Origin of the sequence: Pseudomonas orientalis (assembly GCF_022807995.1) — a bacterium.
GTDB lineage: Bacteria > Pseudomonadota > Gammaproteobacteria > Pseudomonadales > Pseudomonadaceae > Aquipseudomonas > Aquipseudomonas orientalis_B.
Genome location: NZ_CP094351.1, coordinates 2,384,969 through 2,615,654, shown reverse-complemented (window position 1 = coordinate 2,615,654; position 230,686 = coordinate 2,384,969). Strand labels below are relative to the sequence as shown.

Here is a 230,686-nt window from a genome sequence, read left to right as displayed (position 1 = left end):
TCGGCTGCGGCAAGTCGTTCAAGCCTTCGAAGCTGCGGCCTTGCAGCAATTCGGTAAGGCTGCGCTCCAGCGCCACTTCAAGGCGTGGGTGCGCGCCGAACGAGGCGAATACACCGCCGGTGCGCGGGTTCATCAGGGTCACGCACATCACCGGGAATTCACCGCCCAGGGACGCATCCTTGACCAGCACCGGGAAGCCCTGGGCCTCCAGGCCTTCGATGCCCGCCACAATACTGGGGTATTTAGCGAGGACCTCGGCCGGTACATCCGGCAGGGCAAATTCGCCCTCGATGATTTCGCGCTTCACCGCCCGCTCGAAAATCTCCGACAGGCACTGCACTTGGGCTTCGGCCAGCGTGTTGCCGGCGCTCATGCCGTTGCTCAGGTAGAGGTTTTCGATCAGGTTGGAGGGGAAATACACCACCTCGCCATCGGACTGGCGCACAAACGGCAGCGCGACAATGCCCCGCGCTTGGTTACCGGAGTTGGTGTCGAACAGGTGCGAACCGCGCAGCTCGCCTTCGCGGTCGTAGACCTTGCGGCAGTAAGCGTCGAGGATCTCGCTCGGCAGCTCGTCGTTCGGGCCCGGCTGGAACCAGCGTTCATCCGGGTAATGCACGAATGGTGCATTGGCCAGCTCTTCACCCCAGAACTGGTCGTTGTAGAAGAAGTTGCAATTGAGCCGCTCGATAAACTCGCCCAGCGCCGACGCCAGCGCGCCCTCTTTCGTCGCGCCCTTGCCGTTGGTAAAACACATCGGCGAGTGGGCATCGCGGATATGCAGCGACCAGACGTTGGGTACGATATTGCGCCACGAGGCGATCTCGATCTTCATGCCCAGGCCCGCCAGGATCGCCGACATATTGGCGATGGTCTGCTCCAGCGGCAGGTCCTTGCCGGCAATGTAAGTGCCCGCCTCGGAGGTAGAGTTGGGCATCAACAACGCCTGGGCGTCGGCGTCGAGGTTGTCCACTTGCTCGATCACGAACTCGGGCCCCGCCTGCACCACTTTCTTCACGGTGCAACGGTCGATGGAGCGCAGGATGCCCTGGCGGTCCTTGTCGGAAATGTCCGCCGGCAGCTCGACCTGGATCTTGAAAATCTGGTTGTAGCGGTTTTCCGGGTCGACGATGTTGTTCTGCGACAGGCGAATATTCTCGGTGGGAATATTGCGCGTGGCGCAGTACAGCTTCACAAAATATGCCGCGCACAACGCCGACGAAGCCAGGAAGTAATCGAATGGTCCCGGCGCCGAACCGTCGCCCTTGTAGCGAATCGGCTGGTCGGCAATCACCGTGAAATCATCGAACTTGGCTTCAAGTCGAAGGTTGTCGAGAAAGTTGACCTTAATTTCCATGCGGGCACACCAGAATAACGGGCTAAACAAAATGGCCGCCATTATGAAGATTTTCGCCGGGAAGTCGCAGGATTTTGCGCGCGGGCTGCTGGTCGGTATTGCTATGCCAGCAGCCTGCGGCCCCTGGCATAGCGTTGCGCCAGGCTAGGGCTGGCTTGAGATCAAGCGTTGCCCCAGGCTCTTGCGGTTGATTGCCAGCTCGCTGCTGACGTCCGGCCCGTGGTAGACCATGGACGTTTCATGGTGCACATAATCGCCCGAGCGTGCAGCGCTCAGCCAATTGAATGAACCGACACACAGCAACTGCTCATCGGCCATCACCAGTTTACTGTGCACCTTGTTGACCACGCGCACCTGCACATCGTGGCGCTTGAGGGTCGCAAGCGCATCCTTGAATTCGGCGATTTTGCCGGGATCACCGTCGGACTTGCCGTGGCCGATGTCTGTGTTGAAGCGCAAATCGGTATACACCGTTACGGGCACCCCGCGCTGGACGGTACCGCACATGGCCTGGAGGGCACCGCTTTCGCGCATGCCGCGCAGCCGCACCCAGGGCGTCACGATCTGGACCTGCTGTTGCGCGGTTTCCAGCGTCTGCAACAGAAACCGATCATGCTCGGCAAATTCATGCAGATGACTCAAGCCGGTGCGCACCGTGAGCAAATCCACCCGGGGTTGAAAATCGAATGTGAGCTCATTCTCCGGGCTGTTCAGCAGGTACTGCGCCAGCCTCCCGCGCGGCTTGCTGGTGGGTATCTGGCTGAACAGGTCCATATCGCCGAATACGAGGAAACTGTCCTTGGCCCGGGAAACGGCCACGTTCAGCATGCTGTCGCGGCGGTCGATAAAAGGACCGTCGGCATGCTTGGAATACACTGCGGAAAAAATCACCACCGGCCGTTCGGCGCCCTGGAAAGAGTGCACGGTGCCAACGGTGAGTTCACCGTCGCCTTTGCCGGTACGAATACCCAATGCGCTGCACGCGTCAGTGATTGCCTGGGTCTGGGCGCCGAACGGCGTGATCACCCCAAGAATTTCCCAGAGTTCCTTGCCGTAGCGCTGGGTGAGCTGCTGTTCATGGGACTTGATCCAGGCCGCGATGGTCTGGGCTTCAAGCAGGTTATGGCGACTGCCGCCCTGCTTCTGCTGGCAGATCCCGTCGATATGCAGATACCCCAGCCCCGGCAGGCCACCCTCGGGTTTGGCGCCGCGCCGGGGTTGCAGCTTGCCCTTGTAGCAGAGCGCGTTGCAGTAGTCGATGATCGAGTCATAACAACGGCGGTGTTCGTACAGGTAAAGACCGCGCGCCAGGTCACGGTCGTAATGGTAGCGGCTGGTGGACTGCGCAATCGCCATGACGCTGCCACTGGCAGCGCTGCGTCCGCTGTCACAAAAGGCCTCGTACTCCTCGTCCACGCGGCTGCGCGACAACAGCCCGGCGGCGAGCAGATTGCCGATGTCCACCGCCGGCGGCACCGACCAGATGGGTTCGATCTGCTGGGTGTCGCCAATCACCAGCGCTTGCCGCGCCAGGGCGAACGACGGCGCCGCCACCTCGGGCAGCACCTGACCGGCTTCGTCCACGATCAGCAGGTCGATGAAGTTCAGCGCGTAATCGTCGACGTAGCCATTGCCGTCATGGCGCTTGCACGACAGCTCTGCGGGCAGCCGGTAGAACGTGACCACGACGCAGGGCGTGAGCTTCATCCAGCGGCGCCAGTTTTTCTCCAACGTCTTGCGGCCGGTTTTATTGCGGCTTTTAAGAATCAGCGGCAGCTCGTCGATGACTTCCAGCAGCCAACGACCCTCCCAATAGTGGGTGGTCAGCAGGAATGTCTCGAAGCGCAACGAGGTGTCCGCCCAACGGTCGCAATCTTCCAGGGTCACCTGGGCGGCGGGCTTGCCGGCCGCCTGGGGTAACCGGCCAATCACCGCCTGCCAGTTCAACAGTTCACGCTGTTCGCCGCGCAGCAGTTGCTCCACACGCTCACGCTGGGTTTCGAGGGTTTTCAGGCTTTGTGCGTGATGCGCCACTGCGGCCGTCAACCGGCGCTCTATGTCATGCACATCGGTGGCCTCCTGCAACTGGGTATCAGCCTCGTCGACATGCAGTTTGGCCAGGCGCAGGCGCTTGGCGGCAATCGGGCCGAACCAGCCGAACAGCGTATACACCAGCGACTCGTGGGCCAGGTAATGCCTGAAGTCTTTCAGGCGTGCCTTGGCATTCTCCAGCCGCTCGGACAGCGCCCGCAGTTGAGCGTCAAGAGCCGTGAGCGCCGCGTGTGGATCATCGCCCAGCACGGCCTTGATGGCGTCGCGCGCCACCCGCAATCGGGTCCACCCCTGCTCGATATCACTGAGCTGCTGCAGGCGCAGGCGAATTTGGGCCTGAAGCGCGTCTACGGTGCCCTTGAGCGTGGGCTGCGACTGTCCGGGAAAAGCGATCGCGGCGTGTTCCAGATAAGCTTGCTGCGCTTTATCGACATAGTCCTGCGTCTCCAGCGCCAGGTAAAAGCTCTTGGTCTGGTAGGTGCGGGCCATCTCCGCTTCCGCCGAGGCCGTCGGAAAGTAGGCGCCAAAGCTGCTGATATCGGGCAGCCAGCGCCCTGCAAAGGGCCCGGTACCTGCCGAGAAGTCCTTACCAAAGGCCTTGATGATGTTGGTGACCGCCTGATTGTTGGTCGAACTGGCGACGATCACCGGCGGCTCGCCGCCCTCGGCGGCGGCCCTGGCCCAGAGCGACGCGACCACCGACAATAGCAACGTAGTCTTGCCGGTACCCGGCGGCCCGTTGACCGCGAGGATATCCCCGGTGTGGCCCGCCAGCAGGTGCGCAAGGCTGTCGCGCTGAGCCGGCGCCAGGGCGTATTCATCACCGGCATGCCCGCCTCGCCCGGCGAACAGGCTGTTGGCCGCAAGGCAGGGCTCATCGGGTGTGGGTTCACGTTGTGCAAACCGCTCGAACAACGGCGCTTCAGGTTTGCCGAGGCGCAAGTGATCGTAAAGCGCGACGATATTGCGGCTGAAACCGTCGGCCTTCTGCTCCTTGAACACGTAGCAATAGCTGGCCGGGTCGAAACCGTCGTCCGCGCCGTTCCAGGCGTTGCACACCGTTTGGAACAGGGTCTTGCAGTAACGCAGGTAGGTGAGCCACTTGTCGCGATAGTCGTCTGGCTGCACCTCTGCGCCAGGGGCTGGCACTTCGAACTGCGGCGCGTCGTGCGCGGTTAAAAAAGCGTCCAGGTCATGTTGCGCGCCGAGGGTGAAATTGTCGCGGTCCAACGGCTCCAGAATATCGCGGGGGACCAGCGTGGGTCCGGTCGGATAGATGAGACCGTCACGGGTGACGGACACCCGGCAAATGATCGGTGTGATAAAGGCTGGCAGCCCTCTGCGCGCCATGCGATGTTCCTTGCGCGAGGCGTACACAAATGGGCGCAGCGTGACATCTACGTGGAGCCGCTGCGGCGGTTCGTCGGCGAACAGAAGGTCCACCTGCTCGACCGGCACACACCCGGCAGCCAATGCGGCCAAAGGTACGACCAAGTAGGTTTTGACATGACTGGGAGACAAGGCGCCGTTGCCGTTTTCCGCGTCGGCCAACGAGTTTCGCCAGTAGTTGGCAAGCTTCAGAGAATAGTCGTTCATCGTCCTGATTCGGTGCAGACCGTGACTCACTGTTACGGTCGGTGGCTGGAAGGTCAAAACCGAGGGTAGCGGTTCCGTGCGCAGGTAGGCAATCACCTGTGTCTTAAGGTTATCGGGCTTCAGCGCGGCTGCCTGCGGTACATCCCGGTCAGATAATCCTGCGCGTCCGGCGCCGAGTTGTGATTGATCACAGCAAAGTTCTTCACCAGTTGGATGTGATACGGCCCGTTGGATTTGGGCGCCAGGGGTTCGCGCACGATGATCAGGTTGTCGGTTTCCATCGGCACGCGGTGCTGCTCCGTGACGATCACATTGGAGGTGCCGGCGTGCTTGAGCGTTATGCTCAATTCGGCGATTTCCCGGCCCTGGGCGTCGCGCTCGGGCAGGATGTTCAGGTCCAGGTCACCGTCGCGGCCCAGGTAGTCATCGCGCATCTGGTAATGGCCGCTGCGCTGGTCGCGGGGCACATCGCCGAGTTTTTTGTATTCCGGTTCGCGGTCCTCGAAGCGCAGGTCGATGGCCAGTTCGCGCGGGCTGCCCTTGGCGTCGCTGACCCAGGTGCCGCTGTAGAGATAAGGCGCGACGGTCTGCCGGGTGATGCGCCAGATGCCGGTTTGATGGCCGTCATCGGCATACTCGTGCAGGTAGACAAACGGCTTGCCATCGTACTCGTCCTGGTCGCCCACCAGCTTGATCGGGTCGCCGCTGCCGCTCTTGGTATAACGCAACTCGCCGATCAGCACCGCGCCCTGCTGCTGATACCAGATCTGCACCGAGATCTTGCCGTTAAGCGTACCAATCAGGTACTGCGGATCTTCGTTGACCGGCCCTTCGAGCCGCGGAGTCTCCACCCACTGGCCGTCTTTCCATTCGCCGGTGGTGCGCAGCATATAGCCGCTGGGCATGCTGGAGTTTTCGCCAAATTCGGTGGGCGGAACCTGCTCCTGGGTGTAGGCGCTGAGCCGCACCAATTGGCCGTCGCGCATCTGCAAGCGACTGGCACGGGTCCAGCAGCAGCCTCGGTCGGATTGGGAGTGGATAATGCCGTCGCTCGGGGTGACCGAGAACATGCCGCCGAAGGTTTCGTTGGCCAGTTCCGACAACGGGCCGTTGCGCCGCCATTGCGTCTGCTGCGCATCCTGCAGGTAGACATCGTAGTGGTACTGACTGTCGTCATCGTCACTGCTGCCGTTGCGGATCGCCACATCCTGGCGGCCATCGGCGTCGATATCCAGGAAGTACAGCAGTCCGTACTGTCCCATCAAACGATAGGCATCGGTCTTGCCGTTCTGGTCCAGCGGCAGATTGCCGGCTGGGGTGTGCAACTGCTGCAGGATGTCGAGGGTGATTTTGTCGCGCAGGGTAATGAGTGCGGGTGCCAGTTGTTGCAGGTCTTGAGGCGCGTCGGGGAACAGGACTTCCACCAGGTAGTGACCGCTGGGATCGTTGAGCGAAAACGAGCGCGGCTCGGCCAGGATACCGGCCGAAAAGGTCATGAACAGGCATACGGCGCTGACGAGCAAACGCATTCGAAGCATCCTTGCTGAAAATCGGGGCCCGCAGTGTAAAGGCAAATGCCGGATGCATCGAACAAATCGCTGCTCTGGAACGCATAGCGGCCCACCTGCCGTTGGTGGGCGCTACGCGCGTATGGGGTTTAGTTCTGCAGATCGCCCTTCTGCACCATCGCCCGCCAGGCCTTCACGCTGGCGCGCTCATTCATACGGGCGTGCCAGGCATGCAGCGCTTCACATTCGGCAGGCACGGGCAGCTTGACCAACGACGCAAAGATCAGCCCGCCCAGCAGGGCGATGTCGGCCATCGAAAACGCCTCGCCCGCCACGAACGGCCGGGTCTTGAGGATGGCGTCGAAGTGGCGCATGCCCCTTACCGCCTTGTCCCCCATGCGCTCGCCCCATTCAGCGTTCTGGTACAGCTCGACCTCAGGCCCCAGCCCCGGTGTGGCGTGATGGAAGTAGACGCTGACCGCATCCATCAACTCAATTTCCGCGCGCCGCGTCATCATATGGATGAGGCCTTGCTCCTTGGGCGTCTTGCCGGTGAGCAATGGGTTGCCGTCCAGCCGGTCAAGGTATTGGGTGATGGCCGTGCACTCGGCGATCAGGGTGCCATCCTGCAACGCCAGCACCGGCAGGGTTCCGGAGTAGTTCAGCGCCAGAAAATCCGGCTGCTTGTGCTTGCCTTCCCAGAGGTTGATGGAGACGAATTCGGTGTGTGCGAGCAGCCCCTTTTCGGCCAGGGCGATCCGGACACGCGCCGGATAAGGCCCGTTATACCAGTCGTAGATTTTAAGCACGGGGTCTTGAGCGCTAGTGGACGGTGTGTGCTGAGAAGTCATGATTTATCTGCCTACCTGTCAAGTGGTAGGCAAAGATTGCGAGCTTTATACGTAGCTGTCAACCACTACCTGTCAGTTGGCAGGTAAAATAATTTGCGCGTAGAATCCACCCTGTCGCCAACCACCGAGGACTCAGTAAGTGAGCGAAAACGCCCGGGAAGCCATTCTGGAAGCCGCCAAAATTGCCGCGCAGCAAATGGGCTACAGCGGCATCAACTTTCGCAGCATCGGCGAAACGGTGGGGATCAAGAACGCCAGTATCTATTACCATTTCCCCAGCAAGGCCGAACTCGGCGCGGCGGTCGCCAAGCGCTATTGGGAAGACACCGCCGGCGTGCTCGAAGCCATCCACCGCGAAAGCCCTGACCCGCGCGACAGCCTGCGGCGCTACCCAGGCATTTTTCGGACCTCACTCGAAAACGGCAACCGGTTGTGCCTGTCCAGCTTTATGGCGGCCGAATACCAGGACTTGCCCGAGCCCGTTAAACAAGAAATCGTCGCCTTCGCCGATATCAACGTGGCGTGGCTGGCCGCACGCCTTACTGAGCTTGAACTGGGCGATGCAGAGACCTGCCAGCGCCGCGCCCGTGCGATCTACACTGCTGTCGCCGGCGCGCAATTGATTGCGCGCACACGTGCGGATATCGGTTTGTTTGATGAACTGGTCGAGAGCTATCAGGAGGCGGGGTTGCTGCCGGTGTGACGGGTGCCAGGGATCAATCGCTCAAGGCCCAGCTTGAAAAACCCCGGCATCCACCAGCATCTCAGCCAACCCTTGGGGCCATACGGTGTCATGAGTCGAACTCAGCGCCTGAGCTGACCACCAGCGGTGATCGGCCATGACCTGGGCTTCCTCTTCAGTCCATTGCGTATTGGAGACCGCCTCACTCGGCGCATGCACCACAAAATACCGCTCGATGGCCTGCACCGTTTCGCCGCTCGGTAGCATCAAGGGGAAGGTGCGTTCTGCTACATGAGATTGAACACGGCTGACCGTAAGGCCGGTTTCCTCGCGCAGCTCGCGAATCGCCGCAGCCTCGAAAGTCTCGCCCGCTTCAACGCCTCCGCCCGGCGTGGCCCAGTAGTTTCGGCCCGCCAACGCGCCTTCCTTATGCACGAACCTGAACAGCAGTACCTCGTTCGAGGGGCTTATGACCAGTAGGCGTGCTGCCTTGCGCTCGCGCATTTGCCTGATTCCTTTCTGATTACGACTGTCACGGTGGCGAGGGAGCTTGCTCGCGCTGGGCGGCGCAGCCGTCCCATTCCTGATTTATTCCGGCTGCGCAGCCATCCACTCAACAAAAGCATCAAGACGCTGCAAAAATGCCGCTCGCTCGGCGCTTGGGTTTCTGGCCTCAAAGAGAAAGTACGCGATTTGCGCGACCCTGTCTGGATAACGCTGGGTGAACATCGCCACATGCTCCTCCAGCGTCTGGGGCCACATCAGTGCGTCGGGCGAACGCAGTGTATGCGTGGAACGGATTAACTTGCGCGCGGCTTCGCGCTGCAAGCGCAGGCGCTGTAATGTGTTCGCGGCGTGCAGGATAGTCACGCGATAGCGGGACAACACCTGCGCAAAATCACCGTTGAGCGCCAGGGCGATGTCTCGGCTTGGCCGGAATGGCTCGAACCGCGACCCAAGGTCATCGCCCCACACGCATCGGCACTGATGCTTGAGCCAGAAGCCCCAGCGATTGTGGTTCTCCGGCGCCAATACCTGCGCGCGATGGCCGATGTCGAAATCGATTTTGGTGACGCAGGAATGCCGTTGCTCCAGTGCCAGCCGCGCCAGTTCGAGTTGTTCAAGCACCGCCGCCTGGGGAGGATCACGCAGGACCAGGGTGAGATCGAGGTCGGACGCTTCGGCACTGGCATCACCCCGGGCGACACTGCCGTAAAGGTAGATGCCATCCAGCCCGAATGCGGGCTGTGAAAGCGTCGCCAACACATTCTTCAATAAAGGCTCGAACTCGGGCTGCACAGGGACGGTGTCGACGGTGACAATGTGGCCCTCGACGTCAACACCGATAGGACATTCAGCGCTCACGGCCGATGCACCTCAATCACCAAACCCTCCTCCTCACTCGGCACACAAAAGTGGCGGGTAATCAGGTCGAATTCGGCGTCGGTGGCGGCGAAATCATGCGCGCCGCTGGCGTTGCGCGCGTGCAGTCGCTCACGGCAGGCAGCGTCATCCAGTTCCAGGTAATGCAGGCAATGCGCTGCCTGGGCGGCCTGGGCCAGGCCGAGCAGCCATTCGCGATTGGCCAGGGTATTGGCCGGAAAATCCAGCACCACATTGACGCCTGATACCAGCAAGTCGATCACCAGCGGCCCCACCACGCCGCGAATCTGCCGGGCACAGGTCAGGTAATCGGCAATCGTTTGGATCTGGCCGGGATACAGCGTGGCGAGCCAGTGATCTTCGCTGAGCAGGACAGCGGCGTGATCGGTGGCAAGGCGGCCGGCAAGGGTGGATTTGCCGGACGCAATCTTGCCGCAGAGCAGATGCAGGGTAGCCATGGGACGGTTCCTTTGGTCAGGCCGTGAAGCATGCCATGGTTCAGGCCGATTGGCTTTGCCAATACCTGTAGAACGCCAGGGCCGCGACATTTTTGTCCTTGGCTTCGAGCATGATGTCGAAGCGATCCAGAAACTGCAGCGCGTAGTCGTTGGTCCAGCGGTTCCACATCTGCGCGCTGTGGGCGTAGAGGTCGCGCTTGGAGACCACCTTCAACAAGGCGGTCATTTCCAGTTTGTGCTCGGCGTCGAACCCCAGTGCCTGCAGGCTTTCCTGGGGCTGGGAGTAATGCAGGGTCGGGCGCACGCCGCGCCAGCTGTCGATCACTCTGGCGACGCGGGGCGAGTGCGGGTCGATGTAATCGTCCTCGTTGATCCAGCAATGGTGAATATCCAGCACCACTGGCGCCAGGTCGGCGACTTGCAGGCAATGGTCCAGGCCGTAGGTCTTCTCGTCGTTCTCAAAGGTGATGCAGTTGCGCGCCACTTCGGACAGGCGCGCCCAAACTGCGCGGGTGCCGGCCACGCCCAGGCGACCGGCGATATGCACATTGCACTTGAGGTCCTGGAAGCGGCGGCCGTAGCCCATCATGCGGATCATGTCGGCATGGTATTCGAACTCGGCCAGGCTGTTTTCCACCACGCCGGGGTTTTCCGAGCCCAACACGCAATACTGGCCGGGATGAAACGACAGGCGGATATCCGAGGCCCGCGCCAACTCGCCGATGACGGCAAAGCCGTCCTGCAACTGGCGCTGGATGGCGGGGTCCTGGTACACCGCAGCAACTTTCGGGTGACTGTAGAACGGCAACAGGTCACTGCTCAGGCGCAGCATGCGCAAGGTCGGCGGCAGTTCGGCGACGTAGGCCAGCAGGCGCAATTGGGCGGCGAGATTGTGCGTGACCACCTCGACCAGTTTGTCGCGGGCCACCTGCGGCGCGACGCTGTCCATCCAGCGCAGCGTGGTGGTGCGCGGATTGAAAGGACCTTCGATCAGCTTCAGGGCGCTGGCGGACGGGAGTCGTTCAGGATGCTTGTATTGGCATGCAAAGCCGATGCGGGGGTGGGTCATGGGAGCGCCTGGTCAGATGCAATCGGAAGGATTATAGAGGCTTAGGCGATGGAGGCGGCCAAGGGTTCATTCGGCCAATTCGGTTGAATCCTGTACGCGCAGCGGGGTCACCTATTACACGACAACATCGCAACAACAACGTTAGAGAGGTGGTTATGAACCTTGCAATGACACTCTTCAGCCTGTTCGCCGGTTGGCTGGCTATTGTGATGTCGATGATGTGGGGCGTGCTGCGGGTGCTGCGCTGGCACCATGATTGACACCCCGGATGGCCGCTATTTCGTGCTCAAGGGCCGACTCTGGCGGCGCACCAACCCCGCGCTGGATGAGCCCGAGCGCCAGCGCTGGGTGGATGCGCTGATGGGTGCGCGCCGTGCCGTCAAGGCGGCCAAGGCTTGCGGCGACTCACAGCAGTTGAAGCAGGCCCGCGAGCAGGTGCAGCGCGCCAAGGTCGCACTCGGTGAGCGCGGCCCGGTGTGGTGGACGGATGGCAGCCCCGACTTCAATCGCTACAAGGTGGCGAACACTCCCTACTCCGACTGGTTCGATAAACATTCGGACACGAACCCTCAGTGAACTTTCTCACACGCGACACGCTCCTTTCCTATGCAAAGTCATCGCACGCCTGCCGCCAGGCGTGCCGAACGATAAGGAGCTGCACCGCCCATGACTACCCTCCCCACCTATCGCTGCACGCCCGGCCCGCTGCACGCCACCTTGCTCGCCGGTAGCGTGCCGTTGTTTCTGGGCGCCCTGCTCAGTGACATCGCCTACGGCCAGACCTACCAGATTCAATGGGCCAACTTCGCCTCCTGGCTGATCGCCGGTGCGTTGGTATTCAGTGGGTTTGCCCTGCTGTTCGCCCTGGTCAATCTGCTGCGCGCCGACCGCAAGGCCGGGCGCCCGGCCGCTTATTTTGTGCTGTTGCTGGCGGCATGGGTGTTGGGGCTGATCAATGCCTTCCAACACGCCAAGGATGCCTACGCCATGATGCCGACCGGCCTGGTGCTGTCTGTGGTCGTCACGCTGCTGGCGATGGTCGCGACATGGATCGGCCTGACTAACCTGCGCTCGGGAGCTGACCAATGAAAACCACCCGCACATTGACCCTGTTAAGCGCAGCGCTGTTGCTGACTGCCTGCGGCGGCGAAGGCGACAAGACCCAGGCCCACGGCCCCGATCCCAAGCTGCCAGCGCAACAAAGCAGCCTGCTGCCGAGCATGAAGATCGCCGAGCCCGCCGCCTGGGGCGATCAGAAACCCAAGGTGCCAGAGGGCTACAGCATCACCGCCATCGCCACAGATCTAGCCATCCCGCGCCAGACCCTGGTGCTGCCCAACGGCGATATCCTGGTCGCCGAAGGCCGTGGCGGCAGCGCGGCCAAGCTCAAGCCCAAGGATGTGATCGCCAGCCTGATCAAGGCAGAGGGCAATACCAAGGTCAAGAGCGGCAACCGCATCACCTTGTTGCGCGATGCCGACGGTGACGGCACCTACGAACTCAAGACGGTGTTCGCCGACAACCTCAACGCGCCCTACGGCCTGGCGTATGCCGATGGCAAACTCTACGTGGCCAACCAGGACGCGCTGGTGCGCTTCGACTACGCCGACGGCCAGACCAAGGCCAGCGGCGCACCGACCAAAGTCACCGACTTGCCGGCACAGATTAATCACCACTGGACCAAATCCCTGGCCGTGAGCGAGGACGGACGCCAGCTTTATGTCGGGATCGGCTCCAACAGCAACATCACCGAGCGTGGCATGGAAGTGGAAATCGACCGGGCGATGGTCTGGCAGATCGACGCCGCCACCGGCGCGCACAGGCCCTACGCGACCGGGCTGCGCAACCCGACGGCGCTGACCATTCAGCCCGGCTCCGGGCAGTTGTGGACAGTGGTCAACGAGCGCGATGAATTGGGCCCGGACCTGGTGCCGGACTACCTCAGTTCGGTACGCGAAGGCGGCTTCTATGGTTGGCCCTACAGCTACTGGGGCCAGAACGTCGACCCGCGTGCGCAACCGCAGAACCCGGCCAAGGTCGCCTCGGCGATCAAACCGGATTACAGCCTGGGTTCCCACGTAGCCGCGCTCGGCGTGGACTTTTCGATTCCTGCCATGGGCGAAAAATTCGCCGACGGCGTATTCGTTGGCGAACACGGCAGTTGGAATCGCGACAATCCGGTGGGCTACAAGGTGATCTTCGTACCGTTCAGCAACGGCAAACCGGCCGGCGAGCCTGTCGACTTCGCCACCGGCTTTCGCGGTGACGACGGCAAGACCCGTGGGCGTCCGGTGGGCGTGACGGTGGACCCCAAAGGCGCGTTGATCATTGCCGATGATTTGGCCAACACGGTGTGGCGCGTTACACGCAATCAATAACCGGGACTTTAAGGCTTTTTGTAGGAGCGAGCTTGCTCGCGAAAAACTCACAGGCACCGCGTTCATTCAGAAAACACGCGTTATCGTTGACGTTTTTCGCGAGCAAGAGCTAGGCGCCCCCCTCGCTCCTACATAGAGCGGTGTACGTTTAACTGACTGACAGGGGCCATCGCGCCCCTGTCAGCCGTCACTCTGCAACTGCGCCTCGAGCCAGGCCAGCAGTGCCACGACCTCATCCCGGTTGCCTGCCCCTCGCTGCCTGTAGACCGAAATGGCCTCTGGCAAAAACACGCTTTCGGCACAGGGCCTGACCAACGCCCCACTCTCTATCAATCTGCTTGCGGTACGACGCCAGCCCATGGCGATACCGTGCCCTTCCACAGCGGCCTGCAACATCAGTGGGTAGCTGTCGAATGTGATGCCACGCGCATCGCGGGCCAACGATTGACCGAACACCTTCAGCCACTCATCCCACTCCATCAGGTGCGGAGGTTCGCTGCTATGGTGCAAAAAGGTGCAGGCCGCCAATTCGGCCAGCGGCAGCGGTTGTTGCGGGCACAGGTAAGCGGGACTGCACACCGGGAACACTTCGTCGCAGGCGGTGAACATCAGCGCGTGGGCGCCACTGGCGCGCCGGGTACTTTGCAGGGCGACATCGAAAGGGTCATTGAACTGCGTGATGGGACGCGTGCAGGTCACCACCTGGATTTCAATCTGCGGGTATTGCTGGTGGAACGTCGCCAGGCGCGGCATCAACCAATAAAACGCCTCGCACAACTGGCACAGCAGCACCACGCGATTGCGCCGCTGGGACGCCCTCAAGCTGGCCGCGCCCTCACTGATGCTTTGCAACGCAAGGCTGACCACCCGCCCCAACTCACGCCCTTCTTCAGTCAGGAACACCGCACGGTTGCGTCGATAAAACAGCTTCACCCCCAGATTGTCTTCCAGCCCGCGTATCTGCCGGCTGACAGCCGCCTGGGTAATGTGCAGTTCATCGGCCGCCCGGGAAAAACTCTCCAGGCGCGCTGCGGCTTCAAACGGCAACAGACTGGCAAGAGGCGGTAGGGTTTTGCCAAGTAGATTCATAATCTCAGGTTATGTACTCAGGGCCGAAAGCTCGTTTGTAGCACACCCGCGTGGCTGGGCACCATGGATCCATTACTTCATGGATCGACCCGATGAGCACTCCCCGGACCTCTGTATTCGCTGGCGTGATATTCGCGATGGTCGCCACCCTCGGCTGGGCGCTGAATTTCATTGCGCCCTACGTGGCGGGCGCCTATAGCGTCTATGACCTGATGAGTTTGCGCTTTCTGATGGCCGGTGGGCTGGGCGTGGCTGGGGTAATCCTGTGTCGCGCGCAACTGCAGGCGTTGAGCCCGGGCCAGTGCCTGCTCGCGGCAGTGCTGGGCGCGTTGGGCTGCCTGGGTTATGGCGTATGCATCGCCGCCGGCGTGATATTCGGCGGCCCGGTGTTGACGCCGGCTTTTGTTGGAATGGTGCCGGTGCTATTGGCGCTGATCGGCAATGCCGGCCATAAGACCCTGCGCTGGCGACAATTGGCAATGCCGTTGTGCTGCATCACGTTTGGGCTGTTGCTGGCCAATATCAGCAGCCTGAACGAGCCCTCTCCGGGCCCCCAATCCTGGTGGGCCGGGCTGTTTTTTTCCGTGGGCGCGGTAGCCTTGTGGCTGGGCTTCAGCGTGATCAACCAGAAACAGCTGGCACACCTGCCTGCCAACGTGACAGGCCTGTGGACCGCCCTGATGCTGACGGGCGCAGGTGCCGCAACGCTGTTCATCCTCCCGTGGATATACGCGTCAGGTATGTTGCGGTTGCCAACCCTTGGCGCTGGCTGGAGCCAGGCATGGGCACTGTATGCCTGGAGCCTGGTGATCGCCGTGATGTCCACCGTCGTCGGCGCCTGGGCCTGGAATGCGGCGACGCGACGTCTGCCCATGGTGCTCAGTGGTCAATTGATTGCCCTTGAGTCCCTGTTCGCCAGCCTGCTCGGCCTCTGGTTTCATCAGCGGTGGCCCACCCCTATGGAAACGGCGGGCCTGGCCGCAGTGCTGCTCGGCGTAGTGATGTCGGTTCGGATCATTCTGGCCGATGCAAGGTTTCCAGGCAGCGCTACAGATCGGTGATTTCCTTGTGGCGCGGCACCAGCGCCTTCATCACGCTCCACGCCACCAGGTACGCCAGGGCACAGATGGCGAACATGATCATGTAGCCGGTGTGGATGTCATTGATGGACTTGTAGTAGTCAAATACCCAGCCGCCTATCTTGGTCATCACCACACCGCCCAGGCCGCCTGCCATGCCGCCGATACCGACCACCGACGCCACGGTTTTCTGCGGGAACATGTCCGACACCGTGGTGAAGATATTGCATGACCACGCCTGGTGCGCCGAAGCACCTACGCCGATCAGCAAGACCGGAACCCAGAAGCTGATATAGCCCAGCGGTTGCGCCAGCAACACCACCAGCGGGAACAGCGCGATCACCAGCATGGCTTTCATGCGGCCGTCATAGGGCGCGTCACCCCGCGCCATGAAGTAGCTGGGAAACCAGCCGCCACCGATGCTGCCGACCATGGTCATGCTGTACAACACGGCCAGCGGCATCACGATATCGGCGCCCTTCATGCCGTACTGCGCCGACAGGAACGTGGGCAGCCAGAACAGGAAGAACCACCACACGCCGTCGGTCATGAACTTGCCGAAGGCAAAGGCCCAGGTCTGGCGATAGGTCAGCAACTTGAACCACGAGACTTTTTTCGGGGCTGCGCCTGCAAGCGTTGGCGCGAAGGGTTGTACGGTCTGATCACTGCGAATGTAGGCCAGCTCTTCGGCCGACAGGCGCTTTTGCTGCTCGGGCTTTTCGTACACGGCGGCCCACACGGCCACCCACACGAAGCCCAGCATGCCGATGACCATGAAGGCCGCTTCCCAACCCCACATACCGGCGATCAAGGGCACACAGATCGGCGCCAGGATCGCACCCACGTTGGCGCCCGAGTTGAAGATGCCGGTGGCAAAGGAGCGTTCTTTCTTGGGGAAGTACTCGGCCGTGGCCTTGATCGCGATGGGAAAGTTGCCCGCCTCGCCAATCGCCAGCACCGCGCGCGACAGCATGAAACCGGCAATCGACACCGGAATCACCGCCAGGCCGATGGCCGTGCTGACGGCCGCAATGCCCTCGCCCATCTGCACCGAGAACGCATGCATGATCGCGCCGGTGGACCAGATCCCGATCGCCACCACGTAGGCGGCCTTGGTGCCGATCTTGTCGACGAAGCGCCCGGCGAACAGCATGGAAATCGCATAGACAAACTGGAACACTGCCGCGATGTTGGCGTAATCGGTATTGCTCCAGCCAAATTGCGTCGACAACTGCGGTGCCAGCAGGCTGAGCACCTGACGGTCGAGGTAGTTGACGGTGGTGGCGAAAAACAGCATCGCGCAGATCGTCCAGCGATAGCTGCCGACCGCCTGGCCGACACGATGGGCACTGATGGGCTCGTTCAGATTCATGGCATCACTTTTTATTTTTGTTAGGTAGGACATATGTAACGTCATATGTCGTCGTACAACTCCGACTTTTATATCGGGCTGTTCTGACGGTGTCAATCTGAAAGATTAAAGACAGCCAAGGTCTACGGGAGAGGATGGAATATCAGGCAGGGGCAGTTGTAGGATGACAGGCGCGAAATACCAAACTGGGGGCTTGACCGGGCACATCGTCCAGCAGACCGAACGGCTGCATGCCAATTTTTTTCAGTACCCGGATTGACGCCGCATGATCCGGTCGTACCAGGCCGAACACTTCAGGCAGACCCAGTGTGTCGAACGCCAACGCCAAGGCATCGCGTCCGACCTCGGTGGCATAGCCCTGCCCCCAGGCTTTCACGGCGAATCGATAACCGAGGTTAATGCGCCGCGCGGTCAGATAATCGAGCGGTGCAATGCCGCCGAAACCGATGATGTGGTCGGGGCTCTCCCGCCGCGCAATCGCCCACCAGCCGTAGCCCTCGCAGGACCACTGCTCGATCCATCGGCCCAGCAGGCGCCGGGCGTCCTCGATACCGGCCATGGGGCCGGCAGGATTGAACAGGTTGGTCTGGGGATCGCCGAAGATGGCGAATAACCGCTCCAGGTCTTCTGCAACAGGTGCGCGGTAGACGAGGCGTGACACGCTGTCTGGCATCAGGTGGCTCCACTGGGTAAAAAACTAATGGCTCTCAAACCCACCCAGCATAGGCATAGGCATTTACACAATTCTGTAGCACCCAACCGTAACCACGATGCGAAGCGAGCCGCTCTTGATCTTGATCTGCTTTTGACCTTGATCTCAGGCGCCCCGTTAAACCACGCTGGCCGAACGCAGGCTTGAATCCGTGGGTAACCCGGCAGGACGCCGGGTTAGCCGCACTGGGCCATGGATGGCCCATTGCGGCGGCCCACGGATTCAAGCCGGAGTGAGGGCACACCGAGCCTAGGCGAGGTGCCGAGTGGTGGGGCAAGAGCGTTTTGCTTACTTTTGCGCTTTTCAAAAGTGAGCCGCCGTAAGGGCGGAACCCTAAGTGGCCGTTACCGCAAAAACGGATATGTACTCGGTCTGATCCAACATCCTGGTCGGCTCTGAGGCCGCCATCGGGGGCAAGCCCCCTCCCACATTTGGACCAGGATCGACACAAAACCCTGGTCGGCTCGGAGGCCGCCATCGGGGGCAAGCCCCCTCCCACATTTGAGCCGGGATCGACACAACATCCTGGTCGGCCCTGAGGCCGCCATCGGGGGCAAGCCCCCTCCCACATTTGAGCCGGGATCGACACAACATCCTGGTCGGCTCGGAGGCCGCCATCGGGGGCAAGCCCCCTCCCACATTTGGGTCAGGATCGACACAACATCCTGGTCAGCCCTGAGCCGTCATCGGGGGCAAGCCCCCTCCCACATTTGGGTCAGGATCGACACAACATCCTGGTCGGCCCTGAGGCCGTCATCGGGGGCAAGCCCCATCCCACATTTGGGCCGGGATCGACACAAGATCATGGTCGGCCCTGAGGCAGCCATCGGGGGCAAGTCCCATCCCACATTTGGGCCGGGATCGACACAAGATCCTGGTCGGCCCTGAGGCCGCCATCGGGGGCAAGTCGAATCGTCGCACCGCCCCTCCCACATTGACCGAGGCGTGTCATTTGGGTAGCAGCATAGGCCATCCCGAGATTGAGTTACCCCTACTTATCTTGGTCGGCCGGACGGGTGTTCCCATCCCATCCCCCGCCCAACGCCGCAATCAGCTGCACGCTCGCCACCAACCGCGACTGCAGCAAGGTCAGTACCGTGCGCTCGTTGCTCAGGGCCGTTGCCTGCACGGTCACCACGTCCAGATAGGCAATCAGCCCCGCCTTGTACTGGTTCTCGGTCAACCGCAACGACTCGCGGGCGGACTCCAGCGCCTCGTTGCTGACTACCGCTTCGTCGGCCAGCACCTTGAGCTGCACCATGTAGTTTTCCACTTCGCGGAACCCATCCAGTACGGTCTGACGGTACTTGGCCACGGTTTCGTCATAGCTGGCCACACTGCGGTCGACTTCCGCCGAGCGCTGGCCGCCGTCAAACAGTGTCATGGCCAACTTCGGACCCACCGACCAGAAGCGGTTCGGCAGGCTGATCCAGTCTTCATACGTGCTGCTGGAGTAGCCCCCCGCCAGGCTCAGGGTCAAGTCGGGGTAGTAGGCAGCCTTGGCTACGCCAATGTTGGCGTTGGCCGCAATCACCGAGCGTTCCGCCGAGGCGATATCCGGGCGGCGTTCCAACAGGTGCGACGGCAGGCCCACCGGAATCTGCGGCAACGCCGGGATGTCCTTGCTGACGGCCAGGCTGAAGTTGGCCGGCGCTTCACCGATCAATACCGCAATCGCGTTTTCCAGCTGGGCACGCTGCCAGATCAGGTCGATCAGGCTGGCCTGGGTGGTCTTGAGCTGGGTTCGCGCCTGGGCGATGGCGTCCTTGCCGGCCACACCGGCGCTGTACTGATTTTCGGTCATCTGCAACGAGCGTTGGTAAGTGTCCAGCGTGGCTTGCAACAAACGCGTCTGTTCATCCATGACGCGCAACTGCAAGTAGCTCTGCACCAGTTCCGACTGCTGGCTCAGGCGCATCGCCGCCAGGTCTGCCGAGCTCGCCTCGGCGCTGGCTTCGTTGGCCTCCAGGCCACGGCGCAGTTTGCCCCAGACGTCGGCTTCCCAGCTCACGCCCAATTGCGCGTTAAGGGTGTCGCGAATACCGCTGCTCGAACTGCTGAGGCTCGCGCTGCTGCTGCCGGTGCCCTGGCTGGCGCGGGTTTTGCCGACGCTCAGGTCGACGCTGGGGTAAAACGCTCCGCGAGCACTGCGCACCAGGGCCTGGGCCTGGCGGAAACGTGCCTCGGCCTGGGCGACGGTCTGGTTGGCGCTGTTAAGACGCACCACCAGGTCGTTCAGTTGGCGGTCGCCGTACAGCTCCCACCACGCGCCACGGGCCAGGGAGTCGCTTGGATTGGCCTGGCGCCAGCCCTGGGCTTCTTTGAACTGCACCGGTTCGACCACGGGTGGACGCTGGTAATCGGGGCCAATGGCGCAGGCGCTGAGCAACAACGCCAACCCTACTGTAGGAGCGAGCTTGCTCGCGAAGGTCGTCAACGATAACGCGCCGAGCCTGGAAGAACGCGGTGTCTGCACGTTTTTCGCGAGCAAGCTCGCTCCTACAGTGGGGTTGGCGTGGGTTGAATCATTCATAGCGCAGTGTCCAGGGCAGCATCGGTACGCACGCCGCGCCAGGCATTGAAGCGGTGGCGCGCGCGGTCAAGATAGAGGTAAACCACCGGAGTGGTGTAAAGGGTCAGGATCTGGCTGAACACCAGGCCGCCAATGATGGTCAGGCCCAGAGGCTGGCGCATTTCCGCGCCATCGCCGGCGCCGAGCAGCAGTGGCAACGCGCCGAGGATCGCCGCCAGCGTGGTCATCAGGATCGGTCGCAGGCGCAGCAGGCAGGCGCTGCGAATCGACTCCAGCGGGCTCATGCCGTCATGCCGCTCAAGCTGCAGCGCCAGGTCGATCATCAGGATCGCGTTTTTCTTCACCACCCCGATCAACAGGAACAGCCCCAACAGCGAGATCAGACTGAACTCCCCGCCCAGCAGATAGATGGACAGCAACGCGCCGACACCGGCCGACGGCAAGGTCGACAGAATCGTCAGCGGGTGGATATAGCTTTCATACAGCACGCCCAGCACCAGGTATACCGCCACCAGCGCGCCGAGAATCATGAACGGCTGGCCCTTCTGGGTCGCGGCGAATGCATCGGCGGTGCCGGCCATCTTGGCGATCACGTCTTCCGGCAGGCCGACCTTGGCAATCGCGCGCTCGATGGCGGCAGTGCCCTGCTCCACCGTGACACCCGGCGCCAGGTCGAACGCGATGTTTTCCGAGGCGAACTGGCCTTCATGGCTGACGCGATCATCGGCCAGGCTGTTTTCGTAATGGGCAATGGTCGACAGCGGCACGCGCGCGCCATCGGCGGTGATCACCTGCACCTGGTTGAGGGTGATCGGGTCCTGGGCATATTTGGGGTTGACCTCCATCACCACCTGATACTGGTTGAGGCTGTCGTAGATGGTGGAAATCTGCCGCTGGCTGTAGGCGTTGTTAAGCACCGAGGTGACCATGGCCATGTCGATCCCCAGGCGCTTTGCCTGGTCGCGGTCGACGATCAGCGTGACCTGGGCCGCGCCGCGCCCCTCGCGTGCATCGATGGCGGTCAGCTCCGGCAGCTCGCGCATGGCGGCTACCACTTTCGGGTACCACAGGCGCAACGCAGCGAGGTCACCGCTTTGCAGGATGTAGGAATACTGCGCGCTGGTCTGGTCGCGGCCTCCGCCGAACTGCAGGTCCTGGTCGGCCATCAGGAACAGGCGCCCGCCCGGTACCAGCGGCACTTCCTTGCGCAGGCGCTCGATGACCGCCTGGGCCGAGATTTTGCGCTCGGCAATCGGCTTGAGGCGCACCAGCATCACCGCGTTGTTGGTGCCGTTGTTGCCGCCGATAAAGCCGGCCACGCTGAGCACCGCCGGGTCCTTGAGCACGGCCTGGCGGAAGATTTCCATCTTCGGCTGCATCACATTGAATGACAGCCCGTCATCCCCGCGCACAAAGCCGATCAACTGGCCGGTATCCTGCTGGGGCATGAAGGTCTTCGGCACCACCACGTACAGCGCAATGTTCACGCCGACGGTAATCAGCAGGCTGAGCAGGGTCAGGCGCCGATGGCGCAGCACCCAGTCCAGGCTGGTGGCGTAGGCGGCGACCATGCGCTCGTTGATGCGGTGGCTCCAGCGCTGCAAGCCGGTCATCTGCCCCTTGACATGGGGCTTGAGCCAGCGCGCGCAGAGCATCGGGGTCAGGGTCAGCGACACGATCAGCGAGACGATGATCGCCGCCGACAAGGTGATGGAGAATTCACGGAACAGGTTAGTAACGATCCCGCCCATGAACAGGATGGAGAGAAACACCGCCACCAGCGACACGTTCATCGACAGCAAGGTAAAACCGACTTCCTGGGCGCCCAGGTACGCCGCCTTCATCGGCGGCACGCCCTCGTCGATATGCCGGGAGATGTTCTCCAGCACCACGATGGCATCGTCCACCACCAGGCCGGTGGCCAGGATCAGCGCCATCAGCGAGAAGTTGTTCAGCGAAAACCCGTACAGGTACATCACCGCAAAGGTGCCCACCAGCGACACCGGCACCGCCAGGGTGGGGATCAACGAAGCGCGGAAGTTCCCCAGGAACAGGTACACCACCAGCACCACCAGGGCCACGGCGATCAGCAGGGTCATCTCGGCTTCGTGCAAGGTGGCGGTGATGACCGGCGAACGGTCCATGGCCAGGTTGAGCTTGACGCTGGACGGCAGCACCGCCTGCAACGCCGGCAACTGCGCCTTGATCTGGCGCACCGTTTCGATGATGTTGGCGCCGGACTGCCGGTTGATCACCAGCAGCACCGCCGAATCGTTGTTGAAAAACCCGCTGTTGTAGCGGTCTTCCACGCCGTCGCTGATCTTGGCCACATCGCTCAGGCGCAGCGCCGCGCCGTTCTGGTAGCGAATCAGCAGAGGCTCATAGTCCTTGGCCTTTTCCAACTGGTCGTTGGCCTGGATCTGCCAGTTGCGCTCGCTGTCCTCCAGAGAGCCCTTGGGCCGGCGCTGGTTGGCATTGGCGATGGTATTGCGCACATCGTCCAGGGCCACGCCGTACTGGTCGAGGGCCTTGGGCTCCAGCTCGATGCGCACCGCCGGCAGCGAGCTGCCGCCAATCTGCACTTCGCCCACGCCCGGCACCTGGGACAGGCTCTGAGACAGGATGGTCGAGGCCAGGTCGTACAACTGGCCTTTCTGCAACACGTCGGACGTCAGCGACAGCACCATGATCGGCGCCTGGGACGGGTTGATCTTCTTGTACGTGGGCATGCTGCGCATGCCGCTGGGCAGCAGGTTGCGCGACGCATTGATCGCCGCCTGCACTTCCCGCGCCGCGCCGTTGATATCGCGGTCGGAATCGAACGCCAGGATCACCCGTGTGGAGCCCTGGCTCGATGAACTGCTCATGGTGGTGATGCCGGCAATTGCGCCGAACGAACGCTCCAACGGCGTGGCCACGGTGGACGCCATCACCTCGGGGCTGGCGCCCGGCAAGCTGGCCGACACCACGATCACCGGGAAGTCGATCTGCGGCAACGGCGACACCGGCAGCAGGTTGAAGCTGACGCCGCCGAGCAACATGATCGCCAGGCTCAGCAGCATGGTGGCTACCGGCCGGCGAATGAAAGGTCCGGACAGGTTCATGACTCAACCGGCTCCAGGCTCTGCGGTTCCTTGCGCCAGCGCCGGCCCAGACGATCGAAATACAGGTAGATCACTGGCGTGGTGAACAGCGTCAACACCTGGCTCACCAGCAACCCGCCGACCATCACCAGGCCCAGGGGCTGGCGCAGTTCCGCACCGGAGCCGCTGGCCAGCATCAACGGCACCGCACCGAACAAGGCCGCCAGGGTGGTCATCAGGATCGGCCGGAAGCGCAGCAGCGCTGCCTGGTAGATGGCGGTCTGCGGGTCCAGGCCCTGGTTGCGCTCGGCGTCAAGGGCGAAGTCGATCATCATGATCGCGTTCTTCTTGACGATACCGATCAGCAGGATGATGCCGATGATCGCGATCATGCCCAGGTCATTGCCGCTGAGCAGCAAGGCCAGCAAGGCGCCCACCGCCGCCGACGGCAAGGTGGAGAGAATGGTGATCGGGTGGATGTAACTCTCGTAGAGCACGCCGAGCACGATGTACATGGTGACCACCGCCGCCAGGATCAGCAGCAGGGTGCTCGACAGCGAGGCCTCGAACGCCTGGGCCGCGCCCTGGAACTGGGTCTGCACGCCGACCGGCATGCCGATGTCCTTCTGGGTCTGGTTGATCAGTTCCACGCCTTTGCCCAGCGCGACCCCGGGGGCCAGGTTGAACGACATCATCACCGCCGGGAACTGGCCGATATGGGCAATCGCCAACTGCGCCTGGCGCTGCTCCACATGGGCCAGGCTCGACAGCCGCACCTGGCCGCCGTCGGTGGTCTTCACGTGGATCTGGTTGAGCGCGGCCGGGCCGAGGGTTTCGCCCGACTGGGCCTGCAACACCACGCGGTACTGGCTGGCCTGGGTGTAGATGGTGGAAATCTGCCGCTGGCCGAAGGCGTCATAGAGCGCGTCGGTGATGGTCGAGACGCTGACGCCCAGGCGCGAGGCGGCGTCGCGATCGATCACCAGGTACACCTGCAGGCCTTTTTCCTGCAGGTCGCTGGCCACGTCGGTGAGTTCCGGCAACTGGCCGAGGGCGTGCACCAGCTTGTCGCTCCACAGCGCCAGCAGCTGCGAATCCGGTGAGGACATGCTGAACTGGTACTGGGTACGGCTGACGCGGTCTTCGATAGTCAGGTCCTGCACCGGCTGCATGAACAGGCGGATGCCCACCAGCTTGTCGATGGCAGGTTGCAGGCGAGCGATCACCTGGGTCGCGCTCAAGTCGCGCTGCCCGTGGGCCTTGAGGTTGATCAGCAGGCGGCCGCTATTGAGGGTGGCGTTATCACCATCCACGCCAATATAGGACGACAGGCTTTCCACCGCCGGATCGGCCAGGATGATCTTCGCCAGTTCCTGCTGGCGCTGGCTCATCGCGGCAAATGAAATCGACTGCGGCGCCTCGGAAATGCCCTGGATCACCCCGGTATCCTGCACCGGGAAAAAGCCCTTGGGCACCACCAGGTACAGCACCACCGTCAGGCCCAGGGTGGCGATGGCCACCAGCAGGGTCAGCGGCTGGTGCCTGAGCACCCATTGCAGCTTGCGCCCGTAGGCTTCGATCAGCCAATCGATCCAGGCGCCGCTGGCCTTGTAGAAACGGCCCTGCTCGTCCTCCTTGGGCTCACGCTTGAGCAGGCGCGCGCACATCATCGGCGTGAGTGTGAGGGACACCACCAGGGAAATCAGGATCGCCACCGCCAGGGTGATGGCGAACTCGCGAAACAGGCGCCCGACTACATCGGCCATGAACAGCAGCGGGATCAGTACGGCGATCAGCGACAGGGTCAGGGAAATCAGGGTGAAACCGATCTGCCTGGCGCCCTTGAGCGCGGCGGCCATGGGCGTCTCGCCTTCCTCGATATAGCGGGAGATGTTCTCCAGCATCACGATGGCATCGTCCACCACAAACCCGGTGGCGATGGTCAGGGCCATCAACGTCAGGTTGTTGACCGAGAACCCCGCCAGGTACATCACGCCAAAGGTGCCGACCAGCGACAGCGGCACGGCAATGGACGGAATGATCGTGGCGCTGACCCGGCGCAGGAACAGGAACGTCACCATCACCACCAGGGCAATGGCGATCAGCAGCTCGTGTTGTACGTCCTTGACCGACGCGCGGATGGTCTGGGTACGGTCGGTGAGCACCGTCACGTCCAGGCCCGCCGGCAGGTTGTCGGTGATGCTCGGCAGCAGGGCCTTGATCCGGTCCACCACCTCGATCACGTTGGCGCCCGGCTGGCGCTGGATATTGAGCAGCACCGCCTGGTTTTCATTGGCCCAGGCGGCAAGGCGCTCGTTTTCGGCACCGTCGACGATCTGCGCCACGTCCTTGAGACGCAACGGCGCGCCGTTGTTGTAGGCCAGGATCAGTTCGGCATATTGCTCGGGGGATACCAACTGGTCGTTGGCATCGAGCATCGACACCCGAGTGGGCCCGTCGAAGTTGCCCTTGGGCTGGTTGACGTTGGACGCGGCGATCAGGGTGCGCACATCCGACAGGTTCAAGCCGTTGGCCGCCAGGGCCTCGGGATTGACCTTGATACGCACGGCCTGGCGCTGGCCACCGGCGATGCTGACCATGCCGACGCCGCTGATCTGCGCGATTTTCTGCGCCATGCGCGTGTCGACCAAGTCATTGAGCTTGGGCAACAGCATGGTCCTGGACGTAATCGCCAGCGTCAGCACTGGGGTGTCCGCCGGGTTGACCTTGTTGTACACCGGCGGCGCCGGCAAATCCTTGGGCAGCAGGTTGGTGGCGGCGTTGATCGCGGCCTGCACCTGCTGCTCGGCGACATCCATATTGATATCGAGGTTGAAACGCAGGGTCAGCACCGACGCACCGCCCGAGCTGGTGGAGGCCATCTGGGTCAGGCCGGGCATCTGCCCGAACTGGCGCTCCAGCGGCGCAGTGACCGCACTGGTCATCACGTCGGGGCTGGCGCCGGGGTACAGCGTCATCACCCGAATGGTCGGGTAATCCACCTGGGGCAAGGCCGAAACCGGCAGCAGGCGGTAAGCGATGAGGCCGGCCAGCACGATGGCCAGCATGCTCAGCGTGGTGGCGACCGGCCGCAGGATAAACAGGCGCGACAGGTTCATGCGCCGACCTTTTGCGCCTTGCCGGCGTCAGTACCGGTCTCCCCTTTCGCCGCAGGCTTGCCTTGCAGGTGTTCGGTCGGGGTGGTCGGCACTTCGCTGCTGTCGTTGACCACTTCGATTTCGCTGCCGTCCTTGAGACGGTCGGTGCCTTCCATGACCACCCGATCACCCGCCGCCAGGCCTTGCTTGATCACAGTGTTGTCGCCGTCGGTATCGCCCACCACCAGCGGCTGGACCTTGACCTTCTTGTCGCCATCAAGCTTGTAGACAAAGGTGCCGTTGTTGCCGAACTGGATCGCGGCGGACGGCGCCAGCACCACGTTGTGCAGGGTGTCGGCGAGCAGATGCACATTGACGAACTGATTGGGAAACAGCGCCTGATCCTTGTTATCGAAGCGCGCCTTGAATTTGAGCGTCCCGGTGGTCACGTCGATCTGGTTGTCCAGGCTTTGCAGCACCCCCACCGCCTGCTTTTTCGTGTCGCCACGGTCCCAGGCTTCCACCGGCAGCTTGTTGCCGGCGTGATAACGGGTGAGCACGGTGTCCAGGGTGTTTTCCGGCAGGGTGAAGGCCACGCTGATCGGTTGGGTCTGGGTGATCACCGCCAGGGCGGTGGTGTCGTTGGCGGCGACCAGGTTGCCGACGTCGAGCTGGCGCAAACCGACGCGACCGGCAATCGGCGCGCGGATTTTGGTGAATTCAAGGTTGAGCTTGGCATCGTCGACCGCGCCCTGGTTGGTCTTGACCGTGCCCTGGTATTGCAGGACCAGCGCTTCGGCGGTGTCCAGGGTCTGCTTGGCGATGCTGTCCTGGGCGTACAGGCCGCGATAGCGCTCCACATCGACCTGGGCGTTTTTCAACTGCGCCTGATTCTGCAGCAACGTGCCCTGGGCCTGGAGCAAGGCGTTCTGGTAGCTGCGCGGGTCGATTTCCGCAAGCAAGTCGCCCGCCTTGACCATTTGCCCCTCTTCAAAGGCGATCTTCACCAGCTCACCGCCCACCCGGCTGCGCACGTTGATGGTGTTGAGCGCGGTGACCGTGCCCAAGGCCTTGTAGTACACCGGGAACTCCCCCACTACCGCCGGCGCAACGCGCACCGGCACCGGGCCGGTGGAGCCGCCAAACCCCGGACGCGCCATGCCGGTCTTGCCGGTGTGCCCGGCCGGGGCGTCCTTATGGGCCGCGCCGCCGGGCCAGAATTTCCAGCACAGGCCGGCGATAACCAGCAGCACAAGCAGGCCAAACAGCCAGCGGCGGGAGTTGCGGGGGGAGGATTGCATGGAGTGATCAACCATTGGGCGCGAGAGCTTCTTCTTTGGGAGGCTGAAAGATAAGCACTGGAGCGCATTTAGAAAAGCGCCTTTACCGGCTATTTACCTTGGGCTTACAACTTTTGAAATTCGGGTCCTGGTGCCTGGGCGGTTTCGCTAAGCTGCTGACACCCAAATAAAAACGGCCTGGACTAGGCCAGGCCGCAATCTTGCATCATACGTGTGACTGCCTTACGACAGTCACGCGTAGAAACAGTTACTTCAAAACAGCGAGGGCTGCTTCGTAGTTTGGCTCCTGGCCGATTTCGGCAACCAGTTCGCTGTGCAGCACCTTGTCGTTCTCATCCAGCACCACAACGGCGCGAGCGGTGAGGCTGCGCAGCGGGCCTTCAACGATGTCTACGCCGTAATCCTGGGAGAACGCGGCGCTGCGGAAGTCCGACAGGCTCTTGACGTTGTCCAGGCCTTCGGAGCCGCAGAAACGCGCCTGGGCGAATGGCAGGTCCGAGGAAATGCACAACACCACGGTATTGTTCAGGTCGTTGGCCTGGGCGTTGAACTTGCGGACCGAGGTCGCGCAGGTCGGGGTGTCGACGCTTGGGAAGATGTTCAACACTTTGCGCTTGCCGGCGAAGCTCGCCAGGGTCGCGTCCGACAGGTCGCCGGCGGTCAGGGTGAAGTCGGGCGCCTGGGTACCGACTTGTGGCAGTTCGCCTTCAACCTGGACCGGGTTGCCTTTGAGGGTGACTTGAGCCATGAACGGAATCCTTATGCTGGGTTTTGGTTAAACGAATTCGAGAGGCCGAAGTTAACCACAAAGTGCCGACGCTACCTACCGCCAGACACAAATTGTCATGTCGCCGGGTTGTGGTTTAATTGCGCGCTTTTCGCCTGTCCCTCAAGGAAACCGCTGTTGATGAATCAGCCCGCCACCAAAGTCCTGGTCATTGGTTACGTCTGGCCGGAGCCGCGCTCTTCGGCTGCGGGCGGGCATATGATGCAAATCCTGGAGAGTTTTCTGGCGCAAGGTTGGGACATTACCTTCAGCAGCCCGGCGACCATCGGCGAACACAAGGCCGACTTGCCCGCCCTTGGCATCGCTGAATGCGCCATTGAACTGAATAACAGCAGCTTCGATGATTTTGTTCGCGAACTGGCCCCGGATATCGTGCTGTTCGACCGTTTCATGATGGAAGAGCAATTTGGCTGGCGCGTCGAAAAATGCTGCCCCGACGCCCTGCGTGTGCTGGAGACCTCCGACCTGCAAAGCCTGCGCGACGCCCGCCACCAACGTTTCAAGGAGCATGTAAAAGCCAGCCCCGACAGCGACGACTTCAGCGCCCTGTTCGCGCCGGCGCTGGAGAACGAGTTCCAGCGCATGGCTGACACCGACCTGGCCAAGCGCGAAATCGCCGCGATTTACCGCTGCGACATCAGCCTGATGATCTCCGACGTGGAAATCCGCCTGCTCACCGAACAGTTCAAGGTGCCTGCCGCCCTCCTCCACTGGTGCCCGTTGATGTTGCAACCGCCCGGCGCCGCGTTTGCGCCGTTTGAAGAGCGTGCGCATTTCCTCAGCATCGGCAACTTCCGCCATGCGCCCAACTGGGATGCGGTGCTCTGGATGAAGCACAGCCTGTGGCCGCTGATTCGCCAGCAATTGCCGGGCGCGCAGCTGCATGTCTACGGCGCCTACACGCCGCCCAAGGCCACCGCGCTGCACAATTCGGCCCAGGGCTTTCACGTGATGAACTGGGCCGAAGATGCGCTGCAAGTCATGACTGCCGCACGCATCTGCCTGGCACCCTTGCGCTTTGGCGCGGGCATCAAGGGCAAGCTGGTCGACGCCATGCTGTGCGGCACACCCAATGTCACCACCCCCATCGGCGCCGAAGCCATGGGCGATGACCAACCCTGGCCCGGCCTGATCGCAAACGACGCCCCGGCCCTGGCCGCCGCTGCCGTGGCCCTCTACCAGGACCGCGAGCGCTGGACCCAGGCCCAGGAACACGGGCGCCGGCTGCTGGCCCGGCGTTATGACCAGGCTCTGCATGGGCCAGCCCTGGTCGAGTGCCTGGAGCAATGCCGCCGCCACCTCGCCGCCCATCGCCGGGACAACTTCACCGGCAGCATGCTGCGCCATCATGCGCACAAGAGTACCCAGTACATGGCCCAATGGATCGAGGCGAAGAACCGCAACGTATAAGCTCCCGCTGGCGAGGTCGCGCGCGACGGGGCATTATCCTACGCAGCGACCACAATAAAGCGACGGCAACATGACCCGAGCAACGCGCATCACCGACCCTTCCTACGAGCTGATGGACGACCATAACGGTCTGTCCATCATCTATCGCCAGCACGGCTTCCCCTGCCCGCTGGTGCGCTGGCATTTCCACAAGGAATATGAGCTGCACCTGATCGTCGCCAGCTCGGGCAAGGTGTTTATCGGTGACTACATCGGCAACTTCTACCCGCAAAGCCTGTTTCTCACCGGCCCCAACCTGCCCCACAACTGGATCAGTCAGGTGGAGGAAGACGAGATAGTCCCCAAACGCGACATGCTGGTGAACTTCACCGACCAATTGTTCGAACACGGCAGCCACATCTTTGCCGAGCTCAAAAGCCTGGCGCCCTTACTTGACCGTGCGCAGTACGGCATCGAATTCCGCTGCAAAAAGACCATCACCCAGGCTATGACCCTGATGCAGCAGATCGAAGACGCCCACGGCATGGCGCGCCTGGGGCACTTTTTTATCTTGCTGGAAGTGTTGAGCGCCTGTGAGGACTACCAGTTGCTGTCCGGCGTGACCACCCCGCAGCAAGCCGATGAACACAGCATCGACCGCACCAACCGCGCGGTGGACTACATCTTTGCCCACTACGCCCGGGAGTTGCCGCTGGAAGAAGTGGCGGAGTACCTGGGGATGAAGCCGACGTATTTTTCCCGGGTGTTCAAACAGGCCACGGGGCGCACGTTCATTGAGTTTGTAAACCGACTGCGCATCAGCAAGTCCTGCGAACTGTTGGCTGATGGCGACAAGGCGGTGACGGATGTGTGCTTTGAGTCGGGTTTCAACAATATTTCCAACTTCAATCGGCGGTTTCAGCAGCTCAAGGGGATGACGCCGTCCCATTATCGGCGGTTGGCGGTGCAGCGGTTGACGGAGCAGAATTTGGCTTGAAATTGGCCGTTCGGCTGGGTGTCGGGGCAAACAGAAACGTCTGACAAGGATTTGAGGTTGTCCCTAGGACACTCAATCTCTAGTCTCCGTACACCGCTGCACACGCAGCGGTCGGGCGTCGCGGCCCGGTTTAATCAGATGCAAAGTGCCATTTCCGCTTTTAGTCGGCGTTTTTTTATCGTCTACTGTGCGGCTTCATGGTGGCTGTGCGCGGGATACCTTCGGGTATGCCGGTTTCCTGATTCCGGTCCGCGAACCTGCGTACAGCTACCACCCAATAGCGTCGCGGCGAAAGGGTGGCAGCTCCACTTAAATCAGGAGTTTCACCATGATCAAACCCACCCCGAATCCCCCAATCGGTCCAGCACCCAGCGTGCTATTCACCGTTAAAGACGGCATCTCCACTCCAGACCTGCTGGTCAACCTCAGCGAATCACTCGCCTCTGCCCACGCCCTCACCTGCGATTTCGCCTTTGACCTCGACGGCTCACGCCGCGAAGGCGCGCTGGGTATTGCGCAGTTGATCGAGGTGTCTCGGCTGCTGGCTGAACGGGTATTAGCTGATATCGAGCGCTAACCCCTGCCTTGATCGCCCTCAAGCTGCGTTTGAGGGCGATCACCGAGTGCAAAAAAGTATCAGTGAGCGTGCGCCCAAGGATTTGTCACAACCCCATTTCAAGGCTGTAATCAACGCACACTCTTCCTGCCAGCTTGATAGGAAGACACAACAACAATAACTGTCCTTCCGTAGCCCCTGGGCGCGGAAATGGAGTGCGCGATGAAGTTCACAGCAAAAGTACTGCTTGCCTCTACCTGCATGACTGCATGCATGACCCTCAGCGCCGTCAGCTTTGGCGCGCAAACCCTGACCATTGCCACCGTCAACAACAGCGACATGATCCGCATGCAGAAGCTCTCGAAAACCTTCGAGGCCGAGCATCCGGAGATCAAGCTGAACTGGGTGGTGCTCGAAGAAAACGTGCTGCGCCAACGCCTGACCACTGACATCGCCACCCAGGGCGGGCAGTTCGACGTGTTGACCATCGGCATGTACGAAGCCGCACTCTGGGGCGCCAAGGGTTGGCTGGAACCCATGAAGGACCTGCCGGCGTCCTACGACCTTGATGACGTGTTCCCTTCGGTGCGTGATGGCTTGTCCGTAAAGGGCTCGCTGTACGCCCTGCCGTTCTACGCCGAAAGCTCGATCACCTATTACCGCACCGACCTGTTCAAGGACGCCGGGCTGACCATGCCCGAGCACCCGACCTGGAGCCAGATCGGCGAATTCGCGGCCAAACTCACCGACAAATCCAAAGAGCAATACGGCCTGTGCCTGCGCGGCAAAGCCGGTTGGGGCGAGAACATGGCGCTGATCACCACCCTGGCCAACGGCTTCGGCGCGCGCTGGTTCGATGAGAAGTGGCAGCCCGAATTCAACGGCCCCGAGTGGAAGGACGCGCTGAACTTCTACGTCGACAACATGAAAAAATCCGGCCCGCCGGGTGCGTCGAGCAACGGTTTCAACGAAAACCTGGCGCTGTTCAACAGCGGCAAGTGCGCGATCTGGGTAGATGCCAGCGTGGCCGGCTCGTTTGTCACCGACAAGACCCAAAGCAAAGTGGCTGAGCATGTCGGCTTTACCTTTGCCCCCCACGAGAAGACCGACAAGGGCACCTCGTGGCTGTACTCCTGGAGCCTGGCGATCCCCACCAGTTCCAAGGCCAAGGACGCCGCCAAGGTGTTCACCAGCTGGGCCACCTCCAAGGAATATGGCGCATTGGTCGCCAAGACCGACGGCGTTGCCAACGTACCGCCAGGCACGCGCAAATCCACCTACAGCGACGAGTACATGAAGGCCGCGCCGTTCGCCAAGGTGACGCTGGAATCGCTGAAAGTGGCGGACCCGACCAAGCCTACCGAGAAGCCGGTGCCATATATCGGTATCCAGTTGGTGACCATTCCTGAATTCCAGGCGATTGGTACCCAGGTCGGCAAGTTTTTCTCGGGTGCGTTGACCGGTCAGCAGACCGTCGATGCTGCATTGACCGCCGCGCAGACTACAACCGAGCGGGAAATGAAGCGGGCGGGTTACCCCAAGTAATCTCAGCCCTCACCACAGTCAAATGTGGGAGGGGGCTTGCCCCCGATAGCAGTGGATCAGCCAACTGATTCATCAACTGATACACCGCTATCGGGGGCAAGCCCCCTCCCACACTGACCGCGCTCCGATTCCTGTTTTGCACTGGCCTTGAATATCATGAATACAACGCCCAAAAACCGACTGGCCAACCCCGGCTGGTTCCTCGTCAGCCCTTCGGTGGCCTTGCTGCTGCTGTGGATGATCGTGCCGCTGGGCATGACCCTGTACTTTTCCCTGATCCGCTACAACCTGCTCTACCCCGGTGAAAACCAGTTTGTGGGGCTGGAAAACTTCACCTACTTCGTCACCGATTCGGGCTTTCTGCCCGGTGCCACCAACACCCTGTTGCTGGTGGGCAGCGTGCTGCTGATCAGCGTGGTCTTCGGCGTGTTGATCAGCGCACTGCTGGAGGCCAGTGAGTTCCTGGGCCGTGGCATCGTGCGGGTGCTGTTGATCTCGCCGTTCTTCATCATGCCCACCGTCGGCGCGCTGATCTGGAAGAACCTGATTTTCCACCCGGTGTCGGGGATTCTCGCCGCCGTGTGGAAGTTCTTCGGCGCCGAGCCGGTGGACTGGCTGGCGCATTACCCGTTGCTGTCGATCATCATCATTGTGTCGTGGCAATGGCTGCCCTTCGCGATCCTGCTGCTGATGACCGCCATGCAGTCCCTCGACCAGGAACAGAAGGAAGCCGCACGCCTGGACGGCGCCGGCGCCATCGCGATCTTCTGGCACCTGACCCTGCCGCACCTGGCGCGGCCGATTGCCGTGGTGGTGATGATCGAAACCATCTTCCTGCTCTCGGTATTCGCCGAAATCTTCACCACCACCAACGGCGGCCCCGGCTACGCCTCGACCAACCTCGCCTACCTGATCTACAACCAGGCGCTGGTGCAGTTCGACGTGGGCATGGCTTCGGCCGGCGGCTTGATTGCCGTGGTCATCGCCAATATCGCGGCGATCATCCTGGTGCGGATGATCGGCAAAAACCTGACTGACAAGCCTTGAGGGCCGCGCCATGACGCTTCAACAATCCCGCCGCCTGCAAAGCCTGTTGCTCGGCACGTTGGCCTGGGCCATCGCGATCCTGATCTTCTTCCCGATCTTCTGGATGGTGCTGACCAGCTTCAAGACCGAAATCGACGCGTTCGCCACACCGCCGCAGTTCATCTTCACGCCGACGCTGGAGAACTACCTGCACATCAACGAGCGCAGCAACTACTTCGCCTACGCCTGGAACTCGGTGGTAATTTCCTTCAGCGCCACCGCCTTGTGCCTGCTGATCTCGGTGCCGGCCGCCTACTCCATGGCGTTCTATGAAACCCAGCGCACCAAGGGCACGCTGCTGTGGATGCTGTCCACCAAGATGCTGCCACCGGTGGGCGTACTGATGCCGATCTACCTGCTGGCCAAGAGCTTTGGCCTGCTGGATACGCGCATTGCGCTGATCATCATCTACACCCTGATCAACCTGCCGATCGTGGTGTGGATGGTGTACACCTACTTCAAGGACATCCCCAAGGACATCCTCGAAGCCGCCCGCCTGGACGGCGCCACGCTGTGGCAGGAAATGGTCCGCGTGCTGCTGCCGATTGCCAAGGGCGGCCTGGCGTCCACCGTCTTGCTGTCGCTGATCCTGTGCTGGAACGAGGCGTTCTGGTCGCTGAACCTGACATCCTCCAGCGCCGCGCCGCTGACCGCACTGATCGCCTCCTACTCCAGCCCCGAAGGCTTGTTCTGGGCCAAATTGTCCGCCGTGTCGACCCTGGCCTGCGCGCCGATCCTGATCTTTGGCTGGATCAGCCAGAAGCAGTTGGTGCGCGGCCTGTCCTTTGGCGCCGTGAAATAATAATTCCAAGCGGAGGGCCCATCATGGCCAACCTGAAAATCAAGAATCTGCAAAAAGGCTTTGAAGGTTTTTCCATCATCAAGGGCATCGACCTGGAAGTGAACGACAAGGAATTCGTGGTGTTCGTCGGCCCGTCGGGCTGCGGCAAATCCACCCTGCTGCGCTTGATCGCCGGCCTGGAAGAAGTGACTGAGGGCACCCTTGAACTCGATGGCCGCGACATCACCGAAGTGACCCCGGCCAAGCGCGACCTGGCGATGGTGTTCCAGACCTACGCGCTGTACCCGCACATGAGCGTGCGCAAGAACATGTCGTTTGCCCTGGACCTGGCCGGTGTCGACAAAAAGCTCGTCGAGAGCAAAGTCAATGAGGCGGCGCGCATTCTGGAGCTGGGCCCGCTGCTGGAGCGCAAGCCCAAGCAACTGTCCGGCGGCCAGCGCCAGCGCGTGGCGATTGGCCGGGCGATTGTGCGCAACCCGAAGATCTTCCTGTTCGACGAACCCTTGTCCAACCTCGACGCCGCCCTGCGCGTGCAGATGCGCCTGGAACTGGCGCGCCTGCATAAGGAACTGCAGGCGACCATGATCTACGTGACCCACGACCAGGTCGAAGCCATGACCCTGGCCGACAAAGTCGTGGTGCTCAACAGTGGCCGCATCGAACAGGTCGGCTCGCCGCTGGAGCTGTACCACCAGCCGGCCAACCTGTTTGTGGCGGGCTTTCTCGGCACGCCGAAGATGGGTTTTCTCAAGGGCAAGGTCACCCGTGTCGAAGGCCAGGGGTGTGACGTGCAACTGGACGCCGGCACCCTGATCAGCCTGCCGCTGAGCGGTGCCAGCTTGAGCGTGGGCAGTGCGGTGACCCTGGGCATTCGCCCGGAGCACCTGGAAATCGCCACGCCGGGCCAGACCAGCCTGACCGTCACCGCCGACGTCGGCGAACGCCTGGGCAGCGACACCTTCTGCCATGTCATCACCGCCAACGGCGAGCCGTTGACCATGCGCATCCGTGGCGACATGGCCAGCCAGTACGGCGAAACGCTGCACCTGCATCTGGACCCGTCGCACTGCCATCTGTTCGACACCGATGGCGTGGCCGTAGCCCGCCCCCTGCGCACCGCCGCCTGATTTCGCGAGTATTACGCCATGAAGCTGAATAAACACACCCTCAACCAGTTGGCCCCGGAGGTGAAACTGCCCACCTATGCCATCGCCAGCACATCGCAAGGCATCGCGCATATCGGCGTCGGCGGTTTCCATCGGGCGCATCAGGCGTTTTACACCGACGCCCTGATGAACACCGGCGAAGGCCTGGACTGGAGCATCTGCGGCGTGGGCCTGCGCGCCGAAGACCGCAAGGCCCGTGACGATCTGGCCGGCCAGGACTATCTGTTCACCCTGTATGAACTCGGCGACACCGACGACACCGAAGTGCGCGTGATCGGCTCGATCAGCGACATGCTGCTGGCCGAGGACGGCGCCCAGGCGCTGATCGACAAACTGGCCGAGCCGGCCATCCGGATCGTGTCGCTGACCATCACCGAAGGCGGCTACTGCATCGACGACAGCAATGGCGAGTTCATGGCTCATCTGCCGCAGATCCAGCATGACTTGGCGCACCCGAGCGCACCGACCACCGTATTCGGATTTCTCTGCGCCGCCCTGACCCAACGCCGCGCCGCCGGCACCCCGGCCTTCACGGTGATGTCCTGCGATAACCTGCCGCACAACGGCGCCGTCACGCGCAAGGCGCTGCTGGCGTTCGCCGCGCTGCACGACGCCGAGCTGCATGACTGGATCAAGGCCAATGTGAGCTTCCCGAACGCCATGGTCGACCGCATCACGCCGATGACCAGCACCGCCCACCGCCTGCAATTGCATGACCGGCACGGCATCGACGATGCCTGGCCGGTGGTGTGCGAACCTTTTGTGCAATGGGTGCTGGAAGACAAATTCGTCAACGGTCGCCCGGCCTGGGAAAAGGTCGGCGTGCAGTTCACCGATGACGTGACCCCGTACGAGGAAATGAAGATCGGCCTGCTCAACGGCAGCCACCTGGCCCTGACGTACCTGGGGTTCCTCAAGGGCTACCGGTTCGTGCACGAGACCATGAACGACCCGCTGTTCGTGGCCTACATGCGCGCCTACATGGACCTTGACGTCACGCCTAACCTGGCGCCGGTGCCGGGCATCGACCTGACCGATTACAAGCAGACCTTGGTCGACCGTTTTTCCAACCAAGCAATTGCCGACCAGTTGGAGCGCGTGTGCTCGGACGGCTCGTCGAAGTTTCCCAAGTTCACCGTGCCAACGATCAATCGCCTGATTGCCGCCGGCCGTGAGACTGAACGCGCTGCACTGGTGGTCGCCGCGTGGGCGTTGTACCTGAAGGGCGTGGATGAGAACGGCGTGAGCTACAAAATACCGGATCCGCGTGCCGAGTTCTGCCAGGCGCTGGTGAGTGACGATGCGCTGATCAGCCAGCGTTTGCTTGGGGTGGAAGAGATTTTTGGTACGGCTATTCCCAACTCACCCGCGTTTGTGGCAGCGTTCGAGCGGTGTTATGCAAGCTTGCGCGATCACGGCGTCACTGAAACGCTGAAGCTGTTACTGAAGAAACCGGCTTGAGCATGTGGGAGGGGGCTTGCCCCCGATGAGGGAGTGTCAGTAAAAGCATCTGTAGTTGACACACCGCTATCGGGGGCAAGCCCCCTCCCACATTTGGACCGCATTGACAACTCCAACAATAAGACTGCTGAGCACTCCATCATGACCCAGCAAAACCTGTTCCTCGGCATCGACTGCGGCACTCAGGGCACCAAGGCCATCGTCCTCGACGCGTCCAGCGGCAAAGTACTGGGCCTGGGCGCCGCAGCCCACACACTGCTCAGCGGCGCCAACGGCCGGCGTGAGCAACACACCCAGGAATGGCTGGACGCCTTCACCGAAGCCACCCACCGCGCCTTGCAACAGGCCGGTGTGGACGGCCAGGACATCCTCGGCATCGGCGTGTCCGGCCAGCAACACGGCCTGGTGTTGCTCGACGCCCAGGGCCAGGTGCTGCGTCCGGCCAAGCTGTGGTGCGACACCGAAACCGCAGCCGAAAACGAGCGCCTGTTGCAACACCTGGGCGGCGAAAGCGGCTCGCTGGAGCGTCTGGGCGTGGTCATCGCGCCGGGCTACACCGTGTCAAAATTGCTGTGGACCCGCGAACAGCATCCGGACCTGTTCGCGCGCATCGCCCATGTCCTGTTGCCCCATGACTACCTCAACTACTGGCTCACCGGCCGCGCCGTGGCCGAATACGGCGATGCTTCGGGCACCGGTTATTTCGACGTGCGCCGCCGGGAATGGGACGTGGCGCTGCTGCAGCACATCGACCCCAGCGGGCGCCTGCAAGCGGCGCTGCCCGAACTGATCGCCGCCGACCAGGCGGTGGGCACGATCCTGCCCGCCATTGCCGAGCGGCTGGGCATCAACCCCAAGGCCATCGTCGCCAGCGGCGGCGGCGACAACATGATGGGCGCCATCGGCACCGGCAATATCGCCCCCGGCGTGATCACCATGAGCCTGGGCTCATCGGGCACCGTCTATGCATTCACCGACCAGCCCAATGTCAGCCCCCAGGCGTCGGTCGCCACCTTCTGCTCCTCCAGCGGCGGCTGGCTGCCGTTGATCTGCACCATGAACCTGACCAACGCCACGGGTGTGGTGCGCGAGCTGTTCGAGCTGGACTTGAACGCCTTCAACGCCCTGGTCGAACAGGCCCCCATCGGCGCGGACGGGGTGAGCATGCTGCCGTTCCTCAACGGCGAACGGGTACCCGCCCTGCCCCAGGCCACCGGCAGCCTGCACGGCCTGACCATGACCAACCTGACCCGCGCCAACCTGTGCCGCGCGGTGGTCGAAGGCACCACCTTCGGCTTGCGCTACGGCCTCGACCTGCTGCGCCAGACCGGCCTGCAAAGCCTGGGCATCCGCTTGATCGGCGGCGGTTCGAAAAGCCCGCTGTGGCGGCAGATGGTCGCCGATATCATGAACACCGAAGTGGTGTGTACCGAACAAAGCGAGGCCGCCGCCCTGGGCGCGGCGATCCAGGCGGCGTGGTGCCAGAGTGGCGAATCCCTGGCCGGCCTGTGCGACAAATGCGTGAGCCTTGACCCGGCCAGCCGCACCCTGCCGGTGCCGGCCAATGTCAGGGCCTATCAACAGGCCTACGAGCGTTATCAACAGCTGGTGGCAACCCTTTAAGAGCGAGCGACTATGTATCTGGTGTGTGGTGAAGCGCTGTTTGATTTTTTCTGCGAGGAGGATGCCAGCGGGCAGGCAGCCAAGCTCAATTACAAGGCCATTGCCGGCGGTTCGCCGTTCAACGTGGCGGTCGGCCTGCGCCGCCTGGGTATCGCGTCCGGGTTCTTTGCCGGGATCTCCAATGATTACCTGGGCCGACGCTTGCTGCAGGTGCTCAAGGACGAAGGTGTGAGCGAAGATTTTCTGGTGTCATTCGACGCGCCGACCACCCTGGCCATGGTGGCCGTGGGCGCCAACGGTTCACCGCAATACAGCTTTCGCGGCGAAGGCTGCGCCGACCGGCAGTTGCAGTTGAGCCATCTGCCGCCCCTGGGCGATGAGATCCGCGGGCTGCATGTGGGCTCGTTTTCGCTGGTGGTACAGCCGATTGGCGACACGCTGCTGAACCTGGTCAAGCGCGAAAGCGGCAAGCGCCTGATCAGCCTCGACCCCAACGTACGGCTGAACCCGCAGCCGGACATCCAGCTGTGGCGCGACCGTATGGCAGAGTTGGTCAAACATGCGGACCTGATCAAGGTCAGCGATGAAGACCTGCACCTGCTGTACCCCGAGCAGTCCCCGGAAAGCGTGCTGCAAGGCTGGCTGCAGCACCGTTGCCAACTGGTATTCCTCACCCGTGGCGGCGATGGCGCCAGTGTGTTCAGCCGCCGGCACGGCAGTTGGTCACAACCGGCCGTGGATATCGTGATGGCCGACACGGTCGGCGCCGGTGATACCTTCCAGGCGGCGTTGATTGGCTGGTTGACCGAGCATCAACTGGACTCGGTCGAGGGGCTGCAACAGCTCAGCCGCGAACAGGTCGACGCCATGCTCGGCTTTGCGATTCGCGCCGCAGCGCTGACGTGCACCCGCACCGGGCCGGACCTGCCCTACCGCAGCCAGTTGTGCTGACCGCGCAGTGTGTGCGGGCCGTGCACTGCGCAGCAGCCCAAGAGGGGGTAGGCACAATATCAGAGGGCGTTTAAGCGGGTAATGTCTGCGGGCCTGGTCACCCTGGCCCACAGGTCAACACCAGCCTCGCCATTAAAAACCACGCCCTCCTGCTCGCTGCAGAATTGGCGTATGGGTGTGCTTGAGGTCCTCACGGAGCTCCGTGATCAGGTTGCAAATGGCGCGACTGCTGTCGAGCTTGTCCGGGTTGATACCTTTGACCTCCAACTCCACGCGATCACGGTCGCGGTCGTCGTACACCTTGATCGTGAGTGAAGCATCTTCGGCTTTGGTGCATTCACACCGCTTGGGCAGGAAACTTCCTTCAATAATGCTGCGTAGCTCTAGTTCCGAAAGCATGGCCAACCTCTCCTTGTTTGAGACTGCCAACAGTTTTTATAGGGGTCCGGCAAGCACCTGCCTGCCACGTCTTACCGGCCTTGGAAGACGCCTTCAACTAATGAGCCTACTCGGCAAAATCCATCGCTGTTGTAACCTTTCTTCATAAGCTCAGCGCTTGCTTATATGAAGTAAATCTCGCCGCGTTAATCATCGTCGAACCACGCCGATTAAACGTTTAACCGACTGTCTCGCGTCAGGCGCGACTGGCGTGGCGGTTTTTTCGGCAACATATGGCAAACAATCAACTCGGTAACCTGCCGTCGAGCGGGGCTTTCGGAAAACATACGAAACATATACGCTTCGTATATAAACATCTCACAGTGAAGCTTATGGGCATCGTCAAGATCACCGATCAACTGCATGAACAACTGCGTCTGGCCAGCGCCGCGATGGACCGTTCCATCAACGCCCAGGCCGAGTTCTGGATCAAGATCGGCCTCCTTGCCGAACTCAATCCTCAACTGTCCTACAACGAGCTGATCAACAAACTGTTGCTGGACAAGCCCGACCTGATCCGGGGGCGCAGCCAATGATCAAGACGCCACAACAACTTGCGGTGATGCGCGAATCCGGGCGCCTGCTGGCCCGGGTGTTCAGCATGCTCGACGGCTTTGTTGCCGCCGGCCGCTCCACCCTGGAACTGGACAGCGCCGTCGAAACCTTCATCCGCGAGCAATTGCAGGCTCGTCCGGCCAGCCTCGGGCAATACGACTATCCCTTCAGCATCAATACATCGGTTAACGAAGTGGTGTGCCACGGCATGCCCAGCGCGAAGCAAATCCTCAAGGATGGCGACATTATCAATATCGACATCACCCTGGAAAAAGGCGGCTTTATTGCCGACTCCAGCAAGATGTACATGATCGGCACTGTGACGCCCAAGGCGCGGCGTCTGGTTGAGATGACCTTCGAAGCGATGTGGGCCGGCATCCGCCAGGTCAAGCCCGGCGCACGCCTGGGTGATATCGGCCATGCGATCCAGCGCCATGCGCAAGCCAACGGCTACAGCGTGGTGCGTGAATACTGCGGCCATGGCATTGGCCGGGAAATGCACGAAGAGCCGCAAATCCTGCACTTCGGCCGGCCCGGCACCGGACTGGAACTGCGCGAAGGCATGGTGTTCACCATTGAGCCGATGCTCAACCAGGGCAGTGCCAAAGTGCGCAGCCTCAAGGATGGCTGGACGGTGGTGACCAAAGACAACAGCCTGTCGGCGCAATGGGAACACACCGTCGCGGTGACGGCGGATGGGTTTGAGGTGTTGACCCTGCAACCGACCGCCTGAACCCGATCGGGTCAGGCCACCTGCTTGATGTGGGCCTTGGCCTCCAGCTCACGCACCAGCGGCAACACGCGCTTGCCGAAGTACTCCACTTCTTCCTGGAAATGCAGGAACCCGGCCAGCACCAGGTCCACGCCCACCGCCTTGAGCGCGACGATGCGCTCGGCGATCTGCTGCGGTGTACCGATCAGATTGGTCTTGAAGCCGTCGTTGTACTGCACAAGGTCCTCGAAACTGGACTTGGCCCAGTTGCCCTCGCCTTCCGGTGACGCCTTGCCCGCTTGCCTGGCGGCATCACCAAAGGCGTTGACCGCTTCCGGGTCGGCTTTGTCGATGATGTCCGCCAACACGGCCCGCGCCTCTTCTTCAGTATCGCGAGCGATCACAAAAGCGTTGACGCCGATCTTTACCGAATGGCTGTTCGCCGCGGCCTTGACGCGGATGTCGTCGACCTGGGCCTTGATGCCCTCGGGTGTGTTGCCGTTGGTGAAATACCAGTCCGACACCCGTGCCGCCATGTCGCGCGCCGCCCTTGAACTGCCGCCCTGGAAGATCTCCGGCTGCCCCAGCGGCTTGGGCTTGAGCGTGTAATTGTTGAAACGATAGAAGTCACCCTTGAAGGTGAAATCGTCCTGGGTCCAGACACCTTTCAAGGCGCGAATGAACTCTTCGGAACGACGATAGCGCTCGTCGTGTTCCAGCCACGGTTCACCGATGGCCTGGAACTCGCCCTTGAACCAGCCGCTGACGATATTCACCGCAATGCGGCCGTTGGTAAGCTGGTCGATGGTCGCCAGTTGCTTGGCCGCCAGCGCGGGTTGCCAAGGGCCCGGCAGGATCGCCGCGATCACCTTGAGGGTGGTAGTCGCTGCGAGCAGCGCGTGGCTGAACGCCACCGACTCGTGCTGGTTCTCCGCGCCGTAGCCGGCGGTGAAACGAATCTGGGTCAGGCCATATTCGAAGCCGGCGGCTTCGGCCAGTTGCGCCAGTTTACGGTTGTAGTCGATGCCCCAGTGGGTGCGCTGTTCGATCTTGCTGACCACCAGCCCACCGCTGACGTTGGGCACCCAATAGGCAAATTTCACGGCATCTTGACTCATCGGGGGGTACCTCGCACAAAGGAATGTACGAGGACTTGAGCAGCAAGCGTGCCAGCCATGGCTAGAAGCCCTGGCCTGCGGGTTGTGACGCAAAAACCTGGTTTTACGCAGGGCACCTCGACTGTCCAGGATGGCTGCGCTTTGTGCAAACACTGTTGCTGGAGCAACAGCGATTGGCGGCACCCGGCCGTAAACACGGACCGTTGCGCCCGGCACGGACTGTGCAATCGCCCTGGGACTTGATCACAGCCCAGGAGCCGCACCCCATGACCGAGCAACACGTCATCAACCCGCTGTCCATCGGCGTCGACTACCCCAGCCTGGCCGAGCGTTTCCGTCCCATCTTCCAGCGCATCGCCGACGGTGCGATTGAACGCGAACACAGCCGCACCCTGCCTCACGAGCCGATACGCTGGTTGAAGGAAGCCGGTTTCGGCGCGGTGCGGGTGCCGGTGGAATATGGCGGCGGCGGCGCGTCGCTGCCGCAGCTGTTCGAGCTATTGATCGAACTCGCCGCCGCCGACTCGAACGTGCCCCAGGCCCTGCGCGGGCACTTCGCCTTTGCCGAGGACCGCCTCAATGCGCCGCCGGGCGCGGCGCGTGAGGTGTGGTTCAAGCGCTTTGTCGATGGCGACATCGTCGGCTGCGCCTGGACTGAAATCGGCAATGTGGCCATCGGTGACGTAGTCACCCAGGTCAGCCCCGACGGTGACAACTGGAGACTCAACGGTGAAAAGTTCTACAGCACCGGCAGCATTTTCTCCGACTGGATCGATGTATACGCCCAGCGCAGCGACACCGGCGGCGACGTCATCGCCGCCACCCGCACGCGCCAGCCCGGGGTGGTGCAACGCGATGACTGGGACGGCTTTGGCCAACGCACCACCGGCAGCGGCACCACGCGTTTTACCGACGCCGTGGTCGACGCGCAAAACGTGATCGACTTTGCCACCCGCTTCAAATACCAGACCGCGTTTTATCAACTGGTGCTGCTCGCCACCCTGGCCGGCATCGGCCACGCGGCGCTCAACGACGTCGCCCATCAGGTACGCACGCGCAAACGCATCTACAGCCACGGTAACGCCCCCCACGTCAGCCAGGATGCGCAAGTGCAACAGGTAGTGGGTGAAGTCGCCGCACTCGTGTACGCCGCACGCGCCAGCGCATTGAAAGCCGCGCTGCCGGCGCAACGGGCCTATCTGGCACGCTTCGGTGGCGATGACGTGGCCGAGCGCGAAGCCAACGTGGCCGCCGAGATCGAGTCGGCGACGGCCCAGGTGGTGGTGTCGGAACTGATCCAGCGCGCCACCAGCCAATTGTTCAACGCGCTGGGGGCCTCGGACGTACGCCAGGGCAAGGCCCTGGACCGGCATTGGCGCAATGCGCGAACGGTGGCGTCGCACAATCCCTTGATCTACAAGGCACGGATCGTCGGCGACTGGGTGATCAATGGCACCGAGCCGCCGTTCGTCTGGCAGATCGGCAACGGCCCGGCGAAGTCTTGAGCCGTTCTAAAGCAATGCGCAAGAAGCAGCCAAGCAAAGGCGTCATAACGCCTAGCACCCACCGTAACCACGATGCGAAGCGAGTCGCTCTTGACCTTGATCTTGATCTGGCTTTTGATCTTGATCTTAGGCGCCCCGTTAAACCACGCTGGCCGAACGCAGGCTTGAATCCGTGGGTAACCCGGCAGGACGCCGGGTTAGCCGCACTGGGCCATGGATGGCCCATTGCGGCGGCCCACGGATTCAAGCCGGAGAGAGGGCACACCGAGCCCAAGCGAGGTGCCGAGTGGTGGGGCAAGAGCGTTTTGCTTACTTTTGCGCTTTTCAAAAGTGAGCCGCCGTAAGGGCGGAACCCTAAGTGGCCGTTACCTAAATAACGGATATGTACTCGGTCCAATCCAACATCCCGACCAGCCCTGAGGCCGCCATCGGGGGCAAGCCCCCTCCCACATTTTGATTTCCATCAGGTACCGTCGATCACTTGAGGGCCGACTCAACCTTGCGTGCCACATCTTCCGTCAACCACGCCTTCCACACCTCGGGATGGGCCTTGAGGAACGCCTGGGCGACGTCCCTGGGTGGCGTGTGATGTTCGCTCATCGACGCCAGGGCCTGGTTAAGCGGCTCGATGGGAAACTCAACCTTCTCAAAGAACTGCGTAATCTGCGGATGCTCTTTCTGGAACGGCGTGGACACTCCGATGCTCAACTTGGACGCCAGCGACCGGGTCGGCTTGGGATCAGGATTGTCCGCATCCGTCAGGGTCTTCCAGGCCTCGGCGTCGAACGGCGGCTCCTCCAGTTGAATCAGCTTATAACGGCCCATCAACGGCGTGGGCGACCAGTAGTAAAACAACACCGGCTTGCCACGGCGGATCGACGAGGCGATCTCGGCATCCAGCGCCGCCCCCGACCCGCTGCGGAAATTCACATAGCTGTCGTCCAGGCCGTAGGCCTTGAGCTTTTGCTTGTTGACCACTTCCGAGGTCCAGCCGATGGGACTATTGAGAAAGCGTCCCTTGCCCGGGGATTCCGGGTCCTTGAACACGTCCTTGTAGCGCGCCAGGTCCTTTACGCTTTTCAAGTCAGGGGCCAGCGGTTTGATATTTTTGGCCGGATCACCCTTGACCACATATTCCGGCACCCACCAGCCCTCGGTGGCGCCCTTGACCGTATCGCCCAGGCCCACCACCTTGCCTTCAGCCTCGGCCTTGACCCAGACCGGGCTGCGACCCGCCCACTCTTCACCGATGACCTGAATATCGTTCTTGGCCAGGGCGGTTTCCAGAGTGATCGTAGTACCGGGCAAGGTGTCGGTAGGCAAGTCGTAGCCCTTCTCGACAATGAATCGCAGTACCTCGGTGATCAGGCTGCCGCTTTCCCAGTTCAGGTCGGCGAAGTGCACCGGCGCCTGGGCTGCCGATACCGGCACTGGCGCCATGGACAGCCCCAGGCTCGTCAGCGATGCAGCCAACAGCGTTCTCAATCCTTTCATTGCTTCGCACCTCGCGATATCGCAGCCATCAGCGGACGGCTTTGCAGCTATGCGCGAAGCCTCTGAATAGTTAAGTCAACTCAACTGTAGTAGAGGTTCCGGGAAATAAAGCGTACGCGATGCAGGGCGTTACTCACTGGCCTTGAACGTCACCAGTTCGCCCTTGCGCCACTTGGCGGCCTTGCTGGTGACGGCCTTGAGGGTTTTGGTCAGACCTTCCTGCAGTTGCTCGTGAGCGGCAAATACCAGCATCACGCTGTGGCCTTCCTTGAACACAATGCCTTCGCCTTCGGCCGAAGACACAAAGGCGTAATCGCCCAGGCCATACACGGTCAACTTGATATCGCGAAACTTCAGTTCGAACTTGCCACCTTCACGGCTGGGCAATACCGCCGCGCGAAAATGGTCGCCGACCTTGAGTTCCAGGCGTGGCTTGTCGTCCACGACCAACGCCGCTTCGGTATCGATCTCGGCGATATAGATACCTTCCGGGGTCTGTTCGGTAACGTAGACAAAACGAGATTGAAACTGCTTGACCAACTTTGCGCGCAAATCACCCAGCACGAACAACGCGTGCATATCCAGATTACTGACTGCCAAGGAAACGCCCCCACATCGAAAAAAGCACCGACCGCGTGAGCGGGCAGCGCAAGAAAAACGGCCATTACGGCACGATTACACACTCGTTAAAAACTGAAGATACCCATAACGCCCGTACGCAAAGGCGCGGTGGCCCTTGTGCAAGGTCATCCGGCAATACAGCAAATCACAGGTTCAAGGACCCGAGAATACGAGTCGAACAACTTCAGAGAATAACCCAATTAAAAACACAGTTTTCCGACACGCATCACAAAAGAAAAGACCCGGTCATGGAACCAGGCACGCGCTGCCGACGACAATATCAAAACAACAACACACGTCAAAACCATCCGAAAAGGTGGCGGCTTTACCCACAAGGTCGATCGACAGGAGTTGAGCATGCAACGGCGCCAACACGACACTACGTCTTTCCACACGCGTTCATCCTATCCAGACGAACGCCAATACTACTGCCTACCTACACCCGATGGGTACTCCAATTCGGTGCTTTATCGAGTCGTGCCGGCTGGAAAGAACTTTTTTCATATCCAGGAAGTAGCCAGCGGCAGGATAAAAGGCTTTCGCAGCGATCATACCAAGGCCTGTGCGCTGGCCAAGGCGTTGGAAGCCAATCGGCACGGCACACTCGTTTCGTCAGCTGGCTGACTGTACTGCGCACTTTACTGCACAGCGGCCCTTCAACAACTGCCATACTGACCCGTCCATTGAAGTTTGCCCCCTGCGGGTCAGGTTTCATCAGTGCAGTTACCTCGAAGGGAAGGCTATACGTGACGGAATTTGATATTGGCGAATTTTTCATCCATGGCGATGCCAGAGAAGTGGACGGTGAGTTTCAAGCAGTCATCATCATGCGGGCCAAACCGCCATTGACCACAGTAACAACGCATCAGGTCGAAAAAGACCGCTGGTTCAAAACCGTCGACGCTGCCGCCATTGCGGCAAAAGACGCCGCCAAGGCCCTCAAAGCCGCCGTGGATTCCGGCGCGCTTACTTCGTGACAATCGGATAGAACTCTGGCGTCCCATATCCCTCACATGCATACCGATGATCAGCTCGCATGGAGAATATGATGGACACCACCACCCCGACACTTGAAACCCTCTTCGACCAGTTAGGCCTGGATTCCACTCAAGAAGCCATCGAACGCTTCACCGCTGAGCACCGTCTGCCGGATGACGTGAAACTCATCGACGCGCCATTCTGGACTGAGCAACAGGCGAGTTTTCTCAGGGAACAATTGCATGTCGATGCCGAATGGGCACCTGCGGTCGATGACCTGAACGCCCTGCTGCATGAGTCTCCCGCCGCTTGATTCAACAGCACTGAGAGCACGCCCGCTCCTTGCGCAGGAGCGGGCATGCTGCTATTGCGGCTTGTAGCCCAGGCGCAAGCCACCCCAATGGCGACCCTGGACCGTGATCGGCACCGACAGGTCGTGCATCAGCTCGCCGGTATCGCGTGTGTAAGTCTGCAGCAGCATGGGTTGTTGATGACTGCCGCACCGCAGGCCTGTACGGTCGTCGAATTTGCGCTTGGTGCGGTTCTGCACAGCGTCCACTTGGGCATCACCGGTCAATGGGTGGGAAAACGCTTTGTTATGCGTCGGCACGTAGCCCTGCGGCGTACAAGCGATGGCAAATACCAAGCCTTCATGACGCGGTAACAGCGCCTCCTGAATAGCCGGCAATACCTGGTCGGTGTAGGCGTCAAACCGCGTTTTATATTTGCTCGGCTGGGTATTGGGCATCAGCGTGTAGCTGCGATCAAACAGATCCTCGAGGCTGATCCGGCTGTGCAACACATCCGCCTCGAACTGTTCGCCAATCCGTCGGGCGCCTTCGCGAGCCAGGTCGTAGATGCGCTGGTGATAGTCATCCAGGCCGACTTGCGCCAGGCGCTCGCTGATGGTCTCTGCCTGCCCTTCCATCTGCACGGCGGCGTCGGCGAGCCGGCGGGTTTGCTCATCGCTGACCGCAAGGTCGCTGCGCATCTGCTCCACGGCGTGGAACAGGCTGTCGAGTTGGCTGCGGTTGGTGTCGGTGCCCTGGGCGATTTCACTGACCTGCTGTTCCACATCCGCTGCCAGGCCAGCGATGCTTGCCAGGTGTTCGCCGGCATTTTCCACTTGCTCCACACCGGTGTGCAGGTCCGCCGACAGCTGGCGAATCTGCTCCACCACCTGGGCCGTACGCTGCTGGATGTCGGCGATCATCACCCCAACTTCATCCGTGGCCGTGGCCGTGCGTCCGGCAAGGCCACGCACTTCATCGGCAACCACGGCAAACCCGCGGCCATGCTCACCGGCCCGCGCCGCTTCAATCGCCGCATTCAGCGCCAGCAGGTTGGTCTGGCTGGCGATGGACTGAATCACCAGCGTCACGCGCTGGATGTCTTCGCTGCGCTGGCTCAAGGCTTCGATCAGCGTGCGGCTGGCATCGGCACGCTGGCTGAGTTGATGCATGCGGGAGATCGACTGCACCAACACTTCACGGCCCTCGCTGCTGCGCTGATGGGCCTGGCTGGCCGCGCCCAGGGCCTGGCGGCTGAGCTGGGACGTGACCTGCTCGGTGCCGATCATCACCTGCGCGCTGCTGACGATTTGCTGGGAGGCGCTCAATTGCGATTGCAGGCGCGCCGCCAGCTGCCTGACCGAATAGGCCACGCCCGCAGCGGAGAGTGCATTATGGCTGGTGGTATGGGACAAGTCGCGCGTCAGCGCGCCAATCGCATCGCTGGCCGTCGCGTGGGCCACAGAAGGCTTGGGGCTTTTCAGGCGGGGTAGCCAGATCACCAGCAAGGCCAGCGGCAGGCACAGGTAGAGCGGCAAGCGGGCAAACGCCAGACCCAGCAGTATCAGCACCAGGGCGGTGCTCTGCGCAAGCGGTATCAGCCAGCCGGGCAGCACCCGCGCCACCGTTTGCGGTGGTACTGCTGCGCCCATCAGAGATCCGTCTCCAGCCATTGTCGTTACCCCGCTGCTTGTCGTTATTGTGTCTGCATTAAACGCCACTATCAGGCCATTATCCATGGGCCTTTAGTACAGGTGCTTGCAGTAGATCAATAACGGGGGTGTAACGGAAAACTCTGCGGGGAGCCGATCATGCGGCCCCCCGTACACGCATCAGGCTTGACGCTGGTGCTTGTCGATCTGCTCGTGGCGCTCTTGCGCTTCGATGCAGTATTTGGTGGTCGGACTGATCAGCAGGCGCTTGAGGCCGATAGGCTCGCCGCTGTCATCACACCAGCCAAAGGAATCTTCCTTGATGCGTTCCAGGGCACGTTCCAGTTGCGGCAACATGCGCTGGTCGCGGTCGATGGCATTGACCAGCCAGGTGCGCTCTTCTTCCACGGAAGCGGCGTCGGCCGGATCGGCCGGGGTGTCCAGGCTTTCAATGGCGATACGGTTCTGTTCAATGCGCTCGTGGTGTTCCACTTTCATGTCTTGCAGCAACTTCTCGAAAAAAGCGTGCTGTTCGGCATTCATGTAGTCATCCGCCGGCATGGCCAGCAACTTTTCCTTTGTCATTGATTTCTCTATAAAAAATACGTGCATTAAGGCGAATAAGGGAGCGTTCCGGCCGACCTCTGCAGGTCTCGGAAAGGCGCCATCGATTCCAAGCGCCACCCGGCACTCAATTTACGAGGGGCGGCAGTCTAAGGCCGACTTGAAGGCGCAGCAACTGAAATGACAGGCATTTTTTCCCGATCAACCCCCAAAAGCACCAGGACGGGCTTGGCGAACGGTTATCGGAGTGCGTTTATAGCAAGAAATTCAAGTTTATGGAGCTATATAGAAGACAAACGGTTGATACGGATCGCACAGAATTAATAAATGTGGGAGGAGGCTTGCCCCCGATTGCAGTGTGTCAGTCAACAATTTTGTCACTGATCCACCGCTATCGGGGGCAAGCCCCCTCCCACATTTTGATGGATGTTGCCCTTGAGATAGCCTCAGCGCTTGAGCTTGCGCTTGTTGCGATACTGGTCGATCACCACCGCCACCACGATGATCAGCCCCTTGATGATGTCCTGGATATACGCATCCACCCCGACGAAGGTAAAGCCGCTGGCCATGACGCCGAGGATCAGTGCGCCGATCACGGTGCCGGTGATGCGCCCTACCCCGCCCGCCAGGCTGGTGCCGCCGATCACCGCAGCCGCGATGGCGTCCAGCTCGTAGGACATGCCCATGCCCGCCTGGCCGGTCGCCGCGCGGGCCGAAGCCACCACGCCGGCCAGGCCTGCGAGCAGACCGGCGATGCTGTAGACGATGATCAGGTGACGCTTGACGTTGATCCCCGAGGTGCGCGCCGCCTGCATGTTGCCGCCGATGGCGTAGGTGTACTTACCGTACTTGGTGTAACGCAGGGCGATATGGAAAATCACCGCCACCACCAGGAAGATGATCACCGGCATCGCGCCGTGGCCGATGGCCGTGTACGAGTCCGACAGCATGCTCACCGGCTGGCCTTCGGTGTAGTAACGCGCCAGGCCACGGGCCGAGACCATCATGCCCAGGGTCGCAATAAAGGGCGGAATACCGGTGACCGCAATGATACTGCCGTTGATCGCACCCGCCAGCAGCCCCACACCCAGGCCCATCGCCACCGGGATCCATACCGGCAAGTCGGTCAGGGACGGGAACACCGCCCGGGAAAAATCGGAAGTCTGCGCCAGACTCGCCGCGATCATTGCGGACAAGGCCAGCACCGAGCCGGACGACAGGTCGATCCCGGTCGTGATGATCACCTGAGTCACACCGATAGCCAGCAGGCCGATGATCGACACCTGCAGGATCATCAGCACCAGGCGCTGGGAGTTCATCAAAAAACTCTGGTCGCGCACGATCCAGCCGAACAATTCAAACACCAGGCCGATGCCGATCAGCACCAGGAAGATGCTCAGCTCGGTGGGCAAGCGTCGACGGTTCTTGACCGGTGCCGTAGCCGGCTTGTTGTCTGTTATTGCGTTCATAACCCATCACCTTCTTATTCTGGAATCAGTGGACTGCGGTCATACCGGAGGCCAATTGCATGACTTTTTCCTGAGTGGCATCCGCACGATCCAGGGTGCCCATCAGTTCGCCTTCGTGCATCACCATCACCCGGTCGCTCATGCCGAGCACTTCGGGCAGTTCAGAGGAAATCATGATCACCGCCATGCCTTCGCTGGCGAGGAAGGCGATCAGGCGATAGATCTCGGCCTTGGCACCTACGTCGATGCCACGGGTCGGCTCATCGAGGATCAACAGGCGCGGGTTGGTCATCAGCCAGCGCGCCAACAGCGCCTTCTGCTGATTACCACCGGACAGCGTATCGATGCACTGTTCCAGCGATGGGGTTTTCACCCGCAGCTTCTTGCACATGTCCTCGCACAAGGCACGCAGGGCTTTCTGCTGAATGAAACCGTTGCCCGAATAGTGCGGCAGCACCGCCATTTCCATGTTTTCCAGCACCGACAGGCACGGGAACAGGCCACTGAGCTTGCGGTCTTCGGTCAACAGCGCAAAGCCCTTCTCGATGGCCATGTGCGGGTCGCTGATGCGCACCGGCTTGCCGTCAAGGGTGATCTGCCCGCTGCTGCTGGGGGTGATGCCGAAGATGGTTTCCGCCACGTTGGTGCGGCCCGAGCCCATCAATCCTGCGATGCCGAGGATTTCACCGGCGTGCAGGTCAAACGAAACGTCCTTGAACACGCCGTCCAGGCTCAGGTTGCGCACCGACAGCAACAAGTCGCCAATCGGCGTCTCGCGCACCGGGAACAACTGGCTCAGCTCACGACCGACCATCATCGAGATCAGGCTGTCGCTGTTCATGCTGTCGGCGCGTTGCAGGCCGATGTACTGGCCATCGCGAAACACCGCCACTTCATCGGCGATGGCGAACACTTCGTTCATTTTATGCGTGATGTAGACGATGCCTTTGCCCTGGGACTTGAGGTCGGCAATGATCGAAAACAGGTGGGCAACTTCCTTTTCGGTAATCGCCGACGTCGGTTCATCCATGATCAGGATATCGGAGTCATAGGACACGGCCTTGGCGATCTCGACCATCTGCCGTTCGGCGATGCTCAGGTTGCCCACCTGTTCTTCCGGGTCGAGGTTGATGCGCAGGCGCGCCAGCAGGTCGGCGGTGCAGCGGTGCATTTCGCGGTGGTTGACCATGTGCAGGCTGTTGAGCTGCTCGCGGCCGATCCAGATATTTTCGGCGATGCTCATGTGCGGCATCAGGTTGAGTTCCTGGTGGATCATCGCAATCCCTGCCTTCTGCGCCGCCAGCGGTGTTTCGAATACGACCGGTTTGCCACGCAGGCGAATTTCACCGGCGTCGGGCTGGTAGATGCCGGCGATGATCTTCATCAGCGTCGACTTGCCCGCCCCGTTTTCGCCCATCAGTGCCAGCACCGTGCCGGGGCGCACGCGCAGTTGCACGTCGGCCAGGGCCACGACGCCGGGAAAGCCTTTGCTGATGTTGACGATTTCCAGCAGGTAGGGTTCGTCCTGCGCCAGCGGCTGGATACCCGGCGGCGGCGAGACGGTGGCGTGAGCGAGCATAGGAGTACTCCATCTGCAGGGCGGCCGTGACCGCCCTGCCAGCTTAGGGTTGTGAGTTCAGGGCTACTTGAAGTCTTTGACGTTGTCCGGGGTGATGAGCTTGAACGGGATCACCACGTCCTGCTCCACCGGCTCGTGCCTGGCCATCTTGCGCGCCGCCTCTACCGAGCCGACGGCCTGGCCCTTGGCGTCCTGGAACGCCGAGGCCGCCATTTCACCCTTGGTGATTGCGTTGAGGCCGTCCGGCGTGCCGTCGACACCGGCGATCAATACGTCTTTCTTGCCTGCCGATTTCAGGGCCATGGCCGCACCGATGGCCATTTCATCATTGTTAGCCAGCACCGCATTGAAATCGCGACCCTGGGTCAGCCAGTCATTGACCAGGGTCATGCCCCTGTCCCGCAGCCAGATGCCGGTTTGCTCCTGCTCGATCTTGATGTCCGGGTACTTGGCCAGCACTTCCTTCACGCCCTTGGTGCGGTTGGTGGTGGAGTTGTTCGCCAGGTCACCCAGCAGGATCACGATCTTGCCCTTGCCGCCGAGCTTTTCGGCGATGTATTGCATTTGCAACTTGCCGGCTTCGACGTCATCGGAGACCACCGCCACCACGTCCTTGGGCAGGTCTTTCTGGTCCGGGCGGCGATTGACGAACACCAACGGGATGCCGGCCTTGGTAGCGGCACTGATAATGTTCTTGGTCGAGGCGGTGTCCACCGGGTTGACGATGATGGCGTCGACTTTCTGGCTGATGAAATTCTCGACCTGGCTCAGTTGCTTGACCACGTCGGCACGGGCGTCTTCGAACTGCAGTTGCACGCCGTCGCCCTTGGGATAGGACTTGGCCTGCTTGTCCATGTCTTCGCGCAGGTAGGTCAGGAAGGTGTCATCGAAGGCGGACATGCTCACCCCCACCTTGATGTCAGCGGCTGCGGCAACGCCACTGGCGAGCAGCATCGACAGGGCCAGCGCGGTAAAACGGATCGGGGTCTTCATGAACGGTCTGTCTCCACTTTCTTGTTGGTTTTATGGACGTTGCGTTTATCAGCGTTCGGCAGGCACGCGCACCACCGGAGCGCCGGGAATGCAGCAGACCAGTGCGCCCTGGTTTTCGACGCACAGCACATTGAGGAAGGAGAAGTAGAACGGCCGGGCGCGAGGCAGTGCGCGTGGCGTGTGGGCAGGGCGTAAAACTCGCAGTACAGCGTTGAAGATTTTCATCTGACGGTACCTGGTTGTTTTTGATCTTGTTTTTGTTGAGTCGCCGGGGTCGAGCCCAAGACGTACTTTATGCAACCTGGAAACGACTTTATTGGAAAATAATTTCCATATCAACCTGTTTTAGAATTTTATTCTATTTTTGTCGAAACCACTTGCTGGCGCTCGGCGCTCAGGCGTGCGGCGTCCAATATACGGGTGGTTTCCAGCGCGTCCCAGGCGTCAACCGGCAGCGGCCCCTGGCCTTGCACGGCACATTGCAACTGCCGATAGAATTGCGGCCAGCAGCCCTTTTCCGACGGCACCCGTTCCCGCTCCGGCCCCTGTTCAAACCAGCCCCAGCGTCGGTGTTCTTCCGCGCCCCAGTGCTCGCCTTCGGTTTTCGGTGACTTGCCGGCCTTCAGCGCGTCTTCCTGGCCATCCAGCCCTTCAACGGTGTAGCAGCCCAGCGTGCCACTCACGCGAAAACGCGGGGCCTGGCTGTTTTGCAAAGCACTGCCCCACAGATGTGAAACCACTCCGCTGGCATGAGTCAGGGAGACAAAGAACCCATGGTCTACCGTGGGAAATTCCGGTGTGTACTGCAATTGGGCGAACACCCGATCCACCGGGCCGAACAGTTGCAACGCCTGATCGACCAAGTGACTGCCCAGATCACGCAGCCACCCGCCGCCGCTGGCATTGCCCACCGCCTGGGGGCTGTAGCGTTCGACGCGGGATTCAAAACGGGTAACGGAACCCAACGCACCGGCCTCGATGAGTTTGCGCAGGGTCAGGTAATCCGAATCCCAGCGGCGGTTCTGGTAGACACTGAGCAATGTGCCCTGGCGTTCAGCGGCGGTGATCAAGGCCTGGGCCTGCTCGGCGTTGGCCGCAAAAGGCTTGTCGCTGACCACCGCCACGCCGTGTTCGATGGCTTCAAGCACCAGGGCCGGACGGCCTTTGAGGGTGGTGGAGATGACGAGGGCGTCGACGCCGGCTTCGACGATCTGGCCGATGGTGTCGAAGGCCTGGACGCCGGGATGGTCGCTTGCCAGTTGCTGGCGGCGCTCGGGGGATCGTGTGACGACGCCGACAAAGATCGCGCCTGGCAACGTCGCAATCAGCGGCGCATGAAAGAAGCGCCCTCCGTGGCCGTAGCCGACTAGTCCGATTCGCATGATTTATTCCTTCTTTGAAGTGCAAACCCAATCAAATGTGGGAGGGGGCTTGCCCCCGATTGCGGCGGTTCAGATACAGATTTACTGACTGACACACTGCCATCGGGGGCAAGCCCCCTCCCACACTGACTGCATTTCAATTCAGATTTGGGGTCAGCCGTAGAAGTGCGGGCGATCCGGCAGGCTCACCGGCACAATCTGCCCACTGCCCTGCGCTTCAATACACGCATCCGCCGCCACGGCCGCCGCATACCCGTCCCAGGCCGACGGCCCGCCCACTTGCCCGGCGCGCACGCTGTCGATGAACGCCTGCAATTCCACGTCATAGGCCCCGATAAACCGGTCCTTCCAGTCCATCAGAATCGCGTTCGACAACTTCGCCCCGCTGCGCAGTTGCACCTGCGAAGGCTCCGGCAATTTGGCGATGCCGCTCTCCCCCACCACTTCGCACTGAATGTCGTAGCCGTATTGGCAGTTGACGAACACTTCCACATCGATGCGCGTGCCCTTGACGGTCTCCAGCAAGACGATCTGCGGGTCGCGCAAGTGCGCCAGGGCTTTGCTGCTCTTGCGCGGGAACACCACCTGCACGGAGGCGTAATCGTCGTTGAGCAGCCAACGCAAGACATCCAGTTCGTGGATCAGGGTGTCGGTAATCGCCATGTCGGTCTTGTAGTTTTCGCCCACCGTCGGGTTGCGATGGGCGCAGTGCAGCATCAGCGGCTCGCCGATCTGACCGCTGTCGATCACCGCTTTCAAGGCGCGATAACCTTCGTCATAGGGGCGCATGAAACCGACTTGCACCAGGCGCTTGCCGTGCGCCACTTCGGCTTCGACGATCCGGCGGCAGCCTTCGGCGGTCACGGCCAGGGGTTTCTCGCAGAACACCGGTTTACCGGCCGCGATGGCGGCGAGCACGAACTCTTCGTGGCTCGGTCCCCACGAGGTCACCAGCACGGCTTGCACCTGCGGCGAGTTGATCAACGCGTGGCCGTCGGGGTACACCTCGGCGTCCATTTTCAAATCAGCCACCACCTTGGCGGCCTGCTCAAGGTTGATATCGGTGACCGCCACCACCTGGCTGTTGAGCAAGGTCTGGCTGCAACGACGAATATGGTCACGGCCGATGGCACCGGTACCGATCACTCCAAGCTTCAACGACATACACACACTCCTCTTGTTATTAGTACTGCCGGGCTTTGGCCAGCTGTTCATTGAGTTTTTTTGCAGCGGCATTCGTGCGTTCGCTGGTGGACACCTGCGCCACCCCCACCCGCCACCACGACAGGTAGCCGTGGACCATGGTCTTGGGCAGCACCTTGATATCGATCAGGGTCGAAACGGTCTGGGTACGCGCATCGGCCAGGGCCGCTTCGAGTTGCTCCACAGTGCTGACCTTGTAGGTCTTGCAACCATAGGCCGCGGCGCTCATGGCGAAATCCACCGGCACCAGGCCGCCGTCGAGCTTGCCGCTCTCGGGGTTGCGGTAGCGGAACTCGGTGCCGAAGCTGTCCATGCCGTTGCCGATCTGCAGGTTGTTGATGCAACCGAAGGCCATGTTGTCGAGCAGCACCACGTTGATCTTGCGGCGCTCCTGGATCGAGGTGGCCAACTCCGAATGCAGCATCATGTAGGAGCCATCGCCGACCAGCGCGTACACCTCTTTGCCTGGCTCGGCCAGCTTGACGCCGAGGGCGGCGTTGATCTCGTAGCCCATGCACGAATAACCGTATTCGACGTGGTAGGTGTTCACGCCCTTGCTGCGCCAGGCGCGCTGCAGATCGCCGGGCAGGCTGCCGGCGGCGGCGACAATGATGGCGTCGTCGGCCAGGGTTCGATTGAGCACGCCGAGTACGCGACTCTGGGTCAGGCAGGAGCCGGTCAGCTCGATAAATTCGCGCAGGACCGCGCGGTCCAGGTGGTCATCAACTTCGGGGACGAAATCATCGCCCTGGTATTCAACCTGATGCACGCGGTCGACCTCGGCGTCCAGTTGCGCCCTGGCGTCGCGCACCTGCTCGCCCCACCCGGCGCGGTAATCCCCCAGCGCATCGGCCAGCGCCTCCAGGCCGACCCTGGCATCGCCCAGCACTTGCACGCCGTCGAGTTTCAACGCATCGCACGGGCTGATATTGAGGTTGAGAAACGTCACCTCGGCGTGCTTGAACAGCGATTTGGACGAGGTGGTGAAGTCGGTATAACGGGTGCCGATGCCGATGATCAGGTCCGCCTCCGGCGCCAGCAGGTTGGCCGCCAGGCAGCCGGTCTCGCCGATACCACCGACGTTCAGCGGGTGGCTGGACACCACCGCGCTCTTGCCCGCCTGGGTTTCGGCGAAGGGGATATCGAAGCGCTCGGCGAAGGCTTGCAGCGCGGCATTCGCGCCGGAGTACTTCACCCCGCCGCCGCAGATGATCAGTGGTTTGCGCTTGCCCTTGAAGGCGTTCAGCGCATCGCCGAGCATCGCGGCCGTCGGCGGGCGACGTTCGATGCGGTGCACGCGCTTTTGCAGGAAGTAATCCGGATAGTCCCAGGCTTCGGCCTGCACATCCTGGGGCAGCGCCAGGGTGACGGCGCCGGTTTGCGCAGGATCAGTGAGCACGCGCATGGCATGGATCGCCGCGCTCATCAATTGCTCCGGGCGGTTGATGCGGTCCCAGTATTTACTCACCGAGCGAAAGGCATCGTTGGTACTGATGCTCAGGTCATGGAACTGCTCGATCTGTTGCAACACCGGGTCCGGCTGGCGGCTGGCGTAGACATCGCCGGGCAGCAGCAGCAACGGAATGCGGTTGGCGGTGGCGGTGGCCGCGGCGGTGAGCATATTCGCCGCGCCGGGCCCCACCGAGGCGGTGCACGCGTAGATCTTGCGGCGCAGGTGCTGCTTGGCAAAGCCGATGGCGGCGTGGGCCATGCCCTGCTCGTTGCGGCCCTGATGCACCACCAGGTCGCCGCTGTCCTGCTCCAGCGCCTGGCCGAGGCCCAGCACATTACCGTGACCGAAAATGGTGAACACGCCGGCGACAAACTTGCTCTGCACGCCATCGACTTCGATGTATTGGTTATCCAGGAACTTCACCAGGGCCTGGGCCATGGTCAGTCGGGTGGTGGTCATGTCGCGCCCCTTAACTTTTTTTCAGGTGGGCAATGCTTGCCCCCAAGGCCTGCTGGATATCCGCCAGTTCATGCACGCTGGTCGCAAACGGCTCGAACGACAGGTAGCCGCTGTAGCCGGTGCTGAGCAAGGTGTCGATCTGCGCCGCATTGCCGAGGATGTCGCCCTCGCCCACCAGTACGCGGTGGCCGTCACGGATCGCGTTGAGCGGCGCCTCGGCATCTTCCACGCCGGAGATATGCACCAGCCCGGTGAGTTCGGGGAAGAACTCATGCTCATTGGCCAGGTGATGATGAAAGGTGTCGTGCACCACACGGAACACATCCAGCCCGCCAATGGCCTTGATCGCGTCAACCGCCACGCGCTTGCGGCGCAGGGCCGATTCTTCGAAGCCCAGGGGCTCGACGAAACCGAGGATCCCGTACTCGCGCAGGATCGGCGCCAGTTCGCTCAACGCCGTGCGCAAACCGGCGGCGCGCTGGGCATCGGTGCGCGTGTCGCCCGGCTCGTTGAACGGGCACATCACCAGGCCCAGGGCGCCGCATTCACGGGCATAGGTGGCAAGCTCGATTGCCTGGGCACGGCGCTCATCGTTCCACACGTCAAAGGGATACAGCGCGTTGATCGACAACACCGTGATGCCCTGCACCGCGCACAACTCGCGCACACGGCTGGCGGGCGTGCCGTATTCGATCTGGCGGTCCTTGAGATCATTGCGGATCTCGATGGCATCGCACTTGAGCGACGCGGCCAGCTGGATGAAATCCGGCAGGGACAGGTTGGGTGCGACCATACGGTTAAGGGCAAAGCGTAGCGGCGACTTCATTGTTGTTGTTCTCCGTGCAAAACCGTTCAGAGGTCCAGCAGCCAACTGTGCTGCGGGTCGTTATGGAAGTGCCAGGCACGCTTGGGCCCGGCCATGACGTTCAGGTAATACGACTCGTAACCGTACGGCACGCTGACCGGGTGATAGCCCTTGGGCACCACCACCAGGTCGCTGTTTTCCACGGCCATGGCCTGGTCGATACTGCGATCATCGGTGTACACGCGCTGGAATACGAAGCCCTGGGGCGGATTGACCTGGTGGTAGTAGGTCTCTTCCAGAAAGCTCTGGTGCGGCAGGTCATCGGTGTCGTGCTTGTGCGGCGGGTAGCTCGACGAATGCCCGGATGGCGTGCGCACTTCCACCACCAGCAGCGAATGCGCCGGCTCGCTGTCGGGCAGGATGTCGCACACGTAGCGGGTGTTGGCGCCCTTGCCGCGCACGCTGCGCTTGCACTGTTGCGGGCGGATCAGGCGCGGTGTGTAACCGCCCGCGCCGGGCGCGGCGCAGACCGCGATCTGTACGTCACTCAAGGCGGTGACCTGAGCGTCGGTGCCTGGCGGCAGGTAGGCGGCGAACGGGGATTTGTCCTCGAACACCGATTGACGATCCCCCAGGTTCTGCCAGTCGAAGCCCTCGCCCTCTATATTCACCCGGCCGCTGAGCAGCACCAGGCACAGCTCCTTGTCGCCGGCGCTGACCGGCAGCGTCTCGCCCAGACTCAGGCGATAAGCGCTGAAACCGACATACTCCAGGCGCCCTTCTTGCAGGGCGACCATGGTTTGTCCGCGTGTGTTGCTCTTGACCAGCAAGCTCATGGTTAAGTCCTCTCGTCGAGCAATGCTCGCAACGTGTCGTAGCCCTTTTTCGCGTAGATATAGCTGGGCGCCACGGCCGGGTCCTGCTCGGCCTCGACCACCAGCCAGCCGCTGTAACCGGCGGCCAGCAGCACATCGAGCAAGGGCGCAAAATCGATATCGCCGTCGCCGGGCACAGTGAAGGTGCCATTGACGATGCAGTCGGGAAAGCTCCACATCTGGTTGCGCGCCAGTTGCACCACGGGTTTGCGCACGTCCTTGAAATGCACGTGGCAGATGCGCCCGATGTGCTTGCGCAGCACCTCGAGGGGTTCGCCGCCGCCCATGTAGCAGTGGCCCGAGTCGAACAGCAGGCCGACTTCCGGCCCGGTGCGGCGCATCAGTTGATCGATATCCTCGGGGGATTCGACATACGCGCCCATATGGTGGTGGTAGGCCAGGCGCACGCCCTGGGACAGGGTGAAACGCGCCAGTTCCGTGAGCTTGTCGGCATACGCCTGCCACGCCTGCTCGGTGTGAAAGCGTGGGCGTTCGATCAGACGGATGCGCGAACCCTGGATCGAATCGGCGACTTCGCCGTACACCAGCACCGTCGCGCCATTGTGCTTGAGCAACTCGACATGGCCGGCGATGGCCTCGATTTCCTCGGCCACCGAACGCCGCGCCAGGCGGCTGGAATACCAGCCGGAGACCAGCGCCAGGTCATAGGGGCGCAGCACTTCGGCGACCCCTTTGGCGTCCTTGGGGAATTTGCCGTTGAGTTCGAAACCTTCGTAGCCGATCTCCTTGCCTTCGCTCAACGCGGTGCTCAGCGGCGTTTCACCGCCCAGGGCCGGCAGGTCGTCGTTGCTCCAGGAGATCGGGTTGATGCCAATTCGGATTGCGGGCATGGCTGCACCTTTTATTGTTTTCAACTAACACTGAAAATCTGCTTTATGTGGGAGGGGGCTTGCCCCCGATAGCGGCAGTTCAGTTACAGAAGTGTTGCCTGACACTCCGCCATCGGGGGCAAGTCGAATCGTCGCACCGCCCCTCCCACATTTGATCTGATTTAATTTCGCGCACTGCGCCAGGCGCTGATGAGTTGCTCGAACGTCGCCTGGACACGCTGGATCAGGGTTTCATCGTCGATTTCCCCCGCCATCCACGCCTTGCTCGGTTCCTGAAAGATCGTGCGGCCCACGGCAAACCCTCGGCAGGTGGTGCTCTGGCTGGCCTGCTTGAAGCCGTCGGCAAGAAACTCCGCCGACGCGTTCAGCCCCAGCAGCACCACGCCCCGGCAGTACGGGTCGCGCTCTTCGATCAGTTCGTCGAGCTTTTTCCAGTCCTCGGCCGATTGCGCCTCGATCTTCCACCACGCCGGGTAGATGCCGAGGTTGTAGAGTCGTTTGAGGCTGCGATAGAGCGCGTCCGGGTAAGTGGACGGGTGATCCTTGGGCGGGATGACTTCCAGCAGCAGTTCGTGGCCGCTGACAATGGACGCTTCGTACACCGCCTTGAGCTGCGCTTCCTGTTCCAGGCGCAGCAGCGGCTCATCGTCGGGATGAAATTGCACCAGGCACTTGATGATCTGTTCCGCAGGCCAGGCGATCAGGTTGCTGCCGAGGGAGCGACCGTGTTCGAACGCCAGGGGCCGCGAGTTCTGCACTTCGACCGGGCGTGCGATCCACCAGCCGCGACCGCTGGCGGCGTTGAGCGCATCCTGGCCGAAACGCTGGTCGGCCAACAGGCCCACATCGGCCTCGATGCCCTGCTCGCCCAGCTTGCGCTCCACGCGTTCGATGGCCTGGATAAACAATTGCTTGATCGCACTGATGCGCGCCACATCCTGGCCGCCGCGCTGAGCCAGGTCGACCAGTTGCCAGCGGTGGTCGAAGGCGAACACGAACAGCTGCTTCCAGGTTTTGCGCGGCACGCTGACGCGGTGCAGCCGTTGCAGGGTCGCGTCCTGGTCAGGCCGGGTGATCGGCACCGGGCTGTTGAACAGGTACTCAAGCTCCGCAGGCGTCGGCATGGCCGGCGCGCAGGCGTGGCGCGACACCACCAGGCCGCCACAGGCATTGGCCAACTGGCTGCAACGCTCATCTGTGGCGTCGTTGAGCCAACCGCTGAGGAAGCCCGACATGAAGGCATCGCCGGCACCCAGCACATTGAGCACTTCCACGCGCACGCCGGGGTAGATCGCACCGTCTTCCAGGCGTTCGGGAATGGCGCCGTGAATCACCGTGCAGCCTTGCGGGCCGAGCTTGACAACCAGGGCGGCGGGCGTCAGTTCGCGCACGGTGCGCAAGGCGCCGAGCAGGTCTTCACTGCCGCCGGCAATCAGGAATTCTTCTTCGGTACCGACAATCAGATCGAAACGCGGCAGGATTTTCTGCACATGCTGGCTGACATTCTGGTCGGCGACAAAGCGGGTCTCGCCATCGGCCTTGCCGGCCAGGCCCCACAGCACCGGACGGTAGTCGATGTCGAGTACGCGCTTGACGTTGTGTTTGGCCGCGTAGTCCAGCGCCTGGATGCTGGCCTTGTACACCCCGTCAGTGGAGAAATGCGTGCCGGTGATCAGCAGCGCCTTGCTCGAGGCAATGAAGGCTTCGCTGATGTCTTCAGCGCGCAAGGCCATGTCCGCACAGTTTTCGCGGTAGAACACCAGGGGGAAGGTTTCACGGTCCTTGAGACCGAGCAGCACCAGTGCGGTCAGGCGTTCCGGGTCGACCTTGATGGCGCTGACGTCACAGCCTTCACGGGCCAGGGATTCCACCAGGAAACGGCCCATATGGTCGTCGCCCACACGGCTGAGCATCGCTGATTTCAGCCCCAGTCGCGCCGTACCGAAGGCGATATTGGCGGAGGAACCGCCGAGGTATTTGGCGAAGCTGGACACGTCCTCAAGCCGCGCCCCCACTTGCTGCGCATAAAGGTCGACGCCCAGGCGTCCGAGGCAAATCAGATCCAATTGACGCCCACTGGCAAAACGAGTCTGGCCCATGCTGGCTCCTGTTATTTTTATCAGCCTGCGTTGTGCCGCCGTAGCGACGGCAAACGCTCTTGGTGGGAGCAGACTAGAACGTCCGGCGGCGGCAATCAATATTTATTCCATAATTATTTTTTGTGGAATATTTTTTCCAATAAGCCGGCATAATGCTGTGGCAGCCATCGTGCATCGTTTCAGCAGCCCGCGCAGGCCGTGATGCCGAGGTATTTTTTTGCGCCTACCCTGTAGACTTGCGCCACCCATCAGCGCACCAGACGAACACGCCAGAAGGATTGCCCATGTCCCGCACCGATCCCGAGACCAACCTGGAAGATCCAATCGCCAGCCCTCCGATCAATGCCGAACGCCTGTTGCAGCTGATCACCGACGAATACGAAAGCCTGCCCCGCCAACTTAAGCGCATCGCCAGCTACATGAGCCAGCAGAGCGACCGGATCATGGTCGACCGCATCAGCGACATTGCCCGTGAATGCGAGGTACACCCCTCGGCCATCGTTCGGTTTTCCCAGCGGTTCGGCTTCAGCGGGTTCAGTGAGATGCAGGCGCTGTTTCGCGAGGCGTATACCCACAAGACCACGCCGGTGCAGAACTACCAGCAGCGCATCCGCAGCATGATCGCCAACAAGTCGCAGAAGGCCAGCGGCGGCGACCTGGCGCGTGAGTGCGTCAACGCCACGTTATCCGGCATCGAACGACTGGGGCTGGAATTGGACGACGCGGCCTTCGACAAGGCCGTGGACCTGGTGGTCAATGCCGACAATATCTACGTGGTCGGCGTACGCCGCTCATTCGCGGTGGCCGACTACCTGGTGTACAACCTGCAGCACACCAACAAGCGCATTCACCTGATTTCGGGGCTGGGTGGCAGCTACCGCGAACAGATGCGCAGCGTGCGTGCCAATGATCTGGTGATTGCCATCAGCTTTACGCCCTACGGTAAAGAGACCCAGCACTGCCTGCGCATCGCCCAGCATCACCAGGCGAAAACACTGATCATTACCGACAGCAACCTGTCGCCCCTGGCCAAGCGGGCAAACGCGGTATTGTTGGTCAATGAAGGCTCCTCGTTTGCCTTCCGCTCACTGAGCGCCACGCTTTGCCTGTGCCAGGCGTTGTTCATTGCGGTGGCGTATCGGTTGGAACTGAAGGTGGACGAGATTCACGAGCAGGTGGGGTTCGACGACTGAGGTGGGTTCACCGCCAACCAAATGTGGGAGGGGGCTTGCCCCCGATAGCAGGGTATCAGTCGCCGAATCGGCTGACTGACACTCCACTATCGGGAGCAAGCCCCCTCCCACATTGAGCCAGGCTCAGGTTTAGTGCATGAAGATTGCAATCAGGATAATCAGCGGAATTGGCACGCCGAGGAACCACAGCAGTAATGAGCGCATCATGTTCTCCTTGAATTAACGAACGTAGTTTTCGGTTTCGACGTACACCACGGCATCCCGGCGACGACCGCCGAAGGTTGCGGCGAAGCTGGCGAAGAATGCACCGATCAGCAGCGCGACGAAGGTCCACAGCGAGGTGTAGGCAGCGACTTTCGCGGCCGTGTCGGCGGCTTGCTTGGCTTTGACCTTGGCGTCTTCGACAGCTTTACGGGCATCGCCGTAGACCTTGTCGATACGTGCCTCGGCATCGGCCTGGCTGAGGTTGGTGCGCTGGCTGATCAATTGGGCCAGGTAGGTACGGTCTTCCGGAGCCAGTTGGCCGTCATTGCTCAACGTACGCGCAAAGATGCGACCGACCACGGCATGGGCGGCGTCATCGCTGACCGCTGCAGGGCGGTCATCGCGGAACAAGCTGTCGACGTAGTAACCGAAGTCACCGCTGTGGGCACCCTTGGCTACGTTGCCGGCGGCCTGGGACATGCCGCTGGCGGCGCCCGACGCAACGCTGGCACCGGCTTTCACGCCGCCGCTGACGACGCTGCTGACCGAACCGACTACCAGCATCGCAGTAATCAGTGTAGCGACCGCCCAGGCCAGGAAGCCGTGTGCGGTGTCGCGGAAGTACACCTCATCGCCATGCAGATTGGCCCACTTCACACGCAACCGGCCGGCAATGTAGCCGCCCAGGCCCGACGCGACGATTTGGGTGAACGCCAACCAGACAATCGTGGAAATGCCAAGCCCCTTGGCGCTCATGCCGCTGTCGGCCCACGGCGATACTGCCGAAAAGCCCAGGCCGAAGCCCAGCAGCACCAGGATCAAGGACAGTGCAGCCGCCGCAGCGGCCCCGGCAAAAATCGCCCCCCAGGAAACCCCGGAGAGCGCGCTTGACTCTTGCAGCGTGGATGAAGATGTGATCATTGTTGTTTTGCTCCAGGCATGAAAAATAGTGTTACAAGTCTCAAAAAGGACAGTGCAGGCAGCGTGCCAGCCCAAGTGGAAAATAAACTGCTTATATTTCAACAACTTAACTAAATTGAACTTCTTAAAATCATGCAAGTTGCAAGAATGGCCTGCAGAGAGCGGGCGTTATGCATTCTCCTGTTGGACAGCCCCCTCCCACACTGGAATAGGCGGTGATTTGGATAGATGAAGTTTTATTTAGGAAACATTCAGCAACTTCTTGGCAAAATGCCCACACTTCTAGTGTGAACGCTCACCAGGTAATCCTATGACCCGCATTTTGACCATCGAGGATGACGCCGTAACGGCCCGCGAGATCGTCGCCGAGCTGAGTAGCCATGGACTGGACGTAGACTGGGTGGACAACGGCCGCGAAGGCCTGGTCCGTGCCGTGAGTGGTGATTACGATCTGATCACCCTCGACCGCATGCTGCCCGAACTGGATGGCTTGGCCATCGTCACCACGCTTCGCACCATCGGGGTGTCGACGCCGATTTTGATGATCAGCGCCCTCTCCGACGTGGACGAACGCGTGCGCGGTCTGCGCGCCGGCGGCGATGACTACCTGACCAAGCCCTTCGCTTCCGATGAAATGGCCGCCCGCGTCGAGGTGCTGCTGCGCCGTAAAAGCACGGTGAAGGAATTCGAAACCGCCCTGCGCGTGGCCGACCTCGAACTGAATCTGATCAGCCGCGAAGCCAGCCGTGCCGATCAGCCGCTGAGTCTGTTGCCCACCGAGTACAAGCTGCTGGAATTTCTGATGCGCAACACCGGGCAGATCCTGTCGCGCATGATGATCTTCGAGGAAGTCTGGGGCTACCACTTCGATCCCGGCACCAACCTGATCGATGTGCACATCGGTCGCCTGCGCAAGAAAATCGACCCGCCGGGCCTCACGCCGCTGATTCGCACGGTACGAGGCTCGGGATATGTCATTGCTGAACCCCTCTAAGGGCTGGCGCTCTTCCAGCAGCCGTTTGCTGGCGCTGTACAGTTCGCTGTTCGTGGCGTGGAGCTGCATCCTCATGGGGGTGCTGTATTACGAGGTGTCCGGGTACCTGGGCGACCTGTCGCGCCATTCGTTGATGCAGCGCCAGCATCTGTTCCAGCGGTTCGACGGCGAAGAACTGGTGGAGGCGCTGACCACCAGCATGACCTTCGATATGAAAGGCGTGGATGCCTATGGCCTGTTCGACGAACAATTTCGTCCGTTGAGCGGGCCGATCCGCGCCGTGCCGCCCGACTTGCCGCTGGATGGCAAGATCCATTCCCTGGCCAACTGTGTCGACTCCGACGATCCGAAACTGCCCAAGGACAGTTGTGACGCCGTGGCCACCCACACCGACGACGACCGCTGGCTGGTGCTGGTGCGCGCCAACGGTTCGCTGTTCGGCGTGACCCGGATCATCTGGCATGCCCTGCTGTGGGCGCTGTCGCTGACCATCATCCCCGGCGTCGCCGGCTGGCACTTGCTGCGCCGCCGTCCGCTGCGGCGCATTCGCGGCATTCAGGCGAGCGCCGAAGCCATCGTCGCCGGTGACCTGACGCACCGCTTGCCGCTGTCCAATCGGCGCGATGAACTGGACATGCTCGCGGCTATTGTCAACGCCATGCTCGACCGCATCGAAAAGCTGATGAACGAGGTCAAGGGCGTGTGCGACAACATCGCCCACGATCTGCGCACGCCGCTGACGCGCTTGCGTGCGCAGCTTTACCGCATCAAGCAACAAGCGGAGGAAGACTCGGCCCATGCGGTGAAGCTTGATGACGCGATTGCCGAAACCGACACTCTGATGGCGCGTTTTCGCGGCCTGCTGCGCATTTCGGAACTGGAAGACCACCAGCGCCGTTCAGGCTTTTTGCTCATGGACCCACTGCCGCTGCTGCGCGAACTGCATGACTTCTACCTGCCCCTGGCCGAAGAAGGCGAGTTGGAGCTGCTGCTGCAGACCCCGGACTCACTGCCCTGGATCACTGGCGACCGCGCCCTGTTGTTCGAGGCCCTGGCCAACCTGCTGAGCAATTCGATCAAGTTCACCCCGCCCGGCGGCCAGGTGATCCTGCGCGCGGTCAATGATGTGGGCAGCACGCGGATCGAAGTGCTCGACTCCGGGCCGGGGATTCCGGCGGCCGAGCGCGCCTCGGTATTCCAGCGCTTCTATCGGGTCGATGAGAGTGATCAGCAAGGTGGATTTGGCCTGGGCCTGTCGATTGTCGCGGCGATCATCAACCTGCACGGCTTCAGGCTGGACGTGGCCACCAGCGAACTGGGCGGCGCGCGGCTGGTGCTGGAGTGCCGCCAGCAGTTGATGCCTGAATAGGTCTCCTGAGCGCACCGCAGACCAAATGTGGGAGGGGGCTTGCCCCCGATGACGGTGTGTCAGCTACAGATAAGCTGGCTGACACACCGCTATCGGGGGCAAGCCCCCTCCCACATAAGCCCCCATTCCACATTCCGGGCAGCGCTCTACAACACACTCCCCATGGCCTTGATCAATACCGGGTCGCGCGCGTAGATATCCGGCGCGTACACCAGGTTTCCCTGGCGGTCCACTTCCACCGTCCAATACCCCAGCAGCACCGGTACCGGCGTGGCCAGCCTGAATTCATGGGTGATGCCGGTGGCCAGCAACTCATCGGTGCGCGTGCGTTCGGCCGGGCTCACCAGCAGGTCGCGTAACAGCAGCGGTTGCTCGACCCTCACGCACCCGGAACTGAACGCCCGCGGCCCCTTGGTAAACAGCGGCTGGCTCGGCGTGTCATGCAGGTACACCGAATACGGGTTGGGAAAACGCATCACGATCTTGCCCAACGGGTTGCGCGGCCCCGCCTCCTGGCGCAGCAGGATATTGCCGGGGCGCGCCCAGTCGACCTGCTCCGGCGTCAACGGATGGCCTTCGGCATCCAGCACCTGCAGGTTCTGTTGACGCAGGTATTGCGGATTGAGTCGGATGGCCGGCAGCTTGTCCTCGCGCATGATGGTGGGCGGGATGGTCCACGTCGGGTTAAGGGTCAAGCGCGTGATACGCGACTTGAGCAGCGGCGTCTGGCGCTCGGCGCGGCCCACTTGCAGGCGGGTCTGCCACACCGCAATGCCGCTCTGATACACGCTCAATTGCGCGGCCGCGACGTTGACTACCACGCCTTCGGGCTCCAGGTCCCGGGCCAGCCAGCGGAACCGTTCGAGGTTGATGCGCAACTGGTCGCGGCGCGTCAAAGGGCTGATATTGAGTTCGGCCACGGTGCCGGCGCCGATCACACCGTCAGCCTGCAGGGAATGGCTGAGCTGGAAGGCCTTGACCGCAGCGACCAGTTCGGGACGGTACTGCCTGGCGCTGCCCTTGGGTTCCTGGGTCAGGTAACCGCCGCGGTAGAGGCGACGCGCCAGTTCCGGCACCCGTGGGTCTTCCATGCCCGGACGCAACAGCGGCCCCTCGCCCACCGCTTCCCACTGCGGCAACGGCTGCTGGCGCGCACTGGAATAAACGTTGCGCAGGCTGCGATACAAATCCGCGCTGGGGCGCGCCTGGTCGAACGCCTGGGCCATGTCCTGCAAGCCGGTGGCGGCGATGGCCAGCACGGCGGTGTCCGGGTCATCGGCAGGCGGTTGGGCGTGCCAGAGCGGCTCGAAGCGCGATTGCTGCAGGCGCCCGAAGTGCAAATCCTGCAAGGCCTGGAGGTACTGCTGGCTGATCGCGATATCGCTGCACAGCACATTGGCCGTGGCATCTGCGGTGGGCAGGCTATAGTGGGTGGGGTCCAGGCCGTCGTCAGCCAGCATCAGCAACTGGTCGTGCAAGGCTTGCCGACGCTCGTCGGCCGACCACAGCGGCGTGTCGCCCTGCTGCTGGTAAAAGGCTTGCAGGCGCAATTGCGCGCTGGCGTCAATGCGCGGCGCGAGCTGTGGGCAGACACTGGGCAACTGCGCCAGGGCCTGTTGCAACGGCGCCAGGTCGACCGGTGCCGGGGTGGTGACGGGCAACGGCTCCAGCGGCAGCGCCTCGGCTGTGGCGACCAGTGGTGTAACGAGCAGGCAAATGCTCAAGTAACATGCGTGTTTTTTGAACAATTGACTTAGCTCCACTCCACAGCGGGGACTCGACTGTAGATGCTGACTTTTATGCGCCGGTTCGGTTTAAGCAACCTGGGCCTGATCACCGCGAGCCTGGCGTTATTGAGCAATGTTGCGCTCGCCGCCAATGCCCCCTCTCCTTCCTTGTATAGCAGCCTGGCGCGCTCGGCTCCAGAACTCAATCCCATCGTGCTCAAAAGCGCCCTGAGCGCGGTGCAGTGCGCCGTCAATAACGGCGAGGAACGTTCCGATCGCCTGGCGGTGATTGACTACTCCCAGCCCTCGACCGCCCGTCGGCTGTGGATTTTCGACCTGCGCAAAAAGACGTTGGTACTGCGCGACCTGGTGGCCCACGGTGCCAAGTCCGGCGAAAACTTCGCCACCGCGTTTTCCAACCTCGAAGGCAGTCACCAGTCCAGCCTGGGCCTGTTCCGCACCCAGGAAAGCTATCTGGGCACCCATGGCTACTCGCTGCGCATGGACGGCCTGGAGCCTGGCTTCAACGACCTGGCCCGCGACCGCGCCATCGTGATTCACGCCGCCGACTACGTCAGCCCGCTATGGAGCAAGCGCGAAGGCCGTATCGGCCGAAGCCAGGGCTGCCCGGCGGTGCGCCCGCAAGTCGCGCGCCAGGTGGTGGACAAGCTCAAGGACGGGCAGTTCATGTTCTCCTGGTACCCCGACCAGCGCTGGCTGAAGTCCTCGACCTATCTCAATTGCAAACCCCAGCAGGTGGCGAGTAGTCGTACAATCCCTGGCGGATAGCCTGTCCCCACCGATAAAGAGAGCGTCGCATGCTTCTACACAAGTCCACCTGGATCGAGATCGAGCAGTTTCTGCAGCGCAGCCGCACGCTGGTGATCCCCATCGGTTCCAACGAACAACACGGCCCCACCGGCCTGCTCGGCACCGACTGGATGTGCCCGGAGATTATCGCCGTCGAGGCGCAGAAGAATGCCGACATCCTGGTCGGCCCGACGTTCAACATCGGCATGGCCCAGCACCACCTGGGCTTTCCCGGCACTATTTCGCTGCGCCCTTCCACCTTTATCGCCGCGATCGGTGACTGGGTGCGCTCGCTGGCCGGGCATGGTTTCGACAAGATCCTGTTCCTCAACGGCCACGGCGGCAATATCGCCACCATTGAAGCAGCGTTCTCCGAGCTCTACGCCGAAGCCAGCTTTGCCCGCCGCCCGGCCGGGTTCGCATTGAAGCTGGTCAACTGGTGGGACCTGGAAGGCGTCACCGACCTGGCGCAGCGCCAATTCCCGGTGGGCCATGGCAGCCACGCCACGCCGTCGGAGATTGCCGTGACGCAATGGGCCTATCCGGACTCGATCAAGTCGGCCGAGTACTCCCCGCAAATCGCCAGCACCGGCCCGATCCGCGAAGCGCTGGACTTCCGCGCACGCTTCCCCGACGGGCGCATGGGCTCTGACCCGGCGTTGGCAACGGTGGAGAAAGGCGGTGAATTGGTGGCGCTGGCGGCGCGGGGGTTGGTCAAGACGGTCAATGCCTTCAGCAACGAAGCCAAACCCTGAGTTGAACACTATCCAAATGTGGGAGGGGGCTTGCCCCCGATGACGGTGTGTCAGTCAGCAAAACTGTAGCTGACCCACCGCTATCGGGGGCAAGCCCCCTCCCACATTTGATTTGTATTCATTCTTGCACAGGTTACTGGCAATCCTGCGCCGCCTGCTCGAGCCGCGACGCCTTGATCGCCGAAGCCAAGGGCTTGCGCTCATACAGGAACACCTTGGTGCCCTCCTGGGACTTGTAGGCTTCCAGCACATCATCGGCTGCGATCTTGCTGGTCAACAGCACCTTGGCGTGACGCGAGTTCTGGGTCACGGCCGAGGTGATGCCGTGCTTTTCAAGCTTGGGCAATACGCATTGCACATAGGCTTCGGGAGTCTTGGCGGTTTGCAGTGTCAGCGAGGGGGCATTGGGAGCCGTGATACAACCGGCCAGCGCCAGGGAAGCAAAGGCCAGGGCCGGGACGAAAAAAGCGCGCATAAACATTCCTGAAGGTAACCAAAATAGGTGCCTGTGGACCCGCGTATCAACCGGCGCGGACCAGGGCTTTGAGCGATGCGTCAAACTGCTTCAAGGCATCTTGTTGTACATCTCGCTGCTGCTCGATCTGCGCGGCAATCTCGAATGCTGACTTGTCATGCACCCACACCGATGGCACCTGCTTGTTCACCGAGCCTTCGGCCTTGGCGATGTATTGCAGGTCGGAGTCATAGAACCGCGCGGTAAAGCGCGCCTCGACCACATCGTTGCGCTGGGTCAGCAATTGGTTATGGGTATCGAGCACCACCACTACGTCCGGGTGCGCCTGCACCAGTGCATCCAGGCTGCCGTAGACCGTCACCGAGACAAACGTGCCTTGCAGCGAGTTCATCAGCCAATCGATGGCCAGTTCCGGATCGGAGCTGTTGACGAACGCCTCGCGGATACGCCCATCCAGAGCATCCTTGGCGCCATTGACCGCCATGGCGTGGTAGCGCTCCAGGTAGCTGAGGTTGTCGCGGGTGTTTTCGCTGTACAACACTCCCACCGACTGAGCGCGCTGCAGGGAGTTTACGCCAGCGGCGAGTGGCAGCAAATGGCCCGTACGCAACTCATCGGCAACGGCCGGGTTGGTCAGCACGGCCGTGCCGAGCATCAGGGTGATCAAAGCCAGCTGAATTAGAGTCCTCATCGCGCATTTCCTTGAGCAGCGTTTCGATGAGCGGATTTTGCGCCTTTGCCGTAAAAACAGAACGTGTGATCCTTGATGGTGACTATCATTTGAACCGATAGTGTCAGGTAGCCCAACCCCATAAAACCTATAAGGACCATGCCATGAAGCGTCACCAGAAAACCTTCGACCGCATCCGCGAAGCCGTACTGCCGGAGTATCGCGAGCGGGTCGCCGATTACCTGGTCGAATATGAAGACGTTCTGCTGAGTGAAACAAGCGCTGGCGCCGCGCAATCGGCCAGTGCCCAGCAACTGCGTGGCTACCTGCGCGGCCTGAATACCACGCGCGTGCTGGGCATGGCGGATTGGGAAGATCTGGACCGGCGCGTCGCGCAAATGAACGAGAGCCCTACCCCCGAGGGCGTGGCTGGTTGACCCATGCCTGCACTGACGGCCTTTGCCATTGACGTTGGGCATAAGCCACCAACTGCGCCGGCACGGCGTCGCCGTTGAGGACCAGGCGATTGAGCATCACGGCCAGGTCCACGTCGGCAATTGACCAGGTGCCGAACAGACAGTCCCGGTCAGCCGCCAGCAACGCCTGCGCCACACTGATCAACTTGCCTGCCGCAGCCTCGGCCAGCGGCGACAATGGCGGCATCTTCTCCCCGCAGAACACCACCAGGGTCGAACGCTCCTGGCGAATCGGCAGCAAATCACTGCGCAACCACGCCTGCACCTGCCGCGCCTTCGCCCGCTGTTGCGGGTCGACCGGATAAACGCAGCTCTCGGGGTAGGCTTCGTCCAGGTATTCAGTAATCGCCGAAGACTCCGACAGGGAAAACTCGCCTTCCTCGAGCGTCGGCACCCGCCGGGTCAGGGACAGTCGCGCGTAACCTGCGGCCTGATGCTGGCCGGCGTCCAGGTCCAGAGGCACGGTTTCGAACGCCAGGCCCTTTTCCCGCAAGGCGACAAATACCGACATGGCATAGGGGCTGGTAAACAGCGAATCAACGTAGAGGCGCAGCGGACGGTGGCGCATGGACGATCTCCTTGAATGAGGCTTAACGCTACGAGATCTGCTGAAATAAAGACAATGCGCTGTTTTTATGGGGGCATTCCTGGCGGGAATAGCGCTGCTGAATCACTGCGCAGGACTGATCGGCTAAACCACCGATTAATGTTATAGAATAACGTCCCTTTTATTTCCTGCCTTGTGAACCGTCCCATGACTGACGCTGTTTCGCTACGCCAACGCCTGCTTTCCATCGACGCCCTGCGCGGCCTGGTGATCCTCTTCATGCTGCTCGACCATGTACGCGAAACATTTCTGCTGCATCGTCAGGTCGGCGATCCGATGAGCATTGACACGACCGAGCCAGCGCTGTTTTTCAGCCGCACCCTCGCCCACCTTTGTGCGCCCGTGTTCGTGCTGCTCACCGGTTTGTCGGCCTGGCTGTACGGCCAGAAATACCAGGGCAGGCGCGCGGTGTCGGCATTTTTGTTCAAGCGTGGGCTGTTTCTGGTCGTATTGGAGTTCACGCTGGTCAACTTCGCCTGGACCTTCCAGTTGCCGCCTGCTGTGATCTATCTGCAGGTGATCTGGGCAATTGGCGTGAGCATGCTCGCCCTCGCCGCCCTGGTATGGTTGCCGCGCCCGCTGCTGATTGCCTTGGCGCTAATGCTTATTGCCGGGCACAACTTGCTCGACGGCGTACATTTCACACCCGACTCGGCGGCGCAGGTGGCGTGGTCGATCCTGCATGAGCGCAGTTGGATCGAGGTGTCCGACACCCTGCGCCTGCGTGTGACGTACCCGGTGCTGCCGTGGATCGGCGTGATTGCCCTGGGCTACGGCCTCGGGCCGTGGTTTTCGAATGCCGCGCTGCCAGCCATCCGCCAGCGTTATCTGCTGCTGGCGGGCGTCGGCGCGTTGCTGGGTTTTGGGCTGTTGCGGACGGTCAACGGGTATGGCGAAAAACCTTGGCAGGCCTATGACAGCGGCGTGCAGACCGTCATGAGCTTTTTCAATATCACCAAATACCCGCCTTCGCTGTTGTTCCTGGCGCTGACGCTGGGCATCGGCCTGCTGTTGCTGCTGGCGTTCGAACGCGCCGGGCACAAGCGCTGGATCAGCACGCTGGCGGTATTTGGCGCGGCGCCGATGTTCTTTTATCTGCTGCACCTGTATGTGCTCAAAATACTCTACGTCGCGTGTGTCACGGTGTTCGGGCTCAATCACGGCAATTTTTTCGGGTTCGACAACATTGGCGCCGTGTGGCTGGCGGCGTTGGCGCTGCCACTGGCGCTGTATCTGCCGGTGCGATGGTTTGCCGCACTCAAGGCGCGGCGCAGGGATATCACCTGGCTTAAATACCTCTGAGAGAGTCGCGAGCCCTCAAGGTCGTTCGAACTGACGACGCAGCGCTTCGATGCGCTCTCGGCAGACGCAACCCTCCAGGTGATCATTGACCATACCCAGCGCCTGCATCAACGCATACATCGTGGTCGGGCCGACAAAGGTCCAACCGCGTTTTTTGAGCGCTTTGGACAAGCGCACCGAAGCCGGCGAGGTCGGGTTGGCGTTCCAGTACGCCAAGTCCACCAACGCCGGACGCTCCTGCGGGTCGGGTTCGAAAGACCATACCCAGCGCGCCAGCGAACCGGTTTCATTCACCAGCTCGCAGGCCCGGCGGGCATTGTTGATCGTGGACAGGATCTTCGCCCGGTTGCGCACGATCCCGGGGTCGCTCATCAAGCGTTCGATATCCGCCTCGCCATACTGCGCCACCTTGCGAAAATCAAAGCCATCGAACGCCCGCCTAAACTGCTCACGCTTGCGCAAAATGGTGATCCACGCCATCCCCGCCTGAAAACCTTCCAGGCAAATCTTCTCGTACAACAGCACGTCATCCGCCACCGGCACGCCCCACTCCTGGTCGTGATAATGCAGGTATTGCGGCGCGCCGTTGCGCCAGGCGCAATGGGTGCGCCCGGCTTCATCCAGCGTCAATCCCGATGGGTCCATTCATCACCTCGCGTACCGAGCGCGGATGATACGCAAAAAAAATTCCACGCCGTCAACCGCTCAAGCATCGCACTCGCCGACTTACTGGTCAGACCGGAAACCGTTGACCACTGAATATTTACTTGTAGTTTGAAAAAAACCGAGCCTAGACTGGCCCCGCACTGGACTTACCGGTAAGACCACAACAATTAAGCCCTGGACCCACCAGGGCACCGAATAGAGATCCTTCCCATGCTCAGATGGTGCTCGCGTTCGATTTTCCTGCAAGTCGTGATTGGCCTGATGCTAGGCGTTATTTGCGGCCTGGCCCTTCCCGAATTCTCCTCGCAACTCAAACCCTTGGGTGACGGCTTTATCAAGCTGATCAAAATGTTGATCGGCCTGATTGTATTCTGCGTCGTGGTCAGCGGTATTTCCGGCGCCGGCGATTTGAAGAAAGTCGGGCGCATTGGCTTGAAGTCGGTGATCTATTTCGAAGTGCTGACCACCGTCGCCCTGGTGCTCGGCCTGATCATGGCTTTCAGCACCGGCATCGGCAGCGGCGCCAACATCCATCTGGAACAACTGTCTTCAGCCGGCCTGAATGAACTGGCCGACAAGGGCCAGCACATCAAAGGCACCAGTCAGTTCCTGATGGACCTGATCCCCAACTCGGTGATCGGTGCCTTTGCCGACAACAACGTGCTGCAGGTGCTGTTGTTCTCCGTGCTGTTCGGCAGTGCGCTGAACCTGGTGGGCGAAGCGGCGAGCGGCATCTCGCGGCTGATCAACGAGCTGAGCCATGTGATCTTCCGCATCATGGGCATGATTGTGCGCCTGGCACCCATCGGCGTATTCGGCGCGATCGCGTTCACCACCAGCACTTACGGCCTGGACTCCCTGCAGCACCTGGGCAGCCTGGTAGGCCTGTTCTACCTGACCTGCCTGGCGTTCGTCGCGCTGATCCTGGGCCTGGTGATGCGCTTGTCGGGCCTGCGCATGCTGCCGCTGCTCAAGTACCTGCGCGAAGAGTTGCTGATCGTGATGGGCACGGCTTCGTCCGACGCGGTGCTGCCGCAGATCATGCGCAAGCTGGAGCACTTGGGCATCGGCAGCTCCACCGTGGGCCTGGTGATTCCTACCGGGTACTCGTTCAACCTCGACGGTTTCTCGATCTACCTGACCCTGGCCATCGTATTTATCGCCAACGCCACCGGCACCCCGCTGTCGATGACCGACCTGCTGACCATCCTGCTGGTATCGTTGATCACCTCCAAAGGTGCCCACGGCATTCCGGGCTCGGCGCTGGTGATTCTGGCGGCCACGCTCACGGCTATCCCGGCCATTCCGGTGGTAGGCCTGGTGCTGGTACTCGCGGTGGACTGGTTCATGGGCATTGGCCGCGCGTTGACCAACCTGATCGGTAACTGCGTCGCCACCGTGGCCATCGCGCGCTGGGAGAAAGACATTGATATCCAGCGCGCCAACAAGGTACTCGACGGTCAGCAAGGCTATGCCTTCCAGGCCAAGAAGCCGGTATTGCCGGCGCATCAGGAATTCTGAAAGCGGCATGGCCAAATGTGGGAGGGGGCTTGCCCCCGATAGCTATCCATCAGTTGATGATGCTGTGACTGACCCACCGCCATCGGGGGCAAGCCCCCTCCCACATTGGTTCATCACACGATTTACTGCCGTATTCGCAACATCAAGGAGATATCGACGTGATCAGCACCTCAACCGTCGTCAATTCAGTCGTAGAAAAGCTGCGCGCCGCCCTGGCACGTGGCCAATGGCGCCGGGGTGAAATGCTGCCTGGCCAGCGTGAACTGGCCGAACAGCTGGGCATCAGCCGCCCCAGCCTGCGCGAAGCGGTGATCGTGCTGGAAACCCTCGGCCTGGTGCGCTCCATGCCCGGCAAAGGCGTGGTGGTGCTGGAAACCAGCGTCAGCGAGCCGCAGTCGAGCGACGCCGTGGCCGATGCCAGCCTGGAAGACATTCTGCAACTGCGCTATACCCTGGAACCCTTCATCGTCGGCCTGGTCGCCCAATCCATCAGCAGCAAGGAAATCGGCCAACTGCGCCTGACCCTGATGGACATGCGCGAAGCCCTGGATGCCGGTGACGCCGAAGCGGGCATGAACGCCTACATTGGTTTTCACGAAGAGCTGTTTGCCCTGACCTCCAACCCGATCTTCCAGAACGTGGTGCAACAAACCAGTAACGCGCTCAAGCAAAGTGCCCAGGTGCTGCGCAACTCACCGGAGCACCTGGCCGAACGCCTGCAGGAAAATGAAGCCGTGGTACGCGCAATCCGCAATAAGAACAGCGCCCTGGCCAGTGCTGAAATGCGTCGGCACATCCTGCAGGAAGGCTTGCGCATGGGCATCCGCCTGAATATCCCGGATGACCATCTGGGCAGCTGATTTTTTGGAGACCGGCCATGAACGCTCACGCTTTGCACGACGCAACCTTCCTTGCTCCCCTGCGTCTGGCCTGCGACAAAAAGCCTTCGGTGGAGGACGTCTACCCCCGGTTGTTCGACGCCATTCTGGAACAACGCATCGCCCCCGCCAGTCGTTTCAGTGAGGAAGGCCTGGGTGAGACCTTTGGTGTGAGCCGCAGTGTGATTCGCCGCGTACTGGCAAAGCTATCCTTGCAGCAAGTGATCATCCTGCGCCCCAACCAGCGCGCCCAGGTGGCTGCGCCGGATGCCCTGCAAACCCGGCAGATTATGGAAGCGCGGCGCAGGGTCGAGATGACCGTAGTACAACTGGCGTGCGCTCAGGCAAAACCGTCCCAAATACGCCAATTGCGCGAACTGATCAACGGCGAACGTGAGTGCATTGCCCGTAAACAACGCGGGGCCGCGATCCGCTTGTCGGGAGAATTCCACCTGCAGTTGGCGATGATCGCGGGAAATACGCCGCTGGCGCAATTCCTCAATAGCCTGGTGCCTTTGACGGCTTTGGCCATTGCGCAATGCCCGGAAACGGCCCATACGAAGGATACGTGGGAAGAACACGCTGCGATTGCCGATGCCGTAGAGCGGCATGATTGCACCACTGCTGTAGAGCGGATGAGCCAGCACCTTAATCACCTCGAATACCGCCTCGTTACCCCGCTCTAACTATATAGCGCCAGCTCGGCGCCCTCTTTTCATAGTCTGGATATCGCACTGATTGAGTGCTTCATGACTGGCATTGAAAATGATCATTGATACAAAAGTTTACGAGAACCTGTACACCCTGATTAGCCAATTACACGAGCAAAAGGCTTCCCTCACAGAGCCGTTGAAAACCTCGTTGAGCGAACTGATCAATACATCGAAAGAGATCGGAACAGCGTTGTTCCATCAAGAACGCTTTGAAGAAGCTGAATTCTATTTGACGTTCCCTGGGCTGGCCGGCGAAGCCGAAGCACAGTACGCCATGGCTACCTGCACCGGTTACCAACTCGGCGCGTTCCGCTACCCATTCGCGCGAACTGTAGGATGGCTCCGGCTCGCAGCGGCGCAGGATCATGTCCTGGCCTTGATGTGGCTGGGTGATACCCAATCGCTGGCAAAGGCTAAGGCACTGTCCACAGAGGGGGCAGCCCAAGGTGACATACAAAGCATGTTCAATTTGTATACCCTGACCCAGGACATCACCTGGCTGACCAAGGCTGCCGATACGGGCAACCCCAGGGCCCTCTATAAACTTGCTCAAACCTATCAGAAACACCCGGGACTGATGCCCGACGCCCTGGAGCGCACGGCAACAATTGAAGCATTGTGTGCAAGAGCCGCTGACAGCGGATATCCATGGGCACTCGCGGACCGTTTGTTCTCCCCGACCTCAAACGCCACGATGGTTGAAAAGCAGCGAAGACTTGCTCAATTGGCGTGGACAGGCGACCAGAACGGGTTGCTCGAGTATGGCTATGCACTTGCCGCCCTTCCCCGGGACAACACCAAACCTGCTCGTACCTATGGAATGGACAGAGACCTGCCCAAGGCCTATGCCGCGCTGAAATTCGAGTGGGATAGAACGGCTACCACCAGGCCTGTCCCAGGACTGGAAGAGGCTATCGATTTCATCTCTCATCAGATGAATGTGGATGAGCACGACGCCGCCCTGGCCAGTCAGTCGGAGCTGAAAAGCAAAATAGCCTCATCCGTTAAATATCATGAACCCAAGGTCGTTGTAGGTTACTCACCCTATTGACCATGACAGTACCAGCGCAGCTGGTTGATGCGACTGCAAAAAAAATCCTCGTATCTTTCGACACGAGGATTTCCGGTTTCAACGCCCTGCCAGCACTTTTACAGCACCGACTGACCGCTCAACGCCAGGTCCAGCAACTCACGGTTGGCCACCGCGTACATGGCGTAGTCCGTGCCGACCGCAGCACGAATTTCCACCATCATCGCGCGCCAGCGATCCGCCATGTCCTGGTGCTGCTCAAGCCACAGGGCCACGCGGGCTTCCATGTCTTGTGGCGCATCGGCCATTTGCAGGACCGAAATGGTGATCGCCCGTTGCTGCCAGTCCACGTCATCGCGGAAGGCTTCGCGGGCCTGGGCCTGCCAGTTGTTGGCCACTGGCAGATCACTGATCTGCTGCAGGTACCATGGCAGGTCCAGGGCGCTGCCGACGGCGAAGTAGGCCTTGGCCACTTCGGCGGCGTCATGCCCGGTCACGTCGGCGGCTTCGATGATCGGCAGCAGGGTGTACAGGTGGGTCGTGCCTGCAACCATGCGCGCCAACAACTCCGGCACGCCGGCCTGGGTGTAGGCCTGGTAGCGGTTCTGCCAGCCTTCACGGGTCGGACCTTCGAGCAGTTCATCAAGCTTGAGGCCCAGCGCGGCCAGGTGCGGACCGAAGTGCGCAGTGTCACGCCCGGCGTCCTGTTCGTTGCGACGGCTGCGCAGGAACCAGCGCGTGGCGCGACGGCCCAGGCGCATCAACTCGTCCATCAGTTCCAGTTGCACGTCGGCCGACACCTGGTGATCCAGGGCTTCGATCTGACGGAACCAGTGCGGGAGATGGAAGATATCGCGCACGATCACATAGGCGCCCGCCACGTTCGCCGGGCTCATGCCGGTCGACTCCTTGAGTCGCTGAACGAAGGTGATGCCCATGTGGTTGACCAGGTCGTTGGCGATCTGGGTGCTGACGATCTCGCGCTTGAGGCGATGGCGACGCATGGCCTCGGAGAACTTGGCCACCAGGCTCGGCGGGAACGCGGTTTCCATGTCGCGGGTCAGGTATTCGTCATCCGGGACCTGGGACTTGAGCAGCGCTTCCTTGAGGTCGATCTTGCTGTAGGAGATCAACACCGACAGCTCCGGACGCGTCAGGCCCTTGCCCGTCGCGGCGCGCTCGACAAGCTGCTCCTCGGTCGGCAGGTACTCGATGGCGCGGTCCAGCTTGCCACGGCCTTCCAGGTCGCTCATCAGGCGCTTGTACTCGGCGGCACGCTCGTAAGCCTTGCGCGCGGCCAGGGACAGGGCCTGGGTCTGCTTGTAGTTGTTGCCCAACACCAGGTTGCCGACTTCGTCGGTCATGCTCGCCAGCAACTGGTTGCGTTGCTTGTCGGTCATGTCACCGGCCTGCACCACTTCGTTGAGCAGGATCTTGATGTTCACTTCGTGGTCGGAGCAGTCCACACCACCGGCGTTGTCGATGAAGTCGGTGTTGGAGCCGCCGCCATTGAGGCCGAATTCCACACGGCCCAGTTGGGTCATGCCCAGGTTGCCGCCCTCGCCCACCACCTTGCAGCGCAACTCGTTGCCGTTGACGCGCAGCGCGTCGTTGGCCTTGTCACCCACATCGGCGTGGCTCTCGGTGCTGGCCTTGACGTAGGTACCGATACCGCCGTTCCACAACAGGTCCACCGGCGCCTTGAGCAAGGCGTTGAGCAGCTCGGTCGGGGTCAGTTTGTCGGCCTTGATGTCGAAGCGTTCTTTCATCTGTGCCGAGATGGCGATGCTCTTGGCGCTGCGCGAGAAGATCCCGCCGCCTTCGGACATGATGCTGGTGTCGTAGTCGGTCCAGGCCGAACGCGGCAGCTCGAACAGGCGCTGGCGCTCGACGAAGCTGGTGGCCGGGTTAGGGTTAGGGTCGATGAAGATGTGCAAGTGGTTGAAGGCCGCGACCAGTTGCAGCTTGTCGGACATGAGCAAGCCGTTACCGAACACGTCACCGGCCATATCGCCGACGCCGACCACGGTGATGCTGTCTTCCTGCACGTTGATGCCGCGTTCACGGAAGTGACGCTGCACACCGACCCACGCGCCTTTGGCGGTGATGCCCATTTTCTTGTGGTCGTAACCTGCCGAACCACCGGAGGCGAACGCATCGCCCAGCCAGAAGCCGTAGTCGATGGCGATGCCGTTGGCGATGTCGGAGAAGGTCGCAGTGCCCTTGTCCGCCGCTACCACCAGATACGGGTCATCGTTGTCATGGCGCACAACGTTGACCGGCGGCACCAGGGCGCCGTCCTTGAGGTTGTCGGTGATGTCCAGCAGCCCGGAAATGAAGATGCGGTAGCAGGCAATGCCCTCGGCCGCGATCTCGTCACGGCTGCCGCCCAATGGCAGGCGACGCGGCAGGAAGCCGCCCTTGGCCCCCACCGGCACGATCACCGAGTTCTTCACCTGCTGGGCTTTTACCAGGCCGAGCACTTCGGTACGGAAGTCTTCTTCACGGTCGGACCAGCGCAGGCCGCCACGGGCCACATTGCCAAAGCGCAGGTGCACACCTTCGACGCGCGGCGAGTAGACGAAGATTTCGAACTTCGGCACCGGCTTGGGCAGCTCAGGGATAGCGTGCGGGTTGAACTTGAAGCTGAAGTACGACTTGTTCTGGCCGTTGGCGTCGGTCTGGTAGAAGTTGGTGCGCAGGGTCGCCTTGATCAGGTCCAGGTAACGACGCAGGATGCGGTCCTCGTTGAGCACCTGGACGTCGTCCAGCGCGGTGAGGATCGCTTGTTCCAGGCGTTGCTGCTTGTCTTCCAGGTCGTCGGCGGTGAGCTTGCGCGCCAGGTAGAAGCGGGTCTTGAATAACCGAGTCAACTCGCGGGCGATGTCGGTGTGGTTGTTCAGGGTGCTGGCGATGTAGCCGAGGTCGAAGCCCAGGCGGATCTGCTTGAGGTAACGTGCATACGCGCGCAACAGCGCCACGTCACGCCATGGCAGGCCGGCGGTGAGCACCAGGCGGTTGAACGCATCGTTTTCGGCATCGCCGTGAACGATGTGCACGAAGGCGTCCTGCAGCGTGTCGTTGAGCTGCGAGATGTCCAGGTTCACGCCTTCGGCGGCGATGAACGCGAAATCATGGATCCAGAACTCACGGCCATTGGCATGACGCAGGCGGTACGGGAATTCGCCCAGCACGCGCAGGCCGAGGTTTTCCAGGATCGGCAGCACGTCGGACAATGCCAGCGGGGTGTCCGCATGGTAGAGCTTGCAATGCAGCTCGCGCTGGCCGGAGACCTGGCCCAGCGGCTGGTAGAAACTCATCACCAGCGGGTTGGCTTCGGTGAGGCTGTTGAGGTGCTGCATGTCGACCACGGCCGAATGCGCGGCGAAACGCTCGCGGTAGCCGGCCGGGAAACCTTTCGGGAAGTCTGCCAGCACGTTGGTGCCGTGGGCTTCACCGAAGCTTTCCACCACCAGGCTGGCGTAGTCGTCCTGCCAGCTGCGGCAGGCTTGCACCACTTCCTTTTCCAGTTGCAGCGGGTCGATGTCCAGGCGGTTCTTCGGGTCAACCCGCAGAATCAGTTGCACACGGGCCAGCACGGACTCGGAGAAGAAGGTCCAGAATTCGCAGTCCGAGGCTTTCAGGCGATCCATCAGCACTTGCTGGATTTTCTGGCGCACTTCGGTGGAATAGATGTCACGCGGCACGTAGGCCAGGCAGTAGCAGAAACGGCCGTACGGGTCTTTGCGCAGGAACACGCGGATCTTGTTGCGCTCCTGGATCTGCACGATCGACATCACGGTGCTGAACAGCTCATCGACCGGGGTCTGGAACAGGTCGTCACGGGGCAGTACTTCAACCACCTGGGCCAGCTCTTTACCCAGGTGCGCCTTGGCCTGGAAGCCCGAGCGGCGCTCGATTTCCGCCACCTTGCGGCGGATGTAAGGAATCACCCGCACGCTTTCGCCGTACACCGAGGAGGTGTACAGGCCCATGAAGCGGTGTTCCTTGATGACCTTGCCGTCGGCGCTGATCTCACGGATCGACACGTAGTCCGGGTAAGCCGGGCGGTGCACGCGGCTTGGGTGGGCGGCCTTGGCGAACGACAGCACGGTCGGTTCGCGCAGGTAGGCGACGGCGTAGTCTTCGATGCGCAGGTCTTCGGCGGTGAGGCCGGCGCGCAGCAGCTTGGTCAGACCGAGGAAGGAGCCGGCGTCATATTCGATATGACCGCCGTCCGCCTCGTCACGTACCACGAACTCTTCGTAGCCCAGGAAGGTGAAGTGGTTGCCCACCAGCCACTCGAGGAAGTTCTTGATCTCGGCTTTTTCTTCGCCGTCGATAGTGAAAGCGCTGGCGTCGATACCGGCCAGCAGGTCCTGGACCTTGGCTTTCATCGGCTCGAAATCGGCCACGGCCACACGCACTTCGCCCAGCACCTGCTCAAGCTCTTTGCTCAGCACGTTCAGCTCGGCGGCGTTGGCGCAGCGGTCGATTTCCAGGTACATCAGCGATTCTTGCAGGATGCCGTCGCCCTGGGTGCCCTTGGGCAGCACTTCCAGCAGCTCGCCCTTGCTGCCACGGCGCACACTGAGCACGGTGGTTTGCAGGGTGTGGATGCTGTAGCCACGACGGTTGAGCTCGGTACGCACCGAGTCCACCAGGAATGGCAAGTCATGGTGCAGCACTTCGACCGCGGTGTGGGTCGATTGCCAGCCATGACGTTCGTAATCGGGGTTGTAGACCCGCACTTGCGGTTGGGTGTGATCGAAGCGCTCAAGCAGGCGCCAGGCAGACAGGGTGCAACCGGCCAGGTCGGAAAGGCGACGCTGGGTCAGTTCGTCCAGGGAAATAATGCCGAAGAATTGCTCAGCGAACAGCGCCACTTGTGGCAGTGCCTGTTCACTGATGTGCTGCGCCAGTGCCGCTTGCAGTTGGTGCTGGAAGTCGGCCTTGCTGGCTGCGGTGAAGAACGCCATCTGTGGTACTCCGCTTGGGCTTGTTATTGATGGAAGCGTCGCGTGTTATCCCCCTGCGGGGAGACCGTCAGCTCTGTTCGTCGGTCACGATAAACGATTCAGAGTGACAGGTGGGTGAAGCTGGACAAGACAGTCAGGTCACATACAACTTCCACCGGATGCGCATTATGCCGGGTGACGGTACGACGGGCAGGTCAGGCGCCTGGCGTGGAGCACATCCGTTGCCCAGCTTAACGAGTGTGGGAAGCGCGCTGCTTGCGGTGCTGCGACATATTCGGTCATCGGTAAGCAGGCGCCGGGTTGCAACTTGGGCAACCGGGTTTTTCCGGGTAATAAACCGGCTGCTCTCAAGCCCGTGAGTGCCGGAAATGACTGATACGGCTCGACAGGTCATGCCCTGGCTTCTGACACATCATGCAGCATTAAATTCGCCGCAATGGCACAATTGGCCCGTGCAACGCCCCCCTCCACACAGGATTCCCCATGCTGCAGCTGAAAACCGACGCCCTGATGGCCACCCCGTGCGACGACGAAGAAGACAACATGGCCATGCTCTGCTGCCACGGCAAGAACGGCGAGATGTTCATGCTCAGCCGTTACCCGGACGAAGACGACGTGGAGTTGACCTGGGACTACGAGCCGTCGACGCTGGCCGGGCTCAAGGTAACGCTGGGCAACACCACTCTGTCGGTAGAACTGGCCGCCGGTGATGCCGATGCGCTGGGGGGCAAGGACCACCTTGAGATTACTCATGCCACGGCCGCATCCGACCTGGCCGAGGTCGAACAGACCCTGCAGAACATCCTCAAAGGCACCGGCACCTTCACCCGGATTTAAGCTGCACCCAGGATCAAATGTGGGAGGGGGGCTTGCCCCCGATGGCGGTGGGTCAGCGACAACAGCGCTGGCTGACACACCGCATCGGGGGCAAGCCCCCTCCCACATTTGGATCGCGGATCGGCAAAAGACACCGGTCGGCTCTAAGGCCGCCGCGCTTTTGCTTTTGATCTGCTTTTGATCTTAAGCGCCCCGTTAAACCACGCTGGCCGAACGCAGGCTTGAATCCGTAGGCAACCCGGCAGGACGCCGGGTTAGCCGCACTGGGCCATGGATGGCCCATTGCGGCGGCCCACGGATTCAAGCCTGCGTTCGGGCACACCGAGCCTGGGCGAGGTGCCGAGTGGTGGGGCAAGAGCGTTTTGCTTACTTTTGCGCTTTTCAAAAGTGAGCCGCTGTAAAAGCGGAACCCTAACTGGCCGTTACCGCAGAAACGGATATGTACTCAATCCAATCCAGCATCCTGGTCGGCCCTGAGGCCGCCATCGGGGGCAAGCCCCCTCCCACCTTGACTGTGCCCACGCCAGCAAGCACGCACACCTACACAAAATTCCTACAAGTTTTGCCAAAAATACCCGTCACGCCGTTAGTCGCCACACCCCGCGATGCATTAAAGTAAGCGCCCCAGGCCGGTGTTTTTTCCCTGACACCCAGGCTCATCTTTTCCAGGAACCGTCATCGATGGAACATCGTGAAGCGCTGCTAGCGCTGCGAACCTTTCTTTCTACGCAGATTCTCGGCCAGGAAAAACTCATCGATCGCCTGCTGATCGCCCTGCTCGCCGACGGCCACATGCTGGTTGAAGGCGCACCGGGCCTGGCCAAGACCAAGGCCATCAAAGAGCTGGCTGAAGGTATCGAAGCGCAGTTCCATCGTATCCAGTTCACCCCCGACCTGTTGCCCGCCGACATCACCGGCACCGAAATCTATCGCCCGGAAACCGGCAGCTTCGTGTTCCAGCAAGGCCCGATCTTTCACAACCTGGTGCTGGCGGACGAAATCAACCGTGCCCCGGCCAAGGTCCAGTCGGCGCTGCTCGAGGCCATGGCCGAGCGCCAGGTCAGCGTGGGCCGCAGCACCTACGAGCTGTCGCCGCTGTTTCTGGTCATGGCCACGCAAAACCCTATCGAGCAGGAAGGCACCTACCCCCTGCCGGAAGCCCAGCTCGACCGTTTCCTGATGCACGTCAAGATCGGCTTCCCGGATGCCGCCGTCGAACGGCGCATCCTGCAACAGGCCCGTGGCGAAGCGCTCAACGGCGAAACCAAGCCCGAGCGCCGCGTCAGCCAGCAGGCGATCTTTGCCGCGCGCAAGGAAATCCTCGGCCTGTACATGGCCGATGCGGTGGAGGAATACCTGGTGCAACTGGTCATGGCCACGCGCACCCCGGCCAAGTTCGACCCCGAGATGGCCGAGTGGATTGCCTATGGCGCCAGCCCGCGCGGCTCGATTGCCCTGGACCGCTGCGCGCGCGCTCATGCCTGGCTGGCCGGCCGCGACTTCGTCAGCCCCGAAGATATCCAGGCGGTGCTGTTCGACGTGTTGCGCCACCGCATCATCCTGTCGTTCGAAGCCGAAGCGGCCGGCGTGGACCAGGACCGCGTGGTGCAACGCATCCTTGACGTCGTTGCCGTCGCTTGAAGTCGATGAATGCGAGCGCGGGTATCCACGTCACGCTCAGTGAGTTGATCGAGATGCGCCATCGCGTGCGTGAAGTGCAATTGTTTTCCACGCCCGGCCAGCGCAGCCCGTTGATCGGCCTGCATCACTCCAAGCTGCGCGGGCGCGGTGTGGATTTCGACCAGGTGCGCGTGTATCAGGCCGGGGACGACGTGCGCACCATCGACTGGCGCGTGACGGCGCGCACCCAGGAGCCCCACACCAAACTGTTCCACGAAGAGCGCGAACGGCCGATTTTCATCATGGTCGAGCAGAGCTGCCGGCTGTTTTTCGGCTCGGGGCAGATGTTCAAATCGGTGCTCGCCGCACAAGCCGCGAGCCTGATCGGCTGGGCGGCGCTGGGGCATAACGACCGTGTGGGCGGCCTGGTGTTCGGCGACAGCGAGCACTACGAAATCAAACCCCGGCGCAGCAAGCAAAGCCTGCTGCAACTGCTTAACCGCCTGGTGCGGGTCAACCAGAGTCTCACAACCGAAAGCCTTCCTGAAGCCGACGCGCTGGGCATGGCCCTGCGCCGTGGCCGCGAAGTGCTGCGTCCAGGCAGCCTGGGCATTGTGATCTGTGATGAGCGCGCGCTCACCGAAGGCGCCGAGCAACAGTTGAGCCTGCTGTCACGCCACTGCGACCTGCTGCTGTTGCCCATCTCCGACCCGCTGGACCACGCCCTGCCCGCCGCCGGGTTGCTGCGCTTTGCGCAACGAGGCGCGCAACTGGAACTGGATACGCTGAATGTCGACTTGCGCCAGGCCTACAAGGCCCAGGCCGAAGCGCGCATCGCCCGCTGGGAGCGGCTGGCGCAGAAACTGCGGGTGTTATTGATGCCATTGAGTACCCAGAGTGAAATGGTCGAGCAATTGCGCGAATACCTCAACCCGCAACGCCCGGTCAAAAAACAATGAGCAGCCTGGACCAACTGCAACCCTTGATCGCCCCGCCGGCCATCGGCTTCTGGCCGCCTGCGCCGGGCTGGTGGTTGCTGTTGCTGGTGATTCCGTTGCTCGGCTGGGGCCTGTGGCGACTGCGGCGCTGGCTGCCCGCCCGTCAGCCTGTGGCCCGCGCCGAACAACCGCTGGACCCGCTGCGCATCGCGGCGCTGGCTGAGCTGGCGCTGATGCCCAAGCCCTATGACGGCGCGCCCGCCGGTGCCTGGCTGCAACAACTCAATGGCTTGCTCAAGCGCCTGTGCCGCAACGACTACCCCTACAGCCAAAGCCACACCCTCAACGGCCGCAAATGGCTGGCGTTCCTGGATAACCGCTGCCCCGCCGCCGGCCTCACGCGCTGGATGGTGCTGGTCGAAGGCGCCTACAAGCCAGAATGCAAACTCGACGACAAGGCCATCGCCGGTCTGACCCAAGCCGTCGACACCTGGATTCGCAAACATGTTTGAGTTCGCCTGGCCGTGGATCTTTGCCCTGTTGCCCTTGCCGTGGCTGATGCGCCTTGTGCTGCCGGTGGCCGACAGTGGCGAGCCGGCCTTGAAAGTCAGCTACCTCAACGACCTCGAAAGCCTGGCCCGGCGCCGCGCCCGGATCAACCTGCCGGGCTGGCGCCAGCAGGCCCCCTTCGTGGTGCTGTGGCTGCTGCTGTTGACCGCCGCCGCACGCCCGGAATGGCTCGGCGAGCCGCTGCCGATTGCCGCCAGTGGCCGCGACTTGCTGGTGGCCGTGGATGTCTCCGGTTCCATGGATTTTCCCGACATGCACTGGCAGGACGAGGACGTCAGCCGCCTGGCCCTGGTCAAGCACCTGCTCGGAGACTTTCTTGAGGCACGCGAGGGCGACCGCGTGGGCCTGATCCTGTTCGGCAGCCAGGCCTACCTGCAAGCGCCGCTGACCTTCGACCGGCGCACCGTACGCACCTGGCTGGATGAAGCGCGCATCGGCATTGCCGGCAAGAACACCGCGATCGGCGACGCCATCGGCCTGGCCTTGAAACGCCTGCGCCAGCGTCCGGCGCAAAGCCGCGTGCTGATCCTGGTAACCGACGGTGCCAATAATGCAGGGCAGATCGACCCGCTCACCGCCGCACGCCTGGCCGCCGACGAAGGCGTGAAAATCTATCCGATCGGCATCGGTGCCGACCCCGAGCAGACCGGCTCCCTGGGTATTCTTGGCGTGAACCCGAGCCTGGACCTCGACGAACCGGCGCTCAGGGCCATCGCCGAGGCCACGGGCGGCCAGTATTTCCGCGCCCGTGATGGCAAGGAGCTGGAACAGATCAAGACCACCCTCGACACCCTTGAGCCGGTCGAGCAGCAACCCACCCGGGCCCGCCCTGCCCGCGCACTGTACAGCGGGCCTCTGGCCCTGGCGCTGCTGCTGAGCGTGCTGCTGGTGGTGCAAGAGCGCTGGCCGAACAACGCCTTGCAGCGGCTGTACGACAAACTGTCGAGCAAGCGCCTGTTCCGGCCGCAGAGCCCTGAATGGCGCCAGCGCCTCCAGCGCCTGCGCTTGCGGAGGCGTCGATGATCGCGCTCTGGCCGCACTGGCTGCGTCCCTGGTGGCTGTTGCTGTTGCCGCTGCTCGGCTGGTTGCTCTGGCAACTGTGGCACCGGCAAAAGCGCGCCGGGCGCTGGCAGATCATCCTGCCGCCAGCCTTCCACGCCGTACTGCTCAGTGGCGGCAACGGTCGCGAAAGCAAATCCCCCTGGGTCGTGCTGGGCATCGCCTGGCTGCTGGCCTTGCTGGCGCTGCTGGGCCCCAGCTGGCAACGGGTTGAACAACTGAGCCAGAAGCATTCCGACCCGCTGGTGGTGCTGCTGGAACTGACCCCCGAAATGCTCGCCACCGACAGCCCGCCCAACCGCCTGGAACAGGCGCGGCGCAAGCTGTACGACTTGCTGCAAGCGCGCACTGATGCGCAAACCGCCATCGTTGTGTATGCCGGCAGCGCCCATACCCTGGTGCCGCTGTCCGATGACCTGGCCACCAGCCGGAACCTGCTGGAAGCGCTGCGCCCCTCGATCATGCCCGAGCCCGGCCACCGCGCGGACCTGGCCGTGGACAAAGCCCTGGCCCTGCTCAAGCACGGCGGCCTCGGCCAGGGGCGCCTGCTGCTGATCGGCTCGTCGCTGTCCAAGCAGGAGCGCCAGGGCATTCGGCTGCTGCTGCAAGGTAACCAGGCGCCGAGCCTGTCGATCCTCGGCATCGGCAGCCGTGAAGGCACGCCGGTCACCCAGGAAAGCGGCGAATTCCTCAAGGACGAACAGGGCGCGATCCTGATCCCGCGCCTGGACAGCCCGACCCTCAAGGCGTTCGCCAGCGAAATGGGCGGCCGCTACCGAGCGGCGCGCCTGGACGACAAAGACCTGCGGCAATTGGGCGTACTCGATGCGCCCCAAGCCCTGCGCGACGACGGCCAACTGCTGCGCCTGGACACCTGGGCCGACCAGGGTTATTGGCTGCTCCTGCCGCTGCTGCTGTTGGCCGCCTGCGCGGGACGGCGCGGCTGGCTGTTTTGCCTGCCGCTGCTATTGATGGCCGCACCCCAGCCCAGCTACGCCTTCGACTTCCAGGACCTGTGGCTGCGTCCCGACCAGCAGGGCCAGTATCTGCTGAAGAAAAAACGCCCCGCCGAGGCCGCCGAACGCTTCCAGGACCCGCAATGGCAAGGCGTGGCCCTGTACGAAGCGGGTAACTATGCCGAGGCCATCAAGCGTTTTGCCGAAGCCGACAACGCCTATGCCCACTACAATCGGGGTAACGCCCTGGCCCGGTCCGGTGCGCTGGAAGCTGCCGTCGACGCCTATGAGCAGGCGCTCGAAGCCCAGCCCGACCTGCAACCGGCCCTGAAAAACAAGGCACTGGTGGAAAGCCTGCTGCAGCAGCAAGCGCAACCCGAGCCCGACGAACCCGAAAAAAACCAGGATGACGAAACCACCCAACCCGGCCAGACTGCACAACCGGGCGCCGACGGGCAAAATGCCAAGGGTGGTGAGCAATCCACTCAGGGCCAGGGCCAGACCGGCAACGGCGCGACCGACACCGCCAGCACGCCGCTAACCGGCAGCAACGACGTGCCAGGCAGCGAGCTGGGCGACGAGCACACCACCACGCCGCCGCTGCGCCCCGCCGAAGCGAGCCTTGAAGGCGAGCATCGCCAGGCGCTGGAGCAATGGCTGCAGCAGATCCCGGACAACCCCGGTGAGCTGCTGCGGCGCAAATTCTGGTACGAACAGCAACAGCATCAGGACAAGACTCGATGAGCCGCCGCACCCCCCTTCTGCTCTTGCTCGCCTTGTCGGCAAGCCACGCCCAGGCGGCGAACCTGGTCGCCAGCGTCGACCGCAGCCGCCTCAATTCCGGGGAAACGGTGGAACTGACGGTGGAGTCCAGCGATGTGACCCAGTTCGGCAAGCCCGACCTGTCGCCCCTGGATGCGCAGTTCGAAGTCAGCGGCACGCGCCAGATCAACCAGCTCACCACCCTGGGCGGCGATAACCACGCGACCACGCGCTGGATCATTACGCTGCTGCCCAGGGAAAATGGCACGGTGGTGATCCCGCCGCTGCAAGTGGGCGAACTCAAGACCCAGCCGATCACCCTGCAGGTGGTGGAAACCGCCAGCCAGAACACCAGCGCCGAACTGGCGCCGGTGTTCGTCGAAGCCAGCCTCGACAAGACCAGCGTCTACGTGCAGGCCCAGGCGCTGTTGACCGTGCGCGTATATCACTCGGTGTCGCTGTATGACGACAGCAGCCTCACGCCCCTGCAAATCCCCGACGCACGCGTCGAACAACTGGGCGAGTCGCGCACCTATGAAAAAGTCATCAACAGCATTCGCCATGGTGTGATCGAAACACGCTACGCGATCTACCCCCAGCGCAGCGGGCCATTGACCATCGCGGCGCAGACGTTCAGCGCCACGTTGGTGGAGTCGCGCCCGCCGCAGGAGAACACGCTGCAGGGCACCAAGCCGGGCAAGCTGATCCACGCAAGCACGGCGCCCCTTGCGCTGACGGTCAAGCCCAAGCCCGAGTTCTACCCCGCCGATGCGCCGTGGTTGCCGGCACGCAGCCTGAGTCTGGACGAAGCCTGGAACCCCGTGCCCGAGCATGTGCAGGTCGGTGACTCGCTGACGCGCAGCCTCACGGTCAAGGTCGAGGGCCTGTCCAGCGCGCAACTGCCGGCGCTGCCCAGTACCGAGGTCAACGGCCTGCGTCGCTACCCGGATCAACCGGTACTGGGCAACGACACTCGTGACCGCGGCCTGATCGGCAGCCGTGAAGACCGCGAAGCCCTGGTGCCCACCCGTGCCGGTGCGCTGGAGCTGCCCGCGGTGGAAGTGGTGTGGTGGAACACCCATGAAGATCATCTGGAGCGCACCACCCTGCCGGCCCGCACCTTGCAAGTGGCGGTCAACCCGAGCCTGGTGGTGGACACTCCAGCCATGCCGACTGTCATCACCGCGCCGGATGACGAACGCCTGTGGCTGTGGCAACTGAGCACCCTGCTGCTGGCCTGCACCACCTTGCTGGGCTTCGGCCTGTGGTGGCGCGCCCGTCGCCAGCCCGCCGTACAACGCGCCGCGCAAACCGGACCCAGCCCGCGCACCCTGCTCGACGACCTCAAGCGCGCCACCCAGGCCAACGACCCCCAGGCCACCCGCCAGGCCCTCGACGCCTGGGCGCGCCAGCAACCGGAAACCCTGGCCGACATGGCGGCGCGCTTCGTGCCGTTATCGGATGCGTTGGACGGGCTCAATGGCGCACTGTACAGCGAGAGCGGCCAGTATTGGCTGGGCGAAGACCTGTGGCGGGCGATCAAGGCCATCCCCGTGGCCGAGCGCGAGCAAGACCCGGCGCTGGACACCACCAGCCTGCCGCCGCTTTATCCCAAGTAAACGATCAACTAGAGCGTGTAGATCCTCCAAAGCACTGGAGATCCAAATGTGGGAGGGGGCTTGCCCCCGATGGCGGTGGGTCAGTGACAACAGAGCTGGCTGACCCACCGCATCGGGGGCAAGCCCCCTCCCACAGGATTGCGCCCACTCAGATATATCCCACAACCGTTTCAGGTTGTCCCTCGGAACTTGGCTGGCTAACCTCCTCGCCGTCGCTGCCAATTCAGCGACCGGATTTGACCGTCCGACCTTGTTAACGAACTGCTACGCCCTGCACCTATCCCAGGCGTTTTTTTTGTGCCTGAGGTATCGTGTCGCGGCAGTTGTGCGCGGGATACCTTCGGGTATGCCGGGTTCGTTGACAACCGGTCGGTCAACCCGCGTACAGCTGCCACCTTCTTCGTTTGACCGCGAACGCTGGCGGCTCCACTTGTCAACGGAGTTTCACCATGATCAAAGACACCCCCAATCCTCCAGAACAACTCTTTACCGTACGCCCCAACCTGGGCACGGAAACCTTGCTGGTCAACGCCTCCCAGGACCTGGCATCCATCACCGACATCGCCACCCGCCTTGCTTTCGAAATCGACGGAACCCATCGCAATGTAGCGCTGGGCATCTGCCGGATGCTTGAAGGCGTGCAACTAATGGTGGACAAGGTGCTGGACGAGGCCTGCCCAGCCACGTAAATCTGGAGCGTATAAAATCCTCCAAAACACTGAAGATCCAAATGTGGGAGGGGGCTTGCCCCCGATGGCGGTGGGTCAGCGACAACAGCGCTGGCTGACACACCGCATCGGGGGCAAGCCCCCTCCCACATTTGGATCGCGGATCGACACATGATACCGGTCGGCTCTAAGGCCGCCGCGCTTTTGCTCTTGATCTCAGGCGCCCCGTTAAACCACGCTGGCCGAACGCAGGCTTGAATTCGTGGGCAACCCGGCAGGACGCCGGGTTAGCCGCACTGGGCCAGGGATGGCCCATTGCGGCGGCCCACGGATTCAAGCCTGCGTTCGGGCACACCGAGCCTGGGCGAGGTGCCGAGTGGTGGGGCAAGAGCGTTTTGCTTACTTTTGCGCTTTTCAAAAGTGAGCCGCTGTAAAAGCGGAACCGCCAGTCGGCGTTACCGCAGAAACGGATATGTACTCAATCCAATCCAGCATCCTGGTCGGCCCCGAGGCCGCCATCGGGAGCAAGCCCCCTCCCACAGTTTATTTCGGTGACACGCTCAGAACACCGACCACCCAATCCGCTCACTCAACAACTCCAACGCCTTGATCCCCGCCAGCGAGTTGCCCGCCGCGTTCAGCTCCGGCGACCACACGCACACGGTAAACTGCCCCGGCACCACCGCGACGATACCGCCACCTACCCCGCTCTTGCCCGGCAAGCCCACCCGATAAGCAAAATTGCCCGCCTCGTCATACAGCCCGCTGGTGGCCATGATCGAGTTCACCTGTTTGGTCTGGCGCGCGGTCAGGATCTGTTCGCCACTGTGGGCACTCACGCCTTCGTTGGCCAGGAAGCTGAACGCCCGGGCCAGATCCAGGCAGCTCATCTGCAAGGCGCAGTAGTTGAAGTAACTGTGCAGCACCGCGTCCACATCGTTATGGAAGTTGCCGAAGGATTTCATCAGGTAGGCCATGGCCGCATTACGCGCACCATGCTGGGCTTCGGATTCGGCGACCACGCTGTTGACCAGGATCTGCGGATTGCCCGACAGCCGCCGTACAAAATCGCGCATCGACAGGATCGGCACGGCGAAGCGCGACTGGTTGATGTCGCAGATCACCAGCGCACCGGCGTTGATGAAAGGATTGCGCGGTCGGCCGCGTTCGAATTCCAGTTGCACCATGGAGTTGAATGGTTGCCCCGACGGTTCATGGCCCAGGCGCTCCCAGATACTTTCGCCGCCGTGGTCGATGGCCTGCACCAGGCTGAACACCTTGGAAATGCTCTGCACCGAAAACAGCGTGTCGGCGTCGCCGGCGCAATAGGCCGCGCCATCGTTGCCGTATACTGCGATGCCAAGCTGGTTGGCGGGTACGTCGGCCAGGGCGGGGATGTAGTCGGCGACTTTGCCGAGGCCGATCAGAGGGCGCACTTCGTCGAGGATCGACTCCAGCAGCGCCTGCATGTCTTGTCCTGTCATCTTCTCTGGATCAGTGGTGAACGAGGCGCGCAGGATACTTGACTGGGCGCCAAAGCCCCACACCTCTCTGGTTTTCCGGCAACGAACACTCAAGACAGCCTTAAATGCAAAATTCTGATAATAGTTAAAAAATCAATTCACAATTCTAATAAATACCTGAGCGTGGTGCGCCAGGAATGGATCAGCGCCACGCCCTGCTTGTGTGCATGTCAACAGTGGGATTGGTGGCATTGGCTTGAGGTTGCCAAGATCATGGTGGATCGTTCTATCGAATGCATGAAGTCTTCGGCCTGAACGCGATCAAACTGTGGGAGGGGGCTTGCTCCCGATAGCGGCTGATCAGTCACTATCCATTTACCTGACCCACCGCCATCGGGGGCAAGCCCCCTCCCACATTTGTCTGTATTTCAACATTGGACTGGGTGGCATTTGCTGGAAGTTGCCAAGACCAAGGTGGATCGCTTTATCGAATGCATGAAGTTTTCGGCCTGAACGCGATCAATCTGTGGGAGGGGGCTTGCCCCCGATGGCGGCGGATCAGTCACTATCCATTTACCTGACCCACCGCCATCGGGGGCAAGCCCCCTCCCACATTTGTCTGTATTTCAACATTGGACTGGGTGGCATTTGCTGGAAGTTGCCAAGACCAGGGTGGATCGCTTTATCGAATGCATGAAGTCTTCGGCCTGAACGCGATCAAACTGTGGGAGGGGGCTTGCTCCCGATGGCGGCGGATCAGTCACTATCCATTTACCTGACCCACCGCCATCGGGGGCAAGCCCCCTCCCACATTTGTCTGTATTTCAACATTGGACTGGGTGGCATTTGCTGGAAGTTGCCAAGACCAGGGTGGATCGCTTTATTGAATGCATGAAGTCTTCGGCCTGAACGCGATCAAACTGTGGGAGGGGGCTTGCTCCCGATGGCGGCGGATCAGTCACTATCCATTTACCTGACCCACCGCCATCGGGGGCAAGCCCCCTCCCACATTTGTCTGTATTTCAACATTGGGATGGGTGGCATTTGCTGGAAGTTGCCAAGACCAGGGTGGATCGCTTTATTGAATGCATGAAGTCTTCGGCCTGAACGCGATCAAACTGTGGGAGGGGGCTTGCCCCCGATGGCGGCGGATCAGTCACTATCCATTTACCTGACCCACCGCCATCGGGGGCAAGCCCCCTCCCACATTTGTCTGTATTTCAACATTGGACTGGGTGGCATTTGCTGGAAGTTGCCAAGACCAGGGTGGATCGCTTTATCGAATGCATGAAGTTTTCGGCCTGAACGCGATCAAACTGTGGGAGGGGGCTTGCCCCCGATGGCGGCGGATCAGTCACTGTCCATTTACCTGAACCACCGCGATCGGGCTCTCCCCTCCCACCTTGAACCGACTAGATAAGTTCACGCGCGAGGAACGGCGCCGTGCGGCTGTTCTTGCTGTTGGCGACCGCCTGTGGCGTACCACTGGCCACCACCTTCCCGCCCGCGTTGCCGGCCCCGGGGCCGATATCGATCACCCAGTCGCTCTGCGCCACCACGCGCATTTCATGCTCGACCACTACCACCGTATGCCCCGCCTCCACCAGCTGATTGAGCTGGCTGAGCAGGCGGTCGACGTCCTTGGGATGCAGCCCGGTGGTCGGTTCGTCCAGCACGTATAACGTGGCGCCCCGCGCCGTGCGTTGCAGCTCGGTGGCCAGCTTGATGCGCTGCGCTTCACCGCCCGACAACTCGGTGGCCGGCTGGCCCAGGCGCAGATAGCCCAGGCCGATATCGCGCAGCACCTGCAGGGCGCGCAACACGCCGGGCTGTTCGGCAAACACCTCGACGGCCTGCTCCACGGTCAAGCCCAGCACTTGGGCAATATCCAGACCTTGCCATTTGACCGCCAGGGTCTCGGGGTTGTATCGCGCACCGTGGCAGGTCGGGCATGGCGCATACACGCTGGGCATGAACAGCAACTCGACACTGACAAACCCTTCGCCTTCGCAGTTCGGGCAACGACCCTTGGCGACGTTGAAGGAAAATTGCCCCGCGTCGTAACCGCGCTTCTTCGCCGCCGGCGTGGCGGCGAACAATTTGCGCACGTTGTCGAACAGCCCGGTATAGGTCGCAAGATTGGAACGCGGCGTACGGCCGATGGGTTTCTGGTCCACCTGCACCAGACGGCGGATCTGCTCCAGCCCGGCGCTGATACGGCCTTCGCTGGCGGCTGGCGCAGCGTCTTCCAGGCTGGGCTCGTCGGTGCTTTCCAGCACGCGCCCGAGGCCGCTGCTGACCAGTTCCAGCAGCGCCTGGCTGACCAGGCTGGATTTGCCCGAACCGGAAATCCCGGTCACCGCCGTGAAGCAGCCCAGCGGGAAATCCACCGCAAGATTCTTCAGGTTGTTGCGCGTCACCCCCTGCAGCTTCAGCCAGCCGCTGGGTTTACGCCGCGCTGGATTCAACGGCGACGGTTCGGCAAACAGGTATTCACGGGTCTGCGACGCTGCGACCTGCGCCAACCCTGCAGGCGGGCCGCTGTACAAGACTTGCCCGCCGTGCTCGCCGGCGGCCGGGCCGACATCGATCAGCCAGTCGGCGCGGCGCATGGTTTCCAGGTCATGCTCCACCACAAACAGCGAATTGCCGGCCGCTTTCAAACGCGCAAGCGCGCTGAACAAGGCTTCGCCATCGGCCGGATGCAGGCCCGCCGAAGGCTCGTCCAGCACGTAGATCACCCCGAACAATTGCGAGCCCAACTGAGTGGCCAGGCGCAAGCGCTGCAACTCCCCGGACGACAGCGTCGGCGTACTGCGCTCCAGGGACAGGTAGCCCAGGCCCAATTCGATGAGGGTAGTGACCCGTTCGAGCAGATCCTCGGCGATGCGCTGGGCCGCCAGGCGTTTTTCCACCGACAGTTTCATCTTGTCCTGCCCCGCCGCCACTGGCCGCAGCAGCTCGGCCAGGCGGGTCAGGGACAGTTGCGACAGCTCACCGATATCCACCCCGGCGAACTTCACCGACAGCGCCGCCCGGGTCAGCCGCTTGCCCTCGCACAACGGGCAGGCACTGCCTTGCATGAACTGCGACACGCGCTTTTTCATCAGCGCACTTTGGGTATGCGCGAAGGTGTGCAGGATGTAGCGCCGCGCACCGCTGAAAGTGCCCTGGTAACTGGGCTCCAGCTTGCGTTTCAAGGCATCGCGGGTCTGCGCCGGGGTGAAGCCGGCGTACACCGGTACGGTGGGGGTTTCGTCGGTGAACAGAATCCAGTCGCGCTGTTTTTTCGGCAGATCGCGCCATGGGGTATCCACGTCGTAACCCAGGGTCACGAGGATGTCGCGCAAATTTTGCCCCTGCCATGCCAGCGGCCAGGCCGCCACCGCGCGCTGGCGAATGGTCAGGGACGGGTCGGGCACCATCAGCGCTTCGGTCACTTCATACACGCGGCCCAGGCCATGGCATTGCGGGCACGCGCCCTGGGGCAGGTTCGGCGAAAAGTCCTCGGCATACAGCATCGCCTGCCCCGGCGGGTAGCGACCGGCGCGCGAATACAGCATGCGGATCAGGCTCGACAAGGTGGTCACGCTGCCCACCGAGGACCGCGCACTCGGCGTGCCGCGCTGCTGTTGCAGGGCCACGGCGGGCGGCAAGCCTTCGATACTGTCGACATCCGGCACGCCGACCTGGTCGATCAGGCGTCGCGCATAGGGCGCTACCGATTCGAAATAGCGACGCTGGGCCTCGGCATACACGGTGGAAAACGCCAGGGACGACTTGCCGGAACCGGACACGCCGGTAAATACCACCAGGGCATCGCGGGGAATATCCACGTCGACGTTACGCAAGTTGTGTTCGCGGGCGCCGCGCACCCGCACGAAGCCGGTGTGCTGGGCGGTCGGAGAAGGAATGTTGCGCTGTGAAGTCATGGACAACCTTGTCTGGCGGTGAGCACGCTGCGGACCCGTTGCGTCAGGGCGTCGGGGCTGTAGGGTTTGCTCAGCAGGTGAATATCGGCGCTCAGCAGATGATTGGAAGAAAGAATGTCGCGGGTGTGGCCGGAGGTGAACAGCACCGGAATCGGCGGCACCTGCTCACGCGCCCAGTTGGCCAGGTCGATGCTCTTGATGCGGCCGGGCATCACCACATCGGTAAAGATCAGTTCCGGCTGCAGGCCGGACTGCAGTTTGGCCATGGCCTGATCGCCGTCTTCGGCCGTCAGCACGGTGTAGCCCGACTGCTTGAGCAGCTCCACCACGGTCAGGCGCACGCCTTCGTTGTCCTCCACCACCAGAATGGTTTCCTGGCCGGTGCAAGGGCTCTCCAGGTCAATGTCCGGTTCGACATGTTCCGGTTCCAGGCTGCGCGGGAAATACATCTGCACCACCGAGCCTTTGTTCTCCTCGCTCCAGATGTCGACATGCCCGCCGCTCTGACGGACAAAGCCAAACACCATGCTCAGCCCCAGGCCGGTGCCCTGCCCCTCGCGCTTGGTGGTGAAAAACGGTTCGAACGCGCGCTTGAGTACCGTCGACGGCATGCCCACGCCGGTGTCGGTGACCGCCAGGCGTACATACTCGCCGGGCTTGATGCTTTTGCCCGCGCAGTCGGCCGGGTTGAGGATGATGTTCTCGCCGGTGATACGAATCACGCCCTCACCGTGCATGGCATCACGGGCATTGATCGCAAGGTTGAGCAGCGCGTTTTCCAGCTGGTTGCGGTCGACGTTGATGCACCAGGAATCCTGGGGCAACTGCACGTCGATATGAATGGTTTCGCCCAGCGCGCGCTGCAGCAGTTCACCCAGGCCTGCGTAGATACGTTGCGGGTTGTACACCGCCGGCGACAACGGCTGACGCCGGGCAAACGCCAGCAATTGCGAAGACAAGGTGGCGCCGCGCTCCACCGCGGCAATCGCGGCAGACACGCGCCGCTGCACCTGCGCATTGTCCGGCTCATGGCGGGCCAGCAGGTGCAGGTTGCCGGCGATCACTTGCAGCAGATTGTTGAAGTCGTGGGCCACGCCGCCGGTCAGGCCGCCAATCGCCTCCAGTTTCTGCGACTGGCGCAACTGCTCCTCGGCGGCGGAACGCGCCTGCACTTCGGCCGCTACACGCTGCTCCAGATTGTGGGTCAACTCCTGGCGCACCCGCTCGGATTTGACCAGCTCAGTGGTCTCGACCACGATCGCCAGCACCCCGGCCGGTTGCTGGTTGTCGCCGGCCACCGGGCTGTAGTAGAGGTCCAGCCACAAGGTTTCCGGCTTGCCGTTGCGCGACAACACCAGCTCCTTGTTGTTGAACGACAAGGTGCCACCGGCCAGGCAGGTGTCCACCACGTGCCGGTTGAACTCGGCCACTTCCGGCCAGCCCAGTTCCACCGGCGTGCCCAACAGGTACGGATGACGACCGCCGGCGAACACCGAGTAGCTGTCGTTGTAGATCATGTAACCCGCGCGCCCCCATAGCATCACCATCGGCACGGGCGAAGCGAGCATCATCTGCACGGTGCAGGCCAGGCTGGTGGACCAGCGATCGATCGGGCCAAGGTCGGTGCCTGACCAGTCAAACCCGCGAATCCGCTGGGCCATTTCACCGGCCCAGCCTTCACAGCCGTGGGGGTTGGATAAAAATTGCATGATCGGGCTCTGGGCAAAGAGAAGGCAGTTGCAACTTTTGGAGCGCGGCGGCGGTAGATGGTTTCATCTTGTATAACTTAAGCCGAAGAAACCACTGGCCTCAGTGAAAATCCCGGCTGCGCACCACCATGCCATCCAGCAGCGGCGAGAGGTCGGTCAGGCGCCCGGCGATCAAATGCCGCACCTCGCCCACCGCCTCCCAGCGTCCGTCCACCTTGAGCAGACGCGAGCCGACCAGGACCTTGCGCTGACGTTCGGCCAGGTCGCGCCAGACCACCACATTGAGGTTGCCGAACTCGTCTTCCAGGGTGACAAAGGTCACGCCGCTGGCGGTGCCGGGCCGTTGGCGCCCGGTGACCAGCCCGGCCACGCTCACATTGCGTCCATGCTCCACGCTCTGCAGCTCCCGGGAACTGCGGCAGCGGCGCTTGCGCAGTTCGGCGCGCAGCAGCGTCAAAGGGTGCGGCCCCAGGGTGGTGCCGAGCGTGGCGTAATCGGCGTGCAAGTCCTCGCCCACCGTGGGTTGAGGCAACACCACGTCTGCTTCATCGGGGCTCGGCAGGCCGGCAAACAGGCCCAGTTGGGTCTGCACACCGGCCACCTCCCAGCGCGCCTGATGCCGGTTACCGACCAACCCGCGCAAGGCGCCGGCATCGGCCAGCAAGGCCTGGGCGCGCGCATCCAGGCCGGCGCGGGCGTCGAGGTCGGCAATGTCGCTGAATGCGCGGCGCTGGCGCACGGCCTCGAGGCGCCGCCCATCGTCTTCGCGAAACCCTGCGATCATGCGCAGGCCCAGGCGAATCGCCGGTTGCCCGCCGTCGATGGGTTCCAGGCTGCAATCCCAGTCGCTGGCCTGCACGTCCACCGGGCGGATCTGCAGGCGGTGACGGCGCGCGTCCTGCAGGATCTGGTCCGGGCTGTAGAAGCCCATTGGCCAGCTGTTGATCAGCGCGCAGGCGAAAGCCGCCGGCTCATGGCATTTGAGCCAGCAACTGGCGTAGGTCAGCAAGGCAAAACTGGCCGCGTGGGACTCGGGAAAACCATAGCTGCCAAAGCCTTTGATCTGCTCGAAAATCTGCGCGGCGAAGGCTTCGGTGTAGCCGTTTTTGAGCATTCCGTCGCGCAGCCGCTGCTGGTGCGGTTCCAGGCCGCCGTGGCGTTTCCAGGCGGCCATGGAACGGCGCAACTGGTCGGCCTCGCCGGGGCTGTAGTCGGCGGCGACCATGGCGATCTGCATCACTTGTTCCTGGAACAACGGGATGCCCAGGGTGCGTTTCAACACCACTTCCAATTCAGGCGATGGATAGGTTTCCTCTTCCTCTTTATTCCTGCGCCGCAAATACGGATGCACCATGCCACCCTGGATCGGCCCCGGCCGCACGATGGCGACTTCGATCACCAGGTCGTAGAAAGTTTTCGGCTTGAGCCTGGGCAGCATCGACATCTGCGCCCGCGATTCGATCTGGAACACGCCGATGGTGTCGGCCTTGCTGATCATCGCGTAGGTGGCCGGGTCTTCCTTGGGAATAGTTGCCAGGCTCCAATCCTGGTGGCGATGGCGGCGCAGCAAATCGAAGCAGCGACGGATCGCGCTGAGCATGCCCAGCGCGAGGATATCCACCTTGAGCAGGCCGACGGCATCGAGGTCGTCCTTGTCCCACTGGATGATGGTGCGCTCGGCCATGGCGGCGTTCTCCACCGGCACCAGGGTGTCCAGCGGGTATTCGGAAATCACGAAGCCGCCGGGGTGCTGGGACAAATGCCGGGGAAAGCCGATCAATTGCCGGGTCAGGGTCAATACGCGACGCAGCAACGGGCTGTCCGGGTCGAAGCCGCTTTCGCGCAGACGCTCCAACGGCGGCGCGTCGTCGCTCCAGCGCCCGCAGCATTCGGCCAACGCGTTGATCTGGTCGGCCGGCAGTCCAAGCGCCTTGGCCACATCGCGCACCGCGCCGGTCGCGTGGTAACTGCTGACCACCGCCGTCAATGCCGCGCGCGTGCGGCCATAACGCTGGAACACGTATTGCAGCACCTCTTCGCGGCGCTCGTGTTCAAAATCCACGTCGATATCCGGCGGCTCGTTGCGCTCCCTGGACAGGAAACGCTCGAACAGCACGTTGCTCAGGCTCGGGTTGATCTCGGTAATACCCAGGGCAAAACACACCGCCGAATTGGCCGCCGAACCGCGCCCCTGGCACAGGATCGAACGGCTGCGGGCAAAGCGCACGATGTCATGCACGGTGAGGAAGTAACTTTCGTAGCCCAGTTCGCTGATCAGCTCCAGTTCCTTGTCGATCTGGGCCAGGGTCTTGGGATCGATGCCTTCGGGCCAACGCTGGGCAATGCCTTCCTTGGTGAGGATGCGCAGCCAGGATTCGGCATCATGGCCTGCGGGCACCAGCTCGCGTGGGTAGTGGTAGCGCAACTGGCCGAGGTCGAAGGTGCAGCGCCGCGCGATGGCGAGGGTTTCGTCGAGCAGGGCTTGGGGGTACAGCGCGGCCAGGGCATCGAGACTGCGCAGGTGGCGCTCGCCATTGGGGTGCAAATGCAGGCCGGCTTCGGCCACCGGTACGTGATGGCGGATGGCGGTCATGGTGTCTTGCAGGGCTCGGCGGCCGCGCGCATGCATGTGCACATCACCGCAGGCGACGGCCGGGATCTGCAGGCTGGCCGCCAGTTGCAGGCGTTGTTCCAGGTGGCGCGCATCGTCCTGGCCACAATGCAGATGCACCGCCAGCCACAGGCGCTCGGCGAAGGTGCGGCGCAGCCATTGAATGTTGGCCTGGGTGTCGCTGTCCTGCGCCACCCACAACGCCAGCAGGCCGGGCAGCGGTTGCTCGAAGTCTTCCTGCAGCAGGCGGTAGCGGCCCTTTTCGGCGCGGCGTCGGGCCAGGGTGATCAAACGGCACAGGTGCTGGTAACCGCTCAGGTTCTCCACCAGCAGCACCAGTTTCGGCCCGTTCTCGATGCGCACTTCACTGCCGATAATCAGCGGCAGCTCCAGCGCCTTGGCCGCCTGCCAGGCGCGCACGATGCCTGACAGCGTGCATTCATCGGTGATCGCCAGGGCGCTGTAGCCTTGGTGTTTGGCGCGTTCGAACAACTCCAGCGCACTGGAGGCACCACGCTGGAAGCTGAAGTTGGACAGGCAATGCAGCTCGGCGTAACTCATGCCTGCCCCGTCCCTGTAGGAGCGAGCTTGCTCGCGAAAAACCCTGGGGCACCGCATTCATTCAGGTACCCCGCGTTATCGTTAACTCTCTTCGCGAGCAAGCTCGCTCCTACAGGGGGTGGTGGCCTGTTGGTGTTCATGCGAACCAGCCTTGCAGCCATAACCCATCCTGTTGCCCCACCGTGCGGTAGGCCCAGCCTTGCTGGCCGGTGCGGGTCTGGATGAGGTAATAGTCGCGGCGGATATCGGCGCCATCCCACCAACCGGATTCGATGCGTTCCGGTCCCATCAGGATCTGTACGCCCTGCTCGGCCAGCAAGGTCGGTTGGTTCAATAACCAGCCAGGGCGCCGCACCTTGTTCAAGGTCGGGCATGGGTGACGGTCAGCGGCGGTTTGCCAGGCGCATTCAGGGCGATGGTCGGCGTGAAAACGCAGGCCCTGCACCGCTTCATCGCCCAGGCGCGCGCGCAGGCGTTCGCGCAATTGCTCCCAGGGCAGGGTCTGTTGCGGGCGGTCGTCGAACAGGTCCTGGCGCTGCGGCACGAACACCGGCAAGTCCTGGGCCACCAGACGAAACCCGCGCACCGGTGCCGTGACTTGCACCTGCTCCAGGCGCCCCCGGGCCAGTTCGAACAGCATTGAAGGCTCGCGTTCGGCACTCAGCAGGCCGACCTTGATCACAGAGTCCGGTGCCTGGGCATGCTCCAGGTGCAGGTCGAAACGCTGCACGCCGCTGTCGCGTCCACACAGGAAGGCGGACAAGTCAGCGGTCAGGCGGCGCAAGGGAAACAGCAACGCCTGGTGGGATTGCACATCGAAATTCAACTCGATGCGCACATCGAACCGGTCCGGCGGCTGATAGAAATCCAGGGCCAATGGCCTGTGCCCGGTCAGGGCGTCGAGGTGCTTGAGCAGGCTGGCATCGAAGCGCCGCGCCAGGGTATGCCGGGGCAGCGCCTGCACCTGAGCCAGGGTGCGCAGGCCCATGCGCGACAAGGCGGTGGCGGCCTGCGGGTCAATCCCGGCGCGGTCGACCGGCAGTGGCGCCAGGGCCTGCATCAAGGCAAGGTCGTCGGCCACCGCCAAACCATCGTAACGATTGGCCAACACCCGCGCCGCCGCCGGGTTGGGCGCGGCGACGATGCGGTGACGAAAGCCCAGCTCGGTCAATTCCTTTCGCAGGCGCGCTTCGAACTGCGGCCAGGGCCCGAACAGGCCCAGGCTCGACTCGATTTCGAACAGCAAGGCGCGCGGATAATACACGCTGACCTGGGAGCTGAAGCGGTAGGCCCAGGCGGCCAGAAATTGCTGCCAGCGCTCGATGTCCAGCGGGTCGTATTCAGCGCAGGCGAAGGTCTTGGTCAGCGCATGCGCGGCCGTCAGTGACTGGCCGGGACGCAACCCCAGGTCGCGGGCGGCGGCATTGACGGTTTGCAGCACGCGCCGCTGCGGCGTACCGGCCAGCAGTGCCAGCGGCTGATCGGGCTCGGGATGGGCACGCAGCACTGCGTCCAGCGCCAATTGCGGGAAGACGATACAGACCCAGCGCATGGCAACCTCAATGCCCCGCCAGGGCAATCGGCGCCGGGTGGGCCAGGCCGCCCCGGCATTTGAGCACGCGCACTTGGGCCGGCCTTGCTTCGACCGCCAGGCGCAAGGCAGCCGGTGATGGGTTGATCGCCTCACTCAAGGAGCGCCAGGCAAATGCCAGGGTCTGCCCGGTTTCCGCCGCCACCTGCAAACGGCGCAAGGCACGGTCATCGGCCTTGTGCGGCCAGCACAGCACCGCGCCGCAACTGCCCGAACGCAGGCATTGCTCCGCCGCCCACAGCGCGTCGCGTTCCTGGGCCTGGATCACCGCGAGCTGGCGCACATCCACCCCGGCGTTCTGCCAGGCGTGGGGGTACGGCGTGTAGGGCGGCGCCACCAGCACAATGCGCTCGCCCAGCGCCGACAAGCGCGCCAGGGTCGGCAGCACCAGTTGCAGTTCGCCCACGCCGTCCCGGGCCATCAGGATTTCACTCAAGGCCGCCTCCGGCCAGCCGCCGCTGGGCAGCACCGCGTCCAGCGCCGCCAGCCCCGTGGGATGCACACTGGCCGGTGGCGCGGCGGGCCGGCCCTTCCAGACTCGCCCGCCATTGAACAGCGAGTCCAGGGCAACTACGGCGCCCATCAGCCTTGCCTCACCAGGCCGCAGAACACCCCTTCGATGGCCAGGTCCTGATCGGCCCCGACCACGATAGGCTGATACGCCGGGTTGCGCGGCAGCAGGCGCACTTTGTTGCCAGTGCGCTCGAAACGCTTGATGGTGACCTCACCGTCCAGGCGCGCCACCACAATCTGCCCGTTCAAGGCCTCGGCACTGCGCCGCACGCCCACCAGGTCGCCATCGAGAATGCCATCTTCGATCATCGAATCGCCCTGCACGCGCAGCAGGTAGTCGGGGATTCTGGCGAAGGTGGCCGGGTCCAGTTGCAGGCGATTGTGCACTTCGGCATCCGCGCCGATGGGCAGGCCTGCGGCGACACGACCGAGCACCGGGATGTCCAGCCATTCGGGACGCGGCGGTTGGTTAAGCAAACGAATACCGCGAGCCTGGTTGGGGTTGACCTCGATAAAGCCGGCTTCGGTCAGGGCCACCACATGCTTGCGCGCGACACTGCGCGAGGCAAAGCCGAACGCCTCGGCGATCTCGGCGAGGCTGGGGGGCTGGCCTTGCTGCGCGATACGGTCGCGGATGAAAGTCAGAATGGCGGTACGGCGGGGGGTCAGGGTCGTCATGGAGTACATTTGTACTCCTGTGGGAAATTTCTGACAATAGCCGTCAGTCGGGGTTGGGAGGCTGACCTCAAAACCAGGAGTAAACACGCTGCACGTGTGGGAGGGGGCTTGCCCCCGATGAGGTCGAGTCAGTGAGTGCATCCGTGACTGACACACCGCCATCGGGGGCAAGTCGAATCGTCGCACCGCCCCTCCCACATTTGGACCCGGATCAACACGAAATACCGGTCGGCTCCAAGGCCGCCGCGCTTTTGCTTTTGATCTTAGGCGCCCCGTTAACCACGCTGGCCGAACGCAGGCTTGAATCCGTGGGCAACCCGGCAGGACGCCGGGTTAGCCGCACTGGGCCATGGATGGCCCATTGCGGCGGCCCACGGATTCAAGCCGGAGTGAGGGCACACCGAGCCTGGGCGAGGTGCCGAGTGGTGGGGCAAGAGCGTTTTGCTTACTTTTGCGCTTTTCAAAAGTGAGCCGCTGTAAAAGCGGAACCCTAAGTAGCCGTTACCGCAGAAACGGATATGTACTCGGTCCGCCCCAACATCCCGGCCAGCCCAGAGGCCGCCATCGGGGGCAAGCCCCCTCCCACATTTGAACCGGGATCGACACGAAATACCGGTCGGCTCTAAGGCCGCCGCGCTTTGCTCGTCAGCCGCGATCCCGCTACCAGCGTTCTTTCAACATGCGCAGTTCCAGATGCTGCAACAGCATGATGGTCTTGCCATCCACAATCTCTCCGCTGGCCACCATCCCCAGCGCCTGCTCGAATCCCAGCTCCAGCACTTCGATATCCTCGCCCTCTTCCGCCAGGCCGCCGCCGGCGCCAACCCGGTCGCCCGCCTGGTACTCGCCGATAAAAAAGTGAATGCGCTCGGTCACCGATCCCGGGCTCATGAACGCCGCGTAGATTTTCTCGACATGCCCCACGCGGTAGCCGGTCTCTTCCTCGGCTTCCAGGCGAATGCGCTCTTCGGGGCTGGCGTTGTCGAGCAATCCCGCCGCCGCTTCGATCAGATAACCGGGGTAATCATTGACGAACGTGGGCATGCGGAACTGGCGGATCAGCAGCACCGTACGTTGCTCGCGGTTGTACAGCAGAATGGTCGCACCGTTGCCCCGGTCATACACTTCACGGGTCTGGGCTTGCCAGCTGCCATCGCGACGGCGCAGGTCGAAGCTGTATTTCTTCAAGAGGTACCAGTTGTCCGAAAGGGTTTCTTCGGCGGTGATGCGCACGGGGCTGTTGTCCATGGTCGGGCCTTTGCTCAAAACGCGGAGCATCTCGTGCGGGCCATGCAGCGTCAAGCAGGTCGCCCTGCTTGCATAGCTGCAACACTTTGCAAGCAATCGCGCGTTACGGCCGTCGCATTAATTTCTCCCCTCCCCGAGCCATCTGGTACAACCCGTGCTTGGCCTTTGTCCTGGAACTATCATGTCATCTCGCTCCATGCCCCGCCGGGGCCTTCGCCGGTTTGTGCTGCTGTGCATGGCCCTGTTGATCGTCGGCCTGCCGGTCGGCTGCGCCGTGCTGCAACACAAGGAGCGTGAACTGGTGTTTCGCATCGAACCGGGCACTGCGGGCTGGTACACCGGCCTGCCCGGCGCTGTGCAGGAGTTCGATATCAAGCCTGCCGCGTTCAAGTCCGGCCAGAACATCCATGGCTGGTGGTACCCGGCCGCACAGAAAGATGCGCCGGCCATCCTGTATTTGCACGGCGTACGCTGGAACCTCACCGGTCAGCTGTTTCGCATCGAACAGTTGCACGCCCTGGGCTATTCGGTGCTGGCCATCGACTATCGCGGCTTTGGCAAAAGCCAGGGCGACCTGCCTTCGGAAACCACGGTGTATGAAGATGCGCGCATCGCCTGGGAGCGCTTTCAACTCCTGCAACCGGACCCCGGCAAACGCCTGATCTACGGCCATTCCCTGGGTGGCGCGGTGGCCATCGACCTCGCTGCGGAGTTGAGCAGGCAGGTACCGCTGCCGGTGCGTGGCCTGGTGATCGAATCCACCTTTACTTCCCTGGGGGATGTAGCCACGGCCGTTGCCAATACCTCATTGCCGGTGCGCTGGTTGCTGTCGCAGAAATTCGATTCCATTGACAAGATGGCTGATATCCATATGCCATTGCTGGTGGTGCATGGCCTTGATGACCGCTACGTACCACCGCGTTTCAGCCAGCAATTATTCGATGCCGCCCAGCAACCCAAGCGACTGTTATTGGTACCGGGCGCCGGCCATAACAACAGCATGAGCCTGGCCGGACGCAATTATGCCCTGGCACTGCACAAGCTGATGCAAACGACGATGCCACCACCGGTGGTCACCCACTCCACAAGTAGAGGGAATGACTCATAAATGCGCTTTTCGGCACTGGTTTGGCCAAGTCCTGTCAAGCGCAAACCCTGCCCATACTGGACGCCGTTGAAAGTTGATCAAATATTGATCGCAGGTTAAATCGCCAATGCTGCCGGGGCCTTGCAAAGTTATCCACAGAGATACCCACGGTTTTCGTGGACAACTCTTTTTACTTTTTCAGGTTTTTTTTGCGTGTCAAACCCCGTCAGGAAACGTGCCAGGCAGCAGGATCTCGCGATTCACATCGCGTATATCGTTATAGCCACATAGCGCCATCGACACATCCAGTTCACGGGCAATGATCTCCAGCGCTCTGGTCACGCCCGCTTCGCCCATCGCCCCCAAGCCATACAGATGCGGGCGGCCGATCATTGTGCCCTTGGCGCCCAGTGCCACGGCCTTGAGCACGTCCTGGCCGGAGCGAATGCCCCCATCGAGCCACACTTCAATCCGATTGCCCACCGCCTCTACAATTGCCGGCAACTGGCTGATGCTCGACGGCGCGCCATCGAGCTGACGCCCCCCATGGTTGCTCACCACCAACGCATCGGCGCCGGTGTTGACCGCCAGGCGGGCGTCCTCCACATCGAGGATGCCCTTGATGATCAGCTTGCCGCCCCAGCACTTCTTGATCCACTCCACATCGTCCCAGCTCAGGCGCGGGTCGAATTGCTGGGCGGTCCACGCCGACAGCGAACTCATGTCGGCCACGCCCGTCACATGCCCGACGATATTGCCGAAACCACGGCGCCGGGTGCCGAGCATGCCCATCACCCAGCGCGGCCTGGTCATCATGTTGAGGATGTTCGGCAGGGTCAGCCTGGGCGGCGCCGACAGGCCATTGATCAAATCCTTGTGGCGCTGCCCCAGGATCTGCAAGTCCAGTGTCAACACCAACGCATCAACCCCCGCCACCTTGGCGCGCTCGATCAAGCGCTCGATAAACCCACGGTCGCGCATCACATACAATTGGAACCAGAAGGGCTGGCCGACATGCTCGGCGATGTCTTCCAGCGAACAGATGCTCATGGTCGACAAGGTATAGCGCAGGCCAAATGCCGCAGCGGCGCGGGCGGTCAGGATCTCGCCATCGGCGTGCTGCATGCCCGCCAGGCCGGTCGGTGCCAGGGCCACCGGCATGGCCATGTCCTGGCCAATCATACTGGCGCGAATCGAACGTTCATCGATATTGCGCGCCACGCGCTGACGGAACTTGATACGCGCAAAGTCGCTTTCATTGGCGCGGTAGGTGCTTTCAGTCCAGGAACCGGAATCGGCGTAGTCGTAGAACATGCGGGGTACACGTTTTTGCGCAAGCTTGCGTAAGTCTTCGATGGTTGTGATCAACGACATCGGGTCACCTCTCCCTGAACTGAACACTGAGAGTAACCGGCGTTCGCCCAGGCAACCAACCATTGCGTTTATGACTGGAGCTCCAGCAGGTCCAGGGCATCGGCGACCGCATGCCCGCTGGCGGTGTTATCGAAGATGCACCAGGTGGGAATGCCCTCTTCAATCGATTGGCCCAGCACCTGCGCATACGCCTGCACGCGCTCGTGCCCATAGGCACTGTGGTAAATCCGCGGCGAGCCATGCAGGCGCCAATAACGCACGCCGTGCCAGGCATCGCCTGGTGCGATCACGGCGGGGTCGGCGGTGACCCAACCGATCTCGAATGCCTGCAACAAACTCCCGGCCGCGAGCCAGCTGGCATGGCGCGGTTCCAGCACCACGGTACCGGCAAAACGTTGACGCAGCGCCTCGAAAAAAGCGCGGGCAATCAGCGGCTCATAACTCAGGGAGGGGGGGAGCTGGACCAACAGGCAGCCGAGCTTGTCGTCAAGCTGCAGGCATTGCGCGAGAAATTCGTCCAGAGCAGTTTCACATTCTTGCAAACGCAACTCGTGGGTGATCCGCTTGGGCACCTTGACTGAGAAACGAAACCCCACAGGCACCGACTCCCGCCAGCGCTCATAGGTTTTCGGCAAGTGGGGCCGATAAAACGAACTGTTGATTTCCACCGCATTGAAACGCGAGGCGTAGCGCTGCAAATGGGTGCCTTGCTCATCGAAGGCCGGCCAGTGTTCGCGGGGCAGGCTCCAGCCGGCGCAGCCCACATACAGCGGTGCGCTCAAAACAACACCGTGGCGGCATCGCGCATGAAAATCTCGACAGTCTTGGGACCGACGCCATCGAACTCGGCCAGACGCTTTTCGAACGCCTGGCGGTCATCGCTGGCCTGAAGAATCCGCGTGATTTTGCCGCTGTAGTCGGCATTGAGCTTGGCACTCAGGTCCAACAGGCGCTGTGCCGTGGTTTCGTCGTAACGCACGTAATGCGCGCGTCCCAACATCGCGACCAGCTCCCGCGAGGTGCAATGCTGCAATTTACGCGGTGTGTCGCGCCCCTCCTCTTCAACGATCACCTTGTACGCTTGCGCAGCAATAGGCGCCTGAATGCGTTTGCCCATCAGGAAACTGGCGATAAACCACTTGAACAGGCTGCTGTCATCGTCAGGCTTGAGCTCGATGCCCAGTTCCGACGCGCTGATGGAACGGGCCATGCTCACTGTCCCTTGCTGAGCTTCTCGTTGATGGCATTCGTCTGGCGCTCAAGCTCCTTGATCGAGGTCGGCGTCACGACTTTGTCGACGGTTTCGGTCTTGGGATTCGGACGTTCCAGGGTCTGCCCCTTAGTGCCGTCGGCATTGCCCTTTTGCGCATCTTCGGAGCTGATGGGGTCGGGGGTTTTATCGGCGGGTTTGTGATCAGTCACAGTGCAATCTCCTGGTAATGACAGGCCACCCACAGCGGCGGCCCTATGCAGCAGAACCCTGCGAATTTGGATTAGTTCAAGGAAATTGCCACGCCTGCCGTTCGGACAATGCGCGCAAAAAAAATTTAAACCTTTTGCCCCGGCATCGGTTCAACAGTCACGTAACGGCATCACGCCATTTCCAAGGAGAGACACCATGACAACTCGACTGATGAAACAAATGGGCCTGACCTTTGCGCTGGTTGCAGGCTCGATGTCCACCGCGATGGCCGCCACTTCCAACGACTTTGTGGAGAATGCCGCCCAGGGCGGTATCACCGAAGTGGAAGCCGGCAAACTGGCGCTGGAAAAAAGCGGCTCGGCGGACGTGAAAACCTTCGCGCAACATATGATTACCGACCATACCAAGGCCAATCAGGAACTGATGGCTCTGGCGAAAAAACTCGATATCGAAGTACCGGATGACGCCGCCCTGACCGACAAGGCAAAGAAAGCCATCCTGGAAATGCGCGATGAATCGTTCGACAAGGCCTACGCCAACAATCAAGTGGCGGCCCATGAAAAGACGGTTGAACTGTTCAAGAAAGAAGCCTCTTCCTCCGACAATGCCGAGCTGAAAGCTTTCGCCACCAAAACCCTGCCAACACTGGAGGCTCATCTGGAAAAGGCCAAGGCCCTGCAAAGCAAATACGCCAAGTAATCCACTCACCCATACAGGAGATATCCGCTTATGAGTGCGCAACTCAACGGTAAGAAAATCCTGATCATTACCTCCAACACCGGCATCGAGCGCGACGAGCTGCTCAAGCCTCTGCAAGCCTTGCGTGGCTACGGCGCGACCGTGACGCACGCTTCCAGCAAAGGCGGCATCGCCCAGACCTTCGTAGGCGATACGGAGAAGGACCAGACCGTGGAGTCCGACGTGCAACTGTCGGATGTAGTCGGCGGCGACTTCGATGCGCTGGTTATCCCCGGTGGCACCGTAAACGCCGACACCTTGCGCCAGGATACCGCCGCGCTGCGCTTGATCAATGAGTTCGCCCAAGCCGGCAAGCCCATTGCTGCGATCTGCCACGGCCCCTGGACGCTGATCGACGCGGGCGTGGTCAAAGGCAAGACCCTGACCGCGTATAAAAGCGTGCGTATCGACCTGGAAAATGCCGGTGCTGCCAGCGTGGTCGATGCCCAGGTGCAGGAATGCAACGCCAATGGCTGGACCTTGATCACCTCACGCACGCCGGACGATTTGCCGGCGTTCAATGAGGCCATCGCCAGGGCTGTAGCGGGCTGATCATTGCACAGCAATAAAAAAGGCGCCCCATGGGGCGCCTTTTTCCTGGCTGAACGCTCAGTGTTTATGCTGTTGCGCCGCGCTTGGGCCCGAACATCGCCCAGGCGATCAACCCCAGCAGGGGTACGAAGATCAGCACCACCACCCACAACCCCTTGGTCTCCCAGCCACCGGTGCTGCGCAACACGATATTGATTGCCCACAATTCCAACAGCAGCAGAATCACCGCCAGTACGATCCAGATAGTTTCGATTTGCATGCTTCACCTCCTGAAGTCTAAGGGTTAGGTCAAGCAAATGCGCCAAGGGTTCCATCCGATTGTTCGGCATCTCACGCCAACAGCAGCGACGGTTGTGCGTTGTGCAATCCCGGCAGCGCCCGATCATGCAAGCTGCACGACAACGAACCGGCAATAAATCTACAACTTTTTGATTTTAAAGATAAATATTAAGTCGAAAAAGTTGGTACGCCTGATGCAACAGGCTAACTCACGAGGCGTGCGTTTCGACACGCCCGACGACTACCCGTGAGGTTCCACATGAATGCCATCGACCTTCTCAAAGCCGACCATGAACGCGTCAAGACCCTGCTGACCCAGCTGAGCGAATCCACCGAGCGCGGGGTGAAAAAACGCACCGACTTGCTGGCCAAGCTGGAGATGGAAATCACCCTTCACACCAAACTGGAAGAAGAAATTCTCTACCCTGCCTTTAGAAAGGCCGGCGGCAAGGAACAGGACATCATGTACCACGAGGCCAAGGAAGAGCACCGCACCGTTGATTCACTGGTGCTGCCCGACCTGAAGAATACCGACCCTGCCTCCACCGAGTTTTCTGGCCGAGTGAAGGTGGTGAAGGAGCTGCTGGAGCACCACATCGAAGAAGAAGAAACAGAGATGTTCCCCCAGGCGAAGAAACTCTTGGGCAAGGCGATGCTGGACGACCTGGGCGCAGAGATGGAAGCGATGAAAGCGGCTTATAAAAAAGCCATGACGAGCAAGCCAATGGCCGCGTAAGGCCTATAGATCACCTCGGTCACTTCTTTGATTACCCGGCGACAGGGCCTGTTTACAGGCCCTGTCGCGTTATCCATCTCAACGTTTCACGGCACCGGCAACCACCCACTGAACGCGCCTCGCTCACTCAAGGCGCACCAGGCGAAGTCCCAGGTGGATACAGGTAATACTTGCCGCTCTGCGGCGCTCGGTTTGTCGACTTTCCAATTGAACAAGTTACCACCACGCCAGCTCAGAACGATCCCCAGCGCCTGGCTGTCGTCCGTGAGAATCCAGCGCGCGGCGGCGGCAGTCATGAAGGCGTCAATAAAATCGGCGTCGACCTGAGCGCGGTAAGGTGAACTCAACAGCCAGCGGCACAGATTCAAATGATAAGTCCAATCCAGCGGCGGCTGGTTGCGATACGCCCAGGTCATGAAACTGCGGAACAGATTCAAACCCTCCGGTGGATCAAGCTTGAGCAATGCCGGGCACACGTCGAACAAGCTATGCCAATGCGGTAGCAATCGTGCATCCAGATGCACGAAACAGCGGGCATTACTCGGGTAGTCAGGCGCAGCGGGTTCGGCGCGCGGGCGCCGGGCGGCCTTGCTGGTCAGGCGGACGGCGCCTGCAGGCAATCGAGGATTCATGGAGCGCACTCACAGTCGTGACGATAGAACGCCCCCCGTTATGGGAGGCCCGAGGCACACGTCAGAAGGCGGGGGAAGCGCGGGGGTTGGCGCAGGGCCAGGAATAACGCGGAGGGGCTTTATTGCGCCGCTCATGGGCAGCACGCGGCGCTTGCGTAAGGCCAAGCAGCCAGGCCAGGCCGATCAGAAATACGAGGGCAACGGTGACGGCGCCGCATACCGGGCAGGCAAAGTAGTTCGAGATGTTGCTGGAGGACGGGTCAGCCGACCCTTTGTCGGAAATCAACGGCTGACCGCCGTCCACCGAACAGAACTGACCGCCGATGCCATTGAGCTGTTGGCCCATCATCTGCCCGTGTCCCAAACCGCACACGAACAGGTTCACCAGTACGCAGAAGTACAAGGTCCAGGCGATCAGCGCACGGTCGGGGTAGCTCAATTTCATGGCCGCGACTCTACCACCGAAGGCGCAAAAGGATGAAGCGCAGCACGCCCCTGTGGCAGAACGTCGCAGATTACGCGCGATGCCCAGGGTTGCTAGACTCTGCACCCTTCTCGTTATTCCTTTTCCGAGCCGGGTGGGCAACCCCAGAGCCATTCAGGCGTTTCACAGGATGCACAGTTGATGAGTACGTTATTCACCCGCCGCAAAGTGCTGACCGGCATGGGCCTGTTGGGCCTGGGCAGCCTGCTGGGCGGCTGTGACTACAGCCCCAGGCTGGATTTCAAATACGGCAAGGACCTCAGTGACAAGATCATGGGGCGCACCTTCAAGCTCAAGAACACCGACGGCGAAACCGTCACCCTGAGCTCGTACCGTGGCCTGATGCCCGTGGTGTTCTTCGGCTTCACCCAGTGCCCGGCGGTCTGCCCGACCACCCTGGCACGCGCCGCCCAGGCCAAGAAACTGATGGGCCGCGACGGTGAAATCATGCAAGTGGTGTTCATCACCCTGGATCCCGAGCGCGACACGCCGGAAATTCTCGACAAATACGTCAAGGCCTTCGACCCCAGCTTCGAAGCCCTCTACGGCACCCCGGAAGAAATCGCCGTGGCCGCCAAGGAGTTCGGGATCTTTTATGAAAAGATCCCCGCCGGCGACACCTACACCCTGTCTCACACCGCCACCAGTTTCGTGTTCGATACCCGTGGCAACCTGCGCCTTGGCTTGCAGGCGTCCCTTACCGCTAAAGAGTGCGCAGAAGACCTGCTCACCGTCATGGAGGTCTGCTAATGACTGCCGTTCAACACCTCACGCGTCTCACCCTCGGCCTCGCCCTGCTCGGTATCGCGGCCCACGCCAGTGCCCAGGTACAAGTGAGCGACGCCTGGGTACGCGCCACCGTGCCTGGCCAGCCTTCCAGCGGCGCGTTCATGACCATTACCGCCGACAGCGACAGCCAATTGCTGCGCGTGGCTTCGCCGGTGGCCAAGGACGTGCAGATCCATGAAATGAGCATGAAGGACGACGTGATGCGCATGGGTCCGGTGGACTCGGTGGCCCTGCCCGCAGGCAAAGCCGTCAAGCTCGACCCGAATGGCTACCATGTGATGCTCATGGGCCTGACCGGCCAGATCAAGGAAGGCGACCAGGTGCCGCTGGCTCTGACGGTGAAAGATGCCAGGGGCGCAGAGCAAACCATCGAAGTGAAAGCGCCAGCCCGTGGTTTGGATGGGATGGACCATAGCCAGATGGACCACAGCAAGATGCATTGAAGTCGAGCCCGGTCAGAAATGTGGGAGGGGCCTTGCCCTCGACGAGCATAGGTATCTACATAACTCTGTAGCGCCCAAACGTAACCACGATGCGAAGCGAGCCGCTCTTGCTCTTGCTCTGCTTTTGATCTCAGGCGCCCCGTTAAACCACGCTGGCCGAACGCAGGCTTGAATCCGTGGGCAACCCGGCAGGACGCCGGGTTAGCCGCACTGGGCCATGGATGGCCCATTGCGGCGGCCCACGGATTCAAGCCGGAGAGAGGGCACACCGAGCCTAGGCGAGGTGCCGAGTGGTGGGGCAAGAGCCCTTTTGGTTACTTTTGGGGCTCTTTTCCAAAAGTGACCCGCTGTAAAAGCGGAACCATTAGCAGCCGTTACCGCAGAAACGGATATGTACTCGGTCTGATCAAGCATCCTGGTCGGACCTGAGGCCGCAATCGGGGGCAAGCCCCCTCCCACATTTGGACCGGGATATACACAAGATACCGGTCGGCTCCTGCGTGGAGAATACTTGCTATCCTGCCGCACCCGCCAACCTGGACGCGTGCTCATGCAAATAGACCCCGCTTACCGCTTGCACCAGACCGAACACTGGTTGCTCAACCATCATCTGACAACAAGGTTGCCGGGCTACCTGATGCTGGGCGCCAGGACGCCGACCGATTCGCTCGCCGACATGCCCGACGCCGCACTGGCCGAACTGGGTGGCTTGCTTGCCAGGGTCCAGCGGGTGATGGAAGCCCGGCTTCAGCCAAAATGGCTGTATATCAGCCGCTACGGCCATATGCCGGGGTTGCCGCTGCACTTTCATTTCATCCCGGTGTATGACTGGGTAGAGGATGCGTTCTGGCAGGATGAGCGCTATCGCACGCTGCAGGGTTTCGCCTCGCAGACACTCGCGCAAGACCTGACCGATGGGGCTGAGCTGACGCTGTTTGTGTGGCGCGAGTTTGGTGAAAGTGCCACACCACCGCAGGTGCAGGGGCCGTCAGTGACACAGGTAATCGAACGTCTAAGCGCAGCGTTCAAGACACAATGAACATCGAATGTGGGAGGGGCTTGCCCCTCCCACACGCGGATCAAGGCTGACTCATTGGCCGCAGGCGCTTCACCATGGGTACACACGCCAGCGCCAACCCAGACGGCGAACGATACACCGCCTGTTCGTCCCCGACGTATCCGCACGCCTTGTAGAAACTCACCGCATTGAGCGTCGCATCCAGCACCACCTCTTCTACTGCGATATGACGCGCGACTGTCTCCAGATGATCGAGCATTGCCTTGCCATACCCCCGCCCCGTGAATGCGGCGCGTACAAACAAGGCGCCGACTTCATTATTGGCAAGATCGAGCATGCCGGTGGCGACTGGCTCACCGTTCACACAGCCCAGGTAGAAGAGTTTTTCCATCAGCACGCCGTAGCCATCCTTCGCGCTGCCACGCGTCCAGAGCGCCATTTGCTCTACGGTGTAGGCACCGATGCAGTGGCCGAGAATGGCTTCACGACGAATTTCAAACGCGCAGTCGGCGTCATCTGGCGTAGCTCGTTTTATCTGCAACAAAACACGCTCCTTCCATGACCTCAATGTGCCATTAGTCCATGTGTGCTAATCGACCCGCCCCTCCCCCGGCGCTATATTCCCCGGCACTTGCGGCGCTCAACCAACACCGCGCATCGATGCGCGAGGGGTCGTTGCGCGCTGGAGAAACCAGAACAACCCCAAGGAAGAAGCACCATGAAACTCTACTCCTGCGTTACTCGCCTTGCCCTGCTCGGCGCCTTGATCATCAGCGTGGCTGGTTGCAGCAATATCAAGCCCACCGAAGACCGCCTCAAGACGCTGTCGGAGACCAATCTGGGTGAGCCCGTGAAACGTATCTCCAATGTGCGAAGCGATTCGATGACCACTTATTACATCGCGACCACTGCGTCCGGCGACTACAACTGTTTGATCTCAAGTGGGGTCGGTGGAGGACTGATGGCAATAGGAAGCTTTGGCCTCATAAAGCCCAACGCCATGTGCCAACCCAAGGGCGCGCGTGGCAACGCGATGACGCCGTTCATACAGTAACTTTTTCCTGGCTGAGATCACGCAACCTGCCGCGCAATTCGGCAGGGCGTACCGGTTTGGACAGAATGGCGATCTGACGATCGTGCAACGCGGCCTGGATTTTCTCCACGTCGTGCCCGGTGAGGATCAGCGCCGGCACCGCCCAGCCGCGCTGCCGGCGCAGGAGGTCGATGCATTCGATGCCGGTGGCGTGGTTGCCCAGGTCATAGTCGGCGACGATGATGTCGCAGTCGCTGACCAGGCCCTGCCCCGTGGACTCGGCCTGCACCTCGCAGCCCCAGCGTTCGAGCAGGGCCTGGGTGGCAAGCAGCACATTGTGGTCATCTTCCACCAGGCACACTTTCAAACCAGTGAGCAGGCCGGGCTGGCGTACGTCGTGACGCAATACCGGTTGAGCCGGCGCAGGGGCCAGGGCCAGGCCATGCAGACCCACCGACGTGCCACGGCCCACCCGCGAACGCAGGCTCACCTGCAGTCCCATCAATTGCCCCAGGCGCTTGACGATGGACAGCCCCAGGCCAACGCCTTCGACGTCCTTGTCGCGCAGTTGGCGCACGCGATAAAACTCTTCGAAGACCTTTGCCAGATGTTCCCATGCAATCCCCTGCCCCTGATCATGAACCTCTATCACCAGGCCGTTATCGCGGACACGCACCCCGATCAGCACGGGCCGCTGCGCACCGTACTTGAAGCAATTGGAGAGCAGGTTTTGCACCATGGTCGCCAGCATGCCCGGATCCACCAGCACCCAGTGAGCGCAAGGTCGCAAGCGCAACTCAACGCCCGCCCAGCGTGCGGCTTCGGCGTTCTGGCGCACCAGGTCAGCGAGAAAATCGCCCAGGTGGATCACCTGGTATTTGGGCAGCAGACGCCCGTTGTCCAGGGTGTAGAGGTCGAGAATGGAACGAAACAACTGCGACACGTTGAGCAGCGAGCGATCGATATTGTCCACCAGCCGCCGCTCTTCATCGCCCAGGCGGGCTTCGCGCAGGCAGGCGGTGAACAGGCCGATGGAGTGGATCGGCTGGCGCAGGTCATGGCTGGCCTGGGCGAGAAAACGGGATTTTTCCAGGTTGGCGGCGATGGCTTGCTCGGAGGCCTTGCGCGTGCGCTCCAGCAGGATATGCGCGTATATCGGGATCACCGTGCTGGTGATCATCAGCATCAGCACCACGAACGGCTGTGCCTGCCACCACGGCGTGAGCCGGTACACGATCAACAGCGCCAGCAACGCGAGCCCCGTGGCGATCGCCAGGTAGCGCGACCCGTAGCGCATGCCGTTGCCGAGGTTGACCCACACCATCACCGCATACAGCGGCAGCGCCGCCTCACCGCCCACTACCAGGCCAAACGAGGTACCGGTGTAGTCGTGGAGCATGCCGAGGATCCGCCGTGCCGGATAATGCCCCGGCCAACGCGCGATCACCTGGCGCAAGACAATGGACGCCAGCAGAAACAGGAAGATATACAGGATCACCGGCCAGTAGGTGTTCAGCGAATGCCCGGGCAAAAAACCCAGCACGCCTATATACACAATGGCGATAGTTGCCACCACGATGCGCAGGTTAGCCTGATCAAGTTCGGAGTTGGTCTCAAGACCCATGGGTTACGTCCTTGTTGTGATCGCCTTGACCCTCTGTACGAGCGAAGCGGGCATCGGGGCTCGATAATAAAACAGCATGCCTGCGCACAGCCATGCCCAGCAAGGAGCTCACCATGACCGGCCGGATCATTATCGCCGACGACCATCCGATGTTTCGCGAAGCCATGGCGCGCACCGTGCAACGCCTGCTCCCCGAGGCAGAGGTACAGGAAGCCGGCGACCTGGATGCGGTGCATGGGTTGCTGCTGGACCCGCGCGATATAGACACCCTGATCCTCGACCTGCGTTTTCCCGGCCTGACCTGCATCAGCCAGCTCGCCGCACTGCGCCGGCAACTGCGGCGCACCACGTTGATCGTTGTATCGATGGTGGATGATTCGGCGCTGATCGAACAGGTCATGGCCCTGGGCGTCGACGGTTTTATCGGCAAGAACATTGCTCCCGACGAGATCGGCCAGGCGCTGCTGGCGATCCGCGCCGGTGACGTACTGGTCAAGTTCGCCCCCTCAGGCCTCCTGCCGCTGGACACCCAGACTCTCACCCCACGCCAGCAGCAAGTGCTGCGCCTGATTGCCCAGGGCAAGACCAACAAGGAAATCGCCAAGGTGCTGGCTATCTCGCCGTTTACCGTGCGCATTCATGTGTCGTCGTTGCTGCGCAGCTTGAAGGTGAAGTCGCGGGCTGCGGCGGTGAAATATTCCGGGGAGTTCTAGGGACCAATGTGGCGGGAGCAAGCCCCCTCCCGAATTGACCTGTGTCGCTCAAGGCAGCGTGTTCGCATAACAGGTAAACTCCCCTTCTTTTCCTCTTCTTCCCGGAGTTCGCCTTGCGTCTGTTTCATACCTCCGACTGGCACCTTGGGCAAAATCTGCACGGCCAGGAACGCGACTTCGAACACGCCTGCTTCCTCGAGTGGCTCCTGGGCCAGTTAAAGACCCATCGCCCGGATGCGCTGCTGATCGCCGGCGATATCTTCGACACGGTCAACCCGCCGCTCAAGGCTCAGGAGCGGCTGTATGACTTCATCATCGGCGCTCACGAACAAAACCCGACACTGACGATTGTGATGATTGCCGGCAATCATGACTCAGGTTCGCGCATCGAATTGCCCGCACCGCTGATGCGGCGTCTGCGCACCCACGCCTTGGGCCGAGTGTTGTGGCTCGATGATGGCCAGTTGGATGCCGAACGCCTGTTGATCCCCTTGCCGGATGCCAAAGGCAAGATTGTCGGCTGGTGCCTGGCGCTGCCGTTCCTGCGCCCGGCGGAAGTCACCGGCGCGCAGTTGGGCGATGATTACCTGCGGGGTATCGGCCAGGTGCATGAATGGCTGATCGCCGCCGCCAACGCCAAACGCAAAAAGGGCCAGGCGCTGATTGCCATCAGCCATGCGCACATGGCCGGGGGTTCGGTGTCGGAAGACTCCGAGCGCAGCCTGATCATCGGCAATGCCGAGGCGCTGCCGGCCAACCTCTTCGATAGAAGTGTCGGCTATGTTGCGCTCGGCCATTTGCACAAGCCGCAGAAAGTGAATGGCGAAGAACGCATTCGCTATAGCGGCTCGCCGATTCCGCTGTCTTTTTCCGAAATCGGCTACAAGCACCAGGTGCTCGACGTGACGTTCCAGGGCGAAAGACTGGTCAGCGTCGAACCGCTGCCGGTTCCGCGCTCGGTCAACCTGCAACGCCTGGAAGCCGCGCCGCTGGCAGACATTCTCAAGCAACTGGGCGACCTGCCCGACGTCGACCTGCTCGCCGAAACCCAGCGCCACCCGTGGTTCGAAGTCCGGGTCCGCCTGGACGAACCCCAGCCGGACCTGCGCCAGCAGATCGAAACCGCCCTGCACGGCAAGGCCGTGCGCCTGGTGCGCATCGCCGCCGAATACGCCGGCATTGGCCGGCGCGAAGACGCTGATGAAGAGCGCCTGGTCGAACTCGACCAACTCACCCCCCAGCAATTGTTCAGCCGTGCCTGGCAGGACAGCTACGGCAGCGAAGTGGATGAACAGACCTTGAAGGACTTCGCCGTGCTGCTTCAGGAAGTGCAACAGGAGGGCGAGCAGCCATGAAGATCCTCGCCATCCGCCTGAAAAACCTCGCGTCCCTGGCCGGGCCGTTCGAGATCGACTTCACCGTCGAGCCGCTGGCCAGTGCCGGTCTGTTCGCCATCACCGGGCCGACCGGCGCCGGCAAGAGCACCCTGCTCGATGCGCTGTGCCTGGCGCTGTTTGGCGCGGTGCCGCGCCTGGGCGATACCGGCCAGGCCAAGATGCCGGATGCCGACAGCGACATTTCCATCGGCGACCCGCGCACTCTGCTCAGGCGAGGCACCGGCGGTGGCTATGCCGAGGTGGATTTCGTCGGCGTCAGCGGCCGCCGCTACCGTGCGCGCTGGGAAGCCAATCGCGCACGCGACAAGGCCAGCGGCAAGTTGCAGAACAGCCGCCAGAGCCTGATCGACCTGGACAGCGAGCAACTGCTGGCCAGCCAGAAAACCGAATACAAAACCCAGCTGGAACTGGCCCTGGGCCTGAACTTCGAGCAGTTCACCCGTGCGGTGCTGCTGGCGCAAAGCGAGTTCAGCGCCTTCCTCAAGGCCAACGACAACGAGCGCAGCGAACTGCTGGAAAAGCTCACCGACACCGCGCTCTACACCCAACTGGGCCGCCGTGCGTTCGACAAGGCCAGGGACGCCAGGGACGTGTATAAACAGCTGCAGGACCAGGCCAGCGGCGTGGTCCCCCTGGCCGCCGAAGCCCGCGCCGAGCTGGATCAACAGCTGAGCCAGGCACAACAGCAACTCAAGACCCACCAGGCCCAACTCAAGCAGTTGGAGTTGCAGCACACCTGGCTCAAGGAGCTGCGCGAATGGCAGGAGCGCCAGCAAAGCGCCGCCGAGCAGTTGCAGCACGCCCAACAGTTGTGGGACAGCCAAGGCCAACAGCGCCAGGGCCTGACGCGCCTGGACCAGCTTGCGCCGCAGCGCCATCACTTCGTACGCCGCGCTGAAATTGACGCATTGCTGGCCCCGCTCGCCGCGCAAATTCAACAGCACCTCGAGCAACAGACCGCGCTGCACAGCCGCCAGGAGCAGGCGCAACAACAGCAGGCCACCGCTCAATCGGCCCTGGCCCAGGCCCAGCAGAACCAGGCGCATGCCGCGCCCTTGCTGCGCCAGGCCTTCGAAGAACAGACCACCCTTGCCCACTTGACCAAAGAGCTGGCCAAGCGCACCGAGGACAAGCAACAGCACGAAAGCGCCTGCCGCGAAGGCCAAGTCTTGCTCAAAGGCCTGCAAGACACGCAGGCCCAGGTCGCCGAGCGCCTGCAAAGCCTGGCCGCCGAACTTGAGCGCAGCGCCACCCTCGCGCCACTGAGCGACGCCTGGACTGCCTACCGCGACCGCCTGCAACAGCTGATGTTGATCGGCAATCGCCTGAAGCAGGGCGAGGCCGAGCTGCCGCAACTTGAACAGCGCGCCAACGCCGCCGTCGAGCAGTTCACCCGGCAACGCGAAGCCCTTGACCTGCTGTACCAGGAGGCCGGCGCCGAACCGCATGCGGTGGCCGAACAGATTCAATTGCTCGCCAGCCTCCTGCAGGACAATCGCAAGCAACAACGCGCCTTCGAAGACCTGGCCCGTTTGTGGGACCGCCAGCAGCAGCTCGACACACAGGCCGGCACCCTGGCGCAAAAACTCACCGACGCGGCGCGGCAACGCGAACAGTTGAACCAGACCGGCCTGCAAACCAAAGCCGAACTGACGGTGGCCGAGCAAACCCTCACGGTGACCAAGCAACTGCTGGAGCGCCAGCGCCTGGCCCGCAGTGCCAGCGTCGAGGAACTGCGCGAACAGTTGCAGGATGACCAGCCCTGCCCGGTCTGCGGCAGCCACGAGCATCCGTATCACCAGCCCGAAGCACTGTTGCAGAGCCTGGGGCGCCACGATGAAAGCGAAGAGGCCACGGCGCAGCAAGCCGTCGACCGCCTCAAGGAAAAGCTCACCGAGCTGCGCGGCGAAGTGGGTGGGCTGATCGCCCAGCAAAAGGAATTCCTGGCGCAACAGGAACAGCTGGCATTGCAGCAACAGGCGTTGGCGCCAAGCCTTGAAGCGCACCCACTGTACGCGGCGCTGTTGAATCAGGATGCCGCCAAGCGCACGGACTGGCTGGCCCAGCAGCTGGCGCAATTGACGCAAAGCATCGCCCAGGACGAACAGCGCCAAGGTGCCCTGCTCAACCTGCAACAAAACGCCGGGCGTTTGCAGCAGCAGTTGCAAGCCGCCCAGGACGCCAGCCAGCAGGCCCGGCAAGTGTTGCTCGACCAGCAGCGCGCCCTGGCCAGCGACCGCGAGCGCCTCGATGGCGAACTCGCCGGCTTCGCCAGCCTGCTGCCCGCCGCGACCCTGGAAGGCTTGCGCAGTGAGCCGGCGGCGACCTTCCTGCAGCTCGACCAGCAGGTCAGCCAGCGTCTCGAACAACTGGGCCATCAACGCGATGAACTGGCCGAGCAGCAAGAGCGCCAGCAGGCCATTGAAAAGCAGCAGACCCATCAGCAGCATCGTCAGCAGCAATGGGAAGCCCTGACTCTGCAGGTCACCGAGCTCTGCACCGAGCAACAGGACCTCCAGGCCAGACTCAGCGCCTTGCTCGGCGAACACGAGAGCGCCGAACAGTGGCAACAGCAGCTGGACCAGGCCGTCGCCCAGGCGCGGCAAAGCGAAGCCGACGCCAGCCAGGAATTGCACGCGGTACACACGGCGCTGGTGCAACTGGTCGCCGATCTCAAGGCACGGCAGGACCACCAGCAGGCCCTGGAGGCAGAACAGCAAAGTCTGGATACGCGCATCAACGCGTGGCGCGCCGCGCACCCCGAGCTGGATGACGAAGGCCTGGCGCGCCTGCTGGCGGTCGACGAGGCTCAGGTCACCGACCTGCGCCAGCAGCTGCACACCCGCGAGAAAGCCGTCGAACAGGCCAGGGTATTGCTGCAAGAGCGCGAACAGCGCTTAACCGAGCATCAGGCCTTGCACAACGGCAACCTGGACGCCGAACAGCTGGACAACAGCCTCGCGGCGCTCAACCAGCAATTGGCCGAGGGCGAGAAGCACTGCGCCGAACTGCGCGCCCGCCAGGCCGAAGACCAGCGGCGTCAGGCTGCCAATCACGCGTTGGCCGAACAGATCGCCAAGGCCTATGAAGAATGGCAGCGTTGGGCCCGCCTGAATGCGCTGATCGGCTCGGCCACTGGCGACACCTTCCGCAAAATCGCCCAGGCCTACAACCTCGACCTGCTGGTGCACCATGCCAATGTGCAACTGCGCCAACTGGTGCGCCGCTACCGCCTTAAACGCGGCGGCAGCATGCTGGGCCTGCTGGTGATGGACACCGAGATGGGCGACGAACTGCGCTCGGTGCACTCGCTGTCGGGCGGTGAAACCTTCCTCGTCTCCCTGGCGCTCGCCCTGGGCCTGGCCTCGATGGCCTCCAGTACCTTGAAGATCGAGTCGCTGTTTATCGACGAAGGTTTCGGCAGCCTTGACCCCGAATCCCTGCAACTGGCCATGGACGCCCTGGACGGCTTGCAGGCCCAGGGGCGCAAGGTGGCGGTGATCTCCCACGTGCAGGAAATGCACGAACGCATCCCGGTGCAGATCCAGGTCAAGCGCCAGGGCAACGGCTTGAGCACCCTGGAGGTCAAGTGAGCGAGGCGCTGCTGTACTCGTTCCGGCGCTGCCCCTATGCCATGCGCGCGCGGTTGGCGTTGCGCTATTCAGGCGTACCGGTGGAGATCGTCGAGGTGAGCCTGAAGGCCAAACCCGCCGCCATGCTGGCGTTGTCGCCCAAGGGCACGGTGCCGGTGTTGAGCGTTGACGGCCGGGTGATCGAGGAAAGCCTGGAGATCATGCAATGGGCCCTGGCGCAGCACGATCCCGACGATTGGCTGCTGCAAGGCGATCCTCAGGTGTTGGCGCTGATTGCAGAGAATGACCAGGTGTTCAAACATCACTTGAATCGATACAAGTACGCCGAGCGCTACCCGGAACAGCCGATGGAACATTATCGGGCCGAGGGTGAGGTGTTCCTGCAGAAGCTGGAGGACTTGCTGGCGGACCGTGAGTATCTGCTCGCCGGGCACCTGAGTCTGGCGGATGCGGCGGTGGTGCCGTTCGTGCGGCAGTTCGCCCATGTGGATCGTGCATGGTTTGCGGGGGCGCCGTATCCAAGGTTGCAGGTTTGGTTGCAGCGTTTTCTGGAGTCACCGCTGTTTATCGCGGTGATGGCAAAGCCCTGAAACCAACATCAATCAACCTGTGGGAGGGGGCTTGCCCCCTCCCACAGGTTGATCTGTGTTAGCCCTGGATCTTGTGATCCAGCGCAGCATAGAAGTTGGCGCTTTGCTGCAGGTATTTCTGGGTATAGGCGGTGGTGCCGGATTTTTTGCCGGCGACTTCCACGCTGGCAGCAGCCGGCAGTGCAACAGTCGCGGAAACAGCGGAAGCGGCGATGATCGAGAACAGATTGAAGTTCATGGCGGTAACCCTCGTATGCGTTTCGTTGGATGGCCGGGAGGCCTTGGAAGCCAACTTACGCCCGAGGGTTGAACCTTAGAAATGCTTTGAAACAGTAGCCGTCATCAATAAAATTAATAGTTAAGGTCAGGCCCCGAATTTCGGGGCCTGTGGCTTATTGACGCACCAGGAACTTGAGATCGCTGGGCGCATCGATCGGCAATTTCTGCACGGTTTTACCCAGCAGGCCGGTCTTGGGGTCGCGCTCGACCACCACGATTTCATTGCTTTTCTGGTTGGCGATCAGCAGGAACTTGCCGCTCGGGTCCAGGCTGAACTCGCGCGGATGGTCGCCTTCGACCGAGCGACGCTGGATTTCCTTGAGGTGCGCGGTGGCCGGGTCGATGCTGAACACCACCAATTGATTGGCCGTGCCACGGTTGCTGACGTAAAGAAACTTGCCGTCATTGGAGGCGTGCAGCGCGGCGCCGGCTTTATCGGACACCGGCTGGCCGGCGGCGAAATCCACCAACTGGGTTTGCTCAAGCTTGCCATCGTTGTAGTCGAACACGGCCACCTGAGCGCTCATCTCGGTGGTCAGCCAGGCATGCTTGCCGTCGGCGCTGAACAGCAAGTGGCGCGGACCGCTGCCAGGCGGCAGTTGCACGGCGGCCGGCTCGGCCGGGGTCAGCGGCTGCTCGTGGTTGGCCTTGGGATCGTAGCGGTAGGCAAACACCTTGTCCGCGCCCAGGTCCTGCACATACACGTACTTGCCGTCCGGCGACGACACCACCGAATGCACATGGTTGGAGGCTTGGCGTTCGCGGTTCACACCGCTGGCCGGGTGCCCGCTCAACTGCACCGGTGCCGACAGCTTGCCGCTGGTGTCCACCGGCAAGATCGCCAGGCTGCCACCCGGGTCTTCGAGTACCGAATAGTTGGCGACGAACAGATAACGCCCATCGGCGGCCACGCTGGAATGGGTCGGCTCGTTGCCCAGGCTCTGCACCTGGTTGATCAGGGTGAGCTGATGGTTCTGCGCATCGATGCGGTAGCTGCTGACGCGACCGACCACATCGTCCTGGCCCGGACCGTTTTCATTGACCACAAACAGCTGCTTCTGGTCTTTGGAAATCGTCAGCCAGGACGGGTTGGCAGTTTTGGCCGCCAGCACCGGCTTGCCGCTGAATTGCCCGGTGCGGCTGTCGAACTGCAGGCGGTAGATCCCTTCGCTGCTGCCGGCGGTATAGCTGCCGACCAGCAATTCATAGGTGTCGGCCGGTGCAGCCTGCACCGACATCGCGCCGACACTGCCGGCCATTAACAGGGGCCAGAATTTACGCATCATCTGCTTCGTCCTCATCGTTATTGTTGTCGCCCTGGATGGCGCTCAGGCAGACCAGACGGTGTTCACCGTCGTCGTTACACAGCAACCAGCTTTGCAGGCTGTCATCAAAGGTCGCCGCATCCAGTTGTTCTGGACTGAAGGTCCAACGCTTGAGTTCCCGACCGTCCATGCTTTCGATCGACAGGTGCCGGTCAAACGTGAAGTCGAAGGCATGCAGCCCGTCGATGATCAGCATGTCGCTGGTGGCAAGGGCGGTGGTGAGGGTGTGGGCAGTCATGGCAGTCAATCATTTACGAGGAAGGTCGCAATGATAGCCCAAACCAATAATGTAGGAGCGAGGGGGACGCCTAGTTCTTGCTCGCGAAGAACTCACAGACAGCGCATTTATCCAGATGCACGCGTTATCGTTGACGTTTTTCGCGAGCAAGCACTAGGCGTCCCCCTCGCTCCTACAGTTTATCAGTGCGCAAACAACGAGTTGCCCTTCTGCCCTGCCAGCTTCTCGGGCTTGATCAGGAACCGCGCCAGTGCCGGCAGCAGCCACAACGCACCGAACATGTTCCACAGCAGCATGAAGGTCAGCATCAGGCCCATGTCGGCCTGGAACTTGATCGCCGAGAAAATCCAGGTGCACACGCCGATGGCCAGGCACAGGCCGGTGAACAGCACGGCTTTACCGGTGGACTTGAGCGTCTGGTAGTACGCCTCTTGCAGCGGCAGGCCGGCGCGCAGGAAACTTTCCAGGCGGCTGTAGATGTAGATGCCGTAATCCACGCCGATGCCCACGCCCAGGGCCACCACCGGCAAGGTCGCGACTTTCACGCCGATGCCCATGAACGCCATCAGCGCGTTACCCAGCACCGAGGTCAACACCAGCGGCAGCACGATGCACAGGGTCGCCGCCCAGGAACGGAAGGTGATCATGCACATGGTCGCCACGCACAGGTACACCAGGATCAGGATGATCAGCTCCGACTCCTTGATCACCTCGTTGGTGGCGGCCTCAATCCCGGCATTACCGGCGGCGAGAATGAATTCCAGGCCGTCCTTGTTGTTCTCCCTGGCGAAGTCCTGCACCGCATGCACCGCACGGTCCAGGGTCTCGGCCTTGTGGTCGTTGAGGAACACCAGCACCGGCGCCAGCGAGCAATTGTTGTTGTACAGGCCATCGGCACGGGCGATGGAGTTGTTCAGCACGTCGGGGTTGCGCGACAGGGTTTCCCATTTCAGGTTGCCCTCGTTCATGCCCTTGATCATCTGCTTGGACACGGTCACCAGGGAGATCGCCGACTGCACGCCCTCGGTGTTCTGCATTTTCCACATCAACTGGTCGATGGGCGCCATGGCCTCATAGCGCGAGCAGCCCTCAGCCTTGGTCTTGACCATCACCACCAGCACGTCGGAGCTGGTGGAGTAATTGTTGATGATGAAGTTGTTGTCTTTGTTATAGCGCGAATCCGGGCGCAGTTCCGGTGCCCCCTGGTCGAGGTCGCCGATTTTCAGGTTCTGGCTGTACCACAGGCCGCCGCCAAAGGCGATCAGGGCCAGCAGCACCGACACCGGGGCGACTTTGGGGCTGGCGAATTTGGCCAGCAGCCGCCAGAACGGATGCTCGCGATTTGCATCTTTCTTGCTCTTGGCGATGGCGCGCTTGCTGATGCCGACGTAGGAAATCGCCACGGGCAGCAGAATCAGGTTGGTGAACACGATTACCGCCACGCCGATGGACGCGCCGATCGCCAGTTCACGGATCACGCCGATGTCGATGATCAGCAGCGTGATAAAGCCCACGGCGTCAGCGAGGATCGCGATCATCCCCGGCAGGAACAATTGCCGGAAGGTGCGCCGTGCGGCAGTCAATGCGTTGTCCGCCTCGCTGGATTGCAGGGCGATGCCGTTGATTTTCTGCACGCCGTGGGAAATGCCGATGGCGAAGATCAGGAACGGCACCAGCATTGAATACGGGTCCAGTCCGAAACCGAAGAAGTGCATCAGCCCGAGTTGCCAGACCACCGCCACCAATGTCGTGCTCAACACCGCAATGGTGCTGCGCAGGCAGTTGGTGAACCACAGCAGCAGAATCAGGGTGATGACGAACGCAACGCCGAAGAACAGCACCACCATCACCAGGCCATCGATCAGGTCGCCGACCTTTTTGGCAAAGCCGACAATATGAATCTTGACGTTGGGGTTCTGGGCTTCGAACTTGTCGCGGATCTTGTCTTCGAGTTCATGGGAGAACTTGCGATAGTCCAGAGCCAGCAATTTGCCCTGGTCCTGCGGATCCGGGTAGGACTCCAGCAACGGGATATCGACGATGCTTGACTTGAAGTCGTTGGCCACCAGCCGTCCGACCTGACCGGACTTGAGCACGTTATTGCGCAACTGGTCGAGGCTTTGCGGCGAGCCGTTGTAGCTTTGCGGGATCACTTCACCGCCGGCGAAGCCTTCTTCGGTGACTTCGGTCCAGCGTACGCTGGGGCTCCAGAGCGACTTGAGGCCCGAGCGATCGACACCGGAAATATAGAACACCTCGTCGTTGATCTGCCGCAGGGTTTCCATGTACTCCCGGGTGAAGATATCGCCGTCCCTGGCCTCCACCGAAATACGCACCGTGTTGCCCAGGTTGGCCAGGTCATTACGGTGCTCCATCATCTTTTCGATGAAGGGGTGCTTGAGGGGGATCATCTTTTCAAAGCTGGTGGACGGGCGAATCAAGGTCGCCTGCCAGAACAGGAAGACACTCACCAGCAGGCAGATGACGATCACTGCCGGGCGGTTGTTGAAGATCAGGCGCTCAAGAAAGGTCGCTTTATCGTTGTGATGACTGCTCATGCGTTCCCCGCCTTCTTATTGTTTTTTTGGTTCAGCGCCGGTGTCGGTGGCCACACGCACACCACCCTGCCCGACCAGAATCAAGTTGCCATTGCCTGCGGCCGTCACTGCCGAAAGCGAAATCCGGTCCGGGCGGTTGAATACGCTGAAGGTCTGGCCATCGTCGTGGCTGACCACCACGCTGCCGCCGTTGCCCACCACGACGATGGAACGGTCATCGAGCAAGGTCGCACCCGACAGCCCGAATTCGAGAGCGCCACGGGCCGCATTCAACTCGACCTGCTCCCAGGTGCCGCCGAAGTCGCTGGAACGGTAAAGGTTGCCGCGCAGGCCGTAGGCCAGCAGGGTGTGCGGCTGAGCGGTGCCGAGCACGCCAAACAACGAGCCCTCATAGGGACCTTCGAGTTTTTCCCAGGTCTGGCCGTCATCGCTGGAGCGGAACATGCTGCCCTGCTCACCGACGATAAACAGGCCGGCGTCCTTGATCGAGGCGATAGCGTTCAGGTGGAACTGGTCTTCGTTGTCGAGACGGTCACTGACGTCTTCCCAGGTCTTACCGCCGTCAGTGGTTTCGATCAGCGCACCGTAGGCGCCTACGGCCAGGCCGTGATTGGCGTCGTTGAACCACACATCGAGCAACGGCGCTTCGCGCTTGAGGTCCTGGTATTGCTGGGTCCAACTGGCGCCGCCGTCGCTGCTGGCAAGGATTTGCGCATCATGACCAACCGCCCAGCCGTGCTTGTCATCGACGAAAAACACCGCCGTGAGCAGTTGCCGGGTGGGGACTTTGGCCTGGACCCAGGTGCCACCCTGGTCGTCGGAATAGAGAATATGCCCGCGATCACCCACCGCCACCAGGCGCTGGCCGGCGTGCACCACGTCAATCATCAGGCCTCTGGCGGCCTTGGGGGATTCAATCGCAAAAGTGGTATCGCTGGCGGCCTGGACGACCGTCGGCAATGCGACAGCGCCAAACAGCGAGAGCGCTGCGGCCAGCAACGCAACCTTGCGTGCGGCGCGTGGGCGGCAAACAACCCAACCCATGACAGGCTCACTCATAGACCTTTCTCCCATTTATTATTGTTAGGTCGTGTCGCCTGGCGCAGGGCTCTGAAACCTGCAATCTAGAGCGCCTGGGGCAAGCACGGGCCATCCTATCGGGCTTTCGAATCGTCTGACAATCGGTGCTACGTTATCTTTTGTTAACTGGCGGCAGTTGGCCACAAGCTGAATATCCCTGCATCAGCTGAAATGATGATTCGTCTGCGCCTGTGATCGCTGCACGTCTAATGAATTTTTATTCCATATCTTGATTTTTGAGAATATTTATTCCATTAATGCGCCTCCTGAAAACAATAATCCAAAGGACCACGGCGATGCGTGAACTCGGAATCGGCTTGATCGGCACAGGCTTCATGGGGCGCGCCCACGCGCTGGCGTTCAACAACGCCCGGGCGGTGTTCGAACTGCCCGTCACGCTGACACTGGCGGCGCTGGCCGATGCCGACACCGAGCGCGCGCAGCATTGCGCCAGTGCCTGGGGGTTTGCCCAGGCCCATGCCGACTGGCAGGTGCTGATCGACAATCCCAAGGTCGATGTGGTGGCCATCACCACGCCCAACCATCTGCACTACCCCATGGCCATGGCCGCGATTGCGGCAGGCAAGGCGGTGTATTGCGAGAAGCCGCTGGCGGTCAGCCTGCAACAGGCCGATGCCATGCGTCGAGCGGCCGGCGCGGCCGGGGTAGTGACGCGGGTGGGCTACAACTACCAGCACAACCCGATGATCGTGCTGGCGCGACAGATGATTGCCAGCGGCGAGCTGGGCGAGATCATCAGCTTCCAGGGCGAGTTCAGCGAAGACTTCATGGCCGATCCCGCCTCGCCCTGGTCATGGCGCTGTGAGGTGGAACACGCCGGCGGCGCACTGGCGGACCTCGGCAGCCATCTATTGTCGATGGCCCACTATCTGGTCGGCGAGGTGGTCAGCGTGTGCGCCGATACCCAGACCGTCCATGCGCAACGGCCGGCCTTCAAAGGCAGCAGTGAATCGAAAGCCATCGCCGTGGATGACCAGGTGCATGCCCTGCTGCGTTTCGCCAATGGCGCACGCGGCACAGTGAGCAGCAGTTGGCTCAAGCACGGCTATAAAAACCACCTGAGTTTTGAAATCAGCGGCACCCTGGGCACGCTGGCGTTCGATCAGGAGCGCTTGAACGAACTGCGCCTGTGCCGCGTCGGCCAGGACGGTTTCCAGCGTCTGCTCGCCGGCCCCGCCCTGCCCGGTTATGCCGCGTTCAGCCCGGCGGCGGGGCATCAGTTGGGGTATAACGAGCTCAAGACATTGGAGGTACACGAGCTGATCATGGCGCTGGCGGGTCAAGGTGGTGATGGCACTGATTTTGAAGCGGCGTGGGCGGTAGAGCGGTTGGCGACGGCGATTCGGATGGCTGCTCATGAAGAGCGCTGGGTAAAAGTGGGCACGGTTTGAAAATGTGGGAGGGGGCTTGCCCCCGATGGCGGTGGGTCAGCCAATGATTCGGTGACTGACACACCGCTATCGGGGGCAAGCCCCCTCCCACATTTGGTCTGCGTTATCTTCACTATCAGCGCAAGGCTCGGCGTAGCACCTTGCCGACGGTGGTTTTGGGTAACTCCGTGGTGCGAAACTCCACATACCTGGGCACCTTGTACCCGGTCAGGTATTCCCGGCAATGGGCGAGGATCTGCTCCTGGGTCAGGCTCGGGTCCTTGCGTACCACGATGATCTTGACTCGCTCGCCGGTCACGCCATCCTCCACGCCAATCGCCGCCACTTCCGCCACCCCTGGGTGCAGCGCCACCACGTCTTCGATTTCATTGGGGTACACGTTGAAGCCAGAGACCAGGATCATGTCCTTCTTGCGGTCCACCAGGCGGATGTAACCGCGTTCATCCATCACGCCGATATCACCGGTAGACAACCAACCGTCAGCGTCCAGCACCTCGGCGGTTTCCTTGGGGCGCTTCCAGTAGCCCTGCATCACTTGCGGACCGCGCACCTGCAATTCACCCGGCTCGCCGACCTCGGCCAGTTCACCGTCTTCACGCATGAAGCGCACCCAGGTCGACGGCAACGGCACGCCGATGCTGCCGGTGAATGCCATCTCGCGCATACGGTGAATGTCGATGGGGCTGATGCTCACCACCGGTGAACACTCGGTCAGCCCGTAGCCTTCAACGATCGGCAGCCCGGTGACTTCTTTCCAACGCTTGGCCACCGCGGTATGCGTAGCCATGCCACCAGCGATCACCAGGCGCAGGTCGGAAAAGTCCCGCGCACAAAATTCCTTGTTTTCCAGCAAACCGTTGAACAGCGTATTGACCCCGGCGATGCCGTTGAAGCGCTCTTTGCGCAGGATCATCTGTACCCGTTTCACGTCCCGAGGATTGGCGATGAGGATATTGCGGCCACCCAGGCACATGAACATCAGGCAGTTCACCGTCAGGGAAAAAATGTGGTACAGCGGCAACAGGGTGACGTTGGTTTCCTGCTTGTCCTGGTCCAATTGATCGCCAACCCAGGCCTTGGCCTGCAACAGGTTGGCGATGATATTGCGATGGCTGAGCATCACCCCCTTGGCATCGCCGGTGGTGCCGCCGGTGTATTGCAGGAAGGCCAGCTCATCGCGGTCCAGGCTGACCGGCAGATGCGTCAGCGCCCGCCCCTGTTTGAGCACCTGATTGAAACGCACGCAACCTTGCAACCTGAAGGCCGGCACCTGCTTTTGTACGCTGCGCAGGATGAAGTTCATCGCCGCGCCCTTGAAAGTGCCAAGCAAGTCGCCGATGGCCGCCACCACCACGCGCTTGACGCTGCTGCCGACGATGACTTTTTCCAGGGTGTGGGCGAAGTTTTCGAAGATCACCACGGTCTCGGCGCCGCTGTCCTTGAGCAGGTGCTTGAGTTCATGGGCGGTGTACAACGGATTGACGTTGACCACCACCGCGCCGGCCAGGATCGTGCCCAGCAGGCAGATCGGGTACTGCAAGCAATTGGGCATCATCAATGCGACACGGTCACCCTTCTTCACCCCCTGGCCCTGCAGCCAGGCGGCGAAGGCGTGGCCCTGGATGTTCCAATCGGCGTAGGTCATCGGCGTGCCGATGCTGACATAGGCCACCCGCTCGCGGAATTTTTCCAGGTGCTCCAGGAACACTTCACGCAATGAGGGGTAATCCTCGATGGCGGCATCGATGTCCGCCGGCACGCCGGGCAGATAGGCGTTCAACCAGATGCGTTCGGTCTGTTCCAGGCTGATGGCGTTCATGGCAGTGTCCTTATTGTTGTTGTGGATGAGGCTACTTTTCGACGATGGCGGTGATACCCAACCCGCCCGCCGCACAGATCGAGATCAACCCGCGACCGCCACCGCGCTCATGGATGGCCTTGGCCAGCGCCGCCAGCTGCCGGCCACCGGTGGCGGCAAACGGATGGCCGCAACCCAGCGATCCACCGTTGACGTTCATTTTGCTGCGGTCGATAGCGCCCAACGGTGCATCCAGGCCCAGCCGCTCGCGGCAGTAGTCCGGGTCTTCCCAGGCCTTGAGCGTGCACAGCACCTGGGCGGCGAAGGCTTCGTGGATCTCGAAGAAATCAAAGTCGGCAAAGCCCAGCCCTTCGCGCTTGAGCATGCGCGGTACGGCGTAGACCGGGGCCATCAACAGGCCTTCGGTGCCGTCGACGAAATTCACCGCCGCCGTTTCGCCGGTGCGCAGGTAGGCCAGCACCGGCCAGCCATTGGCGGCGGCCCAGGCTTCACTGGCCAGCAGCACCACCGAGGCGCCGTCGGTCAGGGGCGTCGAGTTGCCGGCGGTGAGCGCGCCGTTGTGGCGGTCGAAGGCCGGCGCGAGGCCGGCGAGTTTTTCCAGGCTGATATCGGCACGCAGGTTGTTGTCCCGGGCCAGGCCGCGATGGGGGCTGATCAGATCGTCGAAGAAACCGCACTGATAGGCCGCGTCCAGCCGTTGATGACTGGCGAGGGTCAACTCGTCCTGGGCCAGGCGCTTGATCTGCCAGCGTTTGGCCATTTCTTCGCAGTGCTCGCCCATGGACAGGCCGGTGCGTGGCTCGCCATTGCGCGGCAGCAGCGGCTTGAACAACATCGATGGGCGCACCTTCGACAGCGTCTTGAGTTTAGCGCCCAGGCCCCTGGCCCGATTGGCTGCGAGCAAGGTGTGACGCAGGGATTCGTTGATGCCGATGGGCGCGTCGGAGGTGGTGTCGGCGCCCCCGGCAATGCCGACCTCGATCTGGCCGAGGGCAATTTTATTGGCCACCAGCAACGCGGCCTCAAGACCCGTGCCACAGGCTTGTTGCACATCGTAGGCAGGCGTCTGCGCGCACAACGTGGTCGACAGCAGTGACTCACGGGCCAGGTTGAAATCGCGCGAATGCTTGATCACCGCACCGGCGGCGAACTCCCCCAGGCGCTGGCCGTGCAGGTTGTAGCGGTCGACCAGGCCTTGCAGCGCAGCCACCAGCAAGTCCTGATTACTCTCATGGGCATAGACGGTATTGGACCGGGCAAACGGCAGTCGGTTACCGCCAATGATCGCCACGCGCCGGCTCGGGGCCGGATTGAAGCTGTATTCACTCATGCAAGGCTCTCATTCCAGGCGGTTGATCCCACATAAACAAGCCGCGCATATGCGGTTTGTCGCCGGCGGCATTGCGCACTTCGAACTCGCGCAGCGGGCCGGTCACGGGGTGACTCCACAGGCCGACCTGCCCGGGCAGGAAGATCGGCAACTTGAAATCGCAATGGGCCTCGGCGCGGTCCAGGCCACCCGGTGGCTGCTGTGCGGCCAGCGCTCGGCCCAGGGTCCACATGCCGTGGGCGATGGCGCGGCGAAAGCCGAAGACCTTCGCGCCCATGACCGACGTATGAATCGGATTGAAGTCCCCCGAAACCTTGGCAAAACGACGCCCCAGATCGGCGGGCAAGACCCAGCGCTGGGTGCGCAGCAAGCCTTCTTCCTGCAACGGCAGTGCCTCCACCCACAGCTCCCCGACGGGATTTTTCACGTCGCGGCGCAGGTACAGGCTGTCGCTTTCCCACACCAGGGCCTCGTCGCCGTAGGCACGGGTGGCAATGCTCAACGCTTGCCCTTTGGGATGGGCGACCCAGCGTTCACAGAAGACTTCCAGGCGCAGTGCCTGACCTTCGTGCAAACGCTGGTGCTGGCGAATGCGATTGGCCAGGTGCACCATGCCGCTGGCCGGGTACGGGAAGCCGGGGCGGGTCAGCAGCATCAAGTGCAGCGGGAACGCCAGCACATGAGGATAGGACAGCGACACGCCCTGTTCGCGGCGAAAACCACAGGCGCGGCCATAGGCGGCGATGGCCGCGTCCGACAGTTCCACCGCCGGGCGTACCAGACGCTCCCTGGGCAGTGGCGGCGCGCCGTCGGGCTTGGGCTTGCGCAAGCCGCGCACGCCGTCGAGCAACAATCGGGTGCGCGAGGGCGGCGGGTCGATGATTTGCGTCACGTAATCCATGGTTCAAGCTCCCAGCAGGCTTTGGCCGCACACCCGCACCACCTGGCCGTTGATGCCGCCCGAGGCGGGGTGAGCCAGCCAGGCGATGGTCTCGGCCACGTCGATCGGTTGCCCGCCCTGGGACAGGGAATTCATGCGCCGCCCGGCTTCGCGGATCATCAGCGGAATTTTCGCGGTCATCTGCGTTTCGATAAACCCTGGCGCCACGGCATTCACCGTCACCTGTCGCGCCGCCGCCTGCGGGGCCAGACCCTGCACCAGGCCGATCACCCCGGCCTTGGAGGTGGCGTAGTTGCTCTGCCCGAGGTTGCCGGCAATACCGGAAATCGACGACACACAGACGATGCGCCCACCGGGGTTGACGCCCTGGTTGTCCAGCAGCGCCTGGCTGAGCTGCAGCGGCGCTTCGAGGTTGACCGCCAGCACACTGCGCCAGGCAGCTTCGGTCATTTTGGCGATGGTCTTGTCGCGGGTAATCCCGGCGTTGTGAACCACCGCATCAAAGGCGCCGTACTGGCCGACATGCGCCAGCAATAACGCGACGGCATCCGGCGCGGTGATGTCCAGAGGCAGCGCCGAGCCATTCACGCTGTCGGCGGCCTGCTGCAGTGCCAGCTGGGCCTGTGGCACGTCGACACACACCACATGGGCACCGTCGCGCGCCAACACCTGGGCGATGGCCAGGCCAATGCCCCGGGAGGCACCGGTGACCAGGGCGCGACGACCGGCGAACGGCCTATTCCAATTAACAGTTGGCGCATCGTCCAGTGGTATTTCCAGGCGTACCACTTGCCCCGACACATAGGCCGAACGACGCGACAGAAAGAAGCGCAGGCTGCTGTCCAACGCGTTCTCGGCGCCGGGCGCCACGTAGATCAATTGCACGGTGATCGCCCGGCGCAGCTCCTTGGCCAGCGAGCGCACCAAACCTTCGAGCGCGCGCTGGGCGACGGCTTGGGGCAAGTCCCGGCAGTGTTCCGGCGCGGTACCCAGGACCACCACGCGAGCGTGCTGGTCCAGGCGTTTGGCATTGGCGTGAAAGAACCGGTACAGCTCATCCAGGTGCTGCAGATCTGTCACGCCGGTGGCATCGAAAACCGCGCCCTGCACCTTGACCGTGGACGGCGCCCTGAGGGTGGCCGGGGTGGCGGCGACGGTTTCGGTGCCAGTGAAGATGCGTTGCACCTGCTCCGCCAGGCGCCCTGCCCCGGCGAGGATCACCGGGTTGGCCAGTCCCTGCTGGCCGCTGCGGTGGCGCTGCAGGGGCAGAGGTTGCGGCAAGCCGGCGGCCCGGGCCAGGCGACGACCCCAGGGGGAATTGACGAAAGAAAGGTAGCTGTCACTCATAGGGACACTCACTCACAACACAAATCCTACTGTGTAAATCCGATCAAATGTGGGAGGGGGCTTGCCCCCGATAGCGGTGTGTCTGCCCACGCAGATGCACCTGTCAGACCGCCATCGGGGGCAAGCCCCCTCCCACATTGGGACCGCGATTGGCTTAATTGACCGACGCATTTTCGCTTTGGCTGGCGCGACGCTTGGCGGCGGGCTCCAACGCTTGCTTGCGCTGCTGCAGGGCCTCCAGCAAGCCAAAGTCCTGCGGGAAATCGTCGACCTGGATAGCGTGGTCGGCGTATTCCACGTAGCGGGCGAGCAAGGCTTCTTCGTCGTCGCTGATCAAGTCCAGCGCCCGCGCCTTGACGCGCCAGCCTGCAAAGGCCACAGCGGAAATCGGCATCGGCTCAAGCAGGCCTTGCTTGATGGCGGGCTTGAGCCGTGTCTCGATCAGTTCAACCTGGGGCAACAAGCGCAACCCCAGTTCGCCGTAAGCCAGCTTGTCGATCTCCGGGCGTGGGATGTAAGAATCGGCCAGCAGCCGGTCGCGGGTTTCGCCGGGGGTCTGCGCCACGTCGGCCACTTGGGCCAGCAGGCGGTCCGACGGCTTGTGCAAGGGAATGCCGAACGGAAAACTCAAACCACGCAGCACCCCGGCAGCGGCTTTCGAGGGGTAATTGTCGAGGACTTCAGCCAGGGCTTCATGAGCCCGCAGCAAGGCATCCTGGGCCGCCCAATGCACCAGGGGCAGGTCCGCCTGTGGCCGACCGTCATCCTCAAAGCGCTTGAGCACGCAGGACAGGATGTACAACTGCGAAAGCATATCGCCCAGGCGCCCGGTGATGCTTTCCTTGCGCTTGAGGGCGCCACCCAGTACGCCCATGGAAATGTCCGAGACCAGCGCCAGCACTACCGACAAGCGATTGGCCTGACGGTAGTAGGACGCCAGCGCCGGGTCGGTCCTGGCCGGGGCAGACAGCAACCGGCCGCCGGTCAGTGCATGCACCGCCGCGCGCACGGTGTTGGCCAATACAAAGCTCACATGGCCGAACATCGCGCTGTCGAACGCCTCCACGGCCTTGCGCCGATCCGGCTCGCGCGCCGCTTCCATCTCGCGGAACACATAGGGATGGCAGCGGATCAGGCCCTGGCCGTAGATGATCAGGCAACGGGTCATGATGTTAGCGCCCTCCACCGTGATGGCGATGGGGCTTTGCTGATAGGCACGGGCCAGGAAGTTGTTGGGCCCCATGCAGATGCCCTTGCCGGCGACGATGTCCATGCCATCGTTGACGATCATGCGTGCGCGCTCGGTGACGTGGTATTTGGCGATGGCCGAAATCACCGAGGGTTTCTCGCCGGCGTCCAGGGACGCCACCGACACCTTGCGCACCGCATCACAGGCATACAAATGCCCGGCCATGCGTGCCAGCGGCGCCTGCACCCCTTCGAACTTGCCGATGGGCAGGCCGAACTGTTTACGCATCGCCGCGTAGGCGGTGGTGCCCCGTACCGCCACTTTGCCCAGGCCGACATTGGCCGACGGCAGCGAAATCGCCCTGCCCGCCGCCAGGCATTCCATCAGCATGCGCCAGCCGTTGCCGACTTGTTCGCGGCCGCCGATCACCCACTCCAGCGGAATGAACACATCCTTGCCGGTGGTGGGACCGTTCTGGAATACCGCGTTCAGCGGCCAGTGACGGCGACCACTGTTCACGCCCGGATGGGAAGTGGGAATCAGCGCACAGGTGATGCCCAGGGAACCGGCGGCACCGAGCAGACCGTCCGGGTCTTCGGCGCGGAACGCCAGGCCCAGCACCGTGGCAATCGGGCCGAGGGTGATGTAGCGCTTGTCCCAAGTCACCTTGAACCCCAGCACTTGCTCGCCTTCGTGCAGGCCTTTGCACACGACGCCCACATCGGGAATCGCCCCGGCATCGGAGCCGGCATACGGGCTGGTCAGCGCAAAGCACGGGATGTCCTCGCCCCGCGCCAGACGCGGCAGGTAGTAGTTGCGCTGGGCGTCGGTGCCGTAATGCAGCAACAGTTCGGCGGGGCCCAGGGAGTTGGGCACCATCACCGAAATGGCCGCCGCCGAGCAGCGGGTCGACAGCTTCATCACCACCTGGGAGTGCGCATAGTGGGAGAAGCCCTTGCCGCCGTACTGTTTGGGAATGATCATGCCGAGAAAGCCCGCGTCCTTGGTGTATTGCCAGCCTTCGGGAGACATGTCCTGCCACACCTGAGTGGTTTCCCAGTCATTGGCGATGTCGCACAGGGTTTCCACTTCATTGTCGAGAAACGCCTGCTCTTCGGTACTCAGGCTGGCCGGTGCGGCTTGCAACAGGCGCTGCCAGTCGGGCTTGCCGCTGAACAGCTCGGCGTCCCACCACACGGTGCCGGACTCGATGGCCGCGCGCTCGGTGTCGGACATCGCCGGCATGATCGTACGAAACAGCCCTAGGGCCTTGCCGGTCAACAGCACACGGCGCAGCGGTTTGATCGCCAGCACCACGGCCGGCAGCAGCACCAGCACCGCTGCGACGCTGGCGCCGAAGGCGGCCACCACATTGAAAAGAAAGCCAGCCGCCAGCCACACCAAGCTCGCACCCAGCCACAACGTTGCAGCAGCTTGTCGATACGCCAGGGCAGTTGCTGCGGTGAAACCCACCAATAACCAGATAACCATGGAGATACCTCTACTTGATCCAGGGCGTGACACCTGCGGACCGCTCGGATTGAGCGGCGGCTTAGAGCCACACTACAAACTCGGAAAAACAAATTCAAATTTTGTTTTGAAATTTTTATTTAATGCTTTGGCGAAAAAATAATGGGCTCAGCGGATCAGCCTTTCAAATCATTATCAAATTGCATCAGTACGACTACGCGACCCGTCTACCACAGGTCGCGCACCATTAACGGATCAGAACGCGTACGTCGCTGAGAGACTGACGACCTCGCCCTTGGCGTCGGCTTTACCATCCAGCGTTGCGCCGCCCAGGCGATCCTGGTTGTGCGTCCGCAGCTTGGCTTTCTCGACGAACTGTCGCGAATAGGCGCCGTCGATGCTCAAACCGGGAACAGCGCGGATGTTGTAGCCAAAACCCAGGGAGGCGAATATCCGATCACCGTCAGGGATACGCGGGTCACGCGTAGAGTTGCGGGTCGGCGTCTGATCGGTGGCGACACCGGCGCGGAAGGTGAAGTCGTCGGTGAATTTGTAGTCGCCACCCAGCGACACCATCCAGGCGTCCTTGTAGTTGTAGGGAATCGACACAATCTGCGTGCCCTCGGACTTCAATGTCAGCGCCTTGAACGACGACCATTGCGTCCAGGTGACGCTGGCGCCCAGGGTCAGGCGATCATTGAACTGGTGTACCCAGTCGATGGAGGCGTTGGCGGGCACGTCCAGTTGTGTCGACGCCTTGGCGCCATTGACGTTGAGGTCCAGCCCCGGATACGCCAGCGCCGGCAAGCCGCCTTCGATCAGCGATTTGTTCGCCTCGTCAGCATACAAATTGTACTTGCCTTCGAGTTTATTCTTGATTTTGGCGTGGTAGTTCAAGCCCAGGGTATCGAACTCGGTAGGCTTCCAGACTACACCGGCGAACCAACCGACCGAGGTGTTATCCACCTTGACGCGCATCAGTGAGGAGCCGACCCCGGAAGGAAACGGGATACCGATTTCCGGCGACAACGCCGCAGCGGAATACAGGTCCAGGTTCTGGCTGACAAAGCCCTTGGTGTGCTGAACGATGGCACCGCCACCCACCGAAAACTGGTCATTGACCTTGAACGACAGGGAGCCTGTGACACCCACCGTTTCAATGCGCGTATCAACGGCAAAGTCGCGACCGATCCAGTCTTGATCCCAGGTGGTGCGCGCACCCATCGGTACCACCTGGCTCAGCCCGAACGCAAAACGGTCGTTGATCGGGATCACCATGAAGCCGGTTGGCAACCAGGCGGTGAAGCCCCCTTGCCCGCCATCGCCGGTGCGTGGCGTGGAACTCAAATCCGTAGGGTCGACCGCCGCAGGCGCGTTGCCTGCATAGTCCGTGGCCGTGCCCTTGTATTTAACGTTGATACGCGCGTAATCAACGGTAAATTGAGAAATCGTATGATCGATGAACGCCATGCCGGCCGGGTTGTTGTAGGCCGCGGAAGGATCATTCTGGAACAGTGAGCCCCCCCCGAAGGCACGTCCCCATCCGGGTGCACCGAAGGTCGGCGTCGAGAAACCGCCAGCGTGTGCGTGGCCTGTCGCCGTGATCAGGCCGCCGAGAATGGCCAGGCTCAACAATGTACGTGCCTGTTGCTTCTTGTTATTCATGCTCCACTCCTTATTGTTTTTATCCTCCGAGATCGGTTGTCCCGACCTGGCCTCCCGCAGCCAGTGCCCCTTGCGAGGCACTGGCGTGTTTCAACGTGTGATCATCACGTCAAATGCTCACGGCATTTATGGGGTAACGGTAAAGGCCGGAGACGGTGTAGCGGTCAGAGCGGTAATTTTGCAGGAGCCAACGGTTTGTGTGCTTGGCACCTTCAACTGGTTGGTGGAGTTACTGAAGCCGACATTGATGGTCACCGGCGAAGCAGAGCAGTTGTTCAGAATCTGGAAATTCACGCCCGACACCGTACCGGTGAAGGCATCAGGGCCGCCGCTTGCCACGTTCAATGTCCACGGCAGGCCCAACAACTTGGGTACACCACACAGCGCATTGGAACCGTTGACCGTTGCACCTGTGATCGAAGCGCTCGAGCCATCAGCCGCGACGGAACCGGTAAAGGCGATGTTGCACGTCACCGGCAGATTCAGGGATGCGGGCGAGGTCACCGTGATCGAGCCCGATGTGGAGAACGCCGTGCCGGCAGGCGCGATAGTGGCAGCGTTGGCCATCGACACTGCACCAAGGCTCAGGGCGAACGAAGTAGCACAAACGAGGGTTTTCAAGCTTTTCATTATTTTGCCTCACATGTAATGGCGAGTTATTCGCCTGGGGTAATGGCCATGAACACGAAGTCACGGTGAAAACTGCAGAACTTCGCGTTCCAGCCAAATTCGGTTAAATCCGACACACTTATTCCACCACTTTAAAATCAGGCGGCATCTTGATTGATACCGTCTTGATTATGCAGTCATCACCGATCGGCACATTGGCCGCCTCCAACTTTCCGGTAATGTTATCCCAGCTACCTGTTGCAGTAGATGGACCGCACTTGCCGCCCAGGCCGAAGGCATGCACATCCACGCTGATCTTCGACATCGAGCCGCTTTTGGTATCTTTCGCAATCAAAAGCCATGGCAAATTAATAGCTTCGACTCGGCTGCATTTGAGCCCGCCGTCGAACGCTACCTTGTCGATATTGACCGACGTCCCATCGGCCGCCACCTTGCCGGCCACCTTGATGGTGCAGTCGGCACTGATCAACGTGCCCTTGGAAAAACTGATGGGCCCCTGGGCTGTAAACGTACTGCCGGCAGGTTCAATACGGGCGGCGTGGGCATGTTGACAGGCGATCAGGCCCCACGCGGCCAACAGCACATGAACGGTAAACTTTGCACTTACTTGCATGTTCAGACCCTTCCCTTGAAATTATTCATGCTCGGATAAACAACTGCCTTGCAACTAAGCTATCAAATAATCGGCGCAGAAATCCTTATCGAAATACACTCGAAAAAGCATTATTTATTTCAAATTAAAACGACTTGGCGTCGCCGCCGTACTTCTCCAGATACTTCAAACGCTGTGACGGCTGAAGATTCGCCAAGGTTATATCGCCGGCATAATGATTCAATACACGATGGTCCATCCGTCGCCGCCACAAGTAAGGCACGTACGCCCAGACAATCATACTTGCGTAACCATACGGTAGTTGCGGTGACTCATCAAAGTGCCGCAACGACTGATAACTACGAGTTGGGTTGGCATGGTGATCGGAATGCCGTTGTAATTGGAACAGAAAGATGTTGGTCACAATCCGGTTGCTGTTCCAGGAGTGACGCGGCGAACAGCGCTCATAACGACCATTGGGCAGTTTCTGCCGTTTGAGGCCGTAATGTTCGACGTAATTGACCACTTCAAGCAGCGAGAAACCGTAGATGCCCTGGATGATCAGGAACGGGATCACCGCCGCACCCAGCCAGGCAATCATTGCCCCCCAGAGCAGCACGCTGTACATCCAGGCGCTGAGCACGGCGTTCTTCCAGTGCCAGGCCGGCAGCCCGAGTTTGCGCAGGCGTTCGCGCTCCAGGTTCCACGCCGAGCGCGCGCTGAACCACACCGAACGCGGCAGGAAGGCCCAGAAGCTTTCACCCAGGCGGGAACTGGCCGGGTCTTCCGGGGTGGCGACGCGTACGTGGTGGCCCCGGTTGTGTTCGGTATAGAAGTGGCCGTAGAAGGTCGGCGCCAGCGTTACCTTGGCCAGAAACACTTCCAGCGGCTTGGGTTTGTGGCCCAGCTCATGGGCGGTGTTGATCGCAATACCGGTGGCCGCCCCGGTGGACATCGCCATGCCCAGATACGTGAACCCACTGACCTGACCGTGCAGCTCGGCGCGCGCAGTAATGAAGGCGGCAGTTTTTGCCAGCCAGTTGGAAGGGTCCAGCGTGGCGGTTGCCTGCATAAGCCCGCCGCGAATGATCCAGTCAATGCCACCGGCGGCGAGCCAACCGGTAACCACCACCGAGGCGATTACAAACAGCACGCCGGTGTAGACGATCCAACGGTAATAGCGCTGGGATTCGAGGTGGCTGACAGCGGATTCGGGCGGGTTGCTGACATCCTCGCCCAGCAGGCCGTCGATCAACGGGATCAGGCCGAAGATGACCAGTACCCCGACCCACCACAGTTGCTGGATACCGGTGCCGATGGCCAGCGCACCCGAAAGCAAGGGGGTCGCCAGAGGCATAATGCCGAGCCACCACAGGTACCGCTTGCCGTCGGCCCAGACGCTTGGAGCTGCCAGAGTCTGGTTCATGGCAACCTCCGGGCACAGGTGAAAGCAGCCGAGGCAGTGACGCAGCGCTGACCGCTGCGAGAAATCAACCATGCGATAAAAGGCGTTCTTTTCATTATTTTATTCGCTCTTAGGCATTTCAAAAACTGTTTCAAATTGAACATTGAAATAATTTTTTTAAATAAATAGCGCGGAATCGTTAGGTCGTCAACCAGTTTATCCAGGCCTTTTTTCCGTGACCGGGCAGTCTCTTTTTCAGACCTTCGGCCAGGTGTCTAGGGCAGGCGTTGACGCGCTGGAACCGCGAGTGAACAGGCACGATTATTTGCTCGCCAAGGCAAACGAAGGATGTAACAGGGTGGCGGTCTGTACCGATCGAACCTGTTTGGCGACGTGCTCGACCACCGTTACTACACGCTCGGTAGCGGTAATCGGCAACATGTGCCCACGGTCTTCCACCACCTGCAACTTCAGCCCCGGCACTTTGCTGGCAAGGGCCTGGCCATGCTTTTGAAAGTCGAGCACGTGGTCCCGCGCGCCGTAGATAAGGCCGATGGGCAGTGTCAACTGAGGGTAGCGCTTGACCATGTCCGGTAGGTGATCATTGACCTGGTTGATCTCGGTGGACGCCGCATGGAAGTTGTCGGGACGCATCCCCAGCAAGCCACCGCCGCGCGTGGCGAAGTCCGGCGGGGCGGCGTCGGGGGCGAACACACCCTTGACCACCGCACCCTTGGTCAACAGACCCAAGGGCATCGTCAAGGTGCGCGACACCCAGCGTCGCAGCCAGGCGGGACGTACCGCCAATGACAGGAAAACCAGGGGCAACATGCGCTGGGGATGGGTCAGGGGCGCCACCAGGATCAAGCCGGATACCGCGTGGGGATGATCAAGGGCCAGGGCCAGGGCAATCGCACCGCCCAGTGAATGCCCCAACACCAGCGGCTTGTCCAGGCCGAGGGTGTTGATGAAGGCAGCAATCTGGCGAGCCTGGGCCGGCAGATCTGCCGCCGTGCCACGCTGTCGAGTGGAGTAGCCCGACCCGGGCCGATCCACGCTGATAACGCGAAAGTGCTCACTTAACTGACCGGATAGCGCGTAGGTCAGGTTACGACTGCTGCCCATCAGCCCGTGGATCATCACCAGCGCCGGGCCTTTACCTTCTTCCACATAATGAAAGCGCTCGCCATCCACCTCGACAAAACGCCCGTTGATCGGAACAGCCGTTTCGATGCGCCGTGTCATCCATGCACTGAATACCCACAACGCAGCGCTCGCGCCTATCACCACACCCGCAGCGACAACCCACTCGACAGCCATAGCTCGGTCCTCTGCTTCCCTGCTGCTGGCGACCCGACCGGGATTGATCGAGGCCTCAACGTTCGTCCCTACCTTGGGCCCAACCTCCAGGTGCGTCTGTCGGACAAGTCGCACGGATCGAACAAGGCCCTGGCGTAGACGAAATTTTCAGGTAGATTATTTAAAATCTTTTTTAAAATAATTAATTCAATTTTTCTTTGCAATGGTGTTCTATCCAAAACACACAACAAAAAGACGGGAGCACATCCGATGCCCGAGAAGGACAACCTATGAACGCCCACAGTGACAACGTCGACATCGCGATCATCGGCTCAGGCTTCGCCGGCCTGTGCATGGCGATCAAACTCAAGGGAGCCGGGCTCACCGATTTCTTTGTCGCCGAGCAGGCCGACAGCCTGGGAGGCACGTGGCGTGACAACCACTACCCCGGCTGTGCCTGTGACGTGCAGTCCCATGTCTATTCATTTTCCTTTGCGCCCAACCCGCACTGGACGCGCCAATTTGCTCCGCAAGCGGAAATTCGCGCTTACCTGGAACACTGCGCACAACGTTTCGAGCTGGCGCCGCACCTGCGCTTCGGCATGGGCTTGCAGCAGGCGGTGTTCGATGATCAGCGACAGCGCTGGCAACTGGCGTTCAGCGATGGCCGCCAGGTCAGCGCGCGCGTGCTGGTGTCGGGCATGGGCGGGCTGTCGCGCCCGGCACTGCCGGACATCCCCGGGCTGGACAGCTTCAAGGGCAAGCGTTTTCATTCGCAGCAGTGGGACCATGACTACAGCCTGAAGGGCAAGCGCGTCGCGGTGATCGGTACCGGCGCCAGCGCCATTCAGTTCGTGCCGCAGATCGCACCGCAGGTGGCGCACCTGGACCTGTTCCAACGCACACCGCCGTGGATCATGCCCAAGCCCGACCGCCCGATCACCCGTACCGAACGCTGGCTGTTCAAGCATCTGCCGTTTACCCAACGGCTGGTGCGTAGTGCCTTTTATTGGGCACTGGAAGGTCGCGTGGTGGGCTTTGCCTTGCACCCGCGCTTGATGACGATGGTGCAGAAAATCGCCTTGCGCCATCTGCACAAACAGGTGACCCGCCCTTCCCTGCGCAACGTTCTGACGCCGGATTACACCATCGGCTGCAAGCGTGTGCTGATCTCCAACGACTACTACCCGGCTTTGTCACGCAGTAATGTCGAGGTAGTGACCGACAAGGTGCTGCGCATCGAAGCCGATGGCGTGGTGACCGCCGACGGCATCAAGCACCCCGCCGATTGCCTGATTTTCGGCACCGGCTTCCAGGCCGCCGACCCCCTGCCCCGTGATTGCATCATCGGGCGCAACGGTGCCGACCTGATGGACACCTGGCATGACGGCGCCCATGCCTACAAAGGCACCACGGTGCCAGGCTATCCCAACCTGTTCCTGATCGTCGGGCCGAATACGGGCCTGGGGCACAACTCGATGATCCTGATGATCGAAGCCCAAGTCACTTATATCCTTGATGCGTTGCAACAAATGCAGCACCAGCGCATCGCCACCGTGGACGTCAAACCCGCCGTGGAGCAGGCCTACAATGAGCAATTGCAAGGCAAGCTCAAGCGCACCATCTGGAATACCGGCGGGTGCCGCAGCTGGTACCTCGACCCGCGCACCGGCAGGAACACCACACTGTGGCCAGGCTCGACGTGGCGCTTCAAGCAGGTCACCCGGCATTTTGCGCTCAAGGATTACGTGGTCAGCCGGGCGCCGGTTACACCTGCGCAGCGTCCGGAGCCAAGCCCTCATTGCGCCACAGAAGGCAGCCTGTCATGAAGTCATTCAACGGCCGCGTCGCGGCAATCACGGGAGCGGCCTCCGGTATGGGCCGCGCCTTGGCCCTGGCCCTGGCACGGGAAGGTTGTCACCTGGCCCTGGCCGACAAGAACAGCCAAGGGCTGGAGCACACCCTGGACTTGATCAGGACGTCGACCCTGTCACCGGTCACCGTCACCACCCAGGTAGTGGATGTGGCTGACCGCCAAGCCATGCAGGAGTGGGCAGCGCGTTGTGCGGCGGATCACGGCCAGGTCAACCTGATCTTCAATAATGCCGGGGTGGCGCTGTCGAGCACCGTGGAAGGCGTGGATTATGCCGATCTGGAGTGGATCCTCGGCATCAATTTCTGGGGAGTGGTGCATGGCACCAAGGCGTTCCTGCCTTACCTGAAAGCCAGCGGCGACGGGCATATCATCAACACCTCCAGCGTGTTCGGCCTGTTCGCCCAGCCTGGCATGAGCGGCTACAACGCCAGCAAATTTGCGGTACGCGGCTTTACCGAAGCGCTGCGCCAGGAGCTGGACCTGCAACGCTGCGGCGTCTCCGCCACGTGCGTGCACCCCGGCGGTATTCGCACCGATATCTGCCGCAGCAGCCGTATCGACGCAAACATGACCGGCTTTCTGATCCACAGCGAACAGCAGGCACGCGCCGATTTCGAAAAGCTGTTTATCACCGACGCCGACCAGGCCGCCAGCGTGATCCTGCAAGGCGTGCGCAAAAACAAGCGCCGCGTCCTGATTGGCCGCGATGCCTATTTCCTCGACCTGCTCGCCCGTTGCCTGCCGGCCGCCTATCAAGCCCTGGTGGTGTTTGCCAGCAGGCGCATGGCGCCCAAACCACGCACGCCCGTGTTTGAAACCAACGACGAGCCTCGCCTCTGAACAGGAGTACGCCCCATGTTGCCCATTCGCCGTGATATCCGTTTCGCCCTGCCCGCCGGGCGCATCACCAACTGGCACGAACAAGGCCCGTTCGTGACGCACTTTTTCAACGCGCTGTCGCTGCTGTTTCCCCAGGGCGAGCTGTTTTTCATGGACAGCGTGCGCCATTACCGGGCCCGCATCGACGATCCGGGTCTCAAGAAGGAAATCCAGGGTTTCATCGGCCAGGAAGCCATGCACAGCCGTGAGCACGTGGCCTACAACGACCTGCTGCAAGCGGCGGGCCTGCCGGCGCACCGCCTCGACCGGCGCTTGAAGTTCTTCCTCGACCTGCAAAAGAAACACCTGCCGCCGTCCTTCAACCTCGCCGTGACCATCGCCCTTGAGCACTACACTGCGATGCTTGCCGAGATCCTGCTGAGCGACCCATCGCGTTTTGGCGACTCACTCAAGGGCTATCGGCAGATGTGGTATTGGCACGCTCTGGAAGAGACCGAACATAAAGCTGTGGCCTTCGATGTGTGGAACCAGGTGATCAAGCCTGGACCCAAGCGTTACCTGCTGCGCACCGGCACCATGCTGTTTACCACGCTGCTCTTCTGGCTGGTGGTGTTCGACTTCCACGTGCGCCTGCTGATTGCCGACCGCAAGTCGGGAGGGCATCTGAAGGGGTTCTGGCGCATGCTCAAGTTTCTGTACGGCCCCAGGGGCGTGTTTCCGCGCATGCTGCGGCCCTGGCTGCACTATTTCAAACCGGGATTTCATCCGTGGGATCACGATAATCGTGCCCGGCTACAGGGAATAGATGGACTGATTGAGGAGATCGAGCAGACCAATCGTGGCTACGAGACCGCCTAGACGGCCTGAAATGTGGGAGCCCACCGGCTTCCACATTCAAACCGGGCCCGCCTGATCAAGCCAATGCGGCCCGCTCGCGCACAAACTGCGGCATCTCATCCCCCGGCAACGCCCTGCTGAAATACCATCCCTGGATAAACAACTCGGCTCCCGTATTCAGGAACGCCAATTGCTCGGCGGTCTCGACCCCTTCCACCACCACGCCCAGGCTCAGTGCCTCGCAGAACCGCAGCATACCCGTCAGCACCTGCGCGCCCTTGGGGTCGTGCTGGGCGACCACGAAGCTGCGGTCGATCTTGATAAAATCCACCGGAAACTGGTGCAGATAGCTCAATGCCGAAAACCCGGTGCCAAAATCATCGATATACACCTTGGCCCCCAACGCCTGAAGTTTCTGAATGGTTTGACGAGTAGCCTGGATATCGCTGACCAACGCATCTTCAGTGATCTCCACCGACACCCATCCGTGGGCCTGGGCGAGAATCTCCACCAGGCGATCACCAAAGGCCGCGTCCTTGAGCGTGAAGCTGGAAACGTTGATAGTGATGGGCAATTCAAAACCTGCTTTCTTCCACTTCTGATATTGGCGCACGGCCTGGGACGCGACCCACACGTCCACGTCCGGCATCAACCGTGCCTGGGCCAACCATTGCAGGAATTCCCAGGGCGAATGCACCGTGCCCTGGCTGTCCCGGGCGCGCATCAAGGCTTCGCAACCGGTGCACAGGCCGGTACGGGTGGAGACTTGAGGCTGGAACTCAAGATAGAACTCGTAATCGCTGATCTGCTGGATGCGGCTCAACTCCACGGCCTGGCGGGCCAGGGTGCGATGCGAAGCCAGGATGGGGTCAAACTCCAGCAATCGACCCTTCTCCTCAAGGCCGCGAAAGGTCATGTCCAGTGACTTGAGATACACCGTACCGCCTTCGCTGGGCTGGCGATGAATCGCCCGTACGTAAGGCGCATACACCAGCGTGCCCAGGCCCACCAGCACGACCTGCAGCGCCACGGCTGCCATATCGCCATGGGTACTGAGGTAGGCATTGAGCAATACCGGTGCGGTAAACGGCACGCTGGCCACTGCGGGTGACACCCAGCCCACTTGCACCACTGCCAACGCTGCCATTGCGTTCAACGCCGGCACCAACAGAAACGGTATGAACAACCGCGGATTGAGGATGATCGGCAAACCGAACAACAGCACTTCGCTGACATTGAATAACGAGAGCGGCAAGCTGGCCATCGCCAGCAACCGCATGGACCGGCTCCTGGAACACAGCAGGATTGCCAGGAGCAGGCACAACGCGCTGCCCGACCCGCCGATAAATGCGAAGCTGCCCAACAGGCCGCTGTTGAGCAGGTACGGGACCGGTTCGCCCGCAGCCAGCGCCGCACCGTTGAGCGTCACCGCCTGATCCAGCACATCGAACAGCGGTTGCAGGGCGTACACGCCGTGAATACCAAAAAACCACAACAGCGAGTTCATCAAGGTCACGAACAAACCGCTGCCGTAAGGCGCCTGTAATGCATCGAGCACCTGCGGCCCCTGCAGTTGCGCCACATAGGGGATCTGCAACAGCATTGACAGCACCACCACCAATGCCAACGCGGTGATCGCGCCGGGCAGCACCATATTGATCGTGCCCTTGAGGTTGTGTCCGATCAGGTCTTCATGGACCAGGCGTGTCCAACGAAAACGGTGCAGCCAGGCAACGGCGGGCACATTGATCAGCGGCGAAGCGATGGCAATGAACAGCAGAAAGGTCGCCGAAGCCCGTGGGTATTCGCGCAAGAGAAACGTGGCCAGCACGACCTGGGTAAGACACAGAAAGGCAATCGGCAGCTGTGGCAAGCGGTGCTGAATGGCTAACATGTAACCGATGGAGGCTGCGACCAGCAGCGGGATCACTGAGCTGATGCGGTCATGCAGACCCGCCAGGAAGCTTACGGCCTGAGGGCTGAACCCGAGCATCCTGACGCATTCGGACAGGATAAGAAAACCGGCGGACACCAACAGACAGGGCAGGATCCACAATAATCCCTCGCGGATCGCACGCAGCGATTCGATACTGGCCAGGGCCGCCAGGCGCCGGGTAAGGAAAAGTTTGATCAGCGTTTGCCCCATGAGCCGCCCCTCTGCCCGTATTCACGGGTTCTGGAGATCAGCACCGGAATACGCGTCAACGCTACACGCCCTGATGCTCGGAGCGAAAGCTTTTTGCCATTGCCATGGGCGCTTTAGGTGAAAAACTCAGAGATACAGGAAAATACCCACATAAAAAATCGAACTTTCTGAGGTAATCCACTCCCTAATCCTGCCTGAGTCGGTATCATCCGCGGCTTTTCCGTGTGTCGAAGGATGTTACAACCTGGATAATACCGGGTGTCTACTCAGGGAATATTGCCTGGATAAAACCAGGCACAAAGGAGAGAGCCTTACCATGCACGATAAGCAGTCCAGCACCATGCGTCCCCTGTTCGTCACCATCCTGTTGTGGTTGTGCAGTGTGATCCTGTTGTTTGTGATCAAGAATGTCATTGAGCTGTTTACCGGGCCCGTCGCGGAAACCTGGATAGACTTGGCGTTGGTGCTTGTCGCCTACCTGATGTTCTTTTTACTGGCACCGGTGCAGCGCTGGATCCAGCGCAGGTCGCGCAAGCGCGCCCGGCGTCACGTTGCCGGGCACGCGACCGACATTGATACCCATCCCTCTCACTAAGGGGACTGGCGTTGTCGGCACCTGGCGATAACTATCAACGCGCATTGGACCGGTTCCTGCGCGAACACCCGGACGTGGCCGCCGAGCTGGACAGTCTCAATCCCCTGGCAGCCCAAGCCAGAGGGGAAAGCCTGGCACAGTATCGAACCGAGCGTCTGTATGAAGCATTCGAGGCGCAGGCCGAGCGTGAAGGCCTGTTCGCCTGGGAGCTGACCCTCAAGCTGACGACCGAGTCCAGCGATGCCTTCGAAGCCCAGCGCCTTGAGGTGCATAAGGAAGTCGCACAGATGGCCGGCATGAGTTGGGCCGACTACTGCCAACTGCATGACTTGAGCGGCTGACGCTACGCCCAGCCGTACCAGCGCGGCCGCTTGCAACCGATGACCTCACGCAATTCGGCCACCGTCAGGGTACGCCGTTGCGGGTCCGGGGCCAACGCAGTGTGCAGTGCCGGCCAGCAACGCCGGGGCAACTGCCTGGGTCGGGGCAATCTGTGACCCGGCTGGCGATTCTCAAGGCGATTCCCCTGGGCCAGCTCATACAGGACGCAGGCCACGCCATACAGGTCGGCCGCAGGCGTCAAGGCGCCACCGGCGAGTAATTCCGGCGCCGCATAGGCGCGGGTCCAGGCATTCAACCGGCTGCGACTCACACTCGGCAAATGCGCCGTGGTCAGCGCAATGCACTGCCCAAGGCCGAAATCGAACAAGCGCACGCCCTCTTCTCCGACCATGATATTGGCCGGTTTGATATCGCCATGCAGAACCTTATGTTGGTGGGCGTAAGCCAACGCATCCAGCAGTTGCAGGGCGATCGGCTGCAGCTCGCCCCAAGGCAGTCCATCGGGACATTCCAGAAGCAACCGGTCCAGCGTCATGCCATGCAGCAGTTCCATGGTGAAAAAAGCGAGCTGGCTGCTGGTATCCACCTCAAACGAATACATCCTCACGACATGTTCATGTCGCAGGCGTCGAGACAAAACAAACTCACTGTGCAGCAATACATGCGCATCCGGGCACGTCGATAAGGACTCGTCCAACAGCTTGAGCGCCACACCCGAACAAGGTTCGCCGAACTGCTCATGCAACAGATCGCGCGCGCGGTACACCACGCCCATTCCCCCCTTGCCCAATACCTGCTCGAGGTGATAGCGGCCGACGAGCAAAATCGGGGTCGACCCTGTATTCATGATTGCACCACCACTGCGGTCAGGTCATCGCGGGCCGGGGTGTGCAGCGCGCTGGCAAACAATCTGTCCACCACCTGTCGTGGCTCGCCCGCGCTCAACGCCAGGCCCAGTTCAACATGGCTGAGTGCCTGGTAAAGACCATCGCTGCACAATAAAAATACATCCCCAGGGCGGGTACTGAGCTCCAGTACCTCAAGCCGCAACGGTGTATGTGCGCCAACCGCACGGGTCAATGCTCTGGCGTCAGGGTGCGCGCGAGCTTGCGTTGCACTCAACTGACGCTTGTCCATAAGACGCTGCAACAGCGAATGATCCCGGGAGAGCTGGTACAGGTTCTGCTCGCGCCACAGATAACAGCGGCTGTCCCCCGCCCATACGCACGCCGCGCGCCCATTCTCCAGCAACAGCGCCACCACGGTGCTGCCCATCAAGGCACTGCTATGTGTCCCGGGCGCCTGCCGCGCGTTCGCCAGGCGCTGGTTGACACCCTGCAAGCTTTGCCGGACCGCATTGACCCGCTGATCAAGTCTGCCATGGGCGGGCGACGAAGCCAGGCTGCTGACCACCCACCGGCTGGCAACATCGCCGTGGCGGTGCCCGCCCATGCCATCCGCCACGGCCCAACAGCCCAATTGCGGACAATCGAGCAAGGCATCCTCATTGCGCGGCCGTGACTGCCCGCGCTGTGTACGCCCGGCGCTGCGCCATGTCGAGCGCATCAGGTTCACAGTTGCTCCGGCAGGCGAAAGGTGCGCCACGTATCCATTTCAAACGGGCTGGGTGTACGTTGACTCGTCAGCAGGTAATTGGCGCGCAGCCCGGCCAGGTCAGCCTTCACGATCTGCGCGTTGCGGTCACGCGCAGGCTCTCGCTGCAGCAGGTCGAAGAACCGGAACAACGACCAGGCGCCGGTGTTCTTCTCGATACCCAGAGGCCGCAGTTCGACGCCCCGCTCCAATACCAGACTGGCACGGCCGTTGTCTGCTTCGATGGGCCAGCCGAACGTCATGGGAATGATCGGGCCGTGCCGGTATTCCAACTGCTTTTCACCCAACCGCAAAGTTGCCCGGCTGACCGACTGATCCAGGTTGTAGGGTGCCAAGGTAAAACGCACAGCCAGCTCGCCCTGCTCTTCGGTGAAAAAACCACGTCGGATAAGCTGGGCTTTCGCCAGTTGATCCAGCAGCGAACGCGAGAGGGGCATCCCCTGTCCATCCAGTGCGCGGAGCCGGTAGCGAGCGCCGTCTGCGCTGACAAAAGAGCGAAGGTAACCCTCGTAAAAGCGCGCCAGGGCACCTTGGGGTTTGAAAAACTCGCGGAAATCCTCAAGGGCCACCTCACTCGTCGCGTGGGCATTGAACGGATAGCGTTGGCGAATCGCCCTGGCGTAAAGGCCCTGCACCTCGCTCTGATAGCGCTGATTGATGTGGGCATAGGCCTGGTCCAGCACATGGCGCCAGGTCTGCTCGGCAATTCCCTCGAACCAACCGGAAAGCGGCAGCGGCAGACGCGCGGCCGCTTCACGCAGCTCGCCCAGCACGTCCTGTTGGCCATCCATACGCCGCCTGGCCCGCACAAAAGCCGCCTGCTCCGGCAGACCCTCACGATTCATCGCCGCCAATTGCAGTTGCAATTGGTCGAGCAGGCGTAATCCCTGGGTCAGCTCAATGCTTGGGTTCTGCTGCTCGTCCAGCAATTGATGCAAGGGTTCAAACCGTCGCTGCAAGGCTCGACGCGCCGAATCGGCCAGGCCGGCGCGCCCCTGCCCCACCACGGCCTTGGCGATCGCGCCCACTGCACCTGGCGGCTGGGCCACCGTTGTCGGCAGCTCGAGGCCCGGCAGCAGACGCGTGTTTTCACGAAGCTGCTGCAATAACAGAAGCACCGGCGATTGGGCCGACGTCAACCCGGCGAGCTGTTCGGCATCCTCGCGCAGGCTGTCGGTCGGCAGCAGCCTGACGCGACCAAGGGCGTCGCCCCAAGCCTGGGCATATTCACTGAAGTAGCGCTGTTGCAGTTCGACCATCAAGCGCTGCAAATCCTCACCGCTCAAGTCAGTGCCTTCCCCCAATACCCAGTTATCCTGGGCGATGGCGTTCACCAGCCTTGGGCCTTGCGCCTGGAAGTACTGCACATATCTTCGGGTATAAAAGCCAGGAACCGATGGATCGAGGGCGGCGAATACCTTGCCCTCGGCCAGGCGCAACGGTTCCAGGTGGCGCGATTGTTCACGCAGCACCCGATACACCACATCGGCCAATGACTCTCCCCGCAGCGCGGCACGCGCCTGAGCGACCAGTTCGTTATCGAGAGACGCTGAAAAAGGCTGCTCGAGCAGCCGCGCCCAATGTTCATTCAGGCGTTTTTGTACCGGCATATCACCGGCAAACCGCAGCGACCAAACGCTCGCCACATGCTGCGCCAGCCACGTGGTATCACGCCGCTCACGCAGATTGAGCATCAGGTAGGCACGCAAGTTGTCGAGCAGGCGCTCCCTGTCCCCGAGGCTTGCGCGGACCTGTTCTTCCAGCAGGGAAACAGTGCGGCCCAGCAATCGCTGCTGCAACGCTTGCTCATAGGCGCGCGCCACCCAGGGGCGGCTGGCCTCGCCCTGATACAAGCCGGCTCGCTCAACCAGCGGGGTGTCGCCTGCTGCAGGAAACACCCGGGTCGCCGCCCAGCGCGCGTCCAGCAGCGCCAGGAGTGTCAAGGTTTCATCGCTGCCCGGCGCAGCGGGTGCGCTGAGTGCCGCCAGCTGAGCCAGGCGTTGTTGATTGGCCACGTAGCTGTGCAGCCACAGCCACCCGGCACACGTCACAACCAGCGCAGCGGCTATCCCCAACCCCCCATTGCGCCGCCGGATACGCTGTCGTTCCCGGGTCTGCAACGCGGCCAGATCCGTCTCGGCAAAAATCACCCGGCTGAACAGCTCCTGCACGAGATGGCTGCGCCTGTCGTCGGCACAGGTCAGGTAGAACCCGCGCAGACCGCTGATACGCGGGTAGTGATGGGCGCAAAACGCCCACTCGATGAACAGGCACAAACGTTCGCCCATGCGCGCCGCCTGCTCGGGAAAATCAAGCATCTGCCCGCGCCGATCGACATCGCGCTCCGGGTGTAATCGCTCGATCAGCTCACTGTGCAAACGTTGCACTAACTGCTCGAACGCTTGGCGAACCTCAGTGATGTCATTGCCCGCCTTGCCAGCCTCCAGAGGCTGGCCCAACAGCGCGTGCACATCGTCCACTGGCGGTGCTTCGAAGTACGCGTTGAACCCAGGCAGTCGATCAGCCTGGGTCAACACCAGATAGAGGGGTACATCCACATGCAATTCCTGCTGGATTTCCTGCAAGCGCGAACGCACATGACGCGCCGATTGCTCCAGGTCGTACTCGTTATCGCTCAGGAGCCTGCCTATCGATAGCGTCACCACCACACCGTTGAGCGGACGCACTCGGTGTCGCCACTTCAACCGGGTCAACAGCGCGGCCCAGCCGGCGGCATCTACCGGATGGTCAGGTTGAACCAGATAGCGCCCCGGCGTATCGATAAGCACCGCTTCGTCGGCAAAGTACCAGGCGCACTGCGCGCCGCTGCCCGTCGACCCTGTATCAGCCTGATCAAGCGGTGAGCGCAACCCGGCTGCGTCCAACAGCCGAGTCTTGCCACTGAGCGGTTCACCGATCAGCAGGTACCAGGGCAAATCATGGCGCCAACGCGCATTACGCTCTGCATAGCGAGGGGACGTTTTCAACCGGTGCAGTGCTTCCTTGAAACGGCCATGGACGTGCTTGCGCTCCTCCTCCACCGCTTCAAACGATGGGTGGTTCGTTGGCGAAACAGTTCCTTGCGGTCCGGCAGCACGACCACCGCCCGTCAGGGCCATCGCCAGCCCCCACAGCAAGAACAGAACGCTGATGGTGACCAGGCGGGCTGTCGCGCCCTGCCAGAACCGGTGATCGTCCACGGCCAACAGCGGTCCGACACACCACACCAGTGCAGCGCAGCAAAGCACCAGTATCAGGCTCCAGACCCAAACTCTGCGCAGCACGGCGCCCACGCCCTTGAAGAATGCGTTCATTCATTGCTCCCTGCTTTTACAAGGGCGTCCGGGTAAGCTCCGACGCCGACATTTGAAAGTTTTGCAACGCGCTCGCCCTTTCTCGCTCCAACGTCCAGGCAAACCCCATGTACATCGCGAGCAGGCAGCACAGCGTGAAGGCAACAAACCAGCGGACAGGAACCACGCGTATGCGCATGGGCCGCACGCGCCCCTGCCTGGCCGGCGAGGCGAGAACAGACGGCGGGTTGCCACGCACCTGCCTGATCTGCCGATACAGGCCATCACGAATGGCCTCAAGCTGCAGCGTCCCTCGCTCCATCACGCGGAATTTACCTTCAAACCCCAGGGACAGGCATAAGTACAACAGCTCCAGCATCGCCAAGTGCTTTACCGGGTCGCGCGCCAGGCGTTCGAGCAACTGGAATACCTTCTCACCGCCAAACGTTTCGTGATGAAAGCGACTCAACAAGCTGATCCTCGACCAGTCACTTCGAGCGCCCCACGACGTGGTGACGACAGCTTCGTCAATCAGGCAGCACAACACATAGCGCGCAGACATGATCTGGTTGGCTTCTACCCCGCCCTGCAAGGCTCGGGTTTCGAATTGAGTCACCGCCGATGACAATCGGTCGTTTAGCGTGAGGAGATTTTCTCGACCGGAGCAGCGCTTGAGCTGAACCACTTGCGACAATATTTCCCAAGACGCGACCAACAGGGGGTTGAGCGTCGTCGTGAAGCGGTGTGCGCCCAACGTTTGGCTGGCGTAGATCATCCGGTCTTGCAACTGTTCATAACGTGGCGGCGACGGGAAGTCCGTGAGTGGCCCTTGTGCGAGCCCCTGGCCGTCGCGGTCGAGCAGGACGGTTTTTTCATCCTGCGAATATTCGCTGTCCATAGCGTTCAATTCCTGATGGCCCAAAAGGTAAGCTCAAGCCCGGAAAATTCACCTCCCACATGGAAGGCGAATCCGCCCGATTGCTTGAGCTGCGCGATATCGCGGCTGCTCATATCCAGCATGAAATAGGTCTTGGCGGCATGAAACGGGATCTGGCGCGGCGCCACGGGCAGTGGTTTGACCTTGATACCCGCCAGGTGCAGATTGACCAACTCGCGTATGCGCTCAACGGGGCCGACTTTCAAATGCGCCGGCAGGCGTTGACGTAATGCCTCCGAATCAGACTGCGCCGCGGCCGCCAGGATGAACGTCGCAGTCCCCAGCAATGTCAGGTCGCTTATCGGGCATACCAGGACGCCATACTGACGTTGTTGCAATGTCAACTCGATAGAGTGCTGCTCCAGGACGACTGACAGCACGCCACGAACAGCCTCCATCAGCCCACGAAAGCTTGCCCCCTGGTCGGCGTGGCGGTAATGCACCTCCAGCGTTGCGCGCCTGCTGTCGGCAGCGAAGGTTGATAACTCACCGAGCAGCGACAACAGGGCGCGGAACGCCGCTTCAGGGCGAACCTGTGCCTGGCTCAAGCAATGGCGCAGCTCCAACTCGGCACGATTGATCGCTTGCAACATCAAGAAATCGCCGACTTGCGTGCCGGCGGCAGTGCTCTCACCGCGGACCCGGGCTGCGATGGCATCCCCTCGCGATGCCAGCAAGCCGAGCACCTCCTTGAGGCAAGACGCTACATATCCGCGATCCTGCATAAAAATAAACGTGGGGACAAACGCTGCATCCAGGCGCACGCCGCCTGCGTCGGTAGACTCCACTACCTGGGCAACCTTGAGTCTGACGAAGCCCTGTTCCCGCTGCTGCTCGCCCAGCAGGAGGCGCAAATCAGGCCGCGCGCAGCGAATCCGACAACGAGAGCCGGTCCCGGCGTTCGAGTCACCTACCTCCACATCACAGATGAGGTAGCGCGCCGAAACATCGCCCTGCTCCGGTTCGCGGGTTTCAATCTGGTTGTCGGTCGCGAGCAATAGCGCCAGGTAAACCGCTTGTTCCCCACAGTTGGCAGGCACCTGCAATACCAGAGGCTCCATGGCGGTACCGTGGTCGAACAGGCTGCCATCCGGTAGCACCCCGCTGGCTTGAGTGACCACCAACTTGCCCAGATTGAGGTACTGCATATCGAGTTCCAGGGTGAGGAACCCCCAGGCATCGGGGCCCAGCAAACGCGTGTGGTTGAGCTGTTGCTGGTAATGACGGTCGTTGTGCTGCAAGTGCTGCGGTCGCAACAGCATGCCTTCCTGCCAAATAACCTTGTGCACGTGCATATCACTGCACCTCCTTGTTGGATCGCGCGTCGGCCAGCCGGATTCCGTCCTGGTCCAGCACCAGCTCGGCACGGTTCAATTGCCCGGCGGTGAGCGGAATGAGGTGCCGCCACCGCACGTGCGGCAAGTCGCGATAAGCCGCCAGTGCGCCTACAAAATGACTGTCTGGCCCAACCCTCAACTTGAGCGCCAGTCGATCGCCCGGGTGCAGCTCAATTTCCTCACTGTCGACCCAGTCCTTTGGCAACACCTGTTCGGCGTTGTCATAGAGGCTGAAAAAGTCGGCATTCTCGAAGGCCACGCCGTGACGCAGTTCGATCAGTTGCAGCACTACCGGCGAGGGTCGACCATGAAGGTCCGGGTTGACCTGCTCACTGGCGGCCAGTGACAGGTCCAGTTTGGTCAGTGTCGAAAAAGGCGAGACGGCGCTGCAACCGGCCAACAGGCCAACCATGAGCAACAGCGCTGTGAAGGTGGATCGATACATGAACATCATCCTGGATAATCGCTGTACAGCGTAGAGATCAGGCGCACCTGTTCTTCGTAGGCTCTGACGAAGTCACTGCCCAGCGGTCGCTCGTCAAACTGCTCTTGCGCCGCCAGGTGCCGGTAGTGACGCAGGTAGGCTCGCCAGCGTGCGCCGTCGGCAAACCACCGGGTGGTCGCTTCCTGAAACTCGGAGCACCCCAGTAAATGGCCTGGAGCGAAAGCACCGCGGGTGTTGCGCAGTGCAGTCCGGCAGGCGCTCAGCAAGGCGACCTGATGCACTTGAAGCGCCCGGTGCGCCTGGGTAATCGCCTGTTCACCAGACAGCGGTTCCCCGTGTGCCATGCCTAACAGGGCGGTTAACGCCGCGTCGGTATCGACACACCCTCGCAAAGGGTTCCGGGCGGTGCGCAAAGACTCGACAGGCAGCGTAGCCAATTCGCTTTGCAATTCTTCACAGGTGCGCAGGCTGCGTTGCAGCCGTTCGATCTCCAGCCGAAACAGACGCGCTACCTTGATCGCCAGCGCCTCTCGGGTCACGCGGTCAAGCGCGCACAGGTCAAGGCCCAGGGCTGTGGCAAACGCCGCCCAGAAACCGTCATCGATGGCCGCTGCCCTCGCGGCAGAATCAACCACGGGAATTTCCTCGACGGACTCGACCCGGCGCGGTATCGCCACATGCTCGCGGTCGGCGGCATGCCTTTGCACCCATAGCTCAGGCTCTCCAGCGTCCACAGTCAGTGCCGCCAGCTCATCCGAGTTGCTGTGCCGCCGGCTTTCAATCTCCATTGTCTGCAACGGGTCCAGCGCCAGGAAGGCATCGTCGGGAATCGGCCCCCCCGTATTGATCGGCTGTTCCCAGTCGGGCCGGGGCTTTTCCATTAATCGTGCGCGTATCGTCAGAGCGCCCAGTTCGAAAACGTTTCCCTCTTCGATCAATCGGGCCTGTCCTTTGCGCAGACGCTCGTCACTGCCCGCCACGCCGATGCCGTTGCTACTGATATCGGTAAGATAGTAACGACCCTCCCGGTAGCCCACCAAACCGTGGTGACTGGAGAGCAAGCGACTGGGGTCGTGGAGGACCCAGTCGCAGCCGGCGCCACGGCCGATTACACCGCCCACGCCGTCAAAGATTTTGCGCGCCGTGGAAACAGAGCTGTCGCTTGCGGCCTCACATAGTTCGAAGACAAGTTGCATGGTCAGGCTCCCTCCTTTTCATCGTCCACGGGGCACCGCCTGAGGCTCACCCAAAGGGCGGTATTGGGCATCATCGAATACGTAGTTGGCGTTACAGCCGCTGAGCAAGCACAACACAAGCACGACGACGTGCCAGGGACGATCAGGCATCAGATTTTTTCTCGGTGAAAAGGCGCGCCGGCTTGCGGCGATGATCTTGGTAATCCTCAGGTGCACCGTTCAACGCTCCCCGCCGGCATCGCCGCAGGCAATATTCAAGCGTGCAAGCCGGTACAACAGCGTGCGCCGTGCGACGCCCAGCTCACGCGCGGTGCGGGTTCGGTTGCCACGGTTCTTGTGCAGGCAATCAAGCAGGAACACCCGCTCTACCCGTTCCATACGCTGGCGTAGCGTCACATCATCAACGGTGGTCGCTACCGGGGTCTGGGGCAGCGACAGGTGCGCCGGTAGAATCACGTTGTCGTCACACAACAGAACGGCTCGTTCCACCAGGCACTTGAGTTCACGCACGTTGCCGGGAAAGGGATGACTCGACAGCTGATCGAGGGCGATATTCGACCATTGCACAGGCGTCCTCCCCAGGCTTGCGCACGCCTTGTCGGCGAAATGCCGTGCCAGTTGCAGCACATCCCCGTCCCGCTCACGCAAGGCGGGCAACTGGATGGGGAACTGGGCAAGCCGGTAATAAAGGTCTTCGCGAAAGCTGCCTTCGGCGACCATGGCTGCCAGGTCGCGGTGGGTCGCCGCGATGATGCGCACATCAACCTTGTGCGCAGCGCCGGCGCCCAATGGGCGAACCTCGCCTTCCTGCAATACCCGCAATAGCTTCGCTTGCAGCGACAGTGGCATATCGCCGATTTCATCCAACAGCAAGGTGCCGCCATGCGCGGCGTCGAACAGCCCGGCATGGTTGCGCTCGGCACCGGTGAATGCGCCTTTTCGGTAGCCGAACAGCTCACTCTCCAACAAGCCTTCCGGGAATGCCGCACAGTTCTGCACCACAAAAGCCTTGGCCGCACGCGGCCCTGCCAAGTGGATGGCCCGAGCCACTACCTCTTTGCCGGTGCCGGTTTCTCCCCGCAGCAGGACGGTATAAGCGGTATGCAGCACCTTGCTGATCAATTGGCAGGTTTGTGCCATCGCTGTGCTGCTGCCAGTCAGGCCATAAGTGTCGGTCAGCGCCTTTTCGCGCGCTTGCGGTGCGACCGCCGGCACCCACTGCAGGCCGCGCAACAGGGCCAATTGCTGCAAGGCGAAGCTGCCGAACTGGCCCAGCGAGCACGCATACCCTTGTAACGCCGCCGGGCGTTGAGCGGCGCATAGCAACACGCCCGTGACTGCATTGAGGCGGTTGAACAGCGGCACGCTCAACACGGCGCGCCAAGGTGACGCAAGCACCGGCAAAAAAGCCATGTCGTACGGGCTGTTCTGCCCGTCATTCACAATGACGGCAACGCCCTGGTCCACTGTGTCGCGCAGCAAAGGCACCTGTCGCAGGTCGAGACCCGCAGCCGCTGCCACCAACGAGGGCGTCGCGCTCAGGTGCTGGGCGATCAGATCAAGCCGACCAGTCCCTTCATCGAGCCGGTACAGCTGGCTGAGTTCGCAATGGCTCATTTGTGCCGCAGCCGAAACGCACACGCCGGGCAATGAAGCGGCGTCAGTGTCCAGGCCTATTCGCGTGAAACAGTCGAGCAAGGCACTGGCATGGGCAAGCGGGTCAGGCAGTTGCTCAAGGCTTTTCCCGGTCATTGGCTGAACTCACAGACAGGCAGACCGTTGCCATCCAATCGGGCGTGCACCGACGAAACCGGCGCGTCCACGGCCATGGCGCCGAGCAGACCATCCACCATATGCGGCAACAAATGCCGCTCGATCCACTGGTCGATGTACCGCGCACCACTGTCGCCATCAGCGCAACGCTCGGTCATGTGCGCAGCCAATCCAGGCGACCAGGTGAACGCCAGTTGGCGCTGATGCAGCCGCTGGCCAAGGCCCGCAAGTTTGAGTGCGGCCACGTCGTGCAGCACCTTCTCCCCAATCGGGTAATACGGTACGACACGCATGCGGGCGAGCAATGCGGGCTTGAAATGGGCGCGCAGTACCGGATAAATCGCGTCTTGCAGCACTTGAGGGTCAGGTCGTTGACCGTCTGCGCAAAGCGCGTTGATACAGTCGCTTGCGAGGTTGGAGGTCATCAGCAGCACGGTGTTGCGAAAGTCGATTTCCCGCCCTTCGCCATCATTGGCCCGGCCTTTGTCGAAGACCTGGTAAAACAGGTTCAACACCTGCGGGTCGGCTTTCTCCACCTCGTCGAGCAGCACAACTGAATAGGGACGCTTGCGTACGGCTTCCGTCAGTACACCACCCTGGCCATAACCGACATAACCTGGTGGCGCGCCGATCAATCGGGAAAGCGCGTGCTGCTCCTGATATTCCGACATATTGATTGTGGTCACGAACTGTTCACCGCCGTACAAGAGGTCGCCCAGCGCCAGCGCCGTTTCGGTCTTGCCGACACCGCTCGGCCCCACCAGCAGAAACACCCCAACCGGGGCGTCGGCCTTGTTCAGCCCCGCGGCGACCGCGCGCAAGGCGCGATCCAGGGTCTGCACCGCGTGTTCCTGGCCAAGCACGCGCGCGCGCAGGGCCTTGGCAAAACCCAGGACCTTGTCGTTCGGTTCGAGGGCCAACTGCTCAATGGGAATACCGGTCCACGCGCTGATGACCTGCGCTACGCCACGCGGGCAGACCTCAGGTTTGGCCAACGGTTGCCCATCCAGCTCATGCCACTGCCGTTCAAGTGTCAGACGCTCGTGTTCGAGGGTTTCCAGGCGCAGCGTCAACGCCTGCAAAGCCTGTGCATTCACGGGCAAACCGAGCGCGGCATCGCGACCCAGCGCCCGCGCCTGCCGCTGACCTTCGATCAGCTCGGCACGTAGCGTCTGCAATGCCTGCGGCGGCATGGCCTGACGCGTGCGAACACTGGCACAGGCAGTGTCCAGCACGTCCACTGCCTTGTCCGGCAGTTGTCGGTCTGCAAGATAGCGTGCGCTCATGCGAGCGGCCGCCGCTACCGCATCATCACGGATATACACGCCATGACTCGCTTCATAGGCAGGCACCAATCCCCGCAGAATCGACACTGCCTGCTCTACACCGGGCTCCTCGACCAGTACCGGCTGGAACCGCCGCGCCAAGGCCGGGTCCTTTTCGACGTACTGCTTGTATTCCGACCAAGTGGTGGCGGCAATCGTACGCAGCGCCCCGCGAGCCAGCGCCGGCTTGAGCAGGTTGGCCGCGTCCAGGCCTCCCGGCTGACCGCCAGCGCCAACCAGGGTATGGGCTTCGTCGATAAACAGGATCACCGGCTCCGGCGATGCGTTCACTTCATCGATTACCCCTTTGAGACGCCGCTCGAACTCGCCTTTGAGGCCGGCCCCCGCTTGCAGCAAGCCCATATCAAGGGTCAGCACGCGAACCGCTTCAAGGGCCTCGGGCACTTGTGAAGCGACGATCTGCAACGCCAGCCCTTCGACGATCGCCGTTTTCCCCACTCCGGCCTCCCCCACCAGAATCGGGTTGTTCTTGCGCCGCCGCAGCAGAATATCGATCAACTGGCGTATTTCACGCTCGCGACACAGCACGGGGTCTATCCGGCCCTCACGGGCCTGCCGGGTGAGGTCCTGGGTAAAGCGCTGCAACAACGACTCTGCGGCAATCGGCTGATTCTCGCCGGACCGGCTCTTCAGAAAATCACGCAGCCGACCCGTATCCAGGCGCCTGAGTACGGCGTAATACTCGCTGCCCGCGTGTTCCAGCGGGTGCTGTAAAAGTGCCAGCAACAGGGCGCCGTGATCGACGAAACGTTGGTCCAACTCGACGTGCGCAACCATCACCGCTTGTTGCAGCCACAGCACCAAGGCCTGGGCGAACACGGGGTTGCGTGTAGCACTCTGCTCACGCCTGGGCTGCAAGGCTGCTTGCAGTTCCCCCACGGGAACGCCGGCATCGGACAAGACCTTGGCCATCAGCCCTGCGGGATGCTCGAGCAAGGCCAGAAGCAGATCCTCCACTAACACTTCATGGCCGCCTCTCGTCATGCAGCGCTCGGCAGAACGCGTCAGGTCCCGGCGGGTCTGGTCCGTCAACGTGCGGATCAGTTGTTGCAGGTCCACATTAATCATGCTCATCAATCCTTAATGAAAATGCCCGGCGAGTGTGATCGCGCCCTCGGCTCGCTCATGTTCCAGCCAACTGGTCCAACCCAGGCGGCACACATTGTCTGCGCCGATGTGCAGTGCCCGGATTTCACCGGGCGCCAGCACCAGGCGCAGGTCAAATTGCAGCGCGTCCGGTGCGGTCAGACGAACCAGCGAACACGCCGGGGCATACGCCGTTCCCGTGGGGAGAAGATCGTGGAACCGCTGCCAGCCCAACGCCGTGATATGCACTCTGAACTTGCCGCTACGGTCTGCGATCCGGCGCCCCAACACCAGGTCCAGACCAAGCGCACAGTTGGCGCGGCCCAAGTCATTGCACTGCGACTGCGCAACGTCCACCGTGCGCGCAACCCATTGCTCGACGAACACCGGGGCATGTTTGAAGTAATACCGCAGGACGGTCTCGATCAGCGCGGCCGAATGCGTTCGCAGGCTCAGAAGCCCGAGGTAAGGCAGCAGGCGCTTGCAATCGAGACGCGAAGCGCCCCGTATCGCGTGACTGCCGAGGCCGATCAGCGCAAACATCTGCTGCGAAAACCCATCACTGGCGCCCGGTTGAAAACAGGCCCGGTAACGGTATTTGCGCCAGATCGGTAACATCAGACGGTGCAGGCGGTGGTGGAACATATCGAGGAAATCCCGCGCAGGATTGCCCCCCGTTCGATCCATCAATGCCTGCTCGGCATAAAAAGCGGGCAATGGTGAACCCGCGCCGAACAACCCCAGCACATTGATGCGCAGGCGCGCCCGCAAGGTCCCGTGGTCCATGAAAAACTCCACACGGTCAATATCGTGCCCCGCAAACCCCAGGCCTGGATTGGCCTGGAATTCCAGCAGGTCGTACAGGGCATCCTCATCCAGCCGTGGATGGGCTTCGCGCAAGCGTGCGACCACCTGCACCACGGCCTGGAACAGCGTGTATTCGCGGATGACACGGCAAAGCCGAGTCAAAGCAGGGGTTGCTGCCCCATCTGGAACGGCCATAGATACACGTCTCCTTGTGTGCTGATAACTCGCAACTCGTGATAGGAATTGAGGCTGGCGTACAGCGCAAAGAACTGATTGAGGACCGAAGCGAACACAAACAGATCGCCTTGGCCGACAAACCCCAGGGGGTCCACCGTCAGGTCCACCCGCAAGCCGCGAATCGGCAGGCCACGGTGCAAGCGGTCAACCGCTTCATGCCCGATGGAGCGCAGCGCGCCCAACTTTTTCCGGCTGACGTTCAGCGCTTGTCGATCGTGATAGCGCGGCAGATCGTAGGTTTCGAGAATCACTTTCAGCGCGTTGATATCGGTCAACGACAGATAGTTGAGCGACATGTTGCTGATCAGCTTCCAGAGATAATCCTGGTCCAGCGGCGGCGCGTAACTCGCGGTTGGTGCGGTGATATTGCGAAACGTCAGCGACTCAGGGGTGTGCTCGCCAGGTTGGTTGATTTCACCGATCCCTAACTGTCGCGGCAGTCCTGCATTGGTGCACGTCAGCTCGATCGACAGGGTTTCCGGGCCCTGCTCGCGGCGACCGGCAAACCCTATCCAGGTGACCAGCCCCTCATGCTGCACCGAAGGCCGTTGACGGATGCTGAAGCTGGGGAGCGCCCCGGTAGTCTGCAGGTCGCTGTCATGCTCGAACGACTCGAAGGGCACGTACGTCTGATAACCCAAGCCTCCAGGGCGCCATCCTGTAACGCGATCAACCGAAAACACACCGGCGTTGCCCGGGGAGTACTCCCCGGGCAACAGGAGATATTCATCCTGTTTTCCGTCCAGCCGAATCGGTATCGCATCGTGATTGAACAGGTTGACGATCGGCGTGCAGTACAGCTTCACGTTGTCCAGGGTGGGGTGCGCAAGCGCACGGTCCTGGCCGCACAGTTCGAATCGCAACAGCATGCCGTGTGCCTGCTTGAGCACCTCTTGGGGAAGCCGATGGAGGGCAGCCAACCCTTCTATATCGACAAACAAGTACTTCTCGGGAAACGTGAAATACTCCTGCAGGTGGCGATAACCACAAAAGGTGTTTTGCGGGTAAGGAATCAACGCATGTTCCTGTGCAAAACCCACCGGCCGGACCTGGTCGGCGCTGAGCCGTAGCGTGGCAGGCTGATCATCGATACCGCGGACCGGCAAGCCGTTCTGGTTCAACAGCTGCAGCTCAATACCGCCCAGGTGGCGCAATAGACCGAGGTACAGGCCTTGGCTGATGCAACGGTCTCCGGCCAGGTGCAGGCGCAACGAATCGAATGCCAATGCACTGAAATTGCCCTCTGCGTCCAGGGTCAGGCGCAGGTCCAACCAGTCCACCGTGCCCTGGCAGGTGTAATCCAGGCTACGAAGCTGCAGTGGCATGACATCGGTGGGATAGCAGGTTCTGAAACGGCAACGTTCACCTTTGATGGGCAGGCTTTCCACGGCGGTATCCCGTGCCACTCGAACGCTGGGGCCGGTGCACTTCAACGGGTCGAATTGCAGGATGCTCAAAGAAGGCATTGGCCGCATATAGTTGGGCCATAACAGATGCATCAAGGAATGCGTCAACTCGGGCAGCTCGTCATCCAGCTTCTGGCGCAAGCGGGCGGTCAGAAACGCAAAACCCTCCAGCAAACGCTCCACATCCGGGTCCTGACCGGCCTCGGCGAGAAAAGGCGCCAAGGCCGGGTTACGCTCGGAAAAGCGCCGCCCGAGTTGCCGCAGCGCACTGAGTTCGCTTTGAAAATAACGGTTAAAGGCCATCTGCGCAGACCTCCACTTGTCCTGCGCCGGCCAGGCGCGCATGGAACACGACAGATTGGGTGCCACCGTCAATGAGCAGTCCGGCATCAATGGCAAACGCCAATGCCAAGGTTTCATGCACGCGGGGCAGCACCCTGACGCGTACATTCACCAGCCGTGGTTCGTAAGCCTGGATGAAGCGCTCTATCAGCAGGCGCGACTGAGTCAGGGATTCATGCAGGCTGAGCCGCATATCATTGAGATCAGGCAAGCCGTAATCCGGCAGCGTCTGGACGCTGCCCGCACGGGTACTGAGCATTTTCGTCAGATGCGCGGCGACGGAGGTCAGGCGGCACACACGGGCGGACGCGTCGGGGTCAAGGCGCTCGAAAAAGCTGTTGCAGTGGCGCATTCCCTGGCCTCGCCTCATTCTTTGTCGAGCTTGCCGACAAGGGACAAGGTGAAGTCCGCCCCCATGTACTTGAAATGCGGCCGTACGCTCAAACTGACGCGGTACCAGCCAGGGTCACCCTCGACATCGCTGACGACAATGCGCGCTGCGCGCAATGGACGCCGCCCGCGCACCTGCGCACTGGGATTCTCCTGGTCCGCCACGTATTGGCGAATCCACTTGTTGAGTTCCAACTCCAGGTCGGTCCGTTCCTTCCACGAGCCCAATTGTTCACGCTGCAAAACCTTGAGGTAGTGGGCCAGGCGATTGACCACCATCATGTAAGGCAACTGGGTGCCGAGCCGGTAGTTCAGTTCGGCTGCCCTGCCCTCTTCGCTGATGCCGAACGTCTTGGGTTTCTGCACGGAACTGGCGGAAAAGAAGGCCGCGTTGTCGCTGCCCTTGCGCATGGTCAGGGCGATGAACCCTTCTTGCGCCAACTCATATTCGCGCCGGTCTGAAACCAGTACCTCGGTAGGTATCTTGGTTTCAATCTCACCCATGCTCTGGAAGTGATGCAACGGCAGGTCCTCGACCGCTCCCCCACTTTGAGGGCCGATAATGTTCGGGCACCAGCGAAAGCGCGCGAAGCTATCGGTCAGGCGAGTGGCAAAGGCATAAGCGGTATTGCCCCACAGGTAATGCTCGTGGCTGTTGACCACATTTTCCTGGTAGGCAAAGGTTTTGACCGGGCATTCATGGGGGTCGTACGGCGTGCGCAGCAAAAAACGCGGTACCGTGAGGCCGATGTAGCGAGCATCTTCGCTCTGGCGAAAGCTCTGCCACTTGGCAAACTGCGGACCCTCGAAATGATCCCCGAGGTCCTTGAGGTCAGGCAGGCCGGTAAAACTTTCCAGACCAAAGAAACCTGGCCCGGCGGCAGCGATGAACGGGGCGTGAGCCATACCGGCAACGCTGGACACGTATTGCATGAGTTTCACATCGGGCGCGCTGGGTGACAGGAAGTAGTTGGCGATGATCGCGCCTACCGGCTGGCCGCCAAACTGGCCGTACTCAGCACTGTAGATATGCTTGTATAGCCCCGACTGGATCACTTCCGGGGAATCTTCGAAATCGTCCAGCAGGTCCTGCCGTGAGACGTTCAGCAGCTCTATCTTGATGTTCTCGCGGAAATTGGTGCGCTCGATCAGCAGTTGCAGCCCTCGCCAGGCCGCCTCCAGTGCCTGAAAGTCCGGGTGGTGCAGAATTTCATCCATTTGTCGGCTGAGCTTGGCATCGATCTCGGCGATCATCCGGTCGACCAGACGTTTCTTGACCGGTTCTTCGCGGTTGTGGGGCTTGACCAGCTCTTCGATAAACGCCGACACACCCCGCTTGGCAATGCTGTAAGCCTCGTCATCGGCACCCAGCAATGTCTGGGCAATGATGTTGTCGAGAATGCCGCACTCGGCGGCGGTTTTTGGCTGGGGTTGCGGGCCATGCTGGATAATTGTCATGGTTCAGTGTCCTTTTACTGAATAGGTTCGGCATCGGCGTGGCTCAGTCCCAATTCGGCCAGTACCCGAGCACGGGAGTCGCTATCGGCCAGTGCCTGCTCGATAGCTTTACGAAAGCTCGGGGTGTTGCCCAGTGGCCCCTTGAGCGCCACCAATGCCTCTCGCAGCACCATCAGCTTTTGCAGCTGCGGTATTTGCTCGACCAGGTTGGCGGGGTTGAAATCCTTCATCGAGTTGATCCGGACCTGGATCGCCAGATCTTCAACGTCAGTTTCATCCTGAAGGCGATTGGGCACGCTCAATGTCAAGTTCAAGGCCTGCTTGGCCAACACCTCGTCAAAGCTGTTCCCGTCGATTCCGACAGGCTTGCGATCCTCAAGCTTGCGTGGATCCCCACGTTGGGAGAAATCCCCCAGCACCAGCAGTTTCAACGGCAGCTCGACTTCTTCCTGCGCACCACCAACCGCGGGTTTGAAGGTGATATTGATACGCTCCTTGGGTGCTACCGAACCGTCTTTGGCCATGGTGTTTCTCCTTTTGATGATTTTTTATTCGAGTACCGCTTCCAGATCGACATGGCACAACCGGCGGTGCGTAGCGTCCTTGCTTTCGCGCAAGGCGTGGCTTTGTGGCAACAGGTCATAGCAGCGATACAGAAGCCGACCGACGTGCAGGGCCAGCTCCGGCTCCCAGCGGTCCAGGCCCGCGTGCTGTAACTCAAGGTCCAGTTGTTCCAATTGAATTCTGCCCAAGTCAGGCTTGCCCGCACGCACGCATAACCTGGCCAGCGCCAGCCGCCAATGAAAGCGCGCGCGTTCACTGCAGGCACTCTGCAAACCTTGCTTGAGCACGCTCACTGCTGCCTTGAGCCCGTCCTTGCGCAAGCTCGGCATGACTGCCTGCAAGGCGGCTTCCCAGGGTTCGCCGCCGACATCGGCCACAGCATTGAAAGGCTCGGGTTTGTGCAAGTGGCGAATCACGTGGAGCGTGATCCACTCACAGGTCGCCGGGGCCGCAAACGGCGTACCGTCGTCGAAGCGCAATTCCGGCAGGTTCGGCAAACGTTGCAATAACAACGCGAAACTCATTTCCAGCTCGGTCATTGCCTGGTCCGCATGCAAGGCTTCCAGGCATTCCCAGACCATGCGCAGGCCATCAAACCAGAACAATGCGCCCGCCAGGCTGGCCTCGAGTTCAAGCAACAGCTCGGCGTGATGGCCTTGGCTGTGGCGATCCTGGTAACGTTTAAGCTTGTCGGGGGCGAGCGGACGCAATGCCGTCACCCCCTCACTGTTGGCATCGGGATAGTTGACGAGGCTCAGCCAGGCCAAGGTGCGTCCCAGACGCCAGGCTCGCAGGTCGGTGGCATTCTGACGCAACCACCAGGCGCATAACGTACGGGCCTGTTCCTGTAAAGCGCGCAGCGCTTTATGGGCGTCCTTTTCGTTGTTGATAGGCGGTTCAGGCTTGAGCAACTGCGTGCCCGCCTGCTTGACCTGGGCAATGACGCCCGCGATGCCCGCGGGCTCTACACCACCTTGCGTAGCACGCTCCAGACGCTCCGCCAGTTGTCGCCGGCTCGGCAACAACAACGGGGCGTCGCTCCCCAGATGCTCATTCAATAGCTCATCAAGGCGCATGAGGTGTTCATGCAACGCCTGGAACAAGGGCATCTGGTCGACAAGTGACACGTTATGAGAGAAGAGCGAGTCGAGGCGCGTCACCAGCCAATCCAACGCGGCAACGCGGGTGCGAGACTTGGCGGGATACACCTGTGCCCAGTGATGCTCGCAGAGGTAAACCAGTAGAACGAGGCCGGCCAGCAACCCGGGAAATGAATCACGCTGATGCAGCGCCCAGGTGAGCCATACAGCGACGCGCAGATCCTTGGATTGCTCGCGCAGCAGGCGCTCACTCATCTCGCAGACCTGCGGCCAATCCGGCAGGCTCGCGCCATGTATCGATTGTGTCTTGGCGACCTCGGTTTCCACTGTTTCAAACTCACTCGAAAAACGCACATCATTGCCTGCGAAACTCCCTGGCGAACAAGGGGTTCGTGCAAGTTCCTGGTAATAAGCGCAGAGCTTTTCTGAATGAACCATTTTTGGACGGCACACAACTAATAAGTCTGAATAGGCAAACTTGATACTGAAAAAATCTGTATCAGAGTTCCGCTTGAGCTGCGTTCAGCACGCAACGAAGTGAACGAACCTTAGCCACCCTGAAAACAACCAGCAAGCCGCAGAGCGGGACTTAAGGAATCTCCTACAACCCTCTAAAATCGTGGCCTGCGCAACGATTTGCGCACTTAATCAAGTGAAAATCCCTTCAGTTATTCGCAGATACGCTTATTCACTGACCTATCACCATGAGCAATTATCTGCGCACTTATGTGCAACTTAAAATACAAAAAAATCGCAAAACAATCCCGCAACTTTCAAACACATTAGGCCTTTTCAACTCCATCGCCTTGATTTCATTGACTCATGCACTTTCAGGCACGCTTTTTGTTATAGGCACTTACCCGCCCGGCAACCTCGCCGTGCGGGAACACCTACTCAAACAGACAAGGAAACCCGTCATGCCAACACCCGCGTACCTCTCCGTCACCGGCGTCAAACAAGGTTTGATCACCGCAGGTACATTCACCCAGGACTCGGTAGGAAACATTTATCAGGAAGGCCATGAGGACCAGATTCTGGTGCAGGCGTTTGCGCATCAGGTGATCATTCCCCGCGATCCGCAATCGGGCCAGCCTACCGGCCAGCGTGTGCACAAACCGCTGATGATCAGCAAGGTCTTCGACAAGTCCTCGCCCCTGCTATTCAGTGCACTGACCTCGGGGGAGGAAGTGTCGTGCCGGTTGGAATGGTTTCGTACTTCTTCGGCAGGCACCCAGGAGCACTACTTCACCGTTGAGCTGGAAGGCGCAACGATTGTGGACATCCAGTCGCGCATGCCCAATTGCCAGGACCCGGACAACGCCCATTTCACCCATCTGGAGGACGTTTATTTCAGCTATCGCAAGATCACCTGGACCCATGAAGTAGCCGGTACGTCCGGCGCGGATGACTGGCGCAGCCCGGTGGCCGGCTAACGGCGGCGCGAGCGGGAACGGTCCAGGGAAGGCACCGTTCCTGCGGACATTACACCATCGCCAACGGATGCTTGCGCTTGGGCGCGCCGAACACACGATCAATCGCGTCCAGGTCGTGTTCGTCCAATACCAGCTTCGCAGCGGCGGCGTTCTGCCGTATGTGTTCGGGAGTGACTGCCTTGGGGATGGCGATTACGCCGTCTTGACGCAAGACCCAGGCGAGCGCGACTTGCGCGGGAGTGGCCTCATGACGACGGGCAATTTCCTTTAGCGTCGGGCTCGCCAACAGCGCACCGCCCTGGGCAACTGGACAGTAAGCCATCAGTGGCAAGTGGTGTTGCTGCCACCACGGCAGCAGGTCGAATTCAATGCCACGCTCTTCAAGGTTGTAGAGCACCTGGTTGGTTGCACACACGGGGGATGCCAGTTCCTGCAGGTCTGCCACATCAAAATTGGAAACACCCCAACGGCCGATCTTGCCCGCTTCGCGCAAACGCTCGAACGCTTCGACGGTTTCTTCAAGAGGGTATTGGCCGCGCCAGTGCAGCAGGTACAGATCGATGTAGTCGGTACCCAGGCGCTCAAGGCTCGCTTCACAAGCGCGGGGCACGCCGGTGCGGCTGGCATTGTGCGGATAGACCTTGCTCACCAAAAATACCTGGTCGCGCCTGCCCTTGATGGCCTCGCCGACCACCTCTTCCGCACCGCCTTCACCATACATTTCGGCGGTGTCGATCAGGGTCAGGCCCTCGTCGATACCCAGTTGCAATGCGCCCACTTCGGCGCGGCGCCGGCTGGGGTCTTCGCCCATGCGCCAGGTGCCCTGGCCGATGACAGGGACGGGAACGCCGGCCAGATCGATGGTGCGCATGACAACCTCCTGATGAATTGGCGAATTAACAGTGTGGCATTGACCGGACAAAAGGGTTCAATCGCAGTATGGTTGGCCTTTGCTCATTCGCCAGGAATCACTCGCAATGCTGTTTGTTGTCATGCTCGGGGGCAAGCACCCCAGGGCCCGGATCGAAGTACACGATGTGGCGTTTGCCGTGGCGGATACGCTGCAAGCCACCTACCCGCAATTGCGCGACGCCTGGTTTGGCAGCCCCAAGGGCGTGCACATCGATTCGTGGATGGCGGTCGAGGGTGTCGACGGCTGGCAGGTCCAATTCAGCCAATTGGCACCCCACGGTGATGCGCCGCACTTGTATTTCATCAACCTCGGCGGTTATGAGGCCAACAGTTTTGGCGAAGCCCATCACTACCTGTTGCTGGTCGCGCGCGACAAGCGCGAAGCGATGAGCATGGGCAAGCAGCGGATGTTGCGCCACTGGTCCCAGGCCCACACCGACGCGGTCATGGACATCGACGACTGCCTGCCCATCGACCTGGTGGACGGCCGCTATATCCATCTGGTCAAGGGCCCGCACGCCCCCATCGTTCAGCAGAACGACTACATCGTTCTGGCCTGAATCGCGCATGCCAGGCCGTTCCTCACCCGGTCAGGCAAGCCGGTGGAACTTTGCCGGGAAATAACCGCCTGAATCCGGTAGGCTCACCGTTTTTCACTTAAGGAGTTATTTCCCATGGCCAAAGCCACCGCCCGCCACATCCTCGTTTCCACTGAAGACAAGTGCAACGAACTCAAGACCCAGATCGAAGGCGGCGCTGATTTCGCAGAAGTCGCCAAAGCCAACTCCAGCTGCCCGTCCAGCCGTCAAGGCGGCGACCTGGGTTCGTTCGGCCCGGGCCAGATGGTCAAGGAATTCGACAGCGTCGTCTTCAGCGCCCCGGTCAATACCGTACAAGGCCCGGTGAAAACCCAGTTCGGTTATCACCTGCTGGAAGTCACCAGCCGCCAGGACTGATCGGTCCGTGCTGACGCTGTAAACAACGGCCCGCCATTTGGCGGGCCGTTGTGCATGTGATGACTGACGACGCTTAAGCCGTTAACGTACCGCTCTCTATTTTTGTCAAACGTGCTCAAGGCTGATAATGCGACTGGCTTTTCCAAAACTGTTCAGCATCACCCTGGTCTTGTTTATGACCGGCCCCAACGTGATCGCCGCACCACAAGCCTCCCTCACGGTGTACGGCGAGCCGGCCAAATATCCCGACGGCTTCAGCCATTTCGACTATGCCAACCCGGATGCGCCCAAAGGCGGCAGTCTGCGCCGCTCCGCCCTGGAGATCGGGCGCTTTGATCACGTTTTGCCGTATATCGACAAAGGCATCGGCGTGTCGCAGGTGGATGGCTGGCTGTATGCGCCGCTGGCCCAGCGTTCCCTGGACGAGCCCTACACGGTCTATGGCCTGGTTGCGCAAAAGATGGAGCGCGCCGACGACGGGCTGTCGCTGCGTTTCTATCTCAACCCCAAGGCGCGTTTCGCCGATGGCAAACCGATCACTGCCGAAGACGTGCGTTACAGCTTCGATTTATTGATGACCCAAGGCAGCCTGCGCTTTCGCACGCTGTTCGCCGACGTCAAGCATGTCGAAGTCGAAAGCGAGCGTCAGGTGCGTTTCGACTTTTCCAGCAATGAAAACCGCACCCTGCCCCTGGATATAGCCACCCTGCCGGTGTTTCCCGAGCATTGGTGGAAGACCCGCGACTTCGCCAACGGCGGCGGCTATGAAGCGCCGCTGGGCAGTGGCCCCTACAAGGTCAGCAAGATCGACTCCGGCAACACCATCACCTTTACCCGCGACCCCGATTGGTGGGGCAAGGATTTGCCGGTCAGCCGTGGCCTGTACAACTTCGATCACCTGAGCCTGGAGTATTTCGGCGACACCGAAGTGGCGCGCCAGGTGCTGCGCGGCGGCGCCTACGATTTCAACCGGGAGTTTTCCGCCACCGGGTACTCCATCGGCTATAACGGCCCGGCCCTGGATGATGGCCGCCTGCAGCGCGCGCATCTGGCCAAGGAGATGCCGCAACCGGCCCAGGGCTATGTGTTCAATGTGCAAAAGCCGATGCTCAGGGACCGCCGTGTACGCCAGGCCCTGGCCATGCTGTGGGATTTCGAATGGGCCAACCGTCAGATGATGCGCAACCTGTACATCCGCCAGCAGAGCTTTTTCTCCAACAGCCCGCTTGCCGCCACCCAGTTACCGACCCCGGAAGAACTGGCGATCCTTGAACCCCTGCGCGGGCAGATTCCCAATGAAGTGTTTACCCAGGTGTTCAAGGCGCCCGTCACCGATGGCAGCGGCGTGATCCGCGACAAGCAGTTGCAAGCCCTGGCCCTGCTGGAGCAAGCGGGCTGGAAGCCTGACGGCGACAAACTGGTCAACGCCGAGGGCGAGCCGCTGGAATTTACCTTCCTTAATGCCCAGGCGGGTGTGGAACGTCTGCTGCTGCCTTACAAGCGCAACCTGGCGCAAATCGGTATCACCTTGAATATCCGCCGCATCGACTCTTCCCAATACGTCAACCGCCTGATGGCACGGGATTACGACATGATTGTCACCGGCTTTCCGGTCACGGCATCACCGGGCATGGAGCTGTACAATTTCTTCGGTTCCGCCGCCGCGTTCGATCCGGGCGCCAATAACTATATGGTGCTGCAGGACCCGGCCGTCGACAGCCTGGTCAATGGCCTGGTCAAGGCCGACACCCAGGCGCAGATGCTCACCTACGCCCACGCGCTGGACCGGGTGCTGCAATGGAACTACCTGTGGATTCCCAACTACTACCCGCCGGGCACGTCCGCGGCGTGGTGGAACCGCTTCGGCCGCCCGGCCATCGAGGCGAAAAACGATGAAGCCCTGGAAACCTGGTGGGAAGTCAGCCCGACGCCGCTGACAAATGAGCAGATGCGCGCCAAGCTGGAAAAACGCGGGGGCGCGCGCTGATGTTTGCCTATATCGTGCGGCGCCTGCTGCTGATCATCCCCACCCTGGTGATCATCCTGCTGGTGAATTTCGTTATTGTGCAGGCCGCGCCGGGCGGGCCGGTCGAACAAGCCATCGCCCACCTGCAAGGCATCGGCGGGGGCGGTGTCGCAGGCGCTGCCGGCGAAGGCATCAGCGGCTCGCGGGCCAGCCGCGGCCTGGACCCGAAACTGATCAAGGACATCGAAAAGCAATATGGCTTCGACAAGCCTGCGCCGGAACGCCTGTGGCTGATGCTCAAGAGCTACGCCCGACTGGACTTCGGCAACAGCTTCTTTCGCGGCGCGACGGTGATCGACCTGATCCTGGAAAAGATGCCTGTGACCATTTCCCTCGGCCTGTGGGCCACCTTGATTACCTACCTGGTGTCGATCCCCCTGGGCATACGCAAGGCAGTGCGCCATGGCAGCAGCTTCGATGTATGGAGCAGCACCGCCATCGTGATCGGCTATGCCATGCCGGCGTTTCTGTTCGCGATGTTCCTGATCGTGGTCTTTGCCGGCGGCACCTCGCTGAACTGGTTCCCGGTGCGCGGGTTGGTGTCGGAGAATTTCGAAGAACTGAGCACCGTGGGCAAGATCGCCGATTACTTCTGGCACCTGGTATTGCCGGTCACGGCGCTGGTGATCGGCGGGTTCGCCACCTTGACCATCCTCACCAAGAACTCGTTCCTCAACGAAATCACCCGGCAGTACGTGGTGACCGCGCGCGCCAAGGGCTTGAGCGAGCGCCGCGTGCTCTACGGCCATGTGTTTCGCAACGCAATGCTGCTGGTGATTTCCGGGATTCCCCAGGCGTTCATCAGCGTGTTCTTCGCCGGTTCGCTGCTGATCGAGGTGATTTTCTCCCTCGATGGCCTGGGCCGCATGAGCTACGAGGCAGCGGTGTCGCGGGACTACCCGGTGGTGTTTGGTTCGCTGTTTATCTTTACCCTGTTCGGCCTCTTGATAAAACTGATCGGTGACCTGTGCTACACCCTGGTGGACCCGCGTATCGATTTTGCCGCGAGGAACGCCTGATGCTCAATCTGTCTCCGGTGGCGCGTCGGCGGTTCGAGCGATTCAAGAAGAACCGTCGCGGCTGGTGGTCCCTGTGGCTGTTCATCGGCCTGTTCATCCTGACGTTGGGCGGCGAGTTGATCGCCAATGACAAACCCCTGGTGCTCAGCTTCAAGAACGAGCTGTATTTCCCGGTGTTCAAGCGCTACACCGAACAGCAGTTCGGCGGGCAACTGCCGTTCCAGGCCGACTACCGCAGTGAGTACGTGCAAAAGCTGATAAGACAGGACGGCGGCTGGATGCTGTTTCCCCCGATTCCCTTCAGCGACGACACGCCCAACTACGAATTGACCCGCCCTGCCCCCAGCCCGCCGTCGACAGTGAACTGGCTGGGCACCGATGACCAGTCGCGAGACGTGCTGGCACGGGTCATCTTCGGCGCGCGGGTGTCGATCCTGTTTGCCCTGGCGTTGACCGCGATCAGCGCGGCCATCGGCATCGCCGCCGGCGCGTTGCAGGGTTACTACGGCGGCTGGGTGGACTTGCTCGGCCAACGCATCCTGGAGGTGTGGTCGGGTCTGCCGGTGCTGTACCTGCTGATTATTCTGTCGGGGTTCGTCGAGCCGAATTTCTGGTGGCTGCTGGGGATCATGGCGCTGTTTTCCTGGCTGGCCCTGGTGGACGTGGTGCGCGCCGAGTTCCTGCGCGGGCGCAACCTGGAATACGTCAAGGCCGCACGCGCCTTGGGCCTGGGCGACGGCAAGATCATTGCCCGGCATATCCTGCCCAATGCCATGACCGCAACCTTGAGCTACCTGCCGTTCATCCTGACCGGGGCGATTTCGACCTTGAGCGCCCTGGACTTTCTCGGCTTCGGCATGCCGGCCGGCAGTGCTTCGCTGGGTGAGTTGATCGCCCAGGGCAAGCAGAACCTGCAAGCGCCGTGGCTGGGCCTGACAGCATTTTTCACCCTGGCGCTGATCCTGTCGCTGCTGGTGTTTATCGGCGAGGCGTTGCGTGATGCCTTCGACCCTCGCTCATGAGTGATCGCGTATGAACCTGATTGAAATCCGTGACCTGTGCGTGGCGTTCAGCGGCCAGACCGTGGTGCGCAACGTGAGCCTGGACGTACGCCCCGGCGAATGCCTGGCGCTGGTTGGCGAGTCCGGCTCGGGCAAGTCGGTGACCGCCCACTCGATCCTGCAATTGCTGCCCGACGCCGGGGCCCACAGCACTGGCTCGGTGAAGTACCGCGGCCAGGAGCTGATGGGCGCATCGCCAGCGGCCCTGCAAAAGTTGCGCGGCAACCGCATTGCCATGATCTTCCAGGAACCAATGACCTCGCTGAACCCACTGCATACGGTCGAAAAGCAGATCGGCGAGACCCTGCTGCTGCACAAGGGCCTGGGGGGCAAGGCGGCGCAGGCACGCATTCTTGAGCTGCTCGACCTGGTGGGCATTCAGAAACCCCGGGAGCGGCTCAAGGCCTACCCGCATCAACTCTCCGGCGGCCAGCGCCAGCGGGTGATGATTGCCATGGCCCTGGCCTGCGAGCCGGAGCTGCTGATTGCCGACGAGCCCACCACGGCGCTGGACGTGACCGTACAGCGCAAGATCCTGCTGTTGCTCAAGTCCCTGCAGCAACGCCTGGGCATGTCACTGCTGCTGATCAGCCATGACCTCAACCTGGTGCGCAGCATTGCCCAGCGGGTGTGCGTGATGCGCGCCGGGGAGATCGTCGAGCAGGCCGATTGCCAGACGCTGTTCACCGCGCCCCGGCACCCTTACAGCCGCCTGCTGCTGGACGCCGAACCTTCCGGCGATGCGCTGTGCAGTGAAGAACGCGAGACGGTCTTGCAGGTCGATGACCTGACTGTGCAGTTTCGCCTTGGCAGCGGATGGTTTCGGCCCAGGACCTACCTGCGTGCGGTGGACGGCATCAGCCTGAGCGTGCAACGGGGCAAGACCCTGGGGATTGTCGGCGAGTCCGGCTCGGGCAAGTCCACCCTCGGCCAGGCGATTTTGCGCTTGCTGGACTCCAGCGGCAGCATCCACTTCCAGGGCCAGGCCCTCGACCCGCTCAACCATCAGCAGATGCGTCCCTGGCGCAAGCAGATGCAGGTGGTGTTCCAGGACCCCTATGGCAGCCTCAGCCCACGCATGTCGGTGCAGCAGATCATCAGCGAAGGCCTGGAAGTGCATGCCCCGTGCAGCCTCGCCGACCGCGAGGCGCAGGTGATCCAGGTGCTCAAGGATGTGGGCCTGGACCCCGCCAGCCGCCATCGCTACCCCCATGAGTTTTCCGGTGGCCAGCGGCAACGTATCGCTATCGCCCGTGCGCTGGTGCTCAAGCCGGCGCTGATGCTGCTGGATGAACCCACTTCGGCGCTGGACCGCACGGTGCAAAAACAAGTGGTGGCCTTGCTGCGCGAACTGCAGGAGAAATACGGCCTGACTTACCTGTTCATCAGCCATGACCTGGCGGTGGTGCGTGCGATGGCCCACGATATGATCGTGGTCAAGGACGGCAAGGTGGTGGAGCGCGGCGCCAGTCATGAGGTCTTTGAGTCGCCGCAACACCCCTACACCAAAGAATTGCTGGCCGCAGCCCACATCCCCCTGTAGGAGCGAGCTTGCTCGCGAAGAAATTGAATGCTCCAGATTCCTCCAGAAGCGCCGCATTATCGTTGACGACCTTCGCGAGCAAGCTCGCTCCTACAGGATCCCGTACCCATGAGTACCAGCCTCAAGGATTACCAACAGGTTCGCGGCCAGGCCATTCAGTCGCTGTTCGAGATCATCGAGCAGTCCAGCGAAGGCACGGTGATTGTCGACCGCGACGCAAACATCGTCTGGATGAACGAACGCTACGCCAGGCGTTTCGGGCTGCAGAGCGCGGAGCAGGCCATCGGCCAACCCTGCGAGCAGGTGATCTCCAATAGCCTGTTGCGCCAGGTTGTGCGTAATGACCGGCCGATCCTGCTGGATATCCAGGACACGCCCAAAGGCCCGCTGGTGGTGATGCGCCTGCCGATCCACGACGAAGCGGGTACGGTGATGGGTGCGATCGGGTTTGCGCTGTTCGATGAGCTGCGCAGCCTGTCGCCGCTGATCGAGCGCTACCTGAGCCTGCAGCAGGAGCTGGCGTCCACCCGTTCGTTGCTGCGCTCTCGGCAAAGCAAATACAACTTCGCGCACTTTATCGGCACCAGCGCCGCCAGCCTTGAAGTCAAGCGCCGCGCGCGGCGCAGTGCCAGCGCCGAATCGCCGGTGCTGCTGCTCGGCGAAACCGGCACCGGCAAGGAATTGCTCGCCCAGGCTATCCATGGCGCGTCGCCTCGCGCCCACAAGGCGTTCGTCAGCATCAACAGCGCGGCGATTCCCCACGACCTGCTCGAAGCCGAATTTTTCGGCACCGCCCCAGGCGCCTTTACCGGCGCCGACCGCAAGGGCCGCCCCGGCAAGTTCCAGATCGCCCAGGGTGGCACGCTGTTTCTGGATGAGATCGGCGACATGCCGCTGCCCCTGCAAAGCAAGTTATTGCGGGTGCTGCAGGAAAAGGAATTTGAACCTGTGGGTTCCAACGAGATGTTGCACAGCGATGTACGGGTGATTGCCGCCACCTCCATGGACCTGGAGGCGGCGATCAAGCGTGGCGAATTCCGCGCAGACCTGTATTACCGACTCAATGTCCTGCCGATCCAGGTGCCGCCGTTGCGTGAACGCCTGGAGGATATCCCCGCGCTGAGCGAAGCGATTCTGGAAGAACTGCGCAGCCGGCACGAATTGAGCCCCGAAGCGCTGACACTGTTGGCCCGGCATGCCTGGCCGGGCAATATCCGCGAGCTGCGCAATGTGCTTGAGCGGGCAGCGTTGTTGAGTGATGACCTGGTGTTGAACGCCGGGGAGATTCGTGCGGCGATTGGTACGTTCAGCCCGGTGGAGCGCGATGCAGTGGCTACGGTTGAGGGCGAGTCGTTTGCGGCGGCGCGAGCGCGGTTTGATCGACAGTTGATTGGCGAGACCTTGCAGGCATGCGCGGGGAATGTGGTGGAGGCCGCCCAGCGACTGGGACTGGGACGGTCGACGCTGTACAAGAAAATGATCGCCTTGGGACTCACCCAGTCTCCCTAAAGAGACAAAATTCTCAACATCAAGACAATCCAATGTGGGAGGGGGCTTGCCCCCGATTGCAGTGGGTCATATGTAGTTATTTAACCTGAAACACCGCTATCGGGGGCAAGCCCCCTCCCACATTTGAGCAGTGCCTGTCTCCAGATTGAGACAGAGCCCGAATACCCCGATCCGAAAAACAATAAATAACCTTGTATTTCAATAAGTTAAACACTTGGCACACATCTCGCTATACCTCCCCAAAGCCCCACCCCCCACAACAATAACAATCCGATGGAGACACACCATTAGTGTGATCATTGCCCTGGCAGCCCTGGCGCTGCTGATGCTGGCTGCCTACCGTGGCTACAGCGTCATCCTGTTTGCCCCGATTGCCGCCCTTGGCGCCGTGCTGCTCACCGACCCGTCCGCTGTCGCCCCGGCCTTTACCGGGGTGTTCATGGAAAAGATGGTCGGCTTTATCAAGCTGTATTTCCCGGTGTTCCTGCTCGGTGCGGTGTTCGGCAAGCTGATCGAGTTGTCGGGCTTTTCGCGTTCGATTGTCGCCGCCGCCATTCGTTTGCTCGGCACGCGCCAGGCGATGCTGGTGATCGTGCTGGTCTGCGCCCTGCTCACCTACGGCGGTGTGTCACTGTTCGTGGTGGTGTTTGCGGTGTACCCGTTTGCGGCGGAGATGTTCCGCCAGAGCAATATACCCAAGCGCCTGATCCCGGCCACCATCGCCCTCGGTGCGTTCTCGTTCACCATGGACGCCCTGCCCGGCACGCCGCAGATCCAGAACATTATCCCCAGCACGTTCTTCAACACCACCGCCTGGGCGGCGCCGTGGCTGGGGCTGATCGGCACGATCTTCGTGTTCTGCACCGGCATGCTGTACCTGGCGCGCCAGCGCAACAAGGCCCAGCGCGCGGGTGAAGGCTATGGCACCGAGTTGCGCAACGAGCCGGAGACCGCCGAGGACCTGACCCTGCCCAACCCCTGGATCGCGCTGTCGCCGCTGATTCTGGTGGGGGTGATGAACCTGCTGTTCACCCACTGGATTCCACAGTGGTACGGCAAGACCCACAGCCTCAGCCTGCCCGGCATGAGCACCCCGGTGACCACCGAAATCGCCAAGCTCACCGCGATCTGGGCGGTGCAGGCGGCGTTGCTGGTGGGGATTATCGTGGTGCTGGTGTTCGGCTTCTCGGCGATCAAGAGCAAGCTGGCCGAAGGCAGCAAAAGTGCGGTCAGCGGCGCGCTGCTCGCCGCCATGAACACCGCCTCGGAATATGGTTTTGGGGCGGTGATCGCCTCGTTGCCGGGCTTTCTGGTGCTGGCGGACTGGCTCAAGGGCATCCCCAACCCGCTGGTCAACGAAGCCATTACCGTGACCCTGCTCGCCGGGATCACCGGCTCCGCGTCCGGCGGCATGAGCATCGCCCTGGCAGCCATGTCCGAGAGCTTTATTTCAGCGGCCCATGCGGCCAATATTCCCCTTGAAGTGCTGCACCGGGTCGCGGCCATGGCCAGCGGCGGCATGGACACCCTGCCCCACAACGGCGCGGTGATCACGCTGCTGGCGGTCACCGGGCTGACTCACCGCGAAGCCTACAAGGACATTTTCGGCATCACGATCATCAAGACCCTCGCGGTGTTCGTGGTGATCGGTACTTTCTACGCCACCGGCATTGTGTGAGGTTTTCATGACGAGATTGAACGGCAAGACGGCCCTGGTTACCGGTTCCACCAGCGGCATCGGCCTGGGCATTGCCCTGAGCCTGGCCAACGCCGGCGCCAGCCTGATTCTCAACGGCTTCGGCGACGCCAGCGCGGTGATCGCCCAGGTGCAGGCATTGGGCGGCAAGGTCGGGCATCACCCGGCGGACGTCAGCGACCCGGCGCAGATCGCCGAGATGCTCGCCTATGCCGAGCGCGAGTTCGGCGGCGTCGATATTCTGGTCAATAACGCCGGCATCCAGCACGTGGCGGCGGTGGAAGACTTTCCGGTGGAACGCTGGGACGCGATCATCGCCATCAACCTGTCCTCGGTGTTCCACGCCACCCGCCTGAGCCTGCCGGGCATGAAGGCCAGGGGCTGGGGACGTATCGTCAATATTGCCTCGGTGCACGGCCAAGTGGGTTCGGTGGGCAAGGCGGCCTATGTGGCGGCCAAGCATGGGGTGATCGGCCTGACCAAAGTCGTCGGCCTGGAAACCGCTACCAGCAACGTGACCTGCAATGCCATTTGCCCAGGCTGGGTGCTGACCCCGCTGGTGCAGAAGCAGATTGATGATCGCGTGGCCAGTGGGGTGGAGCCGCGGCAGGCGCAGCAGGACTTGCTCGCGGAAAAACAGCCGTCGCTGGAGTTTGTGACGCCGTCGCAGTTGGGTGAGTTGGTGCTGTTCTTATGCAGCGAGGCCGGCGCCCAGGTGCGTGGTGCGGCGTGGAACATCGATGGCGGCTGGCTGGCCCAATAACCCCAGACAGTGGAGATTAATGTGGGAGGGGGCTTGCCCCCTCCCACACTGGAACTCCATTGTTTGGAAGAACGTGCATAAGAACAAGAGATCTCGCTATGTCCGACATCCTCTGGCAACCCTCCCCGGAACGCATTGCCAACACGCGCATGGACCAGTTCCGGCGCTACATTAACCAACGCTACAACGAACAGTTGGTCGACTACCCTGCCCTGCACCAATGGAGCATCGACCAGCGCGCGGACTTCTGGCAGGCCATCGTGGCGTTCTTCGACGTGCAGTTTCGCAGCCCGCCCAGCGCCACGCTGATCGAAAGCAAGGAGATGCCCAGCGCCCAGTGGTTTCCCGGCGCGACATTGAACTTCGCAGAGCACCTGCTGCGCCGTCGCGACGATCACCCGGCGGTGGTAGCCATCAGCGAAGACGGCCAGCGCGAACAACTGACCTACGCCGAACTGGCCGCCCACGTTACCGGCCTGCAAAAAAGCCTGCGCGCGGCCGGGGTCGGCCTCGGTGACCGGGTGGCCGCGTGCATGCCCAACACCTGGCAAACCCTGGTCGGCATGCTCGCCACCACCAGTCTCGGCGCGATCTGGTCGTGCTCCTCACCGGACTTCGGCACCCAGGGCGTGATCGACCGTTTCGGCCAGATCGAACCCAAGGTGTTGATCACCTGCGCCGGTTATCGCTATGCCGGCAAGACCATCGACCAGCGCGCCAAGCTCAATGAAATCCTCGAACGGCTGCCGTCCCTGGAGCAACTGATCATCGTGCCCTACGCGCGCGCGCATGCGCAGGTCGGCGACTACCTCACCCAGGCCCGGGTCAGGCTGTGGGACGACGTCTACCAGGCCGGCGGCGAGCCCGAATTCGTCGCGGTGCCGTTCGATCATCCGCTGTACATCCTCTATTCCAGCGGCACCACCGGCGTGCCCAAGTGCATCATTCACGGCACCGGCGGCGTGCTGCTCACCCACCTCAAGGAACATGGCCTGCATGCCGACCTGTCCCGTGAAGACTGCCTGTTCTACTACACCACCTGCGGCTGGATGATGTGGAACTGGCTGGTGTCGGTGCTGGCGATTGGTGCCACGGCGGTGCTGTATGACGGCTCACCGTTCCACCCCGGGCCCGAGCGTTTGATCGACCTGATCGATGCGGAAAAAATCAGTGTGTTCGGCACCAGCCCCAAGTTCCTGGCCACCCTGGAGAAAGCCGGGCTGCAGCCACGCCTGAGCCACGACCTGAGCAGCCTCAAGGGCCTGATTTCCACCGGTTCGCCGCTGTCGCCCCGGAGTTACGACTATGTGTACCGCCAGATCAAGGGCGAGCTGTGCCTGTCGTCGATGTCTGGCGGCACCGATATCGTCTCCTGCTTCGTGATCGGCAACCCGGTGCTGCCGGTGCGCCGCGGCGAAATGCAGTGCAAGAGCCTGGGCATGGCCATCGAAGTGTGGGATGACCAGGGCCGGCCGCTGGTCGGCGAAAAAGGCGAACTGGTGTGTACCCGGCATTTTCCCGCCATGCCCATCGGGCTGTGGAACGACCCGCAGCAGCAGACACTGCGCGCTTCGTATTTCACTCAGTTCCCCGGCGTATGGGCCCAGGGCGACTACGCCGAGCAACACCTGAACGGTAGCCTGCTGATCCACGGCCGTTCCGATGCGGTGCTCAATCCTGGCGGCGTGCGCATCGGCACCGCCGAGATCTATCGCCAGGTGGAGAAAGTCCCGCAGGTGCTGGAAAGCCTCGCTATCGGCCAGCGCTGGCAGGACGATGTGCGCGTAGTGCTGTTTGTGCGCCTGGATGACGGCGTGCAACTGGACGAGGCGCTGGAGCAGCAGATTCGTCAGATGATCCGCGTCAATACCACACCGCGCCATGTGCCGGCGAAGATTATCGCTGTCACGGATATTCCCCGCACCATCAGCGGAAAAATCGTCGAATTGGCGGTACGCAATGTGGTGCATGGCGAGCCGGTAAAAAACACCGATGCCCTGGCCAACCCCCAGGCACTGGAGCAATTTCGCGACAGAGCCGAGCTGGCTTATTAGATGAAAGGTTTCAGCGCTGACGCAGCGTGTTGAAGAAAAACCCTTAATGCATGCTATTTTTTGGGGGTAGCCACCCGTTGCCGTTCCTTGGGACAATGGGGGCTGTCATTTTTTCAAGGCGTCATGCTCAGGGCTTTTTATGAATGGAACATCCACCGGTAGCGAAGCCGCTGCGTTGATCAAGCGGCTGGACTGGGCGCAAAGCCCTCTCGGTGAGGCCATTGATTGGCCGCAAAGTCTGCGCACCGCCGTCGATATCGTCGTGCATTCACCCATGCCGATGGTGCTGCTGTGGGGCCAGCACCTCACTCAGATCTACAACGATGGCTTTGCCCAACTGATAGGCAACAAGCATCCCGGCGCCCTGGGCCAGCCGGCGCACCACACCTGGCCCGAGCTGGAAAGCTTCGCCGCGCCGGTCTACGACGCCGTGCTCAGCGGCCAGGTGCGCACCTTCAGCGAGCAACGCTTTGTGTTGCAGCGCCAGGGCCGCGATACCGAAATCTGGCTCGACCTGACCTACAGCCCGGTACGCGATGAAAGCGCTCGCGTTGCCGGCATCCTGGTCACTGCCATCGAAACCAACGAGCGGCGCAGCAGAACCCTCGAGCTGCAGCAGCGCTCCGAAGACAGTCTCAAGGCCCAGCACAACACCGAGCAACGCCTGCAACTGGCCCTGGCAGCAACCGACGCGGTGGGCACCTGGGACTGGGACATCGGTGAAGACCTCTTTATCGCCGATGCACACTTCGCCTACCTGCATGGCGTCAACCCGAATGAGGCTGGCCTGCTGCCCATCAGCGCGTACCTGCTCGGCGTGCACCCCGAAGACCGGGGCATGGTCACGCACAGCATCAAGCATTGCATCACCCACGGCACCGAATACGCCGAGGAGTACCGCCTGCAGCAAGCCGACGGCCAGGTGCGCTGGGTGTTTGCCCGCGGCCGTTGCTACAAGGACCAACAGGGACGGCCGGCGCGGTTCCTTGGCGCCGCGCTGGACCTGACCGAGCGCAAGCACACCGAGCAGGCACTGCGTCAAAGTCAGACCGAGCTGCAACTGATCATCAACGCCATGCCGGTGCTGATCGGCTACGTCGACCACGACCAGCGCTTTCGCCTGAACAACAGCGCCTACCTCGACTGGTACGGCAAAACGCCGCAAGAGCTGTACGGCAAGACCATCCGCGAAGTCATCGGCGACGACGTATACGCCGGGCGCGCAGACAAGATCGCCGCCGCGCTCGCCGGCAAGGCGTGCAGCTTCATGACTGTCACGCCGCATCGCGACGGGCGAGCGCGCCATGCCTTGATGAAGTATCTGCCACGCTTCAGCAACGACGGCTCGGTAAACGGTTTCTACATCTTTGTGATTGATGAGACCGAGCGCAAGCTCACCGAAGAAGCCCTGCGCCACCTCAACGAGAACCTCGAAGAACGCGTAGCCCAGCGTACCCAGGCCCTGGCCGAGGCCAACGAGCGCCTGCAGAATGAGATGTTCGAGCGCGAACGGGCCGAAGACGCCCTGCGGCATGCACAGAAGATGGAAGCAGTAGGCCAGCTCACCGGTGGTATCGCCCATGATTTCAACAACATGCTGACCGGCATCATTGGCAGCCTGGACTTGATGCAGCGCTATATCGCCGCCGGGCGCAGCGAAGACATCGGCCGTTTTGCCGACGCTGCCGTGTCGTCCGCCCATCGCGCCGCCGCCCTTACCCATCGCCTCCTGGCGTTTTCGCGGCGCCAGTCGCTGGACCGTCGCCCCACCGACCCCAACCAGTTGGTGGCGTCCCTGGAAGACTTGTTCCGCCGCACCAAGGGCGCACATATCGCACTCAAAGTGCAATTGGGCAAGGACATCTGGCCGGTCAACACCGACGCCAGCCAACTGGAAAACGCCCTGCTCAACCTGGTCATCAACGCACGTGATGCGATGCCCGACGGCGGCGAGCTGCTGATCGAAACCGCCAACAGCTACCTGGACGGGACCGACCTCACCACGCTGGAGCCGGTCAAAGCCGGCGACTACGTGATGCTCGGGGTGAGCGACAACGGCAGCGGCATGGCGCCGAAAATCCTCGCCAAGGCATTCGACCCGTTTTTCACCACCAAGCCCATCGGCCAAGGCACTGGCCTGGGGTTGTCAATGATCTACGGCTTTGCCCAGCAGTCTGGCGGCCATGTGACTATCCAGAGCGAACCCGGCCAGGGCACTTGCGTGCGCCTTTACTTGCCGCGTCTGTATGGCACTGCACTGGAAAGCAGCCTGCCCACCAGCCTGAGCGAAGCGCCGGTGGCCCTGGCCGGAGAAGCCGTGGTGGTGGTCGAGGACGACCCGGCGGTGCGCATGCTGGTGGTCAACGTACTCGATGAACTGGGCTATACCGCTCACCAGGCGGCGGATGCCCGCGCCGCGCTGCCGCTGCTGGAGTCGGACTTGCGTGTGGATCTGCTGGTGACCGACGTCGGCCTGCCAGGCATGAACGGCAGGCAATTGGCGGAAATCGCCCGCCAGCATCGCCCGGGCCTGCGCGTGCTTTTTATGACCGGTTATGCGGAGAAAGCCGCTGAACGCCAGGGCTTCCTGGAGGACGGCATGGACATGATCGCCAAGCCCTTTTCCATTGACCTCCTGGCCACCAAAATCCGCAGCATGATCGGCGTCGATGCCTGAGTTCAGGCATAATCGCGCGCCGTCGCACACCTGGTAGAGATCAATGAAAGCCCAAGCCCGTCATATCCTGGTGAAGACCAGCGAAGAAGCCGAACAGCTCAAGCAGCGCATTGCCAAGGGCGAGGCCTTTGACGTGCTGGCCAAAAAGTACTCCACCTGCCCGTCGGGCAAGCGTGGCGGCGACCTGGGCGAAGTACGGCCCGGGCAGATGGTGGGGGCGATCGATGCGGTGATCTTCAAGAAGCCGGTGAAGGTGGTGCATGGGCCGATCAAGAGCAAGTTTGGCTATCATCTGGTGCAGGTGTTTTACCGGGACTGATGGGGTTGCTTTACATCGCTATCGGGGGCAAGCCCCCTCCCACATTGGGCTGCATTCTTGCAGTTAAAACGCGGTTAACTGTGGGAGGGGGCTTGCCCCCGATCCGCCACAGGCGGCCATTCACCTCGGTATCAGAGCCCCCGGCACCTGAATCACCCGACTCGCCAGCCGATGCCCGGCCAACGCGGCCTCTTCTGGCGACGCACCCTTGAGCCGACCGGCCAGATACGCCGCACTGAACGAATCCCCCGCCGCCGTGGTGTCCACCACCTTCTGCACCTTCAATGCCGGCACGGCAAAGCGCTCACCCGCGCAACGAATCAAACACGCATCCGCGCCCCGCTTGAGCACCACCTCTGCAATCTCTGGATAGGCCGCAAACACCCGCTCGCTGTCCTCATAGCCAAACAACGCGCGCTCGTCATCCTCGGTCAGCAAGGCGATATCCACTTCGGCCAACACTTTGCGGTAAGCCACACGGGCCGCTTCCACATCGGCCCACAGCCGTGGCCGATAGTTGTTATCGAACACCACCTTGCCACCCAGGCGACGGGTTTCGACCAGGGTTTCCAGCAAGCGCTCGCGCCCAATCTCCCCCAATACCGCGAGGGTGATGCCGCTGAAATACACCAGGTCATAGCCCGGCAAGGCGGCCAGGATCGGCTCGGCGGCCGGTGTAGTGAAGCAGTCGCGCACGGCGGCTTCGTTGCGCCAGTAGAGAAACTTGCGCTCGCCCCTGGCATCGGTCTGGATGCAATACAGGCCCGGCAGGCGCCCGGGCAAACGTTGAACCATGCCCAGCCCCAGGCCTTCTTCGGCCCACTGCTGGCACATGGCATCACTGAAGCTGTCGTCGCCCAGGGCGGTGACATAGTCAACAGTGCCGACACCTCCCAGCTCACGGCGCAGGTACACAGCGGTGTTCAGGGTGTCGCCGCCGAAGCTCTGGTGCAGGCTGCCATCGGCGCGGTGTTGCAGTTCGATCATGCATTCGCCGATAAGGGCGATGCGCGGTTCAGTGGTCATGGCTGCTGTCTCGGTGGGGCTGATGGCCTCATCGGGGGCGAGCCCCCTCCCACATTTGGAATGCATTCCCCTGTGGGAGGGGGCTTGCCCCCGATAGGCGCGACTCGGTCTAGAAGCACGTACGCAGGGACTCGATCACGCGCAACTGCTCATCCACCAGGCAACCCACCTGCCACTTGTCGAACGTCAGGCAAGGGTGGGAAGTACCAAACGAAATGATGTCGCCAATGCGCAGCTCAACCCCCGGCGCCACTGTCATGAACGCATGCTGGTCCATCACGGCGGTGACCTGGCACGCGCTCATATCATCGCCCTCGGCCGGCACGATGCCGGCCTTGTAGCGCTTGAGCGGTACCGGCAAGCCCGCGTCGTAGGCCACATCGCGCTTGCCCAGGGCGACAACCGCAAAGCCCGGCTCCGGCAACGATTGCACATGGGCCCAGACTTCCATTGCCGGGCGCAAGCCTTCGTTGAGGTCGCTGCGCCGATTGAGTACGCAGCACTGCGCGTCTTTGTAGATGCCATGGTCGTGGGCCACGTAGCTGCCTGGACGCAGCACGCTGAGGAAGCGCCCGGCGGCATTCTGTTGCTCGAAGGATTCGGCGATCAGGTCATACCAGGCCGACCCCGACGCCGTGATGATCGGCTTGGGCAGATCGAACAGGCCGTTGTCTTGCAGGTCCACCGCCAGGCGCACCAGGCTGGCGGCGAAGTCGCGGATGCCGCTGATAGCGTGCTCGCCGTGGATCACCCCCTCATAACCTTCGATACCGGTCAGGGCCATTGCGGGCTGGGCCTTGATTGCCTTGGCCAGCTCGCGCACCTCTTGCTCGCTGCGGCAGCCGCACCGGCCACCGACCACGCCGTATTCGATCATCACGTTCAGGCGCAGGCCACGGGCGGCGAAGAACAGGCCCAGGTCGGCGACGTTGTCCGGGTGGTCGACCATGCAATGAAAGTCGAAATCCTTGTCGGCCAGCAGGTCGGCAATCAGCGCCATGTTCGGCGCGCCCACCAATTGGTTGGCCATCAGCACACGACGCACGCCACCGGCATAGGCGGCGCGGGTCTGCACGGCGTTGGCCAGGGTGATGCCCCAGGCACCGGCAGTGATCTGACGCTGGAACAAGGCGGGCATCATGCTGGTCTTGCCGTGGGGCGCCAGCTCGGCGCCGCTATTGCTGACAAACTTCTGCATCCAGCGAATATTGTGCTCCAGGGCATCACGGTGCAGGACCAGCGCCGGCAGGCTCACGTCGCGGACCAGATGGGCGCCGACTGCGGCGGCGCCTTTTTCAACGGCATTGAAGGCAGACATGGGAAAATCCTATTCGGTAATGCGCCGGGCCAGGTTGTTGGCGCTGTCGATCAGCACCCGGCGATAGTCGTGATAGTTTTTGCTCGCATCGGCCCGAGGGGCAACGATGCATAGCGTTGCAATGCTGACGCCCTGCGCGTCACGCACCGGGGCGGCAAAGCAGTGGGTGAAGGTGTCGGCCACGCTGTCGAAGGAGAAGAACCCATCGAGGGTAGCCTGGCGGATCTGCGCCAGGAAGGTCTCCAGGGGCAGGCGCAGGCCGTCGGGCAAGATGAAATCGTCGGGGTCGATCAGGTCGATGATTTGCTGATCGCTCAAATGCCCCAGCAACAGGCGCCCGGAAGCGGTCCAGGGGATCGGCGCGTTTTCACCGATATCCGAAGAAATACGGAAATGCCGTTGGCCTTCGCGCATCAGCGCCACCGTGTACTTGCGCCCGTTGAGCAGGCACATCTGCGCGGTTTCGTGGGTCTGGCTGACGATTTCCTGCAGGGCGTGGTCGGCCTCACGCGTCAGGTCGAAGTGGCGCAGGTGCGCCTGGCCGAGGAAATACAACTGGCGCCCGAGGTAGACATGACCGTCCTTGCCGACGGTTTCCAGGATGCGGCGTTCGAGCAGCGAGGCGACCAGTTCATAGACCGTGGACTTGGGGCTGCCGATGCCGCTGGCGATATCATTGGGGCGCAGCGGCTGGCCGACTTCCTTGAGAAAATCGAGGATATCGAACGCACGGTCCAGGCCTTTGGCGCGGCGTTTGATGGTGTCTTCGGTCATGGCGGTTCCGGTCCGGTCTTGGGTGTGTGCTGCACAGTGATCCCCTGTGGGAGGGGGCTTGCCCCCGATTGCAGTGTGTCAGTCCATACATCTGTTACTGATACACCGCTGTCGGGGGCAAGCCCCCTCCCACATTGGAGTTGCTGTGGTCTTGAGAATGGGGGCCAATTTAGCCCTTTTTCCTGTAGGCCACGCAATCGATCTCCACTTTGCAATCGACCATCATGTTCGCCTGCACACAGGCACGCGCCGGGGCATGTTCCGGGGTGAAGTATTCGCCGAACACCTTGTTGAAACTCCAGAAGTCCCGGGGGTCTTCCAGCCAGACACCGACACGCACCACGTCTTTCAATTCGTAGCCGGCCTCTTCAAGAATGGCCACCACGTTGCGCATGGTCTGGCGGGTTTGCTCGATGATCCCGCCAGTGATGATTTCGCCGTCCACCGCCGGCACCTGGCCTGAGACGTACAACCAGCCATCCGCTTCCACTGCGCGGGCGAAAGGACGTGGCTGGCCGCCGCCGGCTATACTGCCGGCACCGTAACGAGTAATGCTCATAAAATAGCTCCTTGATTAAAAACGAATGTTCTTGAGAAATTCCGTCAGGCGCGGCGACTGCGGGCGTTCGAAAATATCCTTGGCGCTGCCCTGCTCTTCAATGCGCCCCTGGTTCATGAACACGATTTTGTCCGATACCTCGTAGGCAAAGCGCATTTCGTGGGTGACCAGCAACATGGTCATGCCCTCCTCCGCCAGCCCCTTGATCACACTGAGGACTTCGCCCACCAGCTCCGGGTCGAGGGCCGAGGTGACTTCGTCGAACAGCATCAGGCTGGGGTTCATGGCAATGGCCCGCGCAATCGCCACGCGCTGTTGCTGACCGCCGGACAACTGGCCGGGGAAGTGATTGCGACGTTCCAGAAGTCCCACGCGGTCGAGCCATTTTTCCGCGAGCGACACGGCCTCGTCCTTAGGCATTTTCTTAACTTTCAACAAGCCCAGGGTCACGTTCTGCAAGGCGGTCAAATGCGGGAACAGGTTGAACTGCTGGAAAGCCATGCCCGTCATGGCGCGGTGCTGGGCAATCACGCGTTCGGGGTGACGCACGCGCTTGCCGGCCACGTCGCTGTAGCCGATGGACTCGCCGTCCAGGGTAATCTGCCCGCCCTGGAATTCTTCCAGCAGGTTGACGCACCGCAACAGGGTGGTCTTGCCCGAGCCGCTGGAGCCGATCAGGGTCACCACGTTGCCGCGCTGCAGGCTCAGGTCGACACCCTTGAGCACTTCCACTGCTCCGTATTGCTTGCGCAGGCCACGAATATTCAGCAGCGGCTCGGTTGTTTGAAGTTGATTCATGGCAAGGCCACCCGCTTTTCAATGTAGCGCCCGAATAACTCGATGGCGTAGTTGATGACAAAGAACATAAAGCCTGCGAACAGGTAGAACTCCAGGGTCATGAAAGTGCGCGCGATGACTTGCTGGGTACTCAGCAGCAACTCGGCCACGCCGATCACCGAGAGCAAGGTCGAGGCCTTGACGATTTCCGTGGAGGAATTGACCCAGGTCGGCAGGATCTGCCGCAGCGCCTGGGGCAGCAGCACGTAGCCCAGGGACTGGTAGAACGTCAGGCCAATCGCCTTGCCCGCCTCCAGTTGCCCACGGGGAATGGCTTGCAGCGCACCGCGCACGATTTCCGCGACGTGGGAGCCACAGAACAGCGTGAGCCCGACGGCGCCGGCCTGAAACGCGCTGATCTGCCAACCGAGCGCCGGCAGCATGTAGAAACACGCCAGCACCAGCACAAACACCGGTGTGCCGCGAATCAGGTCGACATACAGACGAAACGGCGCACGCATCCAGAACTTGCCGTAAGTGAGCACCAGCCCGGCAAAGATGCCGATCAGGGTGCCGAAAACAATCGCCAGCGCCGAGCAATAAATGCTGGTCTGAAACCCTGCCCACAGCGTCTCCCGGGCGATCCACAATTCATGCAGCCAACTGGGGGATTCGTACATGGAAACCCTCCTTAACGACGGATCGCCAGACGCTGTTCCAGGTAACGGAGCAGCATGGCGATGAGGTAACAGGCAGCCACGTAGAGCGCGGTCGTGACCAGCCAGGTTTCTATCACCCGGTAGCTTTCGACGTTGATCTTGCGGGCGTAATAGGTCAGCTCCGGCACCGCAATCGCAGCGGCCAGGGACGTGTCCTTGAACAGCGAGATAAAGTTGTTCGACAGCGCCGGCAGCACGTTGCGCAGCATCACCGGTACGGTGATATAGGCGCGGATACGCCACTCACCCAGGCCAATCGCCAAGCCGGCTTCGCGCAGGCCCTTGGGAATGTTCAACAGACCGGCGCGGAACACTTCGGTCAGATAGGCCCCGGCGTACAGCGACAAGGTGATGATGAACGAGGGGATTTTATCCAGGCGAATCCCCAGCGACGGCAAGGCGAAGTAGATCAACAGGATCAGGACCAGGATCGGCGTGTTGCGCACCACCGTCACGTACACCGAAGCAAAGATACGTAATGCGCGGTGCCTGGACAGCATGGCAAACGCCATCAGCAGGCCGATCACGCAGCCGATGGCGATCGACAGCAAGGCCAACTGCAGGCCCAGGCCGAGGCCCGCCAGCAAGGTGTCGAAATCACGCCACACGGCGGCAAAGTTCAACTGATAGTTCATGGTCGGCACTACCTGAATGGGGCGCCATCAAGCGCGCCCCGATTGTTGCGGGTCATTTGAATTCCACAGGAAAACCAATCGCCGGCTCCGGCAGGTCAACGCCGAACCATTGCTTGAACGAGGCCTTGTAGGCGGGGAACTCCACACCGGTCATGGCTTCGTGCAGCGCGGTATTGACGAAGTTCAGCCAGTCCTGGTCGCCACGCTTGACCGCGCACGCATAGGTCTGCGGGCTCCAGGCGTAGGTCGGGCTGCGATAGCGGCCAGGGTTTTGCACCATCAGGTATTTGACCGAAGACTGATCGGTGGCCGCGGCATCGGCGCGACCGGAGTTCACGGCCTGGTACATCAGGTCGACGCTGTCGTACTGGTCGACCTTGGCCTTGGGCAGCGCCTGGTGCACCAATTCCTCGGCATACACGTTCTGCAGCACGGCCACGGTGACGCCATCGCCCGCCGCCTGCAGGTCTTCGATTTCCTTGTACTTGCTGGTGTTCGGCAGCAGCAGGCCGACGCCTTCGCGGTAGTACGGCAGAGTGAAGGCCACTTGCTGAGCGCGGCTGGCGGTGACGGTGATGAACTGGCAGCTCATGTCGACCTTGTCGGTCAGCAGGTTGGGAATGCGCGCGTCGGACGACTGCACCACGTACTCGACCTTGCTCGCGTCATTGAACAAACCCTTGGCCACGATGCGGCCAATGTCGATATCGAACCCCTGCAACTTGCCATCCGCTCCCTGGAAGTGCCACGGCGCATTGGTACTGCCTGTACCCACGATGAGATGCCCACGCTTGAGCACATCATCGAGTTTGCTGTCCGCCGCCTGCGCGAGGCTGGCAACGCACGCCGATGCGGCGAAGAGAAAAACACACGCTTTGAACACGGAAGGTCGGTGATGCATGACAAGCACTCCAGGAGATGTGTATTCCGCTATACCGGAACTTGGTATGTAACAACGGAATAGACAGCAGAAAGTGTGCCATATGCCTTCAGAGAAAAATATGCGGGAGAGAAATCGTTTATGGATCAGCAGGATAGTGATTGAAGAGCGCAGCGGCGTTGCGCCATCATCCAATCGCCCTGCTACTCAATGCCCCACAACGGTGTTACTGCGCACCAACCTTGCACCATTGGGCTAATCTGTAGAGCGAACAAACCCCTGCACGGAGCAACCCCGGATGAAATTGAGCCTTGGCCTGTTAATGCTGTGTTATCTGGTGGCGGGCAACGCCCTGGCGAGCAATGACCGCCGCGACTGCAAGGAACAACTGCAGAAACTCAAGGAAGCCTTCGACACCAACTACACCAGCCAGAATCACCATGCCTACCGGGAAGCCAAAGCGTCCCGTGACAATGAGGAATACCGAAAATGCGCGAGCCAGGCGCGCAAGGCCCGGGAGCGACTGGAGCGTCAGCCGGACCTGTGAAAGTTGACAGTAGACGCCGATGCACCACCGGCCTAGCGTTGGCAAAAAACGCTGGCCGAGGGAAGTCACTATGGGTATCGCAAAGGACGCTATTGCCACCAACGAGCAGTATCAGTCGATCGTCAGATCCGCTCCAATCGTATTCATACTGGTTGTTTCAGAGACCTGCCCGGGATGCGGCCCCGCAGCCGAACACTTCGAAGCGGTTGCACGGCATTACAAAACAGTGAAATGCCTGGTGGTCGATATCGCAAAAACGCCCAGATTGCCGGGGGTGAGAGCGACACCCACTCTCGTTCCCCACGTCAACGGCAAGGTCAAGGAGTTCATCGAAGGATTTGGCCCCCCGGAAACCCAAAAGCAAATCCTTGAAGGCATATTCAGGCGCGCCCTGAAAGAGGCTCAAGGCATACCTGCGTCACCCGGCGCTCACGCACCGCAGCCACCGTCAACCGCCAACCTTCATGTTCCAGGTGATCGCCCACCACGGGCAGGCGATCAAGCAGGCTCATGACCAGACCGGCCAGGGTCTGGTAGTCCTCGGTAGCGGCCGCCTTGAAGCCGGTGCGCCGGCGGACTTGGTCGAGGTTCAACGCGCCATCGGCACGAAACCCCGCGCCGTTCTCGACAATGCCCGGCCCTTCGATCTCGCTGGCGTCCGGCAACTCACCGGCGATGGATTCGAGGATGTCGGTCATGCTCAACACACCCATGAAATCTCCGAACTCGTTGATCACAAAGGCGATATGGGTGGACTCCTGGCGCATCTGCTCCAGTGCGTTCAGGATCGAAAAGCTTTCCAGCAGGTTGATCGCCCGGCGCGCCAGGTGTGCAAGATTCGGCTCGTTGCCGGCCAGGTATTCCTTGAGCAATTCCTTTTTGTGCACGAAACCCAGGGGCTCATCCACCGCGCCGTTGCGGATCAACGGCAGCCGCGAGTAGGACGAATGCATCAGTTTCAGGCGAATACTCTCGGGATCGTCCGCCAGGTCGATACAGTCAACCTTGGCCCGTGGCGTCATCAACGTGCGGATCGGGCGTTCAGCCAGTTGCAGCACGCCGCTGATCATCACGCGCTCGCGTCGGTCAAACAGCGGGCCCTGCGCAGCATCCGACTCGTGCAGCAGGTCCGTCACCTCTTCACCGACCTCCTCCACCGCCAGGCTACGACCACCGAGCAGACGCATCACCGCGTGAGCGGTGCGCTCACGCACCGGCAATACCCCTTGCGCCGACTTCTTGCGCCGCGAGCGGGCGATCTGGTTGAACACTTCAATCAGAATCGAGAAGCCGATCGCCGCGTACAGGTAACCTTTGGGAATATGAAAGCCCAGGCCTTCGGCAGTCAGCGCGAAGCCGATCATCATCAAAAAGCCCAGGCACAGCATGATCACCGTCGGGTGCGCGTTGACGAAGCGGGTCAGCGGCTTGCTCGCCACGATCATCAGGCCGATGGACACGATCACCGCGATCATCATCACCGCCAACTCGTCGACCATGCCCACGGCGGTAATCACCGCATCCAGGGAGAACACTGCGTCGAGCACCACGATCTGCGCCACGATCGGCCAGAACATCGCATACGCCACGTGACCCTTGTGCTGGGCCACATGGCCTTCCAGGCGTTCATGCAACTCCATGGTGGCTTTGAACAACAGGAATACGCCGCCAAACAGCATGATCAGGTCACGCCCGGAGAAGCTCTTGTCGAATACCTCGAACAGCGGCTGGGTCAGCGTCACCAGCCAGGAAATGCTCGCCAGCAGGCCCAGGCGCATCAGCAAGGCCAGGGACAAACCGATCAGCCGCGCACGGTCGCGCTGCTCCGGCGGCAGCTTGTCCGCCAGGATCGCGATAAACACCAGGTTGTCGATGCCCAGCACCAATTCCAACACAATCAAGGTCGCCAGGCCGAGCCAGGCCGTTGGATCCGCTAACCATTCCATCTATGGATTCTCTGTATTCAGGTTGTTCAGAATGCCGGACACGGCAAGGCGCGATCATTGGACCGGGACAAGGTTAGTCGACGAACTACGGGGTGGTTCAGCGGGAACAACGACAGCGGGTGTCTTGGGGAAAGACGACTGGGGGGCTCCGAAAGGGTGTTCATGCAAATCCTGAAATAACAAAAGGACTTGAATCCTACAGCCCAAACACAAAATTCCCACAGAGCAAAACTATTACAAAACCTGTCGCCCCTGACCTATACAACACCAAGGTGGGAGGGGGCTTGCTCCCGATAGCAGGGTGCCAGTCAACAGACAAGCTGGCTGATACACCGCTATCAGGAGCAAGCCCTCTCCCACATTGGGTTCACCGGTGTTTTCAGAAGCGGGTTACCAGAACCGCTGCTGGGTCAACCGGCTCCACCAGGTCAGCAACACTCGATCCACCGAACCACTTGCCGCCAGCCCTACGCGCTCCTGCAGGCTCTTACGCTCGGCATAGTGCAGATGGAACACCTCGGCGGTTTTGGCTTTGGTGGCGAGGTATTCGTCGCTGGTCTGCAGTTCGTCGACCAGTTGCTTGTCGAGGGCGGCAACACCCAACCAGACTTCTCCGGTGGCGACCTCGTCAATCGCCAACTGCGGGCGATAACGCGAGACGAAGTTCTTGAACAGCTGGTGCGTGATGTCCAGGTCTTCCTGGAACTTCTCGCGGCCCTTCTCGGTGTTTTCGCCAAACACCGTGAGGGTGCGTTTGTATTCGCCGGCGGTCAGCACCTCAACGTCGATATCGTGCTTTTTCAGCAAACGGTTGACGTTGGGCAACTGCGCCACCACGCCGATGGAACCGAGGATGGCGAACGGGGCGCTGATAATCTTTTCACCAATGCACGCCATCATGTAGCCGCCGCTGGCCGCAACCTTGTCGATGCACACGGTCAGCGGCACGCCCGCCTGACGAATACGCGCCAGTTGCGACGACGCCAGGCCGTAGCTGTGCACCATGCCGCCGCCACTTTCCAGGCGCAGCACCACTTCGTCCTTGGGAGTGGCCAGGCTCAGCAATGCAGTGATTTCATGGCGCAGGCTTTCGGTGGCCGAGGCCTTGATGTCACCGTCGAAATCCAGCACGAACACCCGTGGCTTGGCCTCAGGTTTGCTCTTGCCCTGCTTTTTTTCGGCCTTGCTTTCGGATTTGCGCAGGGCCTTGAGCTGGTCCTTGTCGAGCAGGCTCGATTCCAGGCGCTCGCGCAGGCCCTTGTAGAAATCATTCAGCTTGCTGACCTGCAACTGGCCGGCGGATTTACGACGGCCTTTGCTGCGCAGGGCCGCGAAGCTGATCAGCACCACCAGGATAGCGACCACCAGGGTGACGGTCTTCGCCAGAAAGCTCGCGTATTCGGCCAAAAAATCCATATGTCTCCTTAAAGAATGCACTGCGCCAGGCGCGGATGGCCCAGCATACCGGCGCCCATGCCTGCGGACCAGTGCCCAAACCGCCACCAGCGCATCTCCAACGAGCTTTTAAAACAAGCGTATGTTTTTTCATTGACAGCTCGCGGGCATCCTCATAACCTCGCCAGACTTTCAACGTACCGGGAAAACGGACGTGGGCAGCATCTATCTGATTCGACATGGCCAGGCCTCCTTCGGTGCAGACGACTATGACGTTCTGTCGCCAGTCGGTGTGGAACAGGCCCAGGTACTCGGTCGCCACCTGGCCGACCTGGGGCTGACCTTCGATCGTTGCCTGTCGGGTGATCTGCGCCGTCAGCAGCACACTGCCACCGCCGCGTTCGATCAATACAGCGCCCTCGGCCTGCCGGTGCCGCCCCTGGAAATCGACAGCGCGTTCAACGAATTCGACGGCGAGGCGATCATTCGCGGCCTGCTCCCCGATCTGCTTGGCGCCGAACCCAACGCCATGCATATCCTGCGCAATGGCGCGCAGAACCGCAGCGAATTCCAGCGCATCTTCGCCCTGATCATCGAGCGCTGGCTGGCCGGCACCTACGACCCACCGGGGCTGGAAAGCTGGCAGGGGTTTGTCGCACGGGTTGAGGGCGGCTTGCAGCGCCTCCTTGAAGCGGCCGACAACGCCCACAGGATCGCAGTGTTCACCTCCGGCGGCACCATCACCGCCCTGCTCCACCTGATTACCCGAATGCCGGTCGCCCAGGCGTTCGAACTGAACTGGCAAATTGTTAACACCTCGCTCAACCAGCTGAAATTCCGTGGTCGCGAGGTGGCACTGGCTTCCTTCAACAGTCATACCCACTTGCAACTGCTGAAGGCGCCGCAGCTCATCACTTTCCGATGAACTGCGGCCAACCGTGACCCCCAGGTCACTGGACTCTACCCTTAAGGATCGAAACCATGACTGACGTAGCTAAAGCCGTAGAAGCAATGAAAGCCAAATTCAACCCAAGCGCTGCCGAAGGCCTGGACCTGGTATTCGGCTTCCGTATCGACGACACCAAGAACTTCTCGCTGGTGGTCAAGGACAAGACCTGCGAACTGCAGGAAGGCGAAAACCCGGACGCCCAAGTGACCCTGGTCATGGACAGCGAAACCCTGGAAGGCATCGTCGACGGTTCCACCGACGGCATGCAGGCCTTCATGGGCGGCAAACTGCGCACCGAAGGCGACATGATGCTGGCGATGAAGCTGAGCGAGCTGTTCCCGGCCTGATAACGCCGCGCTCAAAAAAATCCCGCCTTCCGGCGGGATTTTTCATTTCTGGCCCTAGCCTCGTTATCAACGCCCAGCAGCGGCTTCGACTTTTTTAAACTGCGCCACTTCTTCTGGCGAACCCGGGTTGCCGTATTCATTGAGGAACCGCCAATGGCCCGGTCTCATCTTGAATTCGCCGCTCTCCACGTCCCGGCCAACCGTCACCATGTATTGATTGCGACCTACCCGCACATAGACTTTATAAAAGTCCACAGGTTGATCTTCAGCCATAAAAAGACTGTATGCGTACCGCGCACGACGAGTCAGGTCGGGCCACTGCTGCTCCAACACAGTGCTATCGCGTCCCGAATTACCCATGGCATCGATTGCGTCTACGCTTGCCTGAACCAACGCATCATTTTCATCAATGCCCAGAACCAGAGGTTTGGTCCGGGTCATTTTGCGTTTCTCGTCAGCTTCTGCACCCATCTCCTTTTCGTCATCCGTCAGCGTCACGGCGTCAAGACGGTACATGCCGTTCTTGACCCATTTAGTCGCATCGGTCGCAAAGCCGACATCGCATGCCAGGCACATTGCCCTCAGCTCCTGCGCACCGGCGCTGCCAACCGGCAGGCAGGCGAGCAGCGCAGCCGCGCTGACCAGCAATGCGCCCAGCAGGTTGGCAGGGCTTGAAACGATGGCGCGGTTTGCCATGATCTACATCCTTGTAAGGGTAAGGCCGGCGAATCTACCTGATTCAAGCCTTGTGGTGGCGGGATTTTTTGCCTGCAATGTCGCAAGCAATGCAGCTCCTACAGAAAAGCGAGTCAGTGGTGCGGCTTAGCTTTTCGGCTGCAGCAACAACGCCACCAACGCACTCCACCCCGTCTGATGCGACGCCCCCAGGCCACGCCCGGTTTCGCCGTGGAAATACTCATGGAACAACACCAGATCGCGACTGGCCGGGTCCGCTTCCAATTGCGCATACCCCGCCATCGAAGGGCGCAGGCCATTTTCATCCCTCAGAAACAACCGCGTCAGACGTTCGCTGAGGCTGTCGGCCACTTCTTCCAGGGACGACAAATAACCGCTGCCGGTCGGGTATTCCACGGAGAAGTTATCGGCGTAGTACCGATGAAATTCGCGCAACGATTCAATCAACATGTAGTTGACCGGCATCCACAATGGCCCGCGCCAGTTGGAGTTGCCGCCGTACAAGCGTGAGTCGGATTCGCCGGGCTGGTAGCTGGCACACAGGGTGTCGCCATTCATCTTCAGTGCCAGGGGCTGATCGGCGAAGGCCTTGGACAAGGAGCGCACCCCGAAGGCCGACAGGAACTCATTGTCATCGAGCATGCGGCGCAGCAAGTCCTTGGTGCGCTCGCCCCGCAGCAGCGCCAGCAACAGGCGATTGCCCTGCCCCGGTTCGTTCCAGCGCGAGACCAGTCTGGCCAGGTCCGGCCGATGATGCATGAAGCCCAACAGCCGTTCGCGCAACCCGTCCAGGCCTTCATGCTCACGCTGCTCCAGCACCAGGACGGCAAACAACGGCATCAGCCCGACGATGGAACGCAGGCGCACCGGTTCGCTCTGGCCATCGGGGCGATGCAATACGTCATAGAAGAACAGATCCTGCTCATCCCACAGGCCTTCGGCGCTGTCGTCGACGCGGTTGATGGCGCCGGCGATATAGAGGAAATGCTCGAAGAACTTCACCGCAATGTCCACGTACACGCCATTGCGCCTGGCCAGTTCCAGGCCAATGCGCATCAGGTCCAGGGCGTACGCCGCGACCCATGCGGTGCCGTCGGCCTGATCCAGTTGGTAACCCGTCGGCAACGGGGCCGAGCGGTCGAACAAGGCAATATTGTCCAGCCCCAGGAAACCACCCTGGAACAGGTTGCGGCCCTCGGCGTCCTTGCGGTTGACCCACCAGGAAAAATTCAGCAGCAGCTTGTGGAAGATCCGCTCGAGAAAGTCCATGTCGCCGACACCGGTCAGCGCCTTGTCCTGCTGATACACGCGCCAACTGGCCCAGGCGTGTACCGGCGGGTTGGCGTCGTCGAAACGCCATTCATACGCCGGCAGCTGACCATTGGGGTGCATAAAGCGATCTTTAACCAGCAACAATAACTGTTGCTTGGCATACCCCGGATCAATCAGCGCCATTGCCACGGCCTGGAAGCCTTGGTCCCAGGACGCGTACCACGGGTATTCCCAGGTATCGGGCATGGACAAAATGTCGAAATTGGACAAGTGCCGCCAATGGGTATTGCGGATATGCAGGCGCTCGGGCGGCGGCGCGGGTTGGGCCGGGTCGCCGTCGAGCCACTGGTTTACATCAAAGTAGTAGAGCTGCTTGGACCACAGCAACCCGGCCAGGGCCTGGCGCTGCACATTGCGCGCGTCAGCATCGGCAATGCCTTGCTGCAAGGCGGCGTAGAAGTCGTCCGCCTCTTGGCGGCGCAGCTCGAACAACTTGCGTGCATTGACCTCGGGCGCGTCCACCGGCGCAAACCGCAGGTACAGGGCTTTGCTCTCCTGGCCCGCCAGTTCGAGGCTGAAACGCGCGGCGACCTTGGTGCCCGTGTCGCGGCGAATTGCCGAGTCTGCGCCGCCCACCACATAGTCGTTGATGCCATCCTTGAACGGCCCCGGCGCCGGTTGCCCATCGAGCTTGGGGAAGTTGCTTTCGTTTTCGCAGAACAGCCACTCCAGGCCGTCCTGGCCCCAGGCGCTGAGGTGACGGTCAGTCAGCTCATGATGCCGGGCCAGCACCCGCTCACCGTCCAGGCACAACTGCGGCTTGGGCGCGTCAAAGGTCCAGCTCCAGTCATTGCGCGCCCACAGTTGGGGCAACACCTGCACACGCGTCGGCTGGTCCGCGCGGTTATGCACGGTGATGCGCATGAAAATATCGTCAGGCTGATGCTTGGCGTATTCGACCGTTACATCACAGTAGCGGTTGTCTTCGAATACGCCGGTGTCGAGCACTTCGTACTCGGCATCCTCAAGCCCGCGACGGGCATTTTCGGCGATCAGGTCGGCGTAGGGAAACGCCGCATGGGGATATTTGTAGAGCATGCGCATGTAGGCATGGCTCGGCACGCCATCGACGAAAAAGTACAGTTCCTTGACGTCCTCCCCGTGATTGCCCTCGGCGTTGTCGAGGCCGAACAGGCGCTCCTTGAGGATGCTGTCACGCTCGTTCCACAGTGCCAAACCCAGGCACCAGCGTTGCGCCTTGTCGCTGAAACCGGCCAGGCCATCCTCGCCCCAACGGTAGGCGCGGCTGCGTGCATGTTCATGGGGGAAATAGGCCCAGGCGTCACCGTCGGCGCTGTAGTCCTCGCGCACGGTGCCCCATTGGCGTTCACTCAGGTACGGTCCCCACTCGCGCCAGCGTTCGGCATCCGCTGTCGCCAGGCGCTGGCCTTCGAGGGTGGCGAGTATCGGGTGTGTGGGTGTGGCCGTCATTGAGTCCTCCATCGCCTGCCGGATAGGCAGCAGTGTAGAACCCAATGACGCCCGGATGCACATGAAGACTTAGAAGATGGCGTACGTGTAGTTGAAGATCAGGCGGGTCTGGTCCTGGTCGGCGGTGCCGGTGTTTTTGCCATGGTAGGTGCCGGTGCGCAAGGTGGTCCCGAAGCCTTTGAGGGGGCCGGCTTGCACCACGTAGTCCAAGCGCAGATCGGTTTCGTTTTCTTTCTGGTCAGGGCCGCCGGCGACCCTGGATTTGATATCGCTGCCGTTGAGGTAGGCAACCGAGGCTTTCAGGCCCGGCACGTAGGCCTTGAAGTCATACGCATACTGGCCGAAGTTGACCTGCTCGCCCGCACGGGAAAACTGCCCGACCACCGCATCGGTGAACAGGTAGAAGTCGCTGCCACCGGCGCCCTGGGCGTGGGGATCGGCAAGGCTGCCCTGGTTGACCCATACAAAACCGCCGTCATCACCCACGCCAATATGACCGAGCATCAGGCTGCTGCCGCCCAGTTGGTAGGTGAAGGCGGCGCTGTAGGTTTTGTTGTCCACTTCGTTGGCATGCCGGGCATAGCCGCCATTGTTGTTGAACTGGTAACCGCTCTCGCCGTTCTTGCCGTCGCTGCGGCTGTCGAAGTAGCGCAGGTCGGTCTTAAAGGATTGGTCGTTGCCCAGAGGCAGCACATGGACCAGGCCCGCGTAGTTCTGTGTGTAGAAGTCCTGCAGTTGCGCGTAGTAGTACTGCAACGTCAGGTTTTTCGCGACGATGTTGTCGGAAGCACCAAACGGCTTGTAGTCCACGCCGCCGAATTTGAAGCTGTCGCTGTCCCGCGTCCCCCCGGCCACGCTCAACCCCGTGGAGTTGCTGGAGGCACGGCCCTCGACGCGATTCAACTCACCGCCGGTAAACGTGACATTGGGAATGTCGTTGGAAGTGAGGATGCCCCCGTCAAAGGTCTGCGGCGCCACACGGCTGTCGTTGGAAACCAGGATCGGCAGCACCGGCGCCAGGCCGCCGCCGACGTGCAACTCCGTCTGGGAGATACGGAATTTCACGTTACCCGCGGCGCGACCAAAAGAATCGGCAGGCTCGGTGCCGTTGTTTCTGGTCGGGAAGAAGCTGTTGCCGTTGCCGGCAAGGCCCGGCCCTGCGGTATGCCCATCGCCACCGTCCAGGCGCAAGGCACCGAAGGCCATGACATCGAAGCCGACGCCCAGGGTGCCCTGGGTGTAGCCGGATTTATAGTCAAAACGCAGCAGGGTCGCGGCTTCGCGCAGGTCGTTATTGCTGCCCGAGCGGTTGTCAGCGCTGTAGTACATGGTTCGCGAGCTGACGGCTGCATGGCTGTCTTCGAGAAAGCCGCTGTGCCCGTTGCCGGTGCCGAGCGCGCCAAGGCCGAAATCATCGGCGCAGGCCTGTTGTGCAAGTGCGGCGGCGCCGATGGACAACGCCAGTGTAGATATTTTCATTAACGACGGCCCCTGAATATTTTTTTATGTGAGCGATGGCGAAACGACGTTTTCATCCCTGCGAACGTGACGATTCTTTCACGCCGGCCGGGGCGGGCTCCGTGAAGAATTAGTTAGGAAAAGCGCGTGAATATGAAATTTCCGTGCAGCGGATTTTGGTCATATTCATGTCATCTCATTCATTTGCAGAATGAAGTCCAGAGGAATCTTCGTTTGCAAGCCGGCGTGGCGCTCAACAAAATCGGGACACGGCCACTGTTATCCTCACCGCCATCAGGAATTTTTCTATGTTCGTCACTGCCCATGTCAGCCCCGACGAGATCCGCAAGGGCTTTTCCAGGGCCATGTCCGACATGTACCAGGATGAAGTTCCGTTGTACGGGTCGCTGCTGGAACTGGTGGCGCAGACCAATGCGCGGGTGCTGGAGAGCGACCAGAGCCTGGCCGAGCACCTGCGCCGCACCGGCGAAATCCAGCGCCTGGGCATGGAGCGCCACGGTGCGATACGCCTGGGCACCGCCGCCGAACTGGCGACCATCAGCCGCCTGTTTGCAGTGATGGGCATGCAACCCGTAGGTTACTACGACCTGACGCCGGCTGGCGTGCCGGTGCATTCCACCGCCTTTCGCGCCGTGCATGAGCAGTCACTGCAAGCCAGCCCCTTTCGCGTGTTCACCTCGTTGCTGCGCCTGGAACTGATCGAAAACCCCGCGCTGCGCAGCTTCGCCGAAACCGCCCTGGCCAAGCGCTCGATCTTCACCCCAGGCGCCCTGGCGTTGATCGAGCAGGCCGAAACCGACGGCGGCCTCGATGCCGACGATGCCCAGGCTTTTATCCGCCAGGCGCTGGAGACCTTTCGCTGGCACCACAGCGCCACCGTCACGGCCGAACAGTATCGGCAACTCAGCGACCAGCATCGCCTGATCGCCGACGTGGTGGCCTTCAAGGGCCCGCACATCAATCACCTCACCCCGCGTACCCTGGACATCGATCAGGTGCAGGCCGCCATGCCCGCCAACGGCATCACCCCCAAAGCCGTGATCGAAGGCCCACCGCGACGCAATTGCCCGATCCTGCTGCGCCAGACCAGTTTCAAGGCGCTCGACGAACCCATCGCCTTTACCGATGCCCTGGGCAGCCACAGCGCGCGCTTCGGTGAAATCGAACAACGCGGCATCGCGCTGACGCCCAAGGGGCGCGCTCTGTACGACCAATTGCTCAATGCTGCCCGCGATGAACTCGGCGCGTTCCCCAACGAGGCCAATGCCGCGCGCTATGAGCAATTGATGGCGCAATACTTCCAGGCATTCCCGGACAACCACGCGCAGATGCGCGAGCAAGGCCTGGCCTACTTTCGCTATTTCCCCAGCGCACAAGGCCTCGCGGCCCGCCGCCAGCCCGACCAGCCGCGCACGCTGCAGGCATTGCTCAGCGCAGGGCACGTGGAGGTGGAACCACTGGTGTACGAGGACTTCCTGCCGGTAAGCGCAGCCGGGATCTTCCAGTCCAACCTGGGCGATACCGCGCAGAGCCACTATGCGGCCCATTCAAACAGAACAGAGTTCGAGCAGGCGCTGGGCCGCAGCACGCTTGACGAATTGCAGCTGTATGGCGAGACGCAGCAGCGTTCCGTGGATGAGTGCATGAGGGTGCTGCTGGTATAAGACAGGATGTCCGCCCGGCTCCGGAGACTGGCCGTTGGGCCTGAAATCACCAGAAACGTCCTACATGATTTTAGGAAGCCAAAGATTTGATATAGATCCGATTCCGCACAAAGCTGACGTTTTAGCCAACCCAACAGCGTAATCGTGCCGGAGGGGATCATCATGTCAGCAACGAATATCATGATCGTCGGTGGTGGGCATATGGGCAGTGCCATTGCATTTGGATTAAAGCGTTCCAGTGCAGACATGTCGATAACTGTCGTCGAGACCGACCCCACTCGCCGTGCCAGCATTGCAAGTGCGGGTATTTCAACACAGGAAGAACTCCCAAATCCTTTAATTGATGATGTCATCATTCTGGCGATCCCGCCTCAGGCCTTCTTGAGGTTCTCAGAAAGCAATGCTCACATTGAACAGTACACAGGCGTCATCATTTCAGCGATGGCTGGAGTCCGTATTTGGGAACTCACAGCCCGTTTGAAAAGCGCCCAAGTCTATCGAACGATTCCCAACCTTCCTTGCGGCATTAATGAAGGGATGACTATTTTAGTTGCCGCACCTCGAATAACGCTGGCAAGCATCATTGTCGTTAACGAGCTTCTTTCGAAGCTTGGCAATTTGCTCGCAGTAAAAGATGAGGCACTGCTCGACAGCGCCACCGCTCTGGTCGGAGGCGGTCCAGCTTATATCGCGTATTTTGCCGAAGCCTTCACTGAATACGCTGTAGCGTCTGGTTTCGACAGATCAAGCGCTGCCTCTATAACCCTGCAAATACTGCGCGGAAGTACGGCAACGTTAGAACAATGCAAGGAGCCGGCGATGAATTTATGTGAAAAGGTTATGACACCCGGCGGAACGACTGCCAGAGCAATCGATTACTTTAACATTCAAGGAGCGCAAGACATCATTATAGAAGGTCTTAAAAAAGCCTGCGCTCGCTCGATAGAACTGGGGCGGAGCAGATAGAGATGCAAGGGCTTATTGATCACGGACTGGCAGGAAAACACTACCTCAAGTGTGATGAAGTGGAATATCCGGGTGACACGTATACAATTTATTTTGGTCTGGGCCTACAGCTTAATTTAATACATTCACCCAAGGTCTTTAAAGTAAGCCTCGCGGGCGTGAGGCTCGGCTGCTATTTGTTGCGTTCATTCAGCTCTAACAGAATAAACAAAAGCTTCCTTGATATTGGCACAGGCAGTGGTGTCCACGCATTATTGATACGCAAGCTTGGCGGCCACGACATTGTCGCCACGGATATTTCCGAACAGGCCATTGAACAGGCAAAACTTCACGAGCATTTAAACTTCAAACACCCTGCCATTTCTTTTTATGCGTGTGACCTATTCAACAATCTTCCTGAAAGACAATTTGAAACAATCATCTTTAACCCGCCAGGCTGGCGAACCCCCTCTCCATCACTCACCCAGCGTTTGGAGATCATCACGCAGACGGGGCAGTTGCCCATTCAAGCGATGTTCTATGGAGAAAAAGTCATCGCCCAATTTCTCGATGATCTTCCAAGATACCTGGCGCCTTCGGGAAGGGCCATTGTGGGCCTTAATTCTTTAGTCGGAATTCGTGACGTATTGGATAGGTACAAGGAAACGCATCACGGCGCGCCCCCGTTGATTTATAGACTCATGGAACGCCATACGCTTCCACTCCTGTATTATTCTGACCAATGGCAGATGACAAGCAAGCTTTTAAAAAGAGAATTCCAACATTGGGCGAATCATGATCTGGCGTCATACGCCACCGACAAAAATGGCACTATTTTCTGGTCTTACGAAATCATTGAATTTTATCATTCGACATAAAAAATCATGAAAACACAGCGGGCGCCTTCTGCCACTCATTTTTCGGCGATTGTATTGTCTGGATTCGCAAATCTGATTCTAGGCGCGTCCTCTCTTTACTGGAGAGCGCTTGGCGAAGTACCGCCCACGACGCTAGTCGCTTACAGAGTCGCCCTGTCCTGCATTCTTCTCGCTGTATTTCTTCTTGTTTTCCGACGTGTCAGCCAGGCAAAGTACATCACAATGAAGCTGATCGCCCTGCACAGCATCGCTCCCCTTGTTATAGCCACCAATTGGGCGGTCTTTATAGGAGCCTCAATTAATGGCTACATTTTGGAAAGTGGAATTGGTTACTTATTAGCACCTTTCATATCCATTGCGTTGGGGGCGCTAATCTATCATGACCCCCTGTCCCCCACCAAAATTCTTTCTATTGGCGTCGCATTCGGCGCAATATTAATTCTAATAATTCTCAGCGAAAACCTTAGCCACTGGACCTACTTATTAATTGCCACAACATGGGGAACTTACACCTACTTGAAAAAATGTACACCCTTAAACGCAGCGACCGGATTATTCTTGGAAACTTTCTTTCTGAGCGGCTGCTTAGTCGTCGCCATTTGGCTCTTTGACTACCCTATTATATGGCCGAGCGAAATAGCACCCCGCACAACCCCGCTTATTTGGCTAACGGGTGTCGTATCAGTCACGCCGCTCTTGATGCTTTCGTTCGCCACCGGAAAAATACCATTATCCTTCACTGGTTTTTTACAGTTTATTCTCCCTTTTACCCTACTGGTCATTGGTCTATTCATCAATGGGAAAACCATTCCCGCCTTTTCTCTTACATTAGTTATCTCTACCACAGGCCTATTAATGTGCCTTCTGGCCTACGACACGGCAGCTAATCGCCGGTCGAAAAAATAGGGAGTTCCAAACATGAGAAATACTTACGACGTTATCGTGATTGGTCTAGGAATCACGGGGGCGGCTGGGCTATGGAGGGTAGCTGCGAAATGCACCCGAACACTCGGAATTGAGGCATCGGGCCCCACCCACAGCTATGGGTCATCCCACGGAAACTCCCGTATATTTCGTCGTGCTTATTGGGAAGGCGGACACTACCTGCCGTTACTCAACCAGTCGGATTTGCTATGGAACGAACTGGAACAGGCAACGCAGAAAAAGCTGCTCTTTCGAACCGGGGGTATTTTCGTTGGACCTCAGTCCAGCCACGTGGTGGCGGGAAGCATCGAAACCGCCAGAGGGGGAGGTATAGAGCATGCGGTGTGGAGTGAAGTGAAAACCAGGTCCCATTTTGCAGCATTCAATGTGCCAACTGGATCGCGGACGGTATTCGAGCCCGGTGCCTATGCAATATCGGCCTGCGAAGCCAGATTAGAGATGCTCAACGAGGCGGTGCGTCAGGGCGCCATTATTGAATTTGGAGACAGCGTTGTCGACATGGGCCCTCATGGTTCGCAGATACGCTTACGCACCCGAAACGGGCAAACGCACTTTGCAAAAAAAGTGATCGTCACAGCGGGTCCCTGGATTGCCATTCACCTTTTACCCGAACTCGAAAGCTGCATAGAGCCGCGTCAGATTCCAGTATTTTGGTTCAAGCCAAAGAAAGGGTTCGAGCATCTGTTTTCGTCAGATCAGTTCCCGATTTTCCTCTATGAGCATCAGAATGGAGCCCTTCTCTACGGTCTTCCATCGATTCTCAGCAACGAACCTGGGGTGAAGATTGGTTTTCACAACAGGCAGCAAACTCCAGCCACTCCTGAGTGAGCAAACATACCGGTGCAAAAAATCTATTTGGAAGAGATATCGGAGGTTGTTAGTGATCTTTTCCCCAAGTTGGAGCGCTCGCCCATATACGCAAAAAACTGCTTCTACACGCTGAGTCCCGATGACTCATTTCTGATTGGGGAGTCCCGAGCGTTGAGATCAACTTATTTCGCATCCGCATGCTCGGGGCACGGATTCAAATTTGCGCCTGCGATCGGTGACGCCCTTGCCAGCATGGCAGTTGGGCAACAGCCACATGTCTCCTTAGCGGCGTTTTCGGCCGAGCGATTTTACTAAGTACAGCCCGAACCCGGGATGTCCACCCGGCTCAACAACGCAATCCTTGCATCGCAAAAAGCCCCAGAGCCGGGTGGACGGGGCGCATCATAAGGAGCGAGGTTGAGCTTGTCCCTCAAACAATTCTGAAAAAATCTGCACATTCGCGTGGAACAGCCTGGTGTGTGGCGAGGGAATTTGCCCCTCACCACTGGCTGCGGGTTTTACTTAACCCAACTTCGCGACAATTTCATCTTTGATCAACAAGCGTTTCTTCTTCAGCTTCTCCACCTCTTCATCGCTGGCACTGGCCGACTCCGCCTTCAACACCTCCCCGTCGGCAGCGTCGTATTGCGTGAGCAGCGAGTCCAGCCGTTTGTCCCCCGCCCTGCGCTCGTGAACGACTTCCTTGCTCAACCCCAAGTCCTGATACAGGTCGTGTTTCACTGGCATGACTTACCTCCACAGTTGATCAATGGCCTACCCCTTGAAGCTAGCCCATTCCCAGGGGTCTTGTCATGTTCGAGGTCAATACGCCCCGTTCGTCGTAACCACGGCAATGCAATCAAACCTTTGCCCTGGCTTGCCCTCCACTGTAGATCGCCACTCGAGGGAGACCGGTTACATGAATCACACCGCCACTGCCGCCGACACGCAATGCATCAACACGATCCGCACCCTGGCCATGGATGCCGTGCAGAAGGCCAACTCGGGCCACCCCGGCACGCCCATGGGCCTGGCGCCGGTGGGTTATACGCTGTGGAGTCGTTTCCTGCGCTATCACCCGGAGCATCCCGACTGGCCCAACCGTGACCGCTTTGTGTTGTCGGTGGGGCATGCGTCGATGCTGCTGTATTCGCTGCTGCACCTGTCCGGCGTGGTGGAGATCGATGCCCACGGCAAACGTTCCGGGCAGCCGGCGGTGAGCCTGGACGACATCAAGCAGTTCCGCCAGATGAGTTCCAAGACCCCCGGGCACCCCGAGTACCGCATGACCACTGGGGTGGAAACCACCACCGGCCCCCTGGGTCAGGGCTGCGCCAACAGCGTGGGCATGGCCATGGCCGAGCGTTGGCTGGCCAAGCGGTTCAACCGCGACGGCCAGGTGCTGTTCGACTACGACGTCTACACCCTGTGCGGTGACGGCGACATGATGGAAGGGATCAGCAGTGAAGCGGCGTCGATGGCCGGGCATCTGCAGCTGGATAACCTGTGCTGGATCTACGACAACAACACCATCAGCATCGAGGGCCACACCGAGCTGGCCTTCAGTGAAGATGTGATCAAGCGCTTCCAGGCGTATGGCTGGCACACCGTGCATGTCACCGATGCCAATGATCTGCAGGCATTGAGTGTGGCGCTGGAAACCTTCAAGGCCAATACCGGCGCACCGACCCTGATCGTGGTCGACAGCGTGATCGGCTACGGCTCGCCGCACAAACACAACACGGCCGCCGCCCACGGTGAGCCGTTGGGCGAAGACGAAATTCGCCTGACCAAAGCCGCCTATGGTTGGCCACAGGACGCCAGCTTCCTGGTGCCCGATGAGGCCCGCGCAACGTTGCGCGATGCACTCGTTGAGCGTGCCGAGCCGCTGTTTGCCGAGTGGAACCAGACCCTGGCCGCCCTCGACCCGCAACGGGCCGACGAGCTGCAACGCATGCGCGCCGGGGAAATGCCCGAGCAGTGGCAGGCCGATCTGCCGAGCTTTGCCGCCGATGCCAAGGGCGTCGCCAGCCGAGCGTCGGGCGGCGAGGTGCTGAACGCCTTCGCGCAACATATCCCGTGGTTGCTGGGGGGCTCTGCGGATCTGTCGCCGTCGACCAAGACCAACCTCACCTTCGACGGCGCAGGCCGTTTCAGTGCCGACGATTACAGCGGGCGCAACCTGCACTTCGGCATACGCGAACACGCCATGGGCGCGATTGCCAATGGCATGGCGCTGTCCTACCTGCGGCCGTACACCTCGACGTTTCTGGTGTTCAGCGACTACATGAAACCGCCGATCCGGCTGGCGGCGATCATGGAATTGCCGGTGATATTCGTGTTTACCCACGACTCCATCGGCGTGGGCGAAGACGGCCCGACGCATCAACCCATCGAGCACCTGACCCAGCTGCGCGCCACCCCGGGCCTGCTGACCCTGCGCCCGGGGGATGCGAATGAAACCCTTGAGTTGTGGAAGGTGGCGCTGGCGCAAACCCATCGGCCCAGCTGTGTGGTGCTGTCGCGCCAGCCGCTGCCGACCCTGGACCGTAGCCGTTACGCGTCGGCTGCGGGTGCGGCCAAGGGCGCCTATGTGTTGGCCGGTGCGGACAAGCCAGAGGTGATCCTGATCGCCACCGGCAGTGAAGTCAGCCTGGCGGTCGCGGCCTACGAACAACTCACGGGCGAAGGCATCGCCGCACAGGTGGTGTCGATGCCCAGCTGTGAACTGTTTGAAGACCAGGACCAGGCCTATCGCGACAGCGTCTTGCCGCCGAGCGTGAAGGCCCGGGTGGTGGTGGAGCAGGCCGGGCCCCTGGGCTGGGACCGCTACGTCGGACAGACCGGCGCCAAAGTGGTGATGAACAGCTTTGGCGCGTCGGCGCCCCTGGCGAAGTTGCAGGAAAAGTTCGGCTTCACGGCGGAAAATGTGGTGGCGCAGGCCAAGCAGCAAATCCGGCACACCCGGCCGGAATAAACCGCGTCAATGCGCAGGGGGCTTGCTCCCTGCTGCATCTGCGCGTGGCTGCGGATCAGTTTTTATAGTCGGTATCGGTGCGTTCCAACTGCCGAATCAACGCATTCCAATGCCGCGTCACCCCAGGCCCTTCGCCGCTGCTGAAGACCTTGGCCTGCTGCTCGACCCTGGCCACTACTTCAGCGGGTGGAAACACCAACGCCGCGTTACCGCCCGCCTGCGCCGCAATCTGAATGGTGCATGCCCGCTCCAGCCCTTGCAGTTGTTGAAACGCATGCTCCACGCTGATACCCGCGGTCAACAGCCCATGGTTACGCAAAATCATCACACTCTTGTCACCCAGGTCCGCCACCAGCCGCTCGCGCTCGTCCAGGTCCAGGGCCACCCCTTCGTAGCCGTGATAGGCCACACGACCAGAAAACGCGATGGAATGCTGGGAGATCGGCAGCAAGCCGTCCTTCTGCGCGGACACCGCAATACCGTCGCGGGTATGGGTGTGCAGCACCGCCTGCAGGTCGTGGCGGGCGCCATGGATGGCACTGTGGATCACGTAACCGGCGTAGTTGATGCCAAGCCCGGTGGGGTCGTCGACCAGGGTACCGTCAAGGTCGACCTTGACCAGGTTGGAGGCGCTGATTTCATCGAACAGCAGCCCGAACGCGTTGATCAGGAAATGCTCCTCAGGCCCGGGTACACGGGCGGAGAAGTGCGTGTAGATATGGTCGGTCCACTTGTACAGGGCCGCCAGGCGATAGGCGGCGGCCAGTTTGACGCGCACTTCCCATTCCTCTGGCGTGACGCGTTGACGGACGGTATTGGCGACGCTGGATAGCGAGGTAACGCTGCTCATGGCAAAACTTCCTGGATGGCCTTAAGGACTTCCAGGCCAGCCTAGGGGATGCTCAAAAATAATAAAAATCACATTTTAATCTAAGCTAATTATTATTAATTTTCATAAAGAGATGACAACGACACAAGACCAATGTGGGAGGGGCTTGCCCCCGATAGCGGTGGGTCAACCAACATCAGTGTTTGCTGGTCTGACGCCATCGGGGGCAAGCCCCCTTCACATTTGGACCTCGAGCAAGCTCCCTCGCCACAGATGCGGCGCCGTACCCTGGTTGTGGAGGTACCTATGCCCCCACAGTGATTACATCAGCGGAATCGAAACCTCAGTCAATCAACCCATGAACGTCATAGAACGGATACGGCCCGGGGTAATCCCCGAACACGCCGTTGTGGCTGATCAACCCCTGTTGCGCTTCCCAGCGATGCAACAAATAGCCCGCCGGCTCCAGGTTGAAATGCGCGGGCGCCGCGTCCTGCAAATCCAGCACGATCTGATGGGACGTGCCGGGGCAGACACAACTGACGCTGCCGCCGAAACGGCGCTGCATTGGCCGGTGCAGATGCCCGCATAACAGGCGCTCCACTTGCGGATGGCGTGCGACCACGCGTTCCAGGGCGGCGGCATTGATGAAGGGTTCGCGATCCATATGGCCGATGCCGCTGATAAACGGCGGGTGATGCAGGATCAGCAAGGTCGGAGCCTGCGGGCGCAGCGCCAGTTGTTCATCGAGCCAGTGCAATTGGCTGTCCAGTAACTGGCCGCCATGACCACCGGGAATGGTCGAGTCGAGGCCGATCAGGCGCAGCGGATGCGTGTCTACCACCCAATCCAGCGGGCCCTCTGCCGATAACGGCAAGTAGGCATGATCGCGGAACGCATCCAGCAACGGCCCGCGCGCGTCGTGATTGCCGGGCACCAGGTAGCACGGCATGTGCAGGCGCGCGAGTTGAGGGTGCAGCACGGCGTATTCATCGGCACGGCCGAAGTCCACAAGGTCGCCGCTGATCACCACGATGTCAGGTCGTGGGTGGCTGGCGTTCAGATGGTCGACGGCGCGGCGCAGCGCGCCCAGGGTGTCAACCACGCCATAAGTGAGGCGCTGGCCGGCTTTGAGGTGCAGGTCGCTTATTTGTGCGACGAGAAACGGACGATTCACAGTGGATTCTCACGCATTCAGGGTGAACAGCATGTGCGGCGCAATCGCCAGGGCAATCGGCGCGCCGACGGCGTACAGCCGGTTGTCGCTGCTGTCGACCAGCAACGGTTGCGGGGCGCCGACGTCCACCAGCAAACGGCTTTGCGCGCCCTGGAAGAACTGCGCCAGCAGACGCCCGTGCAAGTGCCCTTCGCTCTCCATCACGCGCAAATGTTCGGGGCGGCAATACAGGGTGTCGGGCTGGTCGGTGCCGTGCCACGGCAGTTCGCCGCCGCAGACTTTCAAGCCCTTGGGCGACGACCCGCTCACCGCGAAGGCGTTTAGATTGCCGACAAAGCCTGCGACGAAGGCGTTGGCCGGTTTCTGGTAGATGTCCCGGGGGCTGGCCAACTGCGCGATCCGACCATGCTCCATCACCAGAATGCGGTCGCCCAGGGCCATGGCTTCGCCTTGGTCGTGGGTGACGAACACCGAGGTGATGCCCAGGCCGCGCAGCAGCTCGCTCAGCTCACTGCGCAGGCGTTCACGCAGTTGTGCGTCGAGGGCCGCCAGGGGTTCGTCCAGCAACAGCACCTTCGGGCGTGGTGCCAAGGCGCGGGCCAGGGCGACGCGCTGGCGCTGGCCGCCGGAGAGCTCATGAATGCTGCGCTTGCCGTGGTGCTGCAACCCCACCAACTCCAGCAGCTCTTCGCAACGCTTGTTGCGTTCGCGCGGCGCCATGCCGCGAACCTTCAAGCCATAGACAATGTTGCCCGCCACATCCAGGTTGGGAAACAACGCGTAGTTCTGGAACACCATGCCCACATCGCGGCGCTCGATGGGCAGGCGAGTCACGTCCTGATCACCGAAAAACACCTGGCCCACATCCGGGCGTTCCAGGCCGGCGATCAGGCGCAGGGTGGTGGTTTTGCCGCAGCCGGACGGGCCGAGGATCGCCAGGGTTTCACCGCCTTCGACGGTCAGGTCCAGGTCATGCACGGCCACGGTGCCGTCGGCGAACGCCTTGCGACAGCCTTGCAGGCGGATAGTGATAGCGGTCATCGACGCTCTCCACGGGACAAACGGGCACTGATGGCCTGCAGCGCGATCAGCAGCGGCACGATCATCAGCAAAAAGATAAGGGTGTAGGCGCTGGCGATTTCCAACCGCGCCGAGGCGTAGCTGTCGGCGAGACCCACCGGCAGGGTCTTGGTCATCGGCGTATGGAGCATCCAGGTCAGGTTGAATTCACCCAGGCTCAGGGTGACCACCATCAACACGCCGGCCAGGATGCCTGCTCGGCAGTTGGGCACCACCACGCTGAAAAACCGTTTAATGGGGCCCGCGCCCAGGCTCGCCGCCGCCTCCTCCAGCACCGGCAGTTGCTGGCGTTGCATCACTGCCATCACCGGACGTACCAGGAACGGCAAGGTGAACAGCACATGGCCGACCAGGATGAACAGCCAACTGCTGCGAAAGCTGCCGAACTGGCCGTACGTCAGCAGCAGCGCCAACGCACTGGCCAACCCCGGCATTGCCACCGGCAGCACCATTAATTCCTCGAAGGCGCGGCTGAAACGGTTGTTCATGCGCACCAGGGCATAGGCCGCCGGCACGCCGATCACGCAGACGCACACCGCGCAGGCCAGGGCCAGTTGCAGCGACAACCACACGGTGGGCGAATAGGCCTGCCACACCTGGATCAACCAGTCGAAGGTCAAGCCGCTGGAAACACCCACAAAGAAATTGCGCGTCAGCCCGGCCAGCAGCGACAGCAGCACCGGCACCAACATGAAGGCGCACACCAGCAGGGTAAACAGCAGTTGCGGCACAAACAGCGATGAGCGTTTCACAGCACAGTCCCCGAATTTTTCACTAGACGCCGCGTGAGCAGCAGCACCGCCCAAGTCACCGCGCCAAGCACGACCGACAGCGCAGCGGCGACGGCAAAGTTGGCGTAATTGGTGAACACGTTATAGATCGCCACGGGCGTGACGTTGAGCCGCGTGCCCAGGGTGAACGCCGTGCCAAAGGCGCCCATGGACGTGGCGAAGCAGATCGCCCCGCACGATGCCAGCGCCGGCGCCAGGCCCGGCACGATCACATCGCAGACCACGCGCCAGTGCCCTGCCCCCAGTGAATGCGCGGCCTCCTCCAGGCTGCGGTCGAGGCTTTCGCAGGCCGCCATCACCGTGAGAATCACCCGGGGAATCGAGAAGTACAGGTAGCCCACGAACAGCCCCGCCAGCGAGTAGGCAAAGATCCAGCGCTCACCAGCCAACTGCAGGCCCAGCGCGGCAAACAAGCCCTGGCGCCCCGCGAGCAGGATCACCAGGAACCCCACCACCACACCGGGGAAGGCCAGCGGAAACGTGAGCAAGGCCACCAGCGCCGAGCGCCCGAAAAACTGTTGTCGGGCGAGGAAAACACCGCTGATGCCGCCGATCACCAACGCGAACAGCGTCACCACCCCTGCCAGAATCAGGGTTTGCCCCAGGCTCCCCAGATATTGCGCGCTGGTGAGCACTTGCCAATAGCCGCTGCCGGCGCTGTCGCGACTTTCGGCGCCGAGCAGCATCAGGTGCGCCAGCGGCAACAGCCAGAATGCGAGCAGCACCGCAAAGGCCGGTGCCAGTGCCCAGGCGGCGTGTCGTGCCGATGTTGCCACTTACTTGACCTCATTCAGGTAACGGGCGGCGAAGGCTTCCTGCACAGCGGCCATTTTTTCGTAGTCCACCACACCGGCGCGGGCGTAGTCGCTGTCGGGCAGGAACTGTGCGGCCACGTCCGCCGGCATTTTCATCGGCCGCACCGGGCGCAGGTAGGCCTTGGCCCAGAGTGCCTGGCCCTCGTCCGAGAGCACGAAGTCGAGGACTTTTTCCGCGTTGGCGCGGTGTGGCGCGTTGGCGACCAGGCTCATGACATAGGGCACGCTGATGCTGCCTTCCTGGGGGATCACGAAAGCGACGTTGGCCTGGTCTTTGTAGCGGGCGCGGTAAGCGTTGAAGTCGTAGTCCACCAGGATCGGCAACTCACCGGACAGCACCCGTGCGTAGGCGGTCTGCTTGGGCACGATGGGGCTGTTTTTCGCCAGTTTCCGGAAGTAGTCGATGGCCGGGGCGAAGTTGTCCAGGTCACCGCCCATGGCGCGGTTGATCGCCACTGCCGAGACGTAGCCGACAAAGGCGCTGGAGGGGTCAAGGTAACCGACCATGCCTTTGTACTCCGGCTTGAGCAGGTCGGCCCAGCTTTGCGGCACCGGCAAGCCACCGAGCGCGTCGACGTTGACCATGATGCCCAAGGTGCCCGAATGGATCGCGAACCAATGACCGGCGGGGTCTTTCAAGCCTGCGGGGATCTGCTCCCAGGCCTTGGGTTTGTAGGTGTCGACCACCTCGGCTTTTTGCGCCTGCAGGCCGAAGGTCACGCCGTAATACACGACGTCGGCCACCGGTGCGGCTTTTTCCGCCACCAATTGCGCCAGGGACTGGCCGGAGTTCTTGTTGTCCAGCGGCACCTGCACGCCGGTGCTGGCGGCGATGGCCTTGAGCTGGGTGCCCCAGTCGGCCCAGTCCGGCGGGCAGTTGTAGCAAATCGCGGTGTCGGCGGCCTGGGCCAGGCTGGCCGCACCGCACAGCAGCAGGGCTGCCAGGGTTTTACTGAGTGCGCGCATCAAGGGTCTCCTCATGGGGCTGGGTACTTTCACCTGGCCGGATATGGCAAGGCAGGCAATAGGACGTCGGGGCGTTGCCGGCGATTTGCGCCAGCAGTTGCTCGATCACGGTGCTGGCCAGCAGCGCAATGGGCTGCACCACGCTGCACAGGGTCGGGTGCATCTGGGTACCGAGGCTGATGCCATCGAAGCCCATCACGGACAGTTGCCCGGGTACGTTCCAGGCGTTGCGGCGCAGTTCGGCAATCAGGCTGATCGCCAGAAAGTCGTTGGAACACACCAGCGCGGTGGGCGCCTCAGGGCGCTGCAGAAACGGCGCGATGGCCGTGAATTCAGCCTGGGTGTGGGCCGGCATTTCGATGACCGGGCGGCTCTTGAGACCGTACGCTTCCATCGCCTCGCAGTAGCCGGCATAGCGCAGGCGGGCACGGTCCGATTGCAACGCGGGGCCGGCGACCATGCTTATCCGTCGGTGCCCGGCTTCCAGCAGGTAACGCGTGGCCAGGGCCATGCCTGCGCGGTTGTCGACCGACACGGCGCTGTAGTTGGGGTTGCTCGGCTGATGGTAGGCCAGCACGAAGGGTGTCTTCTCGGTGTTCAGGCTGCTGAGCACCGCGTTGCTTTCGGCATCGGTCACCGTCAGCACCAGACCGTCAACGCGCTGGCGCAGCAGTTCTTCCACCACCGTGCTTTCGCGCTCGCTGCTGTAATCGGTGGTGGCCAGCACCAGGCTGTAGCCGCGTGACCGCGCGGCGCGTTCCATGGCCTGGAACTGCTCGGCGAACACCGGGTTGAGCAGGTTGGGCACCACGACGCCGATCAGTTGGGTGGTTTGCAGGCGCAACTGGCGCCCCAGCAGGTTCGGCCGGAAGCCCAACTCACGGGCGGCGGCGAACACCTGTTCACGGGTGACCGGGCGCACCTGGTCCGGGGAAGCAAAGGTGCGCGCGGCGGTGGCGCGGGACACGCCAGCCAGGCGTGCTACGTCTTTCAGGTCAGTCATTGGGACTCGCTTGAGATCGATCTCATTGGCGAGGACATTAGCGAGGGAATGTGGCAGGAAGGTGGTGGGGAGATGACGGTTTGATGTCAATGCCCCGACTGCACATCGCGCTCAATGTGGGAGGGGGCTTGCCCCGATGGCGGCCTCTGGGCCGACCGGGATGGGGGATTGGGTTGAGTACATATCCGTTGCTGCGGTAACGGCTACTTAGGGTTCCGCCCTGACGGCGGGGGCCGCCGCCCCGCGCCATCCATGGCGCGGGGCAGCTAAACCGGCGTCCTGCCGGTTTACCCCCCACATCAATATCGAATTGCGGCCAGCGTGGTTTAACGGGGCGCCTAAGATCAAAAACAAGAGCAAGAGCGGCTCGCTTCGCATCGTGGCGTACACCGCCGTCTGTAGGAGCGAGCTTGCTCGCGAAAAACTCACAGGCGCCGCGTTGATTCAGGAAGCACGCGTTATCGTTGACGTTTTTTTCGCGAGCAAGCTCGCTCCTACACAAAGCAGCCGCGCCCAGCCGTAACCACGATGCGAAGCGAGCCGCTCTTGCTTTTGATCTCAGGCGCCCCGTTAAACCACGCTGGCCGAACGTAGGCTTGAATCCGTGGGCAACCCGGCAGGACGCCGGGTTAGCCGCACTGGGCCATGGATGGCCCATTGCGGCGGCCCACGGATTCAAGCCGGAGAGAGGGCACACCGAGCATGAGCGAGGTGCCGAGTGGTGGGGCAAGAGCGTTTTGCTTACTTTTGCGCTTTTCAAAAGTGAGCCGCCGTCAGGGCGGAACCCTAAGCAGCCGTGACCTCAATAACGGATATGTACTCGGTCTGATCCAAAATACTGGCCAATCCTGAGGCCGCCATCGGGGGCAAGCCCCCTCCCACACTAGGTCGGTGTATAACCATGGACGGTCATACTCAGGGCCTATACTCGAGACCCGGCGCAGCAAATTCCGCCCACTAACCTTTCGATCTGTTCCAACTGCGGGCACAATGCGTGTCCTTTTTTGGCAGGCACCGCCGCAGGCTCTCAAAAATGATCAAAACGCCGTACTACCTCATCGATAAACAGAAGCTTCTGGTCAACATGCAGAAGATTGCCTACGTGCGCGAACAATCCGGCGCCAAGGCTCTGCTGGCGCTCAAGTGCTTCGCCACCTGGTCGGTCTTCGACCTGATGCAGCAATACATGGACGGCACCACGTCGTCGTCGCTGTATGAGTTGAAGCTCGGCCGCCAGAAGTTCGAAGGCGAGGCGCACGCCTACAGCGTGGCCTGGGCCGACGATGAAATCGAGGAGATGCTGGAGAACTGCGACAAGATCATCTTCAACTCCATCAGCCAGCTGCAGCGCTTTGCCGAACGCAGCGAAGGCAAGACCCGCGGCCTGCGCGTCAACCCGCAAGTGAGCAGCTCCGATTACCTGCTGGCCGACCCGGCGCGCCCGTTCAGCCGCCTGGGCGAATGGGACCCGGTGAAGATCGAAGGCGTGATCGAACAGATCTCCGGCTTCATGTTCCACAACAATTGCGAGAACGGCGACTTCAGCCTGTTCGACAAGATGCTCGGCACCATCGAAGAACGCTTCGGCGCGCTGCTGCACAAGGTCCAGTGGGTCAGCCTCGGCGGCGGCATCCACTTCACCGGCGAAGGCTATGCGCTGGACGCTTTCTGCGCACGCTTGAAGGCGTTCTCCGAGAAGTACGGCGTGCAGGTGTATCTGGAACCGGGGGAAGCTGCGATCACCAACAGCGCCTCCCTGGAAGTCACCGTGCTCGACACCCTTTATAACGGCAAGAACCTGGCCGTGGTCGACAGTTCCATCGAAGCCCACCTGCTGGACCTGCTGATCTACCGCCTCAACGCCAAGCTGGCGCCGAGCGAGGGTGAGCACACCGTGATGGTATGCGGCAAATCCTGCCTGGCCGGCGACATTTTCGGCGAGTATCAATTTGATCGTCCGTTGGCCATCGGCGATCGGCTGTCGTTCATCGACACCGCGGGCTACACCATGGTCAAGAAAAACTGGTTCAACGGCCTGAAAATGCCGTCCATCGTAGTGAAACAACTCGACGGTACAGTCGAAGTGGTTCGTGAATTTGGTTACGACGACTACCTGTCCAGCCTTTCGTAAGCTGGCGGATATAGGAGAAATAAAGCAATTGAAAAAGAACGTTCTTATCATTGGTGCAGGAGGTGTCGCCAAGGTGGTGGCCCACAAGTGCGCGCAGCACAACGACGAACTCGGTCGTATTGCTATCGCGTCGCGCAACATCTCCAAATGCCAGGCCATCATCGACAGCGTCAAGGCCAAGGGCAGCCTCAAGGTGCCCGCCGACATCCAGGCCTTCACGCTGAACGCCCTGGACGTGGAAGCGACCAAGGCCCTGATCCGCGAGACCGATTCGCAGATCGTCATCAACGTGGGTTCCGCGTTCCTCAACATGTCGGTGCTGCGTGCCTGCATCGACACGGGCGTTGCGTACCTCGACACTGCCATCCACGAAGAGCCGGGCAAGGTCTGCGAGACCCCGCCGTGGTACGGCAACTACGAATGGAATCACCTGGAAGAGTGCAAACAGAAGAACATCACCGCCATCCTTGGCGTGGGCTTCGATCCGGGTGTCGTCAACGCGTACGCCGCGCTGGCGCAGCAACAGCATTTCGACCGCATTGATTCGATCGACATTCTCGACGTCAATGCCGGCTCCCATGGCAAATACTTCGCCACCAATTTCGACCCGGAAATCAACTTCCGTGAGTTCACCGGACAGGTGTGGAGCTGGCAGAACAGCCAGTGGACCAGCAACACCATGTTCGAAGTCAAACGCACCGACGACCTGCCGGTGGTCGGTTCGCAGAACCTTTACCTCACCGGTCACGATGAAGTGCACTCGCTGTCGAAAAACCTCGACGTGCCCAACGTGCGTTTCTGGATGAGTTTTGGCGAACACTACATCAATGTGTTCACCGTACTGAAAAACCTCGGCCTGCTTTCCGAGAAGCCGGTCAAAACCGCCGAAGGCCTGGAAGTGGTGCCGTTGAAAGTGGTCAAGGCCGTACTGCCCGACCCGTCTTCGCTCGCCCCAGGCTACACCGGCAAGACCTGCATCGGTGACCTGGTCAAGGGCACCAGGGATGGCCAGCCGCGCGAGATGTTTATCTACAACGTGGCCGACCACGAAGAAGCCTTTGCCGAGACCGACAGCCAGGGCATCTCCTACACCGCCGGCGTACCACCGGTCGCCGCCGCGCTGCTGGTGGCGCGTGGCGAATGGGATGTGAAGCACATGGCCAACGTCGAGGAATTGCCGGCCGAGCCGTTCCTGCGGGCGCTGGATGTGATGGGCTTGCCGACTCGGATCAAGGACGAGCACGGTGATCGGGCTTGGGATGCGACTGCCTGACGGGCAATCGCTGACCGAACAAAAGAATGCGCCCTCAGGGGCGCATTTTTTTTTGGGCACTTGCCCGATGCTGTGTGTCAGTTGGCACCGGTTCAACTGAACCACCCTCATCGGGAGCAAGCTCTCTCCCACATTGGACTGTGGCGCATCAGTCAACCTGCGGCCCCTCTGCATCCGATATTTATGCTCACTCCCAAGCTTAATAATATTTTATTTAAAACCACCCTCCCCCTAGCCTTGAAGTCATGCCCAAGCTGAATCCAACTGCATCACGCAAGGACAGACACATGACTCAATCGATAACAAAAACAGACACCCTCGTGGTGGGCGCCGGCCAGGCCGGCGTGGCCATGAGCGAGCATTTGAGCAAGCACGGCGTGCCGCACCTGGTGCTCGAGCGCAGCCGCATCGCCGAGCGTTGGCGCACCGGACGCTGGGACTCGTTGGTGGCCAACGGGCCGGCCTGGCATGACCGCTTTCCCGGCCTGGCATTCGATGATGTCGCGCCCGACGGTTTCGCGCCCAAGGAGCGCGTGGCGGATTACTTCGAAGCCTATGCGCGCAAGTTCAATGCGCCGATTCGCACGGGCGTGGAAGTCACTTCGGTGGTGCGCAATGAAGGCCGCCCGGGCTTTACCGTGCACACCAGTGAAGGCGTGATCGAAGCCAACCGCGTGGTGGCCGCCACCGGGCCGTTCCAGAAGCCGGTGATTCCGGCCATCGCGCCGCAAGACAGCGCGCTGCACCAGATCCATTCCGCCGACTACCGCAACCCCGCGCAACTGCCGGCAGGTGCCGTGCTGGTGGTGGGCGCCGGTTCTTCCGGGGTGCAGATCGCCGATGAATTGCAGCGCGCCGGTCGCCAGGTGTACCTGTCGGTCGGCGCCCATGACCGTCCGCCTCGCGCCTATCGCCAGCGGGATTTCTGCTGGTGGCTGGGGGTGCTGGGCGAGTGGGACCAGGCCGCGATGAAACCTGGCCGTGAGCACGTGACCATCGCCGTCAGCGGCGCCCATGGCGGCAAGACCATCGATTTTCGTGAGCTGGCCCAGCAGGGCATGACCCTGGTCGGCCTCACCCAGTCCTTCAATGGCAACGTGGCGACGTTCCAGCCCAACCTGGTGGACAACCTGGCCCGTGGCGACGAGAACTACCTGGCCCTGCTGGATGCGGCCGATGCCTACATCGAGCGCAACGGCCTCGACCTGCCCCTGGAGCCCGACGCCCGCCGCGTATTCCCGGATGCCGACTGCATCAAGCATCCGATACTGGAACTGGACCTGGCCCAGGCCGGCATTACCTCGATCATCTGGGCCACCGGCTTTGCCGTGGACTACAGCTGGCTCCAGGTGGATGCGTTCGACGCGGCCGGCAAGCCCCGGCACCAGCGCGGGGTCTCCAGCGAGGCCGGGATTTATTTCCTGGGGCTGCCCTGGCAGTCGCGCCGTGGCTCGTCGTTTATCTGGGGCGTGTGGCACGACGCCAAGTACGTGGCTGACCACATCGCCATCCAGCGTCAATACCTTGAGTATCGCGAACCCGCCGCGCTGGTTCGTCCGTCCCCTGTCAGCGCCTGATCCCTTTGCCGGAGTTTTTTTCCATGCCTACTCACACCCGTATTCGCATGTTCAACACCAAGCAAACCTACCCCAACCAGAGCCTGGACAATGACCTGTGCCAGGCCGTGCGCGCCGGCAATACTGTGTATGTGCGCGGTCAGGTGGGCACTGATTTCGAGGGCCGACTGGTGGGCCTTGGTGACCCGCGGGCCCAGGCCGAACAGGCGATGAAAAACGTCAAGCAGTTGCTCGAGGAAGCGGGTTCCGACCTGTCGCATATCGTCAAGACCACCACCTACCTGATCGACCCGCGCTACCGCGAACCGGTGTATCAGGAAGTCGGCAAGTGGCTCAAGGGCGTGTTCCCGATCTCCACCGGGCTGGTGGTCTCGGCCCTGGGCCAGCCGCAGTGGCTGATGGAAATCGATGTGATCGCGGTTATCCCGGAATAAGGAGGCGAACCATGACCTTTTCAATCGTCGGCCGCTGCCCGGACACCGGCCAGTTGGGCATCGCCATCAGCTCATCAAGCATCGCCGTGGGCGCCCGCTGCCCATGGCTGCGCCCGGGGGTGGGCGCGGTGTCCACCCAGAACATCACCTTGCCGGCCCTCGGCCCCGAAGTGCTCGATTTGCTCGAGCAAGGCCTCCCGCCTGCCGATGCCATCGACACCGCCTTGACGCGCAACGGCTACAGTCAATACCGGCAACTCACCGCGATCGATCACCTGGGCCGCAGCGTGCATTTCAGCGGCAGCGAAACCCTGGGCACCCACAATGCCCTGTCGGGCGAGCAATGCGTGGCGGCGGGCAATATGCTCGCTGACCGAGGGGTGATCGAAGCGATGGTCCAGGCCTTCGAACACGCCGAAGGCCAGTTGGCCGACCGCTTGCTGGCGGCCATGCATGCCACCATCGCCGCCGGCGGCGAAGCCGGGCCGGTGCATTCGGCCGCGCTGGTGGTGGTGGGCGAACTGACCTGGCCGATCATCAACTTGCGCGTGGACTGGGCCGATGAAGCGCCCATAGCTGAACTGCAAACCCTCTGGAACGCGTACCGCCCGCAAGTGCAGGACTATATCGACCGCGCCCTCGCGCCCGACCGCTCGCCCGGCTACGGCGTGGCCGGGGACGAGCGATGAGCCGCAGCCGCGACCTTCTGCAGACGCTGGTGGGGTTCGATACCACCAGCCGCGAATCCAACCTGCAGTTGATCGAGTTCGTGCGCGATTACCTGGCGGGCTTCGGCGTGGCCAGTGAGTTGATCTACAACGAATCGCGCAACAAGGCCAACCTGTTTGCCAGCGTCGGCCCGGTTGCGCTGCCCGGCATTGTGCTGTCGGGGCATACCGACGTGGTGCCGGTGGACGGGCAACCCTGGACGCTGCCACCGTTTCAACTGACCGAGCGTGACGGCAAGCTGTACGGCCGTGGCACCGCCGACATGAAGGGCTATATCGCCTGCGTGCTGGCGCTGGTGCCGGAACTGGTCAAGGCGCCGTTGCGCCTGCCGGTGCACATCGCCCTGTCTTACGACGAAGAAGTCGGCTGCCTCGGTGTGCGCTCGCTGCTTGGCGTGCTGGCGCAACGTCCGGTGAAGCCGATGCTGTGCATGATCGGCGAGCCGACCGAGCTCAAACCGGTGCTCGGCCACAAGGGCAAACTGGCGATGCGCTGCGATGTGCATGGGCAGGCGTGTCACTCGGCGTATGCGCCCTCGGGGGTGAATGCGATCGAGCATGCCGCCGAGTTGATCGGCGAACTGGGGCGCATCGGCCAACGCTTGCGCGCGCACCAGGACCCACGCTTCGACCCGCCGTTCAGCACCGTGCAAACCGGGGTGATCAGCGGCGGCAAGGCCCTGAATATCGTGCCGGCCGATTGCCGGTTTGATTTTGAAATACGTGCCCTGCCCTCGACGGATCCGGGTGAAGTGGCCGAGGCGTTGCAAGCCTACGCCATGCACGAGGTACTGCCACGCATGCAGGCCGTGAGCCGGCAGAGTTCGATCCAATTCACCGAGTTGTCGGCCTACCCGGGCCTGGTCACCGATGAGCGCAGCCAGGCCGCCGAGCTGATTGCGGCGTTTTCAGGTTCCAGGGAGTTTGGCACCGTGGCGTTTGGTACCGAAGGCGGGCTGTTTGATGCAGTGGGCATTCCCACCGTGGTGTGCGGGCCGGGGAGCATGGGTCAGGGGCACAAGCCGGATGAATTCGTGAGCCTGCAACAGCTCCGCGGCTGCGACGCAATGCTGCAGCGGATGCTGGACTGGCTACGCATCTGAACGCACCAACAATCAACTGTGGGAGGGGGCTTGCCCCCGATAGCGGTGTATCGGTCAACTTATCTGTAGCTGATCCACCGTAATCGGGGGCAAGCCCCCTCCCACATTGGACCCTGTGTTTATCCGAGTAATCGTGCCAGTTCTTCGCGGCAGTAATCGACGAACAACTGCACCGGTTTGGTCAGCGGTGCGCGCTTGAGCCACACGGCCGACAACCCGGAGCCGGTGACAGTTTCCATCAACGGAATACACACCACCTTCTGCCCATCATAGGTGTACTCGCTGAACGGTTTGGTCACCAATATCGAAAACCCGAACCCCCGCCCCACCATCCCGCGCACCATCTCGATCGACGGCGAGCTGAACACGATATTCGGCGTCAACCCGCGTTCTTCAAAGATGCTCACGAAGTAGGTCCGGCTGGGCAGCACGTCCAGCAGAATCATCGGTTCCAGTACCAGGTCTGCCAACGACACTTTGGCCTGCCGCGCAAAGCGATGATCGGCCGGCAACAACGCGTACGGCTGCTGCGGCGGCATCAAGGGGATGGTTTCGATGGAACCGCCCAGATCGTGTTCGAACAGCATCGCCACGTCGATGGTGCCGGCGGTCAGCGCCTGCACCAGCTCCTGTTGTTCACCATCGCGTATACGGATCTCCACCCCCGGCCAACGCGCCTTGAAGCCGGCGATCAAACGCGGCAGGTACAGCGGCGCCACGGTTTCAAAGCAGCCGATATCGATCTGCCCGGCTACCACATCATTGTCGGCCAAGGCGTTCTGTTCGAACTCATGGGCCACCCGCAACAGCTCCAGCGCCTTGCGATAGAACCGCGCGCCGCTGGGGGTCAGAGACACGCCCTGAGCGTGATGCCGGATAAACAGCTGCACCCCGAAACTGTCTTCGAGCTGCTTGATCGCGGTGGAAACCGACGGCTGGGCGATATACAGCTTGCGCGACGCCTCGGCGACACTGCCGCAGTCGGCCGTGGTGACGAAATATCTGAGTTGGCGCAGGTTGTAGGCAGCCATCGGGCCTCCGAAAAACAGGGTGTTTTGCCCCAGACCAGTGCAGGAAAAACCAGCTT

Annotated in this window: 197 protein-coding genes and 2 pseudogenes (1 of these 199 only partly in view); 88 read left to right on the top strand and 111 right to left on the bottom strand. The window is 61.4% G+C overall.

Annotation, left to right across the window (positions count from 1 at the left end):
* From MRY17_RS11570 to MRY17_RS11555, 4 genes are all read right to left on the bottom strand, one after another.
* Window positions 1-1,357, bottom strand: the 5' portion of a protein-coding gene (locus tag MRY17_RS11570; RefSeq protein WP_243353794.1) for an OsmC domain/YcaO domain-containing protein. Its footprint begins 842 nt before the window's first position; 1,357 of the gene's 2,199 nt are visible here — the first part of the coding sequence; it begins with the start codon at window positions 1,355-1,357; the stop codon falls past the left edge of the window.
* A gap of 144 nt (window positions 1,358-1,501) precedes the next feature.
* Complete coding sequence (locus tag MRY17_RS11565; RefSeq protein ID WP_243353793.1) at window positions 1,502-5,005, bottom strand: AAA domain-containing protein; 3,504 nt, start codon at window positions 5,003-5,005, stop codon at window positions 1,502-1,504.
* A 119-nt stretch (window positions 5,006-5,124) separates the two neighbouring features.
* Window positions 5,125-6,534: an XAC2610-related protein gene (locus MRY17_RS11560; RefSeq protein ID WP_243353792.1), complete on the bottom strand. Its 1,410-nt coding sequence runs from the start codon at window positions 6,532-6,534 to the stop codon at window positions 5,125-5,127.
* A 128-nt stretch (window positions 6,535-6,662) separates the two neighbouring features.
* Window positions 6,663-7,364, bottom strand: a complete 702-nt coding sequence (locus MRY17_RS11555) for a glutathione S-transferase (protein ID WP_243353791.1) — start codon at window positions 7,362-7,364, stop codon at window positions 6,663-6,665.
* 139 nt (window positions 7,365-7,503) lie between these two features.
* On the opposite strand from MRY17_RS11555, the gene MRY17_RS11550 reads away from it, so the two are divergent.
* Complete coding sequence (locus MRY17_RS11550) at window positions 7,504-8,067, top strand: TetR/AcrR family transcriptional regulator (RefSeq protein ID WP_181285237.1); 564 nt, start codon at window positions 7,504-7,506, stop codon at window positions 8,065-8,067.
* A gap of 21 nt (window positions 8,068-8,088) precedes the next feature.
* Here the strand turns inward: MRY17_RS11550 and MRY17_RS11545 are convergent, their stop codons facing one another.
* The 4 genes from MRY17_RS11545 to uvsE form a co-directional block, all read right to left on the bottom strand.
* Window positions 8,089-8,550 (bottom strand): NUDIX hydrolase, encoded by a 462-nt coding sequence (locus tag MRY17_RS11545; protein ID WP_191953694.1) that lies wholly within the window; start codon window positions 8,548-8,550, stop codon window positions 8,089-8,091.
* An 84-nt stretch (window positions 8,551-8,634) separates the two neighbouring features.
* A complete protein-coding gene (locus tag MRY17_RS11540) occupies window positions 8,635-9,411 on the bottom strand; it encodes a nucleotidyltransferase domain-containing protein (protein WP_243353790.1) in 777 nt (258 codons plus the stop codon).
* On the bottom strand, window positions 9,408-9,887 hold the full coding sequence (locus MRY17_RS11535) for an AAA family ATPase (protein WP_243353789.1): 480 nt from the start codon (window positions 9,885-9,887) through the stop codon (window positions 9,408-9,410). Before MRY17_RS11535 ends, MRY17_RS11540 begins: the two co-directional genes overlap by 4 nt.
* 40 nt (window positions 9,888-9,927) lie before the next feature.
* Window positions 9,928-10,956: a UV DNA damage repair endonuclease UvsE gene (uvsE, locus tag MRY17_RS11530; RefSeq protein ID WP_243353788.1), complete on the bottom strand. Its 1,029-nt coding sequence runs from the start codon at window positions 10,954-10,956 to the stop codon at window positions 9,928-9,930.
* Window positions 10,957-11,208: 252 nt separating this feature from the next.
* Here uvsE and MRY17_RS11525 point away from each other — a divergent pair, with 252 nt between their 5' ends.
* The 3 genes from MRY17_RS11525 to MRY17_RS11515 all read left to right on the top strand — a co-directional run bounded on the left by MRY17_RS11525 (window position 11,209) and on the right by MRY17_RS11515 (window position 13,334).
* On the top strand, window positions 11,209-11,532 hold the full coding sequence (locus MRY17_RS11525; protein WP_181285233.1) for a hypothetical protein: 324 nt from the start codon (window positions 11,209-11,211) through the stop codon (window positions 11,530-11,532).
* 90 nt (window positions 11,533-11,622) lie between these two features.
* Window positions 11,623-12,045 (top strand): DUF2231 domain-containing protein, encoded by a 423-nt coding sequence (locus MRY17_RS11520; protein WP_191953697.1) that lies wholly within the window; start codon window positions 11,623-11,625, stop codon window positions 12,043-12,045.
* The gene (locus MRY17_RS11515; protein WP_181285231.1) at window positions 12,042-13,334 is read left to right on the top strand and encodes a PQQ-dependent sugar dehydrogenase; all 1,293 of its coding nucleotides are present in this window, start codon (window positions 12,042-12,044) and stop codon (window positions 13,332-13,334) included. The genes MRY17_RS11520 and MRY17_RS11515 overlap by 4 nt, the downstream gene beginning before the upstream one ends.
* 180 nt (window positions 13,335-13,514) lie before the next feature.
* Here MRY17_RS11515 and MRY17_RS11510 read toward each other — a convergent pair whose 3' ends face one another.
* Window positions 13,515-14,423, bottom strand: coding sequence for a LysR substrate-binding domain-containing protein (locus MRY17_RS11510; protein ID WP_181283377.1), 909 nt, complete (start codon window positions 14,421-14,423; stop codon window positions 13,515-13,517).
* Window positions 14,424-14,515: 92 nt separating this feature from the next.
* On the opposite strand from MRY17_RS11510, the gene MRY17_RS11505 reads away from it, so the two are divergent.
* Window positions 14,516-15,484 (top strand): DMT family transporter, encoded by a 969-nt coding sequence (locus MRY17_RS11505; RefSeq protein WP_243353787.1) that lies wholly within the window; start codon window positions 14,516-14,518, stop codon window positions 15,482-15,484.
* On the opposite strand, the gene MRY17_RS11500 is transcribed toward MRY17_RS11505, so the two are convergent.
* From MRY17_RS11500 to tpx, 7 genes are all read right to left on the bottom strand, one after another.
* Entirely contained in the window at window positions 15,471-16,874 is a 1,404-nt protein-coding gene (locus MRY17_RS11500; protein ID WP_181283379.1) for an MFS transporter, read from the bottom strand. The genes MRY17_RS11505 and MRY17_RS11500 overlap by 14 nt on opposite strands.
* A 142-nt stretch (window positions 16,875-17,016) precedes the next feature.
* Entirely contained in the window at window positions 17,017-17,547 is a 531-nt protein-coding gene (locus MRY17_RS11495; protein ID WP_243353786.1) for a GNAT family N-acetyltransferase, read from the bottom strand.
* A 1,030-nt stretch (window positions 17,548-18,577) separates the two neighbouring features.
* Window positions 18,578-20,119, bottom strand: a complete 1,542-nt coding sequence (locus MRY17_RS11490; protein WP_181282407.1) for an efflux transporter outer membrane subunit — start codon at window positions 20,117-20,119, stop codon at window positions 18,578-18,580.
* Window positions 20,116-23,223: an efflux RND transporter permease subunit gene (locus MRY17_RS11485; RefSeq protein ID WP_181282408.1), complete on the bottom strand. Its 3,108-nt coding sequence runs from the start codon at window positions 23,221-23,223 to the stop codon at window positions 20,116-20,118. The genes MRY17_RS11490 and MRY17_RS11485 overlap by 4 nt, the downstream gene beginning before the upstream one ends.
* The gene (locus MRY17_RS11480; protein ID WP_243353785.1) at window positions 23,220-26,321 is read right to left on the bottom strand and encodes an MdtB/MuxB family multidrug efflux RND transporter permease subunit; all 3,102 of its coding nucleotides are present in this window, start codon (window positions 26,319-26,321) and stop codon (window positions 23,220-23,222) included. Before MRY17_RS11480 ends, MRY17_RS11485 begins: the two co-directional genes overlap by 4 nt.
* A complete protein-coding gene (locus tag MRY17_RS11475) occupies window positions 26,318-27,616 on the bottom strand; it encodes an MdtA/MuxA family multidrug efflux RND transporter periplasmic adaptor subunit (RefSeq protein ID WP_191953284.1) in 1,299 nt (432 codons plus the stop codon). The genes MRY17_RS11480 and MRY17_RS11475 overlap by 4 nt, the downstream gene beginning before the upstream one ends.
* Before the next feature lie 232 nt (window positions 27,617-27,848).
* Entirely contained in the window at window positions 27,849-28,349 is a 501-nt protein-coding gene (tpx, locus tag MRY17_RS11470) for a thiol peroxidase (protein WP_191953285.1), read from the bottom strand.
* A 159-nt stretch (window positions 28,350-28,508) separates the two neighbouring features.
* Between tpx and MRY17_RS11465 the strand changes: the two genes are divergently transcribed.
* From MRY17_RS11465 to MRY17_RS11420, 10 genes are all read left to right on the top strand, one after another.
* Window positions 28,509-29,798, top strand: a complete 1,290-nt coding sequence (locus tag MRY17_RS11465; protein WP_243353784.1) for a glycosyltransferase — start codon at window positions 28,509-28,511, stop codon at window positions 29,796-29,798.
* A gap of 70 nt (window positions 29,799-29,868) precedes the next feature.
* The gene (locus tag MRY17_RS11460) at window positions 29,869-30,774 is read left to right on the top strand and encodes an AraC family transcriptional regulator (protein ID WP_181282412.1); all 906 of its coding nucleotides are present in this window, start codon (window positions 29,869-29,871) and stop codon (window positions 30,772-30,774) included.
* A gap of 328 nt (window positions 30,775-31,102) precedes the next feature.
* Window positions 31,103-31,351, top strand: coding sequence for a DUF6124 family protein (locus MRY17_RS11455; protein ID WP_191953287.1), 249 nt, complete (start codon window positions 31,103-31,105; stop codon window positions 31,349-31,351).
* A 201-nt stretch (window positions 31,352-31,552) separates the two neighbouring features.
* Entirely contained in the window at window positions 31,553-32,875 is a 1,323-nt protein-coding gene (locus tag MRY17_RS11450; RefSeq protein WP_181282414.1) for an ABC transporter substrate-binding protein, read from the top strand.
* 156 nt (window positions 32,876-33,031) lie between these two features.
* Window positions 33,032-33,922 (top strand): carbohydrate ABC transporter permease, encoded by an 891-nt coding sequence (locus MRY17_RS11445; protein ID WP_057722206.1) that lies wholly within the window; start codon window positions 33,032-33,034, stop codon window positions 33,920-33,922.
* Window positions 33,923-33,932: 10 nt separating this feature from the next.
* On the top strand, window positions 33,933-34,763 hold the full coding sequence (locus MRY17_RS11440) for a carbohydrate ABC transporter permease (protein ID WP_005788583.1): 831 nt from the start codon (window positions 33,933-33,935) through the stop codon (window positions 34,761-34,763).
* Between the two features lie 23 nt (window positions 34,764-34,786).
* The gene (locus MRY17_RS11435; protein WP_181282415.1) at window positions 34,787-35,890 is read left to right on the top strand and encodes an ABC transporter ATP-binding protein; all 1,104 of its coding nucleotides are present in this window, start codon (window positions 34,787-34,789) and stop codon (window positions 35,888-35,890) included.
* A gap of 18 nt (window positions 35,891-35,908) precedes the next feature.
* Window positions 35,909-37,390, top strand: coding sequence for a mannitol dehydrogenase family protein (locus tag MRY17_RS11430; RefSeq protein ID WP_243353783.1), 1,482 nt, complete (start codon window positions 35,909-35,911; stop codon window positions 37,388-37,390).
* A gap of 141 nt (window positions 37,391-37,531) precedes the next feature.
* Window positions 37,532-39,013, top strand: a complete 1,482-nt coding sequence (gene xylB / locus MRY17_RS11425) for a xylulokinase (RefSeq protein ID WP_243353782.1) — start codon at window positions 37,532-37,534, stop codon at window positions 39,011-39,013.
* A gap of 12 nt (window positions 39,014-39,025) precedes the next feature.
* Complete coding sequence (locus MRY17_RS11420; protein WP_243353781.1) at window positions 39,026-39,964, top strand: carbohydrate kinase family protein; 939 nt, start codon at window positions 39,026-39,028, stop codon at window positions 39,962-39,964.
* A 132-nt stretch (window positions 39,965-40,096) separates the two neighbouring features.
* Here the strand turns inward: MRY17_RS11420 and MRY17_RS11415 are convergent, their stop codons facing one another.
* Window positions 40,097-40,363: a DUF1652 domain-containing protein gene (locus MRY17_RS11415; RefSeq protein ID WP_181282419.1), complete on the bottom strand. Its 267-nt coding sequence runs from the start codon at window positions 40,361-40,363 to the stop codon at window positions 40,097-40,099.
* Between the two features lie 371 nt (window positions 40,364-40,734).
* On the opposite strand from MRY17_RS11415, the gene MRY17_RS11410 reads away from it, so the two are divergent.
* Together MRY17_RS11410 and map are read left to right on the top strand one after the other, a co-directional pair.
* Complete coding sequence (locus tag MRY17_RS11410; RefSeq protein WP_243353780.1) at window positions 40,735-40,938, top strand: ParD-like family protein; 204 nt, start codon at window positions 40,735-40,737, stop codon at window positions 40,936-40,938.
* Complete coding sequence (map, locus tag MRY17_RS11405; RefSeq protein ID WP_191953292.1) at window positions 40,935-41,690, top strand: type I methionyl aminopeptidase; 756 nt, start codon at window positions 40,935-40,937, stop codon at window positions 41,688-41,690. The genes MRY17_RS11410 and map overlap by 4 nt, the downstream gene beginning before the upstream one ends.
* A gap of 11 nt (window positions 41,691-41,701) precedes the next feature.
* Here map and sfnG read toward each other — a convergent pair whose 3' ends face one another.
* Window positions 41,702-42,787, bottom strand: a complete 1,086-nt coding sequence (sfnG, locus tag MRY17_RS11400; RefSeq protein WP_191953293.1) for a dimethylsulfone monooxygenase SfnG — start codon at window positions 42,785-42,787, stop codon at window positions 41,702-41,704.
* A gap of 266 nt (window positions 42,788-43,053) precedes the next feature.
* On the opposite strand from sfnG, the gene MRY17_RS11395 reads away from it, so the two are divergent.
* Window positions 43,054-44,292 carry an acyl-CoA dehydrogenase family protein gene (locus tag MRY17_RS11395; RefSeq protein ID WP_243353779.1) on the top strand — a complete coding sequence of 413 codons (1,239 nt, stop codon included), beginning with the start codon at window positions 43,054-43,056 and terminating at the stop codon, window positions 44,290-44,292.
* Window positions 44,293-44,769: 477 nt separating this feature from the next.
* Here MRY17_RS11395 and MRY17_RS11390 read toward each other — a convergent pair whose 3' ends face one another.
* Entirely contained in the window at window positions 44,770-45,786 is a 1,017-nt protein-coding gene (locus MRY17_RS11390; RefSeq protein WP_191953295.1) for an ABC transporter substrate-binding protein, read from the bottom strand.
* 129 nt (window positions 45,787-45,915) lie between these two features.
* On the bottom strand, window positions 45,916-46,365 hold the full coding sequence (locus MRY17_RS11385; protein ID WP_181285126.1) for a hypothetical protein: 450 nt from the start codon (window positions 46,363-46,365) through the stop codon (window positions 45,916-45,918).
* A gap of 399 nt (window positions 46,366-46,764) precedes the next feature.
* Between MRY17_RS11385 and MRY17_RS11380 the strand changes: the two genes are divergently transcribed.
* From MRY17_RS11380 to MRY17_RS11370, 3 genes are all read left to right on the top strand, one after another.
* Window positions 46,765-47,031, top strand: a complete 267-nt coding sequence (locus MRY17_RS11380) for a hypothetical protein (RefSeq protein ID WP_181285095.1) — start codon at window positions 46,765-46,767, stop codon at window positions 47,029-47,031.
* Between the two features lie 122 nt (window positions 47,032-47,153).
* Window positions 47,154-47,384, top strand: coding sequence for a hypothetical protein (locus MRY17_RS11375; RefSeq protein ID WP_181285096.1), 231 nt, complete (start codon window positions 47,154-47,156; stop codon window positions 47,382-47,384).
* A 71-nt stretch (window positions 47,385-47,455) separates the two neighbouring features.
* Window positions 47,456-47,698: a DUF2789 domain-containing protein gene (locus MRY17_RS11370; protein ID WP_181285097.1), complete on the top strand. Its 243-nt coding sequence runs from the start codon at window positions 47,456-47,458 to the stop codon at window positions 47,696-47,698.
* Window positions 47,699-47,749: 51 nt separating this feature from the next.
* On the opposite strand, the gene MRY17_RS11365 is transcribed toward MRY17_RS11370, so the two are convergent.
* The 13 genes from MRY17_RS11365 to MRY17_RS11305 form a co-directional block, all read right to left on the bottom strand.
* Complete coding sequence (locus MRY17_RS11365; RefSeq protein ID WP_431768389.1) at window positions 47,750-48,964, bottom strand: methyl-accepting chemotaxis protein; 1,215 nt, start codon at window positions 48,962-48,964, stop codon at window positions 47,750-47,752.
* Window positions 48,965-49,507: 543 nt separating this feature from the next.
* Window positions 49,508-49,912: a TraR/DksA family transcriptional regulator gene (locus MRY17_RS11360; protein WP_003191666.1), complete on the bottom strand. Its 405-nt coding sequence runs from the start codon at window positions 49,910-49,912 to the stop codon at window positions 49,508-49,510.
* 425 nt (window positions 49,913-50,337) lie between these two features.
* Entirely contained in the window at window positions 50,338-51,360 is a 1,023-nt protein-coding gene (locus MRY17_RS11355; protein WP_032885788.1) for an ABC transporter permease, read from the bottom strand.
* Between the two features lie 25 nt (window positions 51,361-51,385).
* Window positions 51,386-52,939 (bottom strand): sugar ABC transporter ATP-binding protein, encoded by a 1,554-nt coding sequence (locus tag MRY17_RS11350; RefSeq protein WP_181285099.1) that lies wholly within the window; start codon window positions 52,937-52,939, stop codon window positions 51,386-51,388.
* A gap of 63 nt (window positions 52,940-53,002) precedes the next feature.
* Window positions 53,003-53,932, bottom strand: a complete 930-nt coding sequence (locus MRY17_RS11345; protein WP_181285100.1) for a sugar ABC transporter substrate-binding protein — start codon at window positions 53,930-53,932, stop codon at window positions 53,003-53,005.
* 48 nt (window positions 53,933-53,980) lie between these two features.
* Window positions 53,981-54,157 (bottom strand): hypothetical protein, encoded by a 177-nt coding sequence (locus MRY17_RS11340; RefSeq protein ID WP_163001556.1) that lies wholly within the window; start codon window positions 54,155-54,157, stop codon window positions 53,981-53,983.
* Window positions 54,158-54,285: 128 nt separating this feature from the next.
* On the bottom strand, window positions 54,286-55,314 hold the full coding sequence (locus tag MRY17_RS11335; RefSeq protein ID WP_243353778.1) for a Gfo/Idh/MocA family protein: 1,029 nt from the start codon (window positions 55,312-55,314) through the stop codon (window positions 54,286-54,288).
* A gap of 153 nt (window positions 55,315-55,467) precedes the next feature.
* Complete coding sequence (locus MRY17_RS11330) at window positions 55,468-56,478, bottom strand: Gfo/Idh/MocA family protein (RefSeq protein WP_243353777.1); 1,011 nt, start codon at window positions 56,476-56,478, stop codon at window positions 55,468-55,470.
* A 19-nt stretch (window positions 56,479-56,497) separates the two neighbouring features.
* Entirely contained in the window at window positions 56,498-58,429 is a 1,932-nt protein-coding gene (iolD, locus tag MRY17_RS11325) for a 3D-(3,5/4)-trihydroxycyclohexane-1,2-dione acylhydrolase (decyclizing) (protein WP_243353776.1), read from the bottom strand.
* A 10-nt stretch (window positions 58,430-58,439) separates the two neighbouring features.
* Window positions 58,440-59,255: a TIM barrel protein gene (locus MRY17_RS11320; protein WP_243353775.1), complete on the bottom strand. Its 816-nt coding sequence runs from the start codon at window positions 59,253-59,255 to the stop codon at window positions 58,440-58,442.
* A 26-nt stretch (window positions 59,256-59,281) separates the two neighbouring features.
* A complete protein-coding gene (iolB, locus tag MRY17_RS11315) occupies window positions 59,282-60,070 on the bottom strand; it encodes a 5-deoxy-glucuronate isomerase (protein ID WP_181285104.1) in 789 nt (262 codons plus the stop codon).
* Window positions 60,071-60,072: 2 nt separating this feature from the next.
* Entirely contained in the window at window positions 60,073-60,960 is an 888-nt protein-coding gene (gene iolE / locus MRY17_RS11310; protein ID WP_191953303.1) for a myo-inosose-2 dehydratase, read from the bottom strand.
* A gap of 161 nt (window positions 60,961-61,121) precedes the next feature.
* Window positions 61,122-63,059: a bifunctional 5-dehydro-2-deoxygluconokinase/5-dehydro-2-deoxyphosphogluconate aldolase gene (locus MRY17_RS11305; RefSeq protein ID WP_243353774.1), complete on the bottom strand. Its 1,938-nt coding sequence runs from the start codon at window positions 63,057-63,059 to the stop codon at window positions 61,122-61,124.
* On the opposite strand from MRY17_RS11305, the gene MRY17_RS11300 reads away from it, so the two are divergent.
* A complete protein-coding gene (locus MRY17_RS11300) occupies window positions 63,058-63,261 on the top strand; it encodes a hypothetical protein (RefSeq protein ID WP_181285107.1) in 204 nt (67 codons plus the stop codon). The genes MRY17_RS11305 and MRY17_RS11300 overlap by 2 nt on opposite strands.
* A gap of 82 nt (window positions 63,262-63,343) precedes the next feature.
* A complete protein-coding gene (locus MRY17_RS11295; protein WP_181285108.1) occupies window positions 63,344-64,252 on the top strand; it encodes a MurR/RpiR family transcriptional regulator in 909 nt (302 codons plus the stop codon).
* 219 nt (window positions 64,253-64,471) lie between these two features.
* Here MRY17_RS11295 and MRY17_RS11290 read toward each other — a convergent pair whose 3' ends face one another.
* Window positions 64,472-65,377, bottom strand: coding sequence for a hypothetical protein (locus MRY17_RS11290; RefSeq protein ID WP_191955689.1), 906 nt, complete (start codon window positions 65,375-65,377; stop codon window positions 64,472-64,474).
* Window positions 65,378-65,687: 310 nt separating this feature from the next.
* Between MRY17_RS11290 and MRY17_RS11285 the strand changes: the two genes are divergently transcribed.
* Window positions 65,688-66,371: a response regulator transcription factor gene (locus MRY17_RS11285; protein WP_010564812.1), complete on the top strand. Its 684-nt coding sequence runs from the start codon at window positions 65,688-65,690 to the stop codon at window positions 66,369-66,371.
* The gene (locus tag MRY17_RS11280) at window positions 66,349-67,740 is read left to right on the top strand and encodes a sensor histidine kinase (protein WP_191953306.1); all 1,392 of its coding nucleotides are present in this window, start codon (window positions 66,349-66,351) and stop codon (window positions 67,738-67,740) included. Before MRY17_RS11285 ends, MRY17_RS11280 begins: the two co-directional genes overlap by 23 nt.
* A gap of 146 nt (window positions 67,741-67,886) precedes the next feature.
* On the opposite strand, the gene MRY17_RS11275 is transcribed toward MRY17_RS11280, so the two are convergent.
* Window positions 67,887-69,488, bottom strand: coding sequence for a L,D-transpeptidase family protein (locus MRY17_RS11275; RefSeq protein ID WP_191955687.1), 1,602 nt, complete (start codon window positions 69,486-69,488; stop codon window positions 67,887-67,889).
* A gap of 39 nt (window positions 69,489-69,527) precedes the next feature.
* Here MRY17_RS11275 and MRY17_RS11270 point away from each other — a divergent pair, with 39 nt between their 5' ends.
* Both MRY17_RS11270 and MRY17_RS11265 read left to right on the top strand, forming a co-directional pair.
* On the top strand, window positions 69,528-70,256 hold the full coding sequence (locus tag MRY17_RS11270; protein WP_243353773.1) for a murein L,D-transpeptidase catalytic domain family protein: 729 nt from the start codon (window positions 69,528-69,530) through the stop codon (window positions 70,254-70,256).
* Between the two features lie 29 nt (window positions 70,257-70,285).
* Complete coding sequence (locus tag MRY17_RS11265) at window positions 70,286-71,032, top strand: creatininase family protein (RefSeq protein ID WP_181285113.1); 747 nt, start codon at window positions 70,286-70,288, stop codon at window positions 71,030-71,032.
* A 133-nt stretch (window positions 71,033-71,165) separates the two neighbouring features.
* Here the strand turns inward: MRY17_RS11265 and MRY17_RS11260 are convergent, their stop codons facing one another.
* Both MRY17_RS11260 and MRY17_RS11255 read right to left on the bottom strand, forming a co-directional pair.
* Window positions 71,166-71,507 (bottom strand): hypothetical protein, encoded by a 342-nt coding sequence (locus MRY17_RS11260; RefSeq protein WP_243353772.1) that lies wholly within the window; start codon window positions 71,505-71,507, stop codon window positions 71,166-71,168.
* A gap of 46 nt (window positions 71,508-71,553) precedes the next feature.
* A complete protein-coding gene (locus MRY17_RS11255; RefSeq protein ID WP_181285115.1) occupies window positions 71,554-72,198 on the bottom strand; it encodes an ATPase in 645 nt (214 codons plus the stop codon).
* A gap of 143 nt (window positions 72,199-72,341) precedes the next feature.
* Between MRY17_RS11255 and MRY17_RS11250 the strand changes: the two genes are divergently transcribed.
* The gene (locus MRY17_RS11250; protein WP_181285116.1) at window positions 72,342-72,614 is read left to right on the top strand and encodes a hypothetical protein; all 273 of its coding nucleotides are present in this window, start codon (window positions 72,342-72,344) and stop codon (window positions 72,612-72,614) included.
* On the opposite strand, the gene yfcF is transcribed toward MRY17_RS11250, so the two are convergent.
* Entirely contained in the window at window positions 72,589-73,221 is a 633-nt protein-coding gene (gene yfcF, locus MRY17_RS11245; protein ID WP_181285117.1) for a glutathione transferase, read from the bottom strand. The genes MRY17_RS11250 and yfcF overlap by 26 nt on opposite strands.
* Before the next feature lie 186 nt (window positions 73,222-73,407).
* Between yfcF and MRY17_RS11240 the strand changes: the two genes are divergently transcribed.
* Complete coding sequence (locus tag MRY17_RS11240) at window positions 73,408-74,562, top strand: DUF1624 domain-containing protein (protein ID WP_243353771.1); 1,155 nt, start codon at window positions 73,408-73,410, stop codon at window positions 74,560-74,562.
* Window positions 74,563-74,577: 15 nt separating this feature from the next.
* Here the strand turns inward: MRY17_RS11240 and MRY17_RS11235 are convergent, their stop codons facing one another.
* On the bottom strand, window positions 74,578-75,207 hold the full coding sequence (locus tag MRY17_RS11235) for a DNA-3-methyladenine glycosylase I (RefSeq protein WP_191953312.1): 630 nt from the start codon (window positions 75,205-75,207) through the stop codon (window positions 74,578-74,580).
* A gap of 231 nt (window positions 75,208-75,438) precedes the next feature.
* On the opposite strand from MRY17_RS11235, the gene MRY17_RS11230 reads away from it, so the two are divergent.
* The 4 genes from MRY17_RS11230 (at window position 75,439) to MRY17_RS11215 (ending at window position 79,391) form a co-directional block, all read left to right on the top strand.
* On the top strand, window positions 75,439-76,749 hold the full coding sequence (locus MRY17_RS11230) for a C4-dicarboxylate transporter DctA (RefSeq protein ID WP_181285120.1): 1,311 nt from the start codon (window positions 75,439-75,441) through the stop codon (window positions 76,747-76,749).
* Between the two features lie 158 nt (window positions 76,750-76,907).
* A complete protein-coding gene (locus MRY17_RS11225) occupies window positions 76,908-77,609 on the top strand; it encodes a FadR/GntR family transcriptional regulator (protein ID WP_191953313.1) in 702 nt (233 codons plus the stop codon).
* Between the two features lie 17 nt (window positions 77,610-77,626).
* Complete coding sequence (locus tag MRY17_RS11220) at window positions 77,627-78,313, top strand: GntR family transcriptional regulator (RefSeq protein WP_191953314.1); 687 nt, start codon at window positions 77,627-77,629, stop codon at window positions 78,311-78,313.
* 79 nt (window positions 78,314-78,392) lie between these two features.
* A complete protein-coding gene (locus tag MRY17_RS11215; protein WP_181285123.1) occupies window positions 78,393-79,391 on the top strand; it encodes a sel1 repeat family protein in 999 nt (332 codons plus the stop codon).
* A 98-nt stretch (window positions 79,392-79,489) separates the two neighbouring features.
* Here MRY17_RS11215 and MRY17_RS11210 read toward each other — a convergent pair whose 3' ends face one another.
* Entirely contained in the window at window positions 79,490-84,349 is a 4,860-nt protein-coding gene (locus MRY17_RS11210; RefSeq protein WP_181285124.1) for an NAD-glutamate dehydrogenase, read from the bottom strand.
* Between the two features lie 483 nt (window positions 84,350-84,832).
* Between MRY17_RS11210 and MRY17_RS11205 the strand changes: the two genes are divergently transcribed.
* From MRY17_RS11205 to MRY17_RS11170, 8 genes are all read left to right on the top strand, one after another.
* Window positions 84,833-85,186 carry a hypothetical protein gene (locus MRY17_RS11205; RefSeq protein ID WP_181285125.1) on the top strand — a complete coding sequence of 118 codons (354 nt, stop codon included), beginning with the start codon at window positions 84,833-84,835 and terminating at the stop codon, window positions 85,184-85,186.
* Window positions 85,187-85,867: 681 nt separating this feature from the next.
* On the top strand, window positions 85,868-86,827 hold the full coding sequence (locus MRY17_RS11200) for an AAA family ATPase (RefSeq protein ID WP_020301524.1): 960 nt from the start codon (window positions 85,868-85,870) through the stop codon (window positions 86,825-86,827).
* Window positions 86,828-86,832: 5 nt separating this feature from the next.
* Window positions 86,833-87,765, top strand: coding sequence for a DUF58 domain-containing protein (locus MRY17_RS11195; protein WP_181285760.1), 933 nt, complete (start codon window positions 86,833-86,835; stop codon window positions 87,763-87,765).
* Window positions 87,762-88,256: a DUF4381 domain-containing protein gene (locus tag MRY17_RS11190; protein ID WP_124432476.1), complete on the top strand. Its 495-nt coding sequence runs from the start codon at window positions 87,762-87,764 to the stop codon at window positions 88,254-88,256. The genes MRY17_RS11195 and MRY17_RS11190 overlap by 4 nt, the downstream gene beginning before the upstream one ends.
* A complete protein-coding gene (locus MRY17_RS11185) occupies window positions 88,249-89,337 on the top strand; it encodes a vWA domain-containing protein (protein ID WP_191953317.1) in 1,089 nt (362 codons plus the stop codon). The genes MRY17_RS11190 and MRY17_RS11185 overlap by 8 nt, the downstream gene beginning before the upstream one ends.
* A complete protein-coding gene (locus MRY17_RS11180) occupies window positions 89,334-91,073 on the top strand; it encodes a tetratricopeptide repeat protein (RefSeq protein WP_243353770.1) in 1,740 nt (579 codons plus the stop codon). Before MRY17_RS11185 ends, MRY17_RS11180 begins: the two co-directional genes overlap by 4 nt.
* A complete protein-coding gene (locus tag MRY17_RS11175; protein WP_243353769.1) occupies window positions 91,070-92,710 on the top strand; it encodes a BatD family protein in 1,641 nt (546 codons plus the stop codon). Before MRY17_RS11180 ends, MRY17_RS11175 begins: the two co-directional genes overlap by 4 nt.
* Window positions 92,711-93,159: 449 nt before the next feature.
* On the top strand, window positions 93,160-93,399 hold the full coding sequence (locus tag MRY17_RS11170) for a DUF6124 family protein (protein ID WP_181285093.1): 240 nt from the start codon (window positions 93,160-93,162) through the stop codon (window positions 93,397-93,399).
* Between the two features lie 539 nt (window positions 93,400-93,938).
* Here the strand turns inward: MRY17_RS11170 and glsB are convergent.
* The 8 genes from glsB to MRY17_RS11130 all read right to left on the bottom strand — a co-directional run bounded on the left by glsB (window position 93,939) and on the right by MRY17_RS11130 (window position 107,684).
* Window positions 93,939-94,847, bottom strand: a complete 909-nt coding sequence (glsB, locus tag MRY17_RS11165) for a glutaminase B (RefSeq protein WP_191953379.1) — start codon at window positions 94,845-94,847, stop codon at window positions 93,939-93,941.
* A 1,406-nt stretch (window positions 94,848-96,253) separates the two neighbouring features.
* Window positions 96,254-98,773 (bottom strand): excinuclease ABC subunit UvrA, encoded by a 2,520-nt coding sequence (gene uvrA, locus MRY17_RS11160; protein WP_243353768.1) that lies wholly within the window; start codon window positions 98,771-98,773, stop codon window positions 96,254-96,256.
* On the bottom strand, window positions 98,770-100,482 hold the full coding sequence (locus MRY17_RS11155; protein WP_124432470.1) for an ATP-binding protein: 1,713 nt from the start codon (window positions 100,480-100,482) through the stop codon (window positions 98,770-98,772). The genes uvrA and MRY17_RS11155 overlap by 4 nt, the downstream gene beginning before the upstream one ends.
* A gap of 100 nt (window positions 100,483-100,582) precedes the next feature.
* Complete coding sequence (locus MRY17_RS11150) at window positions 100,583-103,654, bottom strand: error-prone DNA polymerase (protein WP_243353767.1); 3,072 nt, start codon at window positions 103,652-103,654, stop codon at window positions 100,583-100,585.
* 136 nt (window positions 103,655-103,790) lie between these two features.
* Window positions 103,791-105,206, bottom strand: coding sequence for a Y-family DNA polymerase (locus MRY17_RS11145; protein WP_181285803.1), 1,416 nt, complete (start codon window positions 105,204-105,206; stop codon window positions 103,791-103,793).
* A gap of 7 nt (window positions 105,207-105,213) precedes the next feature.
* Window positions 105,214-105,828, bottom strand: a complete 615-nt coding sequence (gene imuA, locus MRY17_RS11140; RefSeq protein ID WP_124432467.1) for a translesion DNA synthesis-associated protein ImuA — start codon at window positions 105,826-105,828, stop codon at window positions 105,214-105,216.
* On the bottom strand, window positions 105,828-106,445 hold the full coding sequence (gene lexA, locus MRY17_RS11135) for a transcriptional repressor LexA (protein ID WP_191953323.1): 618 nt from the start codon (window positions 106,443-106,445) through the stop codon (window positions 105,828-105,830). Before lexA ends, imuA begins: the two co-directional genes overlap by 1 nt.
* 651 nt (window positions 106,446-107,096) lie before the next feature.
* The gene (locus MRY17_RS11130; protein ID WP_057725287.1) at window positions 107,097-107,684 is read right to left on the bottom strand and encodes an NUDIX domain-containing protein; all 588 of its coding nucleotides are present in this window, start codon (window positions 107,682-107,684) and stop codon (window positions 107,097-107,099) included.
* A 181-nt stretch (window positions 107,685-107,865) separates the two neighbouring features.
* Here MRY17_RS11130 and MRY17_RS11125 point away from each other — a divergent pair, with 181 nt between their 5' ends.
* Window positions 107,866-108,792 carry an alpha/beta hydrolase gene (locus MRY17_RS11125; RefSeq protein ID WP_191953324.1) on the top strand — a complete coding sequence of 309 codons (927 nt, stop codon included), beginning with the start codon at window positions 107,866-107,868 and terminating at the stop codon, window positions 108,790-108,792.
* A 195-nt stretch (window positions 108,793-108,987) separates the two neighbouring features.
* On the opposite strand, the gene MRY17_RS11120 is transcribed toward MRY17_RS11125, so the two are convergent.
* The 4 genes from MRY17_RS11120 to MRY17_RS11105 all read right to left on the bottom strand — a co-directional run bounded on the left by MRY17_RS11120 (window position 108,988) and on the right by MRY17_RS11105 (window position 111,567).
* Window positions 108,988-110,145 carry an alpha-hydroxy acid oxidase gene (locus MRY17_RS11120; RefSeq protein ID WP_181285816.1) on the bottom strand — a complete coding sequence of 386 codons (1,158 nt, stop codon included), beginning with the start codon at window positions 110,143-110,145 and terminating at the stop codon, window positions 108,988-108,990.
* A 68-nt stretch (window positions 110,146-110,213) separates the two neighbouring features.
* On the bottom strand, window positions 110,214-110,927 hold the full coding sequence (locus tag MRY17_RS11115) for a DUF72 domain-containing protein (RefSeq protein WP_243353766.1): 714 nt from the start codon (window positions 110,925-110,927) through the stop codon (window positions 110,214-110,216).
* Window positions 110,924-111,355 carry a DNA methylase gene (locus MRY17_RS11110; RefSeq protein ID WP_191953326.1) on the bottom strand — a complete coding sequence of 144 codons (432 nt, stop codon included), beginning with the start codon at window positions 111,353-111,355 and terminating at the stop codon, window positions 110,924-110,926. Before MRY17_RS11110 ends, MRY17_RS11115 begins: the two co-directional genes overlap by 4 nt.
* Before the next feature lie 2 nt (window positions 111,356-111,357).
* Window positions 111,358-111,567, bottom strand: coding sequence for a hypothetical protein (locus MRY17_RS11105; RefSeq protein ID WP_181285813.1), 210 nt, complete (start codon window positions 111,565-111,567; stop codon window positions 111,358-111,360).
* A 196-nt stretch (window positions 111,568-111,763) separates the two neighbouring features.
* On the opposite strand from MRY17_RS11105, the gene MRY17_RS11100 reads away from it, so the two are divergent.
* On the top strand, window positions 111,764-112,267 hold the full coding sequence (locus tag MRY17_RS11100; RefSeq protein WP_181285812.1) for a DUF4142 domain-containing protein: 504 nt from the start codon (window positions 111,764-111,766) through the stop codon (window positions 112,265-112,267).
* A gap of 30 nt (window positions 112,268-112,297) precedes the next feature.
* Window positions 112,298-112,858, top strand: coding sequence for a type 1 glutamine amidotransferase domain-containing protein (locus MRY17_RS11095; RefSeq protein ID WP_191955673.1), 561 nt, complete (start codon window positions 112,298-112,300; stop codon window positions 112,856-112,858).
* A gap of 64 nt (window positions 112,859-112,922) precedes the next feature.
* Here the strand turns inward: MRY17_RS11095 and MRY17_RS11090 are convergent, their stop codons facing one another.
* A complete protein-coding gene (locus tag MRY17_RS11090) occupies window positions 112,923-113,117 on the bottom strand; it encodes a hypothetical protein (RefSeq protein WP_181285810.1) in 195 nt (64 codons plus the stop codon).
* A gap of 279 nt (window positions 113,118-113,396) precedes the next feature.
* On the opposite strand from MRY17_RS11090, the gene MRY17_RS11085 reads away from it, so the two are divergent.
* Window positions 113,397-113,873: a hemerythrin domain-containing protein gene (locus MRY17_RS11085; RefSeq protein ID WP_181285809.1), complete on the top strand. Its 477-nt coding sequence runs from the start codon at window positions 113,397-113,399 to the stop codon at window positions 113,871-113,873.
* A gap of 86 nt (window positions 113,874-113,959) precedes the next feature.
* Here MRY17_RS11085 and MRY17_RS11080 read toward each other — a convergent pair whose 3' ends face one another.
* Together MRY17_RS11080 and MRY17_RS11075 are read right to left on the bottom strand one after the other, a co-directional pair.
* Window positions 113,960-114,505, bottom strand: a complete 546-nt coding sequence (locus tag MRY17_RS11080; RefSeq protein WP_243353765.1) for a putative natural product biosynthesis protein — start codon at window positions 114,503-114,505, stop codon at window positions 113,960-113,962.
* Between the two features lie 61 nt (window positions 114,506-114,566).
* A complete protein-coding gene (locus MRY17_RS11075; RefSeq protein WP_191953329.1) occupies window positions 114,567-114,950 on the bottom strand; it encodes a DUF2946 domain-containing protein in 384 nt (127 codons plus the stop codon).
* A gap of 180 nt (window positions 114,951-115,130) precedes the next feature.
* Between MRY17_RS11075 and MRY17_RS11070 the strand changes: the two genes are divergently transcribed.
* From MRY17_RS11070 to MRY17_RS11060, 3 genes are all read left to right on the top strand, one after another.
* A complete protein-coding gene (locus MRY17_RS11070; RefSeq protein ID WP_065884732.1) occupies window positions 115,131-115,739 on the top strand; it encodes an SCO family protein in 609 nt (202 codons plus the stop codon).
* Window positions 115,739-116,221, top strand: a complete 483-nt coding sequence (locus MRY17_RS11065) for a copper chaperone PCu(A)C (RefSeq protein WP_181285806.1) — start codon at window positions 115,739-115,741, stop codon at window positions 116,219-116,221. Before MRY17_RS11070 ends, MRY17_RS11065 begins: the two co-directional genes overlap by 1 nt.
* A 550-nt stretch (window positions 116,222-116,771) precedes the next feature.
* Window positions 116,772-117,260 (top strand): HIT family protein, encoded by a 489-nt coding sequence (locus tag MRY17_RS11060; RefSeq protein ID WP_243353764.1) that lies wholly within the window; start codon window positions 116,772-116,774, stop codon window positions 117,258-117,260.
* A 40-nt stretch (window positions 117,261-117,300) separates the two neighbouring features.
* On the opposite strand, the gene MRY17_RS11055 is transcribed toward MRY17_RS11060, so the two are convergent.
* Window positions 117,301-117,783 (bottom strand): GNAT family N-acetyltransferase, encoded by a 483-nt coding sequence (locus MRY17_RS11055; RefSeq protein ID WP_243353763.1) that lies wholly within the window; start codon window positions 117,781-117,783, stop codon window positions 117,301-117,303.
* Window positions 117,784-117,957: 174 nt separating this feature from the next.
* Between MRY17_RS11055 and MRY17_RS11050 the strand changes: the two genes are divergently transcribed.
* On the top strand, window positions 117,958-118,293 hold the full coding sequence (locus MRY17_RS11050; RefSeq protein ID WP_181283210.1) for a hypothetical protein: 336 nt from the start codon (window positions 117,958-117,960) through the stop codon (window positions 118,291-118,293).
* Here MRY17_RS11050 and MRY17_RS11045 read toward each other — a convergent pair.
* Window positions 118,283-119,896 (bottom strand): ATP-binding response regulator, encoded by a 1,614-nt coding sequence (locus MRY17_RS11045; RefSeq protein WP_181283209.1) that lies wholly within the window; start codon window positions 119,894-119,896, stop codon window positions 118,283-118,285. The two genes, MRY17_RS11050 and MRY17_RS11045, sit on opposite strands and share 11 nt — an antisense overlap.
* Before the next feature lie 113 nt (window positions 119,897-120,009).
* On the opposite strand from MRY17_RS11045, the gene MRY17_RS11040 reads away from it, so the two are divergent.
* The 4 genes from MRY17_RS11040 to MRY17_RS11025 all read left to right on the top strand — a co-directional run bounded on the left by MRY17_RS11040 (window position 120,010) and on the right by MRY17_RS11025 (window position 126,189).
* Complete coding sequence (locus tag MRY17_RS11040; RefSeq protein WP_181283208.1) at window positions 120,010-120,609, top strand: LuxR C-terminal-related transcriptional regulator; 600 nt, start codon at window positions 120,010-120,012, stop codon at window positions 120,607-120,609.
* Window positions 120,610-120,722: 113 nt separating this feature from the next.
* Window positions 120,723-121,964, top strand: coding sequence for an exonuclease SbcCD subunit D C-terminal domain-containing protein (locus MRY17_RS11035; RefSeq protein WP_243353762.1), 1,242 nt, complete (start codon window positions 120,723-120,725; stop codon window positions 121,962-121,964).
* Entirely contained in the window at window positions 121,961-125,599 is a 3,639-nt protein-coding gene (locus MRY17_RS11030) for an AAA family ATPase (protein WP_243353761.1), read from the top strand. The genes MRY17_RS11035 and MRY17_RS11030 overlap by 4 nt, the downstream gene beginning before the upstream one ends.
* Window positions 125,596-126,189: a glutathione S-transferase gene (locus tag MRY17_RS11025; RefSeq protein WP_243353760.1), complete on the top strand. Its 594-nt coding sequence runs from the start codon at window positions 125,596-125,598 to the stop codon at window positions 126,187-126,189. Before MRY17_RS11030 ends, MRY17_RS11025 begins: the two co-directional genes overlap by 4 nt.
* A gap of 58 nt (window positions 126,190-126,247) precedes the next feature.
* Here the strand turns inward: MRY17_RS11025 and MRY17_RS11020 are convergent, their stop codons facing one another.
* The 5 genes from MRY17_RS11020 to MRY17_RS11000 form a co-directional block, all read right to left on the bottom strand.
* Window positions 126,248-126,427, bottom strand: a complete 180-nt coding sequence (locus MRY17_RS11020; RefSeq protein WP_243353759.1) for a hypothetical protein — start codon at window positions 126,425-126,427, stop codon at window positions 126,248-126,250.
* A 154-nt stretch (window positions 126,428-126,581) separates the two neighbouring features.
* The gene (locus tag MRY17_RS11015; protein ID WP_243353758.1) at window positions 126,582-127,754 is read right to left on the bottom strand and encodes a lactonase family protein; all 1,173 of its coding nucleotides are present in this window, start codon (window positions 127,752-127,754) and stop codon (window positions 126,582-126,584) included.
* Window positions 127,744-128,031, bottom strand: coding sequence for a DUF5629 family protein (locus MRY17_RS11010; RefSeq protein WP_181283202.1), 288 nt, complete (start codon window positions 128,029-128,031; stop codon window positions 127,744-127,746). The genes MRY17_RS11015 and MRY17_RS11010 overlap by 11 nt, the downstream gene beginning before the upstream one ends.
* 182 nt (window positions 128,032-128,213) lie before the next feature.
* Window positions 128,214-130,589 (bottom strand): efflux RND transporter permease subunit, encoded by a 2,376-nt coding sequence (locus MRY17_RS11005; RefSeq protein WP_191953338.1) that lies wholly within the window; start codon window positions 130,587-130,589, stop codon window positions 128,214-128,216.
* A gap of 15 nt (window positions 130,590-130,604) precedes the next feature.
* Window positions 130,605-131,633, bottom strand: a complete 1,029-nt coding sequence (locus MRY17_RS11000) for a WD40/YVTN/BNR-like repeat-containing protein (RefSeq protein WP_243353931.1) — start codon at window positions 131,631-131,633, stop codon at window positions 130,605-130,607.
* Window positions 131,634-131,965: 332 nt separating this feature from the next.
* Between MRY17_RS11000 and MRY17_RS10995 the strand changes: the two genes are divergently transcribed.
* Window positions 131,966-133,081, top strand: coding sequence for a Gfo/Idh/MocA family protein (locus tag MRY17_RS10995; RefSeq protein ID WP_243353757.1), 1,116 nt, complete (start codon window positions 131,966-131,968; stop codon window positions 133,079-133,081).
* Between the two features lie 115 nt (window positions 133,082-133,196).
* Here MRY17_RS10995 and MRY17_RS10990 read toward each other — a convergent pair whose 3' ends face one another.
* The 10 genes from MRY17_RS10990 to MRY17_RS10945 form a co-directional block, all read right to left on the bottom strand.
* Window positions 133,197-134,900, bottom strand: a complete 1,704-nt coding sequence (locus MRY17_RS10990) for an AMP-binding protein (RefSeq protein ID WP_243353756.1) — start codon at window positions 134,898-134,900, stop codon at window positions 133,197-133,199.
* A gap of 31 nt (window positions 134,901-134,931) precedes the next feature.
* On the bottom strand, window positions 134,932-136,230 hold the full coding sequence (locus tag MRY17_RS10985) for an acetyl-CoA C-acetyltransferase (protein WP_243353755.1): 1,299 nt from the start codon (window positions 136,228-136,230) through the stop codon (window positions 134,932-134,934).
* Window positions 136,223-137,131: a MaoC/PaaZ C-terminal domain-containing protein gene (locus MRY17_RS10980; RefSeq protein WP_243353754.1), complete on the bottom strand. Its 909-nt coding sequence runs from the start codon at window positions 137,129-137,131 to the stop codon at window positions 136,223-136,225. The genes MRY17_RS10985 and MRY17_RS10980 overlap by 8 nt, the downstream gene beginning before the upstream one ends.
* A 3-nt stretch (window positions 137,132-137,134) precedes the next feature.
* Entirely contained in the window at window positions 137,135-138,478 is a 1,344-nt protein-coding gene (locus MRY17_RS10975; protein ID WP_243353753.1) for a 3-oxoacyl-ACP reductase, read from the bottom strand.
* 154 nt (window positions 138,479-138,632) lie between these two features.
* Window positions 138,633-141,158, bottom strand: a complete 2,526-nt coding sequence (locus tag MRY17_RS10970) for an acyl-CoA dehydrogenase (protein ID WP_243353752.1) — start codon at window positions 141,156-141,158, stop codon at window positions 138,633-138,635.
* 234 nt (window positions 141,159-141,392) lie between these two features.
* A complete protein-coding gene (locus MRY17_RS10965; RefSeq protein ID WP_057722135.1) occupies window positions 141,393-142,802 on the bottom strand; it encodes an outer membrane protein transport protein in 1,410 nt (469 codons plus the stop codon).
* 126 nt (window positions 142,803-142,928) lie between these two features.
* Complete coding sequence (gene praB, locus MRY17_RS10960) at window positions 142,929-143,432, bottom strand: alkane oxidation protein activator PraB (protein ID WP_169794955.1); 504 nt, start codon at window positions 143,430-143,432, stop codon at window positions 142,929-142,931.
* A 118-nt stretch (window positions 143,433-143,550) separates the two neighbouring features.
* On the bottom strand, window positions 143,551-144,045 hold the full coding sequence (gene praA, locus MRY17_RS10955; protein ID WP_181283194.1) for an alkane oxidation protein activator PraA: 495 nt from the start codon (window positions 144,043-144,045) through the stop codon (window positions 143,551-143,553).
* A gap of 124 nt (window positions 144,046-144,169) precedes the next feature.
* Entirely contained in the window at window positions 144,170-145,450 is a 1,281-nt protein-coding gene (locus MRY17_RS10950; RefSeq protein ID WP_181283193.1) for an alkane 1-monooxygenase, read from the bottom strand.
* A gap of 300 nt (window positions 145,451-145,750) precedes the next feature.
* Window positions 145,751-146,749: an alpha/beta fold hydrolase gene (locus MRY17_RS10945; protein WP_191953348.1), complete on the bottom strand. Its 999-nt coding sequence runs from the start codon at window positions 146,747-146,749 to the stop codon at window positions 145,751-145,753.
* Window positions 146,750-147,018: 269 nt separating this feature from the next.
* On the opposite strand from MRY17_RS10945, the gene MRY17_RS10940 reads away from it, so the two are divergent.
* The 3 genes from MRY17_RS10940 to MRY17_RS10930 are packed head-to-tail and all read left to right on the top strand — an operon-like array spanning window position 147,019 to window position 150,302.
* A complete protein-coding gene (locus tag MRY17_RS10940; RefSeq protein WP_243353751.1) occupies window positions 147,019-148,557 on the top strand; it encodes a flavin-containing monooxygenase in 1,539 nt (512 codons plus the stop codon).
* Window positions 148,554-149,444, top strand: a complete 891-nt coding sequence (locus MRY17_RS10935) for an SDR family NAD(P)-dependent oxidoreductase (protein WP_191953350.1) — start codon at window positions 148,554-148,556, stop codon at window positions 149,442-149,444. The genes MRY17_RS10940 and MRY17_RS10935 overlap by 4 nt, the downstream gene beginning before the upstream one ends.
* Before the next feature lie 15 nt (window positions 149,445-149,459).
* A complete protein-coding gene (locus MRY17_RS10930; RefSeq protein ID WP_191953351.1) occupies window positions 149,460-150,302 on the top strand; it encodes a metal-dependent hydrolase in 843 nt (280 codons plus the stop codon).
* Between the two features lie 55 nt (window positions 150,303-150,357).
* On the opposite strand, the gene MRY17_RS10925 is transcribed toward MRY17_RS10930, so the two are convergent.
* Entirely contained in the window at window positions 150,358-152,427 is a 2,070-nt protein-coding gene (locus MRY17_RS10925) for an EAL domain-containing protein (protein WP_191953352.1), read from the bottom strand.
* A gap of 316 nt (window positions 152,428-152,743) precedes the next feature.
* On the opposite strand from MRY17_RS10925, the gene MRY17_RS10920 reads away from it, so the two are divergent.
* Both MRY17_RS10920 and MRY17_RS10915 read left to right on the top strand, forming a co-directional pair.
* Window positions 152,744-153,022 (top strand): hypothetical protein, encoded by a 279-nt coding sequence (locus MRY17_RS10920; protein WP_181282972.1) that lies wholly within the window; start codon window positions 152,744-152,746, stop codon window positions 153,020-153,022.
* A gap of 11 nt (window positions 153,023-153,033) precedes the next feature.
* Entirely contained in the window at window positions 153,034-153,363 is a 330-nt protein-coding gene (locus MRY17_RS10915) for a DUF6388 family protein (protein ID WP_181282973.1), read from the top strand.
* A 2-nt stretch (window positions 153,364-153,365) separates the two neighbouring features.
* Here MRY17_RS10915 and MRY17_RS10910 read toward each other — a convergent pair whose 3' ends face one another.
* From MRY17_RS10910 to tssA, 15 genes are all read right to left on the bottom strand, one after another.
* Entirely contained in the window at window positions 153,366-154,211 is an 846-nt protein-coding gene (locus MRY17_RS10910; RefSeq protein ID WP_243353750.1) for a serine/threonine-protein kinase, read from the bottom strand.
* Window positions 154,208-154,930 carry a PP2C family protein-serine/threonine phosphatase gene (locus MRY17_RS10905; RefSeq protein WP_181283001.1) on the bottom strand — a complete coding sequence of 241 codons (723 nt, stop codon included), beginning with the start codon at window positions 154,928-154,930 and terminating at the stop codon, window positions 154,208-154,210. The genes MRY17_RS10910 and MRY17_RS10905 overlap by 4 nt, the downstream gene beginning before the upstream one ends.
* Before the next feature lie 5 nt (window positions 154,931-154,935).
* Window positions 154,936-158,292 (bottom strand): type VI secretion system membrane subunit TssM, encoded by a 3,357-nt coding sequence (tssM, locus tag MRY17_RS10900; RefSeq protein ID WP_243353749.1) that lies wholly within the window; start codon window positions 158,290-158,292, stop codon window positions 154,936-154,938.
* A gap of 16 nt (window positions 158,293-158,308) precedes the next feature.
* On the bottom strand, window positions 158,309-159,169 hold the full coding sequence (gene icmH, locus MRY17_RS10895; protein ID WP_181282976.1) for a type IVB secretion system protein IcmH/DotU: 861 nt from the start codon (window positions 159,167-159,169) through the stop codon (window positions 158,309-158,311).
* 5 nt (window positions 159,170-159,174) lie between these two features.
* The gene (gene tssK, locus MRY17_RS10890) at window positions 159,175-160,503 is read right to left on the bottom strand and encodes a type VI secretion system baseplate subunit TssK (protein ID WP_181282977.1); all 1,329 of its coding nucleotides are present in this window, start codon (window positions 160,501-160,503) and stop codon (window positions 159,175-159,177) included.
* Window position 160,504: 1 nt separating this feature from the next.
* Window positions 160,505-160,990, bottom strand: a complete 486-nt coding sequence (gene tssJ, locus MRY17_RS10885; protein WP_181282978.1) for a type VI secretion system lipoprotein TssJ — start codon at window positions 160,988-160,990, stop codon at window positions 160,505-160,507.
* A gap of 5 nt (window positions 160,991-160,995) precedes the next feature.
* Window positions 160,996-162,186: a type VI secretion system-associated FHA domain protein TagH gene (gene tagH, locus MRY17_RS10880; protein ID WP_243353748.1), complete on the bottom strand. Its 1,191-nt coding sequence runs from the start codon at window positions 162,184-162,186 to the stop codon at window positions 160,996-160,998.
* A 219-nt stretch (window positions 162,187-162,405) separates the two neighbouring features.
* Complete coding sequence (locus tag MRY17_RS10870; RefSeq protein WP_191953355.1) at window positions 162,406-163,938, bottom strand: sigma-54 interaction domain-containing protein; 1,533 nt, start codon at window positions 163,936-163,938, stop codon at window positions 162,406-162,408.
* Window positions 163,935-166,373, bottom strand: coding sequence for an AAA family ATPase (locus tag MRY17_RS10865; protein WP_243353747.1), 2,439 nt, complete (start codon window positions 166,371-166,373; stop codon window positions 163,935-163,937). Before MRY17_RS10865 ends, MRY17_RS10870 begins: the two co-directional genes overlap by 4 nt.
* A 12-nt stretch (window positions 166,374-166,385) precedes the next feature.
* Window positions 166,386-167,393: a type VI secretion system baseplate subunit TssG gene (tssG, locus tag MRY17_RS10860; RefSeq protein ID WP_243353746.1), complete on the bottom strand. Its 1,008-nt coding sequence runs from the start codon at window positions 167,391-167,393 to the stop codon at window positions 166,386-166,388.
* Window positions 167,357-169,144, bottom strand: coding sequence for a type VI secretion system baseplate subunit TssF (gene tssF, locus MRY17_RS10855; RefSeq protein ID WP_191953356.1), 1,788 nt, complete (start codon window positions 169,142-169,144; stop codon window positions 167,357-167,359). The genes tssG and tssF overlap by 37 nt, the downstream gene beginning before the upstream one ends.
* Window positions 169,134-169,535 carry a type VI secretion system baseplate subunit TssE gene (tssE, locus tag MRY17_RS10850; RefSeq protein ID WP_243353745.1) on the bottom strand — a complete coding sequence of 134 codons (402 nt, stop codon included), beginning with the start codon at window positions 169,533-169,535 and terminating at the stop codon, window positions 169,134-169,136. The genes tssF and tssE overlap by 11 nt, the downstream gene beginning before the upstream one ends.
* Before the next feature lie 14 nt (window positions 169,536-169,549).
* Entirely contained in the window at window positions 169,550-171,031 is a 1,482-nt protein-coding gene (gene tssC / locus MRY17_RS10845) for a type VI secretion system contractile sheath large subunit (protein WP_181282986.1), read from the bottom strand.
* Between the two features lie 14 nt (window positions 171,032-171,045).
* Window positions 171,046-171,555: a type VI secretion system contractile sheath small subunit gene (gene tssB, locus MRY17_RS10840; RefSeq protein WP_191953358.1), complete on the bottom strand. Its 510-nt coding sequence runs from the start codon at window positions 171,553-171,555 to the stop codon at window positions 171,046-171,048.
* A 24-nt stretch (window positions 171,556-171,579) separates the two neighbouring features.
* Window positions 171,580-173,133 carry a type VI secretion system protein TssA gene (tssA, locus tag MRY17_RS10835; protein ID WP_243353744.1) on the bottom strand — a complete coding sequence of 518 codons (1,554 nt, stop codon included), beginning with the start codon at window positions 173,131-173,133 and terminating at the stop codon, window positions 171,580-171,582.
* Window positions 173,134-173,612: 479 nt separating this feature from the next.
* Here tssA and MRY17_RS10830 point away from each other — a divergent pair, with 479 nt between their 5' ends.
* On the top strand, window positions 173,613-174,128 hold the full coding sequence (locus MRY17_RS10830; RefSeq protein ID WP_191953360.1) for an Hcp family type VI secretion system effector: 516 nt from the start codon (window positions 173,613-173,615) through the stop codon (window positions 174,126-174,128).
* A 49-nt stretch (window positions 174,129-174,177) separates the two neighbouring features.
* Here MRY17_RS10830 and MRY17_RS10825 read toward each other — a convergent pair whose 3' ends face one another.
* Complete coding sequence (locus MRY17_RS10825) at window positions 174,178-174,999, bottom strand: aldo/keto reductase (RefSeq protein ID WP_191955650.1); 822 nt, start codon at window positions 174,997-174,999, stop codon at window positions 174,178-174,180.
* A gap of 106 nt (window positions 175,000-175,105) precedes the next feature.
* Here MRY17_RS10825 and MRY17_RS10820 point away from each other — a divergent pair, with 106 nt between their 5' ends.
* The 12 genes from MRY17_RS10820 to MRY17_RS10765 all read left to right on the top strand — a co-directional run bounded on the left by MRY17_RS10820 (window position 175,106) and on the right by MRY17_RS10765 (window position 190,663).
* Complete coding sequence (locus tag MRY17_RS10820) at window positions 175,106-175,600, top strand: DUF1543 domain-containing protein (protein WP_181282991.1); 495 nt, start codon at window positions 175,106-175,108, stop codon at window positions 175,598-175,600.
* A gap of 114 nt (window positions 175,601-175,714) precedes the next feature.
* Window positions 175,715-175,996 (top strand): peptidylprolyl isomerase, encoded by a 282-nt coding sequence (locus MRY17_RS10815; RefSeq protein WP_057722107.1) that lies wholly within the window; start codon window positions 175,715-175,717, stop codon window positions 175,994-175,996.
* Between the two features lie 127 nt (window positions 175,997-176,123).
* Entirely contained in the window at window positions 176,124-177,983 is a 1,860-nt protein-coding gene (locus MRY17_RS10810) for an extracellular solute-binding protein (protein WP_243353743.1), read from the top strand.
* Window positions 177,983-179,041 carry a microcin C ABC transporter permease YejB gene (locus MRY17_RS10805; RefSeq protein WP_057722105.1) on the top strand — a complete coding sequence of 353 codons (1,059 nt, stop codon included), beginning with the start codon at window positions 177,983-177,985 and terminating at the stop codon, window positions 179,039-179,041. Before MRY17_RS10810 ends, MRY17_RS10805 begins: the two co-directional genes overlap by 1 nt.
* The gene (locus tag MRY17_RS10800; protein ID WP_181282993.1) at window positions 179,041-180,063 is read left to right on the top strand and encodes an ABC transporter permease; all 1,023 of its coding nucleotides are present in this window, start codon (window positions 179,041-179,043) and stop codon (window positions 180,061-180,063) included. The genes MRY17_RS10805 and MRY17_RS10800 overlap by 1 nt, the downstream gene beginning before the upstream one ends.
* A gap of 10 nt (window positions 180,064-180,073) precedes the next feature.
* Window positions 180,074-181,645: an ABC transporter ATP-binding protein gene (locus MRY17_RS10795; RefSeq protein ID WP_243353742.1), complete on the top strand. Its 1,572-nt coding sequence runs from the start codon at window positions 180,074-180,076 to the stop codon at window positions 181,643-181,645.
* Window positions 181,646-181,753: 108 nt separating this feature from the next.
* The gene (locus MRY17_RS10790; RefSeq protein ID WP_243353741.1) at window positions 181,754-183,154 is read left to right on the top strand and encodes a sigma-54 interaction domain-containing protein; all 1,401 of its coding nucleotides are present in this window, start codon (window positions 181,754-181,756) and stop codon (window positions 183,152-183,154) included.
* Window positions 183,155-183,440: 286 nt separating this feature from the next.
* The gene (locus tag MRY17_RS10785; protein WP_181282996.1) at window positions 183,441-184,832 is read left to right on the top strand and encodes a GntP family permease; all 1,392 of its coding nucleotides are present in this window, start codon (window positions 183,441-183,443) and stop codon (window positions 184,830-184,832) included.
* Window positions 184,833-184,839: 7 nt separating this feature from the next.
* Window positions 184,840-185,613: a 3-hydroxybutyrate dehydrogenase gene (locus tag MRY17_RS10780; protein WP_243353740.1), complete on the top strand. Its 774-nt coding sequence runs from the start codon at window positions 184,840-184,842 to the stop codon at window positions 185,611-185,613.
* Window positions 185,614-185,711: 98 nt separating this feature from the next.
* Window positions 185,712-187,667, top strand: a complete 1,956-nt coding sequence (locus MRY17_RS10775; protein ID WP_243353739.1) for an acetoacetate--CoA ligase — start codon at window positions 185,712-185,714, stop codon at window positions 187,665-187,667.
* 139 nt (window positions 187,668-187,806) lie between these two features.
* On the top strand, window positions 187,807-190,344 hold the full coding sequence (locus MRY17_RS10770) for a PAS domain-containing hybrid sensor histidine kinase/response regulator (RefSeq protein ID WP_243353738.1): 2,538 nt from the start codon (window positions 187,807-187,809) through the stop codon (window positions 190,342-190,344).
* Between the two features lie 43 nt (window positions 190,345-190,387).
* The gene (locus tag MRY17_RS10765; RefSeq protein WP_003174397.1) at window positions 190,388-190,663 is read left to right on the top strand and encodes a peptidylprolyl isomerase; all 276 of its coding nucleotides are present in this window, start codon (window positions 190,388-190,390) and stop codon (window positions 190,661-190,663) included.
* A gap of 120 nt (window positions 190,664-190,783) precedes the next feature.
* On the opposite strand, the gene MRY17_RS10760 is transcribed toward MRY17_RS10765, so the two are convergent.
* The 8 genes from MRY17_RS10760 to MRY17_RS10725 all read right to left on the bottom strand — a co-directional run bounded on the left by MRY17_RS10760 (window position 190,784) and on the right by MRY17_RS10725 (window position 197,372).
* A complete protein-coding gene (locus tag MRY17_RS10760; protein WP_181283000.1) occupies window positions 190,784-191,689 on the bottom strand; it encodes a sugar kinase in 906 nt (301 codons plus the stop codon).
* 109 nt (window positions 191,690-191,798) lie between these two features.
* Window positions 191,799-193,007: an amino acid deaminase gene (locus MRY17_RS10755; RefSeq protein WP_243353737.1), complete on the bottom strand. Its 1,209-nt coding sequence runs from the start codon at window positions 193,005-193,007 to the stop codon at window positions 191,799-191,801.
* 9 nt (window positions 193,008-193,016) lie between these two features.
* Window positions 193,017-193,781, bottom strand: a complete 765-nt coding sequence (locus MRY17_RS10750) for an IclR family transcriptional regulator (RefSeq protein ID WP_181285949.1) — start codon at window positions 193,779-193,781, stop codon at window positions 193,017-193,019.
* A 169-nt stretch (window positions 193,782-193,950) separates the two neighbouring features.
* A complete protein-coding gene (locus MRY17_RS10745) occupies window positions 193,951-194,340 on the bottom strand; it encodes a RidA family protein (protein WP_243353736.1) in 390 nt (129 codons plus the stop codon).
* Between the two features lie 15 nt (window positions 194,341-194,355).
* The gene (locus MRY17_RS10740) at window positions 194,356-195,138 is read right to left on the bottom strand and encodes an amino acid ABC transporter ATP-binding protein (protein ID WP_243353735.1); all 783 of its coding nucleotides are present in this window, start codon (window positions 195,136-195,138) and stop codon (window positions 194,356-194,358) included.
* Window positions 195,135-195,797: an amino acid ABC transporter permease gene (locus MRY17_RS10735; protein ID WP_181285952.1), complete on the bottom strand. Its 663-nt coding sequence runs from the start codon at window positions 195,795-195,797 to the stop codon at window positions 195,135-195,137. The genes MRY17_RS10740 and MRY17_RS10735 overlap by 4 nt, the downstream gene beginning before the upstream one ends.
* Before the next feature lie 11 nt (window positions 195,798-195,808).
* Window positions 195,809-196,471 carry an amino acid ABC transporter permease gene (locus MRY17_RS10730; RefSeq protein WP_017737242.1) on the bottom strand — a complete coding sequence of 221 codons (663 nt, stop codon included), beginning with the start codon at window positions 196,469-196,471 and terminating at the stop codon, window positions 195,809-195,811.
* Window positions 196,472-196,523: 52 nt separating this feature from the next.
* Complete coding sequence (locus MRY17_RS10725; protein WP_124433011.1) at window positions 196,524-197,372, bottom strand: transporter substrate-binding domain-containing protein; 849 nt, start codon at window positions 197,370-197,372, stop codon at window positions 196,524-196,526.
* A gap of 277 nt (window positions 197,373-197,649) precedes the next feature.
* On the opposite strand from MRY17_RS10725, the gene MRY17_RS10720 reads away from it, so the two are divergent.
* Together MRY17_RS10720 and MRY17_RS26605 are read left to right on the top strand one after the other, a co-directional pair.
* Window positions 197,650-197,898 (top strand): hypothetical protein, encoded by a 249-nt coding sequence (locus MRY17_RS10720; protein ID WP_243353734.1) that lies wholly within the window; start codon window positions 197,650-197,652, stop codon window positions 197,896-197,898.
* 19 nt (window positions 197,899-197,917) lie between these two features.
* Window positions 197,918-198,226: pseudogene (locus MRY17_RS26605) on the top strand (thioredoxin family protein); the annotation flags it as partial.
* 52 nt (window positions 198,227-198,278) lie between these two features.
* Here MRY17_RS26605 and MRY17_RS10715 read toward each other — a convergent pair.
* Both MRY17_RS10715 and sohB read right to left on the bottom strand, forming a co-directional pair.
* A complete protein-coding gene (locus MRY17_RS10715; protein WP_243353733.1) occupies window positions 198,279-199,844 on the bottom strand; it encodes a TerC family protein in 1,566 nt (521 codons plus the stop codon).
* Between the two features lie 390 nt (window positions 199,845-200,234).
* Window positions 200,235-201,260 (bottom strand): protease SohB, encoded by a 1,026-nt coding sequence (gene sohB, locus MRY17_RS10710; protein ID WP_181285955.1) that lies wholly within the window; start codon window positions 201,258-201,260, stop codon window positions 200,235-200,237.
* A gap of 193 nt (window positions 201,261-201,453) precedes the next feature.
* Between sohB and MRY17_RS10705 the strand changes: the two genes are divergently transcribed.
* Together MRY17_RS10705 and MRY17_RS10700 are read left to right on the top strand one after the other, a co-directional pair.
* A complete protein-coding gene (locus MRY17_RS10705) occupies window positions 201,454-202,164 on the top strand; it encodes a histidine phosphatase family protein (RefSeq protein WP_191955640.1) in 711 nt (236 codons plus the stop codon).
* A 56-nt stretch (window positions 202,165-202,220) separates the two neighbouring features.
* A complete protein-coding gene (locus MRY17_RS10700) occupies window positions 202,221-202,535 on the top strand; it encodes an SCP2 sterol-binding domain-containing protein (protein ID WP_064053889.1) in 315 nt (104 codons plus the stop codon).
* Between the two features lie 66 nt (window positions 202,536-202,601).
* Here the strand turns inward: MRY17_RS10700 and MRY17_RS10695 are convergent, their stop codons facing one another.
* The 3 genes from MRY17_RS10695 to MRY17_RS10685 all read right to left on the bottom strand — a co-directional run bounded on the left by MRY17_RS10695 (window position 202,602) and on the right by MRY17_RS10685 (window position 207,473).
* Window positions 202,602-203,231 carry a hypothetical protein gene (locus MRY17_RS10695; protein WP_243353732.1) on the bottom strand — a complete coding sequence of 210 codons (630 nt, stop codon included), beginning with the start codon at window positions 203,229-203,231 and terminating at the stop codon, window positions 202,602-202,604.
* 126 nt (window positions 203,232-203,357) lie between these two features.
* A complete protein-coding gene (locus MRY17_RS10690) occupies window positions 203,358-205,994 on the bottom strand; it encodes an MGH1-like glycoside hydrolase domain-containing protein (protein ID WP_243353731.1) in 2,637 nt (878 codons plus the stop codon).
* Window positions 205,995-206,063: 69 nt separating this feature from the next.
* Window positions 206,064-207,473 carry an OprD family outer membrane porin gene (locus MRY17_RS10685; RefSeq protein WP_243353730.1) on the bottom strand — a complete coding sequence of 470 codons (1,410 nt, stop codon included), beginning with the start codon at window positions 207,471-207,473 and terminating at the stop codon, window positions 206,064-206,066.
* Window positions 207,474-207,760: 287 nt separating this feature from the next.
* Between MRY17_RS10685 and hglS the strand changes: the two genes are divergently transcribed.
* The 5 genes and pseudogenes from hglS (at window position 207,761) to solA (ending at window position 213,030) form a co-directional block, all read left to right on the top strand.
* Complete coding sequence (gene hglS, locus MRY17_RS10680) at window positions 207,761-209,137, top strand: 2-oxoadipate dioxygenase/decarboxylase HglS (RefSeq protein ID WP_243353729.1); 1,377 nt, start codon at window positions 207,761-207,763, stop codon at window positions 209,135-209,137.
* Window positions 209,138-209,299: 162 nt separating this feature from the next.
* Entirely contained in the window at window positions 209,300-210,103 is an 804-nt protein-coding gene (locus tag MRY17_RS10675; protein ID WP_243353728.1) for a pyrroline-5-carboxylate reductase family protein, read from the top strand.
* 2 nt (window positions 210,104-210,105) lie between these two features.
* On the top strand, window positions 210,106-210,960 hold the full coding sequence (locus tag MRY17_RS10670; RefSeq protein ID WP_181285961.1) for a methyltransferase: 855 nt from the start codon (window positions 210,106-210,108) through the stop codon (window positions 210,958-210,960).
* A gap of 222 nt (window positions 210,961-211,182) precedes the next feature.
* Window positions 211,183-211,866 (top strand): hypothetical protein, encoded by a 684-nt coding sequence (locus MRY17_RS10665; RefSeq protein ID WP_243353727.1) that lies wholly within the window; start codon window positions 211,183-211,185, stop codon window positions 211,864-211,866.
* 12 nt (window positions 211,867-211,878) lie between these two features.
* Window positions 211,879-213,030: pseudogene (gene solA / locus MRY17_RS10660) on the top strand (N-methyl-L-tryptophan oxidase).
* Between the two features lie 207 nt (window positions 213,031-213,237).
* On the opposite strand, the gene MRY17_RS10655 reads toward solA, so the two are convergent.
* Complete coding sequence (locus tag MRY17_RS10655; RefSeq protein WP_104502619.1) at window positions 213,238-213,462, bottom strand: DUF465 domain-containing protein; 225 nt, start codon at window positions 213,460-213,462, stop codon at window positions 213,238-213,240.
* Between the two features lie 172 nt (window positions 213,463-213,634).
* On the opposite strand from MRY17_RS10655, the gene tkt reads away from it, so the two are divergent.
* A complete protein-coding gene (gene tkt, locus MRY17_RS10650) occupies window positions 213,635-215,692 on the top strand; it encodes a transketolase (RefSeq protein WP_243353726.1) in 2,058 nt (685 codons plus the stop codon).
* Between the two features lie 55 nt (window positions 215,693-215,747).
* Here the strand turns inward: tkt and MRY17_RS10645 are convergent, their stop codons facing one another.
* The 7 genes from MRY17_RS10645 to MRY17_RS10615 all read right to left on the bottom strand — a co-directional run bounded on the left by MRY17_RS10645 (window position 215,748) and on the right by MRY17_RS10615 (window position 222,353).
* Complete coding sequence (locus tag MRY17_RS10645; protein ID WP_191953374.1) at window positions 215,748-216,542, bottom strand: class II aldolase/adducin family protein; 795 nt, start codon at window positions 216,540-216,542, stop codon at window positions 215,748-215,750.
* Between the two features lie 322 nt (window positions 216,543-216,864).
* A complete protein-coding gene (locus tag MRY17_RS10640; protein ID WP_191955631.1) occupies window positions 216,865-217,698 on the bottom strand; it encodes a phosphodiesterase in 834 nt (277 codons plus the stop codon).
* A gap of 9 nt (window positions 217,699-217,707) precedes the next feature.
* Entirely contained in the window at window positions 217,708-218,739 is a 1,032-nt protein-coding gene (locus MRY17_RS10635; RefSeq protein ID WP_243353725.1) for an ABC transporter ATP-binding protein, read from the bottom strand.
* Window positions 218,736-219,530, bottom strand: a complete 795-nt coding sequence (locus tag MRY17_RS10630; RefSeq protein WP_243353724.1) for an ABC transporter permease — start codon at window positions 219,528-219,530, stop codon at window positions 218,736-218,738. The genes MRY17_RS10635 and MRY17_RS10630 overlap by 4 nt, the downstream gene beginning before the upstream one ends.
* Window positions 219,527-220,345, bottom strand: a complete 819-nt coding sequence (locus MRY17_RS10625; RefSeq protein WP_243353723.1) for an ABC transporter permease — start codon at window positions 220,343-220,345, stop codon at window positions 219,527-219,529. Before MRY17_RS10625 ends, MRY17_RS10630 begins: the two co-directional genes overlap by 4 nt.
* Complete coding sequence (locus MRY17_RS10620; RefSeq protein WP_065887406.1) at window positions 220,346-221,350, bottom strand: ABC transporter substrate-binding protein; 1,005 nt, start codon at window positions 221,348-221,350, stop codon at window positions 220,346-220,348.
* On the bottom strand, window positions 221,334-222,353 hold the full coding sequence (locus tag MRY17_RS10615; protein WP_191955629.1) for a LacI family DNA-binding transcriptional regulator: 1,020 nt from the start codon (window positions 222,351-222,353) through the stop codon (window positions 221,334-221,336). Before MRY17_RS10615 ends, MRY17_RS10620 begins: the two co-directional genes overlap by 17 nt.
* Before the next feature lie 1,033 nt (window positions 222,354-223,386).
* Here MRY17_RS10615 and MRY17_RS10610 point away from each other — a divergent pair.
* The 6 genes from MRY17_RS10610 (at window position 223,387) to argE (ending at window position 229,599) form a co-directional block, all read left to right on the top strand.
* Window positions 223,387-224,484 carry a carboxynorspermidine decarboxylase gene (locus MRY17_RS10610; protein ID WP_181282271.1) on the top strand — a complete coding sequence of 366 codons (1,098 nt, stop codon included), beginning with the start codon at window positions 223,387-223,389 and terminating at the stop codon, window positions 224,482-224,484.
* A 28-nt stretch (window positions 224,485-224,512) separates the two neighbouring features.
* Window positions 224,513-225,757 carry a saccharopine dehydrogenase family protein gene (locus tag MRY17_RS10605; RefSeq protein WP_181282272.1) on the top strand — a complete coding sequence of 415 codons (1,245 nt, stop codon included), beginning with the start codon at window positions 224,513-224,515 and terminating at the stop codon, window positions 225,755-225,757.
* A gap of 245 nt (window positions 225,758-226,002) precedes the next feature.
* Complete coding sequence (locus MRY17_RS10600; protein ID WP_191951807.1) at window positions 226,003-227,334, top strand: flavin-containing monooxygenase; 1,332 nt, start codon at window positions 226,003-226,005, stop codon at window positions 227,332-227,334.
* Window positions 227,335-227,357: 23 nt separating this feature from the next.
* Window positions 227,358-227,768 (top strand): RidA family protein, encoded by a 411-nt coding sequence (locus tag MRY17_RS10595; protein WP_181282274.1) that lies wholly within the window; start codon window positions 227,358-227,360, stop codon window positions 227,766-227,768.
* 11 nt (window positions 227,769-227,779) lie between these two features.
* The gene (locus MRY17_RS10590) at window positions 227,780-228,457 is read left to right on the top strand and encodes a DUF1028 domain-containing protein (RefSeq protein WP_243353722.1); all 678 of its coding nucleotides are present in this window, start codon (window positions 227,780-227,782) and stop codon (window positions 228,455-228,457) included.
* A complete protein-coding gene (gene argE, locus MRY17_RS10585; RefSeq protein WP_243353721.1) occupies window positions 228,454-229,599 on the top strand; it encodes an acetylornithine deacetylase in 1,146 nt (381 codons plus the stop codon). The genes MRY17_RS10590 and argE overlap by 4 nt, the downstream gene beginning before the upstream one ends.
* 119 nt (window positions 229,600-229,718) lie before the next feature.
* Here the strand turns inward: argE and MRY17_RS10580 are convergent, their stop codons facing one another.
* Entirely contained in the window at window positions 229,719-230,630 is a 912-nt protein-coding gene (locus MRY17_RS10580) for a LysR substrate-binding domain-containing protein (RefSeq protein ID WP_181282277.1), read from the bottom strand.
* Window positions 230,631-230,686 lie beyond the last annotated feature (56 nt).

Excerpts from the sequence above, each read along its gene's own strand:
- MRY17_RS11505 (WP_243353787.1), top strand. The coding sequence starts at position 14,516 with ATGAGCACTCCCCGGACCTCTGTATTCGCTGGCGTGATATTCGCGATG.
- MRY17_RS11495 (WP_243353786.1), bottom strand. The coding sequence starts at position 17,547 with ATGCCAGACAGCGTGTCACGCCTCGTCTACCGCGCACCTGTTGCAGAA.
- MRY17_RS10980 (WP_243353754.1), bottom strand. The coding sequence starts at position 137,131 with ATGGATTACGTGACGCAAATCATCGACCCGCCGCCCTCGCGCACCCGA.
- MRY17_RS10920 (WP_181282972.1), top strand. The coding sequence starts at position 152,744 with ATGCACGATAAGCAGTCCAGCACCATGCGTCCCCTGTTCGTCACCATC.
- MRY17_RS11440 (WP_005788583.1), top strand. The coding sequence starts at position 33,933 with ATGACGCTTCAACAATCCCGCCGCCTGCAAAGCCTGTTGCTCGGCACG.
- imuA (WP_124432467.1), bottom strand. The coding sequence starts at position 105,828 with ATGGGCGCCGTAGTTGCCCTGGACTCGCTGTTCAATGGCGGGCGAGTC.
- MRY17_RS11060 (WP_243353764.1), top strand. The coding sequence starts at position 116,772 with ATGCAAATAGACCCCGCTTACCGCTTGCACCAGACCGAACACTGGTTG.
- tssM (WP_243353749.1), bottom strand. The coding sequence starts at position 158,292 with ATGAACGCATTCTTCAAGGGCGTGGGCGCCGTGCTGCGCAGAGTTTGG.
- MRY17_RS10725 (WP_124433011.1), bottom strand. The coding sequence starts at position 197,372 with ATGCATCACCGACCTTCCGTGTTCAAAGCGTGTGTTTTTCTCTTCGCC.
- MRY17_RS11100 (WP_181285812.1), top strand. The coding sequence starts at position 111,764 with ATGACAACTCGACTGATGAAACAAATGGGCCTGACCTTTGCGCTGGTT.
- MRY17_RS11250 (WP_181285116.1), top strand. The coding sequence starts at position 72,342 with ATGAAGCGTCACCAGAAAACCTTCGACCGCATCCGCGAAGCCGTACTG.
- MRY17_RS10715 (WP_243353733.1), bottom strand. The coding sequence starts at position 199,844 with ATGGAATGGTTAGCGGATCCAACGGCCTGGCTCGGCCTGGCGACCTTG.
- MRY17_RS11120 (WP_181285816.1), bottom strand. The coding sequence starts at position 110,145 with ATGTCGTTGATCACAACCATCGAAGACTTACGCAAGCTTGCGCAAAAA.
- MRY17_RS10620 (WP_065887406.1), bottom strand. The coding sequence starts at position 221,350 with ATGCGCGCACTCAGTAAAACCCTGGCAGCCCTGCTGCTGTGCGGTGCG.
- MRY17_RS10645 (WP_191953374.1), bottom strand. The coding sequence starts at position 216,542 with ATGAGCAGCGTTACCTCGCTATCCAGCGTCGCCAATACCGTCCGTCAA.
- MRY17_RS11535 (WP_243353789.1), bottom strand. The coding sequence starts at position 9,887 with ATGGCTACCCTGCATCTGCTCTGCGGCAAGATTGCGTCCGGCAAATCC.
- MRY17_RS10665 (WP_243353727.1), top strand. The coding sequence starts at position 211,183 with ATGAAGCTGATCGCCCTGCACAGCATCGCTCCCCTTGTTATAGCCACC.
- MRY17_RS11555 (WP_243353791.1), bottom strand. The coding sequence starts at position 7,364 with ATGACTTCTCAGCACACACCGTCCACTAGCGCTCAAGACCCCGTGCTT.
- MRY17_RS10600 (WP_191951807.1), top strand. The coding sequence starts at position 226,003 with ATGCCCAAGCTGAATCCAACTGCATCACGCAAGGACAGACACATGACT.
- MRY17_RS11305 (WP_243353774.1), bottom strand. The coding sequence starts at position 63,059 with ATGGGCCAGACTCGTTTTGCCAGTGGGCGTCAATTGGATCTGATTTGC.
- MRY17_RS10950 (WP_181283193.1), bottom strand. The coding sequence starts at position 145,450 with ATGAACCAGACTCTGGCAGCTCCAAGCGTCTGGGCCGACGGCAAGCGG.
- MRY17_RS11460 (WP_181282412.1), top strand. The coding sequence starts at position 29,869 with ATGACCCGAGCAACGCGCATCACCGACCCTTCCTACGAGCTGATGGAC.
- MRY17_RS10635 (WP_243353725.1), bottom strand. The coding sequence starts at position 218,739 with ATGACCGCTATCACTATCCGCCTGCAAGGCTGTCGCAAGGCGTTCGCC.
- MRY17_RS11045 (WP_181283209.1), bottom strand. The coding sequence starts at position 119,896 with ATGGGTCTTGAGACCAACTCCGAACTTGATCAGGCTAACCTGCGCATC.
- tssK (WP_181282977.1), bottom strand. The coding sequence starts at position 160,503 with ATGCACGTGCACAAGGTTATTTGGCAGGAAGGCATGCTGTTGCGACCG.
- MRY17_RS11415 (WP_181282419.1), bottom strand. The coding sequence starts at position 40,363 with ATGCTTTCGGAACTAGAGCTACGCAGCATTATTGAAGGAAGTTTCCTG.
- uvrA (WP_243353768.1), bottom strand. The coding sequence starts at position 98,773 with ATGACTTCACAGCGCAACATTCCTTCTCCGACCGCCCAGCACACCGGC.
- MRY17_RS10990 (WP_243353756.1), bottom strand. The coding sequence starts at position 134,900 with ATGAACGCCATCAGCCTGGAACAGACCGAACGCATCTGGTTGAACGCC.
- MRY17_RS11030 (WP_243353761.1), top strand. The coding sequence starts at position 121,961 with ATGAAGATCCTCGCCATCCGCCTGAAAAACCTCGCGTCCCTGGCCGGG.
- MRY17_RS10695 (WP_243353732.1), bottom strand. The coding sequence starts at position 203,231 with ATGGCAAACCGCGCCATCGTTTCAAGCCCTGCCAACCTGCTGGGCGCA.
- MRY17_RS11000 (WP_243353931.1), bottom strand. The coding sequence starts at position 131,633 with ATGGGTTGGGTTGTTTGCCGCCCACGCGCCGCACGCAAGGTTGCGTTG.
- MRY17_RS11205 (WP_181285125.1), top strand. The coding sequence starts at position 84,833 with ATGCTGCAGCTGAAAACCGACGCCCTGATGGCCACCCCGTGCGACGAC.
- MRY17_RS11525 (WP_181285233.1), top strand. The coding sequence starts at position 11,209 with ATGATTGACACCCCGGATGGCCGCTATTTCGTGCTCAAGGGCCGACTC.
- MRY17_RS11065 (WP_181285806.1), top strand. The coding sequence starts at position 115,739 with ATGACTGCCGTTCAACACCTCACGCGTCTCACCCTCGGCCTCGCCCTG.
- MRY17_RS10755 (WP_243353737.1), bottom strand. The coding sequence starts at position 193,007 with ATGTCTGCCTTCAATGCCGTTGAAAAAGGCGCCGCCGCAGTCGGCGCC.
- tssA (WP_243353744.1), bottom strand. The coding sequence starts at position 173,133 with ATGGTTCATTCAGAAAAGCTCTGCGCTTATTACCAGGAACTTGCACGA.
- MRY17_RS10815 (WP_057722107.1), top strand. The coding sequence starts at position 175,715 with ATGGCCAAAGCCACCGCCCGCCACATCCTCGTTTCCACTGAAGACAAG.
- MRY17_RS11220 (WP_191953314.1), top strand. The coding sequence starts at position 77,627 with ATGAACGCTCACGCTTTGCACGACGCAACCTTCCTTGCTCCCCTGCGT.
- hglS (WP_243353729.1), top strand. The coding sequence starts at position 207,761 with ATGTTCGTCACTGCCCATGTCAGCCCCGACGAGATCCGCAAGGGCTTT.
- MRY17_RS11130 (WP_057725287.1), bottom strand. The coding sequence starts at position 107,684 with ATGGACAACAGCCCCGTGCGCATCACCGCCGAAGAAACCCTTTCGGAC.
- sohB (WP_181285955.1), bottom strand. The coding sequence starts at position 201,260 with ATGGATTTTTTGGCCGAATACGCGAGCTTTCTGGCGAAGACCGTCACC.
- MRY17_RS11270 (WP_243353773.1), top strand. The coding sequence starts at position 69,528 with ATGCTGACTTTTATGCGCCGGTTCGGTTTAAGCAACCTGGGCCTGATC.
- MRY17_RS11230 (WP_181285120.1), top strand. The coding sequence starts at position 75,439 with ATGCTCAGATGGTGCTCGCGTTCGATTTTCCTGCAAGTCGTGATTGGC.
- MRY17_RS10965 (WP_057722135.1), bottom strand. The coding sequence starts at position 142,802 with ATGAATAACAAGAAGCAACAGGCACGTACATTGTTGAGCCTGGCCATT.
- MRY17_RS11265 (WP_181285113.1), top strand. The coding sequence starts at position 70,286 with ATGCTTCTACACAAGTCCACCTGGATCGAGATCGAGCAGTTTCTGCAG.
- MRY17_RS11485 (WP_181282408.1), bottom strand. The coding sequence starts at position 23,223 with ATGAACCTGTCCGGACCTTTCATTCGCCGGCCGGTAGCCACCATGCTG.
- xylB (WP_243353782.1), top strand. The coding sequence starts at position 37,532 with ATGACCCAGCAAAACCTGTTCCTCGGCATCGACTGCGGCACTCAGGGC.
- MRY17_RS10615 (WP_191955629.1), bottom strand. The coding sequence starts at position 222,353 with ATGACTGACCTGAAAGACGTAGCACGCCTGGCTGGCGTGTCCCGCGCC.
- MRY17_RS10870 (WP_191953355.1), bottom strand. The coding sequence starts at position 163,938 with ATGACCGGGAAAAGCCTTGAGCAACTGCCTGACCCGCTTGCCCATGCC.
- MRY17_RS10975 (WP_243353753.1), bottom strand. The coding sequence starts at position 138,478 with ATGAGTGACAGCTACCTTTCTTTCGTCAATTCCCCCTGGGGTCGTCGC.
- MRY17_RS10825 (WP_191955650.1), bottom strand. The coding sequence starts at position 174,999 with ATGCGCACCATCGATCTGGCCGGCGTTCCCGTCCCTGTCATCGGCCAG.
- MRY17_RS11380 (WP_181285095.1), top strand. The coding sequence starts at position 46,765 with ATGCAACGGCGCCAACACGACACTACGTCTTTCCACACGCGTTCATCC.
- uvsE (WP_243353788.1), bottom strand. The coding sequence starts at position 10,956 with ATGACCCACCCCCGCATCGGCTTTGCATGCCAATACAAGCATCCTGAA.
- MRY17_RS10945 (WP_191953348.1), bottom strand. The coding sequence starts at position 146,749 with ATGGCTGTCGAGTGGGTTGTCGCTGCGGGTGTGGTGATAGGCGCGAGC.
- MRY17_RS11445 (WP_057722206.1), top strand. The coding sequence starts at position 33,032 with ATGAATACAACGCCCAAAAACCGACTGGCCAACCCCGGCTGGTTCCTC.
- tssJ (WP_181282978.1), bottom strand. The coding sequence starts at position 160,990 with ATGTATCGATCCACCTTCACAGCGCTGTTGCTCATGGTTGGCCTGTTG.
- MRY17_RS10590 (WP_243353722.1), top strand. The coding sequence starts at position 227,780 with ATGACCTTTTCAATCGTCGGCCGCTGCCCGGACACCGGCCAGTTGGGC.
- MRY17_RS11215 (WP_181285123.1), top strand. The coding sequence starts at position 78,393 with ATGATCATTGATACAAAAGTTTACGAGAACCTGTACACCCTGATTAGC.
- MRY17_RS11285 (WP_010564812.1), top strand. The coding sequence starts at position 65,688 with ATGACCCGCATTTTGACCATCGAGGATGACGCCGTAACGGCCCGCGAG.
- MRY17_RS10800 (WP_181282993.1), top strand. The coding sequence starts at position 179,041 with ATGCTCAATCTGTCTCCGGTGGCGCGTCGGCGGTTCGAGCGATTCAAG.
- sfnG (WP_191953293.1), bottom strand. The coding sequence starts at position 42,787 with ATGAGTCAAGATGCCGTGAAATTTGCCTATTGGGTGCCCAACGTCAGC.
- MRY17_RS10905 (WP_181283001.1), bottom strand. The coding sequence starts at position 154,930 with ATGCGCTCGACATGGCGCAGCGCCGGGCGTACACAGCGCGGGCAGTCA.
- MRY17_RS11090 (WP_181285810.1), bottom strand. The coding sequence starts at position 113,117 with ATGCAAATCGAAACTATCTGGATCGTACTGGCGGTGATTCTGCTGCTG.
- MRY17_RS11295 (WP_181285108.1), top strand. The coding sequence starts at position 63,344 with ATGTCCCGCACCGATCCCGAGACCAACCTGGAAGATCCAATCGCCAGC.
- MRY17_RS11200 (WP_020301524.1), top strand. The coding sequence starts at position 85,868 with ATGGAACATCGTGAAGCGCTGCTAGCGCTGCGAACCTTTCTTTCTACG.
- MRY17_RS10940 (WP_243353751.1), top strand. The coding sequence starts at position 147,019 with ATGAACGCCCACAGTGACAACGTCGACATCGCGATCATCGGCTCAGGC.
- MRY17_RS11330 (WP_243353777.1), bottom strand. The coding sequence starts at position 56,478 with ATGTCGTTGAAGCTTGGAGTGATCGGTACCGGTGCCATCGGCCGTGAC.
- MRY17_RS11180 (WP_243353770.1), top strand. The coding sequence starts at position 89,334 with ATGATCGCGCTCTGGCCGCACTGGCTGCGTCCCTGGTGGCTGTTGCTG.
- MRY17_RS10925 (WP_191953352.1), bottom strand. The coding sequence starts at position 152,427 with ATGGGGCAAACGCTGATCAAACTTTTCCTTACCCGGCGCCTGGCGGCC.
- MRY17_RS10745 (WP_243353736.1), bottom strand. The coding sequence starts at position 194,340 with ATGAGCATTACTCGTTACGGTGCCGGCAGTATAGCCGGCGGCGGCCAG.
- MRY17_RS10595 (WP_181282274.1), top strand. The coding sequence starts at position 227,358 with ATGCCTACTCACACCCGTATTCGCATGTTCAACACCAAGCAAACCTAC.
- MRY17_RS11145 (WP_181285803.1), bottom strand. The coding sequence starts at position 105,206 with ATGCGCTGGGTCTGTATCGTCTTCCCGCAATTGGCGCTGGACGCAGTG.
- MRY17_RS11015 (WP_243353758.1), bottom strand. The coding sequence starts at position 127,754 with ATGATGCGTAAATTCTGGCCCCTGTTAATGGCCGGCAGTGTCGGCGCG.
- MRY17_RS11040 (WP_181283208.1), top strand. The coding sequence starts at position 120,010 with ATGACCGGCCGGATCATTATCGCCGACGACCATCCGATGTTTCGCGAA.
- MRY17_RS11280 (WP_191953306.1), top strand. The coding sequence starts at position 66,349 with ATGTCATTGCTGAACCCCTCTAAGGGCTGGCGCTCTTCCAGCAGCCGT.
- MRY17_RS10930 (WP_191953351.1), top strand. The coding sequence starts at position 149,460 with ATGTTGCCCATTCGCCGTGATATCCGTTTCGCCCTGCCCGCCGGGCGC.
- MRY17_RS10970 (WP_243353752.1), bottom strand. The coding sequence starts at position 141,158 with ATGGTTATCTGGTTATTGGTGGGTTTCACCGCAGCAACTGCCCTGGCG.
- MRY17_RS10995 (WP_243353757.1), top strand. The coding sequence starts at position 131,966 with ATGCGTGAACTCGGAATCGGCTTGATCGGCACAGGCTTCATGGGGCGC.
- MRY17_RS11450 (WP_181282414.1), top strand. The coding sequence starts at position 31,553 with ATGAAGTTCACAGCAAAAGTACTGCTTGCCTCTACCTGCATGACTGCA.
- MRY17_RS11340 (WP_163001556.1), bottom strand. The coding sequence starts at position 54,157 with ATGAAAATCTTCAACGCTGTACTGCGAGTTTTACGCCCTGCCCACACG.
- MRY17_RS10790 (WP_243353741.1), top strand. The coding sequence starts at position 181,754 with ATGAGTACCAGCCTCAAGGATTACCAACAGGTTCGCGGCCAGGCCATT.
- iolD (WP_243353776.1), bottom strand. The coding sequence starts at position 58,429 with ATGACCACCACCCGACTGACCATGGCCCAGGCCCTGGTGAAGTTCCTG.
- MRY17_RS11395 (WP_243353779.1), top strand. The coding sequence starts at position 43,054 with ATGACCGAGCAACACGTCATCAACCCGCTGTCCATCGGCGTCGACTAC.
- MRY17_RS11520 (WP_191953697.1), top strand. The coding sequence starts at position 11,623 with ATGACTACCCTCCCCACCTATCGCTGCACGCCCGGCCCGCTGCACGCC.
- MRY17_RS11365 (WP_431768389.1), bottom strand. The coding sequence starts at position 48,964 with ATGATCGGCACCGAGCAGGTCACGTCCCAGCTCAGCCGCCAGGCCCTG.
- MRY17_RS11150 (WP_243353767.1), bottom strand. The coding sequence starts at position 103,654 with ATGAGTTACGCCGAGCTGCATTGCCTGTCCAACTTCAGCTTCCAGCGT.
- MRY17_RS11085 (WP_181285809.1), top strand. The coding sequence starts at position 113,397 with ATGAATGCCATCGACCTTCTCAAAGCCGACCATGAACGCGTCAAGACC.
- MRY17_RS11095 (WP_191955673.1), top strand. The coding sequence starts at position 112,298 with ATGAGTGCGCAACTCAACGGTAAGAAAATCCTGATCATTACCTCCAAC.
- tpx (WP_191953285.1), bottom strand. The coding sequence starts at position 28,349 with ATGGCTCAAGTCACCCTCAAAGGCAACCCGGTCCAGGTTGAAGGCGAA.
- MRY17_RS11455 (WP_191953287.1), top strand. The coding sequence starts at position 31,103 with ATGATCAAACCCACCCCGAATCCCCCAATCGGTCCAGCACCCAGCGTG.
- tssF (WP_191953356.1), bottom strand. The coding sequence starts at position 169,144 with ATGGCCTTTAACCGTTATTTTCAAAGCGAACTCAGTGCGCTGCGGCAA.
- MRY17_RS10780 (WP_243353740.1), top strand. The coding sequence starts at position 184,840 with ATGACGAGATTGAACGGCAAGACGGCCCTGGTTACCGGTTCCACCAGC.
- tssB (WP_191953358.1), bottom strand. The coding sequence starts at position 171,555 with ATGGCCAAAGACGGTTCGGTAGCACCCAAGGAGCGTATCAATATCACC.
- MRY17_RS11370 (WP_181285097.1), top strand. The coding sequence starts at position 47,456 with ATGGACACCACCACCCCGACACTTGAAACCCTCTTCGACCAGTTAGGC.
- MRY17_RS10820 (WP_181282991.1), top strand. The coding sequence starts at position 175,106 with ATGCTGTTTGTTGTCATGCTCGGGGGCAAGCACCCCAGGGCCCGGATC.
- praA (WP_181283194.1), bottom strand. The coding sequence starts at position 144,045 with ATGCAAGTAAGTGCAAAGTTTACCGTTCATGTGCTGTTGGCCGCGTGG.
- MRY17_RS11190 (WP_124432476.1), top strand. The coding sequence starts at position 87,762 with ATGAGCAGCCTGGACCAACTGCAACCCTTGATCGCCCCGCCGGCCATC.
- MRY17_RS10670 (WP_181285961.1), top strand. The coding sequence starts at position 210,106 with ATGCAAGGGCTTATTGATCACGGACTGGCAGGAAAACACTACCTCAAG.
- MRY17_RS11360 (WP_003191666.1), bottom strand. The coding sequence starts at position 49,912 with ATGACAAAGGAAAAGTTGCTGGCCATGCCGGCGGATGACTACATGAAT.
- MRY17_RS10735 (WP_181285952.1), bottom strand. The coding sequence starts at position 195,797 with ATGTACGAATCCCCCAGTTGGCTGCATGAATTGTGGATCGCCCGGGAG.
- MRY17_RS11070 (WP_065884732.1), top strand. The coding sequence starts at position 115,131 with ATGAGTACGTTATTCACCCGCCGCAAAGTGCTGACCGGCATGGGCCTG.
- MRY17_RS11390 (WP_191953295.1), bottom strand. The coding sequence starts at position 45,786 with ATGAAAGGATTGAGAACGCTGTTGGCTGCATCGCTGACGAGCCTGGGG.
- MRY17_RS10750 (WP_181285949.1), bottom strand. The coding sequence starts at position 193,781 with ATGACCGAAGACACCATCAAACGCCGCGCCAAAGGCCTGGACCGTGCG.
- MRY17_RS11290 (WP_191955689.1), bottom strand. The coding sequence starts at position 65,377 with ATGATCACATCTTCATCCACGCTGCAAGAGTCAAGCGCGCTCTCCGGG.
- MRY17_RS11240 (WP_243353771.1), top strand. The coding sequence starts at position 73,408 with ATGACTGACGCTGTTTCGCTACGCCAACGCCTGCTTTCCATCGACGCC.
- MRY17_RS11155 (WP_124432470.1), bottom strand. The coding sequence starts at position 100,482 with ATGCAATTTTTATCCAACCCCCACGGCTGTGAAGGCTGGGCCGGTGAA.
- MRY17_RS10985 (WP_243353755.1), bottom strand. The coding sequence starts at position 136,230 with ATGAGTGAATACAGCTTCAATCCGGCCCCGAGCCGGCGCGTGGCGATC.
- tssC (WP_181282986.1), bottom strand. The coding sequence starts at position 171,031 with ATGACAATTATCCAGCATGGCCCGCAACCCCAGCCAAAAACCGCCGCC.
- MRY17_RS11320 (WP_243353775.1), bottom strand. The coding sequence starts at position 59,255 with ATGAAGTCGCCGCTACGCTTTGCCCTTAACCGTATGGTCGCACCCAAC.
- MRY17_RS11195 (WP_181285760.1), top strand. The coding sequence starts at position 86,833 with ATGAATGCGAGCGCGGGTATCCACGTCACGCTCAGTGAGTTGATCGAG.
- MRY17_RS11410 (WP_243353780.1), top strand. The coding sequence starts at position 40,735 with ATGGGCATCGTCAAGATCACCGATCAACTGCATGAACAACTGCGTCTG.
- MRY17_RS11465 (WP_243353784.1), top strand. The coding sequence starts at position 28,509 with ATGAATCAGCCCGCCACCAAAGTCCTGGTCATTGGTTACGTCTGGCCG.
- MRY17_RS11355 (WP_032885788.1), bottom strand. The coding sequence starts at position 51,360 with ATGAACGCAATAACAGACAACAAGCCGGCTACGGCACCGGTCAAGAAC.
- MRY17_RS10610 (WP_181282271.1), top strand. The coding sequence starts at position 223,387 with ATGATCAAAACGCCGTACTACCTCATCGATAAACAGAAGCTTCTGGTC.
- MRY17_RS10690 (WP_243353731.1), bottom strand. The coding sequence starts at position 205,994 with ATGACGGCCACACCCACACACCCGATACTCGCCACCCTCGAAGGCCAG.
- MRY17_RS10685 (WP_243353730.1), bottom strand. The coding sequence starts at position 207,473 with ATGAAAATATCTACACTGGCGTTGTCCATCGGCGCCGCCGCACTTGCA.
- MRY17_RS11075 (WP_191953329.1), bottom strand. The coding sequence starts at position 114,950 with ATGAAATTGAGCTACCCCGACCGTGCGCTGATCGCCTGGACCTTGTAC.
- MRY17_RS11475 (WP_191953284.1), bottom strand. The coding sequence starts at position 27,616 with ATGGTTGATCACTCCATGCAATCCTCCCCCCGCAACTCCCGCCGCTGG.
- iolB (WP_181285104.1), bottom strand. The coding sequence starts at position 60,070 with ATGAGCTTGCTGGTCAAGAGCAACACACGCGGACAAACCATGGTCGCC.
- MRY17_RS11420 (WP_243353781.1), top strand. The coding sequence starts at position 39,026 with ATGTATCTGGTGTGTGGTGAAGCGCTGTTTGATTTTTTCTGCGAGGAG.
- MRY17_RS11430 (WP_243353783.1), top strand. The coding sequence starts at position 35,909 with ATGAAGCTGAATAAACACACCCTCAACCAGTTGGCCCCGGAGGTGAAA.
- argE (WP_243353721.1), top strand. The coding sequence starts at position 228,454 with ATGAGCCGCAGCCGCGACCTTCTGCAGACGCTGGTGGGGTTCGATACC.
- MRY17_RS11560 (WP_243353792.1), bottom strand. The coding sequence starts at position 6,534 with ATGCGTTTGCTCGTCAGCGCCGTATGCCTGTTCATGACCTTTTCGGCC.
- tkt (WP_243353726.1), top strand. The coding sequence starts at position 213,635 with ATGAATCACACCGCCACTGCCGCCGACACGCAATGCATCAACACGATC.
- MRY17_RS11510 (WP_181283377.1), bottom strand. The coding sequence starts at position 14,423 with ATGAATCTACTTGGCAAAACCCTACCGCCTCTTGCCAGTCTGTTGCCG.
- MRY17_RS11385 (WP_181285126.1), bottom strand. The coding sequence starts at position 46,365 with ATGCACGCGTTGTTCGTGCTGGGTGATTTGCGCGCAAAGTTGGTCAAG.
- lexA (WP_191953323.1), bottom strand. The coding sequence starts at position 106,445 with ATGTACTCCATGACGACCCTGACCCCCCGCCGTACCGCCATTCTGACT.
- MRY17_RS11210 (WP_181285124.1), bottom strand. The coding sequence starts at position 84,349 with ATGGCGTTCTTCACCGCAGCCAGCAAGGCCGACTTCCAGCACCAACTG.
- MRY17_RS10775 (WP_243353739.1), top strand. The coding sequence starts at position 185,712 with ATGTCCGACATCCTCTGGCAACCCTCCCCGGAACGCATTGCCAACACG.
- MRY17_RS10580 (WP_181282277.1), bottom strand. The coding sequence starts at position 230,630 with ATGGCTGCCTACAACCTGCGCCAACTCAGATATTTCGTCACCACGGCC.
- MRY17_RS11545 (WP_191953694.1), bottom strand. The coding sequence starts at position 8,550 with ATGCGCGAGCGCAAGGCAGCACGCCTACTGGTCATAAGCCCCTCGAAC.
- MRY17_RS11080 (WP_243353765.1), bottom strand. The coding sequence starts at position 114,505 with ATGAATCCTCGATTGCCTGCAGGCGCCGTCCGCCTGACCAGCAAGGCC.
- MRY17_RS11050 (WP_181283210.1), top strand. The coding sequence starts at position 117,958 with ATGAAACTCTACTCCTGCGTTACTCGCCTTGCCCTGCTCGGCGCCTTG.
- MRY17_RS11005 (WP_191953338.1), bottom strand. The coding sequence starts at position 130,589 with ATGAGCAGTCATCACAACGATAAAGCGACCTTTCTTGAGCGCCTGATC.
- MRY17_RS10805 (WP_057722105.1), top strand. The coding sequence starts at position 177,983 with ATGTTTGCCTATATCGTGCGGCGCCTGCTGCTGATCATCCCCACCCTG.
- MRY17_RS11255 (WP_181285115.1), bottom strand. The coding sequence starts at position 72,198 with ATGAGGACTCTAATTCAGCTGGCTTTGATCACCCTGATGCTCGGCACG.
- map (WP_191953292.1), top strand. The coding sequence starts at position 40,935 with ATGATCAAGACGCCACAACAACTTGCGGTGATGCGCGAATCCGGGCGC.
- yfcF (WP_181285117.1), bottom strand. The coding sequence starts at position 73,221 with ATGCGCCACCGTCCGCTGCGCCTCTACGTTGATTCGCTGTTTACCAGC.
- MRY17_RS11110 (WP_191953326.1), bottom strand. The coding sequence starts at position 111,355 with ATGGCCCGTTCCATCAGCGCGTCGGAACTGGGCATCGAGCTCAAGCCT.
- praB (WP_169794955.1), bottom strand. The coding sequence starts at position 143,432 with ATGAAAAGCTTGAAAACCCTCGTTTGTGCTACTTCGTTCGCCCTGAGC.
- MRY17_RS10865 (WP_243353747.1), bottom strand. The coding sequence starts at position 166,373 with ATGATTAATGTGGACCTGCAACAACTGATCCGCACGTTGACGGACCAG.
- MRY17_RS10655 (WP_104502619.1), bottom strand. The coding sequence starts at position 213,462 with ATGCCAGTGAAACACGACCTGTATCAGGACTTGGGGTTGAGCAAGGAA.
- MRY17_RS11490 (WP_181282407.1), bottom strand. The coding sequence starts at position 20,119 with ATGAATGATTCAACCCACGCCAACCCCACTGTAGGAGCGAGCTTGCTC.
- MRY17_RS10830 (WP_191953360.1), top strand. The coding sequence starts at position 173,613 with ATGCCAACACCCGCGTACCTCTCCGTCACCGGCGTCAAACAAGGTTTG.
- MRY17_RS10810 (WP_243353743.1), top strand. The coding sequence starts at position 176,124 with ATGCGACTGGCTTTTCCAAAACTGTTCAGCATCACCCTGGTCTTGTTT.
- tssE (WP_243353745.1), bottom strand. The coding sequence starts at position 169,535 with ATGCGCCACTGCAACAGCTTTTTCGAGCGCCTTGACCCCGACGCGTCC.
- MRY17_RS10720 (WP_243353734.1), top strand. The coding sequence starts at position 197,650 with ATGAAATTGAGCCTTGGCCTGTTAATGCTGTGTTATCTGGTGGCGGGC.
- MRY17_RS10700 (WP_064053889.1), top strand. The coding sequence starts at position 202,221 with ATGACTGACGTAGCTAAAGCCGTAGAAGCAATGAAAGCCAAATTCAAC.
- MRY17_RS11335 (WP_243353778.1), bottom strand. The coding sequence starts at position 55,314 with ATGCGAATCGGACTAGTCGGCTACGGCCACGGAGGGCGCTTCTTTCAT.
- MRY17_RS10675 (WP_243353728.1), top strand. The coding sequence starts at position 209,300 with ATGTCAGCAACGAATATCATGATCGTCGGTGGTGGGCATATGGGCAGT.
- MRY17_RS11020 (WP_243353759.1), bottom strand. The coding sequence starts at position 126,427 with ATGAACTTCAATCTGTTCTCGATCATCGCCGCTTCCGCTGTTTCCGCG.
- MRY17_RS11170 (WP_181285093.1), top strand. The coding sequence starts at position 93,160 with ATGATCAAAGACACCCCCAATCCTCCAGAACAACTCTTTACCGTACGC.
- MRY17_RS11235 (WP_191953312.1), bottom strand. The coding sequence starts at position 75,207 with ATGGACCCATCGGGATTGACGCTGGATGAAGCCGGGCGCACCCATTGC.
- tagH (WP_243353748.1), bottom strand. The coding sequence starts at position 162,186 with ATGCAACTTGTCTTCGAACTATGTGAGGCCGCAAGCGACAGCTCTGTT.
- MRY17_RS11500 (WP_181283379.1), bottom strand. The coding sequence starts at position 16,874 with ATGAATCTGAACGAGCCCATCAGTGCCCATCGTGTCGGCCAGGCGGTC.
- MRY17_RS10730 (WP_017737242.1), bottom strand. The coding sequence starts at position 196,471 with ATGAACTATCAGTTGAACTTTGCCGCCGTGTGGCGTGATTTCGACACC.
- MRY17_RS10740 (WP_243353735.1), bottom strand. The coding sequence starts at position 195,138 with ATGAATCAACTTCAAACAACCGAGCCGCTGCTGAATATTCGTGGCCTG.
- MRY17_RS11435 (WP_181282415.1), top strand. The coding sequence starts at position 34,787 with ATGGCCAACCTGAAAATCAAGAATCTGCAAAAAGGCTTTGAAGGTTTT.
- MRY17_RS11125 (WP_191953324.1), top strand. The coding sequence starts at position 107,866 with ATGTCATCTCGCTCCATGCCCCGCCGGGGCCTTCGCCGGTTTGTGCTG.
- MRY17_RS11480 (WP_243353785.1), bottom strand. The coding sequence starts at position 26,321 with ATGAACCTGTCGCGCCTGTTTATCCTGCGGCCGGTCGCCACCACGCTG.
- MRY17_RS10770 (WP_243353738.1), top strand. The coding sequence starts at position 187,807 with ATGAATGGAACATCCACCGGTAGCGAAGCCGCTGCGTTGATCAAGCGG.
- MRY17_RS11515 (WP_181285231.1), top strand. The coding sequence starts at position 12,042 with ATGAAAACCACCCGCACATTGACCCTGTTAAGCGCAGCGCTGTTGCTG.
- tssG (WP_243353746.1), bottom strand. The coding sequence starts at position 167,393 with ATGGCCGTTCCAGATGGGGCAGCAACCCCTGCTTTGACTCGGCTTTGC.
- MRY17_RS11345 (WP_181285100.1), bottom strand. The coding sequence starts at position 53,932 with ATGAAGACCCCGATCCGTTTTACCGCGCTGGCCCTGTCGATGCTGCTC.
- MRY17_RS11175 (WP_243353769.1), top strand. The coding sequence starts at position 91,070 with ATGAGCCGCCGCACCCCCCTTCTGCTCTTGCTCGCCTTGTCGGCAAGC.
- iolE (WP_191953303.1), bottom strand. The coding sequence starts at position 60,960 with ATGCCCGCAATCCGAATTGGCATCAACCCGATCTCCTGGAGCAACGAC.
- MRY17_RS11185 (WP_191953317.1), top strand. The coding sequence starts at position 88,249 with ATGTTTGAGTTCGCCTGGCCGTGGATCTTTGCCCTGTTGCCCTTGCCG.
- MRY17_RS11350 (WP_181285099.1), bottom strand. The coding sequence starts at position 52,939 with ATGCTCGCTCACGCCACCGTCTCGCCGCCGCCGGGTATCCAGCCGCTG.
- MRY17_RS11010 (WP_181283202.1), bottom strand. The coding sequence starts at position 128,031 with ATGACTGCCCACACCCTCACCACCGCCCTTGCCACCAGCGACATGCTG.
- MRY17_RS10795 (WP_243353742.1), top strand. The coding sequence starts at position 180,074 with ATGAACCTGATTGAAATCCGTGACCTGTGCGTGGCGTTCAGCGGCCAG.
- icmH (WP_181282976.1), bottom strand. The coding sequence starts at position 159,169 with ATGGACAGCGAATATTCGCAGGATGAAAAAACCGTCCTGCTCGACCGC.
- MRY17_RS10765 (WP_003174397.1), top strand. The coding sequence starts at position 190,388 with ATGAAAGCCCAAGCCCGTCATATCCTGGTGAAGACCAGCGAAGAAGCC.
- MRY17_RS10760 (WP_181283000.1), bottom strand. The coding sequence starts at position 191,689 with ATGACCACTGAACCGCGCATCGCCCTTATCGGCGAATGCATGATCGAA.
- MRY17_RS11300 (WP_181285107.1), top strand. The coding sequence starts at position 63,058 with ATGCTGGCTCCTGTTATTTTTATCAGCCTGCGTTGTGCCGCCGTAGCG.
- MRY17_RS10935 (WP_191953350.1), top strand. The coding sequence starts at position 148,554 with ATGAAGTCATTCAACGGCCGCGTCGCGGCAATCACGGGAGCGGCCTCC.
- MRY17_RS11260 (WP_243353772.1), bottom strand. The coding sequence starts at position 71,507 with ATGCGCGCTTTTTTCGTCCCGGCCCTGGCCTTTGCTTCCCTGGCGCTG.
- MRY17_RS10910 (WP_243353750.1), bottom strand. The coding sequence starts at position 154,211 with ATGAATACAGGGTCGACCCCGATTTTGCTCGTCGGCCGCTATCACCTC.
- glsB (WP_191953379.1), bottom strand. The coding sequence starts at position 94,847 with ATGCAGGCGCTGCTGGAGTCGATCCTCGACGAAGTGCGCCCTCTGATC.
- MRY17_RS11565 (WP_243353793.1), bottom strand. The coding sequence starts at position 5,005 with ATGAACGACTATTCTCTGAAGCTTGCCAACTACTGGCGAAACTCGTTG.